The sequence below is a fragment of the Chryseobacterium sp. R2ACT005 genome (assembly GCF_049949215.1).
Lineage (GTDB): Bacteria > Bacteroidota > Bacteroidia > Flavobacteriales > Weeksellaceae > Chryseobacterium.
The window spans coordinates 4,612,082-4,842,767 of record NZ_CP188192.1; the positions used below are offsets into that span (position 1 = coordinate 4,612,082).

Annotated in this window: 225 protein-coding genes and 7 tRNA genes (2 of these 232 cut by a window edge); 119 read left to right on the top strand and 113 right to left on the bottom strand. The window is 35.9% G+C overall.

The window, feature by feature from the left end:
• The 4 genes from ACPF63_RS21110 to ACPF63_RS21125 all read right to left on the bottom strand — a co-directional run.
• Window positions 1-2,612, bottom strand: partial view of a hypothetical protein gene (locus ACPF63_RS21110; protein ID WP_426481201.1) — the 5' portion only. Its footprint begins 1,030 nt before the window's first position; the window shows 2,612 of its 3,642 coding nt (coding positions 1-2,612); it begins with the start codon at window positions 2,610-2,612; the stop codon falls past the left edge of the window.
• A 488-nt stretch (window positions 2,613-3,100) separates the two neighbouring features.
• A complete protein-coding gene (locus ACPF63_RS21115; protein WP_426481202.1) occupies window positions 3,101-3,424 on the bottom strand; it encodes a hypothetical protein in 324 nt (107 codons plus the stop codon).
• A gap of 259 nt (window positions 3,425-3,683) precedes the next feature.
• Entirely contained in the window at window positions 3,684-4,163 is a 480-nt protein-coding gene (locus tag ACPF63_RS21120; RefSeq protein ID WP_426481203.1) for a hypothetical protein, read from the bottom strand.
• Between the two features lie 3 nt (window positions 4,164-4,166).
• On the bottom strand, window positions 4,167-6,227 hold the full coding sequence (locus tag ACPF63_RS21125) for a hypothetical protein (RefSeq protein ID WP_426481204.1): 2,061 nt from the start codon (window positions 6,225-6,227) through the stop codon (window positions 4,167-4,169).
• Between the two features lie 154 nt (window positions 6,228-6,381).
• Here ACPF63_RS21125 and ACPF63_RS21130 point away from each other — a divergent pair, with 154 nt between their 5' ends.
• The 4 genes from ACPF63_RS21130 to ACPF63_RS21145 are packed head-to-tail and all read left to right on the top strand — an operon-like array spanning window position 6,382 to window position 8,286.
• The gene (locus tag ACPF63_RS21130; RefSeq protein ID WP_426481205.1) at window positions 6,382-6,891 is read left to right on the top strand and encodes a hypothetical protein; all 510 of its coding nucleotides are present in this window, start codon (window positions 6,382-6,384) and stop codon (window positions 6,889-6,891) included.
• Window positions 6,888-7,235, top strand: a complete 348-nt coding sequence (locus tag ACPF63_RS21135) for a tRNA-binding protein (RefSeq protein WP_426481206.1) — start codon at window positions 6,888-6,890, stop codon at window positions 7,233-7,235. The genes ACPF63_RS21130 and ACPF63_RS21135 overlap by 4 nt, the downstream gene beginning before the upstream one ends.
• Before the next feature lie 19 nt (window positions 7,236-7,254).
• Window positions 7,255-7,956 carry a 3'-5' exonuclease gene (locus ACPF63_RS21140; RefSeq protein ID WP_426481207.1) on the top strand — a complete coding sequence of 234 codons (702 nt, stop codon included), beginning with the start codon at window positions 7,255-7,257 and terminating at the stop codon, window positions 7,954-7,956.
• Between the two features lie 3 nt (window positions 7,957-7,959).
• Window positions 7,960-8,286, top strand: coding sequence for an SUF system Fe-S cluster assembly protein (locus ACPF63_RS21145; protein WP_034691980.1), 327 nt, complete (start codon window positions 7,960-7,962; stop codon window positions 8,284-8,286).
• Window positions 8,287-8,340: 54 nt separating this feature from the next.
• Here ACPF63_RS21145 and ACPF63_RS21150 read toward each other — a convergent pair whose 3' ends face one another.
• The gene (locus tag ACPF63_RS21150; RefSeq protein ID WP_426481208.1) at window positions 8,341-9,177 is read right to left on the bottom strand and encodes a sulfurtransferase; all 837 of its coding nucleotides are present in this window, start codon (window positions 9,175-9,177) and stop codon (window positions 8,341-8,343) included.
• Window positions 9,178-9,403: 226 nt separating this feature from the next.
• Entirely contained in the window at window positions 9,404-10,252 is an 849-nt protein-coding gene (locus ACPF63_RS21155; protein ID WP_426481209.1) for a hydroxymethylglutaryl-CoA lyase, read from the bottom strand.
• A gap of 187 nt (window positions 10,253-10,439) precedes the next feature.
• Here ACPF63_RS21155 and pepT point away from each other — a divergent pair, with 187 nt between their 5' ends.
• The 7 genes from pepT to ACPF63_RS21190 all read left to right on the top strand — a co-directional run bounded on the left by pepT (window position 10,440) and on the right by ACPF63_RS21190 (window position 16,756).
• On the top strand, window positions 10,440-11,687 hold the full coding sequence (gene pepT, locus ACPF63_RS21160) for a peptidase T (protein WP_426481210.1): 1,248 nt from the start codon (window positions 10,440-10,442) through the stop codon (window positions 11,685-11,687).
• A 6-nt stretch (window positions 11,688-11,693) separates the two neighbouring features.
• Window positions 11,694-12,260 (top strand): hypothetical protein, encoded by a 567-nt coding sequence (locus tag ACPF63_RS21165; RefSeq protein WP_426481211.1) that lies wholly within the window; start codon window positions 11,694-11,696, stop codon window positions 12,258-12,260.
• Between the two features lie 178 nt (window positions 12,261-12,438).
• Window positions 12,439-13,746 (top strand): hypothetical protein, encoded by a 1,308-nt coding sequence (locus tag ACPF63_RS21170; RefSeq protein WP_426481212.1) that lies wholly within the window; start codon window positions 12,439-12,441, stop codon window positions 13,744-13,746.
• A 157-nt stretch (window positions 13,747-13,903) separates the two neighbouring features.
• The gene (locus ACPF63_RS21175; protein ID WP_077413307.1) at window positions 13,904-14,146 is read left to right on the top strand and encodes a hypothetical protein; all 243 of its coding nucleotides are present in this window, start codon (window positions 13,904-13,906) and stop codon (window positions 14,144-14,146) included.
• 151 nt (window positions 14,147-14,297) lie between these two features.
• On the top strand, window positions 14,298-14,894 hold the full coding sequence (locus ACPF63_RS21180; RefSeq protein WP_077413306.1) for a porin family protein: 597 nt from the start codon (window positions 14,298-14,300) through the stop codon (window positions 14,892-14,894).
• A 76-nt stretch (window positions 14,895-14,970) separates the two neighbouring features.
• Window positions 14,971-16,032 carry a sensor histidine kinase gene (locus tag ACPF63_RS21185; RefSeq protein ID WP_426481213.1) on the top strand — a complete coding sequence of 354 codons (1,062 nt, stop codon included), beginning with the start codon at window positions 14,971-14,973 and terminating at the stop codon, window positions 16,030-16,032.
• Complete coding sequence (locus tag ACPF63_RS21190; protein ID WP_426481214.1) at window positions 16,022-16,756, top strand: LytR/AlgR family response regulator transcription factor; 735 nt, start codon at window positions 16,022-16,024, stop codon at window positions 16,754-16,756. Before ACPF63_RS21185 ends, ACPF63_RS21190 begins: the two co-directional genes overlap by 11 nt.
• A 54-nt stretch (window positions 16,757-16,810) precedes the next feature.
• On the opposite strand, the gene ACPF63_RS21195 is transcribed toward ACPF63_RS21190, so the two are convergent.
• The 5 genes from ACPF63_RS21195 to ACPF63_RS21215 all read right to left on the bottom strand — a co-directional run bounded on the left by ACPF63_RS21195 (window position 16,811) and on the right by ACPF63_RS21215 (window position 21,971).
• Window positions 16,811-17,719 (bottom strand): DUF6268 family outer membrane beta-barrel protein, encoded by a 909-nt coding sequence (locus ACPF63_RS21195; protein ID WP_426481215.1) that lies wholly within the window; start codon window positions 17,717-17,719, stop codon window positions 16,811-16,813.
• An 85-nt stretch (window positions 17,720-17,804) separates the two neighbouring features.
• Complete coding sequence (locus tag ACPF63_RS21200; RefSeq protein ID WP_426481216.1) at window positions 17,805-19,040, bottom strand: multidrug effflux MFS transporter; 1,236 nt, start codon at window positions 19,038-19,040, stop codon at window positions 17,805-17,807.
• Window positions 19,041-19,205: 165 nt separating this feature from the next.
• A complete protein-coding gene (locus ACPF63_RS21205) occupies window positions 19,206-20,027 on the bottom strand; it encodes a helix-turn-helix domain-containing protein (RefSeq protein WP_426481217.1) in 822 nt (273 codons plus the stop codon).
• Between the two features lie 302 nt (window positions 20,028-20,329).
• A complete protein-coding gene (gene thiL / locus ACPF63_RS21210) occupies window positions 20,330-21,382 on the bottom strand; it encodes a thiamine-phosphate kinase (protein WP_077413300.1) in 1,053 nt (350 codons plus the stop codon).
• Between the two features lie 94 nt (window positions 21,383-21,476).
• Entirely contained in the window at window positions 21,477-21,971 is a 495-nt protein-coding gene (locus ACPF63_RS21215; protein ID WP_047380131.1) for an acyl-CoA thioesterase, read from the bottom strand.
• A gap of 103 nt (window positions 21,972-22,074) precedes the next feature.
• Here ACPF63_RS21215 and ACPF63_RS21220 point away from each other — a divergent pair, with 103 nt between their 5' ends.
• From ACPF63_RS21220 to ACPF63_RS21245, 6 genes are read left to right on the top strand one after another with little or no spacing between them, the layout of a single operon-like run.
• Window positions 22,075-23,277 carry an NAD(P)/FAD-dependent oxidoreductase gene (locus ACPF63_RS21220; RefSeq protein ID WP_426481218.1) on the top strand — a complete coding sequence of 401 codons (1,203 nt, stop codon included), beginning with the start codon at window positions 22,075-22,077 and terminating at the stop codon, window positions 23,275-23,277.
• 30 nt (window positions 23,278-23,307) lie between these two features.
• Window positions 23,308-24,609, top strand: coding sequence for an alpha/beta fold hydrolase (locus ACPF63_RS21225; protein WP_426481219.1), 1,302 nt, complete (start codon window positions 23,308-23,310; stop codon window positions 24,607-24,609).
• A 19-nt stretch (window positions 24,610-24,628) separates the two neighbouring features.
• Complete coding sequence (locus ACPF63_RS21230; RefSeq protein WP_426481220.1) at window positions 24,629-25,057, top strand: hypothetical protein; 429 nt, start codon at window positions 24,629-24,631, stop codon at window positions 25,055-25,057.
• Window positions 25,058-25,089: 32 nt separating this feature from the next.
• The gene (locus tag ACPF63_RS21235) at window positions 25,090-25,491 is read left to right on the top strand and encodes an energy transducer TonB (protein WP_426481221.1); all 402 of its coding nucleotides are present in this window, start codon (window positions 25,090-25,092) and stop codon (window positions 25,489-25,491) included.
• A 5-nt stretch (window positions 25,492-25,496) separates the two neighbouring features.
• Window positions 25,497-26,135 carry a DUF2306 domain-containing protein gene (locus tag ACPF63_RS21240; protein WP_426481222.1) on the top strand — a complete coding sequence of 213 codons (639 nt, stop codon included), beginning with the start codon at window positions 25,497-25,499 and terminating at the stop codon, window positions 26,133-26,135.
• Complete coding sequence (locus tag ACPF63_RS21245) at window positions 26,132-27,055, top strand: YARHG domain-containing protein (protein WP_426481223.1); 924 nt, start codon at window positions 26,132-26,134, stop codon at window positions 27,053-27,055. The genes ACPF63_RS21240 and ACPF63_RS21245 overlap by 4 nt, the downstream gene beginning before the upstream one ends.
• Window positions 27,056-27,082: 27 nt before the next feature.
• On the opposite strand, the gene ACPF63_RS21250 is transcribed toward ACPF63_RS21245, so the two are convergent.
• The 3 genes from ACPF63_RS21250 to ACPF63_RS21260 all read right to left on the bottom strand — a co-directional run bounded on the left by ACPF63_RS21250 (window position 27,083) and on the right by ACPF63_RS21260 (window position 28,708).
• Window positions 27,083-27,484, bottom strand: a complete 402-nt coding sequence (locus ACPF63_RS21250; RefSeq protein ID WP_426481224.1) for a DUF2809 domain-containing protein — start codon at window positions 27,482-27,484, stop codon at window positions 27,083-27,085.
• Between the two features lie 71 nt (window positions 27,485-27,555).
• Window positions 27,556-28,209, bottom strand: a complete 654-nt coding sequence (locus ACPF63_RS21255; protein ID WP_426481225.1) for a thioredoxin family protein — start codon at window positions 28,207-28,209, stop codon at window positions 27,556-27,558.
• A gap of 10 nt (window positions 28,210-28,219) precedes the next feature.
• Window positions 28,220-28,708 carry a TlpA family protein disulfide reductase gene (locus ACPF63_RS21260; protein ID WP_426481226.1) on the bottom strand — a complete coding sequence of 163 codons (489 nt, stop codon included), beginning with the start codon at window positions 28,706-28,708 and terminating at the stop codon, window positions 28,220-28,222.
• Between the two features lie 141 nt (window positions 28,709-28,849).
• Here ACPF63_RS21260 and ACPF63_RS21265 point away from each other — a divergent pair, with 141 nt between their 5' ends.
• The 5 genes from ACPF63_RS21265 to ACPF63_RS21285 all read left to right on the top strand — a co-directional run bounded on the left by ACPF63_RS21265 (window position 28,850) and on the right by ACPF63_RS21285 (window position 30,672).
• Entirely contained in the window at window positions 28,850-29,680 is an 831-nt protein-coding gene (locus ACPF63_RS21265) for a hypothetical protein (RefSeq protein ID WP_426481227.1), read from the top strand.
• A gap of 122 nt (window positions 29,681-29,802) precedes the next feature.
• Complete coding sequence (locus ACPF63_RS21270) at window positions 29,803-29,964, top strand: hypothetical protein (RefSeq protein ID WP_172625708.1); 162 nt, start codon at window positions 29,803-29,805, stop codon at window positions 29,962-29,964.
• Between the two features lie 41 nt (window positions 29,965-30,005).
• A complete protein-coding gene (locus ACPF63_RS21275) occupies window positions 30,006-30,161 on the top strand; it encodes a bacteriocin (RefSeq protein ID WP_139348445.1) in 156 nt (51 codons plus the stop codon).
• Between the two features lie 157 nt (window positions 30,162-30,318).
• A complete protein-coding gene (locus ACPF63_RS21280) occupies window positions 30,319-30,486 on the top strand; it encodes a bacteriocin (protein ID WP_139348444.1) in 168 nt (55 codons plus the stop codon).
• A gap of 30 nt (window positions 30,487-30,516) precedes the next feature.
• A complete protein-coding gene (locus ACPF63_RS21285) occupies window positions 30,517-30,672 on the top strand; it encodes a hypothetical protein (protein WP_426481228.1) in 156 nt (51 codons plus the stop codon).
• Between the two features lie 41 nt (window positions 30,673-30,713).
• On the opposite strand, the gene mutS is transcribed toward ACPF63_RS21285, so the two are convergent.
• Window positions 30,714-33,308: a DNA mismatch repair protein MutS gene (gene mutS, locus ACPF63_RS21290; protein WP_426481229.1), complete on the bottom strand. Its 2,595-nt coding sequence runs from the start codon at window positions 33,306-33,308 to the stop codon at window positions 30,714-30,716.
• 124 nt (window positions 33,309-33,432) lie between these two features.
• Here mutS and ACPF63_RS21295 point away from each other — a divergent pair, with 124 nt between their 5' ends.
• Window positions 33,433-33,963, top strand: a complete 531-nt coding sequence (locus ACPF63_RS21295; RefSeq protein ID WP_426481230.1) for a GNAT family N-acetyltransferase — start codon at window positions 33,433-33,435, stop codon at window positions 33,961-33,963.
• Window positions 33,964-34,145: 182 nt separating this feature from the next.
• On the opposite strand, the gene ACPF63_RS21300 is transcribed toward ACPF63_RS21295, so the two are convergent.
• On the bottom strand, window positions 34,146-35,024 hold the full coding sequence (locus ACPF63_RS21300; RefSeq protein ID WP_426481231.1) for a cupin-like domain-containing protein: 879 nt from the start codon (window positions 35,022-35,024) through the stop codon (window positions 34,146-34,148).
• 244 nt (window positions 35,025-35,268) lie between these two features.
• Between ACPF63_RS21300 and ACPF63_RS21305 the strand changes: the two genes are divergently transcribed.
• Complete coding sequence (locus tag ACPF63_RS21305) at window positions 35,269-36,165, top strand: bestrophin family protein (RefSeq protein ID WP_426481232.1); 897 nt, start codon at window positions 35,269-35,271, stop codon at window positions 36,163-36,165.
• 12 nt (window positions 36,166-36,177) lie between these two features.
• Here ACPF63_RS21305 and ACPF63_RS21310 read toward each other — a convergent pair whose 3' ends face one another.
• Entirely contained in the window at window positions 36,178-36,777 is a 600-nt protein-coding gene (locus ACPF63_RS21310; RefSeq protein WP_228408580.1) for a hypothetical protein, read from the bottom strand.
• A 55-nt stretch (window positions 36,778-36,832) separates the two neighbouring features.
• Between ACPF63_RS21310 and ACPF63_RS21315 the strand changes: the two genes are divergently transcribed.
• The 9 genes from ACPF63_RS21315 to ACPF63_RS21355 all read left to right on the top strand — a co-directional run bounded on the left by ACPF63_RS21315 (window position 36,833) and on the right by ACPF63_RS21355 (window position 44,496).
• Complete coding sequence (locus ACPF63_RS21315) at window positions 36,833-37,453, top strand: toxin-antitoxin system YwqK family antitoxin (RefSeq protein WP_426481233.1); 621 nt, start codon at window positions 36,833-36,835, stop codon at window positions 37,451-37,453.
• A 5-nt stretch (window positions 37,454-37,458) separates the two neighbouring features.
• Window positions 37,459-37,989: an RNA methyltransferase gene (locus ACPF63_RS21320; protein ID WP_077413285.1), complete on the top strand. Its 531-nt coding sequence runs from the start codon at window positions 37,459-37,461 to the stop codon at window positions 37,987-37,989.
• 187 nt (window positions 37,990-38,176) lie between these two features.
• Window positions 38,177-38,830 carry a CBS domain-containing protein gene (locus ACPF63_RS21325; RefSeq protein WP_077413284.1) on the top strand — a complete coding sequence of 218 codons (654 nt, stop codon included), beginning with the start codon at window positions 38,177-38,179 and terminating at the stop codon, window positions 38,828-38,830.
• Between the two features lies 1 nt (window position 38,831).
• A complete protein-coding gene (locus ACPF63_RS21330; protein ID WP_047380114.1) occupies window positions 38,832-39,698 on the top strand; it encodes an NAD kinase in 867 nt (288 codons plus the stop codon).
• A 70-nt stretch (window positions 39,699-39,768) separates the two neighbouring features.
• The gene (fbaA, locus tag ACPF63_RS21335; RefSeq protein WP_426481234.1) at window positions 39,769-40,839 is read left to right on the top strand and encodes a class II fructose-bisphosphate aldolase; all 1,071 of its coding nucleotides are present in this window, start codon (window positions 39,769-39,771) and stop codon (window positions 40,837-40,839) included.
• A 90-nt stretch (window positions 40,840-40,929) separates the two neighbouring features.
• Window positions 40,930-41,784, top strand: coding sequence for an acetyl-CoA carboxylase, carboxyltransferase subunit beta (accD, locus tag ACPF63_RS21340; protein ID WP_047095043.1), 855 nt, complete (start codon window positions 40,930-40,932; stop codon window positions 41,782-41,784).
• A gap of 54 nt (window positions 41,785-41,838) precedes the next feature.
• Window positions 41,839-42,348: a DUF6973 domain-containing protein gene (locus ACPF63_RS21345; protein WP_077413281.1), complete on the top strand. Its 510-nt coding sequence runs from the start codon at window positions 41,839-41,841 to the stop codon at window positions 42,346-42,348.
• 302 nt (window positions 42,349-42,650) lie between these two features.
• Complete coding sequence (locus tag ACPF63_RS21350) at window positions 42,651-44,054, top strand: nucleoside recognition domain-containing protein (protein ID WP_426481235.1); 1,404 nt, start codon at window positions 42,651-42,653, stop codon at window positions 44,052-44,054.
• A 49-nt stretch (window positions 44,055-44,103) separates the two neighbouring features.
• The gene (locus tag ACPF63_RS21355) at window positions 44,104-44,496 is read left to right on the top strand and encodes a hypothetical protein (RefSeq protein WP_426481236.1); all 393 of its coding nucleotides are present in this window, start codon (window positions 44,104-44,106) and stop codon (window positions 44,494-44,496) included.
• Between the two features lie 15 nt (window positions 44,497-44,511).
• Here ACPF63_RS21355 and ACPF63_RS21360 read toward each other — a convergent pair whose 3' ends face one another.
• From ACPF63_RS21360 to ACPF63_RS21375, 4 genes are all read right to left on the bottom strand, one after another.
• Window positions 44,512-45,396 carry a ferric siderophore ABC transporter substrate-binding protein gene (locus ACPF63_RS21360; protein ID WP_426481237.1) on the bottom strand — a complete coding sequence of 295 codons (885 nt, stop codon included), beginning with the start codon at window positions 45,394-45,396 and terminating at the stop codon, window positions 44,512-44,514.
• 32 nt (window positions 45,397-45,428) lie between these two features.
• Window positions 45,429-45,827, bottom strand: coding sequence for an ExbD/TolR family protein (locus tag ACPF63_RS21365; protein WP_426481238.1), 399 nt, complete (start codon window positions 45,825-45,827; stop codon window positions 45,429-45,431).
• Between the two features lie 12 nt (window positions 45,828-45,839).
• Window positions 45,840-46,544, bottom strand: a complete 705-nt coding sequence (locus ACPF63_RS21370; RefSeq protein WP_077413278.1) for a MotA/TolQ/ExbB proton channel family protein — start codon at window positions 46,542-46,544, stop codon at window positions 45,840-45,842.
• Window positions 46,545-46,717: 173 nt separating this feature from the next.
• A complete protein-coding gene (locus ACPF63_RS21375) occupies window positions 46,718-47,179 on the bottom strand; it encodes a hypothetical protein (protein ID WP_426481239.1) in 462 nt (153 codons plus the stop codon).
• Window positions 47,180-47,348: 169 nt separating this feature from the next.
• Here ACPF63_RS21375 and ACPF63_RS21380 point away from each other — a divergent pair, with 169 nt between their 5' ends.
• Genes ACPF63_RS21380 through ACPF63_RS21390 form a run of 3 tightly spaced genes read left to right on the top strand, consistent with a single transcriptional unit; the run spans window position 47,349 to window position 50,164 of the window.
• Window positions 47,349-49,145 (top strand): DUF885 domain-containing protein, encoded by a 1,797-nt coding sequence (locus ACPF63_RS21380; protein WP_426481240.1) that lies wholly within the window; start codon window positions 47,349-47,351, stop codon window positions 49,143-49,145.
• A 7-nt stretch (window positions 49,146-49,152) separates the two neighbouring features.
• A complete protein-coding gene (locus tag ACPF63_RS21385) occupies window positions 49,153-49,716 on the top strand; it encodes a hypothetical protein (protein ID WP_426481241.1) in 564 nt (187 codons plus the stop codon).
• A 1-nt stretch (window position 49,717) separates the two neighbouring features.
• On the top strand, window positions 49,718-50,164 hold the full coding sequence (locus ACPF63_RS21390) for a DinB family protein (protein ID WP_426481242.1): 447 nt from the start codon (window positions 49,718-49,720) through the stop codon (window positions 50,162-50,164).
• Window positions 50,165-50,347: 183 nt separating this feature from the next.
• Here ACPF63_RS21390 and ACPF63_RS21395 read toward each other — a convergent pair whose 3' ends face one another.
• Window positions 50,348-50,968, bottom strand: a complete 621-nt coding sequence (locus ACPF63_RS21395) for an endonuclease III domain-containing protein (RefSeq protein ID WP_077413268.1) — start codon at window positions 50,966-50,968, stop codon at window positions 50,348-50,350.
• 33 nt (window positions 50,969-51,001) lie between these two features.
• On the opposite strand from ACPF63_RS21395, the gene bcp reads away from it, so the two are divergent.
• Window positions 51,002-51,451, top strand: a complete 450-nt coding sequence (bcp, locus tag ACPF63_RS21400; protein ID WP_077413267.1) for a thioredoxin-dependent thiol peroxidase — start codon at window positions 51,002-51,004, stop codon at window positions 51,449-51,451.
• 93 nt (window positions 51,452-51,544) lie between these two features.
• On the opposite strand, the gene ACPF63_RS21405 is transcribed toward bcp, so the two are convergent.
• The 5 genes from ACPF63_RS21405 to ACPF63_RS21425 are packed head-to-tail and all read right to left on the bottom strand — an operon-like array spanning window position 51,545 to window position 55,741.
• Window positions 51,545-52,078 carry a GNAT family N-acetyltransferase gene (locus ACPF63_RS21405; protein ID WP_426481243.1) on the bottom strand — a complete coding sequence of 178 codons (534 nt, stop codon included), beginning with the start codon at window positions 52,076-52,078 and terminating at the stop codon, window positions 51,545-51,547.
• On the bottom strand, window positions 52,047-52,709 hold the full coding sequence (locus tag ACPF63_RS21410; RefSeq protein WP_426481244.1) for a hypothetical protein: 663 nt from the start codon (window positions 52,707-52,709) through the stop codon (window positions 52,047-52,049). The genes ACPF63_RS21405 and ACPF63_RS21410 overlap by 32 nt, the downstream gene beginning before the upstream one ends.
• A gap of 32 nt (window positions 52,710-52,741) precedes the next feature.
• A complete protein-coding gene (locus tag ACPF63_RS21415; protein WP_426481245.1) occupies window positions 52,742-53,824 on the bottom strand; it encodes a mannose-1-phosphate guanylyltransferase in 1,083 nt (360 codons plus the stop codon).
• A gap of 2 nt (window positions 53,825-53,826) precedes the next feature.
• Window positions 53,827-54,417: a SprT-like domain-containing protein gene (locus tag ACPF63_RS21420; protein WP_426481246.1), complete on the bottom strand. Its 591-nt coding sequence runs from the start codon at window positions 54,415-54,417 to the stop codon at window positions 53,827-53,829.
• Window position 54,418: 1 nt separating this feature from the next.
• On the bottom strand, window positions 54,419-55,741 hold the full coding sequence (locus ACPF63_RS21425; protein ID WP_426481247.1) for a TolC family protein: 1,323 nt from the start codon (window positions 55,739-55,741) through the stop codon (window positions 54,419-54,421).
• A 181-nt stretch (window positions 55,742-55,922) separates the two neighbouring features.
• Between ACPF63_RS21425 and ACPF63_RS21430 the strand changes: the two genes are divergently transcribed.
• The 4 genes from ACPF63_RS21430 to ACPF63_RS21445 all read left to right on the top strand — a co-directional run bounded on the left by ACPF63_RS21430 (window position 55,923) and on the right by ACPF63_RS21445 (window position 58,633).
• Entirely contained in the window at window positions 55,923-57,167 is a 1,245-nt protein-coding gene (locus tag ACPF63_RS21430; protein ID WP_426481248.1) for a bifunctional folylpolyglutamate synthase/dihydrofolate synthase, read from the top strand.
• 42 nt (window positions 57,168-57,209) lie between these two features.
• Window positions 57,210-57,284, top strand: a tRNA-Val gene (locus ACPF63_RS21435).
• A gap of 34 nt (window positions 57,285-57,318) precedes the next feature.
• Window positions 57,319-57,393, top strand: a tRNA-Val gene (locus ACPF63_RS21440).
• 118 nt (window positions 57,394-57,511) lie between these two features.
• Entirely contained in the window at window positions 57,512-58,633 is a 1,122-nt protein-coding gene (locus ACPF63_RS21445; RefSeq protein ID WP_426481249.1) for a hypothetical protein, read from the top strand.
• Here ACPF63_RS21445 and ACPF63_RS21450 read toward each other — a convergent pair.
• The 4 genes from ACPF63_RS21450 to ACPF63_RS21465 are packed head-to-tail and all read right to left on the bottom strand — an operon-like array spanning window position 58,623 to window position 61,382.
• Window positions 58,623-59,546 (bottom strand): glycosyltransferase family 9 protein, encoded by a 924-nt coding sequence (locus ACPF63_RS21450; protein WP_426483238.1) that lies wholly within the window; start codon window positions 59,544-59,546, stop codon window positions 58,623-58,625. The genes ACPF63_RS21445 and ACPF63_RS21450 overlap by 11 nt on opposite strands.
• Before the next feature lie 50 nt (window positions 59,547-59,596).
• The gene (locus ACPF63_RS21455; RefSeq protein ID WP_047375924.1) at window positions 59,597-60,016 is read right to left on the bottom strand and encodes a SufE family protein; all 420 of its coding nucleotides are present in this window, start codon (window positions 60,014-60,016) and stop codon (window positions 59,597-59,599) included.
• Between the two features lie 47 nt (window positions 60,017-60,063).
• Entirely contained in the window at window positions 60,064-61,158 is a 1,095-nt protein-coding gene (locus ACPF63_RS21460) for a glycosyltransferase (RefSeq protein WP_426481250.1), read from the bottom strand.
• A complete protein-coding gene (locus ACPF63_RS21465) occupies window positions 61,158-61,382 on the bottom strand; it encodes a uroporphyrinogen decarboxylase (protein ID WP_426481251.1) in 225 nt (74 codons plus the stop codon). Before ACPF63_RS21465 ends, ACPF63_RS21460 begins: the two co-directional genes overlap by 1 nt.
• A gap of 151 nt (window positions 61,383-61,533) precedes the next feature.
• Here ACPF63_RS21465 and ACPF63_RS21470 point away from each other — a divergent pair, with 151 nt between their 5' ends.
• Window positions 61,534-64,071, top strand: coding sequence for an ATP-dependent Clp protease ATP-binding subunit (locus ACPF63_RS21470; protein WP_077413662.1), 2,538 nt, complete (start codon window positions 61,534-61,536; stop codon window positions 64,069-64,071).
• 214 nt (window positions 64,072-64,285) lie between these two features.
• On the opposite strand, the gene ACPF63_RS21475 is transcribed toward ACPF63_RS21470, so the two are convergent.
• Window positions 64,286-64,813 carry a hypothetical protein gene (locus ACPF63_RS21475; protein WP_180564887.1) on the bottom strand — a complete coding sequence of 176 codons (528 nt, stop codon included), beginning with the start codon at window positions 64,811-64,813 and terminating at the stop codon, window positions 64,286-64,288.
• A gap of 191 nt (window positions 64,814-65,004) precedes the next feature.
• Here ACPF63_RS21475 and mnmA point away from each other — a divergent pair, with 191 nt between their 5' ends.
• Both mnmA and ACPF63_RS21485 read left to right on the top strand, forming a co-directional pair.
• Window positions 65,005-66,192, top strand: coding sequence for a tRNA 2-thiouridine(34) synthase MnmA (mnmA, locus tag ACPF63_RS21480; RefSeq protein WP_426481252.1), 1,188 nt, complete (start codon window positions 65,005-65,007; stop codon window positions 66,190-66,192).
• 120 nt (window positions 66,193-66,312) lie between these two features.
• On the top strand, window positions 66,313-66,513 hold the full coding sequence (locus ACPF63_RS21485) for a hypothetical protein (RefSeq protein WP_077413256.1): 201 nt from the start codon (window positions 66,313-66,315) through the stop codon (window positions 66,511-66,513).
• 70 nt (window positions 66,514-66,583) lie between these two features.
• On the opposite strand, the gene ACPF63_RS21490 is transcribed toward ACPF63_RS21485, so the two are convergent.
• On the bottom strand, window positions 66,584-66,934 hold the full coding sequence (locus tag ACPF63_RS21490) for a hypothetical protein (RefSeq protein WP_426481253.1): 351 nt from the start codon (window positions 66,932-66,934) through the stop codon (window positions 66,584-66,586).
• A gap of 12 nt (window positions 66,935-66,946) precedes the next feature.
• Window positions 66,947-67,684, bottom strand: a complete 738-nt coding sequence (locus ACPF63_RS21495; RefSeq protein WP_426481254.1) for a glycine-rich domain-containing protein — start codon at window positions 67,682-67,684, stop codon at window positions 66,947-66,949.
• Between the two features lie 138 nt (window positions 67,685-67,822).
• Between ACPF63_RS21495 and ACPF63_RS21500 the strand changes: the two genes are divergently transcribed.
• The 3 genes from ACPF63_RS21500 to ACPF63_RS21510 all read left to right on the top strand — a co-directional run bounded on the left by ACPF63_RS21500 (window position 67,823) and on the right by ACPF63_RS21510 (window position 70,398).
• A complete protein-coding gene (locus ACPF63_RS21500) occupies window positions 67,823-68,719 on the top strand; it encodes a hypothetical protein (RefSeq protein WP_426481255.1) in 897 nt (298 codons plus the stop codon).
• Window positions 68,720-68,810: 91 nt separating this feature from the next.
• Window positions 68,811-69,008: a hypothetical protein gene (locus ACPF63_RS21505; protein WP_426481256.1), complete on the top strand. Its 198-nt coding sequence runs from the start codon at window positions 68,811-68,813 to the stop codon at window positions 69,006-69,008.
• Between the two features lie 163 nt (window positions 69,009-69,171).
• Window positions 69,172-70,398, top strand: coding sequence for a DUF6051 family protein (locus ACPF63_RS21510; protein WP_426481257.1), 1,227 nt, complete (start codon window positions 69,172-69,174; stop codon window positions 70,396-70,398).
• A 108-nt stretch (window positions 70,399-70,506) separates the two neighbouring features.
• On the opposite strand, the gene ACPF63_RS21515 is transcribed toward ACPF63_RS21510, so the two are convergent.
• From ACPF63_RS21515 to ACPF63_RS21560, 10 genes are all read right to left on the bottom strand, one after another.
• A complete protein-coding gene (locus ACPF63_RS21515; protein WP_426481258.1) occupies window positions 70,507-71,250 on the bottom strand; it encodes a LytR/AlgR family response regulator transcription factor in 744 nt (247 codons plus the stop codon).
• Between the two features lie 60 nt (window positions 71,251-71,310).
• Window positions 71,311-71,586, bottom strand: coding sequence for a 2TM domain-containing protein (locus ACPF63_RS21520; RefSeq protein ID WP_426481259.1), 276 nt, complete (start codon window positions 71,584-71,586; stop codon window positions 71,311-71,313).
• Window positions 71,587-71,616: 30 nt separating this feature from the next.
• The gene (locus ACPF63_RS21525; protein WP_047380084.1) at window positions 71,617-71,913 is read right to left on the bottom strand and encodes a 2TM domain-containing protein; all 297 of its coding nucleotides are present in this window, start codon (window positions 71,911-71,913) and stop codon (window positions 71,617-71,619) included.
• Between the two features lie 125 nt (window positions 71,914-72,038).
• Window positions 72,039-72,608, bottom strand: coding sequence for a methyltransferase family protein (locus ACPF63_RS21530; protein WP_426481260.1), 570 nt, complete (start codon window positions 72,606-72,608; stop codon window positions 72,039-72,041).
• A gap of 51 nt (window positions 72,609-72,659) precedes the next feature.
• Window positions 72,660-72,965: a 2TM domain-containing protein gene (locus ACPF63_RS21535; RefSeq protein WP_426481261.1), complete on the bottom strand. Its 306-nt coding sequence runs from the start codon at window positions 72,963-72,965 to the stop codon at window positions 72,660-72,662.
• A 4-nt stretch (window positions 72,966-72,969) separates the two neighbouring features.
• Window positions 72,970-74,283: a 2TM domain-containing protein gene (locus ACPF63_RS21540; RefSeq protein ID WP_426481262.1), complete on the bottom strand. Its 1,314-nt coding sequence runs from the start codon at window positions 74,281-74,283 to the stop codon at window positions 72,970-72,972.
• A gap of 141 nt (window positions 74,284-74,424) precedes the next feature.
• On the bottom strand, window positions 74,425-75,084 hold the full coding sequence (locus ACPF63_RS21545; protein ID WP_426481263.1) for a hypothetical protein: 660 nt from the start codon (window positions 75,082-75,084) through the stop codon (window positions 74,425-74,427).
• Window positions 75,085-75,134: 50 nt separating this feature from the next.
• Window positions 75,135-77,381: a TonB-dependent receptor gene (locus ACPF63_RS21550; RefSeq protein ID WP_426481264.1), complete on the bottom strand. Its 2,247-nt coding sequence runs from the start codon at window positions 77,379-77,381 to the stop codon at window positions 75,135-75,137.
• A 93-nt stretch (window positions 77,382-77,474) separates the two neighbouring features.
• Window positions 77,475-78,377, bottom strand: a complete 903-nt coding sequence (locus ACPF63_RS21555; RefSeq protein ID WP_426481265.1) for an AraC family transcriptional regulator — start codon at window positions 78,375-78,377, stop codon at window positions 77,475-77,477.
• A gap of 89 nt (window positions 78,378-78,466) precedes the next feature.
• Complete coding sequence (locus tag ACPF63_RS21560; RefSeq protein ID WP_426481266.1) at window positions 78,467-79,114, bottom strand: 4'-phosphopantetheinyl transferase family protein; 648 nt, start codon at window positions 79,112-79,114, stop codon at window positions 78,467-78,469.
• A 242-nt stretch (window positions 79,115-79,356) separates the two neighbouring features.
• On the opposite strand from ACPF63_RS21560, the gene ACPF63_RS21565 reads away from it, so the two are divergent.
• Window positions 79,357-79,860 carry a superoxide dismutase family protein gene (locus tag ACPF63_RS21565; protein WP_426481267.1) on the top strand — a complete coding sequence of 168 codons (504 nt, stop codon included), beginning with the start codon at window positions 79,357-79,359 and terminating at the stop codon, window positions 79,858-79,860.
• 54 nt (window positions 79,861-79,914) lie between these two features.
• On the opposite strand, the gene ACPF63_RS21570 is transcribed toward ACPF63_RS21565, so the two are convergent.
• A complete protein-coding gene (locus ACPF63_RS21570) occupies window positions 79,915-82,044 on the bottom strand; it encodes a carboxy terminal-processing peptidase (protein WP_426481268.1) in 2,130 nt (709 codons plus the stop codon).
• Between the two features lie 344 nt (window positions 82,045-82,388).
• Here ACPF63_RS21570 and ACPF63_RS21575 point away from each other — a divergent pair, with 344 nt between their 5' ends.
• Complete coding sequence (locus tag ACPF63_RS21575; RefSeq protein ID WP_047380070.1) at window positions 82,389-82,559, top strand: lmo0937 family membrane protein; 171 nt, start codon at window positions 82,389-82,391, stop codon at window positions 82,557-82,559.
• 401 nt (window positions 82,560-82,960) lie between these two features.
• The gene (surE, locus tag ACPF63_RS21580; protein ID WP_077413238.1) at window positions 82,961-83,749 is read left to right on the top strand and encodes a 5'/3'-nucleotidase SurE; all 789 of its coding nucleotides are present in this window, start codon (window positions 82,961-82,963) and stop codon (window positions 83,747-83,749) included.
• Window positions 83,750-83,810: 61 nt separating this feature from the next.
• Here the strand turns inward: surE and ACPF63_RS21585 are convergent, their stop codons facing one another.
• The 3 genes from ACPF63_RS21585 to ACPF63_RS21595 are packed head-to-tail and all read right to left on the bottom strand — an operon-like array spanning window position 83,811 to window position 86,210.
• The gene (locus tag ACPF63_RS21585; RefSeq protein ID WP_426481269.1) at window positions 83,811-85,214 is read right to left on the bottom strand and encodes a radical SAM protein; all 1,404 of its coding nucleotides are present in this window, start codon (window positions 85,212-85,214) and stop codon (window positions 83,811-83,813) included.
• 10 nt (window positions 85,215-85,224) lie between these two features.
• Window positions 85,225-85,458: a hypothetical protein gene (locus tag ACPF63_RS21590; protein WP_077413236.1), complete on the bottom strand. Its 234-nt coding sequence runs from the start codon at window positions 85,456-85,458 to the stop codon at window positions 85,225-85,227.
• Window positions 85,455-86,210 carry a prolipoprotein diacylglyceryl transferase gene (locus ACPF63_RS21595; RefSeq protein WP_426481270.1) on the bottom strand — a complete coding sequence of 252 codons (756 nt, stop codon included), beginning with the start codon at window positions 86,208-86,210 and terminating at the stop codon, window positions 85,455-85,457. Before ACPF63_RS21595 ends, ACPF63_RS21590 begins: the two co-directional genes overlap by 4 nt.
• 61 nt (window positions 86,211-86,271) lie before the next feature.
• Here ACPF63_RS21595 and ACPF63_RS21600 point away from each other — a divergent pair, with 61 nt between their 5' ends.
• On the top strand, window positions 86,272-87,312 hold the full coding sequence (locus ACPF63_RS21600) for a GMP reductase (protein WP_426481271.1): 1,041 nt from the start codon (window positions 86,272-86,274) through the stop codon (window positions 87,310-87,312).
• A gap of 49 nt (window positions 87,313-87,361) precedes the next feature.
• On the opposite strand, the gene ACPF63_RS21605 is transcribed toward ACPF63_RS21600, so the two are convergent.
• The 5 genes from ACPF63_RS21605 to ACPF63_RS21625 all read right to left on the bottom strand — a co-directional run bounded on the left by ACPF63_RS21605 (window position 87,362) and on the right by ACPF63_RS21625 (window position 93,282).
• Window positions 87,362-88,681: a DUF6056 family protein gene (locus ACPF63_RS21605; protein WP_426481272.1), complete on the bottom strand. Its 1,320-nt coding sequence runs from the start codon at window positions 88,679-88,681 to the stop codon at window positions 87,362-87,364.
• 3 nt (window positions 88,682-88,684) lie between these two features.
• Window positions 88,685-89,428 carry a 3-oxoacyl-[acyl-carrier-protein] reductase gene (gene fabG / locus ACPF63_RS21610; RefSeq protein WP_047377912.1) on the bottom strand — a complete coding sequence of 248 codons (744 nt, stop codon included), beginning with the start codon at window positions 89,426-89,428 and terminating at the stop codon, window positions 88,685-88,687.
• Window positions 89,429-89,599: 171 nt separating this feature from the next.
• Window positions 89,600-91,111: a WG repeat-containing protein gene (locus ACPF63_RS21615; protein ID WP_426481273.1), complete on the bottom strand. Its 1,512-nt coding sequence runs from the start codon at window positions 91,109-91,111 to the stop codon at window positions 89,600-89,602.
• A 6-nt stretch (window positions 91,112-91,117) separates the two neighbouring features.
• Window positions 91,118-91,792, bottom strand: a complete 675-nt coding sequence (rsmI, locus tag ACPF63_RS21620) for a 16S rRNA (cytidine(1402)-2'-O)-methyltransferase (protein WP_047377914.1) — start codon at window positions 91,790-91,792, stop codon at window positions 91,118-91,120.
• Window positions 91,793-91,794: 2 nt separating this feature from the next.
• A complete protein-coding gene (locus ACPF63_RS21625) occupies window positions 91,795-93,282 on the bottom strand; it encodes a hypothetical protein (protein WP_426481274.1) in 1,488 nt (495 codons plus the stop codon).
• 61 nt (window positions 93,283-93,343) lie between these two features.
• Here ACPF63_RS21625 and ACPF63_RS21630 point away from each other — a divergent pair, with 61 nt between their 5' ends.
• The 6 genes from ACPF63_RS21630 to ACPF63_RS21655 all read left to right on the top strand — a co-directional run bounded on the left by ACPF63_RS21630 (window position 93,344) and on the right by ACPF63_RS21655 (window position 102,082).
• Entirely contained in the window at window positions 93,344-93,931 is a 588-nt protein-coding gene (locus tag ACPF63_RS21630) for a thymidine kinase (protein ID WP_077413230.1), read from the top strand.
• A 165-nt stretch (window positions 93,932-94,096) separates the two neighbouring features.
• Window positions 94,097-96,544, top strand: a complete 2,448-nt coding sequence (locus tag ACPF63_RS21635) for a bifunctional UDP-N-acetylmuramoyl-tripeptide:D-alanyl-D-alanine ligase/alanine racemase (RefSeq protein ID WP_426481275.1) — start codon at window positions 94,097-94,099, stop codon at window positions 96,542-96,544.
• A 2-nt stretch (window positions 96,545-96,546) separates the two neighbouring features.
• On the top strand, window positions 96,547-98,706 hold the full coding sequence (locus ACPF63_RS21640) for a patatin-like phospholipase family protein (RefSeq protein ID WP_077413228.1): 2,160 nt from the start codon (window positions 96,547-96,549) through the stop codon (window positions 98,704-98,706).
• Between the two features lie 5 nt (window positions 98,707-98,711).
• Window positions 98,712-99,131: an rRNA maturation RNase YbeY gene (ybeY, locus tag ACPF63_RS21645; RefSeq protein WP_077413227.1), complete on the top strand. Its 420-nt coding sequence runs from the start codon at window positions 98,712-98,714 to the stop codon at window positions 99,129-99,131.
• Between the two features lie 147 nt (window positions 99,132-99,278).
• Window positions 99,279-101,141, top strand: a complete 1,863-nt coding sequence (mnmG, locus tag ACPF63_RS21650) for a tRNA uridine-5-carboxymethylaminomethyl(34) synthesis enzyme MnmG (RefSeq protein WP_426481276.1) — start codon at window positions 99,279-99,281, stop codon at window positions 101,139-101,141.
• Between the two features lie 119 nt (window positions 101,142-101,260).
• Entirely contained in the window at window positions 101,261-102,082 is an 822-nt protein-coding gene (locus ACPF63_RS21655) for a class I SAM-dependent methyltransferase (RefSeq protein WP_426481277.1), read from the top strand.
• Window positions 102,083-103,724: 1,642 nt separating this feature from the next.
• Here the strand turns inward: ACPF63_RS21655 and ACPF63_RS21660 are convergent.
• The gene (locus ACPF63_RS21660; RefSeq protein WP_426481278.1) at window positions 103,725-104,915 is read right to left on the bottom strand and encodes a phosphoglycerate kinase; all 1,191 of its coding nucleotides are present in this window, start codon (window positions 104,913-104,915) and stop codon (window positions 103,725-103,727) included.
• Between the two features lie 643 nt (window positions 104,916-105,558).
• On the opposite strand from ACPF63_RS21660, the gene rpiB reads away from it, so the two are divergent.
• The 7 genes from rpiB (at window position 105,559) to tsaB (ending at window position 112,324) form a co-directional block, all read left to right on the top strand.
• Window positions 105,559-105,993, top strand: a complete 435-nt coding sequence (rpiB, locus tag ACPF63_RS21665) for a ribose 5-phosphate isomerase B (protein WP_426481279.1) — start codon at window positions 105,559-105,561, stop codon at window positions 105,991-105,993.
• 334 nt (window positions 105,994-106,327) lie between these two features.
• Window positions 106,328-108,481, top strand: a complete 2,154-nt coding sequence (rnr, locus tag ACPF63_RS21670; protein WP_426481280.1) for a ribonuclease R — start codon at window positions 106,328-106,330, stop codon at window positions 108,479-108,481.
• 247 nt (window positions 108,482-108,728) lie between these two features.
• Window positions 108,729-109,415: a LysE family translocator gene (locus ACPF63_RS21675; protein ID WP_077413223.1), complete on the top strand. Its 687-nt coding sequence runs from the start codon at window positions 108,729-108,731 to the stop codon at window positions 109,413-109,415.
• Complete coding sequence (locus ACPF63_RS21680) at window positions 109,412-110,341, top strand: S66 peptidase family protein (RefSeq protein ID WP_426481281.1); 930 nt, start codon at window positions 109,412-109,414, stop codon at window positions 110,339-110,341. The genes ACPF63_RS21675 and ACPF63_RS21680 overlap by 4 nt, the downstream gene beginning before the upstream one ends.
• Before the next feature lie 40 nt (window positions 110,342-110,381).
• On the top strand, window positions 110,382-110,753 hold the full coding sequence (locus ACPF63_RS21685; RefSeq protein WP_426481282.1) for a YraN family protein: 372 nt from the start codon (window positions 110,382-110,384) through the stop codon (window positions 110,751-110,753).
• An 80-nt stretch (window positions 110,754-110,833) separates the two neighbouring features.
• Window positions 110,834-111,583: an SDR family NAD(P)-dependent oxidoreductase gene (locus ACPF63_RS21690; protein WP_180564871.1), complete on the top strand. Its 750-nt coding sequence runs from the start codon at window positions 110,834-110,836 to the stop codon at window positions 111,581-111,583.
• A gap of 66 nt (window positions 111,584-111,649) precedes the next feature.
• Entirely contained in the window at window positions 111,650-112,324 is a 675-nt protein-coding gene (gene tsaB, locus ACPF63_RS21695; RefSeq protein ID WP_077413219.1) for a tRNA (adenosine(37)-N6)-threonylcarbamoyltransferase complex dimerization subunit type 1 TsaB, read from the top strand.
• 65 nt (window positions 112,325-112,389) lie between these two features.
• On the opposite strand, the gene ACPF63_RS21700 is transcribed toward tsaB, so the two are convergent.
• From ACPF63_RS21700 to ACPF63_RS21715, 4 genes are all read right to left on the bottom strand, one after another.
• Entirely contained in the window at window positions 112,390-114,957 is a 2,568-nt protein-coding gene (locus ACPF63_RS21700; RefSeq protein WP_426481283.1) for a tetratricopeptide repeat protein, read from the bottom strand.
• Between the two features lie 150 nt (window positions 114,958-115,107).
• Window positions 115,108-115,671, bottom strand: a complete 564-nt coding sequence (locus ACPF63_RS21705; RefSeq protein ID WP_426481284.1) for a Maf family nucleotide pyrophosphatase — start codon at window positions 115,669-115,671, stop codon at window positions 115,108-115,110.
• A gap of 8 nt (window positions 115,672-115,679) precedes the next feature.
• Window positions 115,680-116,198: a KdsC family phosphatase gene (locus tag ACPF63_RS21710; RefSeq protein ID WP_047380044.1), complete on the bottom strand. Its 519-nt coding sequence runs from the start codon at window positions 116,196-116,198 to the stop codon at window positions 115,680-115,682.
• A complete protein-coding gene (locus tag ACPF63_RS21715; RefSeq protein ID WP_426481285.1) occupies window positions 116,188-116,937 on the bottom strand; it encodes a Rossmann-like and DUF2520 domain-containing protein in 750 nt (249 codons plus the stop codon). Before ACPF63_RS21715 ends, ACPF63_RS21710 begins: the two co-directional genes overlap by 11 nt.
• Window positions 116,938-117,119: 182 nt before the next feature.
• On the opposite strand from ACPF63_RS21715, the gene ACPF63_RS21720 reads away from it, so the two are divergent.
• The 5 genes from ACPF63_RS21720 to lepA all read left to right on the top strand — a co-directional run bounded on the left by ACPF63_RS21720 (window position 117,120) and on the right by lepA (window position 121,788).
• Complete coding sequence (locus tag ACPF63_RS21720) at window positions 117,120-117,671, top strand: RNA polymerase sigma factor (RefSeq protein ID WP_426481286.1); 552 nt, start codon at window positions 117,120-117,122, stop codon at window positions 117,669-117,671.
• Between the two features lie 18 nt (window positions 117,672-117,689).
• A complete protein-coding gene (locus ACPF63_RS21725; protein WP_426481287.1) occupies window positions 117,690-118,232 on the top strand; it encodes a hypothetical protein in 543 nt (180 codons plus the stop codon).
• Window positions 118,233-118,238: 6 nt separating this feature from the next.
• Window positions 118,239-118,748, top strand: coding sequence for a hypothetical protein (locus ACPF63_RS21730; protein WP_077413214.1), 510 nt, complete (start codon window positions 118,239-118,241; stop codon window positions 118,746-118,748).
• Window positions 118,749-118,848: 100 nt separating this feature from the next.
• Window positions 118,849-119,868, top strand: coding sequence for a hypothetical protein (locus tag ACPF63_RS21735; RefSeq protein ID WP_426481288.1), 1,020 nt, complete (start codon window positions 118,849-118,851; stop codon window positions 119,866-119,868).
• Window positions 119,869-119,991: 123 nt separating this feature from the next.
• Complete coding sequence (gene lepA, locus ACPF63_RS21740; RefSeq protein WP_077413212.1) at window positions 119,992-121,788, top strand: translation elongation factor 4; 1,797 nt, start codon at window positions 119,992-119,994, stop codon at window positions 121,786-121,788.
• A gap of 52 nt (window positions 121,789-121,840) precedes the next feature.
• Here lepA and ACPF63_RS21745 read toward each other — a convergent pair whose 3' ends face one another.
• Window positions 121,841-122,482, bottom strand: a complete 642-nt coding sequence (locus tag ACPF63_RS21745; RefSeq protein ID WP_426481289.1) for a DUF1579 domain-containing protein — start codon at window positions 122,480-122,482, stop codon at window positions 121,841-121,843.
• Window positions 122,483-122,605: 123 nt separating this feature from the next.
• Between ACPF63_RS21745 and ACPF63_RS21750 the strand changes: the two genes are divergently transcribed.
• From ACPF63_RS21750 to ACPF63_RS21815, 14 genes are all read left to right on the top strand, one after another.
• On the top strand, window positions 122,606-123,301 hold the full coding sequence (locus ACPF63_RS21750) for an NUDIX hydrolase (protein ID WP_034694004.1): 696 nt from the start codon (window positions 122,606-122,608) through the stop codon (window positions 123,299-123,301).
• Between the two features lie 329 nt (window positions 123,302-123,630).
• Complete coding sequence (locus tag ACPF63_RS21755) at window positions 123,631-124,173, top strand: NADAR family protein (protein ID WP_077413209.1); 543 nt, start codon at window positions 123,631-123,633, stop codon at window positions 124,171-124,173.
• Window positions 124,174-124,201: 28 nt separating this feature from the next.
• Window positions 124,202-124,750, top strand: coding sequence for a 2OG-Fe(II) oxygenase (locus ACPF63_RS21760; protein WP_426481290.1), 549 nt, complete (start codon window positions 124,202-124,204; stop codon window positions 124,748-124,750).
• A 73-nt stretch (window positions 124,751-124,823) separates the two neighbouring features.
• A complete protein-coding gene (locus ACPF63_RS21765; RefSeq protein WP_077413207.1) occupies window positions 124,824-125,159 on the top strand; it encodes a hypothetical protein in 336 nt (111 codons plus the stop codon).
• 2 nt (window positions 125,160-125,161) lie between these two features.
• Complete coding sequence (locus ACPF63_RS21770) at window positions 125,162-126,016, top strand: hypothetical protein (protein WP_426481291.1); 855 nt, start codon at window positions 125,162-125,164, stop codon at window positions 126,014-126,016.
• Window positions 126,017-126,090: 74 nt separating this feature from the next.
• The gene (locus ACPF63_RS21775; RefSeq protein WP_426481292.1) at window positions 126,091-127,158 is read left to right on the top strand and encodes an adenylosuccinate synthetase; all 1,068 of its coding nucleotides are present in this window, start codon (window positions 126,091-126,093) and stop codon (window positions 127,156-127,158) included.
• A gap of 75 nt (window positions 127,159-127,233) precedes the next feature.
• Window positions 127,234-129,108 carry a tetratricopeptide repeat protein gene (locus tag ACPF63_RS21780; RefSeq protein WP_426481293.1) on the top strand — a complete coding sequence of 625 codons (1,875 nt, stop codon included), beginning with the start codon at window positions 127,234-127,236 and terminating at the stop codon, window positions 129,106-129,108.
• A gap of 5 nt (window positions 129,109-129,113) precedes the next feature.
• Window positions 129,114-129,620, top strand: a complete 507-nt coding sequence (locus ACPF63_RS21785; protein ID WP_426481294.1) for an O-acetyl-ADP-ribose deacetylase — start codon at window positions 129,114-129,116, stop codon at window positions 129,618-129,620.
• Window positions 129,621-129,624: 4 nt separating this feature from the next.
• On the top strand, window positions 129,625-130,311 hold the full coding sequence (locus ACPF63_RS21790) for an SIR2 family NAD-dependent protein deacylase (protein WP_426481295.1): 687 nt from the start codon (window positions 129,625-129,627) through the stop codon (window positions 130,309-130,311).
• Entirely contained in the window at window positions 130,311-131,252 is a 942-nt protein-coding gene (locus ACPF63_RS21795; RefSeq protein ID WP_426481296.1) for an ADP-ribosylglycohydrolase family protein, read from the top strand. Before ACPF63_RS21790 ends, ACPF63_RS21795 begins: the two co-directional genes overlap by 1 nt.
• Window positions 131,253-131,261: 9 nt before the next feature.
• Window positions 131,262-131,804 carry an RNA 2'-phosphotransferase gene (locus ACPF63_RS21800; protein WP_219071976.1) on the top strand — a complete coding sequence of 181 codons (543 nt, stop codon included), beginning with the start codon at window positions 131,262-131,264 and terminating at the stop codon, window positions 131,802-131,804.
• A 1-nt stretch (window position 131,805) separates the two neighbouring features.
• Window positions 131,806-132,534 carry a metallophosphoesterase family protein gene (locus ACPF63_RS21805; RefSeq protein WP_426481297.1) on the top strand — a complete coding sequence of 243 codons (729 nt, stop codon included), beginning with the start codon at window positions 131,806-131,808 and terminating at the stop codon, window positions 132,532-132,534.
• Between the two features lie 128 nt (window positions 132,535-132,662).
• A complete protein-coding gene (locus tag ACPF63_RS21810) occupies window positions 132,663-134,387 on the top strand; it encodes a hypothetical protein (protein ID WP_426481298.1) in 1,725 nt (574 codons plus the stop codon).
• A gap of 98 nt (window positions 134,388-134,485) precedes the next feature.
• Window positions 134,486-135,274 (top strand): choice-of-anchor J domain-containing protein, encoded by a 789-nt coding sequence (locus ACPF63_RS21815; protein WP_426481299.1) that lies wholly within the window; start codon window positions 134,486-134,488, stop codon window positions 135,272-135,274.
• Between the two features lie 50 nt (window positions 135,275-135,324).
• On the opposite strand, the gene ACPF63_RS21820 is transcribed toward ACPF63_RS21815, so the two are convergent.
• The gene (locus tag ACPF63_RS21820; RefSeq protein WP_426481300.1) at window positions 135,325-136,206 is read right to left on the bottom strand and encodes a cupin-like domain-containing protein; all 882 of its coding nucleotides are present in this window, start codon (window positions 136,204-136,206) and stop codon (window positions 135,325-135,327) included.
• A 565-nt stretch (window positions 136,207-136,771) separates the two neighbouring features.
• Here ACPF63_RS21820 and ACPF63_RS21825 point away from each other — a divergent pair.
• The gene (locus ACPF63_RS21825; protein ID WP_219071971.1) at window positions 136,772-139,471 is read left to right on the top strand and encodes a hypothetical protein; all 2,700 of its coding nucleotides are present in this window, start codon (window positions 136,772-136,774) and stop codon (window positions 139,469-139,471) included.
• Window positions 139,472-139,528: 57 nt separating this feature from the next.
• Here ACPF63_RS21825 and ACPF63_RS21830 read toward each other — a convergent pair whose 3' ends face one another.
• Complete coding sequence (locus ACPF63_RS21830; protein WP_426481301.1) at window positions 139,529-140,026, bottom strand: DinB family protein; 498 nt, start codon at window positions 140,024-140,026, stop codon at window positions 139,529-139,531.
• Between the two features lie 182 nt (window positions 140,027-140,208).
• On the opposite strand from ACPF63_RS21830, the gene ACPF63_RS21835 reads away from it, so the two are divergent.
• The 8 genes from ACPF63_RS21835 to ACPF63_RS21870 all read left to right on the top strand — a co-directional run bounded on the left by ACPF63_RS21835 (window position 140,209) and on the right by ACPF63_RS21870 (window position 150,433).
• Complete coding sequence (locus ACPF63_RS21835; protein ID WP_047380020.1) at window positions 140,209-141,108, top strand: GLPGLI family protein; 900 nt, start codon at window positions 140,209-140,211, stop codon at window positions 141,106-141,108.
• A gap of 181 nt (window positions 141,109-141,289) precedes the next feature.
• A complete protein-coding gene (locus ACPF63_RS21840; protein ID WP_051934272.1) occupies window positions 141,290-141,496 on the top strand; it encodes a FeoA family protein in 207 nt (68 codons plus the stop codon).
• The gene (gene feoB, locus ACPF63_RS21845) at window positions 141,496-143,529 is read left to right on the top strand and encodes a ferrous iron transport protein B (protein WP_426481302.1); all 2,034 of its coding nucleotides are present in this window, start codon (window positions 141,496-141,498) and stop codon (window positions 143,527-143,529) included. The genes ACPF63_RS21840 and feoB overlap by 1 nt, the downstream gene beginning before the upstream one ends.
• 218 nt (window positions 143,530-143,747) lie before the next feature.
• Window positions 143,748-144,764, top strand: coding sequence for a DUF4421 family protein (locus ACPF63_RS21850; protein WP_426481303.1), 1,017 nt, complete (start codon window positions 143,748-143,750; stop codon window positions 144,762-144,764).
• A gap of 68 nt (window positions 144,765-144,832) precedes the next feature.
• Window positions 144,833-146,215 carry a phosphoglucosamine mutase gene (gene glmM, locus ACPF63_RS21855; protein ID WP_180564849.1) on the top strand — a complete coding sequence of 461 codons (1,383 nt, stop codon included), beginning with the start codon at window positions 144,833-144,835 and terminating at the stop codon, window positions 146,213-146,215.
• Window positions 146,216-146,264: 49 nt separating this feature from the next.
• Window positions 146,265-146,846: a Crp/Fnr family transcriptional regulator gene (locus tag ACPF63_RS21860; RefSeq protein ID WP_426481304.1), complete on the top strand. Its 582-nt coding sequence runs from the start codon at window positions 146,265-146,267 to the stop codon at window positions 146,844-146,846.
• 1,028 nt (window positions 146,847-147,874) lie between these two features.
• Window positions 147,875-148,843, top strand: coding sequence for a quinone oxidoreductase family protein (locus ACPF63_RS21865; RefSeq protein WP_426481305.1), 969 nt, complete (start codon window positions 147,875-147,877; stop codon window positions 148,841-148,843).
• 207 nt (window positions 148,844-149,050) lie between these two features.
• Window positions 149,051-150,433: a tetratricopeptide repeat protein gene (locus ACPF63_RS21870; RefSeq protein ID WP_426481306.1), complete on the top strand. Its 1,383-nt coding sequence runs from the start codon at window positions 149,051-149,053 to the stop codon at window positions 150,431-150,433.
• Between the two features lie 46 nt (window positions 150,434-150,479).
• On the opposite strand, the gene ACPF63_RS21875 is transcribed toward ACPF63_RS21870, so the two are convergent.
• From ACPF63_RS21875 to ACPF63_RS21890, 4 genes are read right to left on the bottom strand one after another with little or no spacing between them, the layout of a single operon-like run.
• Window positions 150,480-151,346, bottom strand: a complete 867-nt coding sequence (locus ACPF63_RS21875) for a hypothetical protein (RefSeq protein ID WP_426481307.1) — start codon at window positions 151,344-151,346, stop codon at window positions 150,480-150,482.
• A gap of 47 nt (window positions 151,347-151,393) precedes the next feature.
• Window positions 151,394-152,272, bottom strand: a complete 879-nt coding sequence (locus ACPF63_RS21880; RefSeq protein WP_426481308.1) for a DMT family transporter — start codon at window positions 152,270-152,272, stop codon at window positions 151,394-151,396.
• Window positions 152,259-152,912, bottom strand: coding sequence for a leucyl/phenylalanyl-tRNA--protein transferase (aat, locus tag ACPF63_RS21885; RefSeq protein WP_426481309.1), 654 nt, complete (start codon window positions 152,910-152,912; stop codon window positions 152,259-152,261). The genes ACPF63_RS21880 and aat overlap by 14 nt, the downstream gene beginning before the upstream one ends.
• Before the next feature lie 60 nt (window positions 152,913-152,972).
• Complete coding sequence (locus tag ACPF63_RS21890) at window positions 152,973-153,350, bottom strand: DUF3127 domain-containing protein (protein ID WP_047380715.1); 378 nt, start codon at window positions 153,348-153,350, stop codon at window positions 152,973-152,975.
• Between the two features lie 179 nt (window positions 153,351-153,529).
• On the opposite strand from ACPF63_RS21890, the gene ACPF63_RS21895 reads away from it, so the two are divergent.
• The 7 genes from ACPF63_RS21895 (at window position 153,530) to ACPF63_RS21925 (ending at window position 154,764) form a co-directional block, all read left to right on the top strand.
• Window positions 153,530-153,611 (top strand) — tRNA-Leu (locus tag ACPF63_RS21895).
• Window positions 153,612-153,615: 4 nt separating this feature from the next.
• Window positions 153,616-153,691: transfer RNA gene (locus ACPF63_RS21900), tRNA-Gly, on the top strand.
• Window positions 153,692-153,697: 6 nt separating this feature from the next.
• Window positions 153,698-153,781 (top strand) — tRNA-Leu (locus ACPF63_RS21905).
• Window positions 153,782-153,901: 120 nt separating this feature from the next.
• Window positions 153,902-153,983, top strand: a tRNA-Leu gene (locus ACPF63_RS21910).
• A gap of 75 nt (window positions 153,984-154,058) precedes the next feature.
• Window positions 154,059-154,142 (top strand) — tRNA-Leu (locus ACPF63_RS21915).
• Between the two features lie 137 nt (window positions 154,143-154,279).
• Window positions 154,280-154,441, top strand: a complete 162-nt coding sequence (locus ACPF63_RS21920) for a hypothetical protein (protein WP_426481310.1) — start codon at window positions 154,280-154,282, stop codon at window positions 154,439-154,441.
• 95 nt (window positions 154,442-154,536) lie between these two features.
• On the top strand, window positions 154,537-154,764 hold the full coding sequence (locus ACPF63_RS21925) for a hypothetical protein (protein ID WP_426481311.1): 228 nt from the start codon (window positions 154,537-154,539) through the stop codon (window positions 154,762-154,764).
• 73 nt (window positions 154,765-154,837) lie between these two features.
• Here ACPF63_RS21925 and ACPF63_RS21930 read toward each other — a convergent pair whose 3' ends face one another.
• Window positions 154,838-155,458 carry a helix-turn-helix domain-containing protein gene (locus ACPF63_RS21930; protein ID WP_426481312.1) on the bottom strand — a complete coding sequence of 207 codons (621 nt, stop codon included), beginning with the start codon at window positions 155,456-155,458 and terminating at the stop codon, window positions 154,838-154,840.
• A gap of 328 nt (window positions 155,459-155,786) precedes the next feature.
• Between ACPF63_RS21930 and ACPF63_RS21935 the strand changes: the two genes are divergently transcribed.
• The 3 genes from ACPF63_RS21935 to ACPF63_RS21945 are packed head-to-tail and all read left to right on the top strand — an operon-like array spanning window position 155,787 to window position 158,112.
• Window positions 155,787-156,155 carry a hypothetical protein gene (locus tag ACPF63_RS21935; protein WP_426481313.1) on the top strand — a complete coding sequence of 123 codons (369 nt, stop codon included), beginning with the start codon at window positions 155,787-155,789 and terminating at the stop codon, window positions 156,153-156,155.
• A 41-nt stretch (window positions 156,156-156,196) separates the two neighbouring features.
• The gene (locus tag ACPF63_RS21940; protein ID WP_426481314.1) at window positions 156,197-157,612 is read left to right on the top strand and encodes a PLP-dependent aminotransferase family protein; all 1,416 of its coding nucleotides are present in this window, start codon (window positions 156,197-156,199) and stop codon (window positions 157,610-157,612) included.
• Between the two features lie 14 nt (window positions 157,613-157,626).
• Complete coding sequence (locus tag ACPF63_RS21945) at window positions 157,627-158,112, top strand: GNAT family N-acetyltransferase (RefSeq protein WP_426481315.1); 486 nt, start codon at window positions 157,627-157,629, stop codon at window positions 158,110-158,112.
• A gap of 75 nt (window positions 158,113-158,187) precedes the next feature.
• On the opposite strand, the gene ACPF63_RS21950 is transcribed toward ACPF63_RS21945, so the two are convergent.
• From ACPF63_RS21950 to ACPF63_RS21975, 6 genes are all read right to left on the bottom strand, one after another.
• A complete protein-coding gene (locus ACPF63_RS21950) occupies window positions 158,188-160,041 on the bottom strand; it encodes a LamG-like jellyroll fold domain-containing protein (protein WP_426481316.1) in 1,854 nt (617 codons plus the stop codon).
• Window positions 160,042-160,426: 385 nt separating this feature from the next.
• A complete protein-coding gene (locus ACPF63_RS21955; protein ID WP_426481317.1) occupies window positions 160,427-161,095 on the bottom strand; it encodes an HAD-IA family hydrolase in 669 nt (222 codons plus the stop codon).
• A gap of 7 nt (window positions 161,096-161,102) precedes the next feature.
• The gene (locus ACPF63_RS21960) at window positions 161,103-162,257 is read right to left on the bottom strand and encodes a TIGR03364 family FAD-dependent oxidoreductase (RefSeq protein ID WP_426481318.1); all 1,155 of its coding nucleotides are present in this window, start codon (window positions 162,255-162,257) and stop codon (window positions 161,103-161,105) included.
• Between the two features lie 11 nt (window positions 162,258-162,268).
• The gene (locus ACPF63_RS21965) at window positions 162,269-163,567 is read right to left on the bottom strand and encodes a DUF5690 family protein (RefSeq protein ID WP_426481319.1); all 1,299 of its coding nucleotides are present in this window, start codon (window positions 163,565-163,567) and stop codon (window positions 162,269-162,271) included.
• A gap of 9 nt (window positions 163,568-163,576) precedes the next feature.
• Window positions 163,577-166,402 carry a TonB-dependent receptor gene (locus ACPF63_RS21970; protein ID WP_426481320.1) on the bottom strand — a complete coding sequence of 942 codons (2,826 nt, stop codon included), beginning with the start codon at window positions 166,400-166,402 and terminating at the stop codon, window positions 163,577-163,579.
• Window positions 166,403-167,003: 601 nt separating this feature from the next.
• The gene (locus tag ACPF63_RS21975) at window positions 167,004-167,573 is read right to left on the bottom strand and encodes a helix-turn-helix domain-containing protein (RefSeq protein ID WP_077413174.1); all 570 of its coding nucleotides are present in this window, start codon (window positions 167,571-167,573) and stop codon (window positions 167,004-167,006) included.
• Between the two features lie 207 nt (window positions 167,574-167,780).
• On the opposite strand from ACPF63_RS21975, the gene ACPF63_RS21980 reads away from it, so the two are divergent.
• The 10 genes from ACPF63_RS21980 (at window position 167,781) to ACPF63_RS22025 (ending at window position 177,157) form a co-directional block, all read left to right on the top strand.
• Window positions 167,781-168,488 (top strand): response regulator transcription factor, encoded by a 708-nt coding sequence (locus ACPF63_RS21980; RefSeq protein WP_047380001.1) that lies wholly within the window; start codon window positions 167,781-167,783, stop codon window positions 168,486-168,488.
• Between the two features lie 3 nt (window positions 168,489-168,491).
• Window positions 168,492-169,892 carry an ATP-binding protein gene (locus tag ACPF63_RS21985; protein ID WP_426481321.1) on the top strand — a complete coding sequence of 467 codons (1,401 nt, stop codon included), beginning with the start codon at window positions 168,492-168,494 and terminating at the stop codon, window positions 169,890-169,892.
• 227 nt (window positions 169,893-170,119) lie between these two features.
• Window positions 170,120-170,614 carry a hypothetical protein gene (locus ACPF63_RS21990; RefSeq protein WP_426481322.1) on the top strand — a complete coding sequence of 165 codons (495 nt, stop codon included), beginning with the start codon at window positions 170,120-170,122 and terminating at the stop codon, window positions 170,612-170,614.
• Window positions 170,615-170,641: 27 nt separating this feature from the next.
• Window positions 170,642-171,469 carry a YoaK family protein gene (locus ACPF63_RS21995; RefSeq protein ID WP_426481323.1) on the top strand — a complete coding sequence of 276 codons (828 nt, stop codon included), beginning with the start codon at window positions 170,642-170,644 and terminating at the stop codon, window positions 171,467-171,469.
• A 316-nt stretch (window positions 171,470-171,785) separates the two neighbouring features.
• Entirely contained in the window at window positions 171,786-173,576 is a 1,791-nt protein-coding gene (mutL, locus tag ACPF63_RS22000) for a DNA mismatch repair endonuclease MutL (RefSeq protein ID WP_180564837.1), read from the top strand.
• Window positions 173,577-173,579: 3 nt separating this feature from the next.
• A complete protein-coding gene (locus ACPF63_RS22005; protein WP_426481324.1) occupies window positions 173,580-174,308 on the top strand; it encodes a rhomboid family intramembrane serine protease in 729 nt (242 codons plus the stop codon).
• A 9-nt stretch (window positions 174,309-174,317) separates the two neighbouring features.
• Window positions 174,318-175,307, top strand: a complete 990-nt coding sequence (locus ACPF63_RS22010) for an endonuclease/exonuclease/phosphatase family protein (RefSeq protein ID WP_426481325.1) — start codon at window positions 174,318-174,320, stop codon at window positions 175,305-175,307.
• 73 nt (window positions 175,308-175,380) lie between these two features.
• Entirely contained in the window at window positions 175,381-176,352 is a 972-nt protein-coding gene (locus ACPF63_RS22015) for an endonuclease/exonuclease/phosphatase family protein (RefSeq protein WP_426481326.1), read from the top strand.
• A 4-nt stretch (window positions 176,353-176,356) separates the two neighbouring features.
• On the top strand, window positions 176,357-176,719 hold the full coding sequence (locus ACPF63_RS22020) for a hypothetical protein (protein WP_426481327.1): 363 nt from the start codon (window positions 176,357-176,359) through the stop codon (window positions 176,717-176,719).
• A 27-nt stretch (window positions 176,720-176,746) separates the two neighbouring features.
• Window positions 176,747-177,157, top strand: coding sequence for a hypothetical protein (locus ACPF63_RS22025; protein WP_077413166.1), 411 nt, complete (start codon window positions 176,747-176,749; stop codon window positions 177,155-177,157).
• A gap of 69 nt (window positions 177,158-177,226) precedes the next feature.
• On the opposite strand, the gene ACPF63_RS22030 is transcribed toward ACPF63_RS22025, so the two are convergent.
• The 18 genes from ACPF63_RS22030 to mraZ form a co-directional block, all read right to left on the bottom strand.
• On the bottom strand, window positions 177,227-178,741 hold the full coding sequence (locus ACPF63_RS22030) for a GH3 auxin-responsive promoter family protein (RefSeq protein ID WP_426481328.1): 1,515 nt from the start codon (window positions 178,739-178,741) through the stop codon (window positions 177,227-177,229).
• A 105-nt stretch (window positions 178,742-178,846) separates the two neighbouring features.
• A complete protein-coding gene (locus tag ACPF63_RS22035) occupies window positions 178,847-179,257 on the bottom strand; it encodes a BrxA/BrxB family bacilliredoxin (protein ID WP_047379990.1) in 411 nt (136 codons plus the stop codon).
• A gap of 456 nt (window positions 179,258-179,713) precedes the next feature.
• Window positions 179,714-180,160 (bottom strand): GatB/YqeY domain-containing protein, encoded by a 447-nt coding sequence (locus ACPF63_RS22040; protein WP_047377988.1) that lies wholly within the window; start codon window positions 180,158-180,160, stop codon window positions 179,714-179,716.
• A gap of 84 nt (window positions 180,161-180,244) precedes the next feature.
• Window positions 180,245-182,158, bottom strand: a complete 1,914-nt coding sequence (gene ftsZ, locus ACPF63_RS22045; RefSeq protein WP_426481329.1) for a cell division protein FtsZ — start codon at window positions 182,156-182,158, stop codon at window positions 180,245-180,247.
• A 91-nt stretch (window positions 182,159-182,249) separates the two neighbouring features.
• A complete protein-coding gene (gene ftsA, locus ACPF63_RS22050) occupies window positions 182,250-183,635 on the bottom strand; it encodes a cell division protein FtsA (protein ID WP_077413163.1) in 1,386 nt (461 codons plus the stop codon).
• An 86-nt stretch (window positions 183,636-183,721) separates the two neighbouring features.
• A complete protein-coding gene (locus ACPF63_RS22055; RefSeq protein ID WP_426481330.1) occupies window positions 183,722-184,693 on the bottom strand; it encodes a cell division protein FtsQ/DivIB in 972 nt (323 codons plus the stop codon).
• Window positions 184,694-184,793: 100 nt separating this feature from the next.
• Window positions 184,794-184,943, bottom strand: coding sequence for a GxxExxY protein (locus ACPF63_RS22060; RefSeq protein ID WP_426481331.1), 150 nt, complete (start codon window positions 184,941-184,943; stop codon window positions 184,794-184,796).
• A gap of 16 nt (window positions 184,944-184,959) precedes the next feature.
• Window positions 184,960-185,115 carry a GxxExxY protein gene (locus tag ACPF63_RS22065; protein ID WP_426481332.1) on the bottom strand — a complete coding sequence of 52 codons (156 nt, stop codon included), beginning with the start codon at window positions 185,113-185,115 and terminating at the stop codon, window positions 184,960-184,962.
• A 220-nt stretch (window positions 185,116-185,335) separates the two neighbouring features.
• A complete protein-coding gene (gene murC, locus ACPF63_RS22070) occupies window positions 185,336-186,694 on the bottom strand; it encodes a UDP-N-acetylmuramate--L-alanine ligase (protein WP_426481333.1) in 1,359 nt (452 codons plus the stop codon).
• Between the two features lie 147 nt (window positions 186,695-186,841).
• The gene (murG, locus tag ACPF63_RS22075; RefSeq protein WP_426481334.1) at window positions 186,842-187,942 is read right to left on the bottom strand and encodes an undecaprenyldiphospho-muramoylpentapeptide beta-N-acetylglucosaminyltransferase; all 1,101 of its coding nucleotides are present in this window, start codon (window positions 187,940-187,942) and stop codon (window positions 186,842-186,844) included.
• A 1-nt stretch (window position 187,943) separates the two neighbouring features.
• Complete coding sequence (locus ACPF63_RS22080) at window positions 187,944-189,182, bottom strand: FtsW/RodA/SpoVE family cell cycle protein (RefSeq protein ID WP_426481335.1); 1,239 nt, start codon at window positions 189,180-189,182, stop codon at window positions 187,944-187,946.
• A gap of 42 nt (window positions 189,183-189,224) precedes the next feature.
• Window positions 189,225-190,550 (bottom strand): UDP-N-acetylmuramoyl-L-alanine--D-glutamate ligase, encoded by a 1,326-nt coding sequence (gene murD / locus ACPF63_RS22085; RefSeq protein WP_180564833.1) that lies wholly within the window; start codon window positions 190,548-190,550, stop codon window positions 189,225-189,227.
• An 81-nt stretch (window positions 190,551-190,631) separates the two neighbouring features.
• Window positions 190,632-191,873, bottom strand: a complete 1,242-nt coding sequence (gene mraY / locus ACPF63_RS22090; protein ID WP_047377995.1) for a phospho-N-acetylmuramoyl-pentapeptide-transferase — start codon at window positions 191,871-191,873, stop codon at window positions 190,632-190,634.
• A 79-nt stretch (window positions 191,874-191,952) separates the two neighbouring features.
• The gene (locus ACPF63_RS22095; RefSeq protein ID WP_426481336.1) at window positions 191,953-193,413 is read right to left on the bottom strand and encodes a UDP-N-acetylmuramoyl-L-alanyl-D-glutamate--2,6-diaminopimelate ligase; all 1,461 of its coding nucleotides are present in this window, start codon (window positions 193,411-193,413) and stop codon (window positions 191,953-191,955) included.
• A 57-nt stretch (window positions 193,414-193,470) separates the two neighbouring features.
• Window positions 193,471-195,462, bottom strand: coding sequence for a penicillin-binding transpeptidase domain-containing protein (locus tag ACPF63_RS22100; RefSeq protein WP_426481337.1), 1,992 nt, complete (start codon window positions 195,460-195,462; stop codon window positions 193,471-193,473).
• Window positions 195,446-195,811 (bottom strand): FtsL-like putative cell division protein, encoded by a 366-nt coding sequence (locus ACPF63_RS22105; protein ID WP_047377999.1) that lies wholly within the window; start codon window positions 195,809-195,811, stop codon window positions 195,446-195,448. The genes ACPF63_RS22100 and ACPF63_RS22105 overlap by 17 nt, the downstream gene beginning before the upstream one ends.
• 97 nt (window positions 195,812-195,908) lie before the next feature.
• Window positions 195,909-196,802 carry a 16S rRNA (cytosine(1402)-N(4))-methyltransferase RsmH gene (rsmH, locus tag ACPF63_RS22110; RefSeq protein ID WP_426481338.1) on the bottom strand — a complete coding sequence of 298 codons (894 nt, stop codon included), beginning with the start codon at window positions 196,800-196,802 and terminating at the stop codon, window positions 195,909-195,911.
• Between the two features lie 48 nt (window positions 196,803-196,850).
• Window positions 196,851-197,309 (bottom strand): division/cell wall cluster transcriptional repressor MraZ, encoded by a 459-nt coding sequence (mraZ, locus tag ACPF63_RS22115; RefSeq protein WP_047379979.1) that lies wholly within the window; start codon window positions 197,307-197,309, stop codon window positions 196,851-196,853.
• A gap of 272 nt (window positions 197,310-197,581) precedes the next feature.
• Between mraZ and ACPF63_RS22120 the strand changes: the two genes are divergently transcribed.
• The 3 genes from ACPF63_RS22120 (at window position 197,582) to ACPF63_RS22130 (ending at window position 199,477) form a co-directional block, all read left to right on the top strand.
• Entirely contained in the window at window positions 197,582-198,343 is a 762-nt protein-coding gene (locus ACPF63_RS22120) for an alpha/beta fold hydrolase (protein WP_077413155.1), read from the top strand.
• 68 nt (window positions 198,344-198,411) lie between these two features.
• Window positions 198,412-199,035, top strand: a complete 624-nt coding sequence (gene yihA / locus ACPF63_RS22125) for a ribosome biogenesis GTP-binding protein YihA/YsxC (protein WP_077413656.1) — start codon at window positions 198,412-198,414, stop codon at window positions 199,033-199,035.
• The gene (locus ACPF63_RS22130; RefSeq protein WP_426481339.1) at window positions 199,028-199,477 is read left to right on the top strand and encodes a GNAT family N-acetyltransferase; all 450 of its coding nucleotides are present in this window, start codon (window positions 199,028-199,030) and stop codon (window positions 199,475-199,477) included. The genes yihA and ACPF63_RS22130 overlap by 8 nt, the downstream gene beginning before the upstream one ends.
• 61 nt (window positions 199,478-199,538) lie before the next feature.
• Here the strand turns inward: ACPF63_RS22130 and ACPF63_RS22135 are convergent, their stop codons facing one another.
• The 14 genes from ACPF63_RS22135 to ACPF63_RS22200 all read right to left on the bottom strand — a co-directional run bounded on the left by ACPF63_RS22135 (window position 199,539) and on the right by ACPF63_RS22200 (window position 209,877).
• Window positions 199,539-200,438: a hypothetical protein gene (locus ACPF63_RS22135; RefSeq protein WP_426481340.1), complete on the bottom strand. Its 900-nt coding sequence runs from the start codon at window positions 200,436-200,438 to the stop codon at window positions 199,539-199,541.
• An 11-nt stretch (window positions 200,439-200,449) separates the two neighbouring features.
• A complete protein-coding gene (locus ACPF63_RS22140; RefSeq protein WP_426481341.1) occupies window positions 200,450-201,790 on the bottom strand; it encodes a beta-carotene 15,15'-monooxygenase in 1,341 nt (446 codons plus the stop codon).
• Between the two features lie 6 nt (window positions 201,791-201,796).
• Window positions 201,797-202,204, bottom strand: a complete 408-nt coding sequence (locus tag ACPF63_RS22145; RefSeq protein WP_426481342.1) for a hypothetical protein — start codon at window positions 202,202-202,204, stop codon at window positions 201,797-201,799.
• Between the two features lie 5 nt (window positions 202,205-202,209).
• The gene (locus ACPF63_RS22150; protein WP_426481343.1) at window positions 202,210-202,611 is read right to left on the bottom strand and encodes a DUF6804 family protein; all 402 of its coding nucleotides are present in this window, start codon (window positions 202,609-202,611) and stop codon (window positions 202,210-202,212) included.
• Window positions 202,612-202,618: 7 nt separating this feature from the next.
• A complete protein-coding gene (locus tag ACPF63_RS22155; protein ID WP_426481344.1) occupies window positions 202,619-203,146 on the bottom strand; it encodes an SH3 domain-containing protein in 528 nt (175 codons plus the stop codon).
• Between the two features lie 43 nt (window positions 203,147-203,189).
• Window positions 203,190-204,461 carry a hypothetical protein gene (locus ACPF63_RS22160; protein ID WP_426481345.1) on the bottom strand — a complete coding sequence of 424 codons (1,272 nt, stop codon included), beginning with the start codon at window positions 204,459-204,461 and terminating at the stop codon, window positions 203,190-203,192.
• Window positions 204,462-204,472: 11 nt separating this feature from the next.
• A complete protein-coding gene (locus tag ACPF63_RS22165; RefSeq protein ID WP_426481346.1) occupies window positions 204,473-205,543 on the bottom strand; it encodes a type I restriction endonuclease in 1,071 nt (356 codons plus the stop codon).
• Window positions 205,544-205,548: 5 nt separating this feature from the next.
• Window positions 205,549-205,887, bottom strand: a complete 339-nt coding sequence (locus ACPF63_RS22170; protein ID WP_426481347.1) for a YegP family protein — start codon at window positions 205,885-205,887, stop codon at window positions 205,549-205,551.
• A gap of 2 nt (window positions 205,888-205,889) precedes the next feature.
• Window positions 205,890-206,177, bottom strand: coding sequence for a membrane protein insertion efficiency factor YidD (gene yidD / locus ACPF63_RS22175; RefSeq protein WP_426481348.1), 288 nt, complete (start codon window positions 206,175-206,177; stop codon window positions 205,890-205,892).
• Window positions 206,149-206,412 carry a hypothetical protein gene (locus tag ACPF63_RS22180; RefSeq protein ID WP_426481349.1) on the bottom strand — a complete coding sequence of 88 codons (264 nt, stop codon included), beginning with the start codon at window positions 206,410-206,412 and terminating at the stop codon, window positions 206,149-206,151. Before ACPF63_RS22180 ends, yidD begins: the two co-directional genes overlap by 29 nt.
• Window positions 206,413-206,545: 133 nt before the next feature.
• Entirely contained in the window at window positions 206,546-207,211 is a 666-nt protein-coding gene (locus tag ACPF63_RS22185) for a response regulator (RefSeq protein ID WP_426481350.1), read from the bottom strand.
• A 117-nt stretch (window positions 207,212-207,328) separates the two neighbouring features.
• The gene (locus tag ACPF63_RS22190) at window positions 207,329-207,991 is read right to left on the bottom strand and encodes a DUF5932 domain-containing protein (RefSeq protein WP_426481351.1); all 663 of its coding nucleotides are present in this window, start codon (window positions 207,989-207,991) and stop codon (window positions 207,329-207,331) included.
• Between the two features lie 10 nt (window positions 207,992-208,001).
• A complete protein-coding gene (locus ACPF63_RS22195; RefSeq protein ID WP_426481352.1) occupies window positions 208,002-209,633 on the bottom strand; it encodes an ATP-binding protein in 1,632 nt (543 codons plus the stop codon).
• A gap of 58 nt (window positions 209,634-209,691) precedes the next feature.
• The gene (locus ACPF63_RS22200; RefSeq protein WP_426481353.1) at window positions 209,692-209,877 is read right to left on the bottom strand and encodes a hypothetical protein; all 186 of its coding nucleotides are present in this window, start codon (window positions 209,875-209,877) and stop codon (window positions 209,692-209,694) included.
• Window positions 209,878-210,257: 380 nt separating this feature from the next.
• Between ACPF63_RS22200 and ACPF63_RS22205 the strand changes: the two genes are divergently transcribed.
• Window positions 210,258-211,070 (top strand): hypothetical protein, encoded by an 813-nt coding sequence (locus tag ACPF63_RS22205; RefSeq protein WP_426481354.1) that lies wholly within the window; start codon window positions 210,258-210,260, stop codon window positions 211,068-211,070.
• A 75-nt stretch (window positions 211,071-211,145) separates the two neighbouring features.
• The gene (locus ACPF63_RS22210) at window positions 211,146-212,933 is read left to right on the top strand and encodes a metallophosphoesterase family protein (RefSeq protein ID WP_426481355.1); all 1,788 of its coding nucleotides are present in this window, start codon (window positions 211,146-211,148) and stop codon (window positions 212,931-212,933) included.
• A 101-nt stretch (window positions 212,934-213,034) separates the two neighbouring features.
• On the opposite strand, the gene ACPF63_RS22215 is transcribed toward ACPF63_RS22210, so the two are convergent.
• Window positions 213,035-214,111: a phosphatidylinositol-specific phospholipase C1-like protein gene (locus ACPF63_RS22215; protein ID WP_426481356.1), complete on the bottom strand. Its 1,077-nt coding sequence runs from the start codon at window positions 214,109-214,111 to the stop codon at window positions 213,035-213,037.
• Window positions 214,112-214,441: 330 nt separating this feature from the next.
• Here ACPF63_RS22215 and ACPF63_RS22220 point away from each other — a divergent pair, with 330 nt between their 5' ends.
• A complete protein-coding gene (locus ACPF63_RS22220) occupies window positions 214,442-217,486 on the top strand; it encodes a SusC/RagA family TonB-linked outer membrane protein (protein WP_426481357.1) in 3,045 nt (1,014 codons plus the stop codon).
• Window positions 217,487-217,504: 18 nt separating this feature from the next.
• The gene (locus tag ACPF63_RS22225) at window positions 217,505-219,265 is read left to right on the top strand and encodes a RagB/SusD family nutrient uptake outer membrane protein (RefSeq protein ID WP_077413146.1); all 1,761 of its coding nucleotides are present in this window, start codon (window positions 217,505-217,507) and stop codon (window positions 219,263-219,265) included.
• A gap of 179 nt (window positions 219,266-219,444) precedes the next feature.
• Here the strand turns inward: ACPF63_RS22225 and msrA are convergent, their stop codons facing one another.
• The 8 genes from msrA to secA form a co-directional block, all read right to left on the bottom strand.
• Window positions 219,445-219,999 carry a peptide-methionine (S)-S-oxide reductase MsrA gene (gene msrA, locus ACPF63_RS22230; RefSeq protein ID WP_426481358.1) on the bottom strand — a complete coding sequence of 185 codons (555 nt, stop codon included), beginning with the start codon at window positions 219,997-219,999 and terminating at the stop codon, window positions 219,445-219,447.
• 381 nt (window positions 220,000-220,380) lie between these two features.
• Window positions 220,381-221,349 (bottom strand): ROK family protein, encoded by a 969-nt coding sequence (locus tag ACPF63_RS22235; RefSeq protein WP_426481359.1) that lies wholly within the window; start codon window positions 221,347-221,349, stop codon window positions 220,381-220,383.
• A gap of 71 nt (window positions 221,350-221,420) precedes the next feature.
• Entirely contained in the window at window positions 221,421-222,641 is a 1,221-nt protein-coding gene (locus ACPF63_RS22240; RefSeq protein ID WP_426481360.1) for a PepSY-associated TM helix domain-containing protein, read from the bottom strand.
• A gap of 51 nt (window positions 222,642-222,692) precedes the next feature.
• Window positions 222,693-224,807, bottom strand: coding sequence for a TonB-dependent receptor (locus ACPF63_RS22245; RefSeq protein ID WP_426481361.1), 2,115 nt, complete (start codon window positions 224,805-224,807; stop codon window positions 222,693-222,695).
• On the bottom strand, window positions 224,807-226,006 hold the full coding sequence (locus ACPF63_RS22250; protein WP_426481362.1) for a PepSY-associated TM helix domain-containing protein: 1,200 nt from the start codon (window positions 226,004-226,006) through the stop codon (window positions 224,807-224,809). Before ACPF63_RS22250 ends, ACPF63_RS22245 begins: the two co-directional genes overlap by 1 nt.
• A 39-nt stretch (window positions 226,007-226,045) precedes the next feature.
• Window positions 226,046-228,205, bottom strand: a complete 2,160-nt coding sequence (locus tag ACPF63_RS22255; protein WP_426481363.1) for a TonB-dependent siderophore receptor — start codon at window positions 228,203-228,205, stop codon at window positions 226,046-226,048.
• Window positions 228,206-228,238: 33 nt separating this feature from the next.
• Window positions 228,239-230,446 (bottom strand): TonB-dependent siderophore receptor, encoded by a 2,208-nt coding sequence (locus ACPF63_RS22260; protein WP_426481364.1) that lies wholly within the window; start codon window positions 230,444-230,446, stop codon window positions 228,239-228,241.
• Window positions 230,447-230,597: 151 nt separating this feature from the next.
• Window positions 230,598-230,686 carry the 3' portion of a preprotein translocase subunit SecA gene (gene secA, locus ACPF63_RS22265; RefSeq protein WP_426481365.1) on the bottom strand. 2,986 nt of this gene lie beyond the right edge of the window, so the window shows 89 of its 3,075 coding nt (coding positions 2,987-3,075); its start codon lies beyond the right edge, outside the window; its stop codon occupies window positions 230,598-230,600.

The following is a 230,686-nucleotide window of genomic DNA, read 5'->3' on the forward strand; positions in this document are numbered from 1 at the left end:
GCTCTTAAAGAGCCTTTTACATAAATAGCTTCATAATTTTCAGGAATTTTAAAATCATTATTATGGTACACACCGGTCCACCTTCCCACTCCATACTCATTATCAACTCCAATGTTTTTATCAGAAAATGCATTTGAAATATAAATGACAGGCTCTAATCTTTTGTCTGCAGTAATATTATATTTTCCTGCCCAATATTTAAAAACCGCGTCATTTTCCAATGCTGTATAATCCTTCATTGGCATTGCATCAGAAGTCCTGGGATCTTCAGGCTTTACAAATTTACTTTTTGCCATTCCCAGCAAATGCAGCTTTGCAGGCTCAGGAATCATAAATTCAAACATCATACGTTTCCCATAATCGTAAATCTGATTCTTCATCAGTTTATCTACCCATCTGTAAACACCTACTACATGTTTATCACCTTTTTTGTTATCAAAGCCATGAGAGTTATTTTCTTCAAACTCTTCAATAATTTTCTCGATTCTTTCTTCGTGAACTTTTGTGACAATCCTGTCCATAGCTCTCGCGGTAATATCCTGGGCCTGAGTAATGGCTTGCCTGGTGCTCTCATCTCTGGAACTATGACTGGCATTGCCTAATCCTAAACTCGTATTGATATTTGCGTCTCCTGTTTTGTAACTTGCATTTATTCCAAACTGAGTATTGCTGTCTGATGCTTCCTGCATCATTTTAGCGATCTCATTCTGCATTTCAAAACGGGTAGCTGTTGTGGTATCAGTAAGCTGCTCTCTTTCAGTATCAGAAGAAGTAGTTGTCGTATTTTCACTTCTTCTTAATCTTCTGGTGGATTTCTCACGATATTCTCTGGCCATAATATTCTCAATATGGGCTACTTCACCCTCAACATAAGCATGAGTAGTCTGCTCCACTTTCAAATAGTCTGCAATACCAATTTGTTTAAATCCGAATCCTGATGGAATAAAGTTATTTTCATCTTCAGTATCTACGGGGTCTTCTCCATCTACCTCAAGTAAAAAATTATCAGAAAAGCAACTTCTGGCTTGTAATTTACTGACGTAAATATTAGCAAGCTTTCCATTGGTAAACATAATTTTAGCACTTAAAGAAGCATCCTGTATTGTATTAAAATCCAACCCAGGCATACAAAGGTCATTGAGAAAGATTGTATTTCCAGATCTGGATTTCACATAATAGTTACTACTGATATTTGCAGAACCATTACCCGGAGCTAAATCATAAGAGATATTGCTCACTTCCCATGATGAATCCGGAACTGTAAGTGCTATATCAAAGGTAAATCCCTGATGAACATATTTTGGACAAATCTGATAAGTAAAAGGTACTGCCACTGTTCTTGCCAAAGGAATCAGAACTCCTCCAATACTGGTATAGGCTTCACGATCAGTATTGGTATTTTCAACAATAATAGTATTAGATCTTTCAACTGCATTTTTCAATAAAGAATCAATCTCCGAAAAAGTACTCCTTCCTTCTAAAAATTCTGCAAGATCCAGGGAGCTCAGCTCTGCAGACCTCTCATTATTTGGGGTTGCCTGAAAATTATATCCCAGAATATCAAGCAGTGCATCTAAATTTTCGGGTTTTATTGCTCTTAATAAAGAGTCAGCTTCTATTTCAGGTCTGAACTGAAAGTTAAACTTTGGTAATATCGGTTCAGGAATACTCGGAATTTGTTGACAAGGATCTGCCGGATCATATTTTACCTCTGGATTCCTTACCTGGCAATAGTTCTCTTTATTCGCTGCCAGTTCTCTTTTATATTCTTCAAGAATTGAAGTAACTTCATTCCGGTAAACTTCTTCTTTTGCTGTGTAACCTTTTTGATATTCTGCTTTATACGATCTTTCAACAGCCGAAAGGTTTTTCTTTAAGGCTTCATACCTTTCAAGTTTAATCTTTGCAGCAGAAATTAACTGCTGACTTTTCATTTCTTCTGTTGGGAAAGTTTCTTTCGGTCCTTCAGAAGCAATTCTTGAAGCAATTTGTAATGGGGTAATAGATTCATTTTCCATCATCAGTTCTTTGGGCAGAACCACTCTTGCACCCAATGCTGTTTTCATTTCTTCTTCATTGGATACAGAAAGAATATGATGAGCCAGAAGCTGTTGCATGACAACTTCTTTGACGTAAAAATCCTTTTGGGTTACCACCTGATAAATTAGATTATTCCATAAACTAATCATAGGTGGCGCTACAGGAGCAGCCTGTGAATCAGTTAACAACGCTTTTTTCGCAACAACTTCGTTATACGAGCAGGTATTTTTATTTTTTGCTAACCAGGTTCCAAATGCATAATAGGCCTTATAAGTTCTTTTGAAACCTTCTAAACTATTTGAGCTGTTTGGGTCTGTTGAAATACGTTCAGGGTTATTAACATAATTAGCAGCACATGTTTGCAGTAATTTTTGTTTCGTTCCGGTTCCATTAACAACCGGAACATAAAAAGCATTATCATTTTTCAGATCCTGAGGAATAACAATAAATCTCTTATCTTGTTTGGTATCATCTGATAACTCCGGGCTTCTTAGACTTACAAATCTGAAAAGAGTTTGTGATGGGGTATTTTCTACAGGTGCGCCTGTAGTACTATTTTCCATTTCGTTCATTTTGTGTAATTTTGTGTAGGTTAAAATAGGTTGAGATCTGAAGCTCTTTTTAGTAGAATATCTTCAGGTTTTAGCCTTATTTTTTTACGTGGTTTCCGGCAAAAGATGTCCACCAATAGTTTTTAAGTCTAGTTTCATTTCCTGTGTTTTTCTTGAAGCAAAGATCACCCCCAGAAGCGACAGAACATGACGTATAAAAATATTTTAGTGTTTTTTTTCCAACAATAAAAAAACCACCCAATAGGTGGTTTAAAATGTCTGTTCTATATATGATCTTATTGAAGATATACTTTAAGAAATAAAGAGACTATCTTTTGAAACAGTCTTTTCTATATTTTGAGTATTCTATACTTTTTCCAATTCTTCTAATATTTTATCCATTATTTCTTGTGTAGTAAAATAAATTATATCATTTCTTGAATCATCATACTTTTCATTTTCATTTTGAACGAGTAATTTTGTTATTTCAGGAACTTTATCTGTGAATGTTAAACGAACAATACCCCCATATCCTTTTGGGATAACACCGATATTATCTCCTTTTTTAAAGAAACAAAATCTAATTCCGCATCAATTTTTTGATAGCCTTTGACATCCTTTCTTCTAAAAGCTATATTAAATTTTGTTCCAATAATAAAATCAAAATCACTTCTATTATTATCCAAATAAAGTTGCTTTTCTTTATTTATTGTAGGTAAATCATAATATTTAATATCTGATTCTGAATGTACTCTGTGCGAAAAAAGGAAGGGATTAAAAACTAACTTGTTTTCATTTAGCTTTTCAAACACTTCATTAGTTAATATATTCATAAATTTTATTTTTTAAATCTAATAATCTTTTTATAGAATTCTTGTGCTTCTTTAGGTGTTAATTTTTTAGTCTCTTCTAATAACATATTACTGTTAGGAATAGAGTTACTTGTAATTGTTTTAGGAATATCAAATTCTGTATAATTCATTAACTAATTTCCTTGCATCCTCTATGGAAATCTCCTTTACAGCGAAAATTAGATAAATTTTCAGGGGAGTATTTTAATAAAAACCGCTCATTTCTGAACAGTTTCTAATTTTAAACATTTTCTGATTTTTCTAATTCTTCCAAGATTTTATTCATTACTTCTTGTGTAGTAAAATATAAAAAGCTATGTTTAGCTTTATCATATTTTTCATTTTCGTCTTGTTTAAGAACTTTAGTAATTTCAGGAACTTTATCTTTAAATTTTAAGCGAACAACGCCTCCGTAGCCTTTAGGAATTATCCCGATATTATCATTTTTTTTAATTGAAACGTAATCTATTTCGCAAATTATCTTTTGATAATTTTTTGGATCTTTTTTATCAAATACTACGTCATACTTTGTACCTAATATAATTTCATTATCATTATGGACATTATATACATATATATATCGCTCCCGGTCTATTGGTTCTAAAACTTGTTTTTTAATATCATTATTGGATAATAAATCAAGAGTAGATAGATATATTTTGTTATCAAAAAATCTATTTTCAAATAGTCTTTCATAAATTTTTTTTAATTGGGTATCCATTTTTTATTTTTTAGATGTTACTTTTATTGCCTTTCTATAAAATTCTAGTGCTTCTTTTGGTGTAAGTGTTCTTGTTTCGCGTAATAGTTCTAAACTATAATCTTGATTCGAAATACTAGTTGGTATGTCAACACCATACAGTTTATTTACTAATTTTCTTGCCTCTTCAATAGGAATTTCCTTAATAGTAAAATTAGATAAATTTTCTGGAGAAGTGTTTATGATTATTTCTAATTCTATACCCATTCTTCTATTAGGAGCTTGTAAATTTAAACCTCTTAAATCTTTTGGCACATAAATTTGCAGAACTCCTTTTGTCCCTGGCTTAGATGAGGATTCCACTCCAAAAATAACAGCTCTTATCGGGTCTGTAGAAGTTGAAGCTCCATATTCTATTGAGTTAATATTTCCCGTAAAGAGTTCTCCATTTAGACTTCTTGTCGTTCCTCTGAAAAGTGCCTGTATTCCTACTTTTCCCAAATCTTCCGCCATTACATTTTGATCTACTTTTCCTAAGAATTCTATAAGTTCTTCTACTGTTTTTATTTTCCTATCGCTTAAAATTCTTGATAAAATAGCAGCCCCTCTCGCAATTCCTGCTCCAAATTCGGGTAATAGCCCAGCAGCTATATTATTCAGGATTATCCAAAACTCTTCGTCTATTTTTTTATTAGTAAAATACTCAGCAACAAAACAAGGAATATATAATTCTTTACCCTCTTCAACTACCACCTTCATAGGGCTAAAAGGGGATTCAATTTTATTTCCAATTTCGTCTTCATCATAATACATTGGAAAAGAATCTTGGTCATGTGCAAATAATGCAGTACCTACCCTATACTTTTTTTCTTTTTCCAGATAATAAGCAAAGCCAGTATATCTTATAAATGGATCATTAACACCGTCAGAAGGCTTATATTCTTCATAATCAATATCAAATTTCCATGCTTGTTCAAGTTCTTTATTTGTCCAGTTTTTTAAACCCATTCTTGAAAAAGATGTAATTAACTCTTCAATATGCTTATTGCTGAATTTTTCAAATAATTCACGAACGGGTTCTGGATTTTTATTGATTTGATTATACCACAAATTTGCATTTTTTACACCTTTCAGCAGATTAATAATTGAAATATTCTCATTAGTACCAGATGTATCAATACCTTTTCCAGAAAGAGAAACAAAATCCTTCCAAAGCATTTCATCGGTAAGAGCTTCCAAAACAAAATCAGGAATATTTTCATATAAGGCATCAATAATATCAGGGTTGCTTTTAGCGGTTGCAAAAAAATGTTTATAATATCGAATAATATCATTTTTCATTTGCTCAGCTTGCGAATTACCTTTTATAATTCGTAAAAATTCAATGAAGATTTCTGCATTCCCAGTATAAAGTTTTATTGCAATGTATTCGTCATTCAATTTGAAATCATAGGGACTTTCAGTTGCATCTGTTTGTGCATCAGAAAACTTCTTATCTTCTCCATCTTTATAGATAAAGTTAAGATTATAAGTTATTTTATAATTGTCAAAATAAATTCCAAAATTGAAAGAATTACTCAATAAATTCTTTCTGGTATTCAATTTGGATAAATCGAAAGTAGCCTGAATTTCTTTATCATTCTTTTTGTATAAAAAAGGTTTATTGTTTTTAATACTGTTGAATACAGGAGTATTAAATGAGGAAGAACCTGAATAAATGGTTTTGTCTTCCAACAAATATTTTTCTGGTTCAAATAAAAAACTTTTTATAAGTCCTAGTTTTTCTTTTAAATCTTTTGCAAGAAGTTCATAGTTAATCCCCCCTGTATAAAAATCCTGAGACAAAGCATCATAATCTTCAATTGTAGGCTTATAAAAAGCACTATTTTTTCCAAAAGGGGTGCTTAGTGCATACTCATTAGAGATTTCATCAAACGTTTGAGCTGTTCGTATTCCTTCAAAAGGGTCTTTATCGTTTCCATAAATTCCTTTTTCAAGTTCTGCAAATTGTATGATACGGCTTCCTCGAAGTATTCGTTTGCTTTCTTCGTCAAAATCGTTAAATTCATCTAAAATATTTTCCATATAATCATGTTTAATTGTGTATTTTATTGAAACATTCCTAAAAGCAAATATATATGGCAGAAGCGACAAAACTTGACGTATAAAAAGATTATTTTATATTAATCAAGTATAGTATTCTCAATATTTTAATACATTTGTTTAAAACATATTTCAGATGAATTTCGAGCAGATCAATTTACACCTTGAGGCTTACAAAGAGCATAACCAGATTTTGGACGCTGCAAAATATCTAATCCATTCCTTTGATCTTGAACATGAGAACTTTGCAGGATTTGGATTCAGGGCAGAACTTTCTCCCACTTCAATGCTTCTTACAGCAGAAGGAGGTCTGGGCGGGCCGCAAACCGTAATGATCCCTAGAAATTTATTTGATTTTGACCTGAACCTTGTCCTTAATATGGTGGCGCACGAAATGCTCCATGTAAGGCAGAAAGCTCCCGGACAGGTCATTGAAGACAAAAATGAGAGAGAATTTCAGGCCTATTATGAAATGCTTTTTCACAAAGTTTTTCCACAAATTCCTGAGGTTTCAGATTTTCATAAAAAATTCTTCGGGGGGAAAGCGTTGGAATATTATAAAAGAATGGGTGAAGGCTCAGAACTACAACAAAAATATGCAGAACAGAAAACAGAAGTAGAACATTTAATCAACGAATTACCATGACAGTAAAACCAGACATCACCTGGGCAGATTTTGAAAAAATAGACATCAGATGCGGAACTATCCTTTCAGTAAATGATTTTGAAAAGGCAAGAAACCCGTCTTACCAGCTGGAAATAGACTTTGGAGACTTAGGAATCAGAAAATCATCTGCACAAATTACCTCTCTTTACAAAAAAGAGGAACTTGTTGGAAAGCAGATCTTAGCGGTAGTTAATTTCCCTAAAAAACAGATTGCCAACTTCTTCAGTGAGTGTCTGGTCTTGGGATTATATGGTGAAGACAAACAAGATGTCACTCTTTTAGCCCCTTCGCTGCCCACAAAAAATGGGATGCAGGTAGGATAGACACCCAATAAAAATACATATGATACAGAACATCCCTTTAGAAAGAGTTTTATTCCTTGATATTGAGACCGTTCCACAGGCGGGGTCCTGGGACGACTTATCCGAAACTGAGCAATATCTATGGGACAAGAAAACCCGGTTTCAGAGAAAAGAAGAAATCTCTGCAGAAGAGTTTTATGACAGAGCCGGTATTATGGCCGAGTTTGGAAAAATTATCTGTATCAGCATCGGAATGCTTGAAAAGAATGAAACCCTTAAAATAAAAAGCTTTTCCGGACACGATGAAAAAAAAATGCTTAAAGAATTTGGCGAAATCTTCAACAGCCCAAGGCTTTACAATGTCATTCTCTGTGCTCATAATGGAAAAGAATTTGATTTCCCATGGATTGCCAGACGATATCTTATCAACGGGATACTGCCTCCTGCTCCGTTTCAGATGTTTGGAAAGAAACCCTGGGAGGTTCCTCACATCGATACGATGGAACTATGGAAGTTTGGAGATTATAAAAGTTTTGTATCCCTTGAATTACTGGCCCATGTCTTTGGAATTCCTACTCCAAAAGATGATATTGACGGCTCAATGGTTTCATCAATTTACTACATAGAAAAAGACTTGCAGAGAATTGTAGACTATTGTGAAAAAGATGTCTTAACTTTGGCGAATATTTTCCGGCGCATGCGTCAGGAAGATTTGTTGAAAAGGAATATCAATCTAGATTAAAAAATGAAATTTACAGACGATCAAATTGCTGACATTGGTGAGGAAATCATTGGTGTACTGAAAACCGTATATGACCCCGAAATTCCGGTAGATATTTACGAATTAGGACTCATTTACGATGTTCAGATCTCCGATGATGCTGACGTAAAAATTATAATGACCCTTACTACTCCCAACTGCCCTGTTGCAGAAACACTTCCTCAGGAGGTAAAAGATAAAGTGGCTGAAGTAGAAAACGTAAAAAGTGTAGATTTAGAGCTTACCTTCGAACCAAGCTGGAACAAGGATATGATGAGTGAAGAGGCGAAGTTTGAGCTGGGAATGCTTTAACTACTCTTAAACAATATAAAACCCCGAAAGAATTACTTTTCGGGGTTTTTATTTTTAAATTTCTTTTGCTATTTCCTTTCCATCTCTTCTGCTCCACTCACTCCATGAACCTACATACAGATCCGGCATTGGGAAACCTGCATAGTCCAGCGCCAAAATAGTATGACAGGCTGTAACTCCTGATCCACAATGAATGATCAGATGCTCAGGTTTATTCTCTAATAACTGCTTATATTTTTCTTTTAACACTTCCGGGTTCAGAAAGTTTCCGTTTTCATCAAGATTTTCAGAAAAAGGAATATTGATCGCTCCGGGAATATGCCCCGCAACCAGGTCAATGGGTTCAGATTCCCCTTTATAACGATAGGCATCTCTTACATCAATAACCGTAGAAGAATTGTTTTTCAACTCATTTTCAACAACTTCCAAACTCGAAACAGGAAGAAACCAATGTTCTTTTTTGATTAGAGAAGCTTTCTCAAATGCTTCCTCTCCAGAAGAAAATTCCAGTCCGTTTTTTTCAGCGGCCTGCATTCCGCCATCAAGAGCCTGAACTTTTTCAAAACCGAAAGATCTTAACATCCACCAGGCTCTTGCAGCAGCATTTGAGGCATTTTTATCATCATACACAATGATATGAGAATTTTCTGCAATTCCAAGGTTTGAAAGTGTTTCTGCAAATTTTTCTACGGAAGGAAGCGGATGTCTCCCGCCAAAAGCAGCATCTTCCCCTATCTCAGCCAGATCTTTATCCAGATCTATGAATCGAGCTCCTTTTACATGTTTTTCAAGATAACTCTGCTTTACCTCTTTTCCTGTTCTTGCGTCAAGAATGACGAGATTTTCTGTTGGAATATTTTTTAAATCGGATGGGGAGATTATTGGAGTCATTTTGTTGATTTTGGAATTAATACTAAATATGATCATGGACACAATCCATTATATTTGAACACATTAAGAAGACAGATAGTTCAGCCGTATTTTTTTCATTCCGTAGGAATCTTAATTCCGTTATTAAAAAAACAATCTGGATTCCTACGGAATGACAAATTTAACTCTTAACCATCCTAAGATCTATTTAAATTGTTAGATCTGTGAAATTTATAATTTATTCTTCTTAAAAATGAAAAATATCCTTCGCTTTATTATAGGAACTTTCAAAATTCAGGAGATTCAGTTTATGTTCTGCTTTTTCAATGCTCATAAAGTTAATCACCTGTTCAGTAGGCATATTCCCAACAAGATCATCTTTAGCCATAGGACATCCTCCGATTCCCTTGATGGCACTGTCAAATCTTCTGCAGCCTTTATCATAAGCCGCTTTTAATTTTGAATAAGAATCTTCATAACGGTTATGAAAATGTCCTCCGAAGTTGATTTCAGGATATTTTGAAGGTATTTTTTCAAACAAAAGGGCAATAGTTTCCGGTGTTGCCACCCCTGTTGTATCTGATAATAAAATATCTTTCACTCCGATATCAGAAAAACGTTGTGCCCAATGGTCAACATCTTCCCATTTCCACATTTCCCCATATGGATTTCCGAAAGCCATGGAGAAATAGATGTTAAGCTGCTTGCCTTCACTTTTTACCAGATCAAGCATTTTAATGATTTCATCAAAAGCTTCTTCCTGATTTTTATTGGTATTTCTGTGCTGAAAAGTTTCGGAAATAGAAAACGGAAAACCAAGAATATCAACAGATTGGTGTTTCAATGCTTTTTCAGCACCTCTATAATTACCGATAATTGCTGAAACCTTCGTTTTGGAACGTGATTTGTCAATATTTTCGGCCACCTCATCAGAATCAGCCATCTGCGGAATTGCTTTCGGAGAAACAAAACTCAGACAATCCAATACATCAAAGCCAACATCCATCAAGGAGTTGATATAATCTATTTTTTTATCGGTAGGGATAAATTCTCCCCATCCCTGCATGGCATCTCTAGGACATTCGGTAAGAAACATTGTTACTTTTTGATTTTCTCAAATATAATAAAACTAAACTACTTAGTATACTGTACATACAAAGCTAACACTATTTTGATTTTCAAAGTTTTATATCTGATTTATAATTTCGATAACTGATATTAAATCGCAAATAACGTATTCTCAGCATCAAATTTGCTAACTTTGTTAAAATTTATGATATCTGATGAGTACAATAGAATTCAACCCATTGTGGAAAGAGAAATTACTGAACCGTTTTCTTAGCTATGTAAAAATATATTCAACCAGCGATGCAGAAAGTGAAACTACACCTTCTACTCCCCGCCAGTGGGATATTGCCAATTACATTACTGAAGAGCTGAAAACTATCGGCCTGGAAAATGTTTCAATTGATGAGCATGGATATATTATGGGATATGTTCCTTCTAACCTTGAAAATGATGACAGACCTACGATCGGATTTATTTCACACTATGATACTTCACCGGACTTCAGTGGAGAAAATGTAAAACCTCAGGTTTGGGAAAATTATGATGGAAATGATCTTCTTTTGAACCAGACGACAGGATTCACATTATCTCCTGCAAGATTTGAAAGTTTAAAAAAGTATATCGGCCAGACGTTAATTACTACTGACGGAACTACTCTTCTTGGTGCTGATGATAAAGCGGGTTGTGCAGAGATTGTAACGGCTGCCGAGTATCTTATGGCTCATCCGGAAATCAAACACGGAAGAATTGCTATAGGATTTACTCCTGATGAAGAAATCGGAAGAGGAGCACATAAATTTGATGTCGCTAAATTCGGTGCTGAATGGGCGTATACAATGGACGGTGGAGAAGTTGGAGAACTTGAATATGAGAACTTTAACGCTGCCGGAGCTGTGGTAAAAATTCATGGATTGAGCGTTCACCCGGGTTATGCTTACGGAAAAATGATCAATGCAGCTCTTTTAGCGGCTGAATTTGCTCAGACACTTCCGGCTAATGAAACACCTTCAACAACAAAAGGTTTTGACGGATTCTATCATTTAATGGATATTACCGCTGATATCTCTGAAGCTAAACTTCAGTACATTATCCGTGATCATGATGCAGATAAATTTGAAACCAGAAAGAAATTCATGGAAGGAAAAATCGCGGAATTCAATCAAAAGCATGGTGAAGGAACTGCTGAGGTGGAGATCAAGGAACAATACAGAAACATGAAGCAGCAGTTTGAAGGTAAAATGCACATTGTAGATCTTGCTGCAAAAGCAATGACTGAAGCTGGTATTGAACCTAAGATCAAGGCAATCAGAGGAGGAACAGACGGTGCTCAGCTTTCTTACATGGGACTTCCATGTCCGAATATTTTCGCAGGAGGAATCAACTTCCACGGACCCTATGAGTATGTAGCTTTGGAAAGTATGGAAAAAGCGACTGAAGTAATTATTAATATTGTAAAAGCTTAATAAATCATGAAAAAGGTCTTAGCATCAGCATTCATTTTCACTTTTATTTTCGGCAGTGCCCAGATTTCTGACTTTCAAAGGGCAGATTCACGCTATGAAAGAAAGAAAACGGCTCTGTATAAGAAATATCCTAAGCCTAATGATTTAAGAACGAAAAAAGAATGGCTTTTGACGGAAGATAAAATAGCGGCTTACCAGGATGCTTTAGATAAAGCCTCTCTTGAAGATCAGAAAATGATTGCTGCAGATCCTCCGACAAAAGCAAAAGTCACTAAAGAAGCTGAATATGATAAAGGCAAAGCAGCCTTTCAAAAATTATTATATGAAGCTGTGGATCTTGATTTTTTAAACTTTTCTTCAGAAACATACAAATCAACAATAACTTTTGTTGTTGATTCTAAAGGAAATGCTCTGAATCCTAATGTAAAAGGAAATAATGAAGATGTAAATGCATTTATTGAAGCCGCTTTTTACCGGATGAAAGATAAAGGCAAGTGGAAACCGGCAGAAGACAAAGGAAAACCAGTGTCATCAAATGTTTCTATTCCTTTGGCGTTGACTTTTAAAAAATAATATAAGTAACCCGCTCCCATAAGAGCGGGTTTTTCTTTGCCTTTTTAGGAATATATTATGAGGAATTAAAATATAAATTCCATTGAAAACCATTATGTTATTGACAGTAATTTAATATGATTCTTTTGTAATCTTTAAATAATTCACTTAAATTAGAGAAAACTTAAAATCACTGCTTATGAAAAGGAAATCTAATTTCTTCAAAATCAACAGAAAATTTTATTTTTCTCTTCTTTTTCCTATTTTCTGTTTGTTTCTTTTAACGTCTTGTTCTCAGGAAGATCCGGTGGAAGCTCCTGTTGAAAAGCCCGCAGAGTCATTTCCTATGAAAACATTAGGAAATCTTACTTTACAGAGAAATGTTATCATTCTGAATGATGAATCTGTCAATGCGATTTCCATTCACAATGACAGGGAAATTACATTTAGCCGTACAACTCCGCAAACGGATAGTATTTCGGCAGGAACCGTTATTGTTGGTACAAAAGTAGAAGGTGACCAGGTGAGCACAATCCTTTCAAAAGTAAGCTCTGTTTCTAAGGCCAATAATCAGTTTACTGTACAAGCCTCCAGCGCAAAGCTTGAAGAATTTATCTATAGCGGAACGTTAAGCGGAGTGTATGATCCTTCAGATAAAGCACCTGTAAGCATCAATGGGAAAATGGTGAATTATGTTCCCGTAGAAGGCTTGGTTTCCCAGGAAATTAATCGTAAAATACTTTCTATTGAAGCAAAGAATCTCCAAAATCAAAAGATAGTTGCCTTCAACCGTTTTAATTTTGATAAAACTTTTTCTTTTCCTTTATCTTCAGCAGGAACATCCAGCGTGAACGTAAAAGGTGGATTTACTCCAAAAATTGATTATAATATCACATTCTCATGGGGACATTTAGCTGATTTTTATGTCAATCTTATCATGGATGACATCCAGCTTAAAAGTTCTGCGAGTATTGTAGGAAGCTTAGGGTATACAGCAAGTACTACAGATTACCTGAATATTCCTATTGTTCCTATTGTGTTGGGACCTACAGGACTTATTTTAAGTCCTACCCTTTCTGCCGGACCTTTTCTGGGTGTAGAAGCGGCAGGAAAAGTACAGGGACAGCTTTTGGATCTTGAAGGAAATGCCAACTTTCTGGTAAGCAAAACCCCGGCACTCAATATCAATCTGAAAAAGAAGTCAGATCTCGTTATCACCGGTGCTGAAGGAAACCTGTCTGCTGAAGCAGGCGTAGAGGCTAAAGGAGCAGTAGGACTGATGTTTATTTCTATTCCAATTGCTAATTCCGGATTGAGAGGAAGAGCTTCTGCCCTTTCATCTTTAGGGCTCACATTCATTCCTGAAAGAAAAGGCGTGATCTCCGTAAAAGGCAAAATTCAGGCTGATATGTTTTATGGTTTTGGAATAGCTCCTCTCAGATATGAAGGAACAATTCCTCTTTTCAAAAAAGAATATATGCTGTATCAAAAGGATTTCAGTTTCTAAGACAAAACTTTCTATCTATCATAATAAAGCCACTCCTGTAGTGGCTTTCTTCATATAATGCATCTGCATGCAATTCATTTACAATCCATTAAGACAATTTTATTATATTTACAAGGATGTACAATTTTAAACAATAACATTTAATACCAAATTAATCATGAAAACAATGAAAAAGCTTTTGAGAAAGGACTTAACTACAATTCTGGGCAGCGGAATAGATGGCTGCCACATGGGAGGCAATTCTTATAATTGTCAGGACGACTGTCAATGTGCCTGGGGGTATGCATGTGAAATGTATGAAGACGGAAATCCGGGACAATGCATCTTTGTAGGAGGCGGCGGAAATCCTGGCGGCGGCGGATGTAATCCACCTTCGATCTGTGAAGAACAACCATATTAGTAATAGCAAACCGGAAGTAGAGATACTTTCGGTTTTATTTTTCACCCTAAAACAGATTCTTGTCAAAGTATCTTTACCATTCATCAAATAAAATTTCATCCCATACTTCATAATTGTTGTTTTGCAACAGATTTTTAACAACACTTAATTTATGAAGCAGCAATTTTTAGCGCTGAGCTCACTATTATTGTGCATTTCCTGCACCATAGAAACGAAAGCACAGCAGACCCCGGCTTTTCACATCGGAGTAAAGGGAGGAGCAAATTTTACAAAAACCTCAACGGAATCTTCTTCCTTAGAAGGGAAGTACGGATTCGGTTATCAGGCAGGAGTAATGACAAGAATGGATATCGGAAGACTATATGTGCAGGGAGAGGCTCTGTTCAACAAAAGAAAAACATCATACCAATCCCAAGACGGAAGCTCTTCCAAACTTTCATGGAACGCTATTGATATTCCTGTAGTGGTAGGGTATAAATTCATCAAAACCAATGATTTTAATGTAAGAGCATTTGCCGGAGGTGTTTACAGCTATGCCTTTAATAATAATTTATCTTCTTCTGAGGCTTTGCAGGAAGGTTTTAAAAAATTCGACAAATCCAATATTGGAATTACGGGAGGTATCGGGGTAGATTATAAAAACTTCACGGTAGATCTCAGGTATGAAACAGGTCTTTCAAGCATCAGTAAAGAGTTTAAATCCAAACCTCATAGTTTTTCCCTTGGAATAGGTTATTTCCTGTTCTAAAAAACTTAAATTATCTTTACCATTAGAAACTGTTTCCCTGCAGTTTCTATTTTTTTATCAACCTATTTCCAGTTCTATGACAAAATCTTTTGTTTTCAAAGAATACGTATTTACTTTTATATTCTGGCTTACTCTTGCTATTGTATTGTGGTGTAATATTCAGATTTCTACAGAAAAATATCTTGCTGTTATTCAAGCTATTATCATTACAGCTTCTTCTTTTACATTCACCCATTTTTTAACCAATAAGCTTCTATCAAAAGCCTTACGGGAAAAAAAGATGAACCAGTTTCTGATACAGGCAGTCATTGTTATTTTCATATTGAGCCTGATCTTCGCTGTTATTTTTACTTATCTTGAAGTCACTCCAAAAAACCCTCTTCCACAGAGTTTTCCAGATCAGCTGCCTATTGTATGGCAGGGCTTTTATATGTCTTTACCAGCCTCCTTTCTTATTACCGGAGTGGCATGTGGCATAAAATTTTATAAAGAACACGGAAGAATAGAACGTGACCATATTCTCCTTCAGCAGGCTCATCTTGAAAACCAGCTCAAACTTCTACAGGATCAGATCAATCCGCATGTGGTATTCAATATTCTGAACCACATTCATATTCTGATGAAAACGGACACGCAGCTTGCAGATTTTTTACTGATGAAATTTTCAGATATTCTACGGTATCAGCTGTATCATTGTAACCAGCCTTTGGTTCCTTTGTATAAAGAGATAGAATACCTTCAGAATCTTGTGGAGGTAGAAAAATTAAGATGGGGAAATGAGCTTGGGGTAAAGGCTTCCTGGGAAATTGATAACAGGAAAACATTTATTGCTCCTTTACTGCTGGTTCCTTTTATTGAAAATGCCTTTAAATATGTCTGCAGACTTCCCGGGCATAAAGGGTATGTGAAAATCTCCTGTAAAGAAAAAGATAATAACCTCTATTTCTATGTTGAAAATCCCTATTCCGATATGGCAACCCATAAAAAGAAAGACGGAGCGGGCGGAATTGGTCTTCAAAATGTAAAAAAACGTTTAAAGCTGCAGTATCCTGATTCTCATGATTTAAAAATTGAATCAGATCATCATATCTTCAAAATAACTTTAATTCTCACTTTATCTGACCATCATGAACTCTAATATTCCTAAAATGAAATGCCTGATTATAGATGATGAACCTCTTGCAAGATTCCATCTTAAAGAACTGGCCGGTCAAATTGATTTTTTATCCGTTGAAGATACGTGCGCTACAGCACTGGAAGCAGACACCAAAGTAAAGGAAAACCAAATAGATCTTCTTTTTCTGGATATCAACATGCCCTATCTTACTGGTCTTGAATTTCTGGAACAGCTGGAAAATCCGCCTTTGTGTATTCTTACCACAGCCTATTCTGAATATGCTTTGGAGGGATTCCGTTTACAGGTAGTGGATTATCTTTTAAAACCCATTGCCTTTAACCGTTTTTATCAGGCTGTAAATAAGGCCCAGCAGCAGTTTATCATCAGTGAAAAACTAAAAAAGAATACCCCTCTGGATGATCCTTTTCTGTATGTGAGACAGTCCGACTCCTTTATTAAGGTTTCCTGGGTAGATATTTTATATATTGAAAGTATGCAGAATTACACCAGACTTCATTTTAAAGACAAATCACTGACTATTCACCAGACGATGAAGGCGATTGAGGAATCTCTTCCTTCAGATCATTTTTTCAGGATTCATAAATCTTACCTCATCAATATTACCCATATTGATATGATCTCGGGAGGACGTCTTTTCATTAATAAAATTGAGCTTCCTATTTCCCGTACCCGTAAAGAAGAGTTGCTTAATCAGGTGGTGTATAAGAAATTAATAAGTAAGTAGTGGAAGAGAGAAGCTGGAAGCTGGGAGTTATCAAATTCCCCGCTTCCGGCTTTTTTATGGCAGATTCCAGCGCAGTGATACGGCAGCGTAGAATGTACTTGCAAACCTTGGATCTGCTACTTTTTTGTCTCTGAAAATACTTTTGATCTTTCGGTCATTTTCGTTGAAACTTCTCAGTATTGCTGTTCCACCCGTGAGACGCAATGTAAGATTGTCATTGATTTTTAATTCCGGTCTGAGTCCTGCAGTGATTTGCTGATAACCCAAAAGTATAGATTTTCCGCCTACATTTCTCTCTGCCGTCATCCCGTTAAGATCTACAACAGCTTTTAAAGCAAATTTATCTGAAAACAGATAACCGGCTTCCATCCCTTGTGGGAAATTGATATTGAATTTAATTTTCCCGTTGGTCTTCCAGTCAAAATAGATCCATGGTAAAATCATGGGAACTCCGAATGCAGTGGTAAGCACAGGCCCTCCACCCAGAGAAAGGTTGGGATTGAAATGTCTGATAAACAATATACCTCCCTGTCCCAGTACGTCATCAAAATTAACTCTTTCAAGGTCTGTATACACTCCCACGGATGCCGTCATCATCATACTCCACTTTTTGCCTAAAGGTCTCATATGCTGTATTCCGACCTGTGCATTCAGCATCTCATCCGGAAATAATTGAGTTTCATAATTTTTATGCGTCATCTTCGCATAAGATCCGCTCAATAACATCGACCATGATCTTACTTTTCCGTCGGTATCTTTTTTTACAGATAAAGGAATACTCAGGTTAAGATCTATTCTTTTAAAATCACTTTTAGAATTTGTCTTTGTACTGTCTTCAGGGCGGATATAGTTTGAGCCCGGAATATATTCTGTTTTTAGCTCCGCAGAGAGCCCGGATTGTGCATTTACCCAATATCCTAATGGCAATAAACAGCATAAAACTGTCGAAAGGGTTCTTTTCATATTTTAAATTTTATGCAAAGAGAACCCTTTGGTTATTTTTCACAAAAATTACTTGATTAAGTGTCCGGATAGTATGACAACAGGATCAAATAAGAGGATGAGTTTCCGGACTAGAACTGGTATTTAAGCTTTCTCTTTTTTGAGTTTTAAAAATACGATACCCGAACCATACTGCAATCAATGCCATTGCAGAGCGTGTTACCACCATTGGAATGATAGAATCTGCTTCTAAAAAACCCAGTAATGCTGATATTAAGAATGTAACCATCAACTGCATGAATCCAAGTAAAGCCGCCGCTGTTCCTCTTCCTTCTTTAAATGGAGACAGCGCATGGGCGGATGTAATAGGAAATAAGATACCGATAGCCAGTAATGACAGATAAAGCATTGCAATTTCCAGGGCTACAGAAACGTTTTCAGCGGCAATCAGAATATGAAGCGAACATACCATCAGTAATACAATGGTAGCCGTAAATAACAGTGCTGAGTTGCTTATTCTTTTGATCAGCTTTGGGGTAATATAGGCCGCAGTGATCAATGCCAGGGAATTAAAAGCAAATATAAAACTAAATGTACTGCTCGAAAACCCATGGATCTCCATGAATAGAAAAGGCGCATTTGAAATGTAAATAATAAGGGATGCAAAAGCAATACTTCCCACCATTGTACTGTTGATAAAATCTTTGTTGGAAATGATCATTTTCAGCTGGTCTTTTAATCCTTTTTCATTCACCAGCTCCTCATCAGGAAGATTGATTCTGCTGTTGGTTTCCGGTACATATTTGTATACCATGAAAAATGTGATCAGTCCCATGATGCATAAAAAGGCAAAAGAGCTGTTCCAGCCCCAGAATTTAAGGAAAACACTTCCCAATAGCGGAGCCACAATAGGAGCGATACCACTGATCTGAGACTGCTGGGAAAAGATTGTTACCGATTTTTGTTTATCATAAAGATCAATAATGATCGCTCTACCAATAACAATTCCGGCACTTCCTCCGAACGCCTGCAGAAAACGCATTGCCCATAAAACATAAATATCTGAGGTAAAATAGATGGCCGTAGCTCCTATAATAAAAAGTAAAAGCCCGCAATACAGCATGGGTTTTCTCCCTTTTTTGTCAGATAAAGGCCCCCATAACAGTTGTCCAAAAGCAAACCCGGCAAAGAACACCGAAATGGATATCTGGATATGTCCGATATCGGTATTAAAGATTTTAGCCATACTTGGGAAAGCGGGAAGATAAAGATCTATACTTAGCGACTCCAGTGTGTTGAGCAGTGCTAAAATAAACACTACAATATTCAAATTCTTCTTCATAAATACATAAGCCTTCACAGGCGGTTTTTCAGCTGCAAAGTTGCTGTAAAAAGCACCATATTTCAATAAAAGAACTGAAGGAAGTATAGGACAAACTGAAGATTTAAATACAACAATAAATGAAAAATATTACTTTAAGCCCACCATTACAGTAAATATTGAGGATTATCTTTTTTCATTATTCTTAAAACTGTCAGGATTTTGGCTAGTATGTTTCTTAAAAAACCTTGAAAAATATGAAGCATCGTTAAAACCGAGTTTAAAAGCAATTTCCTTTACTGTGAGCGCTCCAAAGCTAAGTTCTCTTTTGGCTTCCAGGATAAGACGCTGGGAAATCATTTTTTTGACTGTCGTTCCTCTCAAAAGGCGTACAATATCATTAAGATGATGTGTACTTATCTTTAATTGAGCCGCATAGAAACTTGTTTCTTTATGCACTATATAATACTTCTCAATAAGACCCACCAGTTCCTGAATCCGTTGACGGTCATTCAATAAAGGTTCCTGAGTATGAATTTGTTCTCCAATAATGATACAAAATGCTTTCAGATATGCCTTTAAGAGTTCTGTTCTTGATGTGGCTTTATATTCCTGCTCAATCAATGATATAATTGTACTGCAGGTTTTTTCATTTTCCGGATTTAAAAAAAAGGGTAGCTCACCTCCTGTAAGTACCGATTCTATATCACAGGCTTCGTTGAAAATCTCCCTGCTTATCGCCATTGCGTATCCCTCCTCTCCTTCCAGCTTCATGTTGAATGCCTGTCCCGGAGCAATGATACAGATCTGATTGTTTTCAAGTTTATAGCTTTCAAAATCCAGTTCCAAACAGCTGTTTTCATACACTTCCCTGAACCAGATAATTTCAAAAAAATTATGCCGGTGAACATCATGAAAATTCTCCGGGCCTGCTGCGCTCAGAGTACTCATCTGAAATTCTTCGGAAGTCAGATGGTGAACCGGGATTTCTTTTTCGGGTGTAATCATCACTATATTGTAAAGTAATTAACTATAAACAAAAACCACAGCAAAAAAAGTGCTGCGGTTCTCTTACAATATTTAAAATTAAATATAATTTTTCAATTTTATCAGACTGATATTTATAATCATCAGTCTATTTTTAGCTAAAAACAAAATAATAAATCAAACTCCAGACTGTTACGAAGAAAAAAACAAAAAAGAGCGATTCTTTCAGATTCTGATCCTGTTTTTTAATGTAATGTTTATAAAGAGTCACTATTATGAATGCAATAATAACTAAAACCGGTAGTACGGTAAACGTATACATTTTATTGGTTTAAAAAAGCATCCCAACCCTGAGCAGTAAGTGCTACCAACTGGTTAGATCCTCTCGCCACCATAAAGTTTCCTTCTTCTTTTTCTACGGCATGGCCTATAATGGTAAAATCCGGGTGATTTTTAATTTTATCAAAATCATCTGGCGAAATCGTAAATAAAAGTTCATAATCTTCACCACCGCTTAAAGCGGTCATTACCGGATTCAAATTCATTTCATCCGCGGTAGAGATCGTAAGGTTGTCCAGTGGTACTTTTTCTTCATACAATCTGAATCCTACTTTTGACTGATCTGAAAGGTGAAGGATTTCGGAAGCCAGGCCGTCTGAAATATCAATCATAGAAGTTGGCTTTATATCCAGTTCTTCCAAAATCGTTTTAACGTCTGTTCTTGCTTCAGGTTTCAGCTGTCTTTCCAGTATATAGTCGTAGCCTTCCATTTCCGGCTGCATGTTCGGATCTGCAAGATACACAGCATGTTCTCTTTCCAGAATCTGTAATCCCATGTAGGCACCCCCTAAATCTCCGGTTACCACAAGAAGATCATTAGGTTTTGCTCCGCTTCTTTTTACGATATTTTCCTCATTTTCAATTCCTACAGCGGTAATACTCATCACCAGCCCCGAATTGGAACTTGTAGTATCTCCTCCAATCAGATCAACCTTGTATCTTCCGCAAGCAGCCTGAATTCCGGAATAGATTTCTTCTAAAGCTTCCACCGGAAAACGGTTGGAAACCGCAAGAGAAACCAATATCTGTGTAGGAGTTGCATTCATTGCTGCAATATCGCTAAGGTTTACTACCACCGCTTTATAACCTAAATGCTTCAACGGTACATACCCAAGATTGAAGTGTACTCCTTCCGCAAGTACATCTGTGGTAAGAACTACTTTTTTGTTATCAGGATTGATAACCGCTGCATCATCTCCTACTCCAAGCTCCGAAGATTCATTGGATAACGGAAAATGCTCTGTCAAATGCTTAATAAGACCGAATTCTCCTAATTTTGAAATGGGCGTCAGCTCCTGTGATTTATCTTCAAACATGATTTTTTTTTATTAATGTCCAATGTAAAAAGTATGAATGATTTAAAATTGCTTCTCAACTCTAAACCTTGAACCTTGAATTTTAAACTTTGAATTATTTAATCAATTCTGCCGGGTCGATATTGTGTGGATGGAAAGGAAATTTTTTGAAATCTTCTTTCGATAATACAACCGTTTCCGGGCTTTTATATTTATTCATTGCTTCCACTACATCATCCGGCGGAGTGGTCATTTTTCTAAGCATCATATCAATCCATACTCCTGTAGCTTCTGCAGTGGCGCAGTGCATTCCATCTGGTGTATAGAATTTGTGTACGAAACGATAAATGGAAGAATCTTCTGCACAACCATCTATTTCCACACTTACAATAACAATCTGATCTGCATATATTTCTTTGAAGAAAGAATATCTTTCGTGCAGGATAACAGGACCAATTCCCCATCTGCTTAGCTGGGTAACTCCCATTTTCTCTTTAGTCATAAAAGCCATTCTGGCTTGCGCACAATACTGTACATATGATGAATTGGCTAAGTGCTTATTGGCATCAAGATCGCTCCATCGCACTTCAAATTTATGGTAGAAAATCATTTTTGGTCTCGTTAAAATTATAATCTTCAAAAATACTCAAATAAGATGGTTTATAAAAATTGTACTTTTGAAAAAATAATCTTCCGCATAGGATTACATATACATGAAACAGATCATTATTATCGGAGGCGGTGCTGCGGGCTTTTTCTGCGCATCCAATCTTGACGAAAAGAAATATACAATTACGATTTTAGAACAGAACTCGGATGTCCTTCAGAAGGTTAAAATTTCCGGAGGTGGGCGTTGCAATGTGACTCACGCATGCTTTGATCCCAGAGAACTTGTTCGATTTTATCCTCGTGGAAATAAAGAACTATTAAGTGTTTTCAGCAAATTTCAGCCTGGAGACACGATGGAATGGTTTGACCAGCGTAATGTTCCGTTGAAAATTGAGAATGACAACAGAACTTTCCCTGAAAGTAATTCTTCTCAGACGATCATCAATACTTTTCTGAACGAAACCCAAAAGAAAAATGTCTCTGTAAAAACAAAATGTACGGTAAAAGAGATTGAAAAGCAGGATGAAAAATATATCGTAAAGACCAATTCGGGGGATTTTGAAGCCGATTATATCGTATATACTACCGGAAGCTCACCAAAATCTCTAAAAATGGTTGAAAATCTGGGTCATAAAATTGTAGACCTCGTCCCTTCCCTTTTTACATTTAATATTAAAGATGAATTGCTTAAAGATCTTCCGGGAACAAGCTTTGAAAATGCAGGAATCTCCATTCCAAAGCTGAAAACCGACGAGAGCGGGCCGCTGCTTATTACTCACTGGGGACTTTCCGGACCTGCTGTTCTGAAAATCTCCGCATGGGAAGCTATAAGTCTGGCAAAACTTAAATATAACTTTGAAATTGAAGTTAATTTTGTTTCCATAGAAATGGATGAGGCTGAGGAAATCTTCCATAGTTTTAAACAAAGTAATCCTAAAAAGACCATCGGACAATCGAAGATTTTTGATATTACCAACCGATTCTGGCAGAAGATTTTAGACATTTCAAAGGTTGACCTGAACAAACAGGTTGCTAATATTTCCGGAAAGGAAATGCAGAAGATTCTGGAAAATCTTTGTCAAAAGAAGTTTCAGGTAACCGGAAAATCTACTTTTAAAGATGAGTTCGTGACGGCTGGAGGTGTTGATTTAAAGGAAATTAACTTTAAAAACATGTCTTCAAAATTACTTCCTAATTTCTATATTGCCGGAGAAGTTTTGAATATAGATGCAGTGACTGGCGGTTTCAATTTCCAGGCATGCTGGAGTGAAGGATGGCTTATTGCACAGGATCTCAATAATTTGTAAAAAACACTATTTTTACTAAAAACTAAATACATGAAAAAAAATTTCGTATTCCTTCTTCTGTTCTGGCTGTTCTTAGGAAATAGCCAGGAAAGATCTATTGTTTCTAGCTGGACCGCATTTACACAAGCCCTAAATATAGAGAATAAACAAAATTGGAATTTCCGGGTAACGGCAAAAATCCGAAAAGACAATAAAGATAATAATTCCAACTGCGGCCTATGGTGCAGAATAGACAATAAAGACCGTTCTACCGGTTTTTTTGAGAATCAATATTATGGAATCAAAGTCACTAATGAATGGAAAACATATGAAATCAAAGGAATCATCAATACCAATGCGAAAACAATCAATATCGGAGCTTTTGCACAAGACAATGGAGATTTTTATTTTGACGATTTCAAGTTGGAAGTCAATGATGGAAAGTCAAAAAAATGGCTTGAAATTCCTTTAGAAAATTCAGGTTTTGAGAACGATATTACTGCATCAAATGCCTGGTTTGAAGGAATCCATTCTCAGAAAATAACCCATGTAAAGCATTTTACGGTTGGATCTTCAGATTACAAGCCATTCAGTGGCCATAAATCATTGCTGATAAAGGGTCAGGGCATTATAGGTTCCATGCCGGATGGAAAATTTATGGAGGTCAATGGTATTAAATTATATTACGAAATCTATGGAGAAGGAGAACCATTGCTTATGCTTCATGGGAATGGACAATCCATCAGTGCTTTTATGAACCAAAAGGATACTTTTGCTAAAAAGTACAAAGTTATCATTGTAGATTGCCGTGAGCGTGGAAAATCTACTTATGACAAAACGAAAGAACTTACCTTTGATATTCAGACAGAGGACCTTAAGCAGTTTTTAGAGAAACTGAACATCAAAAAAACAAAGATTCTGGGCTGGAGTGACGGCGGAATTCTTGCTTTATCCATGGCTATGAAATACCCTCAACTGGTAGATAAAATTGCCTGTTCCGGAGCCAATATTTTCCCTAAAGGAGTCAAAGATGATGAGTTTAAATCTATGAAAGAAATGCTCGCCAGCCTTACTAAAGAGAATAAAGACCATAAAAATGATGTTTTCATAGACCTTTTGAATCTTGACCTTAAATATCCAAACTGGCAATATGAAGATCTGAAAAAAATTCAGTGTCCGTCATTGATTATTGCTGGAGATAAAGATCTTATAAAAACAGAACATACGGTAAAAATAGCGGAATCTATTCCGCAAGGGCAACTGGCTATTATTCCGAATACAAGCCATTATGTTCCTGAAGAAAAACCTGAATTGTTCAATGAACTCGTTATCGATTTCTTTGAAAATAAATAACCAGAATACAAAATAAACCATGAAAAAAATATCAATACTGGTTTTACTGTTAGGAGCTCAGTTTGCCTTTTCCCAAACAACACAAAAAGAAGAGCAGCAATCACCATCTCCTTCGTCAGAGATAAATAAAGATGAGCATAAGGTAGATGATACTATATCTATTGCTCCGGAATTTCCAGGTGGAATGGCAGCCATAAGAAAGTATATAAGCAGTGAAATGGATATTTCTAAATTTTCGAACTCTCCTGGAACATTTAAATCTGTAACGACTTTTGATGTTAATACTGATGGAAGTATTAGCTCAATTTCTACAACTGGCAATAGTCCTATTTTGAATAAAGAAATGGATCGTATTATGAAGAAATTAAAGAAAAAATGGAAGTCTGGTACTATAAACGGACAACCGGTTAAAACCAAATTTACCATGCCGATGGGTCTAAGTATTTAAAAAACTAATCCTAACCTTAATAAACGAAATACATGAAAAAAATATTTGCATTTATTTTATGTCTTGGGCTTGGTCTTGCCTTCTCACAGAAATATACTCTTCCCGAACATGGCATTTTTAAAGAAAAAACTTCAGAACGAAAACATGCACAATATCCGAGAGGAATCCAAGTGTTTGTACAGGATGTTACCAAGGAAATTAAAACAAATAGAATAACAAGTTCTAAAAATGAAAAAGCGCTAGCCAATGCACAATTCATTATCAATACCCAAGGCGAAATAGAACAGATTGTTGTAACAGGAAATAATCAAGATCTTAACAAAGAGGTTAAAAGAGTCTTGAAATCAATGAAAACAAAATGGATCCCCGGGGAACGTGATGGAAAACCAGTATCAGTTCCCTATAGATTTCCTTTCACTGTAAATTTTGAATAATTAGCATGTTATCAGCCAAAAGAAATACTGCAGTTTTCTTTAAAATCCTTCTCATCATAGGATTCGGGTATTTCTTTTGGCTGATGCTGAAGATCACCTTAGAATACATTCCTTTTAATCCTGAAGTCAGTTTTCTGATGATCAAACAGACGGAAGTTATAGACAAACCTGAATATCTTACATTTTTTTATACTCACGTTTATACAAGCATTTTTGTCCTTCTTTCAGGATTTCTGGCTATTCTCAGACTGAATTTTGGATTAAAAAACTTCCATCGGAATATGGGAAAAGTGTATATTTTTCTCATTCTGATTTTCGCTGCCCCTTCTGGAATCTATATGGGACTCTTTGCAAATGGAGGGCTTTTATCAAAGGTTTCTTTTATTATTTTGGGCTTTTCATGGTGGTTTTCAACATATAAAGCATATCAACTGGCAAGACAGAAAAGGTTCAAAGAGCACAAGCAATGGATGTGGCGGAGTTTTGCTTTTACATTATCTGCCATTACTCTGAGAATGTGGAAAGTAATTATTGTATATTTATTTCATCCCAATCCAATGGATGTCTATCAGATCATTGCCTGGCTGGGCTGGATTCCCAATATCCTTATTATTGAATATTTAATCACAAAAAAACATATATGAAAATTGTAAATTACACTCTTATTTCTTTACTGGCCGTTTCTTTGGCAAGCTGTAAAAAAGAGGGAAAGACCAATGAATCGGGGAAAGATTCTCTGACCGCCAAAAAGGACTCTGTCGTAGTAGTACCTGAAGTTCATCAAGAATATTACGGAATTTACACAGGTGAATTTGCCGGAATGGAAAAGGTAGTTGACGAGACAGATGGTTCGGAATATGATGTCAACAATTATAAAAGAATTTCTTTAAAGATCAACCGAATTACAAAGGACAGCGTTTACGGACAAAGTATTGTAAATGGCAACCAACGCCCGTTCAGAGGTGTTTTCAATGAAACATCTACCTCTTTTGTCCTGGATGAACCGGGAAATGACAAAACAGACGGAAGGTTTGAAGTAAAACTAAAAGGTGACAGCTTAACCGGAAAATGGAATGCCTTCGATAAAACAACAGTTAAAGCGCCTTCAAAAACACTTAAGCTCACTAAAAAAGAGTTTGTTTATAATCCCAACTTTATGCTTGATAAGGATTCTGATCTGGTAGACTGGTCCAATCCCAAAGAATTTACAGAAAAGTACAAAGATGAAGAAACCGGAAAGACAGAAAGCTATAAAACGTCTAAGAACCGTATCGCTTCAGAAGCCATATTCAAACTGAATGCCTCCAAGCAGAAACTGACAGAAAAAGATCTTAAAAACTTAAGAAAACTTGATCTTGAGATCATTAAAAATTCCGTATTTGCAAGACATGGTTACTCTTTCAAAAAAGAAACTTACAGAAATTTCTTCGAACAAACAGACTGGTACATCCCGGTTTCCAGCAATGTAGACAATGATCTTTCTCCAATGGAAAAGGAAAATGTTGCTTTATTGAACCGTTTTACAAAATATGCAGAGGATAAATATGATAGTTTTGGGAGATAACAGGTAATAGATGTCAGGTTGCAGAGATTAGGGATTAGAAGTTGATGTTAAATTTTCACTTTTTTTCATTCTTATGAAAAGATAAAGCAAAAGGCAGCCTATGGCATAGCAAAGGTTGTCAATCCATGAAAAAGAATTTCCGATAACAATATACATCAGGTTTCCAGGACGGAAGCCTAATTTTTCTGCAATATGGAAATACTGTGCAAATTCTATCAAAAATGAAAAAATAAGGATCCCAAGAATCAGTTTCTCATTATTTACTTTTACAAAACTCTTTGCGAAAGTATAAAGAAGCATCACCACAATAACATCCCCGAGATAAGCTCTTACGAAGAAAATACCGCTCAGTTTAGTGGCAATCAATACTTCTACAAGAAAAATAAATAGGGTCAGAAGGAGATATTTAAGGCTGAATTGTAATTTCATTTCAAAAGGGATTAGGCATAAAAAATCGGTATTCAAGGAACACCGATTTTATTTTTATGTGAGCAAATATATTATTTCTTTATTTTAATTGTACATCCGATAGCTACCGTTTTAGTCATTTTTACCGGTTCTCCTTTTATCAGAGCATTTACGGCATCCTGAGCATAATATTCGGATACATCATTCGGGTTATCATAATTATTGTCGATAGCACCAATATATTTCACGATATTCTTTCCGTTTTCTTTCTTCAGTACAAAAACATGAGGAGTCTTTGTCGCTCCGTACTGTGGATAAATTTTCTGCCCTTCATCTACCAGATATGGGAAAGTAAAACTTTTTTGCTTTGCTCTTTCAATCATCTGCTGGAAGCCGTCTTCAGGCTGTACATTAGGATCGTTAGGATTAATCGCGATTACCGGGTAACCCTGAGCTTTATATTTTTTATCCAGCTCAATAATTCTGTCTTCATATTTCTTGGCGTATGGGCAGTTATTGCATGTAAATACAACAATGAATCCTTTTGCACTCTTAAAATCGCTTAAAGAAACCATTTTGCCATCAATATTTTTAAGCTTAAAATCAGTAGCTTCATCTCCTACTTCATAGCCTTTTGAAGAAATATTCTCTTTCTGAATTTTGTTTTTATCATGATCTGTCGTTGTAAAGCTCAGTAATCCAAGCCCAACGATGAATGCGGTCATTAAAATTTTCAGGTTTTTCATAATCGATTATTTATTGTAGATTTTCTTTAATTGTTTTCCCAAGGTCTTCTTTGCTCATTTCACCGTCATTGAAATGAACTTTCACTCCATTTTTATAGAACAGCGTTACAGGAATATTCCCATCCCAGTCTTTTTCAAACTTGGGGATCCAGGTATTCATTCTTTTGATATCATCCAGTAAGAGAACCTCAGCAGTAAGGTTTTTATTTTTAATAAATTTCAATACTCTTTCTTTATCTGCCAGCCTGTCCAGTGAAACCAAAATCATTTTAAATTTCTGATTATCAGAAAACTCAGCATTCACTTCCATAAAGTGAGGAAGCTCTTTTACGCATGGCCCACAGGTTGTTGACCAGAAATTGACAACCAATAATTTGTCTTTTTCCTGCTGAATCCGCTTTTCCAGATCTTCATATTTTATCACAGAAACTTCAGTCTGCTGAGCTTTAAAAACCGTACAAAATATAAATACAGCCAATATCTTTATTAAATTCTTCATATTAAAATTATAAAATACTACAATTCAACAATGTACAAAAAAATAAATTTTACCTATTTCATAAATTATATACAAATGAACAATTTATTTTTATCATGGATACATTTTTTAATACTTTTACAGCCTTAAAAAATTAAAACCATGAAAAAAACTTATTTGCTTCTGCCAATATTCTTTTTGGCATCATGCTCCAGCAGCAACAATGATGATGATTCATCCAACAACAACGGGAACAACGATGATAACAGTCCGGTTTTGGTAACAAAAATGACGATGGACGGAGATGTTTTAACGTTTTCTTATAACGGGTCAAAAATTTCCCAGATCAAAAATCTTACCGAAGGAAGTGTAACTACATTTATTTATTCAGGTGATCTTATTTCCCAGTCTGTAGTCAGTGGTTCAAATACCTCTCTTACTACGAAATTTACCTACGACGGAAATGGCAGATTATCAAAGAAAACAATTAACGGTATTGATTTCGGTGGACAATGGAACTCAGAATCCAACTATACTTATCAAGCGAATAACAATGTGAAAATAGTATACACTGCGTCTACTTCAGCATCAACAAGAACCGAAACAAGAAATGCTGTCTTGAATGCTGATGGATCGATGAGCAGCTGGACTGGTACTCTTTCAAGAACTCAAAATAATACTACTGAAACAGCAACTTCTACCTTAAAAACAGTGGTATATGATACAAAAAATGCTCCTTTAAAAAATATTACCGGATACCTAAAAATCATTGATAATGAAGATGAAAGCGGATCTGCTCACAATACATTAAGCTACAATCACATCGTCAGTTACAATAATGGAACCGGAACTGAATGGACAATATTCAAATCCAATTTTGAATACAATGCCAGTGGTTACCCTACAAAAGAAATTCGAAGCTATTACGAGAAAACAGGAAATACACCTTCAGGTTCCACGGATGTTAATACTTACGAATACAATCATTTATAAAACACAGAGCGCTTAAGGCGCTCTTTTTTATTTTTAGACACAGAGGTGTTAATTTTTTTCACAAGCTATAGAATTATACAGATGATTTTGTATATTTGAGTAGAATCAAAAACTAAATTACCATGAAAAAATCAAAAACTCAAAAGAGAAAGCTTTCCAAAAGCGAACTAAAAGAAATTAATGGTGGAGCACTTCCTCCAAGATGCCTTCGAGGGTTCTGTACACATCCTGATTCGGGAGAAATGGTTCCGGGTCTTGTAGGAAAAGACGGATTCTGTTGCTAATCAAAAAAATTTCAAGAAATCAAATCAAAACTAAAATTATCATGAAAAAATCAAACATTCAAAAAAGAAAATTGACAAAAAGTGAATTGAAACAAATCAATGGAGGTAGCGGCCCCCTTTGCCCGGGAACTTGTTTCTGCAATATTGACGGTGAAATGACTATAGGCTCATGTGACACCAAAGGAAGATGCTGTTAATAGCAAAAAACTTTGTTAAATAAAAAAAGATTGAGGGGTTTCCTCAATCTTTTTTATGAAATGATATTTGCGTCAAAAAAAGTTAACAATTTGACTTACAATATTTTGAACATAATAAAATAACTTGTAAATTAGCTTTCACCAAATTCAAATTATTATGAAAAATTCAAAAAATCAAAAAAGAAAGCTTAGTAAAAATGAGCTTAAAGAAATCAGTGGCGGAGCCAACAGACCCATCTGCCCAAGAGTAATAAGCTGCACAGATCCTCACACCGGAGAAGAACGCTCAGGAGTGCCTGGCATGCAGGATGGATTTTGCTGTTAACCAGATTGATAATATTTAAACAAGGCGGATATGAAAAATTCAAACCTTAAAAGAAGGCTCACCAAAGCTGAGCCCAAAGAAATCAACGGAGGTGCAGCTGCATGTGCAGAAGGTCTATGTAAACTAAGAGGAGTAAGCCATTTCCTTATTATCGGACCGAGGGGTAAAGACGGCTATTGCTGCTAATTAAAACTAAACTTTAACATCATTAAAAAAAAATGATTGGATTAACCTCCAATCATTTTTTTTATCGCATTCAGCTTCATTAAAGCTTCAATAGGTGTCAATGTATTGATATCTATTTTTGTAAGTTCCTCACGGATATTTTCCAGAACAGGATCATCCAGCTGGAAGAAGGAAAGCTGCATATTTTCCTCAGTCACTCTTTTGATACTTTCAGAAGTACCTCCTCCTCCCTGAGTTCTGCTCGCCTCAAGTGTTTTAAGAATTTCATTGGCTCTGTTGACCACTTTGGCGGGCATTCCGGCCAGTTTTGCCACATGGATACCGAAACTGTGTTCGCTTCCACCAGGAATCAGTTTTCTCAGGAAAATGATGTTTCCTTTATTTTCCTGAATAGAAACGTGAAAGTTTTTCACTCTTTCGAAATTGACTGTCATTTCATTCAGCTCATGATAGTGCGTGGCAAATAAAGTCTTGGATTGCGTTGGATGCTGATGAAGGTATTCAGCAATCGCCCATGCAATAGAAACCCCGTCATAAGTGGAAGTTCCACGACCGATTTCATCAAGCAAAATCAGGCTTCGCTCTGAAATATTGTTCAGAATATTGGCGGCTTCATTCATTTCTACCATGAAAGTTGATTCACCTGCAGAGATATTGTCTGTAGCTCCTACCCTTGTAAAGATCTTATCCAGCATTCCTATTTCAGCATGTTTTGCAGGCACAAAACTTCCAATCTGAGCCAAAAGACAAACAATAGCCGTCTGGCGCAGAATTGCAGATTTACCGGCCATGTTCGGTCCTGTCACCATAATGATCTGCTGGGAATCTTTATCCAGAAAGATATCATTCGGAATATACTTTTCACCCAGAGGAAGTGCATTCTCAATGATCGGGTGTCTGGCTTCTTTTAAATCGATAGCATAGCCATCATTTAAAACAGGCTTAGTATAGCTCTCAGAAACAGCCAGTTCAGATAGTCCGGCAGCCACATCAAGCTGTGCAATAATATTGGAGTTCCCCTGGATCTGATCAATATAAACCATTGTTTCTGCACATAAATTTCTGTACAGTGAAGTTTCCAGAACCCCTATTTTTTCTTCGGCACCCAGGATCTGGCTTTCGTATTCCTTTAATTCTTCGGTAATGTATCTTTCAGCATTCACCAGAGTCTGCTTTCTTACCCAATCATCCGGAACTTTATCTTTATGAGTATTTCGAACTTCAATATAGTATCCGAAAACATTATTAAAATCAATTTTAAGGCTTGTAATACCTGTTCTCTCAATTTCTCTCTGGCACATTTCGTCCAGGAATCCGCGTCCTTTATTCTGTAGATTTCTCAATCTGTCAAGCTCTTCAGAAACCCCTTCTTTAATGATATTTCCTTTGGCAATACTTACCGGAAGTTCTTCATTAAGATGATTCTGCAGGAACTTAATCAATTCTTCAAGATCAAACAAAGGTTCCAGCCACGCCAGCACATCCGCATGAGGATGCAGTAATGCTTTGATTTTATGGATATTAATTAAACTTTGGCGAAGATATCCCAACTCTTTAGGTGAAATTTTCTCTGCAGCCAGTTTTCCCATCAATCGGTCTAAGTCAGAAATCGATCTCAGCAGCTGGCAGATTTCATATTTCAGATGATCATTTTCGTTTAAGAAATCAATCAGAGAAAGCCTTCTCATAATCTCATCCACTGATTTTAAAGGAAGAATGATTCTTCTTCTCAAAAGCCTTCCTCCCATCGGAGTAGAGGTTTTATCAATGATATCCAGCAGCGATTTTCCCTGTGGATTGCTGGGATAAACAATTTCAAGGTTTCTCAGGGTAAAATTATCCATCATCAGATAATCTTCCTGTGGAATGATCTGAAGTTTTGTAATATGGGCCAGCAGATTGTGGTGGGTATCTTCTACCAGATAGGCAAAAATAGCTCCTGCTGCAGTAATAGCTAGTGGAAGGTTTTCTACTCCAAACCCTTTTAAAGAATTGGTTTTAAAATGATTCGTTAATTTCTCGTAGGCAAAATTATATTGGAACGCCCAGTCTTCCAGTTTAAAGACACTTTTATTCTTAATCTGATCCGGAATCTGTACACTTCTCTGGTAAATAATCTCACTTGGGTCAAAAGTATTGACAATATGAAGCAGCTTTTCCAGGTTTCCTTCACTTACCAGAAATTCTCCTGTAGAAATATCCACTAAAGCGATTCCATATTTCTCTTTTTCTTTGTGTAGAGAAAGCAGGAAATTATTCTTTTTTGAATTTAAGACCTGATCATTGAAGGTAACACCGGGTGTAACCAATTCAGTTACCCCTCTTTTTACAATCCCTTTCACCATTTTAGGATCTTCCAGCTGATCGCAGATCGCCACCCTCATCCCTGCTCTTACCAATTTTGGAAGATAAGAATCTACAGAGTGATGCGGAAATCCTGCCAGCTCTATATGCCCATCGCCATTGGCTCTTTTGGTAAGGACAATTCCCAGAATCTGAGAAGTTCTGACAGCATCCTGCCCAAAAGTTTCATAAAAATCCCCAACCCTGAATAATAATAGCGCATCAGGATATTTACCCTTGATGGTATTGTACTGCGTCATTAACGGAGTTTCTTTCTTCGCTGCTTTTGCCATAGTAAAAAATGAGCCCCAAATTTAGAAAAATAAATTCAGGGTAAGAGAATTGTTTAGAGGTTAATCTTCCCCACTTTTCTTTATCAGTAATTAATTGTATTTTCACCATCAAATCACATCATTCATGGAATTTCCTGTTTTAGAGACTGAAAGGCTTATTTTACGTCAGCTTACTTTCGATGATATCCAAGACCTGTTCGAGTATTTTTCTCTGGATGAAGTTATGGAATATTATGATCTGGATACCTTCAAAACAGAAGAAGACTCCCGACGCATTATTCAGCATTTTAACAATGAATTCGAAAAAGGGAAAGGTTTCAGATGGGCTTTGGAGCTGAAATCCAATGGAAAAGTCATTGGTACCTGCGGCTATCATAATTGGTACAGGGAACACTTTAGAGCTGAAATTGGTTATGAGCTCAATCCTAAATTCTGGCAGCAATCTTATATGAAAGAGGCTATTCTCCCTATTCTGACTTACGGATTTGAATCCATGAGACTTCACCGGGTGGATGCTTTCATTGATCCCTCCAATATTTCTTCTGAAAAGCTACTGTCTTCATTAAATTTCAGTAAAGAAGGAATCTTGAAAGATTATTTTTTTGAAAAAGGAAAATTCGTAGATGCCACAATCTTCGGTCTTATCAATAAATAAAATTAATCCAAAATTTAACGCTAAGAGGCAAAGAAAATTGATATTGACTCCTTTTATTTTCGTTCGAAGACATTTCATTTAGCAACCGAAAGCTTTCTTCGCTGAGTGAAACGCCTTTGCGAACCCTTATCAGCAAATAAAAGTTTGCGTTCCCTGCGTTAAAATAATCTAAGGTATACTGTCTATTTTCCCGACTTTAGATGTTTTTCCAGGGCTTCCGAACTCTTTCTGTAAGCCCATTTTTGTTTATAGCCCACCCATTTGGCTTTGAAAAGTTTTCTCATGAGTTTATCCGTATATCTCATAATGAAAACATGATACAGCATATTGGCAAAGACATTCGGTTTATTGGGAAGCGCTCTCAAAGAAAGTGAAAAACCAGGCTCCAGATATCTGTTGAAGTGCCAGAAAGCTCCCGGAATAAAGAGTGCATCACCATGCTCCATAAAAATTTCGTACCCTTTGGCATATTGTAAAGCCGGAAACTTTTCATAATCAGGGTTTTCATAATCCAGCTCATAAACGGTATGAACAGATAAAGGAACTTTATATAAAAATGGTGACTGCTTCTGATCAAACAAAAGAATTCTTTTCTTTCCTTCAAAATGGATATGCATAAAATCACCCAAATCCACATCATAATGCATTAAAACATGAGCATCACTTCCCCCGAAGAATAACGTTGGAAGTCTTTTAAAAAACTTCATCCCCAAATCCGGATACGTAAAGTTTTTCAGCAGCTCAGGAAGTCTGTCTGTGATGATATAGAAAAAGATACGCAGATCTGAAGGTTTACTTTTTATAGTATCAATATATTCTTTCATTTTCATCCGGGCTACCGGAGCATCAGAGCTTTTCGCAGCATCCGCAGGTTTATTGTCATACAGCGGCACTTCCTGATCTCCCGCTTTTTCACGGATGTAAGCCAGATTCCATTTGTCAAAAGCATCCCATCGACTGGCAAAATTCTTAATTAAAAGAGGTTTCTGCTTTTTAAAATAATTCTTCTGAAAATCTTCTTTACTGATATCATTTACAATATCTACGTTTTCGAGGATCATGTATTTTGTATTTAATGCGAAATAAAAATAGTGTTTTTTTGAAACCTGAGAAAATTAAGATTAAAAGAACAGGAAGCTGGAAGAGAGATGCTGGAAGTTAAGATTTGTCTACAAACATCTATACCTCATTCCATAAAATCTTTTTATGGAAACTTAGACCTCTTCTTCGGCTTCAATAACTTCCCTCTTCCAGCTTCAGGCTTCTTTACTTTATTAGCAGAGCTCAGATGAAAAATTTATATTTGTGGTAACAAGTGAATTTATGAGAGCCTACAATACCAAACATTTCCTTAAAATCCTTTTCAGTTTACACAAAAGTGATACGCTGAAGATTCTTTTTCCAAGCATGCTTCTTATAGGGGTGTATTCCTGGGGAATTCAGTATCTGGAAGTGGAATATCTGCACCTTACCTCAAAATCAGGAATCAGTAATGTGGGGATGATTCACTCGCTGTTAGGTTTCGTACTCTCGCTTTTATTGGTTTTCAGGACCAATACGGCTTATGACAGATGGTGGGAGGGCCGGAAGCTTTGGGGGAAATTGGTCAATGATACCAGAAATTTCGCTATAAAAATCAATATTATTCTTGGTGACAACCGTCAGGATGCTGAACAGATTGCAAGATATTTAAAATATTTCCCTCACTTTTTAGCCAAACATCTTTCTAAAGAATCTACAAGGCTGGCTTTGGATGAAGATTATTCTGAAATAGAAAGTTCATTAAAAAACCATGGCCCAAGTGAAATTGTCATCCTGCTCACCCATAAATTGAACTTATTAAAAAAAGAAGGTAAAATTTCAGAAATTGAAATGCTGTATTTAGACACTCAGCTTTCAGGATTTCTTGATGTATGCGGAGGCTGTGAGAGAATCAAAAACACTCCGATCCCTTATTCATATTCTTCTTTTATCAAGAAATTTATTATTCTGTACGTTTTCGCTCTGCCTATTGCTTATGTGATCACTATTGGTCTTTTCATGGTTCCTCTTACCGTTTTTGTATATTATGTTTTAATGAGTCTTGAGCTTATTGCAGAAGAAATTGAAGATCCTTTCAATAATGATGAAAATGATATTCCAATGGAGACCTTAGCCCAGAATATTGAGAAGAATGTACATCAGATTATGAACAGAAAATAAAAAATCAAGCTTTTAAAGCTTGATTTCTTTGAGTTCGCCGTCCTGTTTTATTTCTACAAACTTGCTTTCCCTGTTGGCAGCCGAGTATCCATAGAAAAACGTACTGTATATGGGGGTTGAATACAGATAAGCTCCATACCCGTTATAAGCATTTGAAGTTCCTGTCTGCTGCTGATAGCTTGCCGTCGCTGTAAAATTTACGATCGTTTCAAGATAATATTTACCAGGTTTCAGTTTTTCGAATTTAAACCTGCCGTGATCATCCGTTAAAGCTTCCACTCTGTATTTAAAAGCTTCTTCAGACATGTACACCGTTGTTTTTTTGTTTTCATACTTCCTTCTCATGTCATAAAATTCCTCAAAATAAGGAGTGACAGGAAAAAGCATGATAACTGTTCCTTTGGGTGCATAATGTTTTTCTCCAAGCAATGGTTTGATGCCCCAATTGTTTTTTTGTTTTGTGGAAGCAACGCCTTCAATCGTAGAATTCCCGAATCCCAGCATGTCTCTGGCTAGTTTTTTATCAAAAAAAGCTTGAGGATAATATGTATTTTGTGCTCCCAGATACATAAATCCCCACATCAATATGAATAATGTGAATAATTTTTTCATAGTATATTTTTGAGTCAAATATAAGTATTTTACTATTTTTGAAATAAAAATAGCTATGAAGTACATGTTTCTATTGTTTTTTTCCACGTCTGCCATGATTATGGCACAGAAACCATGTGGATATAAAAACGGGTTACAGGAAGGATCCTGTAAAGAATTTTATGACAACGGGCAGGTAAAAAATACAGTAGAATGGGAAAAAGGAAAGCTGGACGGAGAGGCTGTTTTTTATTATGACAACGGAAAAATGCAGTCTAAAGGAGAGTATAAAAAAGGATTTAAAGTAAAAGAATGGTCCTATTTTGATAAGAACGGAGTACTTACTTCCAAAGAGGCTTTCAGAAACGGAGAAAAGAATATTTATGATAACAGTCTTACGGCTACTTTTTATTCTCCAGCCGGCAAAATAACTGAAATTTCAAATTATAAATTCAATAAATTACAGGGTGAAAGCAAAACCTTCCATGAAGACGGAAAATCAGTGAAAGACATTGGCCAGTATGACAACGGCCTTGCAACCGGAAAATGGAAAGTATTTTATCCATCAGGAAAATTACAGCGTGAAACTGAACTTGCCAACGACAAGAGAAATGGCAACAGGGTTCATTACCGTGAAGACGGAAGCATAGAAAAAACAGAGGTCTATAAAGACGGAAAATTAATCTCAACAAAATAATACAATTGGTACAGAAACTAAAACTGGAAGAACTTAACAGAATAGATGTAGAAACATTTAAGAAGGTTGAAAAAATTCCGTTGGTCATCATTTTAGATAATATCAGAAGTATGCACAATGTAGGTGCTGCTTTCAGAACGGCAGATGCCTTTTTAATTGAAAAAATAATCCTTTGTGGAATTACACCACAACCACCCCACCGTGAGATCCATAAAGCGGCATTGGGAGCAACAGAAAGTGTAGACTGGTCTCATAAGGCAGAAACCAATACGGCGATTTCTGATCTGAAAAGCAAAGGGTACGAAATCATCGGAATTGAGCAGACTACCGGCAGCCAGCTGATTACTGATTTTACGATTGACAACTCGAAAAAATATGCATTGATTTTAGGAAACGAGGTAGAAGGAATCAGTGATGAAGTACTTCCAAATGTTGATGTATTTTTAGAAATTCCACAGCTTGGAACAAAGCATTCTCTGAATGTAAGTGTATGTGCCGGAATTGTAATGTGGGAATTTGCAAAAGCGTTAAAATAAAAAAACTGCATATGTCCTTAGTAGACAGTGCAGTTTGAAATAAATCTAATAAAAAGTAAAAATGAAAGGCGACAAAGGTACTTTTTTTTTCCTTACAAACAAATTTTGATGTCATTTTTTTTGTTTCAGCTTAAAAAAAGTCGGGTTTTCAGAAAAAGTTTCATTTAATTTTTTATAAATTAGCACAATGTTTATCAAGGACTATATCTCAAAAGACTTTCCATGTTTTAGCCTGTCTGACTCCATAGAGTCAGCCAGAAATATGTTGGAGGATTTTGGATATTCCCATATTTTCATCAAAAAATCCCACCATTTCTACGGAGCTCTTGCAATGGACTTTCTGTATGAAGAAGATGGCGGGACTCTGAAGGATCTTGAACATCAGATTGAACGGTTCGCTATCCTGGAGGACAGCAATATTATGGACAGTATCCGTCTGTTTTACACCTTCACCAGCAATGTGATCCCGGTGATTAATAAAAATGAAAAGTATCTGGGGTATATTACCTGTGAAGATGTTTTTCAAGACCTTTCCCGTTATCCTTTATTTTCAGAAACAGGTGCTATTCTTACGGTAGAAACTCCTGCCAGAAAATATTCTATGACGGAAATTACCAATATCGTAGAAAGCAACAACTCGAAGTTTTATGGAGGGTTTATAAGCTTTATGTCTGAAGAAGTGGTCCAAATCACAATAAAGATCAGCAATGAAAACCTAGCCTCGATAGACTCAACTTTTGACCGGTACGACTACAGAATTGTTGAAAAATACTATTCTGATGAGAAATCCGATCTGTTTAAAGACCGATTTGGTTTTTTACAAAAATTCATAGAAATATAACATGAAGGCAGCCATATATTCTCAGAAAAAAGATCTTGATACTTTTTTATATTTAAGCAAGTTTATCTCTGAACTTGAAGCCAGAGATGTAAAATCTGTTCTGTATGATGAAATGGCTGAAGCACTTCAGTTCTCAAAAATTTTCGAAACCTTCAACTGTAAGCAGGATCTTCTGGATAAGGAAGTTGATCTGTTTTTCACTTTTGGTGGAGACGGAACGATTGTAAATTCTTTAACCTTCATTGAAGATCTTGAAATTCCTGTTGTAGGAGTTAATACCGGAAGACTTGGATTTTTAGCCTTTTTCACTAAGGAAGAAGCCTTTAAAGAGCTTGATTCCATATTAAAAGGAGATGTAAAAACAAGTCGCCGCTCCGTAATTGAAGTTGTTTCTCCAAAACTTGAGGGATCTTTCCCTTATGCTTTGAACGACGTTACTGTTTCAAGAAAAGAAACCACATCAATGATTACCGTAGATTCTTACATCAATGATGAATTTTTGAATGTCTTCTGGGGTGATGGTGTTATCATCTCTACTCCTACGGGTTCTACCGCTTACTCTTTGAGCTGTGGCGGGCCTATCATTTCTCCAAACAACGAAAATTTCGTCATTACCCCTATCGCTCCTCATAATCTGAATGTGAGACCTTTAGTGGTAAATGACAAAGTAGAAATAAAATTCAGGGTGGAAAGCCGTGTACCTCAGTATTCCCTTTCTCTGGACTCCCGACTGATCCATATAGAAACCGATAAGGAAATTATCATCAAAAAGGCCGCATTCCAGCTTCTTCTGGTACAGCCCAACAGTTTAAGTTTCTATGAAACGATCCGTCAGAAGTTACTTTGGGGAAGAGATAAAAGAAATTAGTAATTTCTTAAAAATGATTACCTTTACACGAAATTAAAACACCTAATAAATTTATAATAAAAAGTAAAACATGAGCAGAATTTTTCCGGCAGGAGTTGCCACAGGTCAGTTAGTTACTGATATCTTTCAGTATGCTAAAGAAAACAAATTTGCATTGCCTGCAGTAAACGTAATTGGATCAAGCAACATTAATGCTGTGATGGAAACTGCAGCGAAATTGAACTCTCCTGTAATTATTCAGTTTTCAAATGGTGGAGCTGCATTCAACGCAGGGAAAGGATTAAACAATGACGGACAAAGAGCTGCAATCTTAGGAGCAATCGCTGGAGCAAAACATATTCACACTCTTGCAGAAGCTTACGGAGCAACAGTAATTCTACACACAGACCACTGTGCAAAGAAATTACTTCCTTGGATCGATGGGTTGATGGATGCTAACGAAGAATTCTTCAAGCAGACAGGAAAATCTCTTTACTCTTCTCACATGTTAGACCTTTCTGAAGAACCTTTAGAAGAAAACCTTGAGATTTCAGCTCAGTATTTCGAAAGAATGGCTAAACTTCAGATGACTCTTGAAGTAGAAATCGGAGTGACTGGTGGAGAAGAAGATGGTGTTGACAACTCAGACGTTGATAACTCTAAATTATACACTCAGCCTGAAGATATAGCTTACACTTATGAAAAACTAAAAGCTATTTCTGACAACTTTACCATTGCTGCTGCTTTCGGTAACGTACACGGAGTTTACAAGCCAGGAAATGTAGTTCTTACACCGAAAATCCTTGACAATTCTCAGAAATATGTTCAGGAGAAATTCGGAACGGCTGCTAAACCTATCAACTTTGTATTCCACGGAGGTTCAGGATCTACTTTAGAGGAAATCAGAGAAGCTATCGACTACGGAGTAATCAAAATGAATATCGATACTGACCTTCAGTTTGCATATACAGAAGGCGTTAGAGATTATATGGTAAACAATATTGATTATTTAAGAACTCAAATCGGAAACCCTGAAGGAGAAGAAAAACCTAACAAGAAATTCTATGACCCAAGAGTTTGGGTAAGAAAAGGTGAGGATACATTCTCTACAAGATTGGTGAAAGCATTTGAAGATTTAAATAACGTAAATACTTTAAAATAAGAACTGTACATTTGTACCGATGTAAAAAGTATTCATAAGAAATACATTTACATTGGTACATTTTACATTTATACATTAATACAAGCAAAAATGGCATTCGACTGGTTTAAAAGAAAAGCAAAAAACATTACCACTTCTACTGATGAAAAAAAGGACGTTCCCAAAGGCCTGTGGCATCAGACTCCATCCGGAAAAGTTGTGGAACATGATGAACTAAAGAGAAATAACTATGTTTCTCCTGAAGACGGATTCCATGTAAGAATAGGAAGTGCGGAATTTTTTGACATCCTTTTTGACGGTGGTAAATTTACCGAACTGGATGCCAATGTTGAAAGTATTGATATCTTAAACTTCAAAGATACAAAGCCTTACAAAGACCGTTTGAAAGAAGTAAAAGCAAAGACCAAGCTTACTGATTCTATCAGAAATGCTGTAGGAACCGTAAAAGGAACTGAAATGGTAGTTTCTTGTATGGATTTTGCTTTCATCGGTGGATCTTTGGGTTCTGTAATGGGAGAAAAGATCAGAAGAGCAGTAGATTACTGTATCAAGCACAAACTTCCGTATATGATTATCTGTCAGTCCGGAGGAGCAAGAATGCAGGAAGCCACTTACTCTTTGATGCAGCTGGCAAAAGTTCAGGCTAAGTTGGCTCAGCTTTCTGAAGCAGGGCTTTTATACATCGCTTATCTTTGTGACCCTACATTCGGAGGAATTACAGCTTCTTTCGCAATGACCGCTGATATCATTATGGCAGAGCCGGGAGCACTGATCGGTTTCGCAGGACCAAGAGTAATCCGTGAAACAATTGGTAGAGACTTACCGGAAGGATTCCAGACATCAGAATTCTTACAGGAAAAAGGATTTGTAGATTTCATTGTAAAAAGAACTGAAATTCAGGATACTGTTGCAAAAACAGTTAATTTATTAGCTGTAAAAGCATAGTATCTGTAACAAAAACAATACAGTCTCTCTCTAATTAGGGAGAGATTTTTATTTATGAGGACTTTTAAGATATTTTTCAATACCATCAGAAGCATGAGTTTTAAAAAGATTATCCGTCTTTTATCACTTATCCTTCCTCATCCTCTTTTTGCCCTGTTGAGCTTTCATGCCACTGTAAAGGCATTTACCATCGCTCAGAAAAGATTCCCTGATACGGCTTCCAATAATGGAATTGGAAATGCTTTCAGACATGCTCTTTGGTGCAGCTTCATTATGATGTACTGCTGTAAAATTTCTTCCCCTGAGAAAGCGCTTGATTTCTGCAAAAGAATAACAGACATGCATGAAGAGCTATTCCCGAATGAACCTTTGGAAACAAAAATGGATCTCCACAATAACAAAATCGGAATGGATTATTTTATGGAGCTTTTACCAGGAATTCACCGCCAGTTTTTTGAAAAAAGTTTTTTTGTGGATGCATTAGTCAAAAAAATGGATGATGCCAAAGTTCTGAAAAATCTGGATGATGATTTTGAAGGGCACCTTGTCTATTTGGAAGAGTAAATAATTCATTTTATTTTAAACGCTAAGGATCGCAAGGGAAATCTAAAAACTTAACGTATATTTTTTGTCCGCAAGGGTATTTCATTCAGCAATATTTCCTGATTGTGGTTATTTGCTTAGTGTTAACGTCTTTGCGAACAAAAAATCATATTTATCTTCATTAGAAACTTGCGAACATTGCGTCAAAATAATTTGAAATCAGTTAACCATCATTAGTTCTCTCACTCCAGAATAACAAAAGACTTTAGTTATTTTTGTGGTTTAAAGTATTTTTGATAAGTTTAAACAATTAAATCAATCAAATGGTTCTCAGCAGAATTTGGTCGGCTTTTATTATCATTGCCATTGCCATTGCCAGTATAAAATACGTTTCGTCAGGTCACTACAAAACCATTTTCAATGATATGGTGGTAGGAAAAGGAGGTGATACAGTGAAGATTGCATCACAACCGATGAACAGCCTCTCCCCTGTTGTAAGAGACAGCCTGATGAAAAAAAATGATTTTGCAGACAGCAGAATTCACTATAAAACAGATTCTTTAAAACAAAATGTAAATGTTTATCGTGTTCAGGAAGCTGATGGAGTCATCGGAACATCTGAAACAGCGGTGAAGATCTGCCTTGGCCTTATCGGGATCATGACCTTATTCATGGGATTCATGAGTATTGCTGAAAAAGCAGGAGGAATCAACCTGCTAAGCCGTCTGATTCAGCCATTTTTCTCAAAGCTGTTTCCTGATATCCCTAAAAATCATCCCGCATTCGGACATATGCTGATGAATTTCAGTGCCAATCTTCTTGGACTGGATAATGCGGCGACTCCTTTTGGACTAAAAGCCATGGAAAGCCTCCAGTCTTTAAATCCAAATAAAGATACAGCCAGTAATTCACAGATTATGTTTCTGTGTCTCCATGCCGGAGGTATGACTTTGATTCCCGTATCCATTATTGCTATCAGAGCATCTATGGGCTCAAAGACACCTACTGATATCTTTCTTCCATGTATGATTGCTACTTTTACGGCTACTTTGGCTGCAATGATTATTGTTTCTCTCTATCAGAAGATCAATCTGCTTCGCCCTGTAGTTATTGCTTATGTAGGCGGAATTTCGGCAGTTATCGCTTTATTGGTCGTATACCTTGTACAGCTGAGTAAAGATCAATTGGATGACTTCAGTAAAGTCTTAAGCAATGGTTTAATCCTGTTCATATTCCTTGCTATTGTGCTTGGAGCCGTTTACAAGAAAATAAATGTTTTTGATGCCTTTATTGAAGGAGCGAAAGAAGGGTTTACTACCTGCGTTAAGATTATTCCTTATCTGGTTGGGATGCTGATTGCTATTTCATTGTTACGAACTTCCGGTGTTTTTGATGTTATCATTGACGGAATGAAATGGGTTGCCAATATAGCCAATATGGATCCGAGATTTGTGGACGGGCTTCCGACAGCGCTAATCAAGCCCTTATCAGGTTCTGGAGCCAGAGGAATGATGGTAGATACAATGGCAACGTTCGGAGCCGACAGCTTCCAGGGGAAATTAGCCGCGGTACTTCAGGGAAGCTCAGATACTACTTTTTACGTGATCGCAGTCTATTTTGGCGCTGTAGCTGTTAAGAATACAAGATATACGGTAATTGCTATGCTTCTGGCCGATTTGGTGGGTGTCATCACTGCAATTGCATTGGCTTATCTGTTCTTTGCTTAACCTACCCCACTCCTTTAAAAACATTAAACTCTAAACTTTAAACTATCATATGATTACCGATAAAGAATTTACCTTAAGACTCATCCGCCAGTTAACCCAGGCACTGGAAAAACTTATTCTCGATAAACCTGAAGAAAGTTTAATGCAGAAAGAACTGGATTTTGATACTTTGATGAGAGACATTTTCAAGATGAGCTTCACAGAAATTTCTTCTAAAACGAAGGAAGAAATGATTGCCATTGTCAATGAAAGACAGGAAAGAGATCACAAAGATTATTATGAGATGCTAGGGAATCTTTTCTACTTTAACAGCAGACACGAGCAGAACAAAGATTTTCAGGATAAGGCAAAAACATTCTACGAGCTGTATCTTCAGACCAGTGGTATTTTTGCACTTCCGATAATTAACAGAATCAACGAATTAAAAAAAGCACTTGAATAAAGTGCTTTTGTATTTTTAGAATGTAATTTTATAAGTTCCGGTGGAAGAAGTACTGGCTTTCTCTGCTTTTACATATTTCTTTACCCAGGCTACTGATGTAGATGATACACAAGGATCTGAAACACCTCCCAATCTTCTTGCAGACACCACATTTCCTGCTTTATCTACGGTGTAGGCAACGGTAATTGATCCACTTGCTGTACAGCTGTGAGAGGGTTGTACTCCCCCTCTGCCCATTGTCCCGGGAATATATCCAACCAGCTTTCTGTCGATTCCTACTTTACTGTCTCCATTTCCGTCACCACCTAAAGGATCTCCTGCGTTTCCTATACCCTCGCCCGTTCCCTGGCTTCCGGCTTTTGTTCCTCTTCCTTTAATCAGGTTTCCAATAGCGGCATTTCCTTTTCCATCTCCATTTCCGGTCTTTGAATTGGCTGTTGCAGCCCCGGATTTCTTAGTATTTTTAGACGCGCTGGTACTTGTTGCTTCCTTTTTTACTGCTTTTTTTGATTCCTCTTTTTTAGGAACTGTTGCTTTTGAATTGTTTCCTGTGATAACTTTCTCCTTAACGTCTGCTTTCTTTGGCTCAGAAGTTGGTTCCGGCTTTACAACAGTTTTTGTTTCCGGGACAGGTGTTTCTGCGGGTTCAGGTGTTACTTCTTCTGTTGCTGCAGCAAGACTTCCCGGCTGTTCAGCAGGTTCTTCAATTCCTTTCCCATTTCTGTTGTCCCCGAAGTTGACCAGCATAGTAGTAATCACTTCAGGATCTTTGTCCAGTTCAGGTTTCAATTTATATAAAAAAACAAAAAGCAAAATAGCAGCCCAGATAAGAACAGAAAGCAAAGCGCTCTTTATCCTATCTTTGTTTTCTTCGTTTCTATTTGCTGTATAGCTTCTCATCTTAACAGGTAATTTCCGGAGATCCGGATTTATTATTTATCTTTAACTGTTGCAATCGCAATATTAAACTTATGTTTTTCAGCAATTTCCATCACAAAAACAACATCCTTATGCAGCGTGTTTTCGTCAGCTCTGATTGTGAACGATTGATTGGTCTGACCAGTCAATTTATCTACAATAATCTTCTCCAATTCTCCTTTATTGGCAGGATTGTCATCTACAAAGAATGAACCGTCCGGCTTAATGCTTACCGTCAAAGGATTGGGTATATTATCGTCAACAGCTCCGGCTTTCGGCAGATTCACATCAATAGCACTTTGATTGGCGGCAGAAGATGTGATCATAAAGAAAATCAGCATCAACAGGATAACGTCTGTCATCGCTGCTAAACTGAATTCCGGATTTGCTTTATTTCTTCTCTGAATTTTCATCGTAAGAAAGATTTATAAAGGTTTATTGATAAGGTCTAAAAATTCTCCTGACATATTCTGAGCCTTCAGTACAAATTTATCAATCCTTGTCAAAAGGATGTTATAGCAGAAGTTTGCAGGAATTGCTACTGCCAAACCTACCGCAGTCTGTCCCAAAGCGGTATAAATACCTTCTGAAAGTGTTTTCGGAGAGAAAGATCCTGTGGCATGGGATAAATTAAAGAAAGCGATAATCATCCCGATTACGGTACCCAAAAGACCTAACATTGGTGCAATACTTGGTACTACAGCCAAAAGATTCAGATTTTTCTCCATATTAGCAACCTCTACCTGGGCCTGCGCTTCCATAGCACTCACGATATCAGAAACAGGACGTCCTAATCTTGAAATTCCTTTTTCTAAAATTCTTCCTTCCGGAGAGTTTTGTGTTTTGCAGTAATCTGCAGCAGCCTCTATTTTTCCTGCTTTAATAAAGTCTTCAATATTATTCATGAAGTTGGAATCCGTTTTTGAAGTCAGTCTTTTGATAAAGAAAAATCTTTCAAAAAACAGATACAGAGAAAATATTCCCAACAGCAATACCGTGACCATCACTATTTTAGCGAACGCTCCTCCGTGGAACATAATTTTCCAGAATGAGAACTCTAAGTTGTCTGCAGCAACTGCAGGGGTAGCGATTTGTGCAAATAAAATCTGAGAAAGTTCCGTTAACAGCATTAAATGTAAATTTTATTAAATTTCAACGACAAATGTAGTAGAATATTATGAATTGAACTCTTAAAAATTGCTTAAAAACAACTTAAAATTTGTTATGATTTACCAATAGCAAATTTCTTTCCAAAAATAAATTTGAAAAGAAATCCGGTATTAAAAAAGGATGAAGACGATCGTTAATCCTCGTCTACCTCAATATCATCCTGCTTGAATTCGCATTTTAATCTAAAAGGAATAGGTGTATCTGATCCGGTGTAGAAATCATCAATGGTACCCTTCCAGATGACCTGAAGCTCTCCTTCTTCATTCCTTTCGAAGAGAAGCTCATTGTCATAGATATAGGCATCTTCGTCATCGAAAAGGTCTACTTCTGTGTAGGTTTCTTCATCAGAGTCATTGATTGTGATAATTTTCCCTTCTATTTCCGCTGATTCGATAGGAAAATCAAAAACTTCAAGTGAAAGCTGCGGAAAGTTGTACTGTAGTGAATCATCGTCTACGTGATCCAAACTGTCATCCGTAATAACTTCAACCTCTAAAAAATGTTGTTGGTTGCTGTAAACCGCCTTACAATAAGTATTTCTGATATTGTATTTTAGCGTCTCCTCCGGATGGTAAATTTTTAAAATCCCTTTCATTTTTTCTTAAAAAAGAACTGTAATAATATGATTGTTAAACGTTTTAGACAAAGATAAAAAATTGATTCAAAGTTGAAAGGATTTTGAAAATAATTTTTTAAAATCAACTCATACCATAAGTCTGAATATCCCAATAATACTTACTTTTGTTTTCATAAAGATTCTGAAAATGAAAAACATTTTATCAAAAGGTATTCTTGGCTTAGGATTGATAATCGGGCTTGCTTCATGCAAAAAAACGGACTCTCCTCTTACCAAAGTAACCCCCAGCAACCTGGATTCTATTGCTTCCAACTATTATGAGCAATATCTTAAGCTATACCCTTTAGATGCTACATCTCAGGGAGATACGAGATACAACGACCAGCTTCCTATTAATATTGATAAAGATTTTATCTCAGGAGAAATCGCTTTCTACAATTCTGTACAGAAACAACTGGAGCATGTAGATTACAAATCCTTGTCTGATGAAGATAAAGTGGTGTATGATGTACTGGATTATACTTTAAAAGATAAAATTGAGGCCTATGCCTATCATCCGGAATATATTCCATTTACCCAATTCGGAGGTCTACCACTTACTTTTCCGTTGTATGGGAGCGGACAGGGCAGTCAGCCTTTCAAAACTGAAAAGGATTACAGCGACTGGCTGAAAAGAATGGAAAAATTCCCGGAATGGATGGATGCCGCAGCAGACAACTTCCGTGAGGGAATCAACAATAAGGTGGTACTTCCTAAAAAACTGGTTGCCAAAATGATTCCTCAGATGAAAGCCGAGGAAATCACAACGTCTGATATGGAAAAAAATATTTTCTACGGACCGGTTAAAAATTTCCCGAAAAACTTCACGCAGGATCAGAAAGATAAATTTTCAGCACTTTATAAAGAGGCAATCACGAAAAAAATTATTCCGGCTTATGCTAAAATGGGAGTATTTTTAGAAAAGGATTATCTTCCAAAAGCTAGAAATACAGACGGATACAACAGTCTTCCCAATGGCAATGAAATTTACAGCTATTATGTAAAAAGCTGGACAACCACGAAGAAATCTCCTGATGAGATCAATAAAATTGGTCTGCAGCAGGTAGCTATGCTTCGTGCAGAAATGGAAAAAGTAAAGCAGCAGGTAGGTTTTACCGGAAGCCTGGAAGAGTTTATTACTTTTGTGAAAACAGATCCAAAGGCAATGCCTTATAAAACGTCTAAAGAAGTTTTAAATGCCTTCAACGGTATTCTGACGAAGATTACTCCGAAACTGAAAACGATGTTCAATGTAACTCCAAAAACAAAGTTTGAAATCAGACAGACGGAAAAATTCAGAGAGGCCAGTGCCAGTGCAGAATACATTCCGGGAACTCCTGACGGGAAGAGAGCGGGTATATTTTATGTTCCGCTTCCAGATCCTACGAAATTCAATGTTACTTCAGGAATGGAGTCTCTTTTCCTTCATGAAGCAATTCCAGGACATCATTACCAGGTTTCTCTTCAACAGGAAAACACAAAACTTCCAAAATTCATGAGATTCGGATGGTTTGGAGCGTATGGTGAAGGATGGGCACATTATTGTGAAACACTAGGTCCTGAGTTCGGTTTATATACGGATCCTTACCAGAAAATGGGATATCTGAGCGACCAGATGCTGAGAGCTGTACGACTTGTAGTAGACACAGGACTTCATACGGGAAAAATGTCAAGAGAAGAAGCTATTAAATATTTCTTAAGCAATATTTCTTACGATGAAGGAGCTGCTGTAGCAGAAGTGGAAAGATATATGGCTATGCCGGGACAGGCTTTAGGCTATAAAATAGGTTCTTTAAGAATCCGCGAGCTGAGAGAAAAGTATCAGAAAGAACTTGGAAATAAATTCAATCTGGCCAGCTTCCATGATGAAGTATTAAGCCAGGGATGTCTTCCTTTAGATGTTCTGAACAGAAAAATGGAGCTTTGGGCCCAAAAACAAAAATAGTTTCTTTATGAGACTATTTTTGTTTTTCACAGGTATTTTATTGACTGTTTTAAGCTGTCAAAAGGAGCAAAATTTTGAAAAATTCACAGTAGATAAAAATCTACCAAGCTATGATACTATTCAGCTTCTCTCAAAATTTCCGGAGCTGAAGCTATATAACAGTGAAATTGTTGAAAGCAAAACAAGAACAGCTTATATTGTCCAGAAAGCGTTTTATTTTGACGGTTTGCTTAAAGGATCATTCCTTTTTGAAGATTATAAGTGTAAAGCACAATATCAAAATGATACTTTAAATATTCTACTGAACAATAATAATGGATACTTTGGGAATGGGGTTCTGGTAAAGGTTTTCAACAACCAATTTTATATAAAAGATATTGACCCTAAAACATTAAAAGGTGAAAAAAAATTCATAAAGTCAAACGTTTTGGGACAAAAATTGGTTCTAAACACCGATAAATTCAAGAAAAACGATAGTATTTATGGTTTCATAGATTATAAATGCAGAGTTGATAGTTTGGTTTATAAACACTTCAGAGGATATTTTAAAACGACAATACAACAAAATTGATATGATCACAGAAAGCCTTAGATCTCTTTACAACAGAGATTTAAACAAACTAAAATCAGAGATAGAAGCCTATCAACATGAAGAAAATCTTTGGAAAATTGATAAAAGTATAGCCAATTCTGCTGGCAATTTGGTCCTTCATCTGGTTGGAAATCTCAACCATTTTATTGGAACACATCTTGGAAATACAGGATATGTCAGACACCGCGACCTGGAATTTTCTTTAAAAGATATTCCAAGAGCCGAACTTATTGAAAAAATTGAAGCTACAGCAGCCATGATAGATTCCGTGCTTCCACAATTATCAGATGATGATCTGAAAAAAGAATATCCACTGGTTGTTTTTGAAAATTCCATGACTACAGATTATTTTCTGATCCATCTTATTGCTCATCTGGATTATCATTTGGGGCAGATTAATTATCACAGAAGGTTATTGGACATTTAATCCATCAATAAAAATTAAAATAACGCAACAATCACTAAGTAATTGTTGCGTTTTCTTTTTCGTTCACAAGGACGTTTCACTCAGCTAGGAAAATATTGCCTTTGCTAAACGAAGTGCCTTTGCGAGCTATTTCAACGTAATTTTTTATAAAATCCTTGCGAGCATAGCGCTAAAATCAATGAGTTATTTCTCAAACATCATTTTCGTAATAAAATCCTTCTCTCCCTTTCCTCTTGCCGGAGAATATTCTCTTCCATAAAAAATGATCTGAAGATGAAGCTTATTCCATACTTCTTCAGGGAATAAACTCTTGGCATCTCGTTCAGTTTCTACTACATTTTTTCCTGAAGTAAGTTTCCATTGTGTCATCAGACGATGAATGTGTGTATCTACAGGAAAAGCGGGAAACCCGAATCCCTGGCTCATTACTACTGAAGCCGTTTTGTGTCCTACTCCCGGAAGTGCTTCCAGTTCTTCATAAGTCTGGGGAACAATACCGTTGTGCCTTTCCAATAGAAGTTCAGCCATTTTTTTCAGGTTTTTGGCTTTCGTATTGGATAATCCTATTTCTTTGATTAATTCTTTGATTTCAAATTCTTCCAACTTGGCCATTCTTTGCGGTGTTCCTGCTACTGCAAAAAGATCAGGGGTAACCTGGTTTACTTTTTTATCTGTGGTTTGTGCAGAAAGTGCTACGGCAACCATCAATGTATACGGATCGGTGTGATCTAACGGGATAGGCGTTGTAGGATATAATTTCTCCAGTTCTATCTGAACGAGCTCAGCTCTTTGTTTTTTTGTCATGTAACCCTTAAATTTGAACAAAATTAAATCATTATGCTGAAAGTTGGAGATAAATTACCTGAATTTGAAGAACTCAACCAAGACGGAGAAACAGTAGCCTCATCAAAATTAATTGGAAAAAAACTAGTGGTTTTCTTTTATCCACAAGCGAATACGCCAACGTGTACGGTGGAAGCCTGCAACCTGAGTGATAACTATACTAAGCTTAAAAAAGCGGGATTTCAATTATTGGGAATAAGCGGTGATTCTGTAAAAAAACAAAAGAATTTTCACAGCAAATTTGCCTTTCCTTATGATCTGATTGCGGATGAAAACCGTAATATCATTGAAAAATTCGGGGTATGGCAGGAGAAAAAAACATTTGGAAAAACCTATATGGGAATTGTAAGAACCACTTTTATTTTTGATGAAAATGGTATCTGCACAAGAGTCATTGAAAAAGTGACTTCAAAGACTGCTGCTGAGCAGATTCTGGAGGGATAATTTCTCTTTTGAAACACAGACATCACAACTATTTTCACAAATAACACAATTATGTATCTGTGTTATTTGTGAAAATAAATTTTTATGTATTTATTATTCTGTTTCGTAATAGTTTAATTCTTCTGTTTCTCCGGGAAGAGTTACAAAATTTTTAAATCTTAGTCCCAATTTTTCGATCAGTTTTTGGGAAGAAACGTTATCTTTTGAAATGATAGCCGATATTTTTAACAGTCCAAAATCATCCATCCCAATGGATTTGACCTTCTGAGCCGCTTCAAAAGCATATCCTTTGCCTTCAAACTCTTCCAGTAGAGAATATCCTATATCTACAATATCCAGACCTTCTCTTTCAAAGATTCCTACTGCTCCTACTTTTTCATTCCCTTCTTTAGTTACTAAAAGATAGTTCCCAAATCCCAGTCTTTCAATCTGTGGAGCAAATCTGTTCAGGATATAATTTTCGGCATCTTCTATGCTATTGACATTACGGTTGCCGATATGTTGAATAAATTTGGGTCTGTTGTAAAGCTCAAAGACAAAATCACTGTCTTCACAGGACATCGGACGAAGTATTAATCGTTCCGTTTCATAGGTATTATCTGCGCTTGGGTGTTTTTTTAGGCTCATCTTTCTTTGGTTCTTCTTTTTTTTCGATTTTTAAAAGTCTCGGGTTATTAGCACATTTTTTATTGTAAAGCTCAATATAGGTTCCATTGTCCTTCACATTACTTACAGCGCCTGTTGATTTATTTACAGTCACCGTATAATGTGTTTTCTGGTAAGGGCACTCCTTTGAGGTCAGTTTTCCAAGATCAAGATAATAGTTTGATTTATCTTCATGATAGTTACCCGCAAGATCCTTGAACTCTTCATCTACCATATATCCTTCGGCAGCCAGCATTACAGCAGCTTCCTGAGCATTATCAATCCGGTCTACAAACTTCTTAAGTCCCTCAACATCGGCAACATAATTAATTTTACCTCCTTCTGAATAAGCAATATAATAAAAGCTGTCTTCACTAGGGAAAAGATTAAATCCGGAGAACTGAGGGGTATAATCCAGTTTACCCGAAACCTTTATTTCCTCCCCTTTTCCATAGCTGTTATATACCAAAATCCACGAGTCTACCCTATTGCTTGGGTTGATCTGCTGTAAAATATTCGGGATGCTTGAAAATTTTTTCTTCTCCTGAGAAAATCCTAAGATTCCCAAAAGTAAAAATGTAAGAATTGTAATTCGGGTTGCAGCTTTACTCATAATTTAAAAATCAGCAGAAAATATACCAAATATTACATAAACTTATCTCCTTTCTTAAAGTTTTTTAAGTCAAGGACATAATCCTTTATAAGCTGATCATTATCTCGCGGGCAGATAAGAAGTGCTTTATCGGTATCTACAACAATATAGTTTTCAAGGCCGTCAATGATTACCGCCTTATTATTATTTCTCAACCGGATAATGTTTCCTTTTGAATTATAAGAAAGCAAATGCTTTAATTTCACAGCATTTCCGTCTTTATCTTTATCTGTATTTTCGTAAACAGATGTCCATGTTCCCAGATCGCTCCATCCCAAATCTGATGGAATCACATATACATTTTTTGCTTTTTCTAAAATTCCGTTATCAATTGAGATTTTCTGAACTTTTGGATAAATGGTTTCAATACAGCTGTTTTCCTTTTCTGAATTGTATTCACAAGCCATAAAATGCTGCATCATCTCAGGAAGATAAAGATCAAAAGCATGGTGAATACTTTTTACGTTCCATATAAAAATACCCGCATTCCAAAGGAAATCACCACTCTCTAAGAAGCTTTGGGCAATTTCAAGGATCGGTTTTTCTGTGAATGTTTTGACTTTAAAATAATCAGAACCTTTCTTTTCTACAAATTGAATGTAGCCGTAGCCTGTATCAGGTCTTGTTGGAGTAATCCCTAATGTTACCAGATAATCATGTTTTGAAGCCACCTCAAATGCCAGCTCCACTTTTTCCAAAAATACATCCTCTTTAAGGATCAGATGATCCGCCGGAAGCACAATCATTGTTGCATCCGGATTGATCTCAGCAATCTTGTTGGCCATATACAGGTTACATGCAGCTGTATTTTTCATAAGCGGTTCACCCACAATGTTTTCTTCAGGAATCTCCGGAAGCTGCTGATGGGAAAGAGCCACATACTCTTTATTCGTAATCACGAATATTTGCTCTTTAGGAATTACCTTGCTGATTCTGTCATAGGTCTGCTGAATCATAGTGCGTCCGGTTCCTAAAATATCCTGAAACTGTTTTGGAAATTTCTGCGTGCTCATGGGCCAGAACCGGCTTCCGATTCCTCCCGCCATTATAACGCAGTATCTATCTGATTTTAACATTCTTAGCTACATTTTTCTACCCTCGCTAAAGGCTTGAAAGAATACTTCCTTCCAGTAGCCAGGTTCTTACAAAGATAGTTTTTTTTAACTAGACCTTCTAATAAATACTTTTCGTTGCGGTATATAAAAAATTCACCCTTCTGAAGTTGTTCAATAAAATGAAGAGTATCATCTTGTTTCTCAGTATGAAAATATCTTACCAGATCCGGGCTGGCCATGAAATTGGCCTTTGGGGATTTTGAAAATTTTACAATGATAGGCTTTAGTTCTTCATCATAAATTTCAAGGCTTTCGAGAAGCATATTTCTGAAAGTTTCTTTCCATTCGTTACCGTGAGGAGAGATTCTTCTTCCGTATTTTTCAAACGCAATCAGGTGCGCGAGCTCATGGGTCAATACAAAGAAAAAAAGCTGCGGGGTAAGCGTAGAGTTTACCGTTATTTCATGCGAATTGTCCGGAAGTTTTCTGTAATCTCCCAGTTTTGAATTCCTGTTTCTTGTAACTTTTATGTGGATATAGTAATCTGAAAACCATACCCTTAAATATTTGAGTGTATTTTGAGGTAAATATTTTTCTAATGATTGGATAGACATTTTACAAACTTAATGGAATTCCGGCATAGAAATTCAATAGTTTAAGACTAAAAAGATAATTATATTTTGCCTGCGCTACTGATCCCTGTGCATTTGCATAATTATTTCTTGCCACGTTTACGTCATAGATGGTAGATCTTCCTGCAGCATAACTTTTGTCAGCAAAATCAAGAGCAAGTTTGGAACTTTTTTCAGCTTCCACAGCTGCCAGATAGTTTTCATAATTGGCATCCGCATCAAACTGAGCTTTCTGTATATTTTGTCTTACCGTTTGTTTCTGCTGTTCAAGGGTAATTTTGCTAACACTTTCATTTAATTTGGACTGCTCAACCTGTAATTTCGTTTTCCCCTTATTGAAGATAGGAATATTAAGTGACAGCCCTACATTTTGTCCAAACTGATCTTTATATTGTTCAAAAAAAGTTCCCTGTACAAGTCCCGGAGGAACATTAAATTGTCTGTTATAGAAAGTATTAAGACCGGCACTCGCTGTTAATGTAGGCCAGAATGCCGTTTTACTTACCTCAGTTTGTGCTTCGGCAGATCTTATCCTGCTTTCTGCAGCTTTTATCTGGGGCTGTACATCATAAGCTTTTGTAAGAACCTCATCAGCGGTTACCAACTGCGACTCTAATGTTTCAGGAATATCTACATTTTCCACATCAAAATCTTTGTAATCTGAAAGTTGCAAAAGCTGAGCGATCGCAAACAGAGCTCTTCCTACGTTAACCTCCGCTGTCTTAAGATTTTGTTTTTCTCTCGCCCATGCTGCATCTGCTTCCGCTAAAACAGTCTGTGCGGTAGTCCCAACCTGAGTAGTTATCTTTGCTCTGTCATGTTGTTTTTTAGCGTTTTCTACAGCGCTTTGAGAAATCTTAACAATTTCTTTGTTCAATAAGGCGGTTAAATATTGTTGTGCAATTTGTACCGAGATATCATTTTTGATGGCTTCAATATCATACTGGCTGGCTTCTACATCAAACTGGAGTTTTCTAACATTCTTCTCCAATCTCCCATTATTATAGACCAAAATATCGGCACCTACACCAACACTGTTATTGAATCTATCGTTTCTATAGCTTCCTGCTCCTAATGATCCCTGTCCGAAACTCACCCCACTTGTAACACTCCCTGATACGGAAGGCAAATAGTCTTTTTTGGCCGCTTTAAGGTTGTATTCTTGGTTTTCTTTGGTATACTGATTTTGGATAACCTGAAGATTATGCTCCACTGCATAGCTTACACATTCTTTTAAGGACCATTTCTTCTGAGCGCTTAAACCCAGATAACCTAATCCAAAAACGATGATCCAAACTTTTTTCATATGTATATGTTTATTTGTTTTTAATGGCATATGGAATCGTGTCATCTTCATCAGCATTGTAATTTGTAAATCACAGCGATTTCATATTAAGATTTTTCAATATTAGACGAATTAAATATAAAAAAGTTACAGATTGAAAAATTATATTTTTTTTTAAAAAAACTTTTGGGAATTTTGTACCATGACAAATGAACAATATCAGGAAGCTATTGACTGGCTTTTCGTGCAGATGCCCAACTATCAGATAGATGGACAGAAGGCTTATAAACCCGGACTTGACAATATTACAAAACTTTGTGCTTTCTTTGGAAATCCTCAGGATAAGATCAGGTGCATTCACATTGGAGGTACCAACGGAAAAGGTTCTTCAAGCAATATGCTGGCATCCGTTCTCCAGGAAGCTGGTTATAAAACCGGATTATACAATTCTCCTCACCTGATAGACTTTACAGAACGCATCAAGGTTAACGGAAAAAACTGTAATAAAAAATTTGTCTTTGAGTTTATTCAAAAGCTAAGGGCTCTTCCGGAAGATATCCGCCCTTCTTTCTTTGAATTTACCACTATCATGGCTTTTGAATATTTTTATCAGCAACAGGTAGATTTTGCCATTATTGAAGTTGGATTGGGAGGAAGACTGGATTCAACAAACATTATTAAACCACTGATCTCTGCAATTACGAATGTTCAGCTGGATCATCAGAATATTTTGGGAGATACCATTGAAGAAATTGCCACTGAGAAAGCGGGAATTATTAAAAGTAATATCCCGATTATTTCAGGTGATGAGAATGAAACAGTCAAAAATATCATCCGAGAGAAAGCTATTAAAGAAAATGCACCGTTTATAGACGCTACTCTTATTAATACAAACCTTGAATCTGATTTGAAAGGAAATTATCAGAAGAAAAATATCAGAGTTGTATTGGCTGTGGTAGAGGAATTAAGAAAACTGGAGGTTCCTATTTCCTACAAAGATCTTGAAAACGGACTGCTCCATGTTCATCAGAACACAGGATTCATTGGCCGTTGGTTTGAGTTTTCAAAAAATCCGCTTACAATTTGTGATACGGGACACAACCAGGCAGGTTTGGAATATGTTTTTTCGCAATTAAATTCAATTGACCGTCACAAGCATGTCATTTTGGGGTTTGTGAATGACAAAAAAATAGATGATGTGATGAAATTACTTCCTGGAAATTCTGAGTTCTATTTTGCAAAACCATCTGTCAACAGGGGAAGACATCCAGAAGATTATGAAAATCTGCTTCAGGAGGCGAAAATTTTTTATAAAATTTTTGATTCTGTACAGGAAGCGTATCTTGCTGCAAAAGAACAATGTACAAATGAAGAAATGATTTTTATCGGGGGAAGTAACTTTGTTGTGGGAGATTTTTTAGAAAAAAATTTGGAGATTTCCGAATAAGTCGTATATTTGCACCACTCTAAACGAGGAAACAAGTTATAGGGGCTCTTAGCTCAGTTGGTTCAGAGCATCTGGTTTACACCCAGAGGGTCGGGGGTTCGAATCCCTCAGGGCCCACAAAAAGGATACTGAAGCCTTTCAAAAAATTTCAGGGCTCTTAGCTCAGTTGGTTCAGAGCATCTGGTTTACACCCAGAGGGTCGGGGGTTCGAATCCCTCAGGGCCCACAAAAATCTCTCAAGAAATTGGGAGATTTTTTATTTTTATACCTAAGCTATTTTAAGAGTTTCCTCGCCACTTTTCCTTATATTTATTTACCTTTGCCTGCATTTGAATTTGCTTGACGTGAAGGAACTCCATATCATATCATTCAACTATCCCTACCCTCCTTCTTATGGCGGCATCATTGATGTGTATTACAAGATCAAAGCTTTATCTGATCTGGGGATAAAAATTCACCTTCATTGTTTTGTAGACAAAATTCCTGCAACGATTGATCCGGAAATAGAAGGAATCACAGAAAGCGTATTTTTTTATGAAAAGAAAAAGAATTTTCTTCTTTATTTCTCAAAAACGCCTTTCGCGGCCGCAATAAGAGATTCTGAAGCTCTCCTTAAAAATCTGGAAAAGATCAAAGCTCCTATATTGTTTGAAGGCCTGCAGACAACACATATTATCAGGTTTCTGAAAGACAGTCGTCATAAACTGTATCTTCGCCACCACAACAACGAAACAGCGTATTATAAAGGACTTTCATTATCAGAAAAAAACATCCTCAAAAAGATTGTTTACAGCATTGAATCTTTAAAATATAGAGGATACCAGGAAAAGCTTTTAAAGAAGTTTGAAACTGTATTCTGCCTGTCTGAAAAGGAATATAATGAAGTGAATATTTATTCGGGAAATGCACAATTGATCCATATTTTCCATGGTAATCAATCGGTAAAGCAACTGGATAAAAAAGGAAATTATTTTCTTTTCCATGGAGACCTCACTACTGCTGATAATAAAAAAGCACTGATTGAGACTATTGATTTATTTAAAACTCTTCCACAGTATAAACTGATTGTAGCCTCCGATCGTGCCAATGAAGATATTAAAAAAAGGATGTCAGCGGTTGAAAATATCACCCTCACTCCTATCCTGACGACAGAAAACCTTCACCATCTCCTGGAAAATGCCCATGCCAACATTCTGATTTCTTACCAGAATTCAGGAACCAAGGTGAAGGTTTTCAACACCCTTTACAATAGTCGTTTTGTGATTATTAATGGAAACATTACAGATGACCCTGCTTTGAAGGATTTATGCCTGTATGGGGCTGATATGGCTGAAATTCGCCAACAGATTATCAGCTCTGCCGAAAAAGATTTTGATGATACTGAAAAAAGAAAGCAAATCTTAGAAAAAACACATTCGGATCATACTAAAGCCGAAGAGATGGTAAAGATTATTTTTAAAAATTAACCCTATCTATCACTTTCTGAATATTGAATTCCTCAAGACAAGCCCAGTCTCCTCTGTAACATTCTTTATCTCCAAAAACAGAACATGGCCTGCAGGTGAGATCTTTTACCTGAACAACATCTTCTTCACTCTGCCCGAATCCTAAAAATCCTGCATAGGGATGAGTAGCACCCCAAATAGAAACACATCTTGTTCCTACAAGACTCGCAAGATGCATATTCGCAGAATCCATGGATATCATCAGTTCCAGCCCGGCAATATGATTGAGTTCTTCGGTAAGGTTTAATTTTCTGGAAAGATTTTTGGTATTGGGAATCTCACTTTCCCATCTGTCAAGGGTTTCGGTTTCTTTTTTACCTCCACCAAAGAAGTACACCGTATGTTTCTGAGCCAGAATTCTGACCAGTTCATAGGATTTTTCCAGAGGAAGCATCTTTCCTTTGTGTTGGGCAAAAGGGGCAAAACCAATTCCTGATTGATGCTCCGAAGTAGGTCTGAGCTGATGTGAAAGCTCAACTTTGAATCCCATTTTACGGAATACATCAGCATAACGTTCCACGGTTTTCCTCAGCTGCACTTTCTCAAGATTCCAGACATCTATAAGGTGTTCTTTCTCCTCTTTACCCTTATCTATTTTGAAAACTTTAAGTCCTTTTCTTCTATATATCCTGTCTAAAACCTTGGTCCGGATTACATCGTGAAGATTGGCAATACAGTCAGGATTAAACTCCCGGATCAGTTCATTGCTCAGTTTCCTCAATCCAAAGAGACCTTTATAGTCATCAAGATCAATTCCTTTAAAAGTTACATTAGGAACTCCCGCAAACAACGCTTCGAAATTCTTCCTGGACACCATAATAATTTCCACACCGGGGTTCTGCTCCAGAAATTCTCTGAAAACAGGTACGGTCATCGCAACATCTCCGAATGCGGAAAAACGATATGCTAAAATTTTTGTCACGGCTATGATTTCAGTTGATAAGCAACTGCATAAAACTTGATCTGTTTAGTCATTGCCATCAATCCGTTGGCTCTGGATGGCGAAAGAAATTCCTGTAACCCTATTTCTGCAATAAAATCAAAATCAGAATCCAGAATTTCCTGAGTGGAATGCCCACTATAAATACTTACTAAAAGAGAAACGATTCCTTTGGGTAAAATACCGTCAGAATCTGCATTAAAGAAAAGTTTCCCATCTTTAAATTCGGCATCAATCCAAACTTTACTCTGGCAGCCTTTAATCAGATTTTCTTCTGTCTTTCTTTCTTCCGGCAGGCCTTTCAGTTCTTTTCCAAGATCAATGATGTACTCGTACTTTTGCTCCCAATCGTCCAGAAAAGCGAATTCGTCTATTATTTCCTGCTGTTTTTCTTTAATGGTCATTTTTAATCAAATTTCTTTTGCAAAGATAACCAATTTTGTAAAATTTATTACCGGGATGCTTTTTCAAAAAGCTGAAGAATTTTTGTTTCTTCGTTCTCCCAGCAAAATACATCTGCAGCTTTGTTCAATTCGCTCTGATAGTACAGTCTTCCTCTTTCAAGAACCAGATTAATTGCTTTTTCAATCGTTTCAGGCTGATGATCTGTAATGATCTCTCCTACATTAAACTGATTTTTTATACGCTGCATTTCCGGAAAATTAATCATAACAAGCGGCACTCTGGACTGGATATAGTCACAAACTTTATTGGGAAGTGAATAATAATAACTAACTCCGTTATTCTCTTCAAGACTAAATCCTACATCTGCTGTTTTTGTAATTTCTCTGAGATTTTCCGGTTTCAGTTTACCCAGGAAAAAGACTTTGTCCTGCAGTTTTTCCTGAATGACAAGTTCTTCATATTCTTTTTTCTTCGGTCCGTCACCAGCAATTTTCAGAACAGCATCTTTAATATGATGCATGGCGGCAATCATTTTTTCAATTCCTCTGGATTGATTAATCGCTCCCTGATACAGAATAATTTTAGGATGGTTTTCAGGAATTTCAGGGGCAGAAAGAATTTTTCTCGGGATATTTCTGACAACTACCGGGTTTACCTTATATTTTTCGTGAAACCACTCAGCATAGCTTTCACTTTCTGTCATCATAAATTTCAAATGAGGAACCAGCTTTCTTTCCAGCACTCTCCAGAATTTTTGTGAAAACCTGTTTTGTACTGATGGCATTTCCGTGAAAATTTCATGGCTGTCAAAGACCAATGGAATATTGAGTTTTTTGGCAATGAGATAATTTGGCAGAAGCGCATCAATATCATTGGCATGAAGGATAGTATCTTTGTCTGCTTTTTTCTTAAGCTCATGGTATAATTTCCAGTTGAACTCAAAATAAGCTGTCTTTAGGCTTTTTGACGTCAGTCCTATTCTTGAAAAAGGATAAGGACGTTGCATTGTCTCATTTCCTTCCCAATCGTTTCCGATCAATTCAAGGGGATATCCGTTGTCAAAAAGGGTTTTGCATACCTTTTCTATTCGCTGATCGGTATACAAACTGCTAAAGGCAGATACTAGTATTTTTTTCTTCATCAATTTTTCTTGTCTAATATTAAATAATAGATCTGAATGAAACAAATGAGCCCGTTTGGAATGATAACCGGCCAAAGCATTCCATTGAAGATACCATAAATGACAAAACAAATACAGCCGATCATATTGACTACCCTAATTTTTCTTACATCTTTCAGTATGAAACTCAATACGATAAAAAGAGATGCAGAATAGCCGATGTAGGTGGTAATTTGAGTATCCATGGGGGAAATTTAAGGATAACAAACTTAATCATTTTCAATAAGATAATAAAATTTTTTCTGCCATAAAGTCATTAATTGATTTTTGGTAAAATATTTGTAATTTAGATAATGAATAAAAGGTAATGTTGCCTTTGTTCTAATGAGATATATTATGGATTATAAGTTTTCACAAGGTTTGAGCCAGGTGTTCAAACAAAGCAAAAGCGAAGCTAAAAGGCTGAAAAGTGAATTTCTTAATACAGAACATCTACTTTTAGGTATTATAAAAACGGAAAACTCTGCAAAAGAAATCCTTCAAAACCTTAATGCGGATTTAACACAAATCAGAAGAAAAATTGAAACTTTAAATACAGCAAGTCTAAATCCTATTTCTGAAGAGGTTACCAATATTTCTTTCACCAAGATGGCAGACCATGCCATTAAACGTGCAGAGCTAGAATGCCGTCAATATAAAAGCAATGAAATTAATACCGTTCACCTGCTTTTAGGTATTCTTTATAAATATGAGGATCCTACTTCAAATATCCTGGGAGCTTATGACATAGACTATGAGGGAGTTTCAAGAGAATACCAGACTATGCTTAAAAATTCAGGCCAGTCTCCACAGATGAGTGCTTATGATGACGATGATGAAAGAGAAGAATTTGAGCAAATGAGAAAGCCTACAGGAAATCTAGGTTCTGCAAAAAGTAAAACACCTACATTGGATAACTTTGGTAGAGACCTTACTTCTTTGGCCAGGGATGGAAAGCTAGACCCGGTAATCGGCCGTGAAAAAGAAATTGAGAGAGTTTCTCAGATCTTATCCCGTAGAAAGAAAAACAACCCTCTTCTTATTGGAGAGCCGGGAGTTGGTAAATCTGCCATTGCTGAAGGTTTAGCATTAAGGATTCAACAGAAAAAAGTGTCAAGAGTTCTTTACGGAAAACGTGTGATCACTTTAGATCTGGCAAGTTTAGTTGCCGGAACTAAATACCGTGGTCAGTTTGAAGAAAGAATGAAGGCCATCATGACGGAACTGGAAAAAAACAGAGATGTCATCTTATTTATTGATGAGCTTCATACGATTGTAGGAGCGGGAAGTTCTACAGGAAGTTTAGATGCTTCCAATATGTTCAAACCAGCTTTGGCAAGAGGCGAAATTCAATGCATCGGGGCTACGACTCTGGATGAATATCGTCAGTATATTGAAAAAGACGGTGCTTTAGAAAGAAGATTCCAGAAAGTAATGGTGGAGCCTACTTCTATTGATGAAACCATTCAGATTCTGAACCAGATTAAGGATAAGTATGAAGAACACCACAATGTAATTTATACGCCTGAAGCAATTAATGCCTGTGTCAATCTGACAGCAAGATATATTACAGACCGTTTCTTACCGGACAAAGCGATTGATGCAATGGACGAAGCTGGGTCAAGAGTTTACATCAAGAACATGAAAGTTCCTACAGAGATCATTGATTTTGAAAAGAAAATTGAAGATATCAAAGAACTGAAGCAGAAAGCTGTAAAAGCTCAGGATTATCTTGAGGCAAGAAAGCTTAAAGATGAAGAGGAAAGACTTCAGATGGAACTGAATGCTGCTCAGGAAAAATGGGATAAAGATGTAAAAGAGAAAAAAGAAACCGTGAGTGAGGAAAGTGTAGCGGAAGTGGTTTCTATGATGAGTGGAGTTCCTGTAACGAAAGTTGGCAAGAACGAGCTTGATAAGCTTGCCCAGATGGATGAAAAACTGAACGGAAAAGTAATCGGTCAGGAAGATGCTGTGAAAAAAGTTGTGAAAGCAATTCAAAGAAACAGAGCTGGTCTTAAAGATCCAAACCGTCCTATCGGTACATTTATTTTCCTTGGAACAACCGGGGTTGGTAAAACCGAGCTGGCTAAAGTAATGGCGAGAGAACTGTTTGAATCCGACGAATCTTTGATCAGAATTGACATGAGTGAATACATGGAGAAATTCGCAGTTTCAAGATTGGTGGGTGCGCCTCCGGGATACGTAGGATATGAAGAAGGTGGTCAGCTGACTGAAGCGGTAAGAAGAAAACCTTATGCTGTGGTTCTTTTGGATGAGATTGAAAAAGCTCACCCGGATGTATTCAATATTCTGTTACAGATCCTTGATGAAGGTCACGTTACAGACAGCTTAGGGAGAAAAATCGACTTCAGAAATACGATTATCATTCTTACTTCCAATATCGGAACCAGAGATCTTAAAGACTTTGGAGATGGTGTAGGATTCGGAACTTCAGCTAAAAAGACAAGCTCAGATACAAGAGCGAGAAGTACCATTGAAAGTGCTCTTAAGAAAGCATTTGCTCCTGAATTCTTAAACAGAATTGATGACATTGTGATCTTCAACTCTCTTGTTCAGGATGATATCAAGAAGATTATTGATATTGAATTGAACAAATTGTATGGCAGACTTGAAAAATTAGGATATAAAGTTGACTTAACTGAAGATGCTAAAAACTTCATTTCTGAAAAAGGATGGGATAAAGATTTCGGTGCAAGACCATTGAAACGAGCAATCCAGAAATATATTGAAGACTTATTGGCAGAAATGTTGGTAAACAAGCAATTGAATGAAGGAGAAACCGTAGTTCTTGACCTTAATGATGCTAAAGACGGACTGATTGGAAAAACGCAGAAAGCGAAAAAATCAGCTGCTGAGAAGTCTTCTCAATCATAATTTGAATAAATAATTTAATTTCAAATAGAAAAGCCCCGGGAAATTTTCCGGGGCTTTTCGTTTTATAAGTTTTACGTTAAAACCAATTATATTGAGTATTGTATTGAACTCCAAATATCTTTGTGGCTTAACATTATGAGGCTTGGCTGAAGCCGAATGAATTTTGTTCTTTGATTAAACGGGCTAAAGCCCGTTCCTATTGATAAACCAGGCATTAAAGCCCTACTACAAAACCGATATTCGGGATCAGACCGCTTGAAAACACACTGGAATTCTGCTTCCAGAGTACATTATACATCAATCCAATCTGCATAAAAGAATTATTCCCGATTCTTTGCATATATCCTCCTCCAAGATACAATGCATTTTCTTCTGTATTGTATTTATAATCATAGTATTTATCTTTATAGTCAACAAAATAATGCTGATAGTTTGCTCCCACATAAAATGATCTGGCAAAATAGTAATTGACAAATGGCCCTACCCCAAACATGGTAGATTTATAAGAATTGGAAGTCTGCCAGGATACACTTCCCACAACACCTGCCTCAAGATCATCCGTAAGCCTGTAACCTACTCTTGGTGAAGCAGACAGATTAAAAGCACTATTACTCCCAAATCCTAATCCGATTCCCCCTCCAAAAGTCCATTTGCTGTTTTCCTGCACCGGAGTTCCTACTGAAACCTGGGAAAACGCTGACCCCGAGATGATCAGCATCATTGAAATAATAATTTTTTTCATATGTAGATATATTTTGTTTTGATGATATTGTATACTCCCATTACTTGTTATAGTACGGTATAAAGGCAAATACGATTAATATCGTTTTTATCAATGTTTAAAATTATGGTTTTTTTACGAATTTATTTAGTTGTATTTTTGCCGCATCAAACTAAGAACTCCCGTTAAGAGTTTCGTAAAATTGAAATACAATGAAAATAGTAGTAGGCCTCTCCGGAGGTGTAGATTCTAGTGTTACAGCGTATTTGCTGCAACAGCAAGGCCATGAAGTGGTGGCTTTGTTTATGAGAAACTGGAACGATGCTTCCGTAACTCTGGAAGATGAATGTCCCTGGATTGAGGACAGTAATGATGCCCTTATGGTGGCACAAAAGCTTGGAATTCCTTTCCAGGTGATAGACATGAGTGAACTTTACAAGGAACGTATCGTTGATTATATGTTTGCAGAATATGAAAAAGGAAGAACTCCCAACCCGGATGTATTATGTAACAGAGAAGTAAAATTCGATGTTTTCATGAAGACCGCAATGTCATTGGGGGCAGATAAGGTGGCAACCGGACATTATGCAAGAGTAAACTCTACTTTTGACGAAAACGGAAAAGAAATTTTCCACCTTCTTGCCGGAAAAGACAACAATAAAGATCAGTCTTATTTCCTTTGCCAGCTAAGCCAGGATCAACTTTCAAAAGCGTTGTTCCCTATCGGAGAACTTACAAAACCTCAGGTAAGAGAAATCGCAAAGGAGATCGGGTTGGTAACAGCAGATAAAAAGGATTCTCAGGGATTGTGTTTTATCGGGAAAGTGAGCCTTCCACAGTTTTTACAGCAGCAATTGAAACCCAATGAAGGGGAAATTGTAGAAATTTTCAAAGATTCACCTTTATTTTCGGAAGAAAAACCAGAATTCGCTTCTAAAGAAGAAGAACTTGAGTTTTTATCCAGAAAAATCAACTATAAAAAGTCTGACGGAAAAGTAATCGGGAAACATCAGGGAGCCCAGTTTTTCACCATCGGACAAAGCCGGGGCCTTGGAATAGGCGGGCACAAGGAAAGCTGTTTTATTATCTCCAGAGAGATGGAAAACAATATCATTTTCGTGGGAGAAGGAAGCCATTTCCCTGGTCTTCACAAAAAAGCATTGAAAATAGATAATTCTGAACTGCACTGGGTACGTAAGGATATGAAACTTCAGAGTGGAGAATCTATGGAAGTAATGGCCAGATTCCGATACAGACAGGCTTTGCAGAAAGCAACTCTGTATCAGTTTGAAAATGCATTATATATTGAGTTTGATGAACTTCAGTCTGCCATTGCGGAAGGACAGTTTGCTGCATGGTATATTGATGATGAACTTATCGGAAGCGGTGTGATTGCGTAAAGGATGATGAGTTCAGGGTTGAGAATATATAAGTTTTTTTTTGAAGAAATAATTTTAAAGTTTTCTGTAACGTTTTTTAAGTTGTCTTACTTACTGAGTAAATAACAATAAAAAATTACTATGAAAACAACTACAAAAAACCAGTATGCTTATGTAAACAATATCCTGATCTCAGTTGTATCTGCGGTTTTCGGTTACAATCTTTATCAGGCAATTGTACATCCTGAGAATTCAAATATCGGAATCAGCCTTATTTTAGTGGTGATCACTTCCATTATGGTTAGAAAATATGGCTACCAGCCCATAAAAGAAAAAAAATAAGAGATTTGATCTCTATACCTTATTATAAAGCCCGGAACAGTTCTGTTTCGGGTTTGTTTTTATGAAACAATTACTTTGTTTTCTTGTTAATGTGGCTCATGATAAGAAACACTGCCACAATACATTCCAGGATTAAAATCATAACGAGAAATCCAACGGGCTTTCCCAGCATGATTCCTCTTACCAGTTTTATAATTCCCAGTAAAAAAATGAAGCCTGTAAAATAAAATGTAGTCTCCGAAATGGTTTCTCTCAAGGAGTTTAAAATAAAAAATGAAGCATAGAATCCGAGAACCAGAATGAGATAAAACTTCAGAAAGTCCGGCCCTTTAAGAATAATGGGATTCAATGTCTGACATGCTGTCATAAGCCACATAAAGCTTACTCCAACAGGAACTGAGTGAATGGTTAGTTTTTTCATATTGATTATTTTTTATCCTCCACATCCCCCACAACCACCGCAGCCTCCGCCACAACCACCTCCTCCGCTGCAGCTCGATCCTCCGCAGCTTCCACCTCCTCCTCCATCATTGCTTTGCTTATCCTTTCTATTAGGATCGGAAATTTCAGCATCACCTATGATTGAGGTTATTGTTCCCAAAATAAAAATAATGGCAAAAATCACTGCCGTGACCAACAATCCGGTGAAGCCTCCTCCTTCTGTACAGGAAAACAGCAGCAATAAAATAAAAATTGGAGAAAAAAAGGCCATCTTTTTCATCCAGCGTCTTACTTTAGATTCTTTCTTTTTCCCTTTCCATATTTCTTCGGGTGCTTCCTGCTGAAATATGTTCCTGTAGTCGGACATCGTATCTTCAAACCAATTCTCATGCTTCACTCTTTCTGTGTTTCCTCCTTTAGAAGGATGATGGTGAAGCGGTCTTTTTAAAATATTCGGACAGAATTCTTCCCAATAATTCTGGGTGTAGATCAGATGCAGATGCCATACTTTATCCACTATTTCGCTGGGAGAGGCCCCGTTGGGAAGAATACAGCAGAGATAGACAAACTTTTTATATTCTTCTATCGCTTTTTTTGCAAAATCAAGGCTCCAGCTTTCTTCTTTTGCCAGTTTTTTTGAAAAAGGGAAAGCAACGCCGGGAGCATCCAGCGAAAATCCCTGTATCCGGTTCCAGAGGGATTCATCTTTTAATAACATTCTTGTTTCCATTGTTTTAAATTTTGTTTTCTATTCAAATATCAATGGATTTTAAAATATAAAAATCTCTCAAAAGTCTTTTTTGGTTTGATAAAAATCTTAAATTAGTCTTATAAAACTAAAACGAATCTGACCATAAAAAATAAACAGATGAAAAAGGAAGATATACTGCATCTTGAAAAACTGATGAATTTCTTAAGCCGCCATTTTTTAAAGAAAAACCATTGGGAAGACGTTACCAAAACCGAATGGTCCTACATCAGCGCAGAACTGAATGAGCTCATTATCAATGATCATTCAGAGAAAGAAATTAAAAAAGAACCAGATCTTCTGGGGACTAATTACCTGTATGAACACCTGATTATCAATAAACTGAAAAAATTCAGGCAGAATGAAAATGCTGTTCTGAGCAGACCGAACCTTGCAAAACTGAGTCTAATTGTCAAAGTTCTGGGTTACTCCAATTATATAGACTTCATCAATTCCACTACAGAGTCTTTCAATTTTAATGATCTCAGGATTGAGATGAATAATGTAAATCTGAATACCGCTCTTCTGGATCGCCTGGTAGGCTGCTGGTACTCTTATAACAGAAATCTTCCTGAGAATCCTTTAATGGCAAAAGAAGACCGTATATGGCGCTCTGCAATGGAGATTTATAAATCAGAAACCACCGGAGAATATTTTATTGAAAGAAGCGGTGGTGACCAGCATAAGTATTTTGGTAAGGTAACAGCTTATTCCGACTATGTTTTTATCATTATGAACAGCAATACTTTTATCCGCCAGCGGCATTTTATTTCAAGAATTAAAGATATTAAAGAAAAACTTAAGAATCCTGACTATAAACTCCACGAAATACACTTTATAAGTACCTGTATCAGTTTCAATCAGGAGCCGATAGCCTTGTTTGAAATCTTCAGAAAAGCAGACAGAAAAAACTTTATTTCCGACTCTATCAGCTTTCCCATTGACAGCGATGAAATTCCGGAATCTATCCTTAAACAGCTTGAAGATACCGAATCTAACAGGATTGATTACAGATAGTTATGTAATTATTGATTATTATTTTGAAAATTGTTGTAACGTATTTTGAATTGTCATACTTACTGGATAAATAACAATAAAAAACATCATTATGAAAACAACAATTAAAAACCAATATGCATCCGCTAACAATGCTCTTATCTTTTTTGTCTCAATACTTGTAGGCTACAATATCTACCAGGAAATCTTTCACCCTGAAAAAGCAGATCTTATCTTGTGCATTGTCATGATCATCTTTACAGCTGCTACCATCCAGGAAAACGGAAAAAAAGAGGAAGCAAAAGAGTAAACATCCTTATCAATTTATATATCTACTGCCCCGGAATAAGACTGTTCCGGGGTTTATTTTTTCTCCTATGCCTAGAATACATTTAACTCTTAAAAATCAACATATTACAGCAATAATTCTCTAAATTGATAGTTCTAAATATGAACCCTTCAATTGTCGTACTATGGAATATTATGAATTGTATGAAGTTTTGAAAAGTCATTTTGATTCCGGAAAAGACAGGGTTGAAATAAAGGAATTAAATGTAACTATTGAGGCTGTTCCTTTTGAATCGAAGGTTTCTGATCTGCTTTATGGTTCGGAACATCAACATTGCATCACCCACCAGCAATTACTGGAAATCAGTGAAAAGGGGTATCTTTTTTATGGCCAGCCCGCTGTAGACATCAAGGATTTCGATATTGAATGCAATAAAAGGTTTACATATTATATCATGAAGAGAACGGATATAGAAACTGCCAAAGGTTGTATTTTCTTCTTTCATGGCCTGAATGAAAAAAAATGGGACAAATATCTGCCATGGGCATATGAACTGGCCCAGAGAACACAGAAAGCCGTTATTCTGTTTCCTATTGCTTTTCATATGGATCGTGCAGAACCTATCTGGAGTGACCGCCATCACATGATGGAAGTGGTTCGTTTCAGGAGGAAAAAATATCCGGAAAATATGAATTTCTCCTATGTGAATGCTGCGATAAGCTCAAGGCTGGAAGCACATCCTCAAAGAATATTCTGGTCCGGCCTGCAGACTTATTCTGATATTACTGAAGTAGTAAAAGAGATTAAAAACAATAAAATAAAAGGGATTTCCCCGGAAGCAGATCTGGATTTATTTGGATATTCTATTGGATCTTTTCTTTCAATGATCATTAAAATGGCAGATCCGAACCATTACTTTACCCGGTCTAAAGTTTTCTGTTTTTGTGGAGGAATGACTATTGACAGGATGTTTCCGATATCCAAATACATCATGGATACTCAGGCTACTATTAAAATGCAGTCTGTCTTCACAGAGCTACTGAGTTCTGATTTTAAATCAGATACCCGTTTGAAACATTATCAGAATGAAGAACTTCATCCGCAGGAAAGCTGGTTCAAAAAAATGCTTCGCTACAATTATTTTCAAAGGGAAAGAGAAGAAAGAATTCATGAAATTCAGTCCCAGATAAAAGCGTATGTCCTGGAAAAAGATAGTGTTGCCCCTCCAATAGAAGCGTTGAATACTTTACGTGGAGGCTACAGGAACATTAATGTAGAAGTAGAAATCAAAGATTTCCCGTATGAGTATTCCCATATGGTTCCGTTTCCTCTTGCTCATAAGCATAAGAAAGAAGTCACGGAAGCCTTTCACCAGTTTGTACAATCTGCCAGTAACTTTTATAACTCCTGACAATTCCTGTTTTCAGGCATAAAAGAGGGAAAGGAACAGTTTAAAAATCAATAATATAAGATCCATGGTGTTTGTTTTTGTATAATGAGGAAATTTCTTCCTTTTTTATCAACTAACCAGCCAATCTTTGAAGTCTTTGACGCGGTCTCTGCTTACTGTAATTTCTTCTTCAGGCTGAAACTCCATATCCACTTTATAATAAGGTGATGTATGGATATTTTTAATATAATCTGAGCTTACAATAAACTGTCTGTTTACTCTGAAAAACTTTTTCTCATCCAGAACATCTTCCAACTCATCAAGCGTAAAATCTGATGGATAGATACGGTCTTCTGTCTGAAGATAGACGATTTTATTCTCACTGAAAAAACAGCTTATTTCCTGAGTCTGGATAATTTTAAGGTTATACCCGATTTTTACCAGAACTCTGGACAGTGTAGATTTCTCTTTTCTGATCAGCTGTTTGATATCCTGGGAACCATTCGTGTCATTGGCAGGAATAAAGGATTTAAACTTCTCTACTGCGCCTTCCAGATCTTCATCAAGAATAGGTTTTAAAAGATAATCAATACTGTTCAACTTAAAAGCTTTCAGTGTATACTGATCAAAAGCCGTGGTATAGATGATGAATCCTTTCGTTGGAATTTTTTCAAAGATATCAAAGGACAGTCCGTCACCCAAAACAATATCCGAAAAGATCAGCTGCGGATGTTCGTTTTCAGAAAACCAGGCAACTCCTTCTTCTACTGATTCTATTTTCGCAACGATCTCTATTTCAGGAAAATTACTCAGCATACGTTCTAATTTCCTTGAAGCAGGTTTTTCATCTTCTATAATGACAGTTTTGATCATTGAGCTTTAATTTTGGTTTTTAGATTTTAGGAAATAAAGTTAGATAAAAGCGGGCATATTTTAATATTTTATTGGCTTTTTCTCCTTCTCAAGCTCTTTTTCAATCATATTTCTTTCCAATTCAGAATCAAAAAGAAACAGTTTTACGGCTTTAATGAGAATAATAAATCCCCAGATCCCAAGGATAGTATATCGGTCAAACAATCGAAAATTAATCATCTTTTCGCCAAAAATATCATCCGGAATGATAAGAGCAGCAAAGATTGCAAATATAAAAATGCTTTTATAGAATTTTCTGATGTTGTTCGTTCTTGTGCTTGCAGTTTCGTAATTCATGATCGTGTAAGTTTTTAGTTATGATTATTGTTAGAATGTTTTTATTTTTCCTTTTTCCTCTTTCTCCATCAGTTCTTTTATCTTTCTTTCTTCCCAGCTTTTTCCAATTCCGAATACATTTATTGCATGAAACGCAATTCCTATTCCCCAGCCCAGCGCCGGCCATAAAAACCACAGATATCCGGGAGCGGTCATAAGATTCAGTATTGCCAGAAATGGAATAACAATACAATAAGAAGTAAGATTTCCATAAAATTCTTTTAATTCTTTCACTCTTCTGGATGCTTTTCTGTAAGCAATAGTCTCTTTATTTGGTAAAATTTCCATAATGTTTTGTTTTAAAAGGTTAATTTGTTTTTTTCTTGAATCAAAGGTAGTTCAGGAAAAGGGGTCAAATCAATTTTATATTACCGAATGGTAGATTATGCTATCCGAATCGTAAAAACGGGTAATTAATAGATAAACGGGATCAGCTTCTTTGTACTTTTTCTGTATTCAAGATATTCATCACCGAACTGCTCTACCAAAGCCTGTTCTTCGATCTTAATCCTGTAGGCGAAGGCTAAAAACGGAGGTACAAAAGCAAAGACTAAAGACAGCCAGTTATTCAAATATAAACCAAGGCCAAGAGAGGTTAGCAGGGAAAAGGCATAAGAAGGATGTCTCAGATATTTATAAAATCCTTCTTTTTTGATTTTATGATCCTGTCTGATGGTAATATCTACGGTAAAATATTTTCCCAGAGATCTGATGATCATATATCTGAAAATAATTCCGGTAAGAATGAGGAGTTCTCCCAGATAAAGAATCCAGCTTCCTGCAGCAATCGTAAAATGAGTGTTATAAGATATGAATATCGAACTCATTATAGAAAAAGGAATGGCAAGCCATAGAATATTCAAGGTTGATTTATCTTTGTTCTTTTGATCTTCTTTACCGGATTTCAACATGTTTTTGTAAAGAAATTCTGTAAGAAACCAGGCGGCCATTGAAATGTAGAATAGCGTTGACAAAGTGTTCATCTTTAATGAGTTTTTAAAATTAAAAGTGTTTGAGTAAAAAAGGAAATTCCTTTAATGATTTTTCTGCTTATCCATCAGTTCTTTAATCTTATGATCTTCCCATTTCCTGATAAAATTAATACGGGGTAAAAAAACCGTAACAGCGTGTGCTGCAAGTCCTATTCCCCAGAAAGTGGCTGTAAAAAAGTTTTTAAACTGAAAATAACTTTCACCAGGTTTCAGGTTCATACAGTTATAGACAACGATCATGGCATTCACTGCAATATAAGCGAATAAATGTCCGTAAAATCCACGTAACCGTTCTACCTCTCTTCTGGCACGTTGGTATTCAATATCATTTTCGTCAAATCTTTCCATCGTTTTATTTTTTTTGTTTGTTCATAATTTCACGAATCTTCTTTTCCTGCCATGATTCTCCTACTCCAAACACCTGAAAGGCATGGGAAGCAACCCCAATTCCCCATCCCAGCACCGGAAACCAAAACCACTGATTTCTGCTGCTGGTGTAAAGATTGATAAAGATTAAAAAGGAACATACAGTGCAGTAAGAAATAAGATTCATATAAAAGCTTTTCATTTCTTTTACTCTCTTCTGTGCACGCTTGTACGCAGCAGAATCATCTTCAGGTTTTGCACTGGAAACTTGCGGTTTATTCAAAAGCATCGGAAGTTTTACTTTAAAATGATCCTCTGACTTTTCTATGAAGACATTCCGATCGGTAAGCAGAGAATAACGCTGTACAATATTAGCAAGACCAATTCCCGAACTTTCTTTGATCTGCTCTCTTACCTGTAAGTTATTTTCAATACAAAGTATATTTCCCGCTGAAAAAATTCTTATCACCAAAGGTTTTGATGATGTAGCGAAATTATGTTTGATACAGTTTTCCAGCAGCAGCTGTAAAGACAGCGGAACAACATATTTCTGGTAATCTTCCCGGGCAACTTCAAAAGTAAAATCTACACTGTCTTCAAATCTTGTTTTCAAAAGGTCACAATATGTTCTGGCAAATTCTATTTCATCTTCCACCGTTACAAGCTCTTTATCTTTCTGTTCAAGTACATAACGGTAAATCTTTGACATTGAAGCGGTAAACTTCTGAGCCTGGCGCGGATTCTCATCAATCAGTGAGCTTAAAACATTCAGAGAATTGAAAAGGAAATGAGGATCCAGCTGATTTTTTAAACTTTCAAACTGAGCGTTTGCTGATTTCGCGATTAGTTTCTGCTCTACTACTTCTTTTCTGGAAGTCTTTTTCAGCTCTTCCATAAAGCTTTTAGCATGAAGAAAGGCAGAGATCAAAAGAGCAATATTGATCATAAACCAATTCGTTACCCCATACTTTGAAGAAAAAAACTCTTGTATGGTAGCCGTTTTCTGAATCACCACATAGTTCATATAATTACAGAAATAGACCAGAATAAAGTTCCCGATGATAATGGAAACAATACTTAAAACCGCTCTCGTTCGGGTAGCTTCCGACCATGGGAATTTTCTGTTGAGAAATTCATTGATAAATCCGTTTCCAAACCCCAGTACAAAGGAATACATGGTTGAAAGAAGCAGCGTGATCAGAAAAGAATTCAAAGTCTTTTCATCATTAAAAAACAAAAAGAAAAATAATGTGGTTCCTAATGACGTCCAAAGTAATATGGTAAAGTATTTCCGTTTCATGATCTGTTTTCTTGACTCAAAATTAGTTTTTATTAAAGGTATCAAAAATTAATTCTTACCGAAGGGCTGATTTTCATCCCTGAATGGTATAAAAAAACCTTCACGAATGAAGGTTAATTTATAAGTAAAGCAAAGAATGTATTATTTCGCTTTTTCTACCGGAAGGCTTAGAAAATAATCAGCTTCACCTCTTCCCCAGTTAGGATCTAATGCCGTTTTAGGTTTGTAGGTCTTAAATTTTGCCTGTGCATCTTTGAACATTTCCAGTCCTTTGGTTTTGCTCCCTCCGTACTGCTCAGGAGTAAAATAAACGTCTTCTGCTTTGATAAGAGCAATTCTTGGATTTGCAGGCTCTAATTTTTCTGCAATATTAAGTTCTTCAGCAGCTCTGGCTCCGTCTGTCATATAACGCTGTGCCGGATTTACCATCATTCTCAGTGAGTAGGACATTTTTCTCAGCAAGTGAATTTCTGCATTATCTGCTCCGGCAAGATTCTGTGCCATTGACAGTTGTTTCTCGGCCTGATCTGCAATAGCATCCAGTTCCTGCATTTTTCCGTCTCTCATCAAGGTTCTTCCTTTCTGGATATAAGAAAATGCCGAATAGTACGCCGGAAGCCATTTTGTGCTTTCTTTACTTCCTATCCTCTGGAAATCATTGGCCAGAGTCTGGAAATCTTCCGATGTTTTACAGACTTCAATTCTTCCGATTTTTTCAGTCATTATTTTGTCGTAATCTGCCTGTGCAAAAGCTGTTAAGCTCACAAAAGCTAAAGCAAAGCTTAAAAGGTGTTTTTTCATGATATCAAATTTTAAAAGTTAGTCTATTTGTTTGCCCTAAGGTATGTTTTTTATAAATTATTATTGATGGCATCATCCGTTTTGTCTATTCCGAAACTTATAAATGCTCCAATGAACACAAAAGTATTGACTGGTGGAACGATTGCAGAACTTCTGGATCCGTCTGCAGAGAAATTATAGCCATATACATTCTTTGATCCTAAAATATTGCTGACACTCAATACGAACACCGGAAAAGCTTTCGCATCTTTTTTACCGATATTGGGTAGATAATTGATACTGAAATTCAAAGCATTATAATCTTTTAATCTCCCTTCATTTCTGGTATAATTAATTGCTTTCCCATTCTCAAACGTAGAGGCAATATCATAATAAGGACGTCCTTTGGCATAGGTATACGATAAGTTTACTCCAAGCTTCCATTCCGGAATAAATCTTTTTGCCACTGCAGAAAGGGTGTGTTCCGCGGCAAAACTTGGCTGCAGGCTTACCGGATAATTAAGAAAATCTCTTTTAGAATTCAGGTATGAGTAGCTGATCCAATAATCAATATTCTCAAATGTTTTTTTATTGTCTCTCCAGAAAAATTCTACTCCTTTTGCATATCCGTATCCACTGTTGTTTAATGCGGATTGAGTCTGCTGATTCTGTTCTTTATCCTGATTAACATTAAATGTTTTAATCAATTGGTCATATTTTTTATAAAAAGCTTCAAAACGTAATGTTCTTCCTTCCGAAGCTCTCTGAACCTGAAAAATATAATGCTGAGACTTCTGGAAACCAAGATTTGCAGGACCATTGATATATTTACTTTCCGGATTCTGATAAAAGAGACCATACGCTAAGGAAGTGGTCCAGTCTTTTGCCAGGCGGTAAGCAATGGCAAAACGAGGGGCAATATTATTCTTCCCTAAAAAAGAAGAGTGTTCTGCTCTTACTCCTATTTTCGCTGACAATGCATTACTGAATCCAAGATCTGTTTCCACAAAAGCGGAAGAAATTAAATCTTTATAACGCTTCTGTACCGCTTCAAAGTTCAGGTTTTCATCCGTATTATTCAACTCAAATCCTCCTCTCAGAGCGCTGATTTTGTTGATCTTTCTTTCAATAACTGCTTTGAAGTTCAAATAATTTCCGTCTGTAAGAAGCTGGCTTCTGTTGGATTCAATATCATTGGTTTCTGTAGAAAAATGAAGATCAGATCTGTTGTAAGAGTAAGAACCTCCTACATTCAAAAGGTATTTTCCAAATTTCTGTTTAAAGGAAAGATTATGAAATGTATTTTTACCGTTAAGCTTTACCAGACTGAAATCATATCCGGGTTCAAGACTTTCCGATCTCACTCCCATTTTATTGGAATTAAACATCCCATAATATTTGAAAAAGCCCCCTGATTTTGTTTTAAATCTGAAATTCAGATCTCCGTTAAGACCCTGTGGTGCTTCAACAAAATCTGTATTAAAATTAAAGACTTTCTGCATCAGACTTAAAATAGAATATCCTGCTGTAGCGCCGTAGGAATAGTTTTTATTGTCTCCAAGCTTCTGAAATCCGGCACTCAGGAAAATAGGTGAAACACCTAAGCTGTAAGAACTTTCATCCGGAAGATCAACACTTTCCAGCATCAAAGCTCCTGAAAGAGCCTGTCCGTATAATGCAGAATATCCGCCGCTTGAAAATATATTCCCTTTGAAAAGTGAAGTATTGAACTGATCTCTTCCTGCAATTCCCGGAACAGAATTTGAAAAATAATTATTGATAAGACTTCCATCCATAAAAATTTTAGATTCCGTTCCTGTACCACCTCTGATAAAAAGACCTTCTGTTCCACCTACTTTCTGCACTCCCGGAAGGTAGGTTAAAGCTGAAGAAATCTGCCCGTCAGCTCCTGCTGTGGTGTAAATATCTATTGGAGAAAGCAGTGCTGTTGCTCTTTTCTTATCACTTGCTTCAATGGATCCTGCAGAAACTACTACCGCATCAATCTCACTGATCTGTTCTTTAAGGTCAACAATCAAAGAAATTTCCTGATTTTCAATAGAAACTGTTCTTTCTATATTCTCATATTTCGGATGGGTAAATGTTATTTTATGCTCTCCTTTTTCTGAAGTTTCAAAAGAAAAATTACCTTGGCCATCTGTGGTTGTCCCGTCATAGGTATCTTTCAGAGTGACGTTTACTTCACTTACCCCTTTGTTTTTAAAGGAAACTTTTCCTGAGATCTTCACCTGCGAATATCCCATTATGGAAGCGATCAGGAAAATAAGAAGCAGTATGTTTTGTCCTTGCGTTTTCATTTTTATTGTTTTCTGGGTCAAAAATAGTATGAGAAATGCCTTCCTGTAAAAAAATTGTTACCGAAAGGCATTCTTTTGTTACCGAATGGGAAATTAATGAATCGGAATACAAAAATCAACGAGCATTTTTCCTTCCAGATGTTCTTTAAAGTTGGAGTGATAGATTTCGTAAGGAAAGGTTCTTCTGGTGGTATAATTGTTTTCATTCATCCATAAAAACAAAGAAACCCAGCATTGTTCGAAGTCATCCAAAGTAACTTCGCCACTTCCTACAATGTATTTGCCCGCATCCAAAGTTTCGGCAAATACTTCGCCCTCCTGCTGCTTCAGCTTTTCATCCAGGAGCATACAGGCATGAATTCTTACTTTGTCAAGAGGGGTAATCTTACAGCTGTCATGATATACAGCGATCATTTTCACATTTTCCCGCGGAAAAAGATTCTTCTTTATCGCCCAATCTATTAATACGTTGAAAGAAGATTCCACATTTGCAATTCCAAGGCTCATTACAGACGCCAGATTCATTTCCGGCATTTCTTTTACTTCGATTTTTAAATTCATGTTGGTCCAATTTAACAGGTTTTCAATATTGCAAATGTATTGGCTGAAAACCGTATCAATTTGTCCGTTCTTGCTATGTGTTTGTAAAATCTTGTGAAATTTTTCAGGAGCTGACCTGCGGAATTCTGTAGGGGGCACACCATAATATTTTTTGAATGTTTTACAGAAAGCTGAGTGGTTTGAAAATCCAAGATTCCAGTAGATCTCTTTGATCTCCATATTTTTATGCATTGCCAGATGAAGGGCACTTTTTTCTATTTTCTTCCTGATAATATAGCTCTGAAGAGTCTCTCCGGTGACAAGCTTAAATATTCTGTGGAAATGAAAAGGCGAATAAGCGCTTATCTCTGAAACTTTCTCCAGAGACAAATCCGAATCAATATGATTATCAATGTATTGAATTGTTTTTACAATTCGTTTTTTATATTCTTCCAATTCAAGGTTGTTAGTTTACAAAGATATTTTTCCGGGGCAGAATTCTGTTGTCTTTTATTGCTATAATAAAGATAAAGAACTCACTTTTGCTATAGGATATCTCCTTCAAAATGTTTGAAAAGAGGGACTACATTTTTAATTTTTGGATCTGAAGAAGCCATATAGCTATGATAGTCTTTGTGAATAAAAATCTCTTTTATAAAGAACTTCTCATCTTCAATAACACACTCCCCATTAGTTACTTCAAAAGAATCTAAGGGAAGCATCATCCCACCTCCATGTGCTTTTATAGCAGCTTCTTTTCTCGTCCAATAGATGAAGAATCCTTTCATTTTATCCATGCCATCCTGAATTTCCTGAATCTCATTAGGAGTCATCTGAAATATAAAATCCCGGTAACTGACCTTCGGATCATTGTATTCTACATCTATTCCCAAAGGATATTCTGCAATGACACAGGCAACAAGGTCCTTGGAATGCGATATATTAAAATGAAGGTTATGTCCTTTCAAATAAGGCTTTTTGTTGGGAAGAATACCTATTTCCACCTCCGGAATATTATAAAAAGTTCTTAATCCATGCCGTAAAAGTAACTTCCCCAGCAAAGAAAGCTGTGCATCCTGCCATCTTCTGTATCTCAGAATATCTCTTTTCATATCATCAGAAAAAACAGGCAGATACCGGTCAAGAAGAGACTGGTGTTTTTCTTCGCTGATAAATGTATATAGAATAATCATTTTTTCTATTTCTTCCTTCTTTTGATGTTAGAGATTAATTACTTTCTCCGTTAAAAATAAGCTTTTTTCATCTCTTTTTAAAGCAAGCAATATTCTTGACAAAGCAGCAGAATCTGAGGCCAAAACCTATTGGATTTCGGCTGTACTGCGCCGTATCTTTTGAAAAAAAGACTGGAATCATAAAGCGCTTTGGAAAATCTTTTATAATTTTAGGGATAAAATCACTTTAAATCATTTAAAAAATGAAAGTACAAACATTAGCATTATTGGCAGGATTTGCATTTTTAGCAGCTTCATGCGGAACAACAAAAATGTATTCTGTAAATGCCAAAAGCGGAACACAAACAGGAGGAACGGCAAAGTTTACCCAGCAGGGAAATGACGTGATCATGAAACTGAATGTAACAAACCTTACTCCCGGAATCCATGCAGTACACATTCATGAAAAAGGAGATTGTTCTGCTGCAGACGGAACCTCTACTGGTGGTCACTGGAATCCTTCCAAAAATGATCACGGTAAATGGGGTGCTGAACATTTCCATATGGGAGATATAGGAAATCTGGTTGCTGATGAGAGCGGAACGGCAACACTGACTTTCAAGACAGACAAATGGTGTCTGGGCTGTACTGATGAGTCTAAAAACATCATCGGCAAAGGTCTTATTGTACATGCTGCCGCAGATGATTTCCATACTCAGCCTACTGGAAATGCAGGAGGAAGAGTGGGATGTGTAGAAATAAAGTAAGCCTTTTTACTCAATAAAAAAACCCGCTAATTTTCATTAGCGGGTTTTTTATGTTTAGGATTTCGCTCCCATATCTGATACAATATTCATTGCTTCCTGCAGATAAAGATCTTTTTTCAGATTTTTGATCCACATTTCAGATTTCTTTTTGAAAGCTTCGTCTTTTTTCTCTCTTTCAACTTCACTTGGATACATCATGAACTGAAGTCCGTTCTCAAATTTAGTTAAAGCTTTGAACTTTTCAATCTGAGATTTTCTGTTCTTCATCAGTTCATTGAACTTAGTGATATTCAAAGTGATATTTTCTTCTTTGTCCAATTGTTCTCTCCACTGGGCAGACTCTAATAACAACTGATAATTGCTGTTTTTAGCCATTCTGCCTGCACTTGCTTTTTCCAGCGCCTGAATGTTGAAATAGTTAAGCTTCTGGAATTTCGTAGGCGGAATTTTATCCCATGCCAATGCATAATCATCATATCGCTCTCCTACTTCAGCATAGGTAAAGAAGTCTTTCATCTGGATATCAGAAACGATACCTTTTCTCTGTGTAGATTCTCCGGTAATTCTGTAGAATTTCTGGATAGTCAGTTTTAAAGATCCGAAATCATCTTCTGTGTTCAGGAATCTGTTCAGATCAACAAAAGTCTGAACGGTTCCTTTCCCGAAAGACTGTGGAGATCCGATAATCATTGCTCTTCCATAATCCTGCATTACTCCTGCAAGGATTTCTGAAGCCGAAGCAGAAAGCTCGTTTTGCATAATCACCAATGGACCTGTCCAGATAGGAGTTTCATTTTTATTCTTAAGAGTCTGTATTTTCCCGTTTCCGTCTTTCACCTGAACGTAAGGTCCAGCTTCCATGAAAAGACCCATAATATCCCCTACTTCAGTTAAAGAACCTCCTCCATTATTTCTAAGGTCAAGAATAATTCCCTGGATATTCTGTTCTTTCAGTTTAATGATCTCATTTTTAATATCATCAGAAGCATTTCTTCCTTTAGCATTTTCAAAATCAGCGTTAAAGCTTGGAAGGTTGATGAAACCATATTTCTTTCCGTTTGGAGTGTTCACTACAATACTTCTTGCAAAAGTGTCTTCAATAGCTACTTCTTCACGAATCATTGTTACGTCTTTGATGGTACCGTCTTTTTTCTGAACCGTTAATGTTACCGGAGTTCCTTTCTCTCCTCTGATCAGTCTTACAGCTTCATCAGAAAGCATTCCTACTACGTTTACAGCATCGTCTTTCGGTTTAGACCTTACTTTCAGAATTTTATCACCCTCAGAAAGCTGCTTAGACTTCCATGCCGGTGCACCAATGGTAAGAGCTCCTAAGTAAAGATTTCCTTTTTTCTCCTGAATCAATGCTCCGATACCGATTACTTTTCCGGTAAACTGAGTATCAAAATCTTCTTTATCCTTTGGAGAATAATAGTTGGTATGTGGATCAAATACTTCTGTATAGGCATTCATATACACGGTAAACCAATCCATTTTCTTTCTCTTTTTGAATCGGGTAAAGGTATCTTTTACAAGATCTTTTACTTCATCAGTCGCTTTTTTGATCTTTTCATCCTGAGTAAGAGGCTTAAACTTGATCGTGTCTTTCAGCTTGTATTTCTGAACAGAGTCTTTCTTTTCTTTCTGAGCTTCTTCTTTGCTGTTCATCGACTCTACTTCCTGAAGGATATTGTACTTGATAAATTTTTTCCACTCATTATACTGTTCCTGCTTGTTGGAAGGTACCTTTTTGAGTTTCGGCTCAAGAGTAAGCGTTTCATCTTCCTGAAGATTGATTGGCTTATTGAAAATATCCTGTGTTATTTTATCGATCTCATCCACTCTCTGGTATAGTCTGTCAATCGTAAGCTTATAGAATGTAAGGTCACCCTGGCTGATATAATCGTCAAGCTTTGTCTCATGCTTATTGAATTCATCCATGTCAGATTGCAGGAAATATCTTTTCGCAGGATCTACCAATTCGAAATAATGCTTATAAACGTCCTTCGAATAGGCATCATTGATAGACTTGGGGCTATAATGCAGATAAGAAAGTGTGTTTTTTACGCTCACCATAATCGTCTGCATCTTTTCATCGTCATTCTTTGGCGAGTTGAAACAAAACATTAGACTGGTTAATGGAATAAGAAGTAAAAATTTATTCAGTTTGAAATTTTTCCACATAAACTGTCTTTATTTATTAATTTTTTTAAAATAAGTATAATAATTAGTAGCAGTAAGTTTGGTACTGTTACAAATGATCAAATTTAATACCTTATTTGCAATTATCAGATAGTTTTGAACATTTTTATTAAATAGATCTGCAAATAATAATAACAGTGTTAGCCATTTCCTATTATCAGGCAGTTTAGCTCCAAAATGAAATAATTATCGTTCCATTTTCAGGGAATGGCCGCAACATGTATTTCTCATTGGAAATTAAAAACAGATACCACAAAAATCAATTTTCATCCATAAAGGCATAAAATATGCTGATATTTAACCAAATAACTTTAAAATGTAAAGTCATGAGAAGTTTATTATGGTTAATTGCAGTTATCTGCATCGTTGTTTGGCTTTTAGGAATGTTAGGAATAGTCCCAGGCATCAGCACGGGTTATTTGATTCACATTCTGCTGGTCATTGCCATTATTGTTATTCTTTATAACATCATTACAGGCAGAAAACCTCTTGATTAGTTTATTATTTTGTACAACCACTTAAATTGAGCAACCATCAGGCTTAGCAGGTGCTTTTTCAGAAAGAATCTTATACTTCATCTGAAAAGCACCTGTAAAGTACTGAGGCCATTAATGAAACAAGAATTAATATTTGAGAATGTGAGATCAAATCAATGTATTAATTTTTCTTCATTCTTAATTTATTTTCTAAACTTTAAACTTTTCTTTTTTCCTGCTCACATCCTCATTTTTTAATTAAAATAGGGCAATCTCTATTCTGAATTCACAACAATTAATAATAAAACAGCTGTTTTATCACGTCTTATTTTTACCTACATTTGATGTGTTGAAAATCTATTTGTTCAATTCTTAAATGAACAAATTCACTCTATTTGAATAAAAAATATTAAAGATAATTTATGGAAAGACCACTTATTCTGGTTACTAATGATGATGGAATTACAGCTCCTGGTATCAGAAATCTTATCAGTTTTATGAATGAAATCGGAGAAGTAGTTGTTGTAGCCCCCAACTCTCCTCAAAGTGGAAAAGGCCACGCTATTACCATTAATTCTACGCTAAGCTACGAAGAAGTTACTCTGGATGGTCCGCAGACTGATTTTTCATGCAGCGGAACTCCTGTAGACTGCGTAAAAATGGCTCTTGATAAAATTCTGAAAAGAAGACCTGATATTGTAGTTTCAGGAATCAATCACGGAGCAAATTCTTCTATTAATGTGATCTATTCGGGAACAATGTCCGCTGCTGTAGAAGCAGGTGTAGAAGGAATTCCTGCGATCGGATTCTCATTACTGGATTTCAGCTGGGAAGCTGATTTTACCCAGGCTAAAGAATTTATCCAGAATATCGTAAGAAGAACCCTGGAAAACCCAATGCCAAAAGGTATTGTACTGAATGTGAATATTCCTAAACTTCCGGCTGAAGAAATAAAAGGCGTAAAAGTGTGTAAACAGGCTCACGCAAAATGGGAAGAAAGCTTTGATGAAAGAATAAACCCGCACGGTAAAAAATATTACTGGCTGACCGGTTATTTTAACAATATGGATGATTCCGAAGATGCTGATGAGACAGCTTTGGCTAACGGATATATTTCCATTGTTCCGGTAAAGTTTGACCTTACGGCATACGAATACATGAAAACACTGGAAGAAGTGATGACTTTTGAAAGCGTTAAAGAAGTAAAATAAACCCGGAAATTAAAGATAATAAAAGCGTGAAATTAATTTCACGCTTTATTTTTTATACTGTTCAAAATAATACTTTATCTTCTTTTCTGAGTTCTTCAAGATAAGCCTTTTTTTCATCTCTATAGAAAAGATTCATTGTTTCAAAGGGTATTAACTTCAGGTCTTTATTGACAATGTGTACGCATGATTTTTTCACTGCTCTTACATCAAAATCATGTGCATCCATAAAATTCATAATGATTATTCTAAACAGGTTATCATAGTCAAGATCCGGCGCACAAACTTCGGGTAGACAACATAGTAACTGATTTACCTTGGGCTGAACTCTATCTACAGAAATCCCCGTACTGAATATATCCAGCAGTTGCATATGTAATCCCTTATCCTGTTCGTAAACAATAGTATTTCTTGATTCATTATTCAGAAGATCTGCAGGATTGATATATCTGGTTAAAGGAATCGTTTCGTCCTGAAGTTTTAAAATATACCCCATAGCCAGAGCATCCGGATTACATGGTACCGGAATAATATCATCAGAATTTAATAGCGGAAACTGATTGATTATTTCCTGTCTTACCTCAGTTAGAGTAATCTTTTCATAGACAGAATCTTCCCTGTTTCTTCCAGCAATTTCAACGGGTTGGAAGGTAATTCCTCTAACACATTTCTGCTTCAAGGCAAATTCTATAATTTTTCCTATTTCATCAATATTTTTGTCTTTTTGAAGGACAATAACCAATGTAGTAGAAAGATTAAGCTCATTAAGTTTTTCCAGTGCTTTCATTCTGACTGCAGTAAGATCCTTTCCTCTGAAATCTTGCAGTACTTCAGGTTTAAATGAATCAAACTGAAGATATATTTCAAACTCCGGGGCATAAGTTGCCAATCTTTCAGCAAATCCCGGATCATTGGCAATTCTGATTCCGTTGGTATTCAGCATCAGATGTTTGATTGGTTTTGACTTGGCAATATCCATGATTTTGAAAAACTCCGGATGAATTGTAGGTTCTCCTCCACTGATTTGCACTACATCCGGTTCTCCTTCATTTTTTACAATAACATTAAACATAGCCTCTATTTCCTCCAGACTCCTATGACTTCCATAATGTGGAGAGGACATCGCATAACATGTGGGACAAGTCAGATTACAACGATCTGTAACTTCTACAATAGAAAGACAGCTATGCTGTTCATGATCTACGCATAGTCCACAATCATAAGGGCAGCCATATTCTACATCGGTTCCGAAATGTAAAGGTATTTCAGAAGCTTTATTATAGTTTCTGATGTTTTTATAATAATGCACATCTGAAGCTATTTTTGTTTTAAAAAAACCATGATCAGGGCATCTTTTGGTCATAAAAACAGTTTCATCCTCAATAATGATCTTGGCGCCCACCCTTTTAAGACATTCCGGGCAAAGACTGATTGTATAATCGTAATAGGTATAATTTCTTACTGGCATAGCAAAATTTTTAAAGTCCTCCGCAAATATAACCACTGATCAATCCACAGATCAGAAGGGATATAAGCATTGTCTGAATAAATTGTTTCTTGGTAAATTTCCGGTCTCCCTTTCTTTCGTAAATAAGTTTTGTTATAACAGTGACAATAAGGGAAATAACCAGTGCAACCAAAATAATTGCACCAACGATAATTACGACTAAACCTGCCAGATTGCCGACTTCTAAAATAGTTAAAGTTTTCATCTTGAATATTTTAAATATAAGGGCTTGGTATTTTTGATTTTATAAATGTAGTAAATAATTACGCAAATACAGACCATTTGAATTGTACCCATATTTCCCATGATCTCTGCCCTTGGTTTTATAAAATCTAAAAAGAATCTAAACGTAAAATAGCTGACCATAAACAGCTGAAAAATAAAACCGGAAGGGTATTTCTTATGATTTTGAATATATTTTAACCCCATCCACAGAAGAATTAAAAAAGCTATTTCATACAAAGCAACTGGATGCCTGAGGTATTGGTCTCCTAAATGCATTCCAAAAACAGAATCAGTAGGGATGCCATATGTTTCTTCATAAATACCAGTGAGAAAACACCCTATTCTACCTATAATAATAGCAAATATCAGAGGAAAAACAATAAGATCTCCTGTGCTTTCTTTATGGTGCACTATCTTCTTTGCCAGCTCTACTCCCAATAATCCAAAGGCCAGGCCTCCGACAATGGTATTGTTTGACCAGAACTTTTTGATCGTAAAATTCTCAAATAAGGTATAAGGGTTTTCAAGATTACCAATCAGCTTGGAACCTATCAGAGCACCAGCAGTAGCCCCTATTAAAACTGCAGCTGAGGTGTTGAAAGAAAGTTTTTCTTTGGACTTACGTTTCAAATAAAAATAATATCTCATACCCAAAAACATACCTCCAGCCTCAAAAAGTGGATGCGCAAGAATTGTTTTGCCGAAAATATGAAATGTTACAGGAAAATCCATTATTTCAAAAATACACTATTTCAGATTATTCACTACCTTTATTCTGACAAATAATTACAAAATGCGTATAGAATATGACATAAAACTGGGGTTCAAGGATGTAATGTTCCGCCCTAAGCGTTCTACTTTAAAATCCAGGTCAGAAGTTGATTTACAAAGAGAGTTTACCTTTAAGCATACTAAGAAAAAATGGACAGGTGTTCCGGTAATTGCGGCCAATATGGATACCGTAGGAACTTTTGAAATGGCTGTAGAGCTGGCAAAAGAAAAAATTATCACAGCTGTTCACAAACATTACACCCCCGAGCAATGGGATCAGTTTCTGCAGAGCCAGCCTGAAAGTATTTATCAATATATTGCCTTAAGCACAGGAACAGGAAAAGTCGATGAAGAAAAAATAAGACTAATCCTTGAAAAGCATCCAAAAATTGAATTTCTCTGCATTGATGTAGCCAATGGTTATTCTGAACATTTCGTTGGATTTGTGAAGAAGGCAAGAGCTAGTTTTCCGGATAAAATCATTATCGCTGGAAATGTCGTTACCGGAGAAATGGTAGAAGAGCTGCTTCTTGTAGGTGCCGATATCATAAAGGTAGGAATTGGCCCTGGATCAGTTTGTACTACCAGAGTAAAAACAGGAGTAGGATATCCTCAGCTTTCTGCTATTATTGAATGTGCTGATGCTGCCCACGGTTTAGGCGGACATATCATCGCTGATGGCGGATGTAAAGTTCCCGGCGATGTTTCAAAAGCTTTTGGAGGCGGCGCAGATTTCGTAATGCTGGGTGGAATGTTTGCCGGTCATGATGAAAGCGGTGGAGAAATGATTGAAGAAAATGGAAAAAAATACCGCCTTTTCTATGGGATGAGTTCCAAAACTGCAATGGATAAGCATTCCGGAGGTGTAGCAGAATACCGTTCCTCTGAAGGCAAAACAGTGAAAGCCGCGTATAAAGGTCCTGTAGCAGACACCGTAAAAGATATTTTAGGAGGTGTACGGTCTACCTGTACTTATGTAGGCGCTTCAAAACTTAAAGAGCTTTCCAAGAGAACCACTTTTATCCGTGTTCAGGAACAGGAAAATCAGGTTTTTAAAGACTAAAAATAAAAACATAATAAAGGCTTTAGATAATAATTCTAAAGCCTTTATTTTATTCTTTTGTTCTGATATATTTTTTGTTAAAGTATTTTTGGAGCTGATCATTTACATAGGTTTCCTGTTCTTTTTCTGAAGCCATTTCATCGATATATAAAATTCTCGGAACCTCTTTTATTTTATCTACTACAACAGAGTCTTGAGGAGAGTTTTTGATGATATCTACTCTTTCATTCATTTCTCTCTCATATTCTTTCAAATCTGTAGTCACAAGTTCCATCACAATATTTTCACCATTAAAATCAATATTAAAATAATCATATTTTTCCGGGAAAATTTTAAGTTCAGGAAGAAAAATAATGAACAGAGAAATCCACCAGAATTTTTTAATTTTTTCAAATTTAAAATACACTAACAGAGAAAAAGTAAGTAAAAAATAAAAGAGTATACTTTCAAACTGTCTTGCAATAGAGGTGAGAATATAGCTCGTAAATAACAAGGGAATCAATGAAACAGACCAAAATAGAACTGCTTTTTTCAATGTAATCTGGGCAGTGATCTTTTTGAGTTCTTCTTCAAAAACTTTAATAAATAATGGAAGTACTGCAATAACTTTTAATCCTACATAGATTGTATCTGCACCAAAAAGAGCAATTCTTTTCAGCCATTTTACAATTCCTCTTTCTACCTCTCCCATTCTGTTGAAATTTCCTGGTGCAAGAAAACATGCTAGCAAAAAAACGGTTCCTAACAGCACCAGAAACAGGCTTTCTTTATTCCGTTTCTGATAATAAGATACTAACAGGAGGCCTTCAAGAATCAATGCCAGAATTTCATTAGAACCCATCAGAATGATGATAAACAAAACAGAAAGGTAAAACCATATTTTCTGTTTTGTATCCTGATATTTTTTGAAAAAATAAAGTAAGATCCCGGATAAAATAACAGGAACGAAATAGACATTGGAACCTGTGATCCAGAAGTAATGTTCTGGTAAGCTTACAAGAAGCACTGTATAAAAGAAAAACAGAAGAAATCCTTTTTTGAGGGATTCTTTCAGAGAATAGTTGAAATATTCTTTAAAATTTAATGCTGAAATTCCAATAAAGGAAAGTAGTAAGAAAACAGGATATATTTTCGGGAGAATCGTATTGCTGTCGTAAAAGACTGGATTAAACATATTAATTGAATACCCGAAATACCTTCCGCCCCATGTTGTATAGGTATCTATAAAACTTTGCAGCAATCCTGCTTTTCTGGTTGTATAGGACCAGAAATAATCATCGGTCTGATATACATTAAAAAAACTAATGTATGCCAGACCGACGCCTATTAAAATCGACAAGAATAATACTATATTCTGTACTTTTTTCATTTTCTAAGTTAACATTCCACCGTCAACATTTAACGTTTGTCCGGTAATGTAAGCTGACATTTCGCTGCCCAGGAATACACATGCATTTGCGATATCTGCAGGTTGTCCTCCTCTTTTCATTGGAATTTCTTCTCTCCATCCCTGAACCGTTTTTTCATCCAGAACGGCTGTCATTTCAGTTTCAATAAATCCTGGAGCAATAGCATTACATCTGATATTTCTTGATCCTAATTCCAGTGCCACAGATTTTGTGAATCCTATTACACCTGCTTTAGAAGCTGCATAGTTGGCTTGTCCGGCATTTCCTTTCACTCCTACTACAGAAGTCATATTGATGATAGATCCAGATCTGGCCTTCATCATCGGCTTGATTACCGCTTTGGTAAGATTAAAAACTGAATCTAAATTTACTTTGATTACTTTATCCCAATCTTCTTTGGACATTCTCAATAACAGGTTATCTTTTGTAATCCCTGCATTGTTTATTAAAATATCAATCTGCCCGAACTCTGCCATCACATCTTCCACCAATTTCTGGGCAGCATCATAATCTGATGCGTCAGACTGATATCCCTTAATTTGGGTTACAGAACTTAAAGCTGCTTCTAATTCTTTTGCTTTGTCTACAGAGCCAGCGTAGGTAAATGCTACTTTTGCCCCTTGCTGAGCAAACATTTCAGCGATACCTTTACCGATTCCTCTTGTAGCTCCGGTAATTAGTGCTACTTTTCCTTCTAATATTTTCATATCTATTGATAATTATTTTCTTTTAACTCATTCAGCTTGTGACAGCTGACACTTATAATTTTTACAATTCCTATCCGGAATTAAACGGTTTGCAAAGATATTATAAATTGTTATTCAACCCATTTAAATTGTTAAAATACTGGATTATTTTGATAATTATTTAGATTTTTATCAAAGCTGAACAGGATTATTTTTAAATCTCGTGAAATAAATAAAGTCTGTTTTTTTGCTTCTATCCAGCTTCAGTACTTCTTTCTGCCAGAAATATTTATCATAAATAATCTCCTTCAAAGGCTCATTCTGAAAGTTTGAAACTCCGAATTTTCCTTCTTTCTTTACCACAATTTCGTTCTCAGCATTCCCGAATGTGATGATATCTTCGTAAATAAAGGGAACAATTTCCGTTCCTTTCCCATCCAGAATACCATATAAATTGCCTGTATTTTTACATACCAATGGTTTTGAATACTGATTAAGCGGATTAAAATATTCAACGTCTTCATTTCTGATTTCACTGATATTCTTCAGCTCTGCCATGGAGCCATCCTTCACAGAAAACCTATAGTAACGATCCTGTTTTCCAATAATAAGATTCTCCGGATAAAAGCCTAAAATCTGTACTCCTTCTCCAACAATATTTTTAAGATCCTTATCCATGAATTGTTCTTCAGTTCCTTTTTTAAGGTAGATAAAATCTTTTCCGGAAATGCTAAAAGCCTTGATAAAATCGTATTCCAGAGGAAAAATAATATTCCCTTCCAGATCAACAATTCCGGATTTTTTTACTTTATCGTTATAAACACTGAAGAAATTACTCAATAAAGGATTTACATATTTAAAAGTCTGGGAATACAGCTTCTTATCTTTTTTATTGAATACCGTTGTTTTTCCATTTTTTATAAGGTAGATATATTCTTTTCTGCCAAAGTATTCCGGTGTGATATCATTAAAGATTTCCTCTGCAATTGTATTTTCTTCTGCATCTATCAAACCATATTTTCCTGTACTTTTATTTTTAGTAATCAGATAAGGATATGCATTGATATCTACCACCTGTTTTGAAAATTTATGCAGGGTCTGACCGTTATTTCCTATGATTTCACTCTCATTTTCTTCATTAATGATCAGTGCTTTGCCATCTTCAAAGCTGTAATCTTCTTTAAATTCGCGGCTGCTGAGCTGTTTTCCGTCAAGGTCATATAGAAACCATTTTTTATCTTTTAAAACAAAGAATCTGTTCTTTCCCGAAAAACGGATTTTTTCAGCATAAGGAATAATTTCTTTCCCATTATAATCATAGACGGCTTCTTTATCCTGTTTCGAAGAAATAATACGGTCTTTGCTCCACCAGGGTGTATTGAATTCCTGATCATCCAAAGCAATGAATTCCTCCCCTTTTTCGTTAATAATGGCCGATTTTCTATTATTGCCATCTTCAGAATAAAGAATAAATCTGTTTTTAAAAATATGTAAAATTCCTCCTCTGTAAGGAGATTCAAAGGTAATGGTTCCTAAAGAGTCTATGATTCCCTGCTTTTTAGAACCCGAATCGTAAACCGTTCCATATCCGTCTGAATAGGAAGTCACCTCCTTCCCTGTCTTTTTTGACAGGATCACTTTCATATATTGATTGGTCTGTGCAGCACAGACTACAGAACATAATACAAAGACTAATTTTTTCAAGAAAAATTAAATAGAATTGTTGACAATAAGAACGATCTCTCCTTTTAATGTTTTACTCTTGGAAAATTCAATTAATTCATTGATTGTTCCCCGTTTGGTTTCCTCAAATTTTTTAGAGATCTCACGACTTAAGCTTACTTTAGTTTCCTCTCCGAAGAATTCTTTTATCTGCTCCAGCGTTGTATTGATTTTATGTGGACTTTCGTAAAGAACGATGGTCTTTTTTTCTTCAGCAAGCTGCTTAAGCTTTGTCTGTCTGCCTTTTTTCTGTGGTAAAAAACCTGCAAATAAAAATTCATTATTGGGAAGTCCTGAAACTACAAGTGCGGGAATGAGAGCTGTTGCTCCGGGAAGGCAGATCATATCAATATTATTGTCTGCTCCTGCTTTTGCCAGCAAATATCCCGGATCCGAAATACCGGGAGTTCCCGCATCGGTAATAATAGCGATATTCTGACCGTTTTTAAGGTCTGTAATTACTTTCTCCGTTGCCTGGTGTTCATTATGTAAATGATAAGATTTTAAAGGCTTTGAGATTTCAAAATGTTTTAAAAGTATTCCGGAAGTTCTGGTGTCTTCACATAAAATATAATCAACTTCTTTAAGGACATTTACCGCCCTGAAAGTCATATCTTCCAGATTCCCAACAGGTGTGGGAACAAAATATAAGATTCCGCTCAAAATTATAAGAATTTATTTTCCACCAATATCCAAAGTCTCTGAGCATATTCATCCACTTTATTCCATTTTCTTTCGTAATACAGATCACTAAGATATTCTTTGGCTTCTTCCAATGTTTTGAACTGGTTCAGCTGAAATACCGTATCATTCAGATCTGTCTGACTTCCTTCAAAGAGCATTTTTGAAAAAGCAATTCTGTCATTCAGATCCAGTTTAAATTCCGGTTTCTGTTTGTCTGCTTCCATAAAGTTGGTAGGAATATTAGACTTCAGAATACTTCCGCTATCTTCTTTCTCTGCCACATGTTCTTTTTCGTTAGGAAATTCTCTTTCCAAAGGATCGTCATCAAAAAGTGACTGAACAGCCTTCATTCCTTTGATATTGGCTAATTTTATTTTTTTCTCCTGGTGATACACTTCTAAATTTTCAAAGCTTTCATCAGAAGGATGTTTTTCTGTTTCTTCGGCAGAAGGTTTATCGATTTCAACGATTTTTCTTCTGTCATAGACTTCAGCAAGGATGCTTTCCTCTTTTGTCTCTTCTACTGAATGATCATTTTTTATCTCGCTCAGTATATTTTCCACATTCGAAGTTTCTGTGGCCAATTCACCCTGTTCAATAGAAACATTTGAAGCAACAAACTGCTCTTCGTTTTCTTCGATAAGTATTTCATCTTCCAGAGTTTCTGTATCAAAAATACTTGGAATAATCTCTGTCACAGGAACTTTAGCATCGTTTACCCCGGCAAAATCAGTTTCTTTTTTTGATTCTTGCTCAATGTTTTCCTCTTCCTGCTCATCCATTTCATTCAGCTGGTTGTTGAAAATGGCTTCTTCCTCAGTCACTTCATCATGAAACAGGTCTTCATTGAGATCTTCATCAGAATCTGGTGTAGAATCAGCAAGAATTTTTTCTTCATCTACAAAGCTCAGAACGGCTCTCTGCTCTTCTGAAATTTCATTTTCATCAATTTCGTTCAACTGATTATTGAAAACGGCTTCCTCTTCTAAAGTTTCATGACCAAAAGCCTGTTCCTGAGTGTTTTCCGGTGTTTTTTCTTCGTAACCTTCTTCCACAAAGCTCACAATATTTTCATGGAATTCATTTTCAACAATTTCATTCAGCTGATTATTGAAAGCAGCTTCCTCTTCTTCAGAACCGGTTGAGAAAATTTCATTCTCATCAATTTCGTTCAGCTCATTATTGAAAATAGCTTCCTCTTCTGTTACTTCATTTCCTTTATCATAATGTTCCGTTTCTCCGGAAGCAAAAGAGATGTACTCATTGTTCGGAGACTGCTCCGGATGATCTGTAACAAAATATTCAATATTCTTTTCCAGCAGTTTCAAAAAAGAAATCCTGTTAGCAAGCTCATCTACAAGATCTTGCTTGGAAAGTAATTCGTCTACGTTGCTTATTTTGTCCAGATTATCAATGATATTCATGGACTCAAAAAAAATCTTTTCCTTTAAATCTTGGATATTCTGCATAATAAGATTCTTATTAAAATTGCTTACTTTTGATGTTAAAAATATACGGCTAATTTAACAAATGTTTTTAGAAAATACAATTAATCATTCCAAACAAAGTGGTTGGATGGAAGTGATTTGTGGCTCTATGTTTTCGGGTAAAACCGAGGAACTGATCCGCAGATTGCGAAGAGCGGAAATGGCAGGACAGAATGTGGAAATTTTTAAACCAAAAATGGATATACGATATTCTGAAGAGGATGTAGTATCTCATAATCAGAATAAAATCCGCAGTACATCAGTAGAAAATCCTAATGAAATTCTTCTGTTGGCTTCCAATTGTGATGTAGTAGCCATTGATGAAGCTCAGTTTTTTGATGAAAGTATTGTTGATGTTGCCAACCAGCTTGCCAATAGCGGGATCAGAGTGGTCATTGCAGGATTGGATATGGACTTTTTGGGCCGTCCGTTCGGGCCAATGCCCAATTTGATGGCTACTGCCGAGTATGTCACAAAGGTGCATGCTATTTGTAAGAGAACAGGTAATCTCGCCAACTATTCTATGAGAACTTCCCAGGGAGATAATCTGGTAGAATTGGGAGAAACTGAAAGCTATGAAGCAGTAAGCCGCCGTGTATTTATTGACGAAGTACTTTTAAAAAGAAAATAAGGGATTGAATACACCCATAAAAAATATTCACTCAATAAAAAATAAAAACGGGAAAGCAATAGAGTAAAATCTGGAAAAAAGAATCAGTATAAATTATCAGTTTCTTACTTTCTTGAAGTTTTACTTCTGCTGTTTCGTTCAAAAAATAAAGCAGAAAGGGCACCAATGAACTATACAGTACAACACATTGCAGAAATCACCAATGCACAGATCATTGGAGACAGTAATTTAATGATCAAAAATATAGCGTATGACAGCAGGATTATTTATTCTACTAAAAATACAGCTTTTATTGCGATCAATACCCATAAAAATTCCGGCGAAAAATTTATAGATTCTGCAGTAGGCAGGGGAATCAATGTTATTATTTCTGAACATCATTATCCGGAGTTTGAAAATATAACCTGGCTTATTGTTGAAAATTCCGTGGAGTTTCTTCAAAAATTAGCAAAATATCATTTCGAAAATTCTCATTTACAATCTATCGGAATCACGGGAAGTAATGGTAAGACTATTTTAAAAGAGTGGTTATATCAATGCCTCTGGAATGAATTTCCTACTGTAAAAAGTCCTAAAAGTTTTAATTCTCAGATTGGTCTTCCGCTGTCTCTTCTTCAGATCAACAGTTCGTATAAGCTGGGAATTTTTGAAGTTGGAATTTCAAAACCACATGAGATGGATAAACTTGAAAATATGTTCCATCCTCAAATCGGGCTGCTCACCCACATCGGGACAGCTCATGCTGCCAATTTTTCTTCTGAAGAGCAACTCATTGATGAAAAGATCAGTCTTTTTAAAAATTCTGAAGTAATCATTTATAATGGTGACAATACTTTGGTTGAACAAAAAATTAAAAAATCCTATTCTGATAAAAAATTAATTTCTTACGGTTTTAAAAAAGAGAACCAGGTTTTCATCAAAAGCAATATTTCCAAGGATGACAACATTATTGTTGATTATTTTGGCGAAGAAATCAGTTTTCCTGCTCATCAGAGAGACGAAGCTACATTAACCAACGCTATGGCGCTTATCACAGTTCTTAAGGAACTGAATATCGAAAATAAAAAGATCGTTGAAAAAATCAACCTTTTAAAAGCCGTTGAAATGAGGCTTGAAGCGATCGAAGGAATTAAAGGCAATATTGTCATCAATGATTCTTTTAATCTTGATCTTGATTCATTGAAGACTGCCCTGCAATTTTTGAATGAATATAATAAGTCTAAAAAATCCCTGGTGTTAACTGACATCGTAGGGGTGAGTACCAACGCAAAAGAATTATATGAGGAAGTTTCTGAGCTGGTGAATGAACAGCATTTTGATTCTGTTTTCTTAATCGGTGATGAAATATCAAAGTTCAGTGAATTATTTAAAGCTAAAACATATACTTTTATTGACACTAAGGAGCTAATTGAAAGTAAGCATCTTACTGAAATAGAAAATCAGATTATCCTGTTAAAAGGAGCCAGAAAATTTGAGATTGAAAAGCTTAAAGATATTCTTGAGCTTAGAAAACATGATACGGTACTGGAAGTAAATCTTAATGCTATTCTTCACAATATCAACTATCATAAATCATTGCTGAAACCGGGAACTAAAATGATGGCAATGGTAAAAGCCAATGCTTATGGCCTGGGAAGTTATGAAGTATCAGAATTTCTTCAGCATCATCACATAGATTATCTGGGGGTAGCCTATGTGGATGAAGGGGTTGAACTTCGTAAAAAAGGAATCACAACTCCTATCATTGTTATGAATCCTGAGCAGCACAGCTATCAGACGATCATAGAATATAATCTGGAACCTGAAATTTACAGCTTCAGAGTGTTGGAATTATTCTATGAAGCCGTTCAGAAATCAGGGTATGATAAAAAATATCCTATCCATATTAAACTGGAAACCGGAATGCACCGTCTTGGTTTTAAAGATTTTGAACTGGATCAGTTAAGCGAAACCTTAAGCCAAAAAAATCTGAAAGTTCAGAGCATGTTCAGCCATTTATCATCTTCTGATATGCCTGAAGAAAAAGAATTTACTTTGAAGCAGCTGGAAGTTTTTGAAAAGAATTCCAGTTACCTGATAGAAAAATTAGAATACGCTCCGCTTCGTCATATTCTGAATTCATCCGGAATAACAAGCTATACCAATTATCAGTTTGATATGGTAAGAATCGGTATTGGAATGCTTGGAGAGTCACCGGATAATGAAATTCAAAAGCAACTGCAGTCTGTTGTAAGTTTTAAAACCGTAATTTCACAGATATCAATGGTTGAAAACGGAGAATCTGTAGGCTACAGCAGGAAGTATAAAGCTGATCATCTTACCAGAATTGCTACTATACCCGTTGGATATGCAGATGGTATTCCGAGATTGATAGGAAATCAGGTAGGAAATGTAGGTATCAACAAAGTCCTGGCACCAATTGTTGGAAACCTCTGTATGGATATGATGATGATTAATGTAGATAATATTCCAAATGTAAAAGAAGGCGATACTGTAACTGTTTTCAATTCCAAACCAAGTTTAAAAGAATTCGCAGGCTACTGCAAAACGATAACTTATGAAGTATTAACCTCCATTTCACCTCGGGTGAAACGGATTTATATAAAAGATTAACTATGAGAAAACTCCTGATTCTGCTTTCCATATTCCAACTGTTATTGATCCATTCTCAGGTAAAAAAAGATTTGGTGATTCCTAAAAATCCAAGGATAGGACTGTCGCTGGCCGGTGGCGGAGCCAAGGGGTTTTCACATGTAGGAGTTCTTAAAGTATTAGATTCATTGGGAGTGAAGGTGGACTATGTTTCCGGAACAAGTATGGGAGCCATTGTAGGTGGTTTGTATGCCGCAGGTTACTCCGGAAAAGAAATAGAAAAAATTGTCATGGATACGGATTTCTATTCTTTAATTATGGATCCAAAATCCAGACAGGAAACCAGCTTTTTTAACAAATCTGTAGACAAATATCTTTTATCCATTCCGCTCAAAAACGGAAAAATCACACTTCCCTCTTCTATCAGTACTGGCCAAAGAAATGTTTATCTCCTGAAAGAACTTTTTAAAAATGTTTCCAATATTGAGGACTTTTCCAAAATGCCCATTCCATTCATGTGTGTTGCAACCAATCTGGAAAGCGGCAATATGCAGATCTTTGAAAAAGGAGATCTCGTACAATCTATTATGGCGAGTTCTGCTTTTCCTTCTTTAATGGATCCTGTTAAAATTGGCGACAGCATTTATATTGACGGGGCCATGACTGTAAACTATCCTTCAAAGCCTTTAAAGGACAAAGGAATCGATATCGTGATTGGAGTGGATCTTAATCAGGATCTTTCAAAAAGAGAGGATTTAAACAATATTATATCCATCCTGAACCAGGTAATCGATTTCGGAATAAAGAAAGATACAAGAAAACAGTATAAATATACAGACATCAATATCAAACCCAACCTGAAGGGCATGTCTGCAACAAGCTATGACGATAAGAAGAAAATTCTGGACAGCGGATATGTAGAAGGGCTCAAATATTCACAAGTACTAGATCAATTACCAAAGCGCCCTTTTGACCGCCTCAGACAACGCATAAACCCTATATATTCCAACGTATACAAGATAGATAGCATTTCTATTGAAGGAAGTAAAATATATGGTAAAAACTACACTCTGGGGAAAATGGGACTTCGTCTACCCTCTTTACAGACTTATGGAAGCATCAATAAAATGGTGGATAAATTGGTGGCGACAAATAATTATCGTTTTATCAATTATGATATCGTTCAGGAAAATGATGCCAACTACTTAAAGCTTTATGTCACTGAAGATGACACCCGCCATTTTATAAAATTCGGGTTGCATTATGATGAAGTTTTCAAAACTGGGCTCCTTTTGAATTATTCAGCAAAGAGGCTTTTATTTAAAAATTCAAACCTTTCCCTGGATGTTGTTGTGGGAGACCGCGTGAGATATTATATGAACTATTTTATAGATAACGGATACATTCCTGGATTTGGTCTTTATTCATCAGGAATGAGTTTCGATATAAAAAATGTTGATAATTATGTTGTGGACCGATGGGAATGGTTAAGAAATGAAGCCTATATACAGTCTATATGGAAGGATAAATTTGCTATTGGAGGTGGTATCAGCCATGATTATTTCAAAGCGGAAAACAGCAATGGAGACAACAGGCGTTACAGCCGTTTTCTGAACCCTTACATCTTCATAAAAACCGATACGCAGGATGATAAAGAGTTTCCTACCAAAGGAATTTATTTTGCTGCAGAAGGAAAGGTAGTGGATCTTTTAAAATCTGAGGTTGATAAAAGAATAATTCAGATCAAAGCAGATCTTAAAATCAATATTCCTCTGGGTAAACAATTTACTTACCGTCTGAACGTTTTTGGAGGGGTTACTATTGGTGAAAATCTTCCTGCCTACTACCAGTACAGATTGGGTGGAATTTTTGAGCAGAATCTAATGAATTTTAAAAGTTTTGGAGGATTTTATTTTGCCCAGCTTTATACTAATAATGTGATATTAGCTTCAAACGATGTTCAGTTTAAATTTAACAAAAACTATTTCATCAGTGGAAACTTCAGCTTTGCTAACTTATCAAATGATATTAAGTTTGAAGACGCAGTTAAAGTAAATTATAGTTCCCTGGGAATTACGGCAGGTTACAAATCTCCTTTCGGGCAGATAAAAGTTAACTTCAGCCATTCACTTAAAAACAACCAAAAAGGTATATTCAGTGTCATTTTAGGACACTGGTTTTAAAAAAAATGATACAGTTCTTTTACGAAAGCTTACCAGAGTCGGTAAGTACAGATTACAAAAAATGGCTGGAAGATCTTATTCTTTCAGAAGGAAAAAAGCCAGGAGAAATCAATTACATTTTCTGTGATGACGAATATCTTCTTAAGATTAATCAGGATTATTTGCAGCATGATTATTATACAGATATCATCACTTTTGATTATGTAAAAGGCAAGACAATAAGCGCTGAGATTTTCGTATCTTTGCAGCGCATTTCTGATAACGCCTCTACCCTATCCCGAGATTATGAAGAAGAATTAAGAAGAGTTTTAGCCCATGGTATTTTACACCTTATAGGCTATAAAGACAAGACGGAAGAGGAAGAAAAAGAGATGCGGAGAATGGAAGATTTGTACTTGGCCAAATACGTGGATTTAAAGTTTTAAAATTGAACAATCACTTAAAGTCCCATACCTAAAGTACTCAATTCTAGTAATAATATAACTTTACCTAGAGTGTATTCTTCAAAAATGTTTCACGTGAAACATTGGTTATAAAGATAAGGTTTAAAGCTTAAAACAAGCGAGATAAAAATGATTTCAGAAATATATGATGTAATAGTAGTAGGTGCCGGACATGCAGGTTGTGAAGCAGCAGCAGCCGCTGCTAACCTCGGTTCAAAAACACTACTCGTTACAATGAATATGCAGACCATCGGACAGATGAGTTGCAACCCGGCAATGGGCGGAATCGCAAAAGGACAGATCGTAAGAGAGATTGATGCAATGGGAGGATATTCCGGAATTGTAGCAGACAAATCTGCTATACAATTCAAAATGCTGAATCTTTCAAAAGGTCCTGCGATGTGGTCTCCGAGAACCCAAAACGACAGAATGCTTTTTGCTGAAGAATGGCGCTTAGCATTAGAGAATACACCCAATCTTGATTTCTTTCAGGATATGGTGAAACAACTGATTGTTGAAAATAATAAAGTAACCGGAGTAGTTACTTCTTTAGGAATTGAGATTAAAGCAAAATCGGTAGTTCTTACTAACGGAACTTTTCTTAATGGTTTAATTCACGTTGGAGATAAACAATTAGGCGGAGGAAGAATGGGTGAACCAAGAGCATTTGGAATTACAGAACAATTGGTCACTTTAGGATTTGAAGCAGGAAGAATGAAAACCGGTACTCCACCAAGAGTAGATGGAAGAAGTTTGGATTACTCAAAAATGGAAGAACAAAAAGGAGATGAAAATCCTCAAAAGTTTAGCTATCTTGACACCCCAAAATTGACAAAACAATTAAGCTGCCATATCGTATATACGAACGAAACAGTACACGATATTTTGAGAGAAGGTTTTGACAGAAGCCCAATGTTCAATGGTACAATTCAAAGTTTAGGTCCAAGATACTGCCCAAGTATTGAAGATAAGATCAACCGTTTTGCAGAAAGAAACAGACACCAGCTATTCGTAGAACCGGAAGGATGGAAAACTGTAGAGATCTACGTAAACGGATTCAGTTCTTCTCTCCCTGAGGATGTACAGATCAAAGCAATGAAACATATTCCTGGATTTGAAAACGTAAAAGTGTTCCGCCCAGGTTATGCAATTGAATATGACTACTTCCCTCCTACCCAACTAAAACATACCCTGGAAACAAAATTAATTGATAATTTATATTTTGCAGGACAGATCAACGGAACAACAGGATATGAAGAAGCAGCAGGCCAAGGATTAATCGCCGGCATCAATGCTCACAATAAAGTTCATGAAAAAGGCGACTTCATTCTAAACAGAGATGAAGCTTATATCGGAGTCTTAATAGATGATCTTATCACAAAAGGAACTGAAGAGCCTTACAGAATGTTCACTTCACGTGCCGAATACAGGCTTCTTTTGAGACAAGATAATGCAGATATCAGATTAACTGAAAAAGCTTACCACCTAGGATTGGCAAAAGAAGAAAGATTAAGAAGGATGGAAACAAAAGTATCTGAAAGCCAAGCACTTGAAGAATTCCTTCGCGAAACTTCTTTAAAACCTGGTATCATCAACCCTGTTCTTGAATCTATAGAAAGCAATCCGGTAGATCAGGCATACAGAGCAGCACAAATTCTTACCAGACCTCATATGACATTAGGAAAACTGGATGAAATTGATTTCATTAAAGAAGTTTCAAGCCAATACAACAATGAAGTAAGAGAACAGGCTGAGATCAATATTAAATATAAAGGATATATTGAGAAAGAAAAAGAAAATGTAGCCAAACTAAACCGTCTGGAAAATATTAAAATTCCTGAGAATTTTGATTATACAAAACTTTCCAGTCTTTCTGCAGAAGCAAAACAGAAGATGTCTAACGTACGTCCAAAGACTATTGCCCAGGCAGGAAGAATAAGTGGAGTTTCTCCAGCCGATATCAACGTTTTACTAGTCTATTTAGGACGTTAAAAAAGATATGTTTCACGTGAAACATAAAAAATAATAAAGCAAAAATTAAGGTATTTGTGAGCATACATCAAGCTCTGGATATCTTAATTTTTTTTACAATATAAAAGATAACGATTTCAATGAAAATAAAAGATCATTTTCTTTCACAGGAAATTTTTGAAATTAAAGAGACAGAAACAAAAGGAGTCTTCAAGACCACTCCTATTCCATCCGATATTTCCAGATATTATGAAAGTGAAGATTACATTTCTCATCATCAGGATTCCGGAAGACTGAAAGAAAAGCTTTATAAATTCCTTCAGTCTTTTAATCTTCAATACAAGAAAAATGTATTGGTAGACAGAATAAAAAAAGGATCAAAAGTTCTTGATTATGGATGCGGTGCCGGAGAGTTTGTTAAATTTATAGAAAATGATTTTGAAACTTTCGGTTTTGAACCAGATGCAGATGCAAGAAAAGTAGCAGAAGGAAAAATAACGAAAGCTTCTATATTAGATAATATCAATGCAATTGAAGAAAACAGCTTAGATGCTATTACCCTATGGCATGTGTTTGAACATATCGAGAACCAGGATGAAATGCTTAGTGCATTTCACGGGAAATTAAAAGAAAAAGGAATTCTGATTATTGCTGTTCCCAACCCTACTTCATATGATGCAAAACATTATAAAGAGTATTGGGCCGCCTATGATGTACCCAGACACATTTATCATTTTTCAAAAGTTGGAATGGAAAATCTGATTTCAAAAAAACCAGACTGGAAAATGAGAAAAATAAAACCTTTAGTACTAGACTCCTATTACATCTCAATGTTGAGCGAAAAATACAAAAAATCACCCCTATTTTGGGTAAAAGCAGTAGTCTACGGAACAGTTTCAAACGTAAAAGCATTATTTTCCAACGAATTTTCAAGTTTGATATACATTATCGAAAAAAGATAGAAAGTGGATTTTTGACCCATTTCTGAAGGTCGGATTTTAGCATTTCAAGGCTTAAAAAATAAAAACTCAGGATTTTTTCTCCTGAGTTTTCATTTTTTAACTAAAATCATTTAGAAAAAGGAAACTTAAAAATTTAAGATCCTTATAATTTTTATAATAAATACTCCCCTACTCCATTTCAATTAAAAAAGAAAAATCAAGAACTCTTATTCTTGATTCAGTTAAAGTATTGCTCTAATCATTTATCTACTTTCCAGTTTCTGAACAAAGTTGATCCAAAAAAATAGAAAAAACGGATATTAGAAACTAAATCCTGACAAAAAGGGTATAAATTTCGACTCAAAATTACTCAAGATGTAAATACTCTGGAAAATTTAGTTTTTAGATTTTAAAGGGGATTATAAAGGTCTATTTTTTGGGACTTTATGAGAAAAATTAAGATTCTTAGAAATTTTATTTTCTGATCAAATTAAAGATCTAAAATTTGTTTAGCCAAAAAAATTTTGTATTCAATCGGAAAAGGAAATTTAAAACCTGGAACGTGAAGCTCCTCTACTCTATTCTATCTTTCACATAAAAAATTTTCAAAGAAATTTCTTTAGGCTAATTTAAAGTTCAAAAAAATAATGAAGTTGAAAATTCTGATAAAATAAAAAGTACCAAAAAAAATTACTGGTTGCAGAAAAAAGTTAGCAAATAGATTTCAAAAAAATTCTTGAAATTATTTTTCTTGAAAACTGAGTTCATCCTTCATTTTATAGTATTGAATAAATAATTTCTAATTTTTAACTACCCTTTAAAGTAAAAACAGCATATAATTTAACAATAAAAATAGTTTAAAAACTGATATACAATACATTATAACACTATCACTAATATGTGAAATAAAAAAATAAAATTCAGATAAAAATAAAGCTTAAACATATAAAACTTGCTCTTTAAATTCAAAAAAATACTAACAAGTCACATACATATGTAAATTATGGCGACAATTGAATTTTACACCATTGTCATTGACTATGGACGAATCATCGATTTCTGATGAAGGAAAAATCTCATGTAAAGCTTAGATTCCTCATTTCACTACGTTACATCCAGAATGACAGCGTCACAATAGTAATATAGCAGGATTAATGCAAAGTTGTATATAATTACCTAAATTATTATAGAGTTTAAAGGTTCAATGAAACTCCAAGATCCAATTTAAACAATCACAGATTCTTCGGCAAAAAATTGTTTTCAGAAAATACTCTTAGCTTTCAGGAATTTTATGTCACATCACGTCATTTTATCAATCTAATGTTTGTAAAATACAACATGATAATTAATAAAAAAAAATATTATAATCTCTCAAAAAAGCACAAATTCATATCAAAAATTATAGCTGATTTATCACAAAAATCTGGTTATGAAAACAAGAACACATTCTTTCTAATCCCCACTTTTAAAAAGAAAAACTAAGCACACTATTTATTAAATACCTAAGTGACTGAAAGCGAATTCAAGTCAAATCAATATAACTACAGGTTATATCTAAAATACCATGAAAGGTTCGATCAATAAAGGAATTTTTTATAAATTCAGAAAGAAAAAAAGCCTGCTAATATAATTAGCAGGCTCTAAAAATATCTTTAATTTTTATTTAATTGTTGATTGCAGCTACACCTGGTAACTCAAGTCCTTCAAGACTTTCAAGCATTGCACCACCACCGGTAGAAACATAACTTACCTGATCCGCATATCCGAATTGCTTAACAAAAGCAACACTGTCTCCTCCTCCAACTAAAGAGAAAGCTCCTAATCTGGTAGCTTCAGCAATACTCTCACCCAAGGCAACAGTTCCACCAGCAAAATTTGACATTTCAAAAACTCCAATCGGTCCATTCCAAAGAATAGTTCTCGAATTTAACAATACATCATTAAACTGATCTCTTGATTTATGACCTGCATCAAGACCCATCCATCCTTCAGGGATTGCATAGATATCAGCTTCTTTTCTTTCCACATCATTACTAAAACTTTCAGCGATAATAGCATCAGAAGGAAGATATACTTTTACTTTATGTTCTTTTGCTTTGCCTAAAATCTCAAGAGCTAAAGGAAGCTTATCTTCTTCTACTAAAGAATTACCAATTTTTCCCCCAAGAGCCTTAATAAATGTAAATGCCATCCCTCCACCGATGATCAGATTGTCAACAGCAGGGAGTATATTTTCTATAATGGTGATTTTAGTTGAAACTTTAGAACCACCAAGGATGGCTGTAACAGGTCTCTCACCACTCTTTAATACTTTATCAATAGCTTTAAGTTCATTAGCCATTAATAAACCGAAATATTTAGTTGAAGGAAAATATTGAGCGATTACTGCTGTAGAAGCATGAGCTCTATGCGCAGTCCCGAATGCATCGTTTACATAAGCATCTCCTAGTTTAGAAAGTTTCTCAGCAAAACCTGCATCTCCTTTTTCTTCTTCATTATGAAAACGTACATTTTCCAATAATAAGATCTCCCCTGGTTTCAGATCTGCAGCAGCCAGTTCCGCTTTTTCTCCGATACATTCATCAACAAACTTTACCTCCTGTCCAAGAACAGCAGAAACTTCGCCAAGAATATGTTTAAGAGAAAATTCATCTTTCACTTCTCCCTTTGGTCTTCCAAGGTGTGTGATTAAGATGACAGAACCACCATCATTAAGGATCTTTTCCACTGTTGGTTTTACAGCAACAATTCTTGTATTGTCTGTCACCTTCAGCTGATCGTCCTGAGGAACATTGAAGTCCACTCTTACCAGAGCTTTCTTATCTTTAAAATTGAAATCATTGATTGTTTTCATAAGCAGATTTATTTTTGTCAAAGTTCTATGAAGTCTCGCTGGCCAGATCCCGGGTTGCATTTCCGCAAATCCAGCGGAGACAAATTCATAAAACTCATTGAATTTTCGTTTCACAAATGTAAGGTTTTAAACTTTTTCAACAGATTGATTAAAATAAAAGTTTTCAAAAACTTTCCCCGAACCCAATCACCCACTAATCAACAATTTTTTCTCTTTATAAAAAAAGAATAATGTAGTTGTTGTTGAGTGTTGTTAGTTTCGGGGATAAGTTTTAGGCTAAAAATTGATAACATTCAACTTTTATTCAATTCATATTTAACTCACAATATAAATCCTTGTAAACCAGCTATTTCACATACTTATTAACAAATGTTGGTAACTTTGAGATCAAGTCATTATTAGTTATTTTATTATGGAAAAATCTGGGGATAGCTGAAGAAAACATCTGGAAAGTTGTGGTAAAAATTTGCGGAAAGAATTTCTATTACGAAATAAATTGATCTTTAAAAATAGAAAGTTGAGAAAAGTTTTCCACAGTTATTAACATACCTCTTAACAATTAACTCAGGGTTTACTAACACGAATTGTTATTATTCTTACCTTTGTAAGGAAATAAAATCTAATAAAGCTTAATAAGAGTATTATGAAAAGAAAAATTGCTATTGCAGCGGACCATGCAGGCTATGAATATAAGGAGATTGTTAAGAAGTATCTTTCAGAACGATTTGAAGTTCAGGATTTTGGAACGTTTTCCACAAACAGTGTGGATTATCCGGACTTTGTACACCCTGCTGCAACCTCTGTGGAAAACGGAGAAAATGAGCTTGGAATTCTTATCTGTGGAAGCGGAAACGGAGTTCAGATCACTGCAAACAAACACCAGAAAATAAGATGCGCTCTTTGCTGGATGCCGGAGATTGCAACGCTGGCAAGACAGCATAATGATGCCAATATGATTTCAATGCCTGCGAGATTTATATCAAAGGAACTGGCGATTGAGATTGTAGATAAATTTCTTTCAACAGATTTCGAAGGTGGAAGACACCAGAACAGAGTTGATAAAATTGCAGTTTGCTAAATATACTAAGGCTTGTAAATTACATTACAAGCCTTATTTATTTTTTATTCGTATATTTGCAGTGTCCAATAGAATTACATTCTATTATTCTCTAAAGCCTTTCTTATATTTGAAACATATTTAATAGAAGGTTTTTCTCTTTTCTTCTCAAGAATTGTATTAAATTTATACAAAACTAAAGCTCCCGTTCTAAGTAAACTGAAAGATAATTTCTGATGATGTACGGAAAGAATCTAATGATGAAATTGAATAACCTTTATAAGGAATGAACGGGGAAGATTTATAGAAAGGTTTTATTTTAAGTAAGACCAAAATAATTAAAAGAAAATTAAAAATGCCAAAAAAAAGAAAATATATAAGTCATAAAAATGATTTAAAAATGATGGAGATCGGAAGATTGATCCTCCGTTTTATGAATGCGAATTCATCAAAAATTTATAATTATAAGCAGATCGCTGATGGAATAGATTATAAAAATCCAAGACAAAGAGAACTTGTCATCCAGGCACTGCACAAACTTCAGGGATCTGAAAAGATCAAAGAAGTAGAAAAAGGAAAATATATAGTGAACCTGAAAATTGCAGGAACGCTTACTGGAATTATTGACTTCAACCAAAGTGGAAATGCTTACGTAAATGTGGAAGGATTGGAAGATGATGTCTTCATTCACGCCAAAAATGTGAAGGATGCTCTGCAGGGAGATAAGGTTCTTATTATAACTTATCATTATAAAGGAAAGAAATTGGAAGGTTCCGTTCTGGAGGTTTTGGAACGTACCAGAACTGAATTTGTAGGAACATTTCAGAAGGTGGCTCATAAAGATTTCGGCTTCGTTGTTTGCGATAAAAAATCAATCAATACAGACATCTTTATTTCAAAAGCAAAGTTCAACAATGCTGAAGATGGAGATAAGGTCATCGTAAAAATGACTGAATGGAGACCTGGAGATAAAAACCCTGAAGGAGAAATTATCAAGGTGCTGGGTGCTCCGGGAGAACACGAAACAGAGATCCACTCTATTCTTGCAGAATATGGCTTGCCTTACGAATTTCCACAGGAAGTTGAGGCCGATGCCGATAAAATAGACAGAAGTATTACTGATGAAGAAGCTGCAAAGCGTTGGGATATGCGTAACATCTGTACATTTACGATTGACCCTAAGGATGCGAAAGATTTTGATGATGCCTTATCCATAAGAAAACTGGAAAATGGCAACTGGGAAATTGGTGTTCATATTGCTGATGTATCTCATTATGTAGTTCCGGGAACTATTCTTGATGATGAAGCATATAAGAGAGCTACTTCAGTATATCTTGTTGACAGAGTTGTTCCGATGCTGCCGGAAGTTTTGAGTAATGATGTTTGTTCCCTTCGTCCTAACGAAGATAAATATACTTTTTCAGCAGTTTTTGAACTGAATGACGAGGCTGAAATTCAGAAACAGTGGTTTGGAAGAACGGTAATCCATTCAGACAGAAGATTTACTTATGAAGATGCTCAGGAACGTATCGAAAGCGGGCAGGGAGACCTGGCAGAAGAGATCAATACTCTTGATAAGCTGGCAAAGATTATGCGTAATGAACGTATAAGAAGAGGTGCTATTACTTTTGACAGAAGTGAAGTAAGATTCAATCTTGATGAAAATAATGAACCGATTGGAGTTTACTTTAAAATAAGCAAAGACTCGAATCACCTGATTGAAGAATTCATGCTTTTAGCCAATAAAAAAGTATCTGAATATGTTTCTCTGAGCAGAAAAGGTGAAATCACCAACAATACATTTATTTACAGGGTTCATGATGATCCGGATCCTGCAAAATTAGAATCGTTAAGAGACTTCGTTGCTACTTTCGGATACAAAATGGATCTGGCCAATACCAAAAAGGTTGCCGCATCTTTAAATAAACTTCTTCATGATGTGAAAGGAAAAGGAGAAGAAAACATGATTGAAACACTTGCAATGAGAAGTATGAGCAAAGCGGTGTATTCTACTGAACCTATTGGCCACTATGGCTTAGGTTTTGAGTATTACAGTCACTTTACCTCTCCTATCCGTCGTTATCCGGATTTGCTTGCACACCGTCTTCTTCAGCATTATCTGGACGGAGGAAAATCTCCAAACAGAGGGGAACTTGAAGATAAAGCAAAACACTGCAGTGCCATGGAAAGACTGGCTGCAGATGCGGAAAGAGACTCTATCAAGTTTATGCAGGTGAAATTCATGGAAAAACACCTGGGAGAAACTTTCAGAGGGGTTATTTCCGGAGTGGCAGAATTCGGTTTCTGGGTTGAAATTCCTGAAAACGGAGCGGAGGGACTGATCAAACTTAGAGACCTTGTAGACGACTCATATATGTATGATGCAAAATCCCATGCGGTATACGGAATAAGACACGGAAACAAGTATCAGTTGGGAGATGAAGTTCAGATCAAAGTGGTAAAAGCTAATCTGATTCAGAAGCAGCTTGACTTCCAGATTGTGAAGTAAGAAATAGGTCTTAAAATAAGACTCCAGATAAAATTATAAAGAGGCTGAATGTTCATGAACATTCAGCCTTTTATTTTTTGAAGCAAAAAACTTTTGAATATACCCTCCTCTCCTATTTTCTTAAAAAATTTACATTAAACTCTCCTTAAAATCCACTTGATATATCACAACTTTATTGAATAATTAAATCATAAAGTATAACTTTGTATAAAACGAAATGAATTTTTTTCATTTTAAAACACATTAAATGCTAGAACTTGTACTATCGGCGGTCATATTAGGATTCATGCTGAGCTTGGTTTTTATAGGACCTATATTTTTCCTGTTAATAGAAACCAGCTTTTCCAGAGGCCCAAAACATGCCTTATCATTGGATCTTGGAGTTATCACTGCAGATTTATTATGTATTGTAGCGGCGTATTATGCCAGTACAGATATTGTAGCTTTAATTGATAAACATCCGGGCTTCTACAGGATCACTTCCATTCTTATTTTTATTTATGGGATTGTGATGCTGGTTACCAAAACCAAGATGCATATGCCTGGTGAAGAGAAGATTATTGGCCAAAATTATATTAAAACATTTTTCAATGGTTTTTTCTTTAATCTTTTAAATGTAGGAGTCATCCTTTTCTGGCTGGTAACGGTAATTTCTGTGAGGAATCAATATCCGGACACCAGCAGTTTTATTTTATACATAGGGATCGTACTGGCCACTTACCTTTCAATAGATCTTGCTAAAATATTTCTTGCCAAGCAATTTCACGATAAATTAACACAAAAGCTGGCCAACCAAATCAGAAGAGTTGTCGGCTGTATTCTTATTATCTTCAGTTTCTTTATCTTCCTGCAAAGTTTCAAAAAGTTCAATCAGTTTGAAAGACAACTGGAGGAAGCAGAAAAGAAAGAAGTAAAATATCAAAAAACAGAATGAAAAAAATGATCTTTCCAAAGTCCCTTAAAAAAGGTGACAAAATAGCTGTTATTTCCCCTGCAGGAGCGGTAGATGCCTCTCAAATGGAAAAGGGAATAGAAATGATTAAAAGTAGAGGTTTTGACCCCATTCTCGGGGAACATCTTTACACCAGATTTTCAAACGGATATAATTATGCCGGAACAGAACAGGAAAGAATAAAAGATATCAACTGGGCTCTAAATGATACAGAAATCAGAGCGGTATGGGCTTCCAGAGGAGGCTATGGCTGTCAGCACCTGATTCAGCACCTAAAAATGAAGGGTTTTACAGAAAATCCAAAATGGTATATCGGGTATTCTGATAATACGGTTATACAAAGCTATCTGTTAAAGAAAGGCTTTGCATCCATTCATGGGCAGACCATTAAAACATCAAGTTTCGGCGTTACTGATGAAAGCTATGATCTGATCTTTGATATCCTCAAAGGAAAAACTCCAAAATACACCCTTGAATCAAATCAATTCAATAAAGAAGGGAATATTGAAGGAGACTTGGTTGGAGGAAATTTAGCCCTTATCTATGCCCTTTTAGGAACAAAATATTCTTTTGACTTTAAAGATAAAATCTTGTTTATTGAAGATATCGGAGAAAATTTCTATGCCCTGGATCGCATGATTATGAGTCTGGAGCTGGCAGGAGTCTTCAGTAAGATCAAAGGACTTATCGTTGGCGGGATGACTAATATGGGAGACGAAAAGGAAAATAAAAGCTATGAAGAAAGCTTTGATAAATTTGCCTATAAACTGATCTCGGAGAGAATTTCAAAATATAAATTCCCTGTAGTATTTGCTTTCCCGAATGGACACATTAAAGATAACCGGCCACTTTTAATTGGTGGTAATCTTAAAATGAAGGTTGGAACTAAAGTAAAGCTCGAATTTTAAAAAGACGACTCTCCTATCTTCAAACTCTTAAATACAAAATATGGCTGATCACAACGATTTTGGAAAAATAGCAGAAGATATGGCCGCCGGTTATCTTCAGAAAAAAGGCTGCAAAATCCTTGTGAGAAATTACCGTTTTCAAAAAGCGGAGATTGATATTATTGCTGAAAAAGATGATCTGATTATCATAGTGGAAGTGAAAGCAAGATCTACTGATGCATTTATGCTCCCTCAGGAAGCTGTAACCAAAGCAAAAATAAAATCAATTGTTTCTGCAGCCAATCATTATCTCGAAGAATTTAATAAAGATAACGAAGTCAGATTTGATATTATCTCCGTTCTTCCTGATGAAAACAGAAACTTAAAAGTTGACCACATAGCTGATGCTTTTCAGGCATTGGATGCAAATTAATAAATCAATAACAATGTATGAAAGGAATAATATCATACTCCAGGTAAAGTATTCCATTCATATCGTTAATAAGCAATTTTATGAAGACAATATTAATCACCGGAGCAACTTCCGGTATAGGTAAAGCCACTGCAGAACTTCTTGCAAAACAAGGAAACAGAATCATCATCTGTGGAAGAAGAAGTGAAGTACTGGAAGCTGTAAAATCAGAGCTATCTCAGTATACCGAAATATTTAGTTTATTGTTTGATGTAAGGAGTCTTAAAGAAGTGGAAGCAGCCATTGATTCGCTTCCGGAAAACTGGAAAGAGATTGATGTTCTGATCAATAATGCAGGAAATGCTCATGGGTTGGACCCTCTTTCTGCCGGAAAGACTGATGACTGGGATTCTATGATTGACGGGAATGTAAAGGGACTACTCTATGTTTCTAAAATGATCATCCCGATTATGAAAACTAAAAATTTAGGTCATATAATAAATATAAGTTCTGTAGCGGCAAGGCAAACCTATGCGAATGGAGTAGTGTACTGTGCAACGAAGAAAGCTGTAGACGTTATTTCAGAAGGAATGAGACTGGAGCTTACGGAATTTGGGATCAAAGTAACCAATATTCAGCCGGGAGCTGTAGAAACCGATTTCTCTTTGGTAAGATTTAAAGGTGACAGTGAAAAAGCTTCAACAGTGTATGCAGGCTATGATGCTTTGAAAGCTGAAGATATTGCGGATGCCATTGCTTATTGTGTGAATGCTCCGAAACATGTTACCGTTTCAGACATGACAATCTACCCGAGTGCTCAGGCAGAACCGAGAACGATTTATAGAAAATAGTCAAAATAATGGACTAAATTTGCAGAATATTAAAAGCAATTTTGCTGTTTAGCTTAAAACAAAAAAATGAAAATTCTATATCTGGAAACATCTTCCAAAAACTGTTCAGTAGCAGTATCAGACAATGAAAAACTGCTGTGTGTATGTGAAGAAGTTTCTGAAAATTATAAACAATCTGAAAGCCTTCATACCTATGTAGAATGGGCGTTGGAAGGGGCTGGAATTGCTCTTAAAGATATCGAAGCCGTTTCTTTGGGGAAAGGTCCCGGATCTTACACAGGCTTGAGGATTGGTGCAGCCTCTGCAAAAGGATTCTGCTATGGTCTTAAAGTTCCATTGATTGCTATAAACTCCCTTGAAAGCATGATAGAGCCTTTTTTAGGCAATAACTATGATTTTATAGTGCCTTTGATTGACGCGAGGAGAATGGAGGTGTATACGGCCGTTTATGATGGAAATACGGGAAAAGAATTATCTGAGACTGAAGCCAAGATTTTGGACGAAACTTCTTTTGAAGAATTCAGAGATAAAAAAGTATTGTTTGTAGGTGATGGTGCCAAGAAAGCAAAAGAGATTCTGAATCTTCCTGATGCTGTTTTTAACGAGAATGTGTATCCTTCTGCGAAATATCTTATCAAAAAGACATTGGAAAAAATAGGAAATAAAGAATTTGAAGATATGGCTTATTTTGAGCCTTTCTATCTCAAAGATTTCCATGGAGTAAAGAAGAAGAACCCGTAAGATTATTAGTTCAAATAATAAATAACTGCAAAAAAAAGCGAAGAGTAGATCTTCGCTTTTTTATTTTATTGAGGTCTTGGCGGTGCCTTTGACCCTGGTTTGGTTTCTGTTGATTTTTTATTTTTTTGCTGCTGCTGGTCAGGATTTCCCATATTCAGAGTTTTTGTACTGATATTTTCCAGCTTTTGTACTTTTCCATTGTTCATTTGCGGAATACCGGTGTTCTGGGCATTAGGTTGTACAGGTGCTCCTGCGGGTTGTTGAGGGACAGCATTTCCTTTATTATCCGTTGCCTGGAAGCTGAGGTCGCTTTTCAGATAAATCAGCATTTCTTTAGCTCTTATCCCTTCAGGAGTTTTAGAATAATTCAGGGCAATCTGTTCAAGCTGCAGAATCATTACTTCCTTTCCACTGGATTTTCCTGCATTGAATGCATTGAGCAGGTACAGTTTAGGAACTAGTGCATCTTTAGGAAATTTTTGAAGAGTCTGATCTATAACCTCCTTACTTTCCAAAAATTTTTCTGATTCAAATAAGGCATATGCTTTTTTATATTCATTTTCAACTTCCTCCGTTGATTTTACGAACGATTTGTTTTTAGGATTTCTGGCAAATTCAGCATAAGAAGTGTAAGGATAATCCGCCAACAGAATTTGTTTCGCTTTTTCAGATGCCTGTGGATTTTTCTCATAATTCATGGCAAAAATCTCATACAATGCCTGTAGCATTACCTTTTCTTCCGGTTTTACATCTACAAGATCATACAGCGTTTTTGTCGCCAGGGGAGTGTTGGTAAAATAATTCTGATACATGATTCCCAGACCTAATGAAGCGGTATCTCTGTCCTTTTTCAATTGGGATAATTTACCCTGATCTGTTGGGATCTGCTCAATATAGTAAGAAGGTTCAAAACGTCTAGGATTAGGTGCTGAAGTTACCCCCAACGCTTCATTCTTCATATCTTCAATGGAAGCCATTTTCTTGGAAAAACGCCAGTTATCAGCAAGAGCACGATCTCCCCAAACTTGTTTAAAGGTGGATGTTCCTTTGCTTACAGTACCGGTATTTCCGAAGTAAAATCCTTTGGTAGTCACTCCGAAATCCTCAAAAGCATTGGAGCTGTTGGCAAAAATAGAATTAGCGCTATAATCTCCGGTATCAAATCCTTTGTTCCTTTCTGCGCGTCTTCTTTCCTGTTCCTCTTTTTCTTCTTTAATCTTTAATTTTGCTATATATTTTGTGAAATAGTCTGTTTTCTGGCCTTCATCCATCTTTGCCAGTGAAAGAATACTGTCATTCTTTTTGATCAGATAATAATTCCTTGAGATCTTTTTGATGTAGGCAGACTGATCTTTTAAAAGGATTTTTGATGGCTCATACGTCATTACGGCAAGCGCAGAATCATAATAGCTTCCGGCCCCGATGTAATCATTCTTGTCAAGATAGCTTTTTCCTATTTCGTAATAAGCCAATCCACGGATCTGAGGGTCAGACACCTTTTCAAACAGTGATTTTCTGAAGAATTGCTGGGCTTCTTCTTTTTTTCCTGCTTTGTTGGCCATTAAGCCTAAAGCATAATAAAATTCATTTTTTCTGGAACCATAAGTACCTTTTTTACTGATTCCTTCCAGATAGTTTTTGGCTCCGGCATAGTCACCTTTACCATTAAAAGTTTTAGCAATGGCAATCTGAGATTTTACTTCAAATTCAAAATCATTGGCATATTTATATGCTGCGGTATAGCTTTCTCTTGCTTTATCATTCTGGTTTAGATTTTCTAAAACCTGGCCTCTCAGATAAGCAATTCTACTCTTTAGTTTTCTGTTGCTGTTCAGTTCAAAAGCTTCATCAAGCTCTTTTGCTGCCTCTTCCTTTTTACCTGCATCCAGCAGAGATTCAGAGTAATAGATGCTCAGCAGTTTTGCATAGCTTTTATTAATGTCTTCTCCTTTCAGTTTAGCAAAAGTTTCATGAGCTCTGTGATAATCTTTGATTTGGTCATAGGCAAGCCCCTGATAAATTCTTGCCAGCGCAATTCTTTTATCATCTTTCATGTGGGTGAACACATAATTAAGAGCATCCAGCGCTTCCAGAGATTTACCTCTATAAATTCTCGCTTGGGCAAGAATCATATAGGCATCGAAAATCTGCTTGTTTTTCTCTTCGCCGTTTCTGGTCACAGAATATTTATTAATCGCTTTTAAAGCTTTTGCTTCCGCAATTTCAAGTGTAGTAGCACCTTTACCTTGTTCTCCTTCAGGCCTTTCAGGGGTATTTCCCTGAGGTCCGCCAGGGATATTCGGCACTCCGGAATTTCCTCTTCCTGAAGGTTTGTTGGCTACTTCAGCCATTTTCATGGAATTTTCGGCAAAAGCCTCTGATTGTCCAAGATCACTTCCCAAAGGTTGTTCTTCATAGGTAAGAATAGGTATATAAGGAGCATAAAAATTGTCTTTATGTCCCTTATCTCTGGTTGTAAACTCACTGTTTAACGCATCTTTCGCATTAAAAAGAGTGTTGTAATATGTGGAAAATCCTTTCAATAGTTTTGATCGCTGCTCCGGCTTTTTTGTTTTGGTAGCACAGGAAGCAACAAGGCATATCACTAAAAGGAATAATATATTCTTTTTCATTATTCAATTATAACTTGCTAATCTGCTTTTTATTATCAGCAATTTGATGATTTTGTAAAAATAATAAAATTTTATAATGAATAATATTTATATTTCTTGTGGAAATATTTTATTTCTTCTTTAACTGATATTCGAAACTTCAATAATTTCTTAAATCAGGGAGGTTTCTTTCAATATTTTATAAACAAGATGGGTAGGAAGTCCCATAATGGTATAAAAACTTCCTGTAAGGCTGGTGATCTTTGCCATTCCCAGCCATTCCTGAATACCATAGCTGCCCGCTTTATCAAAAGGCTTATAGTTTTGAACGTAATAGTTTATTTCCTCATCGGAGAGCTCATCAACTGTAACGTCAGCAACATCAGTTTCTGTAATGGATTTATCTGCAGTTTTGATGGTGATTCCTGTATATACCTGGTGAGTTTTTCCGGAAAGGCTCTGAAGCATTTTGTAAGCATCAGCTTCATCTTTTGGTTTCCCAAGAATCTGATTGTCAATGGCTACAACAGTATCAGCGGTCAGCAGAACTTCATCTGCTTCCAAGTGTCTGAAAGCATCTGCTTTTAAATCAGATAGGTAAGCTGCAGCTTCTTCTATTTTTATATGTTCCGGAAGAATTTCTTCACAGTCTATTTTTACAACTTCAAATTCAAAACCCAGGTTGGAAAGAAGCTCCTTTCTTCTTGGCGATTGAGAGGCTAAAAGTAATTTCATACCGGTAATTATACAGATTGAGTATTATCGTCATGCCAGTTTCCCTGAACCTTCATCACCTGTTCAATCACATCACGTACTGCTCCGGTTCCTCCTTTTTTCGGGGAAATATAATCGGAGATTCCTTTTACTTCAGGAACTGCATTTTCAGGACATGCCGCAATAGCCGAACTTTCCATAATATGAATATCCGGAAGATCATCACCCATAGTCAGGATTTCTTCATTTTTAAGATTGTGTTTTTTCTTAAAATCTTCAAAATCATCTATTTTGTTGTGGGATTTCGGATAGTAATCCTGGATACCCAGGTAATTGATTCTGTGTTTTACCATTTCATCATTTCCACCGGTAATCACTCCAATCAAATAATTGTTTTTTAATGCTTTCACTACTGCATATCCGTCCAGAACATTCATTACTCTGCACATATTTCCTCCGGGAAGAAGATAAACACTTCCGTCTGTGAAAACGCCGTCAACATCAAATACAAATGCCTTAATATCTTTTAATTTCTCTTTATAACTCATACATTTTCTGAATAGAATGATTCATTGTTTTATAAATTTTAAGACTTTCGTCTTTTAATAACTGTTCATGCAGCTGTAAAATTCTTACATCATTTCTCACTGCAGGGCCAGTCTGTGCCTGTTTGGGTTCAATTTCATAAATTTTCTGAACCGTTTCATCAATCAGCGGTAAAAAATAATCAAACGGAATATCCTGAGAATCCGAAATTTCTTTAGCCCTTGAAAAAAGATGATTCACAAAATTACAGGCGAAAACAGCCGTTAAATGAATATATTTTCTTTTTTCGTGGCTGCTTTCCATTACTTTCTCTGAAATCTGTGAAGCGAGATCAATCAATATCTTCTGGTCTCCCTCATTTTCTGCTTCTACGAAGAATGGTATTTTTTCATACTCCAGTTCTTTTGATTTTGAAAAAGTCTGCAAAGGGTAGAAGCTTGCTTTCCTGTATTCACCGAACAGGATTTCTTTTGGAAGTGATCCCGATGTATGGGCAACCAGACAATCTTTTTTGGTAATGATCTTTGAAACTTCTTCTACAGAATTATCACTGACACAGACGATATAAAGATCTGCCTCTTCCAGATGATCTGTGGAATACGGAATATTTAATTCTTCTGAAATTTTACTTAATTCTTTTTCGTTCCTGCCAAAAATCTGGGCCAGGGGAATACTTTTCAAAGTGAAAGCTTTTGCCATATGATAGGCAACATTTCCGGAACCGATGATTACAATTTGCATATAACAAATATAAGATTTTAAGCTGAGCCGGAAAAGGAAGATGTCCTCAGAAATCCCACACTTCAATATAGGCACGTTTATTGCGTAAGTGTCTCATATTATTTTAAATATTTAAATTGAAAATTGAAGTTTTAATTTAACTTTCAGTTATTTTTGTAATCCAAAACAATGTAAGGCATCTCATGAAGATTAAGGACGCGGAAATTATTTCGTTGATGCAGAATCCACGGACCCAGGATAAAGGTGTCCGGGCCTTGATGGATGCCTATCAAAGCAGATTGTACTGGCATATAAGAAGAATTATTGTGGACGGAGATCTTGCACAGGATACTTTGCAGGAAGCTTTTATTAAAGCTTATCAAAATTTTCATCAGTTCAAAAATGATAGCCAGTTGTATACCTGGTTGTATAGAATTGCAACCAACGAAGCATTGCAGCAGGTGAATAAAATGAAGAAGATGCAGAAAACTGATGAAGATCCGGAGTATCACATGCAGAATCTTGTAGCTGATAATACGGAAGGAGATGCCGAAGAAATACAGCTTTTGCTGCAGAACGCCATACAAAGCCTGCCCGAAAAGCAGAAACTGGTATTTATGATGCGGTATTATGATGATTTACCCTACGAAGAAATATCGAAAATTGTAGATATGTCGGTAGGAACATTGAAAACAAATTATCATTATGCCAAACAAAAAATAGAAGATTATATTAAAGAAAATTACGAAAGATAATTTTTTGACCCAACAAAGATGAAAGAGTTCGACATAGAAAAATTAGAGCGTAAAAACATTTACACAATTCCTGATAATATGTTTGAAAATATTCAGGAGAACGTTATGAATGATATAAAGACAAGTAAAAAAGCACCTGTCTTTAAGCTGAACTGGATGTATGCTGCAGCGGCATCACTGGCTTTGATTTTTGGAGCAACTTATGTTTTTAATTCAGATAATGATTCTACACAAAAAGGATTGAATTCTGAAACAACATATACAGCCAATACCAAAGAACCAAAAACAGAGGGCGAGCTTGCTTACGAAACTTTAAAATCTGATTTAACTTCTGTTGAAAATAACAATCAAACAGTTGGAAATCAAAAGAGTAACAATGTTTATGCTTCTAAAAATGTAAGCGAAACTGAAAAAACAATCGAGACACCCAAACCGGTGAAAACCGTGAATAAAAAAGTAGAAACACAAATGAATGAATATCTGGACTCGTTTTCTAACTCTGAAATTGCAGAGCTAGCAAGTAATTCGACTCAGGACGTTTATTTGGATATTTATAATTAAAAGAAAATGAAAAAGATATTATTGACGTTTTTGATTATTTATGGCTTTGGATTAAATGCCCAAAGGACTGATTACGACTGGAAAAAGATGGACCCTAAGGAAAGGAAGGAAGTCATCAATAATCTTTCTCCGGAAGAGAGAAAAGAGCTCCTGAAAAAATTCAGGAACAATATGATTATGGATAATCTGAATGTCGATCCAGGTGATAAAGCCGAATTTACACAATTGTATAACGAATATCTGGATAGCCAAAAGCAAATCAAAAGTCAGTTTAATTCAAGCTTTGATCCTGAAACTCTAACGGATGAAGAAGCAAAGGCCAAATTGCAGCAAAGCTTTGAAGTAGGACAAAAACTGTTAGATAACAGAAAAAGATATGCAGAAAAAATGCAGCAGGTAATTCCCTGCCAGAAAGTTCTGAAGTTGTTTCAATCCGAGAAAATGATGAAGGATAAAATGGATGAAAGAAAACCTCATGGAAACAATAATGCTTCGGGGCCTAGACAAAACCCATAATAGTTTATTTTTTTAATGTTGGACGGCTCTTACAGATCTTTCTGTGAGAGCCGTTTAATTTTTACAACAAAAAAAATTACTTTTACCAGAAAGTTCACATATGAAAAAAACACTTTTCTTTTTATTATTTTCGATGGTATTATTGGGACAGAAAATAGAAACAATTGATCTTTCAAAATCTATTAAAGATAATAAAAACTCTATTAAAAGTTTTACGGTGATAGATCAAAGAGCAAATCAGGAAGTCGGAATGGTCATGTATCATAAAGACGAGGTGAAAATTATTTTCGAAAATAATGCCGGCAAAGACATAACAGATTGGTTTTATAAATACAATCCGGTAAGAGGAAATAATGACATGGTTCTTTTGCTGGAAAGGTTGAATATCTCAGAAGACAAAAAAGAAAAATACTCTATCGGAAAGCTTGAATTAAGAGCAAGTACATTTATTAAGAAAGAAGATGGATATCATTTTATTGACAGAAAAGATACAATAGCAACAGTTTCATCACGTATAACGCCCTATTTAGCCCAAAGCCTTTCCAGAAAAGCGACTTTAATTCTTACTGATCTGTTTAAAGAATCTTATAAAGGAGAACCATGGGAATTTAGTGTTTCGGAAAGTGATCTTCCTAGCTATGGCTCTCTATTAAAAGAAAAACTTAGCATCCTGAACGCAAACGAATTGAAAGAAGGGGTGTACAAAGATTATTACAGTTTCTTTACCCATAATCCTGAACCCGGATTTACTTTGCAGGCTAATGATAAAGGAGTGGTGACAAAAGCAGTAAAAGGAGAGGAGAAAACGGGGATAAGACGTTTTTACGCTTTTGTGTATAAAGGGATAGCATATAAAAATATTCCTGTTGGTTACACTGAGATTTTTAAAGATGAGAACGGTGTTTTTATTGAAGTAACAAAAGCAGAACTATTTCCTGAAACAACTGCAAGTGGTGTCACCATTGGAGTTGCTGCAGGTGGTTTGGTGGGAGGTGTTTTTGGCGCGGTCATAGATGTTAGTCTCTCAAATAAAAAAAAGAATACTTTAGGCCCCAAAGTTTATCTTGATCCTTTTACAGGAAATTACCTGTTGCCGGAAGACTTTGGTAAAACCAAATAATATCGAAAAAAGGGAAAAATTGAGCTTCTCTTCTTATTGTTATCTGTGTTTCAGTTAAAAGAAAGAATTAGAATGAAAAATTCTCTTGCATTTTCTTATCTTTGCAAATTACAAGATTCTTAAATGAAAAACATACGAAATTTTTGCATAATCGCTCATATCGACCACGGTAAAAGTACCCTGGCAGACCGTCTATTGGAGTATACGAATACCGTTACCCAAAGAGAACTACAGTCTCAGACGCTTGATGATATGGATTTGGAGAAAGAACGTGGGATTACAATCAAGTCGCACGCCATCCAGATGGATTATGAGTATAAAGGAGAAAAATATATTCTAAACCTTATTGATACACCGGGACACGTTGACTTTTCTTATGAAGTATCCCGTTCTATTGCTGCCTGTGAAGGAGCACTTCTTATTGTTGATGCTGCACAGAGTATCCAGGCACAAACCATCAGTAATCTATATCTGGCATTGGAAAATGATTTAGAAATTATTCCAATTCTTAATAAAATAGATCTTCCGTCAGCAAACCCTGAAGAAGTAACCGACGAAATTATGGGCCTTTTAGGTTGCAAATATGAAGATGTTCTTAGAGTTTCTGGAAAAACAGGTGAGGGGGTTCATGATTTGCTTGAGCAGATTGTCAACAGAATTCCTGCTCCGGTTGGAGATCCCAATGCTCCGTTACAGGCACTAATTTTTGATTCTGTTTACAATCCTTTCAGAGGAATTGAAGCGTATTTCAAAGTAGTAAACGGAAGTATTTCTAAAAACGAAAAGATAAAATTTTTCGCGACTGGAAAAGAATATGGTGCTGATGAAGTGGGAACTTTAAAACTAAAACAGGTTCCTAAAAAAACAATTGAATGTGGTGATGTAGGGTATATTATTTCCGGGATTAAAGATGCAAGAGAAGTGAAAGTGGGTGATACCATTACCTCTTTTGTGAATCCTGCTGCTGCTGCAATCGACGGTTTTGAGGAAGTAAAACCAATGGTTTTTGCAGGAATTTATCCTATTGAATCTGAAGATTTTGAAGAATTGAGATTCTCATTAGAAAAATTAAGACTGAATGATGCTTCTTTGGTGTTTGAACCTGAAAGTTCTGCAGCACTAGGTTTTGGTTTCCGTTGCGGATTCTTGGGAATGCTTCATATGGAAATCGTGCAGGAACGTCTCGAAAGAGAATTTAATATGAATGTAATTACTACAGTTCCCAACGTTTCATATCACGGATATTCTAAAAAAGATCCTGAAACGGCAATGTTAATCAACAACCCATCTGAAATGATTGATCCCAATCTTTTAGACAGAGTTGAAGAGCCTTATATAAAAGCTTCTATTATTACCAAATCGGATTTTGTGGGTGCAGTAATGACGCTTTGTATCGAGAAAAGAGGGGAAATTGTAAACCAAAGTTATTTAACAGCTGACAGGGTGGAATTAACATTCAATATGCCTTTGGCTGAAGTTGTTTTTGACTTTTACGATCGTCTGAAATCTATTTCAAAAGGATATGCATCATTTGATTATTCCCCAATCGGAATGCGTTCTTCTAAATTGGTGAAAATGGATATCCTGATCAATGGTGACATGGTAGACGCACTGTCTTCATTGATTCACGATTCTAATGCTTATTACATTGGTAAAAGAATGTGTGAAAAGCTTCGTGAACTGATTCCTAGACAGCAGTTTGATATTGCAGTTCAGGCAGCATTGGGAGCCAAAGTAATTGCTAGAGAAACCATTAAAGCCTTAAGAAAAGACGTTACCGCAAAATGTTATGGTGGAGATATTTCCAGAAAACGTAAGCTATTGGAAAAGCAGAAAGAAGGTAAGAAGAAAATGAAACAGATTGGTAGAGTAGAAGTACCGCAATCGGCATTCATGGCTGTATTAAAACTAAATGATTAATTCATTATAAAATAAAACCGCTTCAGAAGAAGCGGTTTTTTTATTTCCTGATTTATTTTTTACGGGTATATTTTATTTCCATGGTTTTGTACTCTTTGCCTGTTTTGGAATCAGGGCCGTACATTTCCAGTTTTTGATTGTTATCATCTACAAATGTGAAAACTTCTCTGAAATCACAATCTTTTCCTGGTCTTGAGGGGTCAGTCATTTTTCCTTTAAACTCAACTGATTTTGTGGATGCATTCCATTCTCCTTCTCCATGCATGATTCCCGTTCCCATATTATCTATCCATGTACTGACAAACTTCTTCTTTGAGTTGTCATATCCTACAATACTCATCCCTTCAAAAGGCATTCCCATAAAGTCACCTTTGTGATTAGTGATCTGATAACGTCCACCATACATCATTTTATTGGTTGCCTCGGATTTACTCATCATAGGTTTTGCTCCGTTTTCCATCCACATTGTTGTTTCTCCAGTCCAGGTTCCATCAGATTTGGCCAGCATTTTGTGCATTTCTCCAGGAGTAGAATACTCCATCCAGGCTTTCATAGCTGTTGCAGAATCTACAGGTTTCCATTCAGAGGTCGAAGTAGAATCGGCTTTGTCAGTAGTATTAGCAGCAGTAGTTTTTCCTTTCTCACATGCTGTTAATAAAAACGCAATAAAAAGAATTGTTAATACATTTTTCATAATGATTTAGTTTTAAGATGGTTAGAATGATAACTTAAAGATAGGAACTTTTATTGTAACCGAAATTATTTTTTAATTTGAGCATAAATCGTAACTTTGTGTATTCGTAACGCAAATTAATTTATGGAGTCTCCAAAAAAATTACAGGATATAAAAGTGGCTGTAGATGCCGTTATTTTCGGATATTTTGATAAAAAAGATCTTCAGATCCTTCTGATTAAAAGAAATATTGAACCTTTTAAAGGTGGATGGGCTCTTCCGGGAGGACTTGTTCTTGATGATGAAAGCGTAGATGACGCCGTAAAAAGAGAACTCTATGAAGAAGCAGGCATAAAACCCGATTTTCTGGAACAACTCTACACATTTGGTAATCTGGGTCGCGATCCGAGAAACAGAGTAGTTTCTGTAGCATATCTGGGTCTTGTGAACCCATCTTACCATGAATTGTTTGCAGATTCTGATGCTGAAGACGCACAATGGTTTAGTATTAATAAACTTCCTTCAGTTGCTTTTGATCACAAAACAATCATTGAGACTGCCTTAAAGAGACTTCGTACAAAAATTCAATATCAGCCGATCGGTTTCAATCTTCTCAATGAAGAATTTCCTTTTTCAGACCTTGAAAATCTTTATAAAACCATTGTAGGACAGGAAATCGACAGAAGAAATTTCCGTAAGAAAATCATGAGTTACGGACTGTTGAACGAAACGAATAATGTTAAAAAAGAAGGAAGCGGCAGACCTGGAAAGCTTTTTACTTTCAATAAAGAAAAATATAAAGAGCTTGAAGAACAGGGTTTTTATTTTGAAATTAAATAGTTTTAAACACAAATTTCACAAATTAGTTTACACTAATGGTCACAAATGCATAGGAGAAAAAAAAGAATTATATAAGAAAGATCACTCAAAATACATTCAATAGGAACGGGCTTTAGCCCGTTTTTTTTATGATCAAATTCTATCAGGTTTAGCCTAAATCAATTAAAGATTAGGGGCATTTGTGATAAAAATAAGCGTTATCCGTGTTTTATAGAATAAATTTTTGTAATTGAAAGTCAGTAGGTTATGTGTATTAGCGTAAAATTAACACAAATAAATTTGGTGCAAAGACTGATAATATTTTAAATTTGTGTAGAAATAACGCAATCATGAAATACACCATACAAAATATTACAGAACGGTTTCAGAAGAAAGAAAGGATAAAATTTCTCTTTTTCTGGGGACATACGGCAAAAGATATGGTAACCAAATCATGTTTCAGCCAATGGTTTCCCGGAAAATTTGAAGAAAACGGGATCATTTATAAAACGGCAGAGCACTATATGATGGCCGGAAAAGCAAGGTTATTTAATGATCCTGAAACGGAAGAAGAAATCTTAAAGACAGCTACTCCTAACCAGGCAAAAGCTTTAGGCCGAAAAGTAAAAAACTTTGATCCAAAACTTTGGGATGATTATAAATATGAAATTGTAACTCAGGGAAATCTTTTGAAGTTTTCTCAAAATCAGAAATTTAAAGACTTTCTTTTGTCAACCGGAGATAAAATTCTTGTGGAAGCGAGTCCTTATGACAGAATCTGGGGAATCGGAATGCTGGAAACAGACAGCAGAGCAGAAAATCCTTTATTATGGAACGGAGAAAATCTCTTAGGATTTGCTTTAATGGAAGTAAGAGATCAATTAAGAAACTAAAACACAACACCAACACAAAATAGGAATCATGGAAAAAACAGAATTACACCCACAGATATTTCTGATTGAAGATTTTCTGACCGAAACAGAATGTGATCAGTATATCAGTCTTTCGCAGGAAAAAGTTTTTGAAGAAGCAAAAATCAATGTATTTGGACGTCAGCAGATGAATAAAGGAGTCAGAAATAATGACCGACTGATGATTTTTGATAAAGCAATGGCTGAAGATCTGTTTAAAAAGGCAACCGGATTTCTGCCTCAGGAACACGATGGATATCAGATTCTTAACTTTAATGAAATGCTTAGGGTCTATAGATATGCTCCCGGACAGCAGTTTAAAATGCACAGGGATGGAAGTTATATCAGAAATGAAAAAGAGAAAAGTTTTTACACCTTTATGATGTATCTGAATGATGATTTTGAAGGAGGAGAAACAGAATTCGAAAGCCTGTTTACCGTGGCTCCGAAGAAAGGAACAGCACTGATTTTTCATCATCCTCTGAGACATGAAGGAAAGACCTTGATTAGTGGACTGAAGTATGTTTTAAGAACGGATATCATGTATTCTAAAGAATAAACATTCTTAAAAAATGGCATTGCTATGTCTTGTTTAATTAGCGTAATATTAACACAAATAAAAATATTTGATCATGGAAGATGAATTAAAACCCAGATTTATCGAATCATTACAAAGAAATAATGATCAGATCAGAGAAGACCGTGCAAAGATCATCGGAGCAGATTCCGAATTGATTTACAGACGCAGAGTTGAAGATATCGAATTAAAAATCAAAAGACTCGAGCGCGAACAGGAAGGGCTTATAGATATCAGTCCTCTAGACAGGAACAGTCTGACATTCGCGGATTTCAATCCCGAATCATTCGTTCAGAAAGACATGGAATTATCATTAACAATCAGAAACCTTAATATTCAGCTTGAAGTAACCCAGAAGAGATTTGAATATTTATTTGGAAAAACACTATAGTCATGGGAAGTACAAGATACGATTTAGACGCTCGTTATGACAGAGCAAGAAAAGCAGGGTACGGAACAAAATCCGCAGGTGAAATTTTTACCCAGAATGCCAAAAGAATGGCTCACGAATCAATGAATCCTCACGGAATTTCTTTCAGAGAATCCAGAGACTCTGAAGTTCACCCCAACTCAGTTCCGATTATTTTAGGACTGGATGTTACAGGAAGTATGGGACATATTCCTCATGAGCTGATCAGAGATGGATTGCCTAAACTGATGGGAGGAATTATTCAGGGAGGCGTTCCGGATCCGGCATTATTATTTCTTGGAATCGGAGACCATGAATGCGATGGCTATCCGCTTCAGGTGGGACAGTTTGAGTCCGGGGATGCAGAACTGGATATGTGGCTTACCCGTACTTATATTGAGTCTGGCGGCGGCGGAAATGCCGGAGAAAGCTATCTATTAGCGTGGTATTTCGCAGCGTTCCATACCAGAACAGATGCCTTTGAAAAAAGAAAACAAAAAGGATTGCTGTTTACCGTTGGAGATGAACCTTGTCTAAAAACACTTCCTGCTTCCGCCATCAGAGAAATTATGGGAAAAGGACAGCAAACCTATACTCATATTGAATTGCTGGAAGAAGTAAAGAAGAAGTACGAAGTATACCATATCAGTGTTTTACATTCAGATCAGGCACTGAGAGCAGACAGAGGATGGAGAGAATTATTAGGACAAAATTGTATTTCCATAGAAGATCACAGAGAAATTCCGAATGTTATTAAAGGAATCATCTGCGATACATTTAAAAATAAAACCTTGGGAACTACAGGAACAGAAGGATTGGATCAATTTCAAATGCTTTAGAATAAGGTAATTGCCATCAGAAAATTATAAAAAAACAAATGAAGATGGCAAAGACTTTCAAAAAATAAAAGGACATGAAAAAGGCGCAAATAATAATAGGACTTGGTTTTGGTGATGAAGGAAAAGGGATCACTGCAGATTTTCTGGCTTCTCAGAATACGGAGGCTGTTGTAATCCGGTTTTCAGGAGGGCAACAGGCTGCTCATACCGTGATGATTGATGAAAGAAAACATGTGCATTCAAGCTTTGCAAGCGGTTCTCTTCGCGGATTGCCTTCTTACTTTACAGAACACTGCACTATTTATCCGGTTTTTCTACTCTATGAGAGAGAAGAATTAAAAACAAAGAACGGAAATATTGAGCTGCATATTCATCCATTGGCAAAGGTTACCACTCCTTTTGATGTATGGCAGAACAGAACCAATGCAAGAAATCTGGAACACGGAACCTGTGGAAAAGGAGTAGGAGCAACCATGAAAAGACACGAAAGTCCTTATAAACTGTTTGCCATAGACCTGATTGCGCCCAGAGAGATGTTATTGGAAAAACTGAAAGGGATCGCCTATTATTATGGTTTTGCAGATGAAAAAGAAGTTAATGAGCTTTTACATCCTTTTTTAAAAGCTATTGACAGGATTGATTGGAAAATAAATGATTATACTTGGCTGGCTTCGTTCAGACACCTTATTTTTGAAGGCAGCCAGGGTATTTTACTCGATATGGATCATGGCGTTTTCCCCAATGTGACCTATGCTCATACCACTTCAAAAAATGCATACGAAATCTGTAAGCTTTTAAAAATTGAAGACATTGAAATGTATTATGTCACCAGAAGCTATGGAACCCGTCACGGAAACGGCTGGATGAGCAATGAAAAAGAAATGGATCTGAAAAATAATGAAGAAGAAACCTGTACATTTAATGAATATCAGAAGGAGTTAAGAACAGGAGAAATAGATTATAACCTGTTGAATTATGCCTTGAAACTGGATGCAGCGTATGTATTTCCGGTTAAAAAGAATCTTGTTATTACATGCCTGGATCAGATTGATGAGAAATTTAAGGTAGAAAATATCGATGTAGAATTTGATGTCGTTTATGGATCATATTCTCCGTATTCAAAAGATTTTAAACAGATTTAAAAAAAATATATAAAAGATTATATTTATTGAGGTAATGTTAAATAACCTAATAAAACTTATAAAAACAAAAAAAGCATGAATACGAAAGATAAACAGGATCTTATTAAAAATGTAATAGAACTAAATGATGATGAAAAATTTCAGGAAGTGATAAAATTATTGCCTGATAGACTCCTAAATGAAGAGAAAGACTATAAACTATACGCTGAAAAAAGCAAAGCAATGTTTTATCTTGATAAGAATGGTTTTGAAAAATATGCAAAGAAAAGTCTTGCTTTAAAAGAGAATCAAGAGGCATCTTATTACCTAGGTATTTATTATGAAACAATGGATGATCTTTCTACTGCTATAGAATATTATAATAAAGCAATTGAATTAGATCCAAATTTTATACTTTCATATTCTTCATTAGGAGATATTTACACAAATCAGAATTCATTTGAAGAAGGAGAAAAATTTTATAATAAAGCCCTAAATATAGATAGTAATCATTTATATACTAACCATATGCTCGGAAATCTTTATAAGAAAATAAACAAAGATGTTGCCGCTGAAAAGCATTATAAAATAGCTATCAAAAAAGATGATAAATATTTTTACTCATATTATGGATTGGGTAATATCTATCTTCAAAGAAAAGAATTTGAAAATGCAGTTGAAATGTATGAAAAGGCCTTTTCTTTAAATAATGATTTCTATGACGCAATTTTTGGATTAGGGATAGCTTACCATCGTAAAAAAAATTATGAAAAGGCTATTGATTATTATAATAAGTATTTAAAAAGATATAATAATGAAATAGATGCTTACAATAATTTAGGAAATTCATATAAAAGTAATAATAATTTTTCGCAAGCAGAAGAAAGCTATAAAAAAGCTTTAGAAATAGACCCTCTGTACGAAAAACCATACTTCAATTATGGTAATTTATTATATAAACAAGAAAAATATAGTGATGCAAAGGAATTATTAAAAAAATATTTAGAGCTTAAAAAAGAAGAGGACTCTTTATATGAATTTGCTAAAACGAGGATAGAAAAAGTTAATAAAATTTTAGCAAATGAAGACTATGAAAAGATACAAGATATAGTATCTAAAATAAAAGAAATTTTGGAATACAAAGATAATTGTATTACACATTTTACAAGCCTTTCTGTTGCGAAATTATTGGTTTTCGAATCCAGTAAATTTAGATTATCAGAAGGAGCATTTTTAAATGATACTTCTGAAGGTAGAGAACTTTTTAGCTTTCTAAATTATCAATCGCCATTTGGTAAAAAAGAAAATCCAGTTGATGAAATTTTTGTTCAAAAACCATTTATAGGAAGTTTTGTTTCTGAAAGTAAGCACAATGATTTAGCTATGTGGAGAATGTATGGAAAAGAAGGAAAAGATGAAGCAAAAGGATGTGCTATAACAATGAATGTGAAAACTTTAATAGAACAAGTTCAGGAAAAGTTAGGAATAGATAAATTAGAAGAAAGCGAATTTGATATTAAATTTTATAAAGTAGCTTATTGGAAAGATACTAAATTTATTGTTGCAGATGAAAAAACTTCTGGAGTAAAAATAAGAAGACTCAATAAGTATTGTAATGATCTTAAAAATGTGCTTGACGAATTTAATACTAAGGATGAAGAAATTAAAATACAAATTGACATTGAAGAACTGTTATTTGAAATTGCTTTTCTATTTAAAGGTATTGAATATCAGTATGAGAATGAAGTAAGATTAGTACAAAAAGGGGTTGGTTTCGATAAAACTATAGATAAAACTTTTATAGTCCCTAGGGTATATATAGAGCTCTCAGAAATATCAAAAAGTATAGAGAAAATAACATTAGGACCAAAGGTTGAAAGAGCAGATGAATGGGCTTCAGCTTTACACTATGAATTGAAAAATAGAGAGATAGAAGCAGAGATACACATTTCTAGACAACCATTTAAATAAATTCCATGAAAATTGAATTAATAAAAGGAGACCTCACAAAGATCCATGCTGATGCGATTGTCAATGCTGCCAATTCATCCTTACTTGGTGGAGGCGGAGTGGATGGAGCTATTCATCGAGCAGGAGGGCCACAGATCTTGGAAGAATGCAGAGCGATCAGAAACAGACAAGGTAAATGTAATACTGGTGAAGCTGTAGTAACAAATGCGGGAAATTTCCCTGCAAAATATGTTATTCATACAGTTGGTCCGGTTTGGAATGGAAATGAGGAAAAAGAATCAAAACTTCTGGCAAGCTGTTATCGCAATTCTTTACAATTAGCAGAAAGTCTAGGAGTAAAGACCATAGCTTTTCCTAATATCAGTACGGGAGTATATAAATTTCCAAAAGAACTGGCAGGAAAGATTGCTGTAGATGAGGTCAGAAAATTTAAGTCAGATGTCATTGAGAAAGTTATTTTTGTGTGCTTTGATGATGAAAATGAAATGATTTACAAAAAACTATTAGAGTAAACCAATGAAAAAACTAACCATATTAAGCGGAGCAGGAATCAGTGCCGAGAGCGGAATAAAAACCTTCAGAGACGGGGACGGTCTTTGGGAAAATCATAATGTAACAGATGTGGCAAGTCCGGAAGGATGGAGAAAAGACAGAGCTTTAGTGCTGGAGTTTTATAACCAGAGAAGACGTCAGTTGCATGAAGTACAGCCTAACGAAGCGCATCAATTATTGGCAGAACTGGAAAAACATTTCGATGTTCAGATCATTACCCAGAATATTGATGATCTTCACGAAAGAGCAGGCTCTATCGATATCCTTCATATTCACGGAGAATTGTTCAAATCATGCTCATGCAACAATAAAAATCTGATTTACGAACAAAAAGAGGATATCAATATTGGTGACAAAGCAGAAGATGGGGCTCAATTAAGACCTTTTATCGTTTGGTTCGGAGAAGATGTCCCTTTGTATCAGACCGCAAGAGAAATCGTAAAAGAATCAGATATTTTACTGGTAATTGGAACGTCTTTACAGGTGTATCCGGCTGCCGGACTGATTCATGATATCAAAGATGATTGTCTTTTAATCGTAATCAACCCTAATGAAACAGGATTTGGATACGGACAGAGAGCGGTTGTAATGAAAGAAACAGCAACCCAGGGAATGAAGCTCTTATTTGATAAACTGGTAAATCTTGCCTGATGGAAAATAAAGTAAAAGCAGGAATCATGGGCGTTTGTATTGGAGATGCTCTTGGTGTTCCTGTAGAATTTAAAAAAAGAGAAGATTTAAAACGTTTTCCAGTAACAAAAATGCTGGAATACATGTCCTGGAATCAACCCAAAGGAACCTGGAGTGATGACAGCTCTCTCACACTTTGTCTTGCTGATGAACTTACCAAGGGATATGATCTGGAAAAGATCGGGCAAAGCTTTGTAAAATGGAACAAATATGGTCACTGGACTGCCCACGGAAGACTTTTCGATATAGGAGGAACAACAAGACATGCCTTGGCGAGATTAATTAAAGGTGAAAGTGCCAGATTTTCAGGAAATATTTTTGAAGAGGACAACGGAAATGGCTCTCTGATGAGAATTCTTCCTCTTGCTTTTTATCTTGAAAATGAAGATAACATACAGAAACTCTATCTTACGGTAAAAGAAGTCTCAGCAATAACTCACGGTCATTTCCGGTCTGTTTTTGTCTGTTTTATATATGTTATTTTTGCCATCCAGCTATTGAAAGGAAAGGGCAAAAAAGAAGCTTATATTTATACACAAAAGACAGCCTTGGAATATGCAGAAGAACAGGGTTTTAACCCAAAAGAAATTGAACTTTTTAATAGAATTTTAAAAAATAATATTTCCGGATATCCCGAAGATGAAATCAAAAGTGGCGGATATGTCCTTCACAGTCTGGAAGCTTCTCTATGGTGTTTTTTTAACTCAGAAAGCTACTCAGAAGCAGTTTTGAAAGCGGTAAACCTGGGCGAAGACACAGATACAACAGGAGCTATCACTGGAGGAATTGCCGGAATTTATTATGGATATGGAAGTATTCCGGAAGAATGGATTGCAGAGCTGGTGAGAAAGGATGATATTGAAGCATTATGTGAGAAGCTAAACCAAAAATTAATGAATTAAACACAAACCATGAACGAAATAGAAAAGAAAAAAATAAGTAAATTTTTAAGCCTGATTCTACGTCATCAGCCAGAAAGTATAGCAATTAAGCTGGATGAAAACGGGTGGGCAGATATAGATGAGCTGAGAGCAAAATCTGCTAAAAAGAGAATGTTTTTTACTCCCGAAGAATTGGATGAGGTTGTAGAAACCAATAACAAAAAGCGTTTTGCTTTTAACGAAGATAAAACCAAGATCAGAGCAAATCAGGGTCATTCTATTGATATAGATCTGGCTTTGGAAACCAAACAACCCCCTGAATTTCTTTATCACGGAACTGCAGAAGCCAATATCACTTCCATTTTAGAAAAAGGAATTGAAAAAAGAACCCGCCAGCATGTACACTTAAGTGCTGATAAAGAGACGGCTGCAAAGGTCGGGATGAGACACGGTAAACCCGTAATTCTTACCATCAGAACCGGAACCATGCATCAGGAAGGATTATCTTTCTACCAGTCTGCAAATGGAGTTTGGCTGACAGATTTTGTAGATGCAAAATATATTTCGAAGTAAAATGAAAAGAACATTAGTAATAGGAGACATTCACGGAGGATTTAAAGCATTACAACAGGTTCTTGAGAGAGCTAAAGTCACAACGGATGATCAGCTTATCTTCCTCGGTGATTATGTGGACGGATGGAGCGAATCTTCTGAAATTATTAAATTTTTAATGGAACTTTCCAAAAAGCAGGAATGTATATTCATCAAAGGAAATCATGATGCCTGGTGTGAAGATTGGTTAGCTTTGGGACAAAGCCCCGATATATGGCTTTTCAATGGCGGAAAAAGTACAGTGGAAAGCTACGCAGATTATCTCCCGGAAGATCTGGATATTCATCTGGAATTCTTTCAAAGAATGAAAAGCTATCATATTGACAATCAGAGCCGCTTGTTTATTCATGCGGGATATGCTTCGATGCACGGCCCTGAAAAAGAAGTTTATTCCAGCAATTACCGATGGGACAGAACCCTTTGGGAAACAGCCGTAGCAATGGATAAAAAACTGGAAAAGAATTCAGAGTTGTATCCCAAAAGACTGCTTTTATACAAAGAAATATTTATCGGGCATACACCCACTCTTGATATTGGGATTACAACACCGGCCAACAAAGCTAATATTTGGAATATGGATACCGGAGCAGCCTATACCGGAGCTTTATCAATTATGGATATTGATTCTAAAGAATTCTGGCAAAGCGATCCGCTTCCCTCTTTATACCCAAATGAAAAAGGAAGAAATTAATAAATTTAAATAACCCTTACTTGTTTTTAAAACTGATGAGGGTTTATTTTTAAAAGCAATTTTGCCACTTTCCGTATTCTCCCATTCATAAAAGATGATTAATTTTAAAGTCTGAAAATATGACTTTAATGAAACTTAAATATCTTTTATTCACCCTGAGTTCTACCTTATTTTTTGCCCAAAAATCATTTCAGACTCCTTTTGAAAAAGGGAATGGCAACCAAACTGTTACCTACGATGAAATGAATAACTATTATCAGGATCTGGCTAAAAACTTCAATACCATTCAGTACCTTAAAAAAGGAGAAGATGATAACGGAAAACCTATTTATGTGGTGGTTTATAATCCTTTTGCTGAAAAAGACCTTGAAAAATTAAGAAAAGACAAAGCCGTTCTCTTCGTTAACAATGGTATTCACCCCGGAGAACCGGACGGAATAGATGCAACTATGATACTGATGAGAGATCTTGCCACCCAAAAGATCAAAACTCCACAGAATTTTATCATTGCCGCTATTTCCGCATACAATGTGAGTGGAATGCTGAACAGAGGGTCTTATTCCAGGGCCAATCAGAATGGTCCGGAACAATATGGCTTCAGAGGAAATGCAAGAAATTATGACCTGAACAGAGATTTTATTAAAGCGGATTCTAAAAATGCCAGAAGCTTTCAGGAAATTTATCAATGGTTAAAACCAGATGTTTTTATAGATAATCATGTCAGCAACGGAGCAGATTATCAATATACATTCACCTATATTTCAACCTTTAAAGAACGCTTGGGAAACACACTCGGAGCTTATTTCTATAACGATTATCAGGCTAAAAATCTTGAGGATATGAAAAAACTGGGGTATGAAAGTACGCCTTACGTCAATATTCATGGTGATGTTCCTGAAGTAGGATTTGCTTCATTTGAAGACTCTCCAAGATATTCCACAGGATATTCTTCTCTTTTCAATTCTTTAGGAACTGTTCCTGAAACCCATATGCTGAAACCTTATGACAAAAGAGTAGATGCTACTTACAAATATATGTTGGTCAACCTGCAGAATTTAGATAAAGAGTACCACAAAATAAAACAGCTCCGCATTGAAAATTTAAAACAATACCAGGCTGGAAAACAATATGGAATCCGTTGGAAAATAGATTCCACCAGGTTTTCTACCATGGATTTTAAAGGCTTTGAAGGGAAATATAAACCCAGTGAAGTTTCCGGCAAGCCAAGGCTTTATTATGATAGAAACAAACCTTTTACAAAGAATATAAAGCTATTTACTACTGCGGTTCCAACAGGATATATTACCATTCCAAAATATTATGTGATTCCACAGTCGCAATACCGCGTTATTGAGGAATTTAAAAGAAATAATATTCAGATGAAACCGATTCGGAAAGACAGTATTTTAGCGGTGGAATCCTATAAAATCAAAGATTTTAAAACAGTTAAAAACCCCTATGAAGGTCACTATCTGCATTTTGAAACCGCAGTAGGCAAATTCAATAAAAATCTGATGTTTTCTGCCGGAGATTACCTGGTTTCTACCAATCAGCCTGGTGTGAAATACATCATAGAAACACTCGAACCTGAGGCGTTAGACTCATTTTTCAACTGGAATTTCTTCGATGGAATTTTAGCTCAGAAAGAATATTATTCTGCTTATATTTTTGAAGATACCGCAGCTGAACTGCTGAAAAAAGATAAAAAACTGAAAGAAGCCTTTGAAAAAGCAAAATTATCCGATAAAAAGCTTTCCGAGGATGGAGAAGCACAATTGGATTGGGTGTACAGACATTCCCCTTACTTTGAAGAAAAGACTTTCAGACAATATCCTGTTTATAGGGTGTTGTAGGAAATTTTTATAAAAGTTTGGATTATTTTCGTTTTTTATAATCATTTGTTCATCAATTTGTTTATTTTTTTATTAAATTAGTATGAAAATAAAACACTATGAAACAAATTTATCAATTCGTAACGCTGCTGTGCTTTGTACCAATAGGTTTGCTGGCACAATATTCTCAAAGTTTTGATTCGGCAACAATGCCTGCCGACTGGACAGTCATTAACGGAGGAGATCCCGGAACCTGGGAAACCTGGGATTCCTATGATTCCTCATTCAATGCTCCTCATTCCGGAACTCATTTTCTGGGATTGGAATATGGCAGTACTGCCCATGATGATTATGTCATTAGTCCTGCTATAGTGGTAACCGCCGGAGTATCAGATAAGCTTACTTTCTGGGCAAGAAACAGAGGGGCTGGTCTTGCTGAGACAGTAGATGTAAAAATATCAACAACAACGCCCACCGTCGCAGGACTTACCAATACGTTAGCGGCTGCAGTAAAACCTCCTACTTCATGGAACCAGTACACTTATGATCTGACTCCTTATGTAGGTCAAACCATCTACATTGCTTTCTATTCCACTACAGATGATATCTGGTTTATCGGAATAGATGATTTCCAGATTTCAGCAAACAATCTGTCAGTTTCTGATGCAAAAGCAGATAACAGCCGTGCATCTGTCTATCCGAATCCGGTAAAAGATATGTTATATATCAAAAATAAAACGAAGATATCTGAAATCAATATTTATGATTTTAATGGAAAACTGGTAAAAAAAGAAATGATGAACTCAGAAAACGGAACTGTAAATGTAAGCGAATTGGCTGCAGGAAATTATATAGTAAAGGTTAAAGATAAAGAGACTGAGAAAGGCTATAAAATTATTAAAAAATAACATTTTTATAATAGAATCAAAAAGACGTTTCAATTGAAACGTCTTTTTATTTATCTTGGTAAGCCTCTTTTTAAAGCGATTTCTGCCCTTTCAATAGCAAGCTTTTCTTTCCAGTCCATGTATTTACTTTTAAACTGAGACTTCATAACATCGTCAAATTTACGTTGTACGGTAAGATTCCATAAAGAATGAGCTTTTACTGCCCATGATTTGTCCCATGCTCTTAAAGAAATAGAGAAACTTCCATCAAGGTATTTCATCCAGTGCCACCATCCTGTAGGCATGAATAAAGTATCTCCATGTTCCAGGAAACATTCAATTCCTTCTACACCATCCAGTGCTGGAAACTTTGTAAGGTCTGGATTTTCAATATCATAGTCTTCTAATGCATAGGTTGCGTAGGGTATCTGATAAAGTCTTTCTCTCCATTTATAATCGAAAAGAAGAATATGTTTTCTTCCGTTGAAGTGAGTATGGAAAATATGCGCCATATCAATATCAAAATGAAGGAATGTTTCAGATCCTTTTCCTCCGAAGAACATATTGGGATACTTATCAAGAAACCCTCCCATGAGTTCTTTGGGCGAAATATAATCTTCCAAAAGTTTCGGTGCGAATTTTATGGGGTCAAAAAGGAATATTCTCAGATCAGTAGGTTCCCGCTGAATGAGATCTATATAATCTCCAAATTTCATTTTTGCGGCAGAAGAATTGATGGGAGCAGAAGGATCTGCCTTTGAGCTGTCGTATAAAGGAACCTCTACATCTCCTACAACCTCTTTCATGTATTCCATCGTCCATTTTTGGTAAGCTGGCCACTTTTTTGCCATATTTTTGATGACAACGGGCCTTCTTGGCTTCAGATATTTTTCGTAGAATTCCTCTTTGGAAATGTCATCTACGATATCTATAGGCTTTAAAATAATTCCCATTTTAGTAAATTTATATGACAAAATTATTAAATAAATGTTAACGATCCTTGTCTTTAATTTTTTTTTTAATCTATGATTCAAATCAGATTTTACTATTTGGAATAGTTAAAAATACTATTTTTTTTATTAATTGATCAGATCCCTCTTTTTGTTGTAAAAAAAGAATTAAAATGATGCTATATTGTATCAATGATCTAAAATAAGCCAGATTTTGGAGATAGTTTTATTATTGATTAATATGAAATATATATTCAATAGATTCTTTTTTTTAACAAATCATAAAATTGTAAATTTTAAAACAAATATTATGAGGTAAATTAAAATAGAGTTTTGATATAGTTTATCTATAATGTTTCTGTTAAAACATAAAAAAAGCGAAAATTGTTTTGTTAATTATTGTTAATAATTTAAAAGAAATTACAATTAGTTTTTTGAGACTTGTAAAAAACAAAATTATAACTATGTTTGTAGTGATAAAGGATTTAACTTTTAATAACAAAAGTCATCTTTATAAAAAAGTGTAACAAAAAACTACAATGATTAACTAATTGAGCAAATAATAGGTATGAAAAAAAATATTTCTTTATTTCTGATGCTTTTCTTTACGGTGCTCACTTTTGCACAGAAGACAGTTACAGGAAAGATTACTGATGATGATGGGGTGGCAATACCAAGTGCCAGTGTGACTATAGAAGAACCAGGTAAAGATGCAATTCTGGCTTACGGAATTACCAACTCTAAAGGAGAATATAAAGTAACTTTCACATCCGCAGAACCCAATGTGGATCTTAAAGTGAAAGCGTTCAATCAGAAACCCCTTACTAAGCAAATCAGCAACAGCGATCAGACTCTGAGTTTTAAAATGCAGTCTGAAGCTACGGAAATAAAGGAAGTACAGCTGAAAACAAAAATGATTACCGCAAGAGGAGATACCATTTCTTACGATCTTAAAGCTTTCAACAGCAAGAATGACAGAACCCTGGCAGATGTAATGAAAAAAATCCCGGGAATTGAAGTCAATAATGACGGAACAATTCTTTATCAGGGAAATGCCATTAATAAATTCTATGTCAATGGAAAAGATCTTATGGAAGGTGGTTATGGTACCATCAACAATTCACTTCCGAAAGATGCAGTACAGAAAGTGGAAGTTCTGGAGAACCACCAGCCGGTAAAAATACTTCAGGACAAAGTGCCTTCAGATCAGGCAGCCATCAACATCAAACTGAAAAACTCCGTAACCATGACTGGTAGAGGGGAAGTAGGAACAGGATTCGGAGATCCATGGCTTTGGAATGTAAAACTGACCCCTATGTTCTTTGGACAGAAAAGCCAATGGGTAGTCAATTATAAAACCAATAATATGGGTGAGCAGGTGGAAAACGAAGGGAATATTCTGGCGTTTGGAAATAGATTTGAAGGAAAAAGAATCAATGCTTCACAAAATGACTGGTTGAACGTAGAAAATGCAGATACCCCTAATCTTCCAGTGAAAAGATATCTGATGAATAATGTTCATTATTTATCAGCCAATTATCTTACCAATATTGATAAGAAAAAGGAGTGGGAACTTAAAGCCAACGCAAACTATACCAACAATGCTGTAGAAAGAGAATCCTATAGTCAAAAGGATTATTTTGGAGGAACTTCCAATAGTATAAAAATCCTGAATAATTTTTATACAGATAAAGCAAAAGGAGAATTAATATTTACAAAGAATGCAAAAAAAGGATTTTTTAAAAATACCACAAGTTTCTCTCAATATTGGAATGCAGACAGGGGAATTGTTGACAGAACAGATCTGAAAAGTGGAATACTGAGAAATGCTAATGAGGGTGTTGAATCTCCTACAACATCATTCCAGAACTCACTAAGTACAATTATTCCTTGGAAAGAAAAAATGGTAAATCTTTTATCCTATGTAAGCTACCAAACGGACAGACAGACTTTGCAAGTTTCTCCATCATCTTATTTGGATATCCCTGGATTTGAACCGGTAGCTAATACAGAATTTGCAACACAGAGTTTAAGACTTAAGACTTTTGAAGCTAATCACTCTGCCAATATTGGTTTTTCTGCTAAAGGATGGACATTTACTCCTGAAGTTGGATTTAATTTTAAAAGCACAGGTATGATGTCAGATTTGTCAAACGTGAAAGCAATTCCATCTACCAATCCTGATAAAGATCCCAAACCAGAGGCATATAGCAATGATTTAAATTACACCATAGCTACACCATACGGAAGTTTAGGGATAAATTATAAAAATGAATCATGGATGATCTATGCCAATCTTCCGGTAAACTCAAACAATATTAAAGCGGAAGATCCATTAAGACTCGTTTCAAAATCGGTAAATAAAGTAACGTTTGAACCTAATATTTTTGCACAATATTCTTTTGCTTCATTTTGGAAAGCATCCGTAAATGCTAATATTAATAATAATTTTGGAGAAATAAATACAGCATATTCAGGATTCTTAATGACGTCACCTGAGGGAATTAGAGCAATGGATGTTAAAAACCCAATTCCTCAGAATAACAATAAATCTGCAGGAACAAGAATAGAATATAGAAACCCATTGAATAATCTGTTCTTCAATGTTAATTACAGATATTCTGATGCAAAGAGAAACTTAATTTCAAATCCGGAGATCAATGGAGCCGGATATACCATAATGAAATATAAAGAGCAGGACAATCATGTATTGAGTAATGGATATAGTGTAGAAGTTGGAAAATATTTTCCAAAATTTAAAACAAACGCATCTCTTAGTTATAGCAACAATACGACAGAATCTGATGCATTTTTGAATGATAAATCCTATACTAATAAAAATAATGGCCAGTCATTTGGTATTAAATTCAATAATACCTATTTCAGTTGGATGAGCGTTGATTATAATGCAAGTCTTACCAGAACAAAACAAACAAGTGTTGGAGAATTAAACTCAAATGCTACCAGAACAGGATTTACCCATAACCTAGGGGTTTTCTTCTATCCTATGGAAAGTCATACTGTGGGATTCAATTGGGATCAGGTAAATACAAATGCGGCAGGTCAAAAATATCATAATGGATTCTACGATGTATCATATCAGTTCACTTGGACTAAAAAGAAAATTGATTTTGAATTGAAATGGATGAATATCGCGAATAAAAAAGTTTTCGAAACCTATGATATTAATACCACAAATATTACATATACAAGATATCAACTCCGCCCTAGCCAAGTCATGTTTACTGTAAAATTCAACTTTAAATAAAATAAAAACCAATCCATCAGGATTGGTTTTTTGTTGAGATATACTGATGTATTAAAATTAAAAACTTTGCTGGTCTGCTGAAGGCCCATAGCTTCCTGGCAAAGGAATGTTGTTCAGTCTGTAATATACTCCCAATTGTGCTCTGTGATGCGTAATCTGATTTAATGCATGCCGGATCGCTCCGTATTTACTCCAGCTTGCCAGTTCATGGCCGTCATTTTTAATCGTCCAGCTGGGGTTCAGATCGTCCTCCGTACTATTTTCCAATGCCGCTTTACCTGCCTGATAATCTTCTTCCAGTTTTTTCATAAGATCATCTTTTGTAGAAAGAATTGTCGGTTTGTAATCGCCTTTACCAAAATCCAGTTCAGAAGTTTTCAAAATAGTGTTCGGCCATTCAAAAACTTCTACGAGATGGGTGGCAAGAGGCATCATTTTCATGCTTTTTTCATGGGGAGCGAAGTTATTTTTTCCTTCGGGAAACAATTCAATAAACTTTTTTGTGGTTTGGAATTCTCCTTCCAGTTCGGATTTTAATTGAGATAACGTGTCCATAATATTTTGTTTTTTAGAAACTTAAAGGTAAGCGTTTTAAAAATGAAACTGTTTTAAGAGAATCATAATTTTTTAATCACCACGTAATCCGGAGGAGATAAATCTTTTCCTAAAAAATAAAATTTCAAAAAAACTGTAACAAAAGAAGACATGTGATTACTAATTATATAAAACTTGTTATAATGAAAAAGTTATTCTCTATATTTCTTATTGCTCTTTTTGCGTTTGCAGGAGCTCAGGAATCAAAGGAAACTGCAAACCGTTTCTTTTATGAACTGACTTTTAAACCGAAGAAAGATTCGGCAAAACTTGATAAGATCATTACCATCCTTGATATTACTCCAAAGAAATCAATCTATCAGGATTATACAATGCCTGCTCAGGATTCTATCATTAAAATTCAGATAGAAGAAATGGAGAAAACCAAGTCTTTCAAGGATATGACCAAACTGATAAAATGGCCTAAATTCTCCTATAAAATTATCAAAAGCTATCCGGACATGAAGGTTCAGTATGTAGACAGAATCAGCAGAAACCTATTTTCATACGATGACGAGCCGAAACTGCAGTGGAGTATTTTACCTGATAAAGAAAAGGTGGGTGCATACAATGCTCAGAAAGCAACTACAGAATTCGGAGGAAGAAAATGGACGGCATGGTTCAGTTCAGATATCCCTTTTCAGGATGGACCTTATAAATTTAAAGGACTTCCAGGCCTGATTGTAAAAATTGAAGACGCTGATAAAAACTATTCCTGGCAGTTGAGCGGAAATAAAAAGATCGAAAATTATGATGAATTGTCATATGCAGATAAGATCAATGCTAAGATGGGAATGATGAGCAATACAATAACACCTACATCCAAAGATAAATTCCTGAAATCCTACGAAGGATATAAAGCTGATCCGTTTGCAGAATCAAGACCTTATATGACGGCAGAGAATATGAGCAGACCTATGCCGGGAACAGATGGAACAGTAGGAGATTTCATGAAGAGATTGGAAAAACAGGTAAAGGATTTCTTCGGATCCAATGATAACCCAATAGAAAAAGAACAAGCTTCTGACAAGAAGAAAAAATAAGACTTCATATCAACTAAATTATATTTTGAATCAACCCAGATACAGCAATGTGTTTGGGTTGATTTCTTTTATCCCTAAACGTTATTTAGATTAAATTTAAATAACGTATATTTGCAGGACTAAAAATTAGGCTTTGAAAGAGAAAGGATTACATAAATTAAGTGGATTCCCTAAAAACAAAATGGGGAAGATATTGGGGTATGATAATGACCATCTGAAAATGCCCAATAAAATCATTGAAATGGGGCTTCTTCCGGAAACCACTTTCAGAATTTTGTATCAGGCTCCGTTCAACGGGCCAATGTATGTGGAGTTTGGAGCAGAAAAAAGCCGGATTGCTCTTCGTGAGGAAGAAGGAGATTACATCATTGTTGAAGAATTGAATTAATGCAGGAAAACAAGAAAAAACAGATACTTTTAGTCGGAAATCCTAATGTAGGAAAGTCAACGGTTTTCAATACGCTTTGCAACAAAAAGCAGAAGACCGGAAACTATGCCGGCGTTACCGTTGCTAGCCATTCGGGGAACTATACTTATAAAAATGAAGAAGTGGAAGTAATTGATCTTCCAGGTTCTTACAGCGTATACCCGAGTTCAGAAGATGAAGCTATTTTTTCCAAATACCTTATTGACGAGCAGAAAAACTACGCAGGAGTTGTTTATATTCTTGAAGCATTAAGTTTAAAAAGAGGACTGCTTCTGTTTCAGCAGATTCAGGACCTTGGGATTCCAATGATTCTGATTGTCAATCAGATTGATCAGGCAGAAAGAAGAGGAATCACTATTGATATTCAAAAATTTTCCGAAGCATTAGGCATTAAAATTATCCAGACCAATGCCAAAGAGCAGATCGGGATTGAGGAAGTAAGAGAAGCTGTTTACAACAATGAGTTTGTAAAAACAGATCAGGTTTCTTTTGAAACACCAAACGAACATAGAGATTTTATTCAGAAACTGGCAGCACATAAAGGTTTCGATAATGAATACAAAGCCTGGATGAGCCTTTCACTTGGGACAGACCTTGGCAGAATAAGCTCTGTAATGGAACAACTGAATGAAGCCGATTCTAAAAGCCTGGTTCCAAAAAGGTTGCAGGTTCAGGAAACCGTTAGAAGATATCAGAACGTAGACAAAATACTGGCTGATGTAATTTCTAAAAAAGCCCAATTCAAAGAATTATTAACTGAAAGACTGGATAAAGTTTTAGTACATAAATTCTGGGGTTATGTCGTCTTTTTAGTGATCTTACTGATTATTTTCCAAAGCGTTTTTTTCCTTGCAGAATTTCCTATGAACTGGATCGAAGAGTCCTTCTCTTGGCTGGCAGCATTTACAAACGAACATCTTCCTGAAGGACCAATTAATTCGCTGATTTCAAACGGAATCGTTCCGGGAATCGGAGGAATTGTCGTTTTTGCACCACAGATTGGAATTTTGCTGTATTTTCTTTATCTGTTGGAAGACTCAGGATATATGGCAAGAGTTGTATTTCTGATGGACAGATTACTTCGTCCTTTCGGACTTAACGGAAAAAGTATTGTTCCGCTTGTATCGGGAACGGCCTGCGCTATTCCTGCGGTAATATCTACCAGAAACATTGAAAATGTAAAAGAAAGATTGCTGACGATATTGGTAACACCATTTATGACATGTTCTGCAAGACTTCCGGTGTACAGTATTATTATCGGTCTGATCATCTCAGAAGGATCATTTTTAGGAATAAAATATAAAGCGCTGGTTCTGATGGGGATGTATCTACTAGGTTTCTTGGTCGCTTTATTGTCAGCAGCAATCCTAAAAAGATTTATTAAAAGTAAAGGAAAAACATACCTGGTAATGGACCTTCCGGCCTATAAAAAACCACTTTTTGGCTACGACTTTAAAATGGTTTTAGGGAAAGTATGGGACTTCGTTACAGGAGCAGGAAAAATCATTTTTATTGTAAGCGTCATCATCTGGTTCCTGAGCTATTTCGGACCAAGCCAGAAAACAGATGAATTGGTAGCAACAGACGTTCATCTTGACCATTCTTACCTTGCCAAAATGGGTAAAGGAATAGAGCCTGTTATTGCTCCACTGGGCTACGACTGGAAAATGGGAGTTGGAATTCTTACCAGTTTTGTGGCGAGAGAAGTGTTCGTAGGGACAATGTCTACCCTTTACAGTTTGGAAGATGATGCTCCGGAAGTAAAAGTGATTGATAAAATGAGAAGAGATGTAAAACCCAACGGAGAAAAAGTCTTCAGCTTTGCAACCGGAATCTCAGTTCTTCTTTTCTATGCATTTGCAATGCAGTGTGTTTCTACACTTGCAGTAGTCTACAGAGAAACCAAAAGCTGGAAATGGACCGGCTTTCAGGTAGTCATGATGACAGGTTTGGCATATTTTGTGTCGATGATAGTATATCAGATTTTAAAGTAATGGACTCATCATTAATTTTTCAATACATACTTATCTTGTTAATTGTAGCATTTGCCTGTTACTCTCTATTTAAAGTACTTAAAAAGAATTTTGCCCCTAAGAAATTCAGCTCCAAAAGAACCAACTGTGATAAAGATTGTGGCTGTTCTTAATACTGGGTTCATCGGATAATTGAAAAAAATGTAGTAATTTCATTTTTCTAACGTAAATTATTCGGTTTGAATTTTTTAAAGACAGGATTACTTGTACTATTTTCTTTATCAGTCTTTCAGGTAAAAGCACAGTCGGATACCGCAAATACCAAGTCTTATGCAGACCAGGTAATGATCCGTGTGAATCTTGATACTAATATCGAGAACTATGTTTTTTCAGCAGGAGAAGGCAAGAATGCGTTCGAAATGGACCTGTCAATCAACAATAAAACGAAAACATCATTTTCAGTCGACTATAGAATTATAAGTGCGACCGTATCATTTGCACCCAGATTTTTAGAGGGTAATAATGATGATGAAATGAAAGGAAAGAGCTCTTATACCGATTTGAGTTTCAGATTATTCCCTGGAAGATTTATCCAGAATATTTATTATAAAAATGTAAGCGGGTTCTATGTTGAAAATATGAAAGACCTGTCCCCCGAATGGCAGGAAGGAAGAGATCCATACATTCAGTTTCCGGATTTAAGGGTTCAAACTTTTGGTGGATCTACCTCCTATATTCTCAATAAAAATTTTTCAGCAAGAAGTATCTATACACAGGGAGAATGGCAGTATAAAAGCAGCGGAAGCTGGGTTCCTTTTGTAGACTATGACCTTACTATTTTCAGAAATAAAATTGATGGTATAAAAAGCAAAGAGACCCAATATAATATCGGCGGAAATATAGGATATTTCTATAATTGGGTCATTGGTAAGAATGTTAATATCTCACCTTATCTGGCTATTGGGGTCGGAGGGAAGTTCTCCAGCTACCGCGATTTTCAGAATGGAGGAACCAAAGAAAATGCCCAGTATGCCACCATAAGAATGCAGGGCGGGCTTCACATCGGGTATAATACAGACCGGTTTTTATTCGGAGGTAAAATGAATTTTAAGACCTATGCCTATGATCAGAAAAATAATCAGGCCGTAGAAAATAATAACCTCTATGGACTGTTATATATAGGGTATCGTTTTGCACCACCGAAAGTTGTGAAAAATACCTATGATAAAATCCAAAAAAAGATTCCCGTTTTATAAGTTGAAAGGTCTTTTAAGTATCTTTGCGTTGGAAAATTTAGAAAGAACAAAATAAAAGTAAAAACATCATGTCATTAATAAAATCTATTTCCGGAATTCGCGGAACCATTGGCGGTAAAGTAAATGATAACTTAACACCGCTGGATGTAGTAAAGTTCGCTTCCGCATTCGGAACCTGGCTTCAGAATAATAAAAACAAAAAAGATCTTACCCTTATCATCGGAAGAGATGCCAGAATTTCTGGTCAGATGGTTTCTTCTTTGGTTACTGCTACATTGCAGGGATTGGGGATTAATGTAGTAGATCTTGGCCTTTCTACAACACCAACAGTTGAAATAATGGTTCCTGAGCTGAATGCAGACGGAGGAATCATCCTTACCGCTTCCCACAACCCAAAACAGTGGAATGCCCTTAAATTATTAAACGAAAAAGGAGAATTCATCACTGGAGAAAACGGAGCTGAAGTACTCGCTTTAGCAGAGAGTGAAGACTTCAACTATGCAGAAGTGGATGATCTTGGAAAATATGAAACAAGAGATGATGCTTTTGATATCCATATCCAGCAGATCCTGGATTTACCAATGGTAGATGTAGAAGCAATCAAAGCTAAAAACTTTAAAGTAGCCCTGGATGCCGTAAACTCTACAGGAGGTATTGCCATTCCTATGCTTTTGGATAAACTAGGTTGCGAAACCATCAAATTATACTGTGAGCCTACAGGGCATTTCCCACACAATCCTGAGCCTTTGAAAGAACATTTGGGAGACATCTGTGAATTGATGAAAAGAGAAAATGCAGACGTAGGAGTTGTAGTAGATCCGGATGTAGACAGATTAGCCCTGATTGATGAAAAGGGAGAAATGTTTGGTGAAGAGTATACATTGGTTGCTGTTGCAGATTATCTGTTGAAACACAAAAAAGGAGCAGCTATTTCCAATCTTTCTTCCAGCCGTGCTTTGAGAGATGTAGCGCGTTCGCATGATTCAGAATACTTTGCCAGTGCTGTGGGAGAAGTAAACGTAGTGACTTTGATGAAAGAGAAAAATGCTGTCATCGGAGGAGAAGGAAATGGAGGAATTATCTATCCTGATTTACATTACGGAAGAGACTCTTTAGTAGGAGTTGCACTATTCTTAACGCATTTAGCTAAAGAAAATAAGACTGTTTCTGAACTTAGAGCAGGATATCCAAGCTATTTCATGGGTAAAAAGAAAATAGAACTGACTCCGGAGATTGATGTAGATGCTATTTTAAGCAAAATGGAGCAGGAATATCAGAATGAAGACGTTTCTACTGTAGATGGTGTTAAAATAGATTTTGAAAACAACTGGGTTCATCTTAGAAAATCCAACACAGAGCCGATTATCAGAATTTATACTGAAGCTCATTCTCAGGAAGAAGCTGATCAGTTGGGTGATGATATCATTGCTAAAATTAAGAGTTTAATCTAAAAAAATAGAAAAAGAACGGGCACATTGTCCGTTCTTTTTTATATCAGGCATGTTTGAGCATATCAAAAAAAGGTTTCCCTTCCCTAAAGAAAAATGGAGAAAATTCCTGGGCAGCTTCGAACGTATGGAAGTTCCCGCCAAAACCTTACTTTTAAAAGAAGATGAGGTTTCCTACAATGCCTATTATATTGAAAAAGGGATGGTGAGAGCATGGTATAATAATGACGGAAAAGACGTAACATTCCAGTTTTTTCTTGAAAATACAATGTTTTCTTCCCTTGAAAGCTTCAAAAAAGGCTTACCAAGTATGGTGTCATTTGAGACCATAGAGCCCTGTATTTTATATAAGATCAAAAAACCTGATGTAGAAGCTTTCCTGGAAGAAGTCTATGAAAATCCAGAGCTCAGAAACCTGTTTATGGATGCTCTTTTTGAAAGGGTATTCGATTATATGAAACATTTCTTTTCATTCATTAAAGACACTCCGCAGCAACGATATCTGAATCTGGTTAAGCAAAAACCCGAGATTATCAAAAGAGTTCCCCAGCATTATATAGCCTCCTATTTAGGCATTACAACGGTGCATCTCAGCAGGATTAAAAGCAAAATATTAAAGGAGAGGCTGGAATAGGCTGGAAGATGGAAGCCAGAAGCTTAAAAAGAAACTGCATAAATTAGACTCATCTTAAACGCAACGTTCACAAAGATTAATATGTATTGTTGAATACGATCGCAAAGGCGTTTTACTCAGAAATGATGGTTCTTTACTAAACGAAGTACCCTTGCGAACAAATAATAATAACAATATTATGTTATCCTAGCGTCCTCTGCGTTTCAATCTCTAAATGTCATATATTCTTTTTTAACGCAACGTTCGCAAAGAATAATATGCATTGTTGGAAATGTTCGCAAAGACGTTCCTCTCAGCGAGGTTGATTGTTGTTTGCTGAACGAAATACCCTTGCGAAATAATAATAACAATATTATGTTATCCTAGCGTCCTCTGTGTTTCAATCTCTAAATGTCATATATTCTTTTTTAACGCAACGTTCGCAAGAATAATATGCATTGTTGGAAATGTTCGCAAAGGCGTTCCTCTCAGCGAGGTTGATTGTTATTTGCTGAATGAAGTGCCCTTGCGGACAAATAATAATAACAATATTATGTTATCCTAGCGTCCTCTGTGTTTCAATCTCTAAATGTCATATATTCTTTTTTAACGCAACGTTCGCAAAGAATAGTATGCATTGTTGGAAATGTTCGCAAAGGCGTTCCACTTAGCGAGGTTGATTGTTGTTTGCTGAACGAAGTGCCCTTGCGAAATAATAATAATAACAATATTATGTTATCCTAGCGTCCTCTGTGTTTCAATCTCTAAATGTCATATATTCTTTTTTAACGCAACGTTCGCAAAGAATAATATGCATTGTTGGAAATGTTCGCAAAGGCGTTCCTCTCAGCGAGGTTGATTGTTGTTTGCTGAACGAAGTGCCCTTGCGGACAAATAATAATAACAATATTATGTTTTTCTTGGCGTCCTCTGCGTTTTTAATTCTATTATCAGGGTTATAAACTTCCTTTCCCAAAATCCAAATCTCATAACAAATGTTATCGTTCCACAGCATTCATCCCTCATAATTTTGTATAAAAATTAAAAGAATGAAAGCAGCAGTAGTATTTGAAAAAGGAAGTATCCCTCAATATGCAGATTTCCCGGAGCCTGAAGTACAGGAAAATGAAATTTTGGTTTCAGTAAAAGCAGCCTCCATTAAAAACCTTGATAAAGCCAGAGCGGGAGGGAATCACTATTCAACAGAAAATCAGGAGTATCAGCCAACAATTATTGGAACAGATGGGGCAGGATATCTTGAAAACGGAAATAAAGTCTATTTTTTCAGCAAGAAAGGAACCGTATCCGAAAAAGCCGCAGCAGATAAAAAAATGATCATTCCGATTCCTGAAGAACTGGATTTTTCGTTAGCAGCAGCACTACCCAATGCTGTTATGGGATCAGCGATGGCTTTGAAATTCAAGGCCGGGTTGCAGCTGGGAAATACGGTCCTGATTAATGGAGCAACAGGAATTACAGGCAGAATTGCTGTTCAGATCGCCAAAATATATGGAGCTGGTAGAGTTATCGTTACCGGTAGAAATGAAAAATCTCTGGAGTCTTTACTTGAGTTGGGCGCTGATGAGGTAATTTCACTCAAACTGGACGATCATGATTTTAAACAAAAAATAAAAGAAGTTCATCAGGAAACGCCTATAGATATTATTTTGGATTATATCTGGGGCCATTCCGTAGAAATGATATTGTCCGCCTTTAAGGGAGACGGAACTTTTTCCCATAAAACAAAACTGGTAACAATAGGAGGAATGAGCGGAGATACCGTTCAGCTGTCTTCACAGATTCTCAGAGGAACTGATATTCAGATTTCAGGATCGGGATTGGGCAGCTGGACAAAAGAAGAATCTGCACTTCTGTTTTCAGAAATTATTCCGGAAATGTATCAGGCAGCCGTTAAAGGAAAAATTAAAATGGAAACAGAAGAGGTTGATATTAAAAATATCGAAGCCGTGTGGAATGCTGAGATACAAAGCGGAAAACGCCTGGTCATAAGAATTTAACCCCAATTTCCATTTTTTTATCCACAATCCTTTTATCGGTTTTCTTTTTTTACTATTTTTATAATAGAAATTTATGAAATGGAAAATTCAAAAAAAAGTTGCAACTTTGCATAAATATTTGAATATCAGTTTCAGATGTATTATTAACTAACCGTTTGCCGAGGTTTGTAAGCAAATTCAGACATCAGGCCGACAAAGAGGACACTATTGGAAGAGTATTTTGGAAATGAACTTGTAAAAAAGTTCGAGGAAATGATGGAAAACAATGACGAATTCTACTTTGATACAGAAGAGTTGGAAGACATTATTGTTTATTATTTGGAGCTTGGTGATTTTAATTACGCTGATATGGCGGTTAATTATGGACTGAAGCTTCATCCCAATTCATTGGATATCAAGATCAAAAGGCTTGAGATCCTTTTGGAGTGGGAAGAGTATAATATGGCGAAAGAACTTATCAATGAGCTGAAAGGTGCTTCTATGGAGAACACAGACTTTTTGGTTTGTTATGCCAAATATTATTCGAGCTTAGGAAATCCCAGAAAATCCATTGAAATTTGTAAAAAAGCTTTGACATTAGAGGAAGAAGAAAACTTTCTCCACAACTTTATTGCGGATGAATATGTGAATCTCGGAGATCCTTTTAACGCCCTTAAACATTACAGAAAAGCACTGAAAGAAGATCCAACGGACGAATATTCGCTGGAAAACTGTATGGTGTGCTTCAGTGATCTGAATAAGAGCGAGGAGGCTATAGCCTTTCTTAATGAATATTTAGATGAATTCCCTTATTCTGAAACTGCCTGGTTTGAATACGGACAATTCTATTTCAACAGAAAAAATTATGATGAAGCCATAAGAGGCTACGATTATTTGTTGGCAATCAATTCAAGCTCTGTAGGAGTATATGCTAACAAATCAGCCTGTTATGAAGCTATGGGACAATACCAGAAAGCCATCGATACTTATGAAGAAATGCTGGAGCTGGAATACACAAAAGCATTTACTTTTTATAAAATCGGATTGTGCAATAAGGCATTAAAACAACCTATTTTAGCTTTAAATGCATTCCAGAAATCATTGAGAGAAGACCCTCAGTTTTATCTTGCAATGATGGAACAGTCTTATCTTTACGAAGAAATGGGCGGAATGTCTGAAGCATTGCACTATGCTAAAGAAGCTACCCAGCTGAATGAAAACAATCTTGATTACCAAAAAAGATTAGCGTTTCTTTTCATTGACTCAGGGAAGTTTGAAGAAAGCCTTTCATGTCTTAAAAAGCTGGTGGATGCAGAGCCTACAAGGTTCTACAACTGGTATGCCTATTCAGAAGTTTTAATGTTGGTAGGAGAGTACGAAGATGCGGTAACGGTGTTGAATAGTGCCATAAAAAAACATCACAGAGCTGAGCTGTTTTATCAGTTGAGTAATTGTTTTTTCAACCTGAAAGATCAGGATAAAGGAACAGAATCACTTCAGAAAGCATTAGAGCTTGATCCGTCTTTAGCTAAGGATATGCAGAAAAAATATCCTTTCATTAAAGATGAAGTGAAAAAGGTTAAAGCTACTAAAGTGAAGAAAAAGAACTAGATTAATCTAAAAAATAATAGAAAAACCTGCATTTCTGCAGGTTTTTTTATTGATAGTTATATTCGTAGATGAATTTATCAGGAGCACTTGTGAGAGGGTTTCCATTACTGTCAAGAGACTGTCTGTCTTCTACAGACGGATAACCTGCGGTATTAAATGTAGTGGTATATTTATGAGAAGTCGTTCCGGTTCCGGTTCCTCCACCAGCTGTTGTATTGGTAAACTGCCCCTTATAGGTGCTTAGGCTGTTCTTTATATTTGAAAACAACATGCTTACGCCATCGCTGCTTTCATTTCCATTGAATATGATTTTATCAAAACCCTTTACGTTTTTAAAAGGATAGTTTTTATCCGTGTAAGTGTAGGTCTCTGTTTCTGTGTAATTAACGGTGTTTCCATTTACGATTCCGGTGCCTGAACCTACATTGCTTACCATATTTCCATTGTTGTAGGTAAATACACTGTTGATTGTAGAAGATCCTGCAGCCCCGGAATTTGTTTGTCTTTTTACATTGATTTCTGTATTGCTTGTATAAACATAAGTAAATGTAACCGTGTTCTGTACTGTGCCTGTAGTAGAATATTCTTTAGTAACCGCTGAAGACATACGACCGTTATTATATCCATATTCAACCGTACTTTCAAGAACATTGTTTTCGTAATTTTTGATTCCGGTAACATACTCATCGGTATAAGTGAATTCAATTCTTTGCCCATGATTAATGTTGTTAATCATACTGATGATTTTAGTACCGTTGTAATTGATTTTCATTACAATACCATCCTTGATCATTTTTGTAGGAAGAATTACACTTTGATTGGAGGGATCACTGTTGTCAAAAGGAGTGTCATCGTCAGAAGAACACGAAAGTGTTAATAAGGCTATTGAGCCACAAAGTAGAAGTTTTTTCATAGTTATAAGTTAAATCGATCAAATATAATTTAATTTATAATATGATTTTATCTTTTTTGATTTGTTCTTAAAAATATAAGCCCTCCAATGATGATTCCGGCCCCAATAAATTGTAAATAAGTCAGTTTTTCACCATCTAAAATTCCCCAGATAATAGCCACAATTGGCATTATTAAAGTAACCGTGGAAGCAAAAAGAGGAGAAGAAACTTTCAGCAAACGATAATTCATTGTCATCGCAAGACCCGTTCCGAAGATAGATAAGAGACTCACAAACATAAGGCCCAGGAGATTATCTTTCGAAAAACTGAATTCGGAAAAGAATCCGGTGGAGGTCAGTGCTATAATGGATGGAAATAGTAAGACAAATGAGAATACAAAAGCTGATAAAACAGTGGAAGAAACCTCCATAAGCTTTGATTTGACAGTTGTTGTACTTATGGCGTAACATAAAGTAGCCAATAATAAAAGCAGGATTGGAATCATTTTCAATTCTCCACTGTCACCCCCTCCGAATGCAAGGATGCAAACTCCGGTAAAACTTATTAAAGTCCCTATAATCTGCTTTTTTGTAGTTTCGAATTTCCAGACCAAAGCCCCTACGATAATGACGAAAATAGGCATCATAGAGTTGATGATTCCCGCAATACTGCTGCTCACTTCGGTTTCTGCTATTGGAAACAAAAACATAGGAATAAAATTCCCTGTAAAAGCAGCCAGAATTAACCATTTTAAATGCTTTTTTGGGAAGAGCTTGTAATTGGAAATCGCAATCGGAAGTAAAATAATCCCCGCAATAAGAACCCTTAAAGATCCTACCTGATAAGGATTAAAATGCTCAAGTGATTTTTTGATCAAAATAAAGGAAGATCCCCAGATAATACTTAGGATAACCAGAAGAACCCATTTTTCTTTATCCGCGTTCATTATTTTCGTGTAAGATTTTTAGAAATTCTTTTTTAGGAATCATTTTAGCACCCAGGCTTTCAAGATGCTCTGTATGGGATTGACAATCAATTAATTCAATATTGTTTCTGTTACTCTCTACAAAATGAATAAATCCTGCTTTGGAAGCATTGCTTACTTTAGCAAACATGCTTTCTCCACAAAAAACACTGCCAATCTGCAATCCGTAAAAGCCACCCACAAGCTCTTCATCTTGCCACACTTCAATACTTTTAGCAAGACCATATTCATGAAGCTGGATAAAAGAATGCATCAATTCATCAGAAAGCCATGTCCCGGACTGCCCTTTTCGGGTTGCCTTTTGACAGTTCCTGATTACTTCCCTGAAATTTTTGTTCTCTGAAAAAGTAAAAACGTTTCTGTTTAATATCTTTCTCATTGATTTTGAAACTTTCAATTCTGCCGGGTCAAGTACAAACCTTGGATCCGGACACCACCATAGAATTTCTTCTCCTGGATTGTACCAGGGGAAGATACCAAGTTGATAAGCAAACCAGATACGCTCTACAGACAAGTCGCCTCCAAAAGCAACCACTCCTTCATGACCGTCATACAGCTCAGGGTCAGGAAATGAAATCTCGTTTTCGTCTAATCGAACCATGCTTAGAAAAAAAATCCCACTTCAAAAAGCAGGATTTATATTTGATCTTATTTTCTTTAATTAAAAAGGTAAATCATCATCATCGTCTCCCGCAAACGGATTTTCGTTTGAAACTGGAGTTGCAGATTGCTGAGACATTGCCTGAGTAGGTTCTGAAGCATTTTCAGAAACTTTCTCTACTCTCCACCCTGTAATAGAGTTGAAGTATTTAGTTTCACCTTGGGGAGAAACCCATTCTCTACCTCTGATGTTGATTCCTACCTTTACGTTTTCTCCTTCTTTAAGGTTATCTAATAAACTGATTTTATCAGATAAAAATTCTATGTTTATAGGCTGTGGATACTGTTCTTGAGTTAAAATAACCATTTCTCTTTTTTGAAACCCGCTCGCAAATGTTTGAGCATCAAAAAGTTTCTTTACCGTTCCTTGTAATTCCATATCGTAAATATTAACGATGTAAAAGTAAGAAAATGAAATGTAATAAAAGGTGCCGTGAAAAAAAAATGTAGAAATTTTAATTTTTTTTCTTGAAAAGTTTGGTGGTAAAGGAAATTGCCCTATATTTGCACTCACAAAAACGAAGCAAGCTCTTTAAAACTTACAATATAAAAAAACCAGCGGATGTGGTGTAATTGGTAGCCACGCCAGACTTAGGATCTGGTGCCGTGAGGCGTGGGGGTTCGAGTCCCTTCATCCGCACTATGCGAAAATAGCTCAGCTGGTAGAGCACAACCTTGCCAAGGTTGGGGTCGCGGGTTCGAATCCCGTTTTTCGCTCCACACCATGCCCTGGTGGTGGAACTGGTAGACACGCAGGACTTAAAATCCTGTGTCCGCAAGGACGTACGGGTTCAAGTCCCGTCTGGGGTACAAGACCCTCTGTAATATCTTACGGAGGGTTTTTTGTTTTAATAGAGAGCGTTCTTTAAATAAAAATCTTATATTTGTAAGAAATATAGCTGAAATCTGTAAAAACAGATTGGCAAATCAGCGGATGTGGTGTAATTGGTAGCCACGCCAGACTTAGGATCTGGTGCCGTGAGGCGTGGGGGTTCGAGTCCCTTCATCCGCACTATGCGAAAAGACTCTTCAGAGTCATTCAAAAGGTTGGAACGCTAGTTCGAATCTTTTTTTTTGCCCACACCATGCCCTGGTGGTGGAACTGGTAGACACGCAGGACTTAAAATCCTGTGTCCGCAAGGACGTACGGGTTCAAGTCCCGTCTGGGGTACAAGTCCCTCTGTAATCTGATTACGGAGGGATTTTTTATGTCTGGTAAGATGAAGATCGGTTTCGATTACAAATAATTTTATATAATTAAAAAATTGAGGCTGCTTTTGGTACATTTGTTTCAGAAATAAAACAACCATGAAATTATTGAATACCGTTTTAGCAGTTACGATGATAACTGCTTCTCATCAATTATTCTCACAGACAACCAACGAGAAAAAAGCCCGGGAAATTATTGAAAAAGCCATTCAGGCAGAAGGAGGGATAAAGCTGACAGGAAATATATCATCAATGAATTAGCCTATATAGATCCTAAACTGTACAAAATTGAACTTATTGATGAGAATCCTGATAAGATATATTATAAAATAAAAGCGACCTATGTAACAGGAAAGGTGACTTATCTATATTATGATGTGAAATCATTCTTTCTAAGCAAAGAAGAAACTGTTGAAAATGGAGAAAAGAATACGTTTTCAAAGGTTTTAAAAAGTGATTACAAAAAGTTCGGTGATCTTTGGAATGCCACTCAATCTACTTTTGTTTCTGAAAGTGGAAATCAGGAAGCCAACCTCGTGGAATTGTATTATAATAAGGGTATTGAAGAAAACGATTTTAAATAAAATATGATAGCTCATAAAAATCCCTATACAATCAAATGCATAGGGATTTTTTATTTCCTGTATGATTGACGGGCTATCCTTTATTTTCCAGCCTTTCCAGTCTTTCAAAGATGCTGTCAAAAATATTCTTTTCAGTAGTAGAAACATATCCTACAACCTTATAGTATTCCTTATTTTTTTTGTTTGTTACTTGATTATCAGTTGAATGTTGAAGGTTTCCATTGATGTGAACTAATAGATTATCAATAGAGTCTGTTGTCAGATCTGCTTTATTCAGAAATATAACATCTCCGTATTGATATTGTGGTAATAAATGCTTTTCAGTAGTAAATTCATAGATCAAATCAACGGATGCTAATATTTTTTGCAGTATTGATATATTGAGACTCTTATTTTCCGTTGTTACCTGCGTTTCCTTATCATTCTGATGAGTCAATTCCGGGAAAAGTATGAGCTGATCAGTGCTTGAAATACTTCCCAATTGGTTTGACTGCAGGGTTTCTGTCAGAAATTTATCAAGATTAAGATTAAAATGATTGGCAACTTTCAGTATTGTGTCTATTTTTGGTTCTGCACGTCCTTCCTCATACGAACTTATTACCCCTCTGTTTAAATCAAATAAGTCTGCAAAGGCCTTTTGGCTTAATCCTTTAACCTGTCGTATTTTCTTAATATTACTTCCAAAGAAGCTCATGTTGTCTAAAATTTTTTGCAAATATAGAGAATATGAATAAATGATTGATAAAAATATTTGCAATCCTGTGCAACTCAACGATAAGCAACCATTTGGTATCACAATATTTTAGAGAATGAAATAGAGATTGCATAATTTGTTTTAAGAATACAAACTGCTACAAATGAAGTTCCTTATAATATCAATTTTCTATGCTGTTTGTGGAACTGTTTTTCTTTCGTTATCACAAATTCCTGCGAGTATAAATCTGTACCCAGAATATTGTATAGTTCTGTATCTGTATCCAAACTTAAAGACTCCATAATTTTGTTAAACAAGAAGAGTACTTATGGAAATGATGGTTCAACCTCAGGAGCAGATTCAGTATGCCGAAGCATATATTTCGGACATGCCTGAACTGAAAAAGATTTTCCTGCAAATGAAAGAAGTAAAGAAAGTAGACCCGAATTTCGGACTTCCTTTTATGTTGGCGAAAAAGAAAAATGAGACCGTTGCATTTGCCAGTCTTATTGTGAATGAAAAGGATGAAATATCTTTCAGAATCTATGATAAAAACAGAATAACAGAATCTGAAAAGAGAAATTTCTTTTCCCATGCTGAAAGATATTTTAAAAATAATAGTACCCCTAATTTCAGGGATTCAGAACAATTGAAAAGCAGTATAAGAAGAATGGTCAGCTGGCTGAATCTTGAATAAAGCCATGATAAAATTGTACATTTACTTAAAACCGTAATGCAATGCCAAAAGATGTTCTGTACCTTAAAATAGCCAATTCTGTCACAGAGCAGATTAAAAGTGAAACCCTGCAGTTTGGAGACAGGCTGCCTTCGCTGAGAAGTGCCCAGAAGTTGTATAATGTAAGTCTCAATACCATAAAACAGGCGTATATGGAACTCGAAAGCCGTTCGCTGGTAGAATCACGTCCTAAATATGGATATTATGTAAGCCAGACTTCCCAGCGAAAACTTGCGCTGCCTTCTGTGACACAGATGAAGGTTTCTGAAGGTAAAAATACCCCTCAGGATTTGATTGACAAGGTGTTCGGAAGTATCGGAGGGACAGATGTTACACAATTTGCTCTTGGAATTCCGGGGAAAAGTCTTCTTCCGGTAGCTAAGATGAAAAAATGCATGATTGATGTGATGAAAAGTAAGAGTGACAGCGGAACCAACTACGAACCCGTGCAGGGAAGCGAAGTGCTGCGCCGTGAAATCGCCAAATGGTCAATGGTTATGGAGGGGAAAATCACAGAAGATGATCTGGTGATCACTTCCGGAGCAATGAATGCCGTTTATAATTGCTTAATGGCCGTGACGCAACCGGGAGATTCGGTAGCAGTGGAAAGCCCTGTGTATTTCGGAATTCTGCAGGCCATTCAATTATTGGGACTGAAGGCAGTTGAAATTCCTACGCATCCTATTACAGGAGTGGATATGGATGCTCTAAAGAAAGAGCTTCCAAAGCTGTCTGCATGTTGTTTTGTGGTAAATTATAATAATCCACTAGGATTTCAGATGCCGGATGAAAACAAAAAAGAATTGGTTAAAATGCTTACCGAACACAATGTTCCTTTGGTAGAAGATGATGTCTACGGAAACATCTATTTCGGAGCAGGAAGGCCAAAGCCTTGTAAGTTTTATGATGAAGCAGGAATTGTGATGTGGGTAGGCTCGGTTTCCAAAACATTGGCTCCGGGATTTAGAGTAGGATGGGTAGCACCTGGAAAATTTAAAGAGAAAATTATTCGCCAAAAACTGGTTCAGACGGTGAGCGGACCTTCTTTGTTTTCAGATGTGATTGCAGATTTTCTTGCCCACGGACGCTATGATCATCATCTTAGAATGTTCAGAAAAAAATTATACGCCAACTACCTTCAGATCCAGAAATCGGTGATTGAATATTTTCCGGATAATACCAAAATCTCAGAACCCAAAGGCGGTTTTATGCTCTGGCTGGAACTGGATAAGAGAATATGCACAGAAGATCTTTATGATTTGGCGGTCAGCCAGAAAGTAAACTTTGCCCCGGGAAGGATGTTTTCACAATATAATCAGTATCAGAACTGTATGCGCCTGAATTATGCATTAGAATGGACAGACAGAGTGGAAAGTGATCTGGAAAAGCTCGGAAAAATGATAAAAAATAGAATTTAATAAACCTTATAGTGATGAATGATATCAAGAATGAAGTAAAAATTATAGCATATGAACCTCAGTATAAAGAAGCCTTCAAAGCTTTGAATGAAGAATGGATCAAAACATTTTTTGTAATGGAAGCGGGAGATTATAAACTGCTGGATCATCCGGAAGAAGAGATTTTAAATAAAGGAGGACATATAGCCTTTGCTTTGCTGGATGGAGAAGTTGTAGGAACCTGCGCATTGGTAAAAATGGAAGATCATCCTCTTACTTTTGAGCTGTCAAAGATGGCAGTAAGTCCTAAAGCTCAGGGAAAAAAATTAGGCTATCTGCTGGGAAATGCTCTAGTGGAAAAAGCAAAAAAATTAAAGGCAGAAAAAGTTTTTCTAGTCACCAACTCTATCCTTGTTCCGGCTATTAAGTTGTACGAAAAGCTGGGCTTTATCCATACCCCTATCGGTCATGCTGAGTACGACCGTGCAGATGTCAGAATGGAGTTGATCTTCACTGCATAAACAAAAAAATATTAGAACTCGGATAGAAATATCCTTGTTCTAATATCAAAATTTAAATCTAATTGCTTTACTGTTTTATTTCTTAATAAAAGTCTTGGTCAGTGACTTTTTGCTTCCATTGATTTTAATGTAATATACACCTGCCGGAAGATTTCCGATATTTATTTTTTCATCGTAATATTCTCTTGAAGACTGTAAATGTGATGTTGAAACAATCGCTCCTTTACTGTCGATGATTTCTACTTTAATTTCCTTATCCTCAGACTTGTACTGGATTCCGATGAATGTTGAAACAGGATTGGGATATACTTTAAAATCATCAGCGATGACCTTCGTCTCTTTTGATGCCAATACTTCTTTGGAACATGCCGGAATTCTGTTCACGCCGTCAATTCCCCATGAAGACTGAACCGGAATACAAAGCCAGTTCAATACAGTAGGGAAATGATCTGTTTCTCTTGTCGTTGAAGTATAATCATACACTTTAAAATTGTTAACCGTACCGGTGTTATAAGTAGGAGAACCTGTTACTGCCATATTATTAGCATTTGGGCTTGAATCCGTCAATGTATTTCCTGAAGTTCCATTACATTTCCAGTTGGCTAATAATTGAGAATAATAAGGGTGTGAAGCCGTAATATCCTGATTAGCCCAATTCACAATCACATCATTAGGAAGAGCCGATTTCCAGATTCTTACATCTTTATAAGAAGCCGCCAGATTGATTCCATAAGTATTTGTTCCATCCTGATTTAAAGTTAAAGGAAGCCCGGAATCAATATTTCCGATCGTATTCATTTTAGCAAAAGTTACCGGAACACCATCTTCATACAGCGTTACAAGGCCGTCTCTGTCAAAGGTGGCAGCAATATGCTTCCATTTATTGGTTTCCACTTTTCCGCCAACAAGATCTATTCTGCTGGTACCATCACCAATATTCATCTTGAATGTCTGCCCGGAATATCCTGAGAAAACAAATCCTTTATTTTTCCCATTAGCCCAGTTTTTATTACTGATCATTACCGGATCACTGGAATAGGCTGCATTAGGTTTTACCCAAAATTCAATGGTAAAATCCTGATTGGAACCAAAATTAAAAAGTGTCTGGTTAGATGGTTTTGCATAAGTTCCCGCTGGAAAATTCAACTGATTAAATGTTTTATTGGATTCCAGAACGGTTTTGCTGATCTGCTGAGGAGTAAATCCCGGATTAGAATATACTGTAAAAATATTTCTTTCAGAAAGATTTCCACCACCATGAGAGCTGTCTACCGCACCATGATCTGTAGTAAGAACTACGAGCCAGTCTTCATTGTTATAAGAGGGTCTATTTTTCATCGCTGCAACAATCTCTCCAATGTAAGTATCTGTTGTTTTAATAGAAGATACATATTGAGGAACGGTGGAAGAGAACCCGTAAGAATGTCCTGCGTGGTCTACATCGTCAAAATCTACAAAGAGAATATCAGGATTATCATTCTGCAAAGCAGTTACAGCAGCGTTTTTCACTGCAAGATCTGTTGCCAGATTGGTTTTTACATCAGCGTTTTGGATAATTTTATCGTTGATGGGTGCCCAATGAGCAAGAGAAATAGTTCTCAGACCAGGATTGTAAGTTTCAGCTCTTGTTAAAAAGTCAGGATAATTGACGTAGTTGGGGCTTGTAAAATTATTGTCCTGAACATTATGCTTGGTGTGCCATACACCGGTAAGCATCGTACTCCATCCGTTTCCGCTCCAGGTAGTGGCAGCACAAAGCCCGTCGACAGAATATATCGACTGACTGATAAGATTTTGAATGTTGGGAGTAGGAGTAGACATCATTACGTCTGCACGGCAACCGTCAATACCGATAAAAAGTACTTTTTTGGTCTGAGCTCCAAGGAAACAGCTCATTACAACAGCCATTGAGAATAGTTTTGTTTTCATAGGAAAAAGAGTTTTTGAAAATATAAAAGTTTACAAATAGTAATTTATTTTAAACTATTGTAAAATTAGTTTACTATTTGTAAACATGTGTGAACTGAAAATTAATTTATTGATAATTAAAAAGTTCCAGAAAAAGAATGAAATGTTTAACCACAAAAGTCACAAAAGAGAATAAATCCCGTTTATTTTAAGTAACAAACTTTGAGAATATAAAGTTCACAACAGCGTCCGAAAATCTTCAATTGTACGTACTATATTCCCCTCCTCCGGAGGGGTGTCAAATTTATAATTTGACGGGGTGGTAAAAAACACAAACGTTTCCAATGATTTGCCTTGAAAACATTTGTGTAAAGAAGTACTAAAAAATAGTTTGAAAAAGATGTGTTTAAAGAAGATTTTCAGCCTCAGAAATTGTATTTAGGATATAATCAGGGGATGCTTTTTCAAGTTCTGATCGGGTCTGAGCTCCGGAAAGAACGGCTACCGTAAGTCCGCAGCCTGCATTTTTACCCTCTTCAATATCAATAACAGAATCTCCCGCTTTTAAAACCTTATGTGCTTCAGTGATATTGAATTTCTTCATCGCAAGATGAATCATTTCAGGGCTTGGACGGCTTTCCGAAACATCATCCGCAGTAATTAAAGCATCAAAATGAATACTTTCTTTCCAGTTGAGTTTATCCAAAAGCTGATGAGCGATTTCAGATGTATATCCTGTATTCAAAACGATCTTTTTGTTTTGAGACTTCATACTGAGAAGGAAATCTTCCGTTCCGGTGATGGGTTTTACTTCAAGATTTTTGTAAGACTCTTTGAGCTGATCAGAGAAATTCTCAAAGATTTCGGGAGCGTCCTCTTCATTGCCATTAATTTTCTTTAAAAGGCTTGTAATAGCTTCCAGTTTTTCCATTCCGGCACAGCTGGATAATACCTTTTCCAGACTTACCACATAGCCGTAATCATTCACGGCATTGGTAAGTGTTTTGTACACTACATTATCCTCATCAATTGTTGTTCCGGCCATATCCAGAACCAATAATTCTATATTTTTCATTTAAATTTTAAGCGTAAATTTTTTCAATATTAAATTTTGAGAAGCCACCGCTTCCTGTCATTCCTTTCCCTCCGATACCCGTTACAATATGAATATTGGCAGATGGGCTGTGTTCAAAAAGATCTTTGGTTTTGCACTGAGAATAAATTCCGAACCATCTTCTCTGAATATCATACGTGGGAAGATCAATGATTTTTTTAGCCTCAAGAATCATGAATTCATCAATCTCCATATTAAGATCATATCCAAGATCATCCGCATTTTTAGCATCGGCATACTCATGAGAATCTCCAATGATGACAGAACCGTCAAGAGCCTGTTTGAATAAAATATGAACTCCGTATTTCTTTTCAAAAGAAATCGGGTCTTCTAAAGCCTTGATTTTCTGGAAAGAAGGACATTCGCTGAATGATTCATATCTTCTGACAGAAAGCCCGGTAAGAATATTTCCCTGAAGCGAATAAATCCCCTGCGGTTTGGTCTGAAGCATCTGAAGTTTACTGACTTCCAGATCACTGTCATTGAATACTTTAGGATATAAAGTCTTAAACTCATGTCCGCCACAGATGATGATTTTAGATGCATTGAATTCCATTCTGTCTGCAGTTACAGCTGTACATTTCTGATCATCTTCATGGGTTTCAAGAACCGTTGTATTGTAGAAAATCTGCAGTCCCATTTTTTCCTGAAGCAGCTTGTGAAGTTTTACAATCATATCTGCAGAATCTACTGAAAGTTCCTGAGGGAAAAACAGACCTCCTTTACAATAATCCGAACGGAGCCCGTCATATTTTTTAACGCAGTCATTTTTTGATAATAAAACAGATTCATAATCATTGTTTCTGTTGATTTCATAAAGCTCTTCAATCAGCTGAAGCTCTTCATCATTGGACGCGATATATACAGATCCGTTTTGTCTGATGGTAAGATCCGCCTGGGTATGAATTTCATTGTATATGGTGAGACTTTCTCTTCCGAAATTCTGCCATTTCAGATCCATTCCGGACGGTACTACCTGTCCGAAGTTCCTTACAGTGGCTCCCTGAGGAACAGAATTTCTTTCCAGTAAAGCTACTTTAAGATTTTTCTTCAGCGCATGATAAGCATGGAATGTTCCTAAAATTCCACCTCCTACAACGATTAAATCAAATTTTGTTGTCATTGTATTATAATTTATAAAATTTTCGATGTATCGAAATTGATGAATTGATTAGAGTTTGATTTGGGCTTTGATTTATTTCTGAAAGCCAGAAAAGCAATCACGGAAAGAATGAAAACGGTAACGGTGATGATGTAATTTAAGTTGATATAGAAATTTAACCATGACGTCTGAGCCGAACCAAAATTTTTATACAAAAGAATCAGAACACTTCCAAGATACCCGAATGAATCTACAATATAAATGAGAAAACCTACATTTCCTTTGATTTCAAAAGCGGCAATCATCCGGTCAAAGTAAATTCCGTTAAAAGGAATATAACAGATATACATTCCGAAACCGGAAATCGTCATCCATAAAAAAGGAGATAAAGAGCCCTGCTGAAAAAGATAAGTAGAAAGCCCTACTGTTAGAATTCCTATGAAAAGTATATAGTGATAGTAGGCAAATGCTTTTTTGTTGTTCTTTACTTTGACCATGAAACTTAAGATCAAAAGGACCATCACCGCAATAGGAATTTCCGTTAAAGTGAAAATGGAACTGTCAAAAGTAAAATGCAGTCCGTCCCAGATCTCACGGTTGAAATTATCTCTGAAATCCCTTAAAACCGTTAAACTGATATATAAAAAGATAATACACATGATGGGGACAAAAAACTGTTGGATCAGTGCTTTTCTTTCCCTACCGTTCAACGGTTGTCTTTTGTTTTTAAGCAAAATGTCTTCTTCTGAAGGTTTGGGTATTCTTTCAAGAAGCAGTCCGAAAAAAATCAATGGAATAATAAAAATAAGTCCGGCTGAAAACGGCATCCAGAACTCGGAAATGGAGAACGTATCCATTAAAAATTTTCCTGCGGATTTTGTAAATCCTGAAGAAACGACAAAGCTTGAACATAAAAACAGACCGATGATTTCCGTGGTTTTTCGCCCTTCGATGTAAGAGAAAACAATTCCCCAGATCATTCCCAACGGAATCCCGTTGATAAACATAAATATAATATTGTAAGGAGCAGGAACCGCTGCAAATCCTAACAGGGCAAGCTCTGCAATGGCAATAAAAACAAACAGATAAGTAAGTCTTTTTTGTGGTTTCAGCTCAGAAATAAATTTGATCCCTATGAATTTTGAAATAAAATAGCCTACTGCCTGCGCAATAATAATCAGAATCTTATAATCTACTCCGAAATAGGAAAGTCCCTCGTAAGAAGCTACAGTAAAAGGTTTTCTGAAGCCGTACATGCAGAAGTAAACACCAAAAGCAGCAAAAGCGGCTTTCAGTGTAACTAATGTTTTTTTATTGATGGTTCTGGCCATGATAATGGTTTAGAAGTTCAGTTTTACTCCAAGATTGAATCGTACTCCGTAATATTCTACCTGTTCAGGGCGGTCTTCATTTTTACCGAAGTGATAGATCAGAGGTTTGTTCAGAATATTGTTTACATCTGCATATAAAGTCAGATATTTTGTAAACTGATAAGACCCTCCGAAATCAAGATTGCTGTATTTACCATAATAAGAATCGTTGATATCTTCCTCAGCATATTCTACAGCATACTTTCCTTTATAGTTGTAAGCCAGCCTTGCATTGAATCCTTTTTTCTCAAAGAAAAGCTGTGCGTTGTATAATTCTTTTGCCTGATAGGGCAGTGCTACCGTTCTTCCGCTTGGCTTCTCCATTTCAGAGGTCATGAATGTAGCATTCAGCTGTACTCCGAAGTATTGTAAAAACCCTGGAAGGAAGTCGAATCTTTTGTTAATTCCAAGTTCAATACCTCCAAGCCATGCTGCTTTTCCATTATTAGGTGCTGTAAATTGTACACCCGTAATTCCGTTATAATTTCCGATAAAAGAATCCTGAAAAATAGGATCTGTAATCGATTTATAGAAAATACCGCCACTCAGAATCCCTACATTGGAGAAATAATATTCTCCCATCAAATCAAAATTCAAAGAATAGGTAGGATTAAGATTGGGGTTTCCACCTTTAAATTCGTTGTCTGCTTCAATATAAGTTCCTCCAGGGGTGAGATCTCCAAAGTTCGGTCTTGAGAAAGTTCTTGTAGCAGCAAAACGAAGATTGGTTTTATCATTCAATGTATACTTCAAATGAACCATTGGAAGAACAGCCAGATAGTTTTTGGTGTTTTCTACCGGAGTAAGTACATTATCATTCACACTGTATCCTCTTACCTTAGTATTGGTATTGGATAATCTGATTCCTCCTAAAATGGTGATCTTATCATTCAGTTTATAGGTTGCCATCCCGTAAGCGTCTGCATGTTTTTCAAAGACATCAAAATTTCTTCCTAATGCTTTATTGTACTGCAGTGCTTCGGAATCAGCCGTATTAATCTTTAGATTCCCTTGATTCTGATACCAGAACTGGTTCATTCCTGTTGTAGAAAGTACGGGTCCAAAAGTATTGCCGATATGAGCATTCATTTCACTTAAATATTTCGGTCCATTGGGCTGTGTTGTGATATATTGTGAATACTCAGACAGAAGTGGGGCAGTACCATTGTTCCAGTTGTAGAAAATATCAGAGAACTTTGCATTACGTTCTTTATCTCTGTATTTAAAACCATATTTTAAGGTCAGTTTATCAGATGCATTAATTTCGTGGTTGAATGCTGCTACGATTTTGTCTTTTTCCTCTACAAAAACTTTATAAAATTCAAGATCTGTAAATCTCATTTGGGAAGCATCCATTTTAAAGTTCGGATCACTGTAAAAACCGAATAAAGCATCTGGGTTTTTATAATCTAATTTCCCACCATCGGCTTTCCAATAAGCTCTTGGTCCATTTCCATGATCTGAAATATAATCAGGATTAATGCCTACACCAGATTGAGTGTACTTGATGACATAGTAAGAATTATTCTGTTTATCAGGAATGTTTCCATACTTGAATTTGTTGTCGTAGTAAGATAAGTCCCAGTCGATTTTTCCTTTATTTAAATTATGAACGGCTCCCAAAGAGACAGAAGTAAGCTCTGTAATTAATAAATTGTGGATATTCTGAAGCTCTATTCTCGCTGTATTGTTGGCGCTGCTGAATTTATCAAATCGGATTCTATGTTTGTAGTGGGTTTCATCATCCGATAATGTACCATACATTCCTTTTAAATAGAAAGTAGTTTTTGGAGACAATACATATTCAAAAGCCGTATTGATCCCTGTTGTTTTTCTTACTCCGTTATAATCACGAAGTTCCAGCCTGAAAACACCTTCATCACCACTTCTTCTCGCTTCAAAGTTATCTGTAGACCAGTTCCTGATGAAATGGGCAAAATTGAAAAGGTACCCGAATTTTTTATCTTTTGTTCTTCCTCCATATAAAAATCCGAGGTTATACACTCCTTTATCAGCTTTAGCATTATATCCGCTTCCAATAGTTGCTTTGAATTCTGTTTTCATTGGCGGAGTCTTGGTGATAAAATTGACACCACCACCAATTCCGTCTGCTTCCATGTCTGGGGTAAAAGACTTGTTTACATGTACATACGAGATCAGTTCCGTAGGAAAAAAGTCGAATGCTGTTGCTCTTGATGTTGTTTCCTCCTCAGCGGTAGGAAGTCTGTTTCCATTGATGGTTGTAGAAGCCCAGAATGGCGGAAGTCCTCTCAGAGAAACAAATCTTCCTTCGCCCTGGTCTCTTTCAATAGAAACTCCCTGTACACGCTGTACGGTCTCTGCCGCATTTCTGTCCGGTAGCTTTCCGATTCCGTCAGAGGCAATGACATTGGTAATATTGATTGCATTTTTCTGAAGATTCAACGCTCTTGCTTCCGTATTTTTCAGCGTTCCGGTAACGACTACTTCATCAATGTTTTTTCGGGGCTGGGAAAGTTTGATGCTTCCCAAATCAACCGTTTGTTCTGGCTTCAGATCTACATTGATGTCTGTAGATTCATATCCGATGTAGCTGATTTGTAACGTGTACTGACCTTCTTTGATATCATTGATGGTAAATTTTCCTTCAATATCAGTCGCTATATTTTTAGATAAGCCTTTTATTTTGACTGTGGCCCCGGGGAGAGGCTGGCTGTCGTCCAGAACAGTTCCTATAATTAACTGTTTCTGTGCTGAAACAAAGACAATGAAACAGACAAAAACAAGGGTAAGTAATTTCTCTAAATTTGCTTTCATTTTTACATATATTAAATTTTTTATGCAAATCAAGCTAATAATTTTAATATATATAAATATTCTGTATTAAGTATTGTTTAACAAATAGACACTGTTTATTACGACTATTTTACTTTGAAAACCATTAAAGTTGATCTTTTAAAATAGAATAAAACAGAGATAGAGTTTGTCCACACAACGTTTTTTATAAATATTGCTTTATAGTTATTCAATGGGAAATTGATCTGAAATAGGGGTGTTTTGGTTCATATTTCGTTCATTTTGGGAGAAAGTAGAAAATCAAAAATTGCATATTTGTAAACTTTTGTTTTGTCTGGAAATCAAAAATTCAAGAAGAATGAGTAAAATGATTATTATTTTAAACGCAAGTTTAATGATTCTAACAGTATATTTATAAGGATGCAAAGGTTGCGGCTTTGTCGCTGATGAAGCGTTCTTGTGATGCGTGCACTCATAAAGAATCAATGAGATTGATTCTACTCTAGAATTGTCATTCTGAATGCAATGCAATGAAGAATTTTATACTATTGAATGTAAATAGGATTCTTCCTTCGTCAGAATGACAAAGTCAAATAAAAAACTTTGCGTTAAAAAAATGCGATTAAGCAGTATAAAAATAAAGGACAAGCATCACACAGCTTTCATCGCTGATGCTTACCGGAACGTGAGGAAACTTACCATTGAAATAAAGAGAATCTCCTTCTTTTAAAATGATTTCTTCATTATCAATCACGTATTTCACTTCTCCTTTCAGGATATATTTGAATTCCCAGGCATCGGTAATAACTTTTTCCCTTTTTGAATTGGGTTCAAGGGTAAGGAGTGCCGCTTCAAATCCCAAAGAATGAAGACTTTTGCTGAAGATATGCATATACTTGAATCCTTCAGCTTCTACCTCTTTTTCTATTACTTGCTGGCTTTCTTTCGGAACATAGATGAATTTGGCATTGGATTTTTTTTCAACCCCTTCAAAAAAATAGCTGGCATCAATCTCAAGAGACTGAATCAGATCTAATAAGACAGGAAGTGAAGGAATCGTCCTTCCGTTTTCAATTCTGGAAACAAGACCGTTACTCACATTTGCTTTGAAAGCCAGATCATTGATGGTTAAATTATTCTTTTTTCTAATATCCTTTAATCTCTTGCCGATACCTATTAAAAAGTCGTTCATACGCTATGCAATTTAACCTGAATTATTTTTTTTCGTCATTCAATGAAAGGCAAAGGTAATATTATTCTATAGAGTTTGGATAGATAAGGGAATCAATTCATTGAAAATTATTATTGAAAGGAACGCTGAATTTGTCTTCTGCTTTCTTTCCCTTTTTGCCCATCCCAATAAAATTTCCCTATTTTTGTGAAACTCCTTATTTCATTTATGAAAAAAATTATTCTTATCGAAGACGAAACCAGCGTAGTTTCTTTTATTAAGAAAGGACTTCAGGAAAATGGATATGAAATTTCTGTAGCTTTTGACGGCCGTACAGGAGTACAACTGGTGCAGGCTAACGATTTTGATCTGGTAATTTTAGACATTATGCTTCCGGAAATGAATGGTCTGGATGTCTGTAAAGAGATAAGAAAAACCAATCAGAGCGTTCCGATTTTGTTTCTAACTGCTTTGGGAACTTCTGAAAATATTGTTCTCGGATTGGAAAGTGGGGGAGATGATTATCTTGTAAAGCCTTTTAAATTCATAGAGCTGGTAGCACGCGTGAAGTCTTTGCTAAGGAGAAGCAACAACAACGGTCCGCAGGAAGCTATTGAATCTGAACCTGATAATGAAGATGTTTTTCAGTTTTCGGATCTGATGGTGAACGATTATACCAAGAAAGTAACACGGGCCGGAGAAGACATTTCGCTTACTTCTACAGAATATAAACTCCTGCTGTATTTCCTGAATAATCCGGAAAAAGTAATTTCCAGAGCTGAAATTCTGGATGCAGTATGGGGAGTAAACTACGAACTGGGAACTAATGTGGTAGATGTATATGTCAACTATTTAAGAAAAAAACTGGATAACCAGGATGATAATAAGTTGATTCATACCGTGATAGGAATGGGATATGTGTTGAAAAAAACATAATGGATGTTTAATAAAGTGATTACAAATCAGACCAAAACGATGGTGCTTTTGATGTTGGTTTTTACAGCCATCATTTTGCTGTTCAGTGGTTTGGTATACTTTTCTATCGTGAATTTTTCCCATCAGAGATTTTATGAGCTCCTAAAGATCAGAACGGCGACCATTGTTCAGATTGAAAAAAGCAAAGATCATCTCGACCTTCCGGAAAATTATATTCTCAACAGTCTGAATGATGAGGAACTTCCAATGGAAAAGGACTATGTTTTTGCCGTTCCCAGAGATTCCAATTTCAAAAAAATATCTCAGGAAGTTCATATTCCTGCTTATTTCTTTAAAAATATTATCAAAGAAGGAGAGTCCAATTATAATGATGAAGAATTCTATTATATAGGACAAAGCTTTAAATATGATAATAAAGATTATATCGCTATTGCTTCAGCTAAAAATCATTATGTCATTTATTATCTGGGCTTTTTAAAAAGAACACTGCTTACCTGTATCGTTCTTTCTTTGTTCTTCAGTATGATCTTTTCTTTTTATTTGTCGAAAACCTTATTCAGACCGATCTTAAAAATTACAGGAAAAGTAAAGGAAATAAGTTCTGAAAATCTTCACTTAAGGCTGGAGTCTCAGCCTGATAACAAAGAGCTGAACGAGTTGGTAGATACTTTCAACGATATGCTCAACCGTATTGAAACCTCATTTGAAACTCAGAATCACCTGATCGGAAATGTTTCCCACGAATTGAGAACTCCTCTTACCTCCATTATGGGAGAAGCTGATGTTGCTCTTTCCATCAGCAGAACAGCCGATGAATACAAAGAAACTCTTGGAATCATTCTGGATGAAGCTGAAAAGCTGGATATAAAGATTAAAGCTCTCTTAATGATTGCCCAAACCGGATTCGATGGGAAAATCCAGAAAATGGATAAGGTAAGAATAGATCAGCTGCTTTGGGATGTTATTGAAACGCTAAGAAGAATAGATTCCAGAAATAATATTTATCTTGATATCAGTATGCTTCCCGATAATCCGAAAAAGCTGAAAGTACAGGGAAATGAACAGCTGCTCCATCTTGCGGTAGCCAATATCGTCAGTAATGGCTGCAAATATTCTAATTTTCAGCAGGTGAAAGTATCTCTGGGAGCTACCAATACAGATGTCTACATTATTGTAAAAGACAATGGTATCGGAATTCCTGAAGTAGAGATGAATAAAATCTACGATCCATTCTTCAGAGCCTCCAATACGAACAACTATGAAGGCTATGGAATTGGGCTTCCGTTAGCAAGAAATATCGTAAGAATGCATCATGGTGAACTGATCGTAAGTTCACACGAAAACCAGGGAACTACCGTACAGATGCGCTTCCCGAATTTCTATAGTACGCAGAAAGGAGAGTAGCCTGATCTTATTCAGCCTGAAGAACAATCCGGAAACAAACAATGTCTATGAGCAATTTCGTCCTTTTACGATTTTGTTTTTTGCTATATGAACTCTCCTTAACAATTTTCTAATCTCATTTTAATCTCTTTAATCACATTTTAATTCCGTTCCAAAGATGTTCTAATATGGTCGTTCTAGTTTTGTATCATCAAAAAAGATAAACACGATACAAAATAATAAAGAACATGGCTAAAACAATTTTAATTGCAACAGATTACTCTCTTGAGTCATTGAACATATTGAAAAAAGTACTTAAAGAGAAAGATGCATCAGAAGATCAGAACCAATATAATATCCTTCTGACATCCGGGTATGATGGCGGAGATTCTATCAGAGATCTTTTATTCACAACCAAAACGTCGGTTTTTAATAAAATAAGACCGGAAGAGTTCTGTGATGCCTATGGAATTATCAGTAATAAATATCCCCACCTGATTAATAAAATTACTTGTGATGTTTTTACAGGAAGTTTCCAGAGAACATTCAACCAATATGTAAAGGCAGAAAATATTGAAGAGGCTTATTATTCTCCATCTATCAAAAGTAAGGGAAAAGGCAAGTTTGATCTGATTCCTTATATCAAAAAATGCAAAGAACTGCAATCTCATGAAATTACCGTTGAAGTAAGAGAAAGACTTCCAGAAAGAGGAAGACTGGCAGAGATCTTTGTAGAGGTCTAAATAAAACACAAATAAAAAAATAAAAAAATGTTAAGAAATTATAGTAACAGCAGGACACTGGGAGATAATATCAGGTTGGGGACGCTGACTGCCTTTACGGCGGGTACTATAAATATAGCTTCCCTATTGATATTTCTCTCTTTTACATCGAATGTAACGGGACACTACGCTATTTTAGCAGCAGAAATAAGTAAAGGAAACTGGACGCAGGTAGGAGTAGTAGGGGGATGGATCTTTTTATTCTTCTTCGGAAGTTTTCTGTCCAACTTTATCGTTATCAACTTTAACAAGAAAAGTAAATATTTTGCCCATTCTATGCCTATTGCGCTGGAAATTATATGTCTCCTTTTTGTGGGAATATACGGGCAGTTTTACTATCAGAAAACATTAGAGGAAACAGAATATCTGGTAGCATTGATGCTTTTTGCCACCGGACTGCAAAACGGTCTTACGGCAAGTATCTCCAACTTCTCCGTGAAAACGACCCACCTTACCGGAACAACCACCGATTTAGGAATCCTGGTATCTATGTTTACACAGAAAAAATATAGAAAAAACGGAGAGCTTATAGGCAGGGCAAAACTTCTGATGAGTATTATGCTTGCTTATATCATGGGAGCAGTGTTCTCAGGATTGACTTATTACTATCTGGAATTCAGAGTGTTCTATGTAATCAGTCTGTGTCTTCTGATTGTCATCGGGTATGATGCTTATAAAATTCATGTTCGACACTTTAACACGAAATATAGATATAGCAGGATTTATAAAAAGCCTAATCTCTTTGCATATCTCTATGATAAAATCCATGGAATTCCTAAAAGAGAGAAGAAAAGAAAGCTTGTCTTTGAAGATTAAAATATAAAACACACTATTAATTTTTTGTATAAACTAGCTGTAAATGCCCTTATTTTATTATGAAATAGGGGTGTTTTTCTTTAAAAATGTCTTAAAAATCTATAAATCTGTTGTTTTTTATCCTGTTTTTTAAAGGTGTTAAAATGAAAATTTCCCGATCAGATTAATAAGCGAGCTAACGCCCTTCATTACAAACATTAAAAAAAATGGTTGGGGATAAATAAGTAAAAATGTTGATAATTAAATATTAAATCACGATTTTGGTATTTTAATTCCCGTTTCCATTGACTATTTTTGTAAGTTGATTTACGTTTTTATGTCAGATATTATTCAGCTTTTACCGGATCATGTAGCCAACCAAATTGCAGCGGGAGAGGTGGTGCAGCGGCCTGCATCCATCGTGAAAGAACTTTTGGAAAATGCTATTGATGCAGATGCAACGAAGATTGAATTGATCATCAGAGATGCCGGGAAAAACCTTATTCAGGTGGTAGACGACGGAAAAGGAATGTCCGAAACAGATGCCCGTATGGCATTTGAAAGACATGCTACCTCCAAAATCAAAGGAACAGAAGATATCTTTAAGATTGCTACAAAAGGCTTCCGGGGTGAAGCACTGGCTTCTATTGCCGCAGTTTCACAAGTAGAGCTCAGAACGAAACAGAATGACACATCCATTGGTACCAACATTTATATTGAAGGCGGAGTTTTCCAGTTTCAAGACCCGGTTCAGACAGCAGACGGATCAAATTTTTTAGTAAAAAATCTTTTCTATAACGTTCCTGCAAGAAGGAAGTTTTTGAAAAATAACAATATTGAATTCAGACATGTAATTGATGAATTTCAGCGTGTTGCACTGGCTCATGAAAATCTGGAATTTTCCCTTTTCCATGATGATGAAGCTGTTTTCAGGTTGAGAAAAGGAAGTCAGATGCAGCGTATTGTAGATGTTTTCGGAAGGAAACTTCAGCCGCTTTTGATTCCTATCAAAGAAGATATTATCTGGTGTAAACTTCATGGATTCGTTGCTAAGCCTGAAGGTGCCAAGAAAGCAAGAGGAGAACAGTTTCTTTTTGTGAACGGAAGGTATTTCAGAAGCCCGTACTTCAATAAAGCAGTACAGGAAGCCTTTGAAGGATTGCTTCAGCCCGGATATGTACCCTCATTTTTCCTTTTCCTGGAGCTTGATCCTGAGAAAATTGATGTGAATATTCATCCACAGAAAACCGAAGTGAAATTTGAAGATGAACATCTTATTTTTGCTTTGCTCCGCTCAACCATCAAAAGGTCGTTAGGGATTTATAATGTCTCTCCAAGCCTTGATTTCGACAGAGATCCGGAGTTGGATGAAATGATGAATAAACCGATTCCAAGCAAAGGAAACGGAGGTGGAAGTGGTTTTGTAAAAATGCCGGAGATTATTGTAGATAAGGATTATAATCCGTTTCTGGAAGAAAAAAATGTAGTGCATCCAGAAGAAATTCAGAATCTTACAGAAATGTACCATCAGAATATTACTGCTGAACCTTCAAAGATTAATTTATTTGAAGATGAAGATTTTGACGAAGATCTGATGAGGCTTCCAAACGGCTACTGGCTTTTCAATAAAGGTGATGTGACCTTGATGCTGGATCTCGGAAGAATGCACAGATTATTGGTCTCTGAAGGGAATAAATCTACCAGAAAATCAAATACAAACAGCCATGCTCTTCTTTTCTCTCTGGAATATCATATGAATGAGATTGAGAAGACAAAATATAATTCGATCAAAAAATATCTTCCGGAATTAGGGTTTGACATGAAAATTGCTCATGAAAGTGTACTTCGAATAGATTCACTTCCTGAAGGGCTGAAAGAAACCCAGGCAATGAAATTCCTGGAGAACCTTTTTGAAATTCTGGAATACAAAACAGAAGAAGAATTTTTGCATTACTACCATAATCAGTGGAACAAAATGCAGTCCAAGTCAAGATTTGACTTTATTTATAAAAAAGATGCGGAACAGCTTATCAAAGACTTTACAGCACTAGGTTTCCCGGAGTTTTTGCCGGATGGAAAAAGATGCTATTATGAAGTTCCGTTTAATGATTTTAAAAACAAATTTTAAATTATGTTTAACAATATACCGCCCATTACAAGGAATATTATTATAATCAATGTTATAGTATTTATTGTTACTTATTTCATGGGAAACCAGATGATTGGTTATCTCGCGGGCTTTTATCCGTTCTCCCCTTTTTTCCATTCATGGCAGGTTATTACCCATATGTTCATGCACGGAAGTATCATGCATATTTTATTTAACATGATGACGCTCTTTAGCTTTGGACCCATTCTGGAGCAGACATTAGGAGATAAAAAGTATTTGATTTTATATTTTGCAAGTGGTTTAGGTGCATTTTTCCTTTTCAATTTGTGGAATTTTGTAGAAGTTCAGCAGCTTTCCAGTGAATTGGAACAGCTGGGGTTTAATGTAAATGCATATTTGTCAGGTGCCAGTGTTGGGTTTGCAGGGAATGCAGATTCCATTCTTAAACAAAAAGAATTACTTGAAAGTTTCAAAGACATTGTAGCTACACCCATGGTTGGGGCTTCCGGAGCTATTTTCGGAGTTGTAGCGGCATTTGCGACGCTATATCCGGATTCTAAAATTGGAATCATGTTTATTCCGGTTCCTATAAAAGTAAAATACCTTCTGCCAGTTATTGTTGTTGTTTCTGTGTTCCTTGGTGTCTCCGGGAATGGAGGTGGCATTGCTCACCTCGCTCACGTAGGGGGAGCTTTGGTAGGATGGCTGCTGGCAGTAATTTGGAAAAAGCATTTGTACAGATTCAATTAAAATAAGATTGTGAAGGTTTTCCGACTCATATTATTCATCCTGCATCTGGGAATTCTGTTTTTACTGCTGGGTACCTTATTGAATGCTTATGTTCCACCGAAGGTTTTCCCATGGTTTAACTTGCTTTCCTTAGGTTTTCCGGTACTTATGATCTGTTATATCATTCTGACGATATTCTGGGTATTCAGCTGGAAAAAAAGGGCGTTTGTGTTTATGTTTGCAGGGTTAGCATTTATAAATCCTGTAAAACGTTGGGTTAACTATTCTGATAAGAAAGGAAATTCCGAAATAAAAGTGGTTTCTTTCAATACCAGAGCTGGCAGAATAGGAAATAAAGAGCTTGAACCTTACCTGAAGTCTCAAAATGCAGATGTTCTTCTTTTACAGGAGGATGCGGGTATTAAATATCAATTTGATGGCTATCAGAAAGCAAATCCCGGAGGCGGCTTAACAATTCTGACCAAGCATAAAATCCTAAAACAGCAGATTATAGATCCACAAGATGAAGAGGTAAGAATTCCTGGTTTGTTGGCTGATATAGAAATTAAAGGCAGGACCTACAGGTTCATTGGTGTCTATCTCAATCCTTTTCGCTTTCAAAAAGATATGGTGAGACTTAATGGAAATACCGATACCGATGAACAAAAAATAAAAGATGTTGTTAAAAGGCTGATTCCCACCTTTAAAAAACATCAGGATCAGGTAACCCTTATTCGTGAAGCCATTGACAATTCTCCTTATCCTGTAATTCTGGCGGGCGATTTTAATTCTGTTCCTAATTCTTATGAATATTATCATTTATCGGATGGGCTTGAAGATGCATTTTTATTGGCCGGAAAGGGCAGCGCAACGAGTTTTCATGACTATAAATTTCCAATCAGGATCGACTATGTTTTTTCTTCAAAATCATTAAGGGCAATATCTTATGAAGTTGACCGTTCTGTAAGTATTTCAGATCATTATCCTGTCATCGTGAAATTTTCCACGGAAAGCAAATAATCATAAAAAGAGTTAAAGTTATCTGCTTGGTAGGATTTTTGTTGAAAGAAAAGTGTACCAAGACCGTTTTTTCATGAAGTCGAATCAGATATTACTATTTATACATATCGTTATTGCTGTTTTGCTGTTAAGCACATTAGGGAATGCATGGATTCCGCCTAATCTTTTGGGCTATCTTAACCTGCTATCACTTGGTTTCCCCTATCTGATCTTAGCACATTTGATTCTTACACTGATATGGATTTTCAAAAAACAAAAAATAGCTATCGCTTTTGCACTGGGTACACTTATCTTCTATAATCCCATCAGACGATGGGTCAACTTTTCGCCAAAAACAGAGAATGGAAAAACAATACGGGATATTAAAGTATTGACATTTAATGTAAAATATGGAGAATATGGTTGGGATAAAGTGAAAAATTACATTAAAGAACAGGATGCAGATATTATTCTTGTACAGGAAAAAGATACTAACCGTGCCATAAAACGGGATCTTATAAAATATCCTTCTGTTATTCTGAAAACAAAACATAAAATTGTAAGACAGGCAGAGTTGATTGAGGAGAAAGCAAGGGGAAATTCATTCTATGCTGATATTGATATCAATGGAAAGGTAGTCAGAATTATTAATGTGTATCTTGAACCTTTCAGACTTCATAAGTCAATGTTTACGAAGTTAGATGCACTTGGATTTGGAAATGTTTCAACATTGCTGTCTCACATGACTCCTACATTTCAGGCCCATGAAGATCAGGTAAAAAGAATCAGAAAGATGGTAGACTTATCACCTTACCCGGTTATTTTAGCCGGAGATTTTAATTCTGTTCCCAATTCTTATGAATATTATAATCTGGGAAAAGATCTTCAGGATGCCTTTTTAGTAGCAGGAAAGGGAAGCGCAAGCAGTTTTCATGACTATAAAGTACCTTTGAGAATTGATTATATCTTCAGTTCAAAATCTATTATTCCTCTAAGCTATAAAGTAGATCAGTCTGTGAAATTATCGGATCACTATCCTGTAATTGCAGAATTTCTGCTAAATTAGTTCCATGAAAAATATACTGTCTGCGATTTTTATTTTCAAAATTCTTCTCACTGCATGTTCCAAGAAGGAATCTCCGGGTTTCGCTGCGGAACAGGATGTTAAAAGGAACTATGATACTATTGCTGTTGATTCCTTTTCTACCGGCGCTGTTTCAGTAGATATTGCCCGAAAGATAAGAATGTCTTCCCCCCAGTATCTGGACTCTGTAAAACAGGCTAAAAAGCTTCAGGAAGAGGAGAGCAAGCTAAAGGCAGAGCTTGAAAAAGAAAATAAAGCAAAACAGGAAGAGGAAAAGAAAAAAGCAGATGCAGAAAAGAAAAAGAAGTCTGTAGAAACGCCTTCGGGTCCAGACTCTAAAACACAATAACGCCTATATCATTAAAAAATAGACAATATGAAAAAACAAATCCTTACAGCAATGGTGATCTCAGTATTCACTGTAGCATGTACAAAATCAACAACGAAAACAGAGCAGGTAGATAACGCTGACGGATCAGTTACTACAACCACTACTACCGTTACAGAAACTCCAACTACTGTTGATACTGCAAAAATCAACAATGCAAAAGAAGATGTGAAAGCAAAAGTAGATGCTGCTGGTAATAAGATTGATGATGCAGCTCAAAAGGCTAAAGATAAAATTGACGCAACAGCTGATAAAACGAAACAGGATCTTCAGAAGGCCGGTCAGGATATCAAAACTGAAGCAAATAAAGTAGGACAAGATGCTAAAGAAGCCGCGAAAAAAGGAGCTTCAAAAGTAGAAGAAGCTGCGAAAAAAGTAAAAGAAGACTTAAGTAAATAAAAAAAAGCCGTAATTCTAATTGAGTTACGGCTTTTTTTATTAATTGACCAGAATGGATATTCTGTATCTTTATTTATTCATTTCCAGCAAAGGTTCAATATATTCTCTATCGTTGCTTAATCTTGGTACTTTATTTTGCCCGCCAAGTTTTCCTTTAGCTTCCAGCCAGTGATAGAAAAGATTGGTTTTCGCGATGTGTACAATAGGCCTTTTAAGGGTCATATTGTTGTATCTCTTCGCTTCATAATCAGAATTGATGGTCTTTAAATGCTTATCAAAAGCATCAATAAAGTTATCCAGATTATCAGGATGCTGGCTGAATTCAAAAATCCATTCATGGGCACCTCCTTCGTTTCCTTTCATAAAGACAGGAGCTCCTGTAAAATCCGTGATTTGTGCTCCAGTAACTTCACAGGCTTTTGAAAGAGCAGATTCTACATTGGTAATCATCAGTTCTTCACCAAAAGCATTGATATAATGTTTGGTTCTTCCTGTTATTTTGATTCTGAACGGATTGGTTGATGTAAAGACAACAGTATCACCAATCAAATATCTCCATAAGCCGCCATTGGTTGTAATAACCATTGCATAATTTTTTCCAACTTCCACATCTTCCAGGCTTACCACTTTCGGATTTGAAAAATGGAACTGATCCATGGGAATGAATTCGTAAAATATACCGTAATCCAGCATCAGAAGCATCTCATCACTGTCTGATCTGTCCTGTATCCCGAAGAAGCCTTCAGAAGCATTGTAAATTTCGTAGTAATTGATGTTTTTTCCGATGATCTGTCTGAATTGCTCCCTGTAGGGCTTGAAACTGATTCCGCCGTGAAAAAACACCTCCAGATTCGGCCATAGTTCTGAAATACTTCCGATATTGGTTTCCTTTAATACTTTTTGAAGGAGAACCATCATCCAGCTTGGTACCCCAATGATACTTCCCACATCTTCATTTTTTACTTCAGAGGTGATCGCCTTCAGTTTGCTTTCCCATTCTCCCATCAATGAGACTTTCTTGCTTGGGGTTGTGGTTATTTCTACCCAAAATGGAAGGTTATCAATTAAAATAGCGGATAAATCCCCAAATTTTGTGTTGAAATCAGCATACAGTTCAGAACTTCCTCCTAAACGTAAATTTTTATAATTAAAAAGCTGATTTTCAGGATGATTATTGGCGTAAATGGAAACCATATCCTTTCCTGCCTTCATGTGACAGTATTCCAGGCTTTCTGCAGAAATGGGGATAAATTTGCTCTTGGCGTTAGTGGTTCCCGACGATTTGGCAAAATGTTTAATGAGCCCGGGCCAGCTTATATCTTTCTGACCCTGCCTTGCTTTTTCAATATAAGGTTCCATTTCTTCGTAAGTAACGATCGGGACCTTATTTTTAAAATCCTGATAACTTGATATAGAATTGAATCCGTACAGTTTACCGTATTCCGTGTCTTCTGCATGAAACAGCTGGGAAAAGAGTATACCTTTCTGGGTCTCAATGGGATGATCCATGAAATTCTGTATCTGATCTATCCTCTGACGGATGAACCAGTTGACTACGGTATTGAAAAGTGCTTTGGTTGCCATTCCAACAAATATAATGATATTTGAATTTTCTGAAAATTTTTTGCGTGATTAAATAAAAAAACCGTTACAAAATTTGTAACGGTTTGATATTTAGATTATTGTTTCTTAGCAATACTCATCATATGCAGCCTGTAGGTTTGCTGCGATAGCTCCTGCAGGGTTTCCTTCGATGTGGTGTCTTTCCAGCATGTGAACCAATTCACCATCTTTGAAAAGAGCTACACATGGAGAACTTGGAGGGAATGGAGCAAGGTGTTTTCTTGCCTCAGCTACAGCTTCAGTATCAAATCCTGCAAATACAGTTGTTAAATGATCAGGTTTCTTATCTCCGGTCAAAGAGTATACAACACCCGGTCTTGCAGCACCTGCTGCACAACCACATACGGAGTTAATTACCAATAATGTAGTTCCGGACTGCTTCAATGCATCTTCTACCTGAGTTGGAGTTGTCAAGTCCTGGAAACCTTTATCTGTAAGCTCTGCCTTCATAGGCATTACTAAATCTGTTGGATACATATATTTTGTTTTTATCTGTACAAAGTTAAGCATTTCTTTGCGTTTGTTCAATATATAAAAACTATCAATCGATTAGTCATATAAAATTAATCAAATATTAATATTGTAATAATATTCAAAAAAATGTGAATTAAGACTAGGAATAATGGAAAATTATTATTAATTTTGAAATGATTCTGAAAAACAAACGACCATGAAAAAAACATTTAAGGCTTTCCCTCAAGCAATCAATCACTTAAATACTCTATGAAATATGGTAGTATCTTAATTCTTTTTCCAGTTTTAGAATCAAAACTGATTAACAAACTTTAATATCCAAAGAAAGCGAAGCCCGGAACTGAAAAGTTCCGGGCTTCTTTAATCAAATCGATATGCAAAGGTTGTATATCCTAATATAAATAGTTGATAGAAAATAAGTTGAAGGGTTATGGATCGCCGTCAACGGTTAGTTATCAACTAAGACAGGAGCTTTTTAGCCATCTCGGAAATACTTTTTCCGTCAGATTTTCCGGCTAATACTTTTGATGCTGCTCCCATTACCTTCCCTAAATCTTTAATAGATTCAGCTCCGGTTTCAGAAATAATATTTTTAATTTCTGTTTCAAGTTCTTCAGCAGAAAGTTGTTTAGGTAAAAACTTCTCAATTACTTTCATTTGAGCTTCTTCTACTTCTGCAAGATCCTGTCTTCCTTGAGCTGAAAACTGCTCAAAAGAATCTTTACGCTGCTTGATCATTCTCTGCAGAATAGCAATTTCCTGCTCTGCGGAAACTTCAGCGCCTCTTGCTTCTGTCTGTAAAAGAAGAATCTGAGATTTTACAGCACGAAGAGAGTCCAGAGCTACTCTGTCTTTTTCTCTCATGGCTGTTTTTATAGCTTCGCTTATTATATTTTCTAAACTCATGTTATTCTTATTTGTACTAATGTGAAAGGATTAATGTATTGATGATTTTACAGAGTGACTCATCAATACATTAATACACTTATTTTAGTCTACGTCTTTATTTAAAAATCTGTTTTCTCTGATCTGCATAGATCCGTTGTTGTCAGACAGATACGTGTTGATGTTCTGATCTGAAGCATTGGTTCCGTCGATCGAAATATTTTTTCTTTTGAAAGCAGGAATAGATTCAAACTCACTTGTGCTGTCAAAGCTCTGGTAGCGTGAGTTGAATTCTTTCAATTTATTTCTTCTTTCAATCACTCTGTCCTGGTCGATCGTTTTATTCACAAAAGTGAATTCTGATTCTTCCGTTTTTGGAGCTTCAATTTCTGTTTTGTTTTCAAAAGCAGTTTTTTTTTCTGCTTTTGGTTCTTCCTGTTTCTGATAGAAGGTTTCAATCTTCTGAGCCGGTTCAGCTACAGCAGCATTGCTTGGGTTGTTAAATTCTGCTTTTGGCTGTCCGAAATCGGTATTAGGCTCGTTTCTCACAGGTTCGTTTACAAAGAAGCTGAATTCAACAGGCTTTTCTTCTGTAAACGAGCTGCTGAATGGAGTTCCTGCCTGCGGTTCATCTTTTTTATTTTCAAAATCAAATGAGAAAGACTGAATTTCCAGGTCGTTTGGATCTTCATTCTCTTCGTCAATAGAAAATAAGCTGTATTCCTGCTCACTTTCTTCTTCGTTTTTCCACGCCTGTTCAGGAGTGTTTATAATATCTTCCTCTTTATCAGAGAATTTTATTTCGGGTCTTACCTGCTCTTCTTCAAGAATCATTTTTTTTTCAATGGATGTAACCTTGAACTGTGTGCTGTGGTCTTCATCATCTAATCTGAAATGATTGGCTCTGCTGGAATCATAGGTGGTATCAGGTGCAGACTCTCTTTCCTCTCTTGTTTTGAAAGGGGAGTTTTTCGGAGCATCGAAGCTGTCGTTAAGACTGATTCTGATTTTCTCTGTAGGTCCTGCAAATTTCTTATTGTCGTTAGAGAATCCTGTTGCGATAACAAGAACGCTTACTGCATCTCCCAATTCCTCATCAGCACCTACTCCGAAGATAATATCTGCGGTGTTTCCAGCTTCTTTCTGAATATGGTCCATGATGATACCGATCTCATCCATGGTTACTTCTTCAGCACCACTTCTGATCAATAACAGAACGTTTTTGGCACCTGTAATCTTATTATCATTCAATAATGGAGAATCAAGGGCTTTTCTTACCGCTTCTTCGGCTTTATTTTCACCTGAAGCAGTTCCTGTAGACATCAAAGCGGTACCTGAATTCTGAAGTACAGATTTAGCATCTCTAAAGTCAATGTTTACATCAAAGTAACCTGTAATAACTTCTGCCATACCTTTGGCTGCATTAGCTAGAACTTCATCGGCTTTTGAGAATCCCTGCTTGAATCCAAGGTTTCCGAACTGCTGTCTTAGTTTATCGTTGTTGATAACAATTAATGAATCAACATTATTTTTTAGTTTATCAAGACCATTTTCAGCCTGATCAAGTCTTCTTTTACCTTCAAAACTGAAAGGAACGGTAACAATACCTACAGTAAGAATTCCCATGTCTTTTGCTACTTTAGCAATGACAGGAGCTGCTCCGGTACCGGTACCACCGCCCATTCCGGCAGTGATAAACACCATTTTAGTGTTTTGTCCCATAGCTGCTTTAATATCTTCAATACTTTCGATTGCCGATTTTTCACCAACCTCAGGGTCTGCACCTGCTCCAAGACCTTCTGTGATTGTGGTTCCTAACTGAACTTTATTAGCAACCGGGTTATTATCAAGAGTCTGAGCATCTGTATTACAAATCACGAAATCAACTCCGTGAATTCCTTTCTCGTACATGTGCTTCAGAGCGTTGTTTCCACCGCCCCCTACACCGATTACTTTTATGATGGATGAATTTCCTTTTGGCAAATCAAATGAAAATCCTTGTGTACCTATATTTTCCATAACTATACTTTTAATAATTATAATTGATAATTGATTGATGATAATTGATAAGGAAAAGATCGTTTATCGCTTATCATTCACCATTTATAATTTATTCTACTTCTTCAAAGAATTTTTTTACTTTTTCCATAAGCGACTGCCCGAAGGTCAATTTCGCCTTTCTGTTCTCCTGTCTTTCATTTTCAAAAGACTGCTGCTCCTGAACGGGTGTTGCATGCTGAACCGGCTGAACAGTTTCTGTCTGTACTGAAGCGGTTTCAGGCTTTGGCTGTTCTGCAACAACTTCCATGATTTCATCAGCATTCTGCTTTTTGTCTCTGATCTTTAAACTCTCCATCAGTAACCCGATAGACGTAGCAAATTCAGGGCCTTTCAGGTACTGATTTTTATCGTTGGCGATATATTCATTCGCAAAACCTATTCTGCTGTCAAAACCAGTGGTATAATTGGCCAGCTGACGAAGATGTTTTAAGTTTGAACCACCACCTGTAAGAACGATTCCTGCAATAAGTTTTTTCTTTTGTTCAAAAGCACCATAAGCTTTCAGTTCTGTATTGACCATTTCTAAAACTTCTTCTACTCTTGCATTGATGATTTGTGCTAAAGTTTTTAAAGAAATTTCTTTGTCCGGTCTGCCGTGAAGCCCCGGTATGGTTACAAAAGTACTATCTTTTTCTAATTCGGGAACAGCCGAACCAAACTTTACTTTAAGTTGTTCTGCATGTTTCTCTATGATGGAACAGCCTTCTTTGATATCTTCGGTAATAATTCCGCCTCCGTATGGAATCACACAGGTATGACGGATGATGTTATCTTTAAATATCGCAATATCTGTTGTACCACCACCAATGTCAACAATAGCGACACCAGCTTCTTTTTCTTCTTTTGTAAGAACAGCTTCAGAAGATGCCAATGGCTCTAAAGTAAGGGCTTCCATTTCTAGTCCGGCTTCACGAACGCATCTTGCAATATTTCTGATGCTGCCCATTTGGCCTACTACAACGTGGAAGTTAGCTTCTAAACGCTTTCCATGCATTCCAACGGGTTCCTGAATTTCACCCTCGGAATCCACTTTATATTCTTGAGGAAGTACGTGGATAATTTCTTCTCCAGGAAGCATAACCAGCTTTTTCACCTGATCTTTTAATGCTTCAATGTCATCGTCTGTAATAAATTTATCAGGATGTTCACGCATAATATAATCGGAGTGCTGCAGAGAACGAATGTGTTTTCCTGCAATACCTACCGTAACTTTGCGGATAGGAACACCAGCACTGGACTGTGCTTCGGATACTGCAGCCTTGATTGAATTAATAGTCTGTGAAATATTATTCACAATACCTTTATGAACACCAAGACTTTTAGCTTTTCCTACACCGAGAACTTCTATTTTCCCGTGTGCATTCCTTCTTCCGACAATCGCGACTATCTTTGTTGTCCCGATGTCCAGACCCACTGAATACTCTTGATTTTCCATTTTTATATCGATTTGATTTTTTCTACTTTTTCCTTTTTTTCTCTAAAGATGATCTCCTATTTGTGTATTGAATGTCCCGAAAGGACTTATTCTATTTTTACTTTTGCCTTTGGCTTGGATAGGGCCTTAGCGGTTGATTTTTTTTCTGTTTTTTTCGTTTCTTTTGTATGTGTTTTCGGTTTCGCGCTCTCTTTCGGTTTTGCCGGCGTGGAGCTCGTTTTTTTTGCTTCCGCTATTTTTGGTCTGGCCTCTGTCTTCTTTGTTGATGCCATTGGAGCAGGAGCTTTTGTCAGTTCTAATTTTCCTGCTTTTAAAATACTGTCATTTTCTTTAAAATAAGGGTTTAAAGTAGTAACAATCTGATTCTGGTATTTTACAGAAATCATACTGTACTTCTGTGGATCCTGGTAGACAAGATATTTTTCCACGAAGGTTTTGAATCCTTTTACTTTAAAATCAATATTATCCAGATCTCCAATCTCTACCCGGTAATTCCCTTCACTTGTCAGAAGATTGTAGCTTTCTTTGCTTTTTGAAATCCCGATAAAATATTTCTTGCTGAAATCATCTTTATCGATCTTTCCTACCAGCTCTGCCAGTTTTTCATATTCATCCGGCTGTACATTTCCGGTTACCAGCATACATGGATGCGAATACGTTCTTGAAATTGGAAATTCAACTCCTTTTTCATCTACGTAAAAGTCTTTTCCGTCTTTATTAAGCCTGAAAACAGGAACTCTCTGCTTGATATCCAGATTCAGTTTTCCATTCAGGTTCAGGTAGACATTAGCACTGTCGACCGCCGGAAGTGAATTGATTCTTTTTTCTAAAGAAGGAATATTAAGGTCGCCCACTTTTCCAGAAGGGTTTTCTTTTTTTACAATCTCCCTGATGTCTTTTTCATCAACAAAATAAACCGGAGTTTTTTCACTCATTTTTACAGAAATCTTATTGTCTGTAATCTGTTGGTGGCTGAATCTCTTCAACGAGAAACTCAGTAACAATCCAAGGATGATTACAGTGACAGCAATTTTTAATATTCTGTATTTATTTTTCATATTTTTCTTTAGCCATTAAAGGACGTAAAGCAATTTTATTTTCTTTATAATTTATTTGCAACTCGTTTTACACCATTTTTAAATAACATTGAATGAAAATTTAAATCATTCCAAGTTTTATATCTGTTATTCTTAAATAATTTAAAAGCTGGAAAAAATGATAGTCATTAATTTCCTGAACTGCCTTTATTTCAATTATTACCTTGTTTTCAATGAATAAATCTACTCTGAACGCTTTAGAAATTTTCAACTTTTCATATTCAATGTCAATATTTTTTTTGACTTTCTACATTTAACCCTCTATTTTTTAGCTCATAAACTAAACATTCTTCATATACATTTTCATAAAGTCCAATTCCAAGCGTACGATGTATTTTCATTCCAGCATTGAAAGCAATCTCTGAAATTTCATTTTCTGTCATACATTTTGTGTTTTTATTTTTTAACGCTATGATCGCAAAGAGACTTAACTCTTCTTTTTTTTCGTTCGCGAGGGCGTTTCACTCAGCAAAGGCTGTAACTTTTATAATTTGTTTTTTAATAAATCTACTACTCTTCTTATAGGTATATTTGTTATTTCATCATTATCGCTGAGTGTGCGAACAAATTTTTATTCTTTCTTTGCGTGCATTGCGTTTATAATCAAATCTTTTGTATCCATTCACAAATAGGATCATACAGGGTATCTATATTTCCTGCACCTACGGTAAGAAGGATATCAAAATCTTTTTCTTTTATTTTTTCAAAAGCATCGGATAATGTCGATACTTCTTTCTTATCTAATGTCACTTTGTCCAGCAGCCAGCTTGAATTAACTCCTTGAAAATTCTCCTGAAGTTCTCTTGCAGGGTAAATATCAAGCAGAATAAGTTCATCTGCTTTGCTTAAACTTTCTGCAAATCCATCTGCGAAATCTCTCGTTCTGCTGAAAAGGTGAGGCTGGAAGACCACGACTAGTTTTTTATCAGGGTAAAATGTTCTGATTGAGCTCACTACAGCATTGATTTCTGTAGGGTGGTGAGCATAATCATCAATATAAATTTTACCGTTTTGATAAATATGTTTGGTATATCTTCTTTTAATTCCTTTAAAGTTGGCAATAGCTTTTTTCAGCGTATCAAAATCTGCGCCTAAATTATGCAGAATCGCTAGTGCTACAGTAGCATTCTCCACATTATGGATTCCCGGAATTTCCCATACAAAATCCTTTATTGTTTCGGTAGGAGTATGGAAGTCAAAATAAATTTTATCATGATCCATTCTCAGGTTGTCAGAATAGTAGTCTGCAGGCTCATTTACAGCATACGTTTGATGTCCTCTGCCAATTTCTACTCCTTTTCTTACAAAGAGCTGTTTATCCTGAGGCACTAAAGCCGCAAACTGTCTGAACCCTTCTTCAATATGACTTTTATCTCCATAAATATCCAAATGGTCTGCATCTGTAGAGGTTACAACTGCCCAATCCGGAGAAAGGTTCAGGAAGCTTCTGTCATATTCATCCGCCTCTACCACAGAATATTTGGAACCGTTGTACAGGAAGTTCGATTTAAAGTTTTCAGAAATTCCTCCTAAAAAACATGAGAAAGGCAGATCTGCTTCTTTGCATAAATGAGCTACAAGGGTTGACGTGGTTGTTTTTCCATGAGTTCCCGCAATAGCGATACAATCTGTATTTTCAGTGATTAATCCTAAAACTTTAGCTCGCTTCAACACTTCAAATTGATTTTCATTGAAGTAATCCAATATTCCAAGTGTTTTAATAGCCGGAGTATAGATGACCAATGTATCTTCTTTCTGAAGAGAAGTTATCCTTTCATCAATAAAGTCTTCAAAAACAATATCAATCCCTTCATTCATCAGATTCTGAGTCAATTTTGTATTGGTTTTATCGTAACCCAATACTTTTTTTCCGGATGCATTGAAATAGCGCGCTAATGCACTCATTCCGATACCTCCGATTCCAACGAAGTAAAAAGTCTGATATGTTTGTAAAATGTTCATTTATATTTTAATCTTTAATGACTCTTGAACCAATTCAGAGTTTAATTACTAATATTTTTATTATAAAGCTTTAATCAACTAACATTCATGACTCGTTAATGAAATAAGTTTTAACGGTGTCAGGCTGAGCTTGTCGAAGCCTTTTAATTATTTTATTACTTTAAAAATCTCATCTACAATCTCTTTTGCGGCATTTGGCTTGGCAAAATATTTAAGATTGTCAGACATTTCTTTCCTTACCCTTTCATTTTCGCAGATTTCTGATAATGTATTCCAGAATTTTTCCTGCATTTCAGAGTCTTTTACCATTCTTGCTGCATTTTTTTCAACCAGATTCATGGCATTTTTAGTTTGGTGGTCTTCCGCTGCAAAAGGGAAAGGAACCAAAAGGACCGGTTTTTGTGCTACGGCTAACTCTGAAATGGCAATAGCTCCGGCTCTTGAAACGATGATATCAGCTGCAGAATAAGCCAGTTCCATATCTTTGATGAATTCAAGAATCTGAATATTAGGAGTGTCTGTATCTTTTGTTTCGTTTACAATATCTTTATAATCAAGCTTTCCTGTCTGCCAGATCAGCTGATAATCTTTATCTGTCATTTGTTTTAAATGAGATTTCCATGCATTATTCAATGTTCTGGAGCCTAAAGAACCACCTACAGACAGAATCGTAAGCTTATCTTTATTCAATCCCATTTTTTCTTTTGCCTGGGTTGTTTCCTGCATTCCTGAAACAATGTTCTCACGAATCGGATTTCCCAGAAATTTTATTTTTTCTGCCGGAAAACCTTCCACTTTTGGATAAGCTGTAAAAACGGCTTTCGCTTTCTTGCTTAAAATTTTATTGGTTACTCCCGCATGAGCATTCTGTTCCTGTATGAAAATAGGAATTCCCATTTTGCTTGCTTCATAAAGAGCGGGTCCGCTGGCAAATCCTCCAGTTCCTACGGCAAAATCAGGAGCAAAGTTTTTAATAATCTTTTTAGACTTTGATAAACTCTTCAGAATTTTGAATGGCAGGTCTAAATTGGATAACAAATTTCCTCTGTCGATTCCTGCGATATCAATTCCCTCAATTTTATACCCTGCCTGTGGAACTTTTTCCATTTCCATCTTTCCATTGGCACCAATGAACAAAAATTCTGCATCAGGAAATCTTTTTTTGATTTCATCAGCAATGGCGATGGCTGGGAAGATATGACCTCCTGTTCCTCCGCCTGATAATACTATTTTTAATTTTTTGTCCATCTTAAGCGATATCGTTTATTTCTGCTACACTTTGTTTTTTGCCCATTCCTTCTTCATCATAAATCTGAATCCTTGAGCTTATATTTAAAATAATACCTAACTGTAAATAGGTTACCAGCATTGAGGTTCCTCCGTAACTTATCAAAGGCAGCGGCTGTCCTGTTACCGGGATCAGGTTGACTGCAACGGCTATGTTTACTGAAAGCTGTATAAAAATCATTACCCCGAGACTGAGAACGAGCAAGGATCCGAAAAAAGCAGGCATTTTACTGGCGATCATCACGATCCGTATCATCATAATCAGATATAAACAGATGAGAAAAGCGGCTCCAATCACTCCGTATTCTTCTACAATAACCGCGAAGATAAAGTCGGAGGCAGACTGTGGAAGCATTTGTTTCAATGCACTTTTTCCTGGTCCCATTCCGGTGATTCCACCATGTACGATGGCTGCTTTAGCCTGCATTACCTGATAGTTTTTTGCTTTTATACTTTCATCATCTACATCGGCTGATTTTGCTTTGCTTGAAGTAAATGTTTCTACACGGCTCATCCATGTATGAACACGGTTTCCGCCAATCATGTTCGTATTCAGAGCTATTAATAAAAATAAAACAATAGCTACAAATGAGGCAGAAATAAACCCTGCAATGTATTTCCAGTGAAGCTGTCCTATGACAAGAACCACTACGGAAACCATTAAAATCATTAATGCCGTGGAACCGTTATCTTTTGCTACCAATACAAAAACAAGCAGGATAGGCCCGAAAATATACATGATATTCTCTATTGGAAGTCTTTCTCTTGTGATCTTTTTGGTTAAATATCTGCACAGATAGATAATCAGCATTAAAAAGGCAAATGATGAAGGCTGGAAGGAAATTGGTGTTCCCGGGATTTTCAGCCATCTGGAAGCACTGGCTCCGTCAATGGTTTGCCCGGTAAACATGGTAACAATCAGCAGAACAATCATAAGACCGAGCAGAATACTGCTGAGCTTTCCGATATATTCATATTTTATTGTTCCTACCAGTCGCATAATTGCTAATCCTAAGACTACAAAGAACATATGTTTGATAACGTGACCCGTTGTAGTCCCGTTATTAACAATGTATTCGAGATTTGAACTTGCAGAGTATACAGGGAAAATAGAGAAAATGGAGATCACAAGGATGACCATCCAAAGTACTTTATCGCCCTTTAGAAATTCAAATCTGTTTTCTGTGTTCTGTTCGTCCATAATTTTGTATTGATGTATAATGTACTTTGTACAAAAAACATTTTACTTTAGTACCTGCTCTTTAAACTGGCGTCCTCTGTCTTCATAGCTTTTGAACAAGTCAAAACTTGCGCAACACGGAGATAATAAGACGGTATCGCCTTTCTTAGCCAGTGATTTGGAAATCCTCACGGCTTCTTCCATGCTTGAAGTATCATAAATAACTTCTTTTTTGTCTTTAAAGAAATCTATGATCTTCTTGTTATCTACTCCAAGGCAAACAATTGCCTTTACTTTTCTTTTGACCAAATCTTCAATTTCGGTATAGTCATTTCCTTTATCTAATCCACCAACGATCCATACGGTTGGTGTTTTCATGCTTTCTAGAGCATAATAAGTAGCGTTCACATTGGTTGCTTTACTGTCGTTGATGTATTTTACACTATCAATTTCAGTCACCAATTCCAATCTGTGTTCTACAGCCTGGAATGTCATCAATGAATGTCTGATGCTTTCATTGTTGATTTTTAATATCTTACCTGCAATAGATGCTGCTAAGCTGTTCGCTACATTGTGATTTCCCAACAGAGACAATTCATCAACTTTCATTGAGAATTCGTCTTTCATTTTTACAACAATCTCATCTTCATTTACAAAACCTCCTTCAGATAACTTTTCTTTTGTTGAGAATGGAATCATTTTAGCCTTTATTTCAAGCTTTTCAAGAAGATTTTTGCTCATTTCATCATCCTTGTTATAGATGAAGAAATTATCATTTTCCTGATTTTCAGTGATTCTGAATTTTGCCAAAGCATATTCTTCATAGTTGTAGTTATACTGATCCAGGTGATCCTGAGACAGATTCAACAGTAAAGAGATATAAGGTCTGAAATTTTGAATATCATCCAACTGGAAAGAGCTTACTTCCAATACATAATATTCATGGTTTTCATCTGCCACCTGCTTGGCAAAGCTATATCCGATATTTCCTCCCAAACCTACATTCAATCCGTCATTTTTCAAGATATAATAGATTAGGGAAGTAGTGGTTGTTTTTCCGTTGCTTCCGGTAATGGCAATAATCTTTGCATCTGTAAATTCAGAAGCAAATTCAATTTCAGAGGAAAGTCTGATTCCTTTTTCATGAATTTTATGAATGATCTCCGCCTTTTTCGGAATTCCCGGGCTTTTTACGATCCAGTCAGCGTTTAAAACCCTTTCTTCATCGTGGTTTCCTTCTTCAAATTCAATTTCATTATCGGTAAGAAACTGCTTATAGTTATCCTTAATGGCTCCTTTATCTGAAAGAAATACTTCCAGACCTTTCTTTTTAGCCAAATAAGCAGCTCCGCATCCGCTTTCTCCACCTCCTAAAACAACTATTTTCATATTATTTGGATTTAATGATTAAAAGATTTAGCGATTAAAAAATTCTTCAATGTTTCAATCTTTTAATTTTTAAATTGGTTTTTATCTCATTTTTAATGTGATCAGACATACAATAGCCAGTATTACCCCAATGATGATCATTCTGTTCACGATTTTACTTTCGTGGAAACCTTCTTTCTGATAATGGTGGTGTAATGGTGACATTTTGAATAGTCTATTGTTTTGGGCATATTCCAACCCGTATTTTCTTTTTCTGTATTTGAAAACAACTACCTGAAGCATTACAGACAGGTTTTCAATTAAGAAGATTCCGCATAATACAGGAATCAGCAATTCTTTTCTTAAAATAATGGCTAAAACGGCAATTACTCCTCCCAGCATCAAACTTCCGGTATCTCCCATGAAAACCTGCGCAGGATAGGTGTTGTACCAGAAGAATCCGATCACCGCACCTACCATTGCGACGGCAAAAATGGTGGTTTCACCCATATTGGGAAGGAACATGATATTGAGATAGTCTGCAAAAATGATGTTCCCGGAAAGATAAGCAAAGAGCGCCAGCGATAGTAGTATAATGGCACTTGTTCCTGCCGCCAGACCGTCGATTCCATCTGTAATGTTGGCACCGTTTGAAACAGCTGTTACAATGAAGATGACAATAGGAATAAACACAATCCATGCCCACTCATGAGCATCTTTATCATTCATCCAAAACAAAATTCCGCTATAATCGAACTCATTGTTTTTGGCAAAAGGAACGGTAGAAACAGTAATTTTTTCAGTAGGCATAAAGTTTTGCTCGACATTATTTCTGTTGACCACTTTAGCATCGGCATATTTTCTTTTAACGGTAATGTCTGGGTGGAAATACATTGTAATTCCGACAATTAGCCCTAAACCAACCTGGCCTACAATTTTGAATTTACCACTTAAGCCGTCTTTGTTTTTTTTGATTTTCTTTAAATAATCATCTAGGAAACCAATAGCTCCCATCCAGAACATTGAAACCAGCAACAGAACAATATATACATTGGTAATTCTTGTAAACAGCAATACGGGAATGATGGTTGCCAAAATGATGATGAGCCCTCCCATGGTAGGAGTTCCTTCTTTTTGTTTTTGACCATCCAATCCAAGATCACGTACCAATTCTCCCATTTGTTTTGTTCTCAGGTAATTGATTACTCTTTTTCCGTAGACAAGAGCAATAATCAGAGAGAATAGTACAGCCATTCCGGCACGGAAGGAAATGTATTTCAACAATCCTAATCCCGGAACATGGATTCCATGGTTGGTTAGATATTCGTATAGATAGTATAGCATAGTTTCAATTGTTAATAAATAATCATTGATAATTGATGAATGATAAAGTTGTTATTATGTATCAATTATCGCTTGTAATTTACTTGCTCATTAATTTCCAAAGCTCATTAATTACTTCTTTGTCATCAAAATGATGTTTTACACCATTTATCTCCTGATAGGTTTCGTGCCCTTTTCCGGCAACCAAAACAATATCTTTAGGTTCTGCAAATTTTATCGCCATCTTTATGGCTTCTCTCCTGTCTGGGATTGAAGTGTACTTGCTGAAGTTTTGAGGTTCAATGCCTGCTTCAATTTCTTTGATAATCTGGGTAGGATCCTCTGTTCTCGGATTATCTGAAGTGATAATTGCCAATGTTGATTTTTTAGAGGCAATATTTCCCATTTCAGGTCTTTTGGAGTGATCTCTGTCTCCTCCACAGCCGAATACGGTGATTAATCTTTCGTTTTTGGTTCTGATATCGTTAATGCTGTCCAGAATGTTTTCCAATGCATCCGGAGTGTGTGCATAATCTACAATAAAGAAAATTCCGCCATCGGATTTGAAGGTTTCAAATCTTCCGGAAACTCTTTTTAATTTGCTGACCGCCTGAAGAATTTCATCCTGCTCAAAACCAAGTTCAGCAGCAATCCCGAATACAAGCAGCAAGTTGTATACATTGAACTTCCCGGTAAGTGTTGTCCAGAATTCCTTTCCGTTGAAGTTCAACAGCATTCCGTTGAAATCTACTTCCAACAATTTTCCGTGATAGTCTGCCATGGTTTTCAAAGCATAAGACTTTTTTGAAGCCTTAGTATTCTGAAGCATGACATTCCCATTTTTGTCATCTACATTAGTGATGGCAATAGCTGTATCTTCTAACTGGTCAAAGAATCTTTTCTTTGTTTTTAAATATTCTTCAAAGGTTTTATGATAATCTAAATGATCATGAGTAAGGTTGGTGAAGCCTGCTATTTTGAAGTGTAGTCCTTCAATTCTGTTTTGGGCAATTCCGTGTGAGCTTACTTCCATAAAAGCAAATTCGCATCCTTTTTCTACCGCTTCTGCTAAAATTCTGTTGATGGTAATCACATCAGGAGTGGTATGGGTGGCCGGAATAATTTCTTCACCGATTCTGATCTCAACAGTGGAAAGCAAAGCAGAGTCATAGCCCAGGTTTTTGAAAACATCAAAAAGAAGGGTAGAAACAGATGTTTTTCCATTAGTTCCGGTAACTCCTATCAGCTTTAGTTTCTGAGAAGGATTTCCGTAGAAATTGGAAGCAAGATGACCCAGAGCTTTAGATGAATCTTTCACCTGAATATAGGTTATATTTTCAACCAATGTTTCTGGAAATTCTTCGCAAACGATTCCTGCAGCACCTTTTTCAATAGCAGATGCAATGAATGAGTGACCATCCATCACTGTTCCTCTCATAGCAATATAAAGAGAGTTTTCTGTAACTTTTCTGCTGTCAATCACCAATTCAGCCACCTCACGGTTGCTATCACCGTGGATTTCCAGTACTGGGATTCTGTTTACTAATTCTGTTATAATCATCTTTATCAATAAGGCTTGCCCTATTTTGTTTTAAATGGTCCTTGCGGGACTTTGTTCTTAATGTTGCAGAGACAAATAAATTCTCTGGTTCTTGCTGATCGTTGTGCCTTCCAGAGGGAATTGTTCTTTAATTCTTCCCACTCCTTTATAGTCGACACGGTATCCTAAGTTTTCCAATTGCGGGATTACATTTTTACCAATTAATCCTACCACATTAGGCATTTGTTTATCATTTACTGCTACTTTTACATTAGGTTCAACCATTTTGCTCAGGTTTACCTTTTTGTCTACAAGCATTTCTTTTTCGATATTCTGAGGAGTTTTCAGGAATGTTTTACCTGCAATTTCCTTAAATACGGGTGCTGAAACGGGTCCTCCATAAAATCCTATTGATGTATTGGGTTCACTTATCATTACATAGCAGGTGTATTTTGGCGCGTCTGCCGGATAAAACCCTGCAAATGATGCGCGGTATTTCATAGGGCCAGGCAGCCAGTATTCAAATCTTGCAGTTCCTGTTTTACCTGCCATTTTAAGGTTGGGAGTAAAGATGCTTCGTCCTGTTCCTTTTTCTACCGCTTTGGTTAAAGCACTGGTCATCATTTTAATCGCTTTTTCAGAAGCCATTTTGTTTACCATTACTTCAGGTTTGGCATTGTACATTACTTTGCCATCTTTCATGATTTTATCAATGAATAAAGGTTTAAGCATTTTTCCGCCATTGGCAACGCCGTTGTAGAAAGTTGTCAACTGCAGAAGGTTGATGTTGGAAGAATACCCGTAAGAAATAGAAGCCAGCGTTGCGGCATTCCATCTTTTATTTTGTGGAGTTACGATCTTTGGTTTTGTGATTCCCGGAAGTTCTATATCCATTTTGTCAAATAACTTCCAACGTTTCAGGTGGTCAAGGAAAATCTGAGGCTTTTCTGCATAATATTTTGTGATCAGTTTTGCTGTTCCTACATTACTGGATTTAGCTAAAACATCACTGATATCATATGTTCCTCCGCCGTGTCCGTCAGAAATTCTCTGTTTTGCATAAGTCCAGACACCGTTTCCTACGTTTACAGTTGTATTTTCATCAATGAAGCCGTCATCCATTGCTGCTAAAAGCGAAATGGTTTTAAAAGTGGATCCGGGCTCAATATTATCTTTTAGGGCGTAGTTGTAAGAATCTTCATAATCTCCTGAATCTGTTCTTCTTAAGTTGACAAGGGCACGTACCTTTCCGGTTTCAACTTCCATTACAATCACAGTTCCATGTTTTGCTTCAAAATGGATCAACTGCTTCTCCAGAGCGGAGTGTGCAATGTCTTGAATTCTGAGATCTAGGGTTGTATATACATCTTCTCCATCTACCGGTTCCTGAACTTTCCAGAAGTCGATAGGTTTCCATTGGGATGAATTAATTCTCTGCTCCAGTCTTTTACCGTCGGTACCCGTTAAATATTTCGAGAAAGCACCTTCTAGTCCTGATCTAAGCTCTCCGTTATCCATACCGATGGTTCCGGCACCGATTTCTGAAGTGGCCAACTCTCTTTTGTAGTTTCTGTCAACGATAAATCCTCCTTTATTTTTACCTTTTTTGAAGATAGGGAACTTTCGGATTCTGTCATATTGATCGAAATCCAGTCCTTTTACCAAAGTATAGTACTGGTTTTTCTTTTTCTTCTGTTCGTCAAATTTCTGTCTGAATTCTCCTCTGGATTTTCCGAACATTTTGCTCAGAGAATCTGTCAGCGCTTCGATGTGGTTGGAGTACACCGTATCTTTCATCGTTTTGAAGTCAAGAAAGATGTCATATCGCATCACTGTGGTTGCGAGAATAGAGCCGTCAGACGCAAAAAGATTACCGCGGGCAGCCTTTAAAGTAGCTTCACGATAGTTTTTATTAATGTAATCGTCTTTAATTTCCTGAACATTGGTATTCTGAAGAATAACAATTCTTGCCAAGAACATTACAAACACGCACAAAGCTACCACTGCAAAGAGGTAGCCCCATCGTAACGTTTTCTTACGTTTATTGTCGTATTCATTTTGCTTTTGCATCTGTACTGTCCAGTTTTATTAGCAATTTGTGAGGGTGGTTTTCCAGGGTCATCAATGAATCCCTGGCAACTTCTTTCCCCAGTTCTGATTCCATTTTTACTTTGATCAGCTTACTCTGGGCGTAAGCATTTCTCGATTTGTATTCTTCTGTTTCCTCTTTTAAGGCGTTTACAATTTTAATTTTTTTATTGACGAGATGGTTGGTATAAATCATTGCCATCATCAATATAAACAACAGGAGAAAATACTTGTAATGTATTTTGATCTCATCACGATTCAGAAAGTTTCCTTTTATAATATCTATAAAAGTGAGTCTTTTCTGGGGTCGATTTGTTGTTCTTTTTGCCACTTTATAATGTCAGTTTGCTTTGTAGTGAATTCGGTTTATTCATCAGTGATGAATATTATGATATTAAAAATTGACCATTGACGATTCACTAATCATTTTATACTTTTATTCCTGTTCTCATTTTGGCACTTCTAGCTCTTGAGTTTTCTTCGATTTCCTGATCATCAGGAATGATTGCTTTACTTTTTATCAATTCGAATGCCTTTTTATAATTTCCGTAGATATCTCTTGCCGGCTCTCCTTCAAACATTCCGTTTTTCAGGAATCTTTTTACCAAACGGTCTTCTAAAGAGTGGTAAGAAATAACGACCAGTCTTCCTTCCGGTTTCAACACATTATAAGCCTGAACCAGCATTTCTTTTAATACTTCAAGCTCCTGGTTAACTTCAATTCTTATTGCCTGGAAAAGCTGGGCATAAAATTTATTAACTTTATGAGGCGGAATGTAGCTGAAAAGCTTTTTCAAATCCTCAGTTGTATTTATGCTCTTTGTTTTTCTGTGGTGAACAATTTCTCTTGCCAGTTTTCTTGCTTCTCTTAATTCTCCATAATGATAGAAAAGATCTGCAAGCTCACTTTCTTCATATTCATTGATCACTCTTTTAGCATCAAGATTCTGCATTACGTTCATCCTCATGTCCAAAGGAGCATTGCTTCTTGTAGAGAAACCCCTGTCTGCTTCATCAAACTGGTGTGAAGAAACACCCAGGTCGGCCAAAACACCATCTACCTGAGGAACTCCATACATTAGTAATGAGTTTTCCAGAAATCTGAAATTCTGATTAACTAATGTGAATCTAGGATCATCAATTGTATTTTTAAGTGCATCCAGATCCTGGTCAAAACTGAACAATCTCCCTTTATCAGAAAGCCTGCTCAAAATCTCCCTGGAGTGGCCTCCGCCTCCAAAGGTGCAGTCCACATATATTCCGTCAGGATTCGTCACCAAATCATCAACACTCTGCTTCAACAAAACGGGGTTATGATACATGCTTAATTGTGTTTTTTATTTAATATATAATCAATTAATAACCTACAGTTATTCTTCCTCGAAAGAGCCCATCACATCTTCGGCAAGGCTTGCAAAATCAGTTTCGTTGGTTGAGATTACCTTTTCGTAGGCTTCTTTATCCCAAATTTCGAAGAGCTCTCCCGCGCTGGTAATCACAATATCTTTCTGAAGATTTGCAAAATTCGTCAGGTCTTTAGAGATCTGTAACCTTCCTGCATTATCCAATTCTACTGTCTTTACTCCTGCCGTAAACATTCGTATGAAATCAGCATTCTTTTTTATGAATCTGTTCAGTTTATTAATTTTGCCCATCAGTTTGTCCCATGCATTCATAGGATAGACTTCCAGACAGGGTTGGAACACAGATCTCTTGACTACAAATGCCTTGTCTTCGAAGTTTTCCATCTGTTTAATTAAAGATGAAGGAACTTTTAGGCGGCCTTTGTCGTCAATTTTGCACTCATATGTTCCAATGAAATTTTTCATTTGGGACAAATTTATATAATAATTTCCAAAATTTCCCACTTTTTCCCACTTTTTGACTCAATGTTAATAAGTTTTATTAGAGATTGAATTTCAATAATGTAAAATACTGATATGAAGACAGTTGTAAAAAGTGTTATTTAGGCCATAGTAAAGCGTGTTTGAAAAAAAAAGTTAAAAAGGAGAATATTATATTATTTTTATCTTAAATTAGGATAATCAAAATTTTTTTGAGGTTTAATTTGTATTTTTGCAGGGCTTTATTAAGGCGTTTTATGATATTTAGTACAAAAAAAGAAAAGAAATATTCCTATGTAGAAGCAGGAGAAGGACATCCATTAGTGCTGTTGCACGGGTTAATGGGTGGTTTGAGTAATTTCGATAAAATGGTAGATTTTTTTTCGGAAAGAGGCTTCAAAGTATATGTTCCTCAGTTGCCGATCTATGATCTGCCGGTACTCAATACGAATCTTACCACTATCGCAAAATATATTATCAAGTTTATAGAAAGTCATATTTCAGGCCCGGTTACCATTATGGGAAACTCAATGGGTGGGCATGTAGGGCTTATCTTGACGTTGGCAAGACCTGATTTGGTGAAAAATCTTGTGCTTACAGGAAGTTCTGGATTATATGAAAGAACTTTCGGGGACAGTTTTCCAAGGAAAAATGACCGATCTTATATCAAAAAGAAAACGGAAGAAGTTTTCTATGATCCAAAGATTGCGACAGAGGATCTTGTAGATGAAGTTTTTGCGGTGGTAAATGACAGAATGAAAGGAATAAAAACGGTAATGCTGGCAAGAAGTGCCATCAAACACAATATGCTGAACGACCTTCCTAAGATTTTGACACCTACGTGTCTGATCTGGGGAAAACAGGATAATGTGACTCCTCCAGAAGTGGCTGAGGACATGCACAAGTTTATTCCAAATTCAGATTTATTCTGGATAGAGCATTGCGGCCATGCAGCCATGATGGAAAAGCCGGATGAATTCAATGAAATCCTGTACAACTGGATAAAAGATAAAGTTTAATAAATACATCATAAAATGACCATTAAGAGCTTTTCTTAATGGTTTATTTTTCTAAAATACATTCAAAAATGATTATCAAGACAGCAGAATTTGTAAAGAGTAGTGGAAAATGGCAGGAATGCCCTGAACCAAATATTCCCGAATATGCTTTTATCGGAAGGTCGAACGTAGGAAAATCATCACTGATCAATGCCATGATGAATCATAAAGATCTGGCTAAAACTTCGGGGACTCCGGGAAAAACTCAGCTGATCAATCATTTTTTGGTGAATGAAAACTGGTACCTTACCGATTTACCAGGATATGGATATGCAAAAGTTTCAAAAGTTCAGCGAAAGGATTTTGAAAAACTGATCACCAACTATATTCTGAACAGGAGAAACCTGGTGAACCTTTTTGTTTTGGTAGATTCAAGACACTCTCCACAGAAAATTGATCTGGAATTTATCCAATGGTGCGGAGAAAGTGGAATCCCATTTTCAATTGTCTTTACAAAAGCAGATAAGCTAAAACCGAATGTGGTTATCAAAAACGTTGAGGATTATAAGACCGAACTTCATAAAACATGGGAAGATCTTCCTGAACTGTACATTACTTCAGCAGAAAAGAAAGAAGGCGGAGACAACATTCTTGATTTTATACAAAAGACCAATGATTTTTTAACGAATAATAATATAAGTTTCGATGAGTAATATTGTCTGGAAAATCAAAACGTTTGATGAGTTCACCGTTCCTGAATTGTATTCGGTATTGAAAGCACGTATAGATGTTTTTGTTATTGAACAGAACTGTCCTTATCCTGATCTGGATAATTATGACCAGAAAGCGGTTCATATCTGGGCTGAAGAAGATGGGCAGGTGCTGGCATACTGCCGTGTTTTTAATAAAGGAATAAAGTATGATGAAACTTCCTTCGGCAGAGTTCTGACTACGGAGCAGGCAAGAGGAAAAAGTCTTGGGAAACAGCTGATACAATATGCTGTAGAAACCATAGAAAATCGTTTTCATACTTCTGAAATCAAAATATCCGCACAAGATTATCTTTTAAGATTCTACAGTGGATTTGGATTTATAGATACAGGGAAAAAGTATCTTGAAGATGATATTCCACATACGGAAATGATAAGAAAATAAAAAAAAGCGAGGAAATTTAATTCTTCGCTTTTTTATAGTTAAATATATTGGAGTGTGTTTTTTATTTCCCTGAAATAGCTTTTAATATAATTGGCTCCAGATTGGATGGGAGATCAGCAGATTTGATCTGATACTTTTTAATTTTCATTTCTTTAAACCAATTTTCCCAATATTGCTTAATAACAGCTTCTTCAAAAGGATTACCTTTTTCCGGATTGATTCCTAAAACAAAGACTTCGACATTACTCAGATTTTCATTTGCTTTTACAAAGCCATAGCCATTTTTTTCAATGCTATCTTTAAAAGCAGAGGTTGTTAAATAATTGGTTCTGATAAGTTTGGTTGTTAAATAGGACGTTTTATATGAATTTTTCTTTTTTTCGGCAAACTTGGTATTTTCATGATACATATAACCATCGGTCAAAATGAACAGAATATTTCTGCGATCATCTTTTATGCAATAATCTTTCACTTTGTTTTTGAAAAATTCCCAGATATCTGAGCCAACATATTTGCCGTCTTTTATTGCTGATTGATAAATATTTAAAGGTAATTCCGAATATTTTTTATCAACGGAATCAAAATAATTTCTTGGAGTATCTTTATTGAAAGAAACTTTCAGCTCTTTTGTAAGCTCATTCATTTTCGGGTCTGAAGGCTCCGGGTTGAAGAAAACCTGCATCTGATCGTCATAAGTGATAATTCTTTTTGATTTAATATGGTTTAAAAATCCTTTCTCAATGGCCTTGATATATTCTGTGTCCCTTTGGTAATATTCCATTGTAGGATTTGGATTGGTGTTAGGATCAATTCTGTCGGATAAATCAATCAAAATACTGACATTGATATTGTTTGAGTCAACAACAATAGAATCCTTATTTCCTGTAATTGTTCCGTCATTTTTGCCTTTGCAGCAAGAAACCAAAGAAATGATCATTAATAAATAAAGTAATTTTTTCATAATCTGTGATGTTATAAAGATGATAAATACACTAAATTTTGATTATCAGAATTAGCTCCCACGGTTTCCAGATTGGTATTGTAAGTGGCGATGCAGTCATCAATCAGCGTTTGTTTTTCTGTTCTTGATACTGCTATTTTTTCACCAATAAAAGTGACCCAGCCCTGAACATATTCCGAAGCATACAATTTGTAATCTTTGGTCGGAATAATGACCCCATCAATAATATTTTGAAGCTCTTCGATTCTTCCTCGAGTTTTGATCACGGTTTCTTTTATGGTTCCGATACTGGCAAGAATCTCTTCGATCTCTCTTTTCAATACACTGATCTTTTCCTGAAAGAATTCAACCCTTTTCTGTCTGATTTCCTGTTCGTTCTTGATCTTATCTTTTTCACGGTGTTCTTTCATGACAAAATCAAAAACCAGCCCCCAAATAATGTATACAATGAAACCTGCGAAAATAATTCCCCAAAACTGAATTTTAGTAAAAGCTATTTTGATATCGAAAGGCGGAGACTCAAAAGTTTTATTGAGTTCATATAATTTTGATTCAATTTCATAGGCTAAAATGGAGTCGAAAATAAAAGTTACGATAAATAATAACCCGAGTTTGATATAATTGGCTCTCGTTTTATTCTCCCAAAACATGTGAATCAAATATCCTAATCCGAGAAACACAAACGGAATCAGGGTAACAAAAGCACCTTCAATAACTCCTTCGTTCCACGCTTTGCTGAAAGCCTGGGCATCCAAGACACTTTGAATTATTGTACTTTTTGCATCAAAACTTTTAAAGAAAGCAGAATAAGAAGTTGATATATAAAATGTTGTTAAATATAGAGTAATGGGAATCAAAAGAATCAGGCCGATCCAGAATTTTGCGGATGCTCCTCTTGTCGCTTTTACATTGTATTTTTCCGGGTTCCTGGGAAGATCAAGAATTTCAGCTTTTAAAATTTCAATAGTATGTTGGTGGTTCTCAACTTCTGAGCTTTTGTTTTTTAACTGTTCTTCTTTGGTTTCCTGTGAGACTGTAAAAGCTTTAATCTCTGTTTCCCTGTTTTTCTGTTCGTTGACGTAAGATTCTTTCAGTTTTTGCTGTTTTTCAACCATTTCCTTTTCTTCATTCTGAAATTTTGAATAAACAGCATCCAGACAAATGGATAGAGTAGAGTGGTTCCCACTGGTTCGTGAGCTGTCTCTGTAACCGGATTCATGGTAGGTCCTTTTTCGACTTTCTTCTAAAGATTCATCGGTTGAATCGATTTCATTTTTTGGAGTCTGTTCCGGTTGAGATTCTATCGGAACAGATTTGAGTTTAAATAAATTTTTTATGCTGGTAGTATCCATGATGATTTAGTTTTTTAATTCATATAAAATTTCACTTTTGTTCTTTCCGATTTTTACGGCTTCAATGAGATAATCTACAATGGGCATTACATTTTCTTCCAAAAAGCCAAACATCAGAACATATTTTTGCATCGCAGTATATTCATTGGGAGAAACCATACCGTCTGCCCATATCATTACTGTGAGATCATACAGATAATCTACTTTTTCTTCAATCGTCTGTGGAACCAATGATTTTAAGTTGATGGGGTTTAAGAGAATTTCGTCCAGATTTTTAGATGGAATTCCTCTTTCTTCTGCACATTTGTAAAGCATTTTTAATTCTAATGCACTGAAATCATCATCACAGATGGCCATTTGGTACAGTCTTAAGAAATGAGCTTTGAGATTTTCTGTTATATGATTGTTTTCCATGATGGTTATTCTTCTTTTGGTTTTTTAGGATTAATGATTCTGTCTCTTGAAACAGTTCTTTGATGGATGGGAATAGAGTGTTCTGTGGTTTCTTCAGGAACTTCTTCTTCCTTTTTCTGTTCTGTTTTTTCTACGAAATTGATCAACAGAAATAAAATTCCTGTGATGACGTCAATCGGTATCCAAATGCTTTTCCGATATAAATAAAAAGGGAAAACGGGATTAAAAAGAATGAGAATGATAAGAAATATTATACTAAAATAATGTTGTTTAGAGCTGAGTGTATTGTATAAAACTAATAAAGCTCCAATGGAAATAATAATTCTAAGAAAAGTATAATATTCTATAGGAAGTTTGAAAATACCTGCGAAACAGCATAACGCACAGAAAGTGAGAAATGGTTTCATTTTTTGATTATTTTATATCTTTATAATAAACATAGCCTGTCTTTCCATTCGATTTAATCAGTACTTTGTACCATGAGCCTTCTTTTGAAAGTTGTATCAATTTAGCCTTTTTAGACACGGTTGCTATTATCTTAGATTTAAGGGATGGTCTCTCGTAGATATTTGTTGCCTCAATTCCCGCAATGTATCTGTTGTTGGAATTTATATTGAGATTAACCTCATCAATAAATACTTTTGGTGGCTTACTGGATTTTGTTTTGGAAGATTGATAAGAATCTGAAGGGTTGTATTTTTCAGACTTTCTTTTTTTACTAGATCTGCCTGATGATGAGCTTCTTCCGGAAGAGCCACCTCCACAAACACCACATGTTCTACCCCCACTGCAGTGCCCGCATCTTGAGCAGTTGGAACAGGCTGTGCAATAGGCAGAACCTGTACATCTTCCGCCGTGTCCTACATTGTCATTGGCTTTAAAACAAGAGTTTAAAAGAAATAAACTGAAAGTAAGTATGAAGAATAGTATTATTTTTTTCATGCGTTAAGTATTAGAGTGTTAATTGGTTTTTTTGACTGGGCGCTTAGATAAAAATTTCATTCATAGATATTTCTCTCATGGCCTGTATTTTTAAGTGATCATTAGAATTTCTATATTGCCTGATAGAACTTGATAATCCCAGTAAAAATATTTCGGCTTCATTTCGGTTTAAACGCAATGAATAGCTTTTATTCTGAATGACAAATTCGAGATTTCCTCCTCTTATGTCGTGGGAAATTAGTTTGTAGAAAGGAATTTGAAAACTTTTTCCCCCGGCATTGAAAATAATTCTTGAATTTGTTAAAAATAAGCTTCCGGGATGTATCTGTGTTACATTTTCTCTTACAGAACGATATCTTCCACCACCAACTCTGGCATTGACTCCTTTCATCACTCTAAAAGAAACGCTGGAACTTGTGCGGGAATAGCCTGTATGAACCAGTTTATTTTCAATAAGATTGGCATTAACATTCAGATAGCATTGCTCATCTCTGGTTAAAGTTATTGGAGGATTGTAAATAACAGGGAAAATACCATGATCCAGATTCCATAATAATTTGGCATGTTGTAAGTTCTTAATTTTTCGTTCAGAGATAAATGTTGTAATGCTCTGATGATCAATCTTCAGGTTTCTTGTGGCCTGTTTCAACTCTGTTTCTTCCATTGGGGAAAGACGGTTATCTGATATTTTTTCTTCAAGCAGCCTATTAAATAATGAAAAGGCTATTTTATTTTTGATTGCTTCAGTTTTGTCCAATGGAAATTGCAGAAAGGTGGCAATGTTGGTGATTTGTTGATTTTCAGAATCTGTTAATACATGATCTGCATAGCAATTCTGGATTAAATTTTTCACGGTTTTTTCTGATATTCTTTTTTTTTCAAGCAACATTTGCTGTTCAGATAAGTTGAAATATACTTTAATCTCATTTAATGTATGGGTTTCATTTTGAGTGAGATTAAAATCTGATATAGCAGCACATAAGGTGTGATAATAGATTTTTCTTCCAAGTCTTATTTTTTGTTTATCACTTAATGGTTTTTGGCGATTGAACACATTCTGCTCATAGGTGGGCAAAATAGTATGAAGGTGAGAATAGTTGATGGCTTTCACTATTGCATAGGTTCCATCAGGATTGATTTTCATTACTTTACTTGAAATGAAATCACCGGTTAAGGGAACTAAAAATATGGAAAACATCAACATTACAACTGAAGCTGCAAAACTCTGCTCTATAAATAAACCTAATGATATCAATAGACAGAACACACCCAAAATCCACCGCAGAATTTTCAGAATAAATAAAAAAGTTTTCATGGTTATTATTTTTATGAATAATTTTCGAATGTCTGATGAAGCTGATTCCTATAATTGTAGATTTCATCCAAAGTATTTAATAACACTTTTTCTCCGGCTTCTTTTCCGTTATGGAAGGTTTCTAAATATTTATTCGTTGTATTGAAATGTAATCTACAAAGTGGTTTTCTATTGTTATCATCCAATAGAACCCCGAAATAGGACAATGTATCCCTGTAGGCAATTCTTGAGGCCGGAATTTTCTCTCTCAGAATCGCTTTTACGATTTGAAATCCCTCCAGTTCTTCCTCAGTTGTTACAATTTTAGAATCATTGTTTTCATCGATGGATGATGATGTTTTTACTTCATCTTCTCTTTTTTCAATTTGTTCATTAATGCTCAGTGCGGATTTCAGCCGGAAACTGATTGATTCATTAATAGAAGTAGTCAATGCTTTTTTAGCATATTCTTTGAAGGAAACCATTCTATTGGCTGTTAAAGGCTTTTCGAAGAAACGGTTCACTAAAAGTTTTACCAATTCATCAGACGGGTTTTCAATCTCTTTTTCGAATTCTTTTCTGATAGCTTTGATGTACTTTAATGCTTCTGCAGAATCAAGAATACTTTCCAGATTATAATCTTTCTTGGTAAAGCTCTCCAGAATTTTAATGGAACTATCTTTAAGATCTTCAATATTAATAGTGAAAAATGGTTTTTCATCCATAATATTAGGCTTCTCCAGATCTGTATAAAAGTTATAAACGATCCCATTCGTCAAAACACCGAATCTCGTTTTCGAAACATGATAATACCTGTGAAGCTGCGAATTGTGAGCATCAGCACTTTCCTTCCAATGTTTGCATTCAATAATGAAGATAGGTTCATCATTATTTTTAATCACATAATCTACTTTCTCTCCTTTTTTTGTTCCGATATCACAAACATGCTCAGGAACAACTTCTGTGGGATTGAAGATATCATAACCAAGGATTTGTATGAAAGGCATTACGAAAGCATTTTTTGTAGCTTCTTCCGTTCCAATCTGTTCCTTCAGTCCAATTACTTTCTGATGCAATTGCTCAAGTTTAATTTTAAGATCCATAGTTTTTAATTTTTTAAGGTTTCATCAACAATTTCTGCTGCCGGAGCATTTGATTTTACGGAAGCAATACCGTTTTCCATTCCGGATTTTGAACTGTACATTTGGCTGTTTCCGATAATTTCACCATTTCTTGCTTTTAACACGAAATAGTCTTTTCCATTTTTTGCAAGTCTTCTGTCATATCTTGAAAGATCCTGAGAGTTAACTTTAACGGATTCAATTCCTTTCTGGCAGGATGCTTTCTGAACATATCCTTCGCTGGTTAAAATAATTTCGCCATTTCCGGCTTTCAGATTAAACTGATACTCTTTGTTGACTCTTTGAGTGATTACGAATTTTCCCATGATTACTGTTTGTTTTTTATAAATCTTTCTGAAACTTCTTCTTCATTAAGAATTTGTTGATTAGGTAAAATGATTTGAATTTCTCCGTAAGGATTTTCTGTGATATAGGCCCCGGATCTGCAGTTTTGAAAACGATATCTGAATGCTTTTAGTCCTGAAATAAGTCCCTCATTCAATGCTTTTTCGTAGACATATTTGGAACAGCTGGTTCTGAAAATGCATTTTCTTCTTTTTGGCGGAGGAATTCCCCACCAATAGATTTTAATAAGAAGAAGTAACAGATTTTTCATTTTCTTTTTTGCTGAAAACTACCATTTGATAAGAAGTCATATAACCTGGTTTTACTGTATTTCCAAAACACCCTTCAACAGGTTGTATATAAGTGGAGACACTTTCCAGTCTTACATAGTTCCAACCGTCATTGGTATGGACTTTTATTAAATTGTCTAATTGTTCTGCAATATTTTTTGCACTCATATTTTGTTGATTTGCAGTCGCAACAAATGGTATTACTTTGTATTCCATAATGGGTTATTATTTAATATCCCAAAAATATGAGCATTACATTTTGGTCCGTTACGGGTTTCCGTAAAACGGGCAAAAAATAATAAAGCCTTTCAAAAAAATTTGAAAGGCTTTATGTAAAATGAATTGTTTTTTATATAATTCCGATATCTTTACAGAAGGCTACCAGCTGCTCATTGCTGTTTATTTCAAGATCTTCCTTCAGGCTGTTTAATCTTTTCTCAACGCTGCTCAAGCTGGCGGGTTTTATATTTCTTTCCTCGAGATGAACGGGGATGTTTTTCTGTAAAACGCCTTTAGATAGGAGGGAAACAAGTGTAATGTCAAATGTAGAAAACTCATAGCTATTGAACTTCTTCATATCCTGTTTCAAATCAAAAGATAAATAGTTTTCGCCTATATATACTGCTGCAATAGATTTTTTTAATTCTTTTGAATCGTTTCTGGCTTTACGGACAAAACCGTTAATTTGATAATCTGAAAAAAGATTTTCTATGATTCCCGTTTTATGTTCCGCAGAAAATACAATAACTTTCAAATCAGGCTGTATTTCTTTTACTTTTTTGATGAGATCCTTTCCGTCTTTAAGGTTCTGCTCATGATGATCTTCCTCATAATAAAGATCTGTAATCAATAAGTCGTAGGGATGTTCTTCCCGTAATGCTTTCTGAATTTTTCCTATGGCATCATCACAATAGTACACATAATCGACTTGGGGAATATTCAATTCCTTAAGGGTTTTCTGGACGGAAATATTGATGCTTTCATGGTCTTCGGCAATTAAAACTTTTTTGAACATGGCTATACGGTTTAATTTTAAAAAATAGGTTAAGACCTCAAAAATATATTCATTTGTTATTGTATGATTACGGGTTCACGTAAAAAGAATAAAAAAAGATCTTTTCAGCGGAAATACTCAGATTAGGCCAATATCTTTGCAGATTACAATCATCTCGATATTGTTTTTTGCCCCAAGGCTGTCGCGAAGCTCATTCAATCTTTTTTCAATTGATCTGATACCATAGGGCATCATATTGTGCTCCTTTAGATAGGTGCTTATCTCACTTTGTTTGTGTCCTTTTGCAAGCAGCTCAAGTAATTTAATATCATAGGTGTCAAACTCAGAAGAAATATGACGCATCGTATTCAGAATTTCCTGAGGAATTACCGTCTCTCCATTAAAAATTTTCCGTATTGAACTTTTCAGGTCTTGTCCGTCACGTCTTGCCTTGCCTACAAATCCATCAACCTTATATATCTTGTAAAGATCATCAATTGTTTTTGCTTTCTTTTCTACTGAAAATACAATGACTTTTAAACCAGGCTGAATTTTTTTCGCCTCAAAGATAAGTTCCTGTCCGGAATGAAGTTTCTGGGAAATATGATCTTTGTCAAACGACAGATCAGCAATAAGCAATTCGTAAGGACTTTCTCTTTCTAAAGCAGTTCTGATTCTACCTAAAGCTTCATCACAATACGTTACATAATCGAAATCAGGGATATTTAATTCTTTTATTGTATTCAGGATTCCCTGGTTCATTATTTCCTGATCTTCAACGATTAAAACTTTTTTGAACATGATGATATAGTTAAGAAGCAGGGAATGAAAGATTAACCTTCAGCCCTTTTTCAATTTTTGTATCAAAAGTAATGGTTCCATTAATCGCTTCAATGCGGGATGCCGTATTGCGCAAGCCATTTTTATACACAAGATCTCCTGAAATTCCTACTCCATTGTCTTTGTATTGAATTTCAACCCTATTGTTTATTTTTTCAAATTTAACGGCAACATGGCTGGCTTGGCTGTGCTTTTTCATATTCACCATAAGTTCGCGGAGCATTTGATAAATTTCCTCTTTTACTGTAGAAGAAATTGGTTCCCAAATCCCGGGGCTATTTCCTGCAGTAAAAGTTTTTACGGTATCATTAGTGAAGGAAGCAATAAGTTCTGAAATTACCTTACTGAACTCTTTTTCTTCCGCTGTTTTATCGTAGGATATATCTCTGGATTTTTCATACACAAATTCCAGTTCGTCTAGGGCTTTATCCCGATCGAAATCTTCTTGGTTTTCAATCTTGGTCATCACCTGATAAATCCCATTGGCAACCACATCATGAACTTTTTTCGACATTTTAAGCTGGGTGTTTTTTACCTCGATCTCTTTTTCTTGTTGAAGTCTTTTTTTTCTTCTTTTAAACCAAAAAAAGCCTCCAACTAAAGCTAAGATCAAAGCACCGATGCCAATATTTTTATAAAGTAATTCTACTTCCTTTTCTGCATTTTGTCTTTTCAGTTTTTCAGAATCATATCTCTCAAAAGCAAATTGATTTTTAGATTTATTTCTGGCTGTGTCTATGCTATCCTTCAAATTTTGATATTGTCTGAAGGTTGCTTTTATATTTTCAGGTTTTTCTAATTGTATTATTTTTTGGAGGGCTTCTAATTTATCATCAGGACTCTTGTTAAATGAGGCTGTTTGGAACATTTTTTTTGCATAAAAGAGAGCTTTTGCGACGTCACGATTCTCAAAATAATCTGTTAGGTGAGAAAAGCTTGCGTTTAATCCATCATTATCTTTAATACTATCTCTAATTTTTAACCCATTTAATAACTCTTCTTCGGCGTTATAATTTTTATTTTGAACAAATTTGAAATAGGCTTGATTGTCATACACTTTTGAATATAGAAAAGGGTGTTTTTTTAGATTTGGATAATGAAGAATTCTATTGAAAAGGATATTTGCAGAATCAAACTTTTTTGAATAGCTAAAAGCAACAGCTTTATTATTTAGATGTGTAAGACTATCTACAGGATCTTGTGAAAATTTTGCAGCAAGACTGTAAAATTTCGAGGCTTTTTTATATTCTTTAAGGTTTTGAAAAGCTATACCAAGACTATTATAATTTGATGAAAGCTCATATGAATCTTCTTTTTCGTTTAAATATTTAATTGCAGAAAGACCTGTTTCTTGGCTTCCATAATAGTCGCCATAATCATTCTGTATAATAGCCATATTGACTAAACAACTTCCGGCATATGAAAGCTTTTCCTGATTAATAAATTCATCTTTCGCTTTATTGAAATATTTAAAGGCGCTATCCTTTTGTGAAGTTTTTAAAAAGCTGTAGGCTTTATCATAATCTTCCCTATTAATCTTATTGTTGTTCTTTCTGCAGGACAATACGAATAATAGTAATAAAAATGGTATTAGTTTTTTCAACTTGTTTTTTATCAAAATTAATAAAAAAAGCGAAAGAATTTTCTTTCGCTTAATAGTATTATTTCTTTGGAGGTGGAGGAGTTTGTCCCGTTTCCCCTCCCGTATCACCACCAGTTCCTGTATCAGGATTTTCTCCCAGGCTTTGAACTGTTACGGTTGTTGGGTTATTATCATTTGCAGTTGTTGCATTAGTATTATTGGTTGAGAATGCTAAACCGAATAGCATTAATATAATTTCTAACATGGTTCAAAAAATTTATTGTTAAAGCATTCGTATTCTTCCCTGCGAAGCAGATCGCAGACAGTGTTATACGTTTAAAAAAAATTGAAGCGCTTCTAAATTTTTTGGGAAGTGAACCTTCAAAAACGGAGGAGAAACATCTGCTTCCCAACCCGGAGTTTTCCTCCGTTTTATCTGGCGATTTTTGAAATCAGAGTTTTGATTTTCTGTTTATTTTTTTTGTCCTGATTTCTTTTACAAATATCTTGTATATAACCTCAAATACTCAGACAGGTGATAGACAGATGGACATGTTTTAAGTAGTTGATTTTTACGGAAAACCGCAATTTTGATGTCTTGCTTTTGTCTAATTTGGACAGCAAATAACTAATACCTGAAACGTTATGTGTAAAAAGAAAAAATTTTTAATAAAAACGGTGTTTGAAACAGCTAAAAATGAGCTTCCCCGTAAGAGTAAAAATTCTGTTTCAAAATATTTGAGTTTACTTTTTGAAGAACGGTATGACTTTTCAAGAGATGATAAAACATACAGTCGATTTTATACCCATTTAGTACAAAACAATGTAGATTATAATATTGATGATGATGCCTTATATTATTTAAGTAAGTATATAGGATATGATGATTTTGACGATTTTTGCAATAGAGTAAGCATAGAAGGAGATGGAAGGACTACGTTTACTATGAGCTTTAAAGATCTATCTGATAAAATCCAACAAATAATAATCACTGTAACACCAACAGTTTTATTACAGGATTTTATGAAGAAAAACGGGTTAGGTATTTTAGAAATGACTTTTGTTTTATTTCTCGTTACAGGAGGTGTTGTTTTCTCTAATGGTAAAAATTCTAAATCTATAGGTTTTACTTCGGGCTGGGGTTCTTCTGCTATTGATAAAGCATATATGTATTGGGATAAGGATAGGTATATGGCAACAGATAGTAGTTCTCTAGGCTCTCAAGTGGAGATAGTTCCAATGAATCAATATATGTTTAAGTATTTCAAGAAAATTATGAGACCGGACACACTGACTGTTGCAAATTCCTTAGGAAAAGTATGGTATAATAAAAGTAATAATCATGTAGAATTCTTTACAAGTTTTGGAAAGCACCCTGAAAATGAAAAAACATTAAGAGACGTTTCTGAAAGAATATTAGAAAATTATGCAGGACAAAATGCAGAATTAGAAGAATAACCTTTTTTCACAATAATTTAAAATTCAATTAAAACAATTCCCCATTCATTCCTGTAATTTCGTCTTATTTTTAAGATGGATAAACAAATAGTCTTCGTTTTATTGTTTATAAGCACGTTTTTCTCGGCGCAGAAACCTGTACAGATTGCTTTTCTGTCTGACATACATTTTCAGGATTTATATGGAAGTTTTTCAGATCATGATTTTAAAGGAATTCTGAATCCTAAAACGGGAAAATATACAATCCTGAGAACGATGGATTCTCAACTGCACTCCACAAGAATCTTCAATGAGAACTATTTTGCCTTTCTCAAAGCGTTGGATGATATTGCTGCTAAAGGAATTAAAATCGTAGCGATGCCCGGAGATTTTTCTGATGATGGACAGGCTTATAACCTTCGTGGGCTTCATAGAATTTTAGAACTGTATCACCAGAAATACGGGATTAATTTTTATCTGACCACAGGAAACCACGATCCTGTTGGGCCGTTTCGAAATGACGAAGGAAAAGATGATTTCCTCGGACAAAATGGAAACCCATTGGGGATTTACAGTAAAGAAAGTATCGGAAAATCAACAGATAAGATCATCACAAAAGATATTGCAGAATCCGGATATTTTGAAATTTTAAATGAATTAAAAGATTTTGGTTTCTATCCTAAAAAAGAAGATCTGTTCTGGAGTACACCCTTTGATCATGATACTTTTAAAAATTATACTTACAAAAAAGGATTAGAGGCTGCAGAGTATTCCAAAAGGCTATATGAAGTGGAAAATGGTTTTTCTGTTCCGGATTTAAGTTATGTTGTTGAACCAGTGAAAGATGTATGGGTGATTGCTATTGACGGAAATACCTATATTCCTAAAAATATCAATGAAAATTCCCACAGTCCGTCTAATTATAAAGGAGCAAGCATTGGCTATAATAATGTGCTGACCAACAAACAGCATTTGATAGAATGGATAAGAAGACTTTCCGGTGAAGCAAAGAAAAACAACAAAACCCTGATTGCATTTACCCATTACCCAATGATTGATTTCAATGACGGTGCAACCAACGAAATTAAAAACCTGTTGGGAGAGAAAAAGTGGCAGTTGGAGCGTGTTCCTCAGGAAGAAGTGGCAAAGGTATTTGCTGAAGCAGGATTACAGATTCATTTTGCAGGGCATATGCATATTAATGATACAGGAATCAGAAAATTCGGTGAGAATATTTTGGTCAATGTTCAGGTTCCATCACTGGCCGCCTATCTGCCGGCGTATAAAATTCTGACGATACAGTCTCCTGACAAACTGGAAGTACAAACTGAGGTTCTAAATGAAGTTCCGCGTTTCAATGAATTGTTTCCATTATATGAAAAAGAATATGATGCTTTACAAAGTAATACAACTAAAATACTTTGGAATAAAGACATTTTAAAAACAAAATCCTACCATGATTTTATGCTTTTCCATTTAAAAGAATTGGTCCGTTTGCGAATGATTCCTGATGACTGGCCAAAAGACTTTATAGAAAAAGCAGGGAAGCTGAATGGTGAAGATCTGCTGTTACTCATCCAAAATAATAATCAGCTCAAAGAAAAGAGAATCAGATCTGAAACTTTTGCAAAATGGTCTTTTGATGATCTGTTGCTGGATCTGTATAAATTTCAATCAGCAGATGAGCTGGCGAAAAGAGATATTCCCAAAGAAAGGCTGAAGCAGTACCAAATATTGGAAAAACTCTATCAGGAGAATCAGTCACAGAATGTATTGGTAAGACAGTTAAAATCTGTTTTTAAAATTCTTACACTGCTTTCTAACGGAGATCCGGCAGATCATTTTGAAATAGATTTGAAAAAACAGAACATAACAAAACTGTAATTACTTGTCGTCTATTAGCGATTTCATAGATTTTCCCGTTCAAAAGAAAAGGCCGTCAATCTGACGGCCTCCTCAATTATAAATCTAGCAGCAAAACAGGATTAATTTCCCGTTATAGGATTTTTTCTTTCGTAGGTATTGTTGTCAAAACTCACCTTATAGTTGGATTTGAATAATTTGCTGGGATAATAATAATCTGTAGTGATAATTTGTGCACCGCTTTCCTTTGCTTTTTCAAATCTTGAATAATCCTCACTTCGTGCTTCCATCGTATCCGCATCGGCTCTGGTACGGATGATATATCCTTTTTTTACCAGATCTTTGATTATCACATCGTCCTTCTTCGGTTCATTCATAAACAGAACGGCCGATTCTGGAGTTCCGGGAGTGGAGTTGGTGAAAATCATTCTTCCTTTCAATGAAGGATGATCCATTGCGTACAGATCCCTGTTTTTTCCATTGTTATCTAAGACAAAAAGAAACTTTCCCTTGGCATCTTTTACTTTTGGCCAGTTTTTATTTAAAACAGCTTCGTTCAGCGTTTTATAGAAACCTCTGATGTCATCTGGTGTAATAATTTTATCTTTCCCGAGGTATTTTTTCAGTTCATTATCCAGATCATTAAAAAGCTGACTGGTATAATGCTCCGACTCTGTCCCGAATTGATTCGCTTTTCCATCCTTCGGTTCAAGTGTTATAAAAACAGGATCGTGATGAGGATGCCTGTCAGACCATTTTTTCAAATCCTTCAGACATTCTTCCAGCGTATAATACCACGTTTGATAATCAATATCTGTAATATGAATCATCTTGTAACCCGGTTTTTTCATTTTTCCTTCAGGATCAAAAGGCTCGGAGGTTTTTACAAGATCCAGAATTTTCGGATGGGCATACTTTCCTCCTTTGCTGTCTGCATAAACATCAATCTCCAGATTTCTAAGCCCAAGATCCAGCTGCTCGGGGATAGGAATATGTTCATATTGAATCTTCGGTAAAGAGTTCTGAGTATCTTTTTGGGATAAATAATGGTATACTTCAGGTAGAATGGCTTTTTTATAAGAATTGTGAGAGCCGATAATCTGAATTTCATTGATCTTTAGCTCATCAAATTGCTGAGATTGTGACCAATAAAGGTTGAATGAAGATAAACAAATACCAAGAAAAACAGCCTTTTTCATTTCTATACATTTTATATGCGAAATTAAGGACTCTTTGTTGATGATGATTTATATATTATGTTAAGTAATTTTTAAAATTCTGTGAATGTTGAAAAAATAGGGGTGCATAAATGTTTGATATATAACAAGTTTATATTCTCTCAATTTGAGATATTTATATTTTGTTGACTTTAAGATAATATTATGTTAAAATAGATTTGTAGCAGATCCTTTTACTTTGTATGCCGAAATAAAAACTAACCGTTGCCTGAAAAGAAAACCACTGTTGCGGGAACAACAGCGGCTTTTTGATAAGCAATGTAACGTCTTGCAATTACTTTACTTATTGATATGTACCACAAAATTAATTTTTTTAAGTTTAAAAAGCTAATCCCGATTGCATTAATTTTTTTGGTGGCCCACCAAGCTGATGCTAAAGGATTTACTTCAGACTATCCTGTGTTTTCGCAGGTAAACGAAACCATTTCCGGAAATGTAACGGATCAGAATGGTTCTGCAATAGAAGGCGCGAAAGTGACTGTTGTAGAAACCGGAGATACTGTTTCTACCGATTCATCAGGAAACTTCTCAATTTCAGGCAGCATTGGGCAGACTTTATCCATTTCATATGAAGGATATGGAGAACAGATGGTGAAAATCTCCAGTACTTCAGTTTCCATAAAATTAGAATCCAAAAAGGGCTCAACCTCTATTGAAGAGGTAACTCTGGTTGGATATGGTTCTCAGAAAAAATCTGATTTAACAGGAGCTGTAAGCCAGCTGAAAGCAGAAAATTTCAAAGAAGGAATGAACATTTCCGTGGATAATCTGATGCAGGGAAAAATAGCTGGTGTCCGTATTGTTCAGTCGAGTGGTGAACCCGGAGCAGGAGTGAATGTTTCCATCAGAGGTATTGGTTCCATCCGAAGCGGAAGTACACCATTATTCGTTGTGGACGGTATTCCTTTGAATAATGATCCGGTAAGTGCACAAAGTCCGAATGTAGGACTTGGAAATACAACTGCAAAGAATCCGCTCAACTTTTTGAATACAAGTGATATCGAATCCATCACGGTTTTGAAAGATGCTTCTGCCGCTGCAATCTATGGAGCAAGAGGTTCAAACGGTGTTGTTTTGGTAACAACAAAAAGGGGAAAGAAAGGAGAGCCAATGTTTACGTACGATACGTATTTAGGTTTTTCTTCAGTGATTAAAAAATTAGACTTGATGACTGCCGATGAATACAGAGCGGCAGGGATTGATAAATCGTATGATCATGGCGGAAATACAGATTGGCAGGATGAAATCTACAGAAATGCGGTCTCATCCAATCATTCCGTATCATTCTCAAAGGCTACAGAAACAGGGAATTATTTTGCATCCCTTTCTCACATGGATCAGGACGGTATAGTCCTGAACAGCAGCTTTAAAAGGACAACAGCCCGTTTGAATGCAGAAGAATCTTTCTTTGATAACAAGAGATTAAAGGTTAAGCTGAATCTTACCGCCAGTGATATCAGAGAAACGGGAATTCCAAACGGTGGAAATGCAGGGTCTGACGGGCAGCTTATCATTCATGCTTTAATGGCCAATCCTACGCGTTCTGTCTATGACCAAAATGGAAATTATACCAATTTCAATATGAACGCCCATTACAATCCACTTTATTTATTGAGCGTTTACGAAGATAAGACGAATACTTTCAGAGTGTTGGGGAATACAGAAGCAACGTTGAGAATTTTACCGGGATTGAATTATAAATTTAATTTAGGGGTGGACAGAAGCTTGTCAGAAAGAAACACAACAATGTTCCCGAATATTACAGACAGAAGTCCAAAAGGAATCTATTCACAGGCCAATCTGGATTCTTATAATATTCTTTTGGAGCATTATTTAACGTATGACCTTACCTTAAACAGACATAATTTCAGCGTATTAGGAGGTTTTTCTTATCAGAAGTTTAAAGCTACTGCTACTTATCTTGGTGTAAGAAACTTTGTTAACCAGGGAGCGGGGATTTCGCCGGAAATTAATCCTGGATATTCCGGAGACGTATTTATTCCACAGCCGGGAACTTCTCAGGAAAATGAACTGCAGTCTTACTTCGGAAGAGTAAATTATAATTTTGATAAAAAATATTTCTTAACAGCTTCGTTAAGAGCCGATGGTTCCACGCGTTTTGGAGATAACAATAAATATGGATATTTCCCGTCAGTGGCTGCAGGCTGGACCATTTCAAAAGAAAATTTTCTGAAAGATGTTTCATTTATCAATGAATTGAAGCTAAGAGGCAGCTGGGGAGAGACAGGAAATCAGGAAGTTCTCAATAAAATTACAAAAGCAAGTTATCTGTTATCACAAAGTGCAGGATACTATTTATATGATAACTTAAACCTGATCAATGGAGTTCAGGTGGTAAGAACACCCAATCCCAATTTGAAATGGGAAATTGTAGCACAAACCAATATTGGATTGGATTTCAGCTTGTTCAGAAACAAACTGTACGGTTCATTGGAATACTACAACAAAACCACCAAAAACCCGATATTATTTATTCCTTCCACTCCATTAAGTCCCACAGATTTTGTCTGGCTGAATGCGGACGGGAAAATCGTTAATAAAGGTTTTGAATTCTCTTTAGGCTCAGAAATTATTAAAAACGAAAACTTTACATGGAATCTTGACATCAATGGGGCTACTGTAAATAATGTGGTGAAAGATCTTCCGGTTTCCGGAATTAATTCCGGTGAAGTTTCCGGACCAGGGCTTTCAGGCGTTACCGCAAATATCTACAGAAACGGATATGAAGCAGGATCTTTCTATATGTATAATTATTTAGGGATTGATGCCAACGGAAAATATATCTATGAAGATCTGAACGGAGACGGAAAGATTGACCCGAATGACAGAAAGATTTTTGAAGGAGCGATTCCCAATTTTACTTTCGGGATCAATTCTTACATGAAATACAAGAAGTTTGATTTTGCATTCTCTTTCATTGGGCAAACGGGAGGGTATTTGGTGAATAATACGGCTTTGGACTTAAATATCAACAATTTAGCTTCAGACAGAAACGTGTTGAAGAAATATTATGACTCAGGAGCAAGCTTTGCCAATCAGCCGCAATTATCTTCTTTATACCTTGAAAAATCAGACTTTATTCGCTTAAGCAACGTAAGATTAGGATATACTTTTGACATGAATCAATTGAAATTTTTGAAAAGTATCAATCTGTATGTAAGTGCACAGAATCTATTTACGATTACCAATTATTCAGGATACGATCCACTTGTTGACACCAACAAGCAGGTGCAGGGAAATCAGTCTTTAGGAATTGATTATACGACCTATCCGTCTGCGAAAACTTTCATTTTGGGAGCTACTATTAAATTTTAATTTAAGTTAAAAGAAATCATGAAATCTAAATTTTTAAATCTAAATAAAATCGTTTTGTCCATCGCAGTAATGTCTTTAGTGGGATGTACCAATCTGGATGAAAAAGTAATTGATGAGGTAATGGGAACTGAAAATGCAGACCCTGAAGCATCTCTTGCTGCGGCTTACGGACAGCTTGGTGACGGGACTTTTGTAGACCATGGAAGTGTGTTTGCCTTACAGGAATATTCTACCGATGAAGCCATTTTGCCAACAAGAGGAAGTGACTGGGGAGATGGAGGAAAATGGAGAGCGATGCACGAATTTACCTGGGACGCGAATAATGATGTGGTAAAAACCACCTGGAATCAGCTGAACTCAGGAATTACAAAATCTCTGTTTGCTATAGGAAGTATCAACAAGAGTACGATCAATAATAAGACTTTATTTCTGGCTGAAGCAAAAGGGTTATTGGCATTTTACACGTATACAACAATCGATTTGTATGGACAGGCTCCGTACAGAGATCCAGATAATTTAAATGCTCCCATACAGATCAGAAAGGCTGAATCTACCATTGATGCATTAATCACTGAAGTGGAAGGTCTTATTCCAAATCTGGCAGATATTAAAACCCAGAATACACACGCAGGAAGGTTTACAAAACAGGCTGCGTATGCATTATTGGCTGATATGTATCTTAACAGAGCGGTTTTAAAGAACAAGACGGCAGGTAGTTTTAACTTTAAGGAACAGGCTTTAAGCGGAGGAGGGAATGATATGGAGATGGTCATCAAGTATTCTGATATGCTGATTAATGGAGGTCTTTTTAGTTTAGAATCAAATTACTTCCACAATTTTGATATCAACAATGATACAAGTAAGGAAATGATCTTTACTATTGTTCAGAAAAAGAATTCCAACAGAAATGCAGACAATGATCTTGCATATATGTCTATGGAAAGAATCCAGAAGCCGTCGCCTGATAACAGGGGAACCAATGCAAATTGCGTTACTCCGGAATTTTATTATTCATGGAATGGAAATCATGATGACCCGCGTTTCCAGAGAACCTATCAGTATGAAGACGGAACATGGTTCAGAAATGACGGAACCGATGTAAGTGTGCCGTCAACAAGTAAAGTGGAAGGAACAGGAAAACCATGGTTTCACTTCAACAGGGGATTACAGGTTGGTCAGCAATATGGACCTAAAATTCTTGCCAATGGTAACTTCGACTTAACGGCCGATGGAAGAATTAAAGTATATAAGCTATTCACAGAAAAAAATACAACACTTGCCGCAGATTTTACTCCGGACCTGAATTTTGATAATCCTTCAGAGGCGGTATTTACACAGGCTCAGATCAACAGAGGAGTAAGAAATTTCAAGTTTGAATTTGATCCTGGTTATGGAAACAACGGAACAAGCGGAATGGATGTTCCATTATACAGATTAGGAACCATCTATATGATGAGAGCAGAGGCCTTTTTCAGAAACGGGAACGTATCGGGAGCGCTGGCTGATGTTAATAAATTAAGAACAATAAGAACGAATGATGCTTTGAAGAATAATGCCCCGGGAGTTGCACTTACTTCTTTGGATGCTGATGCTCTTTTTAAAGAATCAGGATATGAATTGTATTGGGAAATGTACAGAAGAAAGGCAATGATCAGGTTCGGAAAATTTGATTTGCCGGGAACTGCAAAAGCAGCTACTCAGCCCTACAGAAGAATTTTCCCGATTCCTCAGGCAACCCTTGATGCTTCAAAAGATTTCGCTCAAAACCCAGGATATTAGTTTTTTTCATATAAACAATTATTTTTGCGTAAACAGAAGCGAAGAGATTTCCTCCTCGCTTCTGTTATTTTATATCGGTTTGTAGCCATTCTATTGATATCAATAGGAGCGGACTTTAGTCCGTTTAACTCAATATACATTATCAATCTGGCTTTAGCCAAAATTTAAAAAGCAATTTTTTACTCTGCGTTCAGCATTCCCAATTCTCCATAATGTTTTTTGAACTTCTGGATTTTTGGACCTACTACAGCGCTGCAATAAGGCTGTGTTGGGTTCTCATTGTAATATCCCTGATGATATTGTTCTGCGGGCCAGAATTTTTCGAACTGAGTCAGTTCTGTCACGTAAGTACCAGCCCATCTTCCTGATTCCTGAGATACTTTGATGGCTGCTTCAGCTTTAACCTTCTCAGCAGCATCTTTATAATAAATCACAGAACGGTATTGAGTTCCTACATCATTCCCCTGTCTGTTGAGTTGAGTAGGATCATGAAGGAAGAAAAATACATCCATCAATTGTTCATAAGAAATAACAGCAGGATCATAAGTGATCTGTACCACTTCTGCATGTCCCGTTTCACCGGTACAAACTTCCTGATAAGTCGGGTTATCTTTATGTCCTCCTGAATATCCCGAAATAGCGGATTGTACTCCTTTCAGCATATTGAAACAGCTTTCCACACACCAGAAACATCCGCCACCGAAAGTAATCTGCTCTAAATTATTGTTATCCATTTTTGGTAATTATATTGTTTTATAATCCTTTCCTGATCCGGAAAAGACTGATCAAAAATAGGAAAAACTTTTCCATTTGAATATGATTTTAGCCTCTTAAACTTAAATTGTCGTGATAGATGTGACAAATGATTTGTAAACCATTTATGAATAAATATAGGATATAAATCAAACAGATCATCTTCGAAGTTATTTTAAAGATATTAGTATTAGCAATGTCATGCTGAGCGGAGTCGAAGCATTTCAATTAAAGTTAATCTGTAAGATGTTTTTTCGTCTTCTGTTTTTTAATTCCAAGACCAATAACACCAATGTTTTCACAAATAATCACAAAAAAAGCACCCTAAGAAGGATGCTCTATATTATTAAAAAAGATTTCAGTTATTTTTCCCAAACCAAAGCACTTGCGCCAAGAATGGCAGCATCTGCTTCGTCAAGTTCACTGAATACCAGTTTTACTTTATTTCTGAAAATCGGAAGAAGGTTTCTTTCCATATGAAGCTTAGCTGGCTTTAAGATAAAGTCTCCCGCTTTGATCACTCCTCCAAATAGAAGAATAGCTTCAGGGGAAGAGAACATTACAAAATTGGCTATTGCCTCACCCAGCTTCTGTCCTGTATATCTGAAAACTTCAATAGCAATTGGGTCTTCTTTGATAGCACATTCATATACTGTTTTAGAATTGATTTCATCTTCAGGATACTGGTTCAGCATAGATTCCGGGAACTCAGCTCTCATTTTCTTTGCTGTAATGGTAATACCGGTTGCAGAAGCATAAGCTTCCAGACTTCCTTCAGATCCTGTGCTCCAATGTTTTCTTCCGCCTGGCTTTACAATGGTGTGACCCAACTCTCCGGCAAACCCATCGTGCCCATAGATTAAACTTCCGTTGGCGATAATTCCACTTCCTACTCCTGTTCCCAACGTAATCATGATGAAATCTTTCATTCCTCTGGCTGCTCCGAAAAGCATTTCCCCCAGGGCTGCAGCATTGGCATCATTGGTCACTGTACAAGGAAGGCCGAATTTTGCTTTCATAAGCTCAGCAAAAGGAATTACCCCTTTCCATGGAAGGTTTGGAGCTAATTCTATGGTTCCTTTATAGTAGTTTGCATTAGGAGCTCCTACTCCGATTCCGTCAAAGTGTGCTTCAGTACCATATTTTTCCATCATTGGACGAACACTTTCATATAACGCATCGATGAAATCCTCAACTTTGTCATAAGCATCGGTTCTCAGATTTCCTTTATCCAGAACTTCTCCACGGTGGTTTACGATTCCGAATTTAGTATTGGTTCCGCCGATGTCAACTCCAAGGGCAACTTGTTTTGATAAATCTATTAATGACATTTCTATTATTAAATTCTAGGGGCTAAAATTATAAAAAAGATTGTATTAATGGATTATTAACTGGATTTTATTTAATATGTTAAGCTGTTTTTAACGGTTTTTTTCTTTTTTCTACCCCACCAGATCATAAATCCGGTAACCGGAAGAGAAGCACAGATAAGACTTACGATAAAGGCAATAATCTTAGTAGGAAGGCCCAAAATAGCACCTACGTGGATGTCATAATTGGCACTCACCGCTTTTTCTCCAAAATTTTTGTCCTTCGGATCATGAGTGTGCAGCAATTCTCCAGAGTTTTCATCAAAGATTAAGCTGCTGCTTTTATGATAAGAATAAGAAAGATGTTTCACATAGACCTCAAAGTTGGGATGCTCGTGATCATCCATATGTGGGTGGCCTAAATCTATAGCAAAACCATAGGAATCAGGATATTTTGTCTGTACTGTATTAATGATTTTATCCAATGTACCTTCTGTTCTCAGCTCAATAGGAGCCTTTGTCTTGATATGGGAAAAGTCCGGGTACTTTGTTTCTCCTCCTGAAAAGATGACATAGATCATCGCCTGAACGACAAAAAATGCATAGAAAAGACCTGTAATGGAGAAGATCAAAGCAAAAATAGATGCATAAAAACCCAGCACATTATGAAGGTCATAGTTCTTACGCTTCCAGCTTTTAATGTTTTTCCATTTGAAGGCAAAACGCTGTTTTCTTGCTGCTTTGTTCTTAGGCCACCATAGAATGATCCCGGAGATCAGCATAATGATAAAAATAATAACGGGAATACCTACCACATAAGTTCCCCAATCCTGTTTTAAAAGGTAGCTCCAGTGGATCATTTTTACGATATTGAAGAAACCGTTTTTTTCATCATAAACTCTTAGTACTTTCCCGGTGTATGGGTTTACATAAGCTTGTTTATAGATAGGAAATTCATCAAAATAATTCCAGGCATCCGTATTATGTTCGTACCAGAAGAACATATAGGACATCTTTTTGTCAATAGGAACATTTACCCAGTGAATCGGATATTTTTCCTTGACCTGTTCTGCAACAGCTTTTTCCATTACTCTGATAGGAAGTACCTGTTTCTGTTCTATATTTTGCTCCTGATGATAGATAACATCTTTTCGGGTGATGTTTTCCACTTCGTCCTTAAAAACGTACAAGGCTCCGGTGATAGAGATAATAAAGATCAGAAAACCTATTCCCAATCCGAACCAAAGGTGAAGTTTGGCAGACCATTTCTTAAAGAATCCCGGTTTCTTTTTATGATGATGATTTTTCTTCATATAGCAGTAAAAAGTAAAGCAAAGATATGCTTTACTTTTTATTTAGTTTAATTAAAATTTGTATTCAATCATAAATGTCCCTCTCAATCCAAGAGCATTCGTAAAGTCACTGTCTCTTGCTGTCCACCATGAAATGGCAGGCTGATATACTTTATTGAAAAGGTTTTCAATTCCTAATGATACCCTCCAGTTGTTGTTAACCTCATAGCTTGATTTGAAATTGAAAACGGTATACTCAGGAACATATCCTTCTCCATAGGCATATAATCCTGTTTTTGCATTAGGCTCGAATCTGTTTTGCTGGAAAGAATGAAGCATATCTAAACCAACTGATAATGCCGGAACAGGTCTTGCCTGTACATAAGCCAGAACTTTAGGAGCAGAAATTCTGCTGTTATTGATTTTTGCTGAATAATCACCATCATCTTTTACAGAAGTAATGCCTTCCATCCAGCTGTAGCTTCCTCCAAACTGAATCCATTTTGTAGGAGTGAAGTGTAAAAATCCTTCCACTCCGTATACAATTTCGGGAGATCTCTGAATCATCAGCGCTCTGTCCGGGCTCTGTACAAATGATGCTCCTAGTTTGGATGTACTCACATAAGACGTAAGTTCATAATTCAGCCAGCTGGAAAGCTGTCCTGTCGCCCCCAATTCATAATTGTTAACAATAATTGGTTTCGTTTCCAGGCTATTAATCGTTTCAGAAGTTGAGGTTCTCAAAATTCTGCCTAACTCATTGATGGAGTAGGCTTGAGAAAAACTTCCGAAAAGGTTGATATAAGGTTCAATATTATAACGTACTCCGATATTTCCTACCAACGCATTATAGCTCAGTTTTCCGCCGGCTACAGGAATGCTTTTGGTGAAAGTTCCGTCACTTTTAAGGGTAGAAAGCGTGTTGAAATCATCTACATTCACTTTGATGTTTTCGTAACGAAGACCTCCTTTGATGGTAAATTTTTTGAAAAGATCAATTTTTGCCAATACGAAAGGAGCGATATTGGTCATGCTCATATTAGGGGTCCAGAAACGTCCGTCTTCCAGTTTTTGTACGGTTTCATCATTCAGAATATCAGCTCCGTAGATGATTTCTCCCTGTGAATTCGGAGAATTCCATAGTTGGGTATCCAGGTTGATTCTTGCCCCCTTTTTATGGGAAATAACATTGGATTGCCCACCATTGAAGAATGTGTCACTATATCCGTAAACGGTTTTAAAATCCTGATAATAAAGATTAATATTTAAAGAAGTTCCTGCAAACAGATTCTTATTATCATAGCTCACTCTGATATTGTGGTTTTTCGGAGTTCCCTGAGGTGTGGTTTCCAACCCTTTTCCTATTCCTTCACCAATGGTAGGCGTGATGCCGTATTTTCCTGTTTTCAATCCTACATTCAGGTCTGATTTTGAAGAATAACCAATATAAGAAGCTTCAATTCTTTGATTCTCATTGATATCATATCCTATTTTCAGCAATCCATTGTAGTTGTCCATCTTGGCAATGCTGTAAGTAGGGCTGATCAAAATGCCATCTCCATCTTTTGTATATCCCGTTCTTTCGTAGGCTAATGAAAGGGTATAGTCAAATTTATTGATTTTTCCGGATAAAAGCTGGCTGGCTCTTACTCCTAAAGTGCCACCGTAAGGCTGTCCTGTAAGACCGATCTGTGAAACCCCAGAAATTTTTTTATCTGTTTTGTTTCTTTTCGTAATATAATTGATGATCCCTCCATCTGCTCCGTTACCATAGATGGACGAAGCTCCTTTGATGACTTCAATTCTTTCGATTGCAGAAGGGTCTATAGTCCTTAAGTCTCTTGCTCCGTTACGAAGTGGGGTAGACTGTGGAATCCCATCAATCAAAACCAAAACCTGACGCCCTCTTAACGTCTGCCCTGTGTTGGAAGTCTGCCCGGAATTTGTTCCTAAACTGGGAACGGTATACTGCAGGATGCTTGTAATATCTGAGTTAACAGTCAGCTGAGACTGAATTTGTTTTTCTCCTACAACTGTAATAGAGCTTGGAACCTCCTTTATATTTTCCTTTTTTCTGGAGGCGGTCATTACAACCTCGTCTACATTTTTAGTTTGTAGAGTATCCTTTACCTGAGCAAAAACGGTAGTAGTTCCTAAGCAGGCAGCTGATAAAAGCGCTTTTTTCATTATATTTTCTTTCCTTTTTTCTTTCTTTTTCCCCACCAAACCAGGAATCCGGTTACAGGGAGTGATGTACATGTGAGGCCGGCAATAAACCAAATGATTTTTCCAATGATTCCGAAATAGGATCCGGTATGGATATCATAATTGGCGTTGGAATATTTCTCGGCAGTATTGAGCTTGTGATGAGGTTTGTTGGCCAGTAGTTTTCCGGAGTATTTGTCAAATGTCAGGATATTTCTTTCACTATATCTTCCATCCAGTCCGTAAACGGTTACCGGAAGGTTTTTCAGTTCTTTTCCTTTTTTATTCTTTCCGTTCAGAGTAATTCTGAAGCTGGATGATTTTGCATACAGTTTTTCTGTCTGTGCCGCAGCCAGATCAAAAACAGCTTCATTCTTAACCGTAAGGGAGTCCGGTGATTTTCTTTCTTTTTCTTTTGGAAGTTCCCATGAGCCGGATAATGCAAAAGTAAAAGTGTTTTTTACATAAGGATAAGCAAAATAAAGCCCTGTAACACTTAAAAGCAGGGCAATAAATGATGCATAAAAACCAAGGATATTATGAAGATCATAGTTTTTACGCTTCCAGTTTTTTACATTTTCCCAATTGAACCAAAAACGTCCTTTTCTGGCATTTTTATTTTTAGGCCACCATAAAATAATTCCTGTAATCAGCATGATAATAAAAAGAACAGTTGGGATTCCTACAGTGTATGGCCCCCATTCTGAATTGAGCAGAAGCCCCCAGTGGATATATTTCAGAATATTGAATACATCATATTTTTCATTATATACCGCAAGGATTTCTCCGGTATACTGATTGACATAAGCCAGCTTATTGATGCGCACCTGCTGAAAATAGTTCCATCCTTTTTTGCTTTTGTCATAGTATTCAAACTGATAGGATTTTGTTTTGTCCAAAGGAATTTCTACAGCGCTTATCGGATACTTTTCATTAAGTTCCAGAGATACTTTTTCACGAAGAAGGTTAATTGGTAAAGGCTTTTCGCCGATATCCTCTTTGTTCAGATAAATGGCTTCTTTGCGTAAGCTGTTCTGTATTTCATCCTTAAAAACATATAAAGTCCCTGAAAGAGAGACGATAAATACAATGATGCCAACGGATAGACCAAACCACAAATGCAGTTTGGCAGACCGTTTTTTTGAAGGAGTTTTCTTTTTATGATGATGCTTTTTTCTCATAGCAAAAAGTTAACCCCGTGAGGGGCTAACCTTTGATTTTTAAAATTTATATCCTATTGATAATCTCCAGTTACGTGGAGCATTGTAAATCCAGGCATATTCGCCGGTATCTCCTCTGTAACCGCTGTAAAGCTTTTTGTTAAGGACATTATTCAACATTAGATTGACATCGAATTTTTTAGCAACATAAGAAACCCCGAAGTTGGTATCAAAATAATCCGGAAGGCTTTGATCTTTCGCGGCATTTACTCCAAACCAGGATTGTCTTCCTCCCTGATACTGATACCCTGCTGAAATTCCGAACCCTCTCATAAGACCATTTTCGAATCTATAGTTTACCCAGGTATTTTGTACATTTTTTGCATTCCCCGGAGACTGGATTCCAATTCTTGTAGGATCTGTGTCTTTGATGGTCTTTGCATCTGTATAAGCATAGTTGATAATAAGGTTCAGCCCTTTGATGATCTCTCCTTTGATATCAGTTTCAAAACCTCTTGCTCTTTGCTCGCCTGTAGCAACCTGAAATGCAACGCCATTGTTTTCATTTGCATTTCCTGATACAAGAATATTCTGTCTTCTGATCTCATAAACCGCAAAAGTAGAATTCCATTTTCCTCCGAACCAGTCTTTCTTTAATCCGAATTCAATATTCTGTCCTCTGAAAGGATCTGTAATCAATGTTTGATTGATTCCAGTTCCGGATTGTGGAACAAAAGTTTTGTCATAGATACCGTAGGCTGAGAAGTTTTCATTAATAGAATAACTTATTCCTACTCTTGGTGTAAATTCACCTGCTTTATCTGGTACTATAGGAGTGCCAGGGCTTAGATTAGGATATGCAGAATAGGTTTTTCCACTTGTATATCTTCCTGCTAATGTTAATCTTAACTTATTGTTAAACATTTCAATCTGATCCTGAGCGTAATAAGAAGTATATTTTACTCCCTGATCATTATAAAAAGGAGCAGATTTGTTTAATCTATAAAAATCAGAAGAAGGAAGTTCCGAAGGATCCACTCCATAATTCACATTATAAATGTCAATTGGAAAAGGTCCTCCTGTAAAAGATGAAAAATCTGCCTTGTATTTTCTGTCTCCGTAATCAAATCCTGCAATTATTTTATGAACAATATTTCCTGTATTAAGCTTTCCTCTTACATACGTCTGGAAAATATGATTTTTTCCTTTTGCCTGCCAGTTGCTTAATGTTCTGTTTAAAACATTTTTATTGGCTGGATCAAAAGTTCCCCACCATGAACCTCCATCATAATTCAGGTCCATATAAGCATACTGTGTACTCCAAACCCAGTCTTTGAACAGTTTCTGGTCTAAGCTTAAGAATAAACTCTGATCTTTTACTTCTGTTTTCTTGAAATTAGGATCATTAAAGTTGGTATGTACGTTCAGAGAAGCATATCCATCGTTAGACATGAGATAAGCTCCGGGTTGGTTGAATTTTAAATACTGATAGTTGTATTGAGCGGTGAATGTAGTGGTCTTTGTAGGTCTGAAAGTAATGGAAGGAGCAACAATAATTTTGCTTGTTTTATCATTTTCAACCCATGAATTATTAGAGCTACCCATTAAATTAATACGGTAGTCTAAAACACCGTCTTTTACAAGTACTCCATCCAGATCAGCTTCTCCTCTGAAAAGGTTATAACTTCCCGTAGTGAAACGTACACTGTTGGCAAACTTTCCGGTAGGCTTTTTAGTTACAACATTATAAAACCCGGCAGGATCTCCCATAGAACCCATAAATCCGGCTGGACCTTTTACAAACTCTATTCTGTCTATGATAGAGGCATCAGGATTGATTGGCCCCCAGGTAGAAGAAACATTCATTCCGTTCATAAAAGTGGAAATACTAGCACCTCTCATGAAAACATTGGAGTATACATTATCCCAGTGCTCCACTTTTCTTGCCCCACTTACGTTACGGACAATTCCTTCAGACATGTTCAATGTAAGTTGATCAGCAAGAACCTGAGAACTTACAGACTGTACATTTTGAGGAAGCTCAAGAATAGGCGTCTGGATTCTTAATGAACCTGAAACCTCATTCAGTTTGTACTTCTGATAATATCTTCCGCTTACAACTACTTCTTCAATATCGTTGGATTTGATGGTGTCTTTTTTTTCCTGTGCAAAGCTTAACATAGATGTTAATAATGCAGCTCCTATTGTTATTCTTTTCATTGTTTATAAGGAGAGTAATTTTACTCTAACAGTTTAAAATTTATAAGTGAAGCTTCCTAATACGTTAGCTAGTACCTGAGCATTGGCAGTTGTATACCCGCTCCAGTAATGTTCGTTGGTAAAGTTGTCTACCTTTACACCAATTCTGAATTTTTTAGTATCATAAAACGCGTTAGCATTCAGTACCAGATATTTTGGAAGGATGAATGTACCCATGGTTGTAGAGTTCACAATCTTGTTATCACTCGCATAGTTTCCTCCAACTCCGAATCCAAGACCTTTTAATTTTCCGTCTAAGAACTGATAACTTGCATTGAAATTAACCAACCATGGAGATGATGCTGTAGCGGGTCTTCTTCCGATAACCGTTTCATCAGCTTCTGTATATTTCATATCGTTGTAGCTTACTCCGGCGATTACAGAGAACCCTTTGATCAGATAAGCATTTGCTTCCAATTCTACTCCTTGGCTTCTTAATAATCCAGCCTGGTTTTGTACAGCCTGTCCTGTTCCCGTCATTTCACCAGTATTTAGGAGCGTATTTTTTACCTGAATATTATAGTAGCTTAAAGTTGTAGTAACTCTTCCTTTGATAAGATTTGTTTTGAAACCTCCTTCAAATTGATTGGCTCTTTCAGGAGTTGAAAGTGCTACATTTCCTGTCTTATCTGAAGTATAATATCCATTTACTGAAAAACTGTTCTGATAGTTTCCGAATACGGATAATTTCTCAGGGAGTATTTGATAAACGATACCAAATTTTGGTGACCATGCTCCCTGGCTGTATGAATCAGTAAGTTTCTGTCCGGTTTGTCCTCCTTTAAAATTTACACTTTCGTATCGTACTGAAGTAAGAATATTAAGACCGGTTACGGGAGTAATTACATTGGAAATATATCCACTATAGGTATCTTTCTTACCGCTGCTTATATAGGCGTTGTTTTTCTCAAAATCAGGCTGATTTCTCAGATTATCATACATTGCCCCCAATGTCTGTCCATTCATATTAGAATAGTCTGTACCTGTGAAAGGAACCCAGTCAAAATTGGTAAACATAAAGTATTGATTGTCATTCAATCTCATATAATCGAAACCCGCTACAGTTCTGTTTCTCACGCTTCCGATGTTGAAATCAAAATTAAAGTTCTGCTGAACCTGGAAATAAGTTCTTTTACTGTCTTTAGTTGACTGGTCAGCTCTTACAATTCCCAATTCTGTATCTGTAGGAACTCCTGTTACCATTCCTTTCGGAGCAAAATAGAAGTATGGGTTAAATCCATCTGAGTAAGAATATGAAGTGCTTACATTGGTAGAGGATTTAATGTGCTCATTAATTTTATAGTTAACCTGTCCAAAGAAGTTTCTTGCTTTACCAACAGTTTTAAGCCCTTCTCCTGTGTAAGATTGCTTATAGTCATAACCAAGTTTTTCCAGTTTATCCATGCTGTCTGCACCAAGCTGCGCACTCGGAACATAAAAGAAGAAAGCTGTTTCAGGATATGAATTGGTTTCAAACATTTCCAGTTCCGCATTGATCTCTAAATTATCCGTAGGACGGTAAGTAATGGATGGGGTAAATGCATAGAAAGAATTCTTTGCATTGGTTCTCTGGAAGGTTCCCTGGTTTGTATAAGCTGTATTTAATCTGAATAATAATTTTTTATCTTTTGTAAGGGGAGCATTTACATCTGCCTGTACTCTGTAATAGTTATAGCTTCCTCCTGCCAGAGAAACGGCGCCTGCAAAAGTTTCAAATGGTTTTTTGGTAACTCTGTTGATAACACCTCCATAAGATGTCACGTTACTACCAAATAATGTGGCAGAAGGTCCTTTTAACACTTCAATTCTCTCCACATTGATAGCGTCCATAGAAGTTGTAATAGGAGCTACCATACCATTTCTGATAGAGTTTCCGGCCACAAAACCTCTTAAATTAAGATAAATACCTCCATCTCCGGCTCTGTTTGTTGCACTCCACATTTTCTGTGCACCTGCCACATTTCTGAAAGCATCATCTACGGTGAATAACAATTGATTTTCCAATACTCCTTTGTCAATAGAAGAATATACCTGTGGATCCTCTATTGCCTTCAAAGGCATCTTATTGGAGTATTCACTGTCTTTCTTGACGTATGTATTGATAATTACTTCATCAATGCTTTTAGTGGCTAATGAATCTTTTTTTTGGGCAGAAACCAGCATTGTTCCCAGAGCGGAAGCACAGATCAGTACATTTTTCATGAAAGTCAAATTTTTTGCAAATATATTATTTTTAACTGTTCTAAATAAATAATAAGATTGATATTTATCATAAAATTATTACATACTGAATAACAAAAAACCGCTATGACCAATGCCATAGCGGTTTTTAGATGATATTATTAAATTTTTCTTAAGCTGGAATTTCTCCTTTGTATAAGAAAGAAATAATTTCTTTGTTTAGTTTGTCGATCATTTCGCTGAATAAGTGGAAAGATTCCT

Bases quoted from the DNA above. Each gene is read 5' to 3' on its own strand.
- fabG (WP_047377912.1), bottom strand. From the start codon at position 89,428: ATGAAAATATTAGAAGGAAAAGTAGCACTAATTACCGGAGCTACAAGA.
- ACPF63_RS21485 (WP_077413256.1), top strand. From the start codon at position 66,313: ATGAAAACAACTACAAAAAACCAGTATGCTTATGTAAACAATATCCTG.
- ACPF63_RS21240 (WP_426481222.1), top strand. From the start codon at position 25,497: ATGTTATCAGCCAAAAGAAATACTGCAGTTTTCTTTAAAATCCTTCTC.
- ACPF63_RS21605 (WP_426481272.1), bottom strand. From the start codon at position 88,681: ATGAAAAAAGTACAGAATATAGTATTATTCTTGTCGATTTTAATAGGC.
- msrA (WP_426481358.1), bottom strand. From the start codon at position 219,999: ATGGATAACAATAATTTAGAGCAGATTACTTTCGGTGGCGGATGTTTC.
- murD (WP_180564833.1), bottom strand. From the start codon at position 190,550: ATGAAAATAGTTGTTTTAGGAGGTGGAGAAAGCGGATGCGGAGCTGCT.
- ACPF63_RS21720 (WP_426481286.1), top strand. From the start codon at position 117,120: ATGAAGATTAAGGACGCGGAAATTATTTCGTTGATGCAGAATCCACGG.
- ACPF63_RS22225 (WP_077413146.1), top strand. From the start codon at position 217,505: ATGAAATCTAAATTTTTAAATCTAAATAAAATCGTTTTGTCCATCGCA.
- ACPF63_RS21225 (WP_426481219.1), top strand. From the start codon at position 23,308: ATGAAAAAAAATTTCGTATTCCTTCTTCTGTTCTGGCTGTTCTTAGGA.
- pepT (WP_426481210.1), top strand. From the start codon at position 10,440: ATGAGTACAATAGAATTCAACCCATTGTGGAAAGAGAAATTACTGAAC.
- ACPF63_RS21810 (WP_426481298.1), top strand. From the start codon at position 132,663: ATGAAACTTAAATATCTTTTATTCACCCTGAGTTCTACCTTATTTTTT.
- ACPF63_RS21450 (WP_426483238.1), bottom strand. From the start codon at position 59,546: ATGACCGTACCTGTTTTCAGAGAATTTCTGGAGCAGAACCCCGGTGTG.
- ACPF63_RS21965 (WP_426481319.1), bottom strand. From the start codon at position 163,567: ATGGCCAGAACCATCAATAAAAAAACATTAGTTACACTGAAAGCCGCT.
- ACPF63_RS22255 (WP_426481363.1), bottom strand. From the start codon at position 228,205: ATGAAAAGAATAACAATAGGAGCTGCATTATTAACATCTATGTTAAGC.
- ACPF63_RS21375 (WP_426481239.1), bottom strand. From the start codon at position 47,179: ATGAAAGGGATTTTAAAAATTTACCATCCGGAGGAGACGCTAAAATAC.
- ACPF63_RS21365 (WP_426481238.1), bottom strand. From the start codon at position 45,827: ATGAAAATTCAGAGAAGAAATAAAGCAAATCCGGAATTCAGTTTAGCA.
- mraY (WP_047377995.1), bottom strand. From the start codon at position 191,873: ATGCTATACTATCTATACGAATATCTAACCAACCATGGAATCCATGTT.
- ACPF63_RS21945 (WP_426481315.1), top strand. From the start codon at position 157,627: ATGAATGATATCAAGAATGAAGTAAAAATTATAGCATATGAACCTCAG.
- mraZ (WP_047379979.1), bottom strand. From the start codon at position 197,309: ATGAAAAATTTCATTGGAACATATGAGTGCAAAATTGACGACAAAGGC.
- ACPF63_RS22170 (WP_426481347.1), bottom strand. From the start codon at position 205,887: ATGGGAAAATTCGTAATCACTCAAAGAGTCAACAAAGAGTATCAGTTT.
- ACPF63_RS21585 (WP_426481269.1), bottom strand. From the start codon at position 85,214: ATGCCAGTAAGAAATTATACCTATTACGATTATACAATCAGTCTTTGC.
- ACPF63_RS21350 (WP_426481235.1), top strand. From the start codon at position 42,651: ATGGTTCTCAGCAGAATTTGGTCGGCTTTTATTATCATTGCCATTGCC.
- surE (WP_077413238.1), top strand. From the start codon at position 82,961: ATGGAAAGACCACTTATTCTGGTTACTAATGATGATGGAATTACAGCT.
- ACPF63_RS21705 (WP_426481284.1), bottom strand. From the start codon at position 115,671: ATGAAATTACTTTTAGCCTCTCAATCGCCAAGAAGAAAGGAGCTTCTT.
- ACPF63_RS21275 (WP_139348445.1), top strand. From the start codon at position 30,006: ATGAAAAAATCAAACATTCAAAAAAGAAAATTGACAAAAAGTGAATTG.
- ACPF63_RS22035 (WP_047379990.1), bottom strand. From the start codon at position 179,257: ATGTATCCAACAGATTTAGTAATGCCTATGAAGGCAGAGCTTACAGAT.
- ACPF63_RS21260 (WP_426481226.1), bottom strand. From the start codon at position 28,708: ATGAAGAATTTAATAAAGATATTGGCTGTATTTATATTTTGTACGGTT.
- ACPF63_RS21255 (WP_426481225.1), bottom strand. From the start codon at position 28,209: ATGAAAAACCTGAAAATTTTAATGACCGCATTCATCGTTGGGCTTGGA.
- rpiB (WP_426481279.1), top strand. From the start codon at position 105,559: ATGAAAAGAAAAATTGCTATTGCAGCGGACCATGCAGGCTATGAATAT.
- glmM (WP_180564849.1), top strand. From the start codon at position 144,833: ATGTCATTAATAAAATCTATTTCCGGAATTCGCGGAACCATTGGCGGT.
- ACPF63_RS21385 (WP_426481241.1), top strand. From the start codon at position 49,153: ATGAGACTATTTTTGTTTTTCACAGGTATTTTATTGACTGTTTTAAGC.
- ACPF63_RS22185 (WP_426481350.1), bottom strand. From the start codon at position 207,211: ATGTTCAAAAAAGTTTTAATTGCCGAAGACCATGAAAGCATCAATATT.
- ACPF63_RS21560 (WP_426481266.1), bottom strand. From the start codon at position 79,114: ATGATTATTCTATATACATTTATCAGCGAAGAAAAACACCAGTCTCTT.
- ACPF63_RS22210 (WP_426481355.1), top strand. From the start codon at position 211,146: ATGGATAAACAAATAGTCTTCGTTTTATTGTTTATAAGCACGTTTTTC.
- ACPF63_RS21265 (WP_426481227.1), top strand. From the start codon at position 28,850: ATGAAAAAAACTTATTTGCTTCTGCCAATATTCTTTTTGGCATCATGC.
- ACPF63_RS21725 (WP_426481287.1), top strand. From the start codon at position 117,690: ATGAAAGAGTTCGACATAGAAAAATTAGAGCGTAAAAACATTTACACA.
- ACPF63_RS21985 (WP_426481321.1), top strand. From the start codon at position 168,492: ATGTTTAATAAAGTGATTACAAATCAGACCAAAACGATGGTGCTTTTG.
- rsmH (WP_426481338.1), bottom strand. From the start codon at position 196,802: ATGTATCATAACCCCGTTTTGTTGAAGCAGAGTGTTGATGATTTGGTG.
- ACPF63_RS21930 (WP_426481312.1), bottom strand. From the start codon at position 155,458: ATGAGCTTCTTTGGAAGTAATATTAAGAAAATACGACAGGTTAAAGGA.
- ACPF63_RS21535 (WP_426481261.1), bottom strand. From the start codon at position 72,965: ATGGAAAGATTTGACGAAAATGATATTGAATACCAACGTGCCAGAAGA.
- ACPF63_RS21510 (WP_426481257.1), top strand. From the start codon at position 69,172: ATGGAATATTATGAATTGTATGAAGTTTTGAAAAGTCATTTTGATTCC.
- ACPF63_RS21890 (WP_047380715.1), bottom strand. From the start codon at position 153,350: ATGGAATTACAAGGAACGGTAAAGAAACTTTTTGATGCTCAAACATTT.
- ACPF63_RS21760 (WP_426481290.1), top strand. From the start codon at position 124,202: ATGGAAAAAACAGAATTACACCCACAGATATTTCTGATTGAAGATTTT.
- ACPF63_RS22200 (WP_426481353.1), bottom strand. From the start codon at position 209,877: ATGTTAGAAATTATATTAATGCTATTCGGTTTAGCATTCTCAACCAAT.
- ACPF63_RS21230 (WP_426481220.1), top strand. From the start codon at position 24,629: ATGAAAAAAATATCAATACTGGTTTTACTGTTAGGAGCTCAGTTTGCC.
- ACPF63_RS21835 (WP_047380020.1), top strand. From the start codon at position 140,209: ATGAAAAAGTTATTCTCTATATTTCTTATTGCTCTTTTTGCGTTTGCA.
- ACPF63_RS21425 (WP_426481247.1), bottom strand. From the start codon at position 55,741: ATGAAAAAAGTTTGGATCATCGTTTTTGGATTAGGTTATCTGGGTTTA.
- ACPF63_RS21505 (WP_426481256.1), top strand. From the start codon at position 68,811: ATGAAAACAACAATTAAAAACCAATATGCATCCGCTAACAATGCTCTT.
- ACPF63_RS21300 (WP_426481231.1), bottom strand. From the start codon at position 35,024: ATGATCCTCGAAAACGTAGATATTGTAAATGATATCAGTAAAGAAGAT.
- ACPF63_RS22235 (WP_426481359.1), bottom strand. From the start codon at position 221,349: ATGTCATTAATAGATTTATCAAAACAAGTTGCCCTTGGAGTTGACATC.
- ACPF63_RS21595 (WP_426481270.1), bottom strand. From the start codon at position 86,210: ATGGATTTTCCTGTAACATTTCATATTTTCGGCAAAACAATTCTTGCG.
- ACPF63_RS21325 (WP_077413284.1), top strand. From the start codon at position 38,177: ATGTTTATCAAGGACTATATCTCAAAAGACTTTCCATGTTTTAGCCTG.
- ACPF63_RS21635 (WP_426481275.1), top strand. From the start codon at position 94,097: ATGAACTATACAGTACAACACATTGCAGAAATCACCAATGCACAGATC.
- ACPF63_RS21990 (WP_426481322.1), top strand. From the start codon at position 170,120: ATGGCTAAAACAATTTTAATTGCAACAGATTACTCTCTTGAGTCATTG.
- ACPF63_RS21245 (WP_426481223.1), top strand. From the start codon at position 26,132: ATGAAAATTGTAAATTACACTCTTATTTCTTTACTGGCCGTTTCTTTG.
- mnmA (WP_426481252.1), top strand. From the start codon at position 65,005: ATGAAAATAGTAGTAGGCCTCTCCGGAGGTGTAGATTCTAGTGTTACA.
- ACPF63_RS22080 (WP_426481335.1), bottom strand. From the start codon at position 189,182: ATGGACGAACAGAACACAGAAAACAGATTTGAATTTCTAAAGGGCGAT.
- ACPF63_RS21130 (WP_426481205.1), top strand. From the start codon at position 6,382: ATGAATTTCGAGCAGATCAATTTACACCTTGAGGCTTACAAAGAGCAT.
- ACPF63_RS21200 (WP_426481216.1), bottom strand. From the start codon at position 19,040: ATGAAGAAGAATTTGAATATTGTAGTGTTTATTTTAGCACTGCTCAAC.
- ACPF63_RS22260 (WP_426481364.1), bottom strand. From the start codon at position 230,446: ATGAAAAATGTACTGATCTGTGCTTCCGCTCTGGGAACAATGCTGGTT.
- ACPF63_RS21475 (WP_180564887.1), bottom strand. From the start codon at position 64,813: ATGAAAAAAATTATTATTTCAATGATGCTGATCATCTCGGGGTCAGCG.
- ACPF63_RS22140 (WP_426481341.1), bottom strand. From the start codon at position 201,790: ATGGATACTACCAGCATAAAAAATTTATTTAAACTCAAATCTGTTCCG.
- ACPF63_RS22025 (WP_077413166.1), top strand. From the start codon at position 176,747: ATGAAAAAACAAATCCTTACAGCAATGGTGATCTCAGTATTCACTGTA.
- ACPF63_RS22015 (WP_426481326.1), top strand. From the start codon at position 175,381: ATGAAGTCGAATCAGATATTACTATTTATACATATCGTTATTGCTGTT.
- ACPF63_RS21370 (WP_077413278.1), bottom strand. From the start codon at position 46,544: ATGCTGTTAACGGAACTTTCTCAGATTTTATTTGCACAAATCGCTACC.
- ACPF63_RS21465 (WP_426481251.1), bottom strand. From the start codon at position 61,382: ATGGATACTCAAATTACCACCTACATCGGCTATTCTGCATCTCTTTTT.
- ACPF63_RS22005 (WP_426481324.1), top strand. From the start codon at position 173,580: ATGTTTAACAATATACCGCCCATTACAAGGAATATTATTATAATCAAT.
- mutL (WP_180564837.1), top strand. From the start codon at position 171,786: ATGTCAGATATTATTCAGCTTTTACCGGATCATGTAGCCAACCAAATT.
- ACPF63_RS21185 (WP_426481213.1), top strand. From the start codon at position 14,971: ATGACAAAATCTTTTGTTTTCAAAGAATACGTATTTACTTTTATATTC.
- ACPF63_RS21640 (WP_077413228.1), top strand. From the start codon at position 96,547: ATGAGAAAACTCCTGATTCTGCTTTCCATATTCCAACTGTTATTGATC.
- ACPF63_RS21955 (WP_426481317.1), bottom strand. From the start codon at position 161,095: ATGAAAAATATAGAATTATTGGTTCTGGATATGGCCGGAACAACAATT.
- ACPF63_RS21390 (WP_426481242.1), top strand. From the start codon at position 49,718: ATGATCACAGAAAGCCTTAGATCTCTTTACAACAGAGATTTAAACAAA.
- ACPF63_RS21530 (WP_426481260.1), bottom strand. From the start codon at position 72,608: ATGAACACTTTGTCAACGCTATTCTACATTTCAATGGCCGCCTGGTTT.
- ACPF63_RS21455 (WP_047375924.1), bottom strand. From the start codon at position 60,016: ATGACCATTAAAGAAAAACAGCAGGAAATAATAGACGAATTCGCTTTT.
- mutS (WP_426481229.1), bottom strand. From the start codon at position 33,308: ATGGCAAAAGCAGCGAAGAAAGAAACTCCGTTAATGACGCAGTACAAT.
- ACPF63_RS21315 (WP_426481233.1), top strand. From the start codon at position 36,833: ATGAAGTACATGTTTCTATTGTTTTTTTCCACGTCTGCCATGATTATG.
- ACPF63_RS21395 (WP_077413268.1), bottom strand. From the start codon at position 50,968: ATGACAAAAAAACAAAGAGCTGAGCTCGTTCAGATAGAACTGGAGAAA.
- ACPF63_RS22100 (WP_426481337.1), bottom strand. From the start codon at position 195,462: ATGCAAAAGCAAAATGAATACGACAATAAACGTAAGAAAACGTTACGA.
- ACPF63_RS21625 (WP_426481274.1), bottom strand. From the start codon at position 93,282: ATGCAGAATATCCAAGATTTAAAGGAAAAGATTTTTTTTGAGTCCATG.
- ACPF63_RS21715 (WP_426481285.1), bottom strand. From the start codon at position 116,937: ATGCAAATTGTAATCATCGGTTCCGGAAATGTTGCCTATCATATGGCA.
- ACPF63_RS22020 (WP_426481327.1), top strand. From the start codon at position 176,357: ATGAAAAATATACTGTCTGCGATTTTTATTTTCAAAATTCTTCTCACT.
- ACPF63_RS21420 (WP_426481246.1), bottom strand. From the start codon at position 54,417: ATGTCTATCCAATCATTAGAAAAATATTTACCTCAAAATACACTCAAA.
- ACPF63_RS21355 (WP_426481236.1), top strand. From the start codon at position 44,104: ATGATTACCGATAAAGAATTTACCTTAAGACTCATCCGCCAGTTAACC.
- ACPF63_RS21570 (WP_426481268.1), bottom strand. From the start codon at position 82,044: ATGTGGAAAAATTTCAAACTGAATAAATTTTTACTTCTTATTCCATTA.
- ACPF63_RS21750 (WP_034694004.1), top strand. From the start codon at position 122,606: ATGGAGTCTCCAAAAAAATTACAGGATATAAAAGTGGCTGTAGATGCC.
- thiL (WP_077413300.1), bottom strand. From the start codon at position 21,382: ATGTTTGAAGATAAATCACAGGAGCTGACGCCCATTTCAAAATTAGGA.
- fbaA (WP_426481234.1), top strand. From the start codon at position 39,769: ATGAGCAGAATTTTTCCGGCAGGAGTTGCCACAGGTCAGTTAGTTACT.
- ACPF63_RS21295 (WP_426481230.1), top strand. From the start codon at position 33,433: ATGGAATTTCCTGTTTTAGAGACTGAAAGGCTTATTTTACGTCAGCTT.
- ACPF63_RS21115 (WP_426481202.1), bottom strand. From the start codon at position 3,424: ATGAATATATTAACTAATGAAGTGTTTGAAAAGCTAAATGAAAACAAG.
- ftsA (WP_077413163.1), bottom strand. From the start codon at position 183,635: ATGGAAAATCAAGAGTATTCAGTGGGTCTGGACATCGGGACAACAAAG.
- ACPF63_RS21765 (WP_077413207.1), top strand. From the start codon at position 124,824: ATGGAAGATGAATTAAAACCCAGATTTATCGAATCATTACAAAGAAAT.
- ACPF63_RS21235 (WP_426481221.1), top strand. From the start codon at position 25,090: ATGAAAAAAATATTTGCATTTATTTTATGTCTTGGGCTTGGTCTTGCC.
- ACPF63_RS21815 (WP_426481299.1), top strand. From the start codon at position 134,486: ATGAAACAAATTTATCAATTCGTAACGCTGCTGTGCTTTGTACCAATA.
- tsaB (WP_077413219.1), top strand. From the start codon at position 111,650: ATGAAAATTCTATATCTGGAAACATCTTCCAAAAACTGTTCAGTAGCA.
- rnr (WP_426481280.1), top strand. From the start codon at position 106,328: ATGCCAAAAAAAAGAAAATATATAAGTCATAAAAATGATTTAAAAATG.
- ACPF63_RS21495 (WP_426481254.1), bottom strand. From the start codon at position 67,684: ATGGAAACAAGAATGTTATTAAAAGATGAATCCCTCTGGAACCGGATA.
- lepA (WP_077413212.1), top strand. From the start codon at position 119,992: ATGAAAAACATACGAAATTTTTGCATAATCGCTCATATCGACCACGGT.
- ACPF63_RS21600 (WP_426481271.1), top strand. From the start codon at position 86,272: ATGCGTATAGAATATGACATAAAACTGGGGTTCAAGGATGTAATGTTC.
- ACPF63_RS21975 (WP_077413174.1), bottom strand. From the start codon at position 167,573: ATGAACGACTTTTTAATAGGTATCGGCAAGAGATTAAAGGATATTAGA.
- murC (WP_426481333.1), bottom strand. From the start codon at position 186,694: ATGAACATTTTACAAACATATCAGACTTTTTACTTCGTTGGAATCGGA.
- ACPF63_RS21970 (WP_426481320.1), bottom strand. From the start codon at position 166,402: ATGAAAGCAAATTTAGAGAAATTACTTACCCTTGTTTTTGTCTGTTTC.
- ACPF63_RS21820 (WP_426481300.1), bottom strand. From the start codon at position 136,206: ATGGGAATTATTTTAAAGCCTATAGATATCGTAGATGACATTTCCAAA.
- ACPF63_RS21545 (WP_426481263.1), bottom strand. From the start codon at position 75,084: ATGAAAAAACACCTTTTAAGCTTTGCTTTAGCTTTTGTGAGCTTAACA.
- aat (WP_426481309.1), bottom strand. From the start codon at position 152,912: ATGGTTCGATTAGACGAAAACGAGATTTCATTTCCTGACCCTGAGCTG.
- ACPF63_RS22065 (WP_426481332.1), bottom strand. From the start codon at position 185,115: ATGACAGAAAATGAAATTTCAGAGATTGCTTTCAATGCTGGAATGAAA.
- ACPF63_RS21590 (WP_077413236.1), bottom strand. From the start codon at position 85,458: ATGAAAACTTTAACTATTTTAGAAGTCGGCAATCTGGCAGGTTTAGTC.
- ACPF63_RS21790 (WP_426481295.1), top strand. From the start codon at position 129,625: ATGAAAAAACTAACCATATTAAGCGGAGCAGGAATCAGTGCCGAGAGC.
- ACPF63_RS22055 (WP_426481330.1), bottom strand. From the start codon at position 184,693: ATGAAAAATAAATACAGAATATTAAAAATTGCTGTCACTGTAATCATC.
- ACPF63_RS22120 (WP_077413155.1), top strand. From the start codon at position 197,582: ATGATATTTAGTACAAAAAAAGAAAAGAAATATTCCTATGTAGAAGCA.
- ACPF63_RS21280 (WP_139348444.1), top strand. From the start codon at position 30,319: ATGAAAAATTCAAAAAATCAAAAAAGAAAGCTTAGTAAAAATGAGCTT.
- ACPF63_RS21880 (WP_426481308.1), bottom strand. From the start codon at position 152,272: ATGAACGCGGATAAAGAAAAATGGGTTCTTCTGGTTATCCTAAGTATT.
- murG (WP_426481334.1), bottom strand. From the start codon at position 187,942: ATGGACAAAAAATTAAAAATAGTATTATCAGGCGGAGGAACAGGAGGT.
- ACPF63_RS22155 (WP_426481344.1), bottom strand. From the start codon at position 203,146: ATGAAAAAAATAATACTATTCTTCATACTTACTTTCAGTTTATTTCTT.
- ACPF63_RS21860 (WP_426481304.1), top strand. From the start codon at position 146,265: ATGTTTGAGCATATCAAAAAAAGGTTTCCCTTCCCTAAAGAAAAATGG.
- ACPF63_RS21135 (WP_426481206.1), top strand. From the start codon at position 6,888: ATGACAGTAAAACCAGACATCACCTGGGCAGATTTTGAAAAAATAGAC.
- ACPF63_RS21940 (WP_426481314.1), top strand. From the start codon at position 156,197: ATGCCAAAAGATGTTCTGTACCTTAAAATAGCCAATTCTGTCACAGAG.
- ACPF63_RS21575 (WP_047380070.1), top strand. From the start codon at position 82,389: ATGAGAAGTTTATTATGGTTAATTGCAGTTATCTGCATCGTTGTTTGG.
- ACPF63_RS21770 (WP_426481291.1), top strand. From the start codon at position 125,162: ATGGGAAGTACAAGATACGATTTAGACGCTCGTTATGACAGAGCAAGA.
- ACPF63_RS21525 (WP_047380084.1), bottom strand. From the start codon at position 71,913: ATGGAAATTTTACCAAATAAAGAGACTATTGCTTACAGAAAAGCATCC.
- ACPF63_RS21675 (WP_077413223.1), top strand. From the start codon at position 108,729: ATGCTAGAACTTGTACTATCGGCGGTCATATTAGGATTCATGCTGAGC.
- ACPF63_RS21155 (WP_426481209.1), bottom strand. From the start codon at position 10,252: ATGTTTCTTACCGAATGTCCTAGAGATGCCATGCAGGGATGGGGAGAA.
- ACPF63_RS21520 (WP_426481259.1), bottom strand. From the start codon at position 71,586: ATGAATTACGAAACTGCAAGCACAAGAACGAACAACATCAGAAAATTC.
- ACPF63_RS21405 (WP_426481243.1), bottom strand. From the start codon at position 52,078: ATGAGCCTAAAAAAACACCCAAGCGCAGATAATACCTATGAAACGGAA.
- ACPF63_RS22095 (WP_426481336.1), bottom strand. From the start codon at position 193,413: ATGATTATAACAGAATTAGTAAACAGAATCCCAGTACTGGAAATCCAC.
- ACPF63_RS21515 (WP_426481258.1), bottom strand. From the start codon at position 71,250: ATGATCAAAACTGTCATTATAGAAGATGAAAAACCTGCTTCAAGGAAA.
- ACPF63_RS21920 (WP_426481310.1), top strand. From the start codon at position 154,280: ATGAAATTATTGAATACCGTTTTAGCAGTTACGATGATAACTGCTTCT.
- ACPF63_RS21170 (WP_426481212.1), top strand. From the start codon at position 12,439: ATGAAAAGGAAATCTAATTTCTTCAAAATCAACAGAAAATTTTATTTT.
- ACPF63_RS21950 (WP_426481316.1), bottom strand. From the start codon at position 160,041: ATGAAAACAAAACTATTCTCAATGGCTGTTGTAATGAGCTGTTTCCTT.
- ACPF63_RS21180 (WP_077413306.1), top strand. From the start codon at position 14,298: ATGAAGCAGCAATTTTTAGCGCTGAGCTCACTATTATTGTGCATTTCC.
- ACPF63_RS21825 (WP_219071971.1), top strand. From the start codon at position 136,772: ATGAAAAAAAATATTTCTTTATTTCTGATGCTTTTCTTTACGGTGCTC.
- ACPF63_RS22165 (WP_426481346.1), bottom strand. From the start codon at position 205,543: ATGGATCTTAAAATTAAACTTGAGCAATTGCATCAGAAAGTAATTGGA.
- ACPF63_RS21220 (WP_426481218.1), top strand. From the start codon at position 22,075: ATGAAACAGATCATTATTATCGGAGGCGGTGCTGCGGGCTTTTTCTGC.
- ACPF63_RS22190 (WP_426481351.1), bottom strand. From the start codon at position 207,991: ATGTTCAAAAAAGTTTTAATCGTTGAAGATCAGGAAATAATGAACCAG.
- ACPF63_RS21685 (WP_426481282.1), top strand. From the start codon at position 110,382: ATGGCTGATCACAACGATTTTGGAAAAATAGCAGAAGATATGGCCGCC.
- ACPF63_RS21145 (WP_034691980.1), top strand. From the start codon at position 7,960: ATGAAATTTACAGACGATCAAATTGCTGACATTGGTGAGGAAATCATT.
- ACPF63_RS22030 (WP_426481328.1), bottom strand. From the start codon at position 178,741: ATGGCAACCAAAGCACTTTTCAATACCGTAGTCAACTGGTTCATCCGT.
- ACPF63_RS21410 (WP_426481244.1), bottom strand. From the start codon at position 52,709: ATGAGTAAAGCTGCAACCCGAATTACAATTCTTACATTTTTACTTTTG.
- ACPF63_RS22135 (WP_426481340.1), bottom strand. From the start codon at position 200,438: ATGAAAAAATTACTTTATTTATTAATGATCATTTCTTTGGTTTCTTGC.
- ACPF63_RS22160 (WP_426481345.1), bottom strand. From the start codon at position 204,461: ATGAAAACTTTTTTATTTATTCTGAAAATTCTGCGGTGGATTTTGGGT.
- ACPF63_RS22250 (WP_426481362.1), bottom strand. From the start codon at position 226,006: ATGAGAAAAAAGCATCATCATAAAAAGAAAACTCCTTCAAAAAAACGG.
- ACPF63_RS21215 (WP_047380131.1), bottom strand. From the start codon at position 21,971: ATGATTTTCTACCATAAATTTGAAGTGCGATGGAGCGATCTTGATGCC.
- feoB (WP_426481302.1), top strand. From the start codon at position 141,496: ATGCAGGAAAACAAGAAAAAACAGATACTTTTAGTCGGAAATCCTAAT.
- ACPF63_RS21270 (WP_172625708.1), top strand. From the start codon at position 29,803: ATGAAAAAATCAAAAACTCAAAAGAGAAAGCTTTCCAAAAGCGAACTA.
- ACPF63_RS21125 (WP_426481204.1), bottom strand. From the start codon at position 6,227: ATGGAAAATATTTTAGATGAATTTAACGATTTTGACGAAGAAAGCAAA.
- ACPF63_RS22145 (WP_426481342.1), bottom strand. From the start codon at position 202,204: ATGGAAAACAATCATATAACAGAAAATCTCAAAGCTCATTTCTTAAGA.
- ACPF63_RS21330 (WP_047380114.1), top strand. From the start codon at position 38,832: ATGAAGGCAGCCATATATTCTCAGAAAAAAGATCTTGATACTTTTTTA.
- ACPF63_RS21710 (WP_047380044.1), bottom strand. From the start codon at position 116,198: ATGAGTTATAAAGAGAAATTAAAAGATATTAAGGCATTTGTATTTGAT.
- ACPF63_RS21690 (WP_180564871.1), top strand. From the start codon at position 110,834: ATGAAGACAATATTAATCACCGGAGCAACTTCCGGTATAGGTAAAGCC.
- ftsZ (WP_426481329.1), bottom strand. From the start codon at position 182,158: ATGGAAAATATAGGTACACAAGGATTTTCATTTGATTTGCCAAAAGGA.
- ACPF63_RS21490 (WP_426481253.1), bottom strand. From the start codon at position 66,934: ATGAAAAAACTAACCATTCACTCAGTTCCTGTTGGAGTAAGCTTTATG.
- ACPF63_RS21655 (WP_426481277.1), top strand. From the start codon at position 101,261: ATGAAAATAAAAGATCATTTTCTTTCACAGGAAATTTTTGAAATTAAA.
- ACPF63_RS21150 (WP_426481208.1), bottom strand. From the start codon at position 9,177: ATGACTCCAATAATCTCCCCATCCGATTTAAAAAATATTCCAACAGAA.
- ACPF63_RS21565 (WP_426481267.1), top strand. From the start codon at position 79,357: ATGAAAGTACAAACATTAGCATTATTGGCAGGATTTGCATTTTTAGCA.
- ACPF63_RS21960 (WP_426481318.1), bottom strand. From the start codon at position 162,257: ATGACAACAAAATTTGATTTAATCGTTGTAGGAGGTGGAATTTTAGGA.
- ACPF63_RS22205 (WP_426481354.1), top strand. From the start codon at position 210,258: ATGTGTAAAAAGAAAAAATTTTTAATAAAAACGGTGTTTGAAACAGCT.
- ACPF63_RS22220 (WP_426481357.1), top strand. From the start codon at position 214,442: ATGTACCACAAAATTAATTTTTTTAAGTTTAAAAAGCTAATCCCGATT.
- ACPF63_RS21460 (WP_426481250.1), bottom strand. From the start codon at position 61,158: ATGAAGAAAAAAATACTAGTATCTGCCTTTAGCAGTTTGTATACCGAT.
- ACPF63_RS21745 (WP_426481289.1), bottom strand. From the start codon at position 122,482: ATGAAAAATGTATTAACAATTCTTTTTATTGCGTTTTTATTAACAGCA.
- ACPF63_RS22240 (WP_426481360.1), bottom strand. From the start codon at position 222,641: ATGAAGAAAAATCATCATCATAAAAAGAAACCGGGATTCTTTAAGAAA.
- ACPF63_RS21195 (WP_426481215.1), bottom strand. From the start codon at position 17,719: ATGAAAAGAACCCTTTCGACAGTTTTATGCTGTTTATTGCCATTAGGA.
- ACPF63_RS21660 (WP_426481278.1), bottom strand. From the start codon at position 104,915: ATGAAAACAATCAATGATTTCAATTTTAAAGATAAGAAAGCTCTGGTA.
- ACPF63_RS21175 (WP_077413307.1), top strand. From the start codon at position 13,904: ATGAAAACAATGAAAAAGCTTTTGAGAAAGGACTTAACTACAATTCTG.
- ACPF63_RS21310 (WP_228408580.1), bottom strand. From the start codon at position 36,777: ATGAAAAAATTATTCACATTATTCATATTGATGTGGGGATTTATGTAT.
- ACPF63_RS21755 (WP_077413209.1), top strand. From the start codon at position 123,631: ATGAAATACACCATACAAAATATTACAGAACGGTTTCAGAAGAAAGAA.
- ACPF63_RS21540 (WP_426481262.1), bottom strand. From the start codon at position 74,283: ATGAAACGGAAATACTTTACCATATTACTTTGGACGTCATTAGGAACC.
- ACPF63_RS21800 (WP_219071976.1), top strand. From the start codon at position 131,262: ATGAACGAAATAGAAAAGAAAAAAATAAGTAAATTTTTAAGCCTGATT.
- ACPF63_RS21120 (WP_426481203.1), bottom strand. From the start codon at position 4,163: ATGGATACCCAATTAAAAAAAATTTATGAAAGACTATTTGAAAATAGA.
- ACPF63_RS21875 (WP_426481307.1), bottom strand. From the start codon at position 151,346: ATGAAAAAACTTCTACTTTGTGGCTCAATAGCCTTATTAACACTTTCG.
- ACPF63_RS21680 (WP_426481281.1), top strand. From the start codon at position 109,412: ATGAAAAAAATGATCTTTCCAAAGTCCCTTAAAAAAGGTGACAAAATA.
- ACPF63_RS21785 (WP_426481294.1), top strand. From the start codon at position 129,114: ATGAAAATTGAATTAATAAAAGGAGACCTCACAAAGATCCATGCTGAT.
- ACPF63_RS21795 (WP_426481296.1), top strand. From the start codon at position 130,311: ATGGAAAATAAAGTAAAAGCAGGAATCATGGGCGTTTGTATTGGAGAT.
- ACPF63_RS21415 (WP_426481245.1), bottom strand. From the start codon at position 53,824: ATGTTAAAATCAGATAGATACTGCGTTATAATGGCGGGAGGAATCGGA.
- ybeY (WP_077413227.1), top strand. From the start codon at position 98,712: ATGATACAGTTCTTTTACGAAAGCTTACCAGAGTCGGTAAGTACAGAT.
- ACPF63_RS21205 (WP_426481217.1), bottom strand. From the start codon at position 20,027: ATGATTACACCCGAAAAAGAAATCCCGGTTCACCATCTGACTTCCGAA.
- ACPF63_RS22245 (WP_426481361.1), bottom strand. From the start codon at position 224,807: ATGAAAAAAGCGCTTTTATCAGCTGCCTGCTTAGGAACTACTACCGTT.
- ACPF63_RS21935 (WP_426481313.1), top strand. From the start codon at position 155,787: ATGGAAATGATGGTTCAACCTCAGGAGCAGATTCAGTATGCCGAAGCA.
- yidD (WP_426481348.1), bottom strand. From the start codon at position 206,177: ATGAAAAATCTGTTACTTCTTCTTATTAAAATCTATTGGTGGGGAATT.
- mnmG (WP_426481276.1), top strand. From the start codon at position 99,279: ATGATTTCAGAAATATATGATGTAATAGTAGTAGGTGCCGGACATGCA.
- ACPF63_RS21780 (WP_426481293.1), top strand. From the start codon at position 127,234: ATGAATACGAAAGATAAACAGGATCTTATTAAAAATGTAATAGAACTA.
- ACPF63_RS21865 (WP_426481305.1), top strand. From the start codon at position 147,875: ATGAAAGCAGCAGTAGTATTTGAAAAAGGAAGTATCCCTCAATATGCA.
- ACPF63_RS21980 (WP_047380001.1), top strand. From the start codon at position 167,781: ATGAAAAAAATTATTCTTATCGAAGACGAAACCAGCGTAGTTTCTTTT.
- ACPF63_RS21700 (WP_426481283.1), bottom strand. From the start codon at position 114,957: ATGAAAAAGAATATATTATTCCTTTTAGTGATATGCCTTGTTGCTTCC.
- ACPF63_RS21190 (WP_426481214.1), top strand. From the start codon at position 16,022: ATGAACTCTAATATTCCTAAAATGAAATGCCTGATTATAGATGATGAA.
- yihA (WP_077413656.1), top strand. From the start codon at position 198,412: ATGATTATCAAGACAGCAGAATTTGTAAAGAGTAGTGGAAAATGGCAG.
- ACPF63_RS22180 (WP_426481349.1), bottom strand. From the start codon at position 206,412: ATGGAATACAAAGTAATACCATTTGTTGCGACTGCAAATCAACAAAAT.
- ACPF63_RS21140 (WP_426481207.1), top strand. From the start codon at position 7,255: ATGATACAGAACATCCCTTTAGAAAGAGTTTTATTCCTTGATATTGAG.
- ACPF63_RS21250 (WP_426481224.1), bottom strand. From the start codon at position 27,484: ATGAAATTACAATTCAGCCTTAAATATCTCCTTCTGACCCTATTTATT.
- ACPF63_RS21730 (WP_077413214.1), top strand. From the start codon at position 118,239: ATGAAAAAGATATTATTGACGTTTTTGATTATTTATGGCTTTGGATTA.
- ACPF63_RS21830 (WP_426481301.1), bottom strand. From the start codon at position 140,026: ATGGACACGTTATCTCAATTAAAATCCGAACTGGAAGGAGAATTCCAA.
- ACPF63_RS21840 (WP_051934272.1), top strand. From the start codon at position 141,290: ATGGGGAAGATATTGGGGTATGATAATGACCATCTGAAAATGCCCAAT.
- ACPF63_RS22130 (WP_426481339.1), top strand. From the start codon at position 199,028: ATGAGTAATATTGTCTGGAAAATCAAAACGTTTGATGAGTTCACCGTT.
- ACPF63_RS21470 (WP_077413662.1), top strand. From the start codon at position 61,534: ATGGATTATAAGTTTTCACAAGGTTTGAGCCAGGTGTTCAAACAAAGC.
- bcp (WP_077413267.1), top strand. From the start codon at position 51,002: ATGCTGAAAGTTGGAGATAAATTACCTGAATTTGAAGAACTCAACCAA.
- ACPF63_RS21775 (WP_426481292.1), top strand. From the start codon at position 126,091: ATGAAAAAGGCGCAAATAATAATAGGACTTGGTTTTGGTGATGAAGGA.
- ACPF63_RS21345 (WP_077413281.1), top strand. From the start codon at position 41,839: ATGAGGACTTTTAAGATATTTTTCAATACCATCAGAAGCATGAGTTTT.
- ACPF63_RS21995 (WP_426481323.1), top strand. From the start codon at position 170,642: ATGTTAAGAAATTATAGTAACAGCAGGACACTGGGAGATAATATCAGG.
- ACPF63_RS22040 (WP_047377988.1), bottom strand. From the start codon at position 180,160: ATGAGTTTAGAAAATATAATAAGCGAAGCTATAAAAACAGCCATGAGA.
- ACPF63_RS21165 (WP_426481211.1), top strand. From the start codon at position 11,694: ATGAAAAAGGTCTTAGCATCAGCATTCATTTTCACTTTTATTTTCGGC.
- ACPF63_RS21630 (WP_077413230.1), top strand. From the start codon at position 93,344: ATGTTTTTAGAAAATACAATTAATCATTCCAAACAAAGTGGTTGGATG.
- ACPF63_RS22215 (WP_426481356.1), bottom strand. From the start codon at position 214,111: ATGAAAAAGGCTGTTTTTCTTGGTATTTGTTTATCTTCATTCAACCTT.
- ACPF63_RS21430 (WP_426481248.1), top strand. From the start codon at position 55,923: ATGACAAATGAACAATATCAGGAAGCTATTGACTGGCTTTTCGTGCAG.
- ACPF63_RS21285 (WP_426481228.1), top strand. From the start codon at position 30,517: ATGAAAAATTCAAACCTTAAAAGAAGGCTCACCAAAGCTGAGCCCAAA.
- accD (WP_047095043.1), top strand. From the start codon at position 40,930: ATGGCATTCGACTGGTTTAAAAGAAAAGCAAAAAACATTACCACTTCT.
- ACPF63_RS21380 (WP_426481240.1), top strand. From the start codon at position 47,349: ATGAAAAACATTTTATCAAAAGGTATTCTTGGCTTAGGATTGATAATC.
- ACPF63_RS21360 (WP_426481237.1), bottom strand. From the start codon at position 45,396: ATGAGAAGCTATACAGCAAATAGAAACGAAGAAAACAAAGATAGGATA.
- ACPF63_RS21805 (WP_426481297.1), top strand. From the start codon at position 131,806: ATGAAAAGAACATTAGTAATAGGAGACATTCACGGAGGATTTAAAGCA.
- ACPF63_RS21500 (WP_426481255.1), top strand. From the start codon at position 67,823: ATGAAAAAGGAAGATATACTGCATCTTGAAAAACTGATGAATTTCTTA.
- ACPF63_RS21735 (WP_426481288.1), top strand. From the start codon at position 118,849: ATGAAAAAAACACTTTTCTTTTTATTATTTTCGATGGTATTATTGGGA.
- ACPF63_RS21550 (WP_426481264.1), bottom strand. From the start codon at position 77,381: ATGAAAACGCAAGGACAAAACATACTGCTTCTTATTTTCCTGATCGCT.
- ACPF63_RS22150 (WP_426481343.1), bottom strand. From the start codon at position 202,611: ATGAAACCATTTCTCACTTTCTGTGCGTTATGCTGTTTCGCAGGTATT.